This is a genomic window from Pseudoalteromonas tunicata, assembly GCF_002310815.1.
In the GTDB taxonomy this organism is placed as follows: Bacteria; Pseudomonadota; Gammaproteobacteria; order Enterobacterales; family Alteromonadaceae; genus Pseudoalteromonas; species Pseudoalteromonas tunicata.
This window is the reverse complement of sequence record NZ_CP011032.1, coordinates 616,715-847,400: the sequence shown is the minus strand read 5'-3', so window position 1 is coordinate 847,400 and position 230,686 is coordinate 616,715. Positions and strand designations below refer to the sequence as shown.

Here is a 230,686-nt window from a genome sequence, read left to right as displayed (position 1 = left end):
GATCTCTTGGCTTAAGACTTTTTTAGTGGTGGCTACAGAGAGCAATACTTGCCCTGTTCGTACATCAACGGCACGTAAATAAATGGAGATAACATCTTCGCGGTAAAGCTCAGAGGCACCGATACCAAAATACTCCATGCCTAAGCCACCGGTTTTAACATTGGAGTCATAACTAATAATGCCACCTTCGAGAATTACTTTGGCTGTAGTGAGCGCAGGTAATTGGGTTTTTTCATCTTCTTTATTACTAATGCCCGCTCGTACAATTTTACGCTCGGTTAAAATATTTTGCAGACCTTCACGCTCAACAGGCACAAACCAGTCAGATTCATGCAGCGCTTGGATCAAGATAGAGTTTGCCCCTTGTGTTACGGCTGTTGAAAATGAACTTACATTCGCTTGCGGCTTATATTGCCCGGTTTGATCGCGAAATGAATAAACAGACACCGCAATACTGCCGGCCGGTGCGGGTAAATTAGCAAACTCAGTAAAGGTCTCGGTTTGCGCTAAATTTTGTGCCAACTCAATGTCTGGCGGTAACGTACGGTTGATAACACTACAACCACTTAGGAGCAATAACGCACCTAACATAACACTATTTTTTTTCATCCACCAAACCTCGGTACTTCTACTACAACTATCTCACCTGTGACTGTATTGGTAATTTGCACCGTAATTGAATCAGTACCACTGGTTAGCACTTGAATTTCATAATCGCCACTCATAAAAATTGAGTCTTGATTAAAAATACTGTCATCAACGCCTTCACCAAAGGCCAAATCGGTAATTTCTCTGACCATACGATTGATATAAGAACGCTCTAATGATTCTTGAAATTTTTCGGCGTAGGTTTTTTCGTTAACAGGGGCTTTGTGTTTATTTTGCGCTTGAGCTTTATTGAGTAACATCGAGCCATTTAATGGGCTGCCACCAAAGCTGGGATTAATTGGGGTATATACTAATTCACTGGCCGAGACATTCACTGCCCACCAGCTTACTATACTGATTATTATTGTTTTTTTTAACATCGTACTGACTACCATCCGCTACTTGCTAAATCATCGCTTTGCTCTGTAAATTGCGATCGTGCAATTGCATCAATTGTGGTGAAAATAGCTTGTTCTACTTTATCTTCTACCGATTCAATCCGCCGACCTAAATAGGTGGCATAAATAACCTGATTATTCATTTCGAGCACGAGCCTAGTGCCAGCTCTTGGCATGACGGTTTCTTTGATGACAACATTTATACCAGAAGTGTTTGGAACATCTTGCCAAAGTAAACTGAACTTTGCATAAAACTCATGGCCAGAACGGCTTAAAGAACGGTCGAGCAGCAAGCCTCCAATTTCGATTTCAGTATCTGCATGACTTTGGAAAAAATGAAGAAATAACCAACAACAAAATAAAATTCTATATCGCATTTTTGATAAAATCGGGGCCATATTGGCCCCGCCTTTTGTACAATTATTGCTGTACGATCGTTGCACTATTGAAATCACCCACTTGAGTAATCGCAATGCTGCCAGATGCACTAATAATTGAACCTTCTACTAAGTTGCCATCACCGATTTGATTGATGCTAAGCATAACATCACCACCGCCCACTAACATTGCATCACCACCGATGCCACCAATCATGTTGTAGTTACCAGTTTGTGCGATATCAATATTATGGCCGCTACCTTCAATCATCATATCAAGTGAGTTTAAATCACCAGATTGTGCGATATCGACCGAGCTATTATTGCTATCAAGAATATTACTGAAGGTTACCGTTGATTCATTTTCATCACCCGATTGCGTCACCATAATCTCATTATTAAAGCTAGTTAACGCTACATTAGGGTAAGAAGATTGCACTAAGCTGCTGTTACCATCGCCTGTTTGGCTCACGGTTACTTGGCTATCTGCGGCGTTAAAATTAGCGATGTGACTGCTATTGCTATCGCCAACTTGCACTAAAGTAAAATCATTATTATCACCAATTACACCCATGTATGAAGCATTGGTATTACCTAATTGTGTGACTTTAAAATCATTATCATTACCCATCACATCGGCAGATGCTTTGTTATCATCACCAATTTGATTGATTGCAACTTCGTTATCATCACCAGAAAAAACATCGCTGACAATCGCATTCTTATTGCCGTTTTGGTCTAACATCAGGCTATTGCCATTACCTTCAAGCGCGGCAATAGTTAAGCTATTAGCATCACCTTGTTGATCAATTGACATCTCATTATCAGAGCCGTTAATTAAGCCAATTGTTACTGCTTGGGTATCACCAATTTGCTCAACTTTAACCTGATTACCATCACCGACTGTTTCTGTGATTGTTAATGTATTCCAAAGACCATCTTGTACCGCTTCAAATTGATTGTTGTCACCGCTGACTTTATCTAAGTGAACTTCACTCCACGCACCACTTTGATTGACAGTAACTTGGTTGCCATTACCTTGCATATCTTTATTGTAAGCCCAGTGGCCGCCGTCAGATTGCTCAATATTGATTTCATTATCATCACCAGTGATGATATTAATTGCTTCGTTATTAGCACCTAAAAAACCAGCACCAGATTGCATTACTGCAATTTGGTTACCTTGGCCATTAAGCTCAGTTAATGCGCCATTACTTTCACCATTTTGTTGATAAACTTCACTGTTTTCATTACCAACCGTGTTCAATAATAGTAAATTACCTTGACCCACTTGCACTGTTTCTAGGCTATTACCCTCACCAACAGTATCAATTGTTAGTTTATGTAAATCACCATCTTGTAAGGCTCGTAAATCATTACCCCAAGTGACACCGGTACCAGAAGTTTGGTTAATTACCATGGTATTACCAACAGCTTGCGCTTTGTATTTAGCATCGATTGAGCCATTTACATCTTTTTGATCAGCAAATACCGTGGTTGAACTAAGTGCCATTGCAACTGCGCACGTAACCAGAGATTTATTTAATTTCACTGGGCTTCTCCTTGAATAAAATTATTGTTGTGAAAACGTGACGTTCACCACCAAATCATTGCCGATTTGTTGGACTTTGAAGGCCTGTTCACCGCTTTGCGAAATATTGGCTATATTGGCATTGCCTTGTTGCAGCACTTCAGCTTGATTATTATTTCCTTGCTGCGACAAGTTAATCAGATTATCTGATCCATATTGCAGTATGGCCGCGATGTTATTGCTGCCATTTTGCACAATATACGCTTCATTCGTACTTTCATTTTGTTGGTTGACTGTTGCTTTATTTAATATCCCATACTGAGTGATAACTACTTGATGCTGTTGCGCACCGACTCGGTATTGCAGGGTAGGATTTAGACTGAGTGAAAGAGGAGATTCTTGAAGATCCTGATTCGATTGCGTAAATAACTCATTTGCACCAGCCACCGCACTGCAAAACAGTAACACTGTAGAAAACAAGCTTTTCAACTTAATGTTATTGCTAAAACGAATAGGGCGAAGTGTTAAACTCATTATTTATTTTCTTCTCAAGGACTCACATTACCCAATCTACATACAAAGAGCCCCTCTCGACTATCAGCCATAATTACGTTTTATAAAATAACTTTAAATACAATAGGTTATATAACAAAAAATACATTTGAAATATTTATGTAAACATAAATACCAAAAAAGTATGAGTTTAATTCACTCAAATAAAAACCAGTGAAAAACAATTTATTTTGAAAAAATTCCATATAAAACATAAGTTAAGAATATTTTTAACTTATTTTTTACATTTTAACTTGCCTAAAATCAACTTTGAGCGTTTTCTTAATGGGTTGCTGATTTTATTTAATACATTTTTAGACAGTTGAAAGTTGAGACCAAGCGCTCGGAATGTTCCGAGTAAGACAATAAAGTCATAATGGAATCTCAATAATGAAAGCAAAACTTTCTGCGATATCACTTGCCTTGCTCCCTTTATTAGCAAGCGCAGCACCAAGCATTGCACCTGCAAAAAAAGCAGAGCCGAGCTATAAAGCCAATTCTGTAATCGTTGTTTACAAACAAGGGATTAAAAGTAGTGAACGTGCCGATGCGCGTAAACTAGTTGCGGCAAAAATCTCCGATTTAAATCTCGATGAAATCGATGATCGTTATAAAAATGTCCTTTCTGGACGTTTAGCGCAGTACACCTTAAATAAAACCAGTGCAAAAGAAGCAATCGCCAAGCTAAAAGCACACCCAGCGGTGCTTTATGCAGAGCCTGATTACCAAGTAAAAGCGCTTGGTATTCCAGATGATTCACGCTTTGGTGATTTATGGGGCTTAAATAATACAGGCCAAACAGGCGGTACAGCTGATGCTGATATTGATGCGCCTGAAGCATGGGATATTTCAACTGGTAGCCATGATGTTGTTGTTGGTGTTATTGATACCGGTGTTGATCATACTCATCCAGATTTAGCGGTAAATATGTGGGTCAACCCAAATGAAATCGCTGGCGATGGCATTGATAATGATGGTAACGGTTACATCGATGATATTCATGGTATTAATGCTATTACCGATGCGGGCGATCCAATGGACGACCAAGGTCATGGGACTCACGTTTCTGGTACAATTGGCGCAACAGGTAACAATGCAAATGGTGTTGCTGGTGTAAATCACAATGTATCTATTGTTGGTTGTAAATTCTTAGATTCATCTGGTAGTGGTAGCACATCAGATGCTATTGAATGTATGAACTATATGGTTGGTCTGCGTAATGCTGGTGTAGAAGTTAAAGTACTTAATAATAGCTGGGGCGGCGGCGGTTACAGCCAAGCTCTTGCAGATGCACTGACTTCAACCGAGCAAGCTGATATTTTATTTGTTGCAGCAGCAGGTAATGATGCGGTTGACAATGATGCCAGCCCACATTATCCATCAAACTATGAACATGCGAGTGTGCTTTCGGTTGCAAGTACCGACCATAATGATGCGATGTCAGGTTTCTCACAATGGGGTTTAACCAGTGTTGACATGGGTGCTCCTGGTTCAGCAATTTTATCAACTGTTCCAGGTGGTGGTTATGCGACGTACTCAGGTACATCAATGGCGACGCCTCATGTAGCAGGTGCTGCCGCCCTTGCGTTATCAGTTAATCCTGCACTTAACTTCCAAGAACTAAAAGACTTATTAATGAGTTCAGGTGATGACAACAGTGCACTTACTGGTAAAACCGTATCAGGCAAACGCTTAAATGTACTAAATGCCTTACAAGATGCCAACCCAGAGCCAGGCTTTAGACTAAAAGTCACGCCAAGTAACCAAACAATTACCGCAGGCGAAACAGCTAGTTATACATTCGAAATCGCTTCGGTTGCAGATTGGAATGAGACCGTAAACTTAACTCTTGATAGCACAATTGCAGGAGCTAGTTTATCAACCAGCACTGCTATGCCTGGTGATGTAGTGACATTAAACGTTCCTACAACGTCAGAAACCAACTGGGGCGAATATAGCTTTACTGTTAATGCCACCAGTGGCGAGCTAACAAAAACAGCAACGGTTGAGTTATTTGTTTACCCACAAGGTCTAAATGACTTTACTTATGCCAACGATACCAGCGTAGCCATTCCAGATAATACCCCTACAGGTGTCAACTCTGTAATTAATGTGCCAGATGAAATCACTATTTTTGGCACTTCAGCAGCAATTAATATTACTCATACTTATATTGGCGATTTAATTGTAAAACTGACCTCACCTTCTGGTTCTGTAGCAACGCTACACAATCAAACAGGTGGTGGTGATGATGATATTAATCAAACTTTTGTCTCAAACAGTTTTGATGGTGAAGTCGCAACAGGTGATTGGACTTTAAGTGTGGTCGATACTTACGCTGCCGATACAGGTACTCTTAATAATTGGTCAATTACCTTTACCGGTATTGGTGAAGTGGGTCCAACAGCACCAATTGCAGGCTTTAGTTTTGAACGTGATTACCTCACAGTCAACTTTACCGATGCAAGTACCGATGCCAATAATGATATCGTTTCACGCTCATGGGACTTTGGCGATGGTAATAGCTCATCTGAGTTAAACCCAAGCCATAGTTACGCAGCTGCGGGAACGTATACCGTAACACTTACGACGACAGATGCGACCGGACTTAGCAATAGCAAGTCACTCGATGTTCAAGTCTCAGAAGTGAATATTGAACTTGCAGTAAAACGCGCTAATAAATCACGTACCGGTTATATGCGTGTGGAATTAGCATGGCAAGGTGCAGCTCAAGGTACTGTAGATATTTATCGTAATGGTGAGCTACTTGATACGGTTGAAAACAAAGGTGTCTACCGAGATATAGAACGTAATGTTGAAGCCAATGCGTTTAGTTACAAAATTTGCCAAGCAGGCGATATTTGTTCTAACGAAGTGAACGTGAACTTCTAATTTTTCATTCACCCCAACAAATAAGGCGCTGGCTCAGCGCCTTATTTTTATCTTTATTCGGTAATGGGCTCAAACAATCATTTATCTTAATTCTTTATAAAAATAAACCGTTGCAGCAAGTTTTCCAAGTCCATCTCTGGCAAAATTAGGGATAGTCCCCGCCGCTTGATAGCCCAATTTGGGATATAGAAAAGACGCAGTATCACCCACCTTAGTATCAAGAACTAGCAATTGAAGACCTTGCTTTTTAGCGTCTAACTCAAGAAGATGCATTAAGCTTTTGGCCACCCCTTGACCTTGAGCTGATTTGGCGACAATTAGCTTTTCAACTTCACCACGATGCGCCCCATTCGCTTTATGACATAAAGCAAGCTGTACTGTGCCAACCAAGGTATCTTGCTGGTATGCACCAAATAAAATACTGTCGTGATGGGCAACCTTTTGTGCAACCTGCTGCCAATACACACCTGCGTCATGCACTGATAAAGGCGCAAGAAAGCCAATTGAAGCACCTTCTGCAACAGCTTCAATTAAAAGGTGGGTTAACGCTGAGATATCGTCATCTAATTGATTGATTAACCGCAAGATCATCATCACCTTATTTTGTTAGCAGGTAATCAACTAATTTAAAATAAGCGTCATTAGAGCGTAAATCTTCATGTGCCATGATTAAATACTGACCATTAACAACAATTGAAGGCACACTGGTCATCTTATTGTTATTCATTTCATCGAAGCTCTGCTGCATTTTAGTCAGAACTTCAGGGTCTTGACCTGCCACTTTTAAAAAGGCTTCTTGATCAATGTTATGACGAGTAAAAAAAGCATCAAAGCTTTCTTGGGTCATGCCTTTTTTATATAAATCGAATAAATCAGCAAAATGCGCCATGTTATTGGTTTGAGCCAGCGCATAAAAAATACGACCATCATTAACCCAATGCTCGGCAATAACAGCATGTTTTCGCACAAAACCGAGTTCTGGGTGCTTGGCTTTATAAGCTTGTAATGGTTCTTCAAAATGCTGGCAATGTGGGCAGCCAAGCCAGAAATATTCAACTAAAAACGGTTTTTGTGCCCCTTCATTATTAATGCCCGTCACAAGGCGATAATGCACTCCTTCTTGATAAGATGAAGTGACGGCTGAGGTATTTTCAGTAGCACTGACGGTTGAAGTTGAAGCAGCTGCTGTTTCATCTACTTTTGAGCAAGCAGTTAACGATGCAGTCATTAAAAGACTGGCAAGTAGGTAGCGTTTTTTCATTGTTCTTATTCTTAGTTAGTTTCAATTAGTTCGATAATAAAAGAAAAAGACATGAATATCAGCGCTTAATTATAAAACCCTAACAAATAGATACAAAAATGTTTTTCAACGCCTCTGATGATAATCATTTTTTACCACACCATGCGTTTTATTGATGTATCGGCCAAAGTAAATTTAGTGATGATCACTGAGTTATTATGTTGGTTTATTGTCATTTCACCAGGAGAAATCACCAAAGAATCTTTGTTAACGTCGCCCGTTAGTAAATTAACGCGATAAATAAACTGAATCGCATCATGCACATATAAATATTGCGCTGTCATGATGCTAAAGTTAGGATCAAAACTTGGTAAATTCAGCGTTAAACGCTCATTTGTTTCAATATTAATTAGTACATTACTTTCAATATAAAACACCTTACCAAGCTCATTTACCAATAGACTACGCCCACCATTTTCAGCCAGTAATTGATGCTTGCGAAGTACTAAATCAAATTGCCAAATTTGTGAACTATCAGGCGTATCAAGTGAGTAAATAATAGTATTGTCAGACCAATAATAACGGCATACTTTGTCTGGCAATTCATTTATTTCAATTAGTTCTTGATCAGACAAACGAATTAACTTTAATCTTTCGCGCTGTTTAAATAAAACATAATCGCCACTGGTTGATTCACGAATAGGCCCAAGCACCCCATCAATATCATTAAGATTTGATATCTTTTTAAGCTCTCCTTGCCCACCTTGCCATAACTCATGTGTACCAGTACGATTTGATGCGAAAAAAATACCAGAATGCTTCGATACAACAGGATTATAACTATGCATATCAGACTGATAAATCGGTATACCACCAGCCGTAGGCGTACCACTAAACAAATCCGTAAATTGCACTAAACCAGCATGCCTTTCAATGAAAGGGGTATATAGCAGACTATTTGACGACTCATATTCAAGATAATAAGGATTTAAATTACTCGCGAGCTCTGTCTTACGCACAACCAAAGAATGCACGTTAATATGGTAAAAATTATTTTGATCAGCAATCATGAGTTCTTGGTCGTCCAAAGTCCAATCCATCGCAAAACCATAATAATTATGCTCTAAATTCAACAGCGTTTGATAAGACATAGATTCAAGATTAAATAAACCAACGTGCATTGGTGTTTTAAAATCAGCGGTAAACAGGGCTATTTTACTTTCATCTTTCGAGAGCTCAAAGTGCAAAACCTCGCCATACAGATCACGAGGTGGGATTAATTCAATTTCGCTACCACTTGCCAAATCATAGCGATAAATGCTGGTTTTAATCAGCCTTTGTATTGGTTTTACATAATATAAATACTGATTATTCGCGCTTAATTGCGCTGAGTTATTAAGCAAACGCCCACAAGGAATTAAAACTGTTGGCTCAATTAAATCAGGGAATGAAGCAATATTAAATACAACAAAATCACAAGATAATTCATCAGACACAGCCGCCAATAACTGATGGCTTTGTGCTTGCCATGACAGCACATCAATATTTTTATCTCGATAGGTTAACTGGATTTTGTACTGATCAGAGACGCGTTGCACATAACTGTGATCAAGGCCATTTAAATTATTTCTATACGCAAAAAATGCTTGGTCGAATGAAATTAGTGGATTGTATTCAGCACCCGGCTCCCAGGTAATTGAAGGGTTATGAATACTATCGCCTAACTTATCATCACCATGCGCTTGTGTTAAAAGAGGTGCTTGCTGCGTCGTTGGCATTGTTTGGCTTGCAAATATCCCCCACGCCAATACACCTATACAAAGTAAAAACGCGAATCCTGCTACAACATAACGCTGCATTGAGCTTTTTTTTACGGCTACTAGCTCAGGCTCATTAGCCAGTACTGATTGCTCTAATAGCTCGATGTTAGCCGGTAGATCATTAATGACTTCATTTAAAAGCGGTTCTTGATGGTGCGCTGATACACGAGCTGTAAAACTATAACCTTTTTTATGGTGTGTTTTAATAAAAGGTTGAGTGTAATCGGGGTGATGAAGGTGTTTTCTTAGTTCAGATATTGCTCGGTATATTGCATTATCATCAACATATCGCTGACCCCAAACATGTTCGGCTAACTCATCTCGAGTAGTAATTTTATTGCCGCAGGCCAAAAAGTAAGACAACAATTTATACGAAAGCGGGTCGAGTTCTTTTTCAATATCACTTGAAGTTAATAAACACCTATGGGGCTCTAAAGACCACGGCCCAAATTTTAACGCAACAATCAAATCCATTTTTAACTATCAACCTTTTAGCGTTTAAGCCCAAAAACACCCGCATTTCCGACCTAGATAGTACCTTACTTGGTAGCAAGCACACAATATAAAAGCCTTTTAGACTTCCATAAGATCTCTATAAGGAATAATAAGTATCTCCAAGGAAATTGATTTATAAGGATAATTAACCATTTCTTTTACATCAAAAACTTTATCAGACTTTCATCAGAGATAAAAAAGACAACAGCGTTTAACATCTCTTTCGCCTACTCAGTACACCTCACAAGGCAACGAGTACAGCCCACATTGATTAAAAAAACGCAACAAATCCAAGGTGGTTATTGCGTTACAGTAAGCATATTTAAAAAGGAAAAGATCATGCAAAGTATTTATCAGGCCACGGTTTTATCTACTGGAGGACGTGATGGTCGCTCAGTTTCTAACGATGAAAAACTAAATGTCGCACTGAGTACACCAAAAGAATTAGGTGGTCTTGGCGGCGAAGGTACAAACCCAGAACAACTTTTTGCTGCTGGTTATTCTGCCTGCTTTATTGGCGCATTAAAATTTGTTGCTCAGCAAAAAAAAGTAAAATTGCCAGCCGATTTATCGGTAAATGCAACCGTAGGAATTGGTCACAACCCTCAAGGTATCGGTTTTGCAATTAGTACTGATTTAACGGTGTTTTTACCTGGGTTAAGCACACAAGCAGCGAATGAGTTAATCGAAGAAGCCCATTTGGTTTGCCCATATTCAAACGCCACTCGCGGCAATATTAACGTCACAACACAGGTTACAGTTTAACAATGAAAAAATTATCACTCGCAATTACTACAGCCTTATCTTTAATGATGACGACATCCGCTTTTGCAGCAAGCAAAGCTGGCTCTCCTGGTACTGAAATCAATACTCAAGCATTTCTTGAAGTATTAGCACAAGACACAGGCCTGCCACTTCACAAACGTTCGCACCAAGATGTACGTAAAGTATTAGAAGGCGCGCAACAAGGCGCGGTTTTACCTGCAGCCGATGTAACGAAAAAAACAATTAAGGTGAATGGCGAAAGCATTGATCTTGTGATCGTAAAACCGGTCAACGCTAAAGGCGATTTACCTGCATTTATGTATTTTCATGGCGGCGGCTGGGTATTAGGGGACTTCCCAACACATGAACGTTTAATCAGAGACTTAGTTGTTCGTTCTGGTGCGGCGGCGGTGTATGTAGATTATGCTCTCTCACCTGAAGTGAAATACCCAACTGCGATTAATCAAGGTTATGCCGCAACAAAATGGGTAGCTGAAAATGGTAAGAAAATTGGCATTGATGGCTCACGCCTTGCCGTAGCGGGTAACAGTGCCGGTGGTAATATGGCAACCGTTATTAGCATCAAAGCCAAAGAAGCGGGCACTCCTAATATCAAATTCCAACTATTGTTATGGCCAGTAACGGATTCTAACCCTAACTACCCATCGTATAATGAATATGCTCAAGGTCACTTCCTTAGTAGCAACGTGATGGAATGGATGTGGAACAACTACTTAGAAACCCCGCAGCAACGTAACGAAATCTATGCTGCACCTTTACGTGCGTCGGTTGAACAATTAACTAGTTTACCACCGGCATTAATTCAAGTGGCTGAAAAAGATATTTTACGTGATGAAGCAGAAGCGTACGGCCGTAAACTTAATGCCGCAGGCGTTGCAGTTACAGTGACGCGTTATAACGGCATGATCCATGACTTTGGTTTACTGAACCCGCTAAGCAATATTCCAGCTGTTCAAGATTCACTTGATCAAGCAGGTAACGCGTTGAAAAAACATTTAAACTAAGTCAGTTCGAATGAGCACCCCAACAAAGCGCCTAATTCTCAGGCGCTTTTTTTAATTGAATTCCAGTTCTGGATGAATTATTTACCAATGTATTAAATAGAAATATCTGAATCATTTATCTCTCGCCAGAGATTTTTAAAAGCGACAAGATCGATTGGCGCATCAATAGCGAGTCCATTGCAAGTTAATCTGACGCTGTGAACCTTTAAAATAGCCTCCTTAGATAGATTAATGATGCGGTCTTGAGGCTAATTAACTCATAGATTCACGTTTTTTCTATTTCTAGCTATATACTCACAGTATTTTTCTTTATCATGCCCTCTTTTTTGTAAAGGTGAGTTCTGTGCAACAAGTTAAATCTGTCATTATTGTTGGCGCAGGGCCTGCGGGCTTGATGGCCGCTGAAGTTATCCGCGCACAAGGGCATCATGTTGCAGTCTACGATGCAAAACCCAGTGCGTGTCGTAAGTTTTTACTGGCCGGAGTTGGCGGAATGAATATTACCCACTCTGAGCCTTATGCTGATTTTGTTACTCGCTATTACAACAAAGCACCATGGCTTGAACCGTCGTTACAGCAATTTAATGCCGATAATTTGCGCGCATGGATAAAAGAATTAGGCATAGATACCTTTGTTGGCAGCTCAGGGCGAGTTTTTCCAGCTGATATGAAAGCAGCCCCCCTTCTTCGTAACTGGCTAAAACGCTTAAAAGAATCAGGCGTTGTTTTTAACATGCGTCATCGCTTAGTTGATTGTACTGAGCGTACCTTGACCTTTAATCATGGCGATACCGATATTGAAGTGACAGCCGATGCGATTGTATTAGCACTTGGCGGTGGTAGCTGGCCTACCCTTGGCTCTGATGGCGCATGGCAAGCATTGCTAGCCAAACAAAATATTGCACTTGCACCACTTGAAAGTGCCAACTGTGGTTTTTACAGCCGTTGGAGTGAGCACCTGCAAAAAAATCAAGCTGGTAGTTCGCTTAAAAATGTCGCCTTTACCATCAAAACCTTAGATGGGCATATCGTGACCCGCAAAGGAGAATGTATTGTCACGCAAGATGGTATGGAAGGCAGTTTGATTTATGCGTTTTCTAAATACATTCGCGATCATATCAATCACAGTGGTGAAGCCGAACTAAGCATAGATTTACTGCCCGATTATTCGCACGCACAACTGACTAAAAAGCTCAGCAGTAAACAAGGCAAAGATTCCTTCAGCAAATATTTAAAACGCACCGTCGCGATTAGTGGTGTAAAAGCCGCCCTACTCTACGAATGTTTTAATAAAAGCCAACTTGAAGGCGCTGAAAACTTAGCAGCGAGCCTTAAAAATCTCACTGTACGTTTTTATCAAACCAAACCGATTGCCGAAGCAATTTCGAGCGCAGGCGGTGTGTGTGAGCACAGTGTTGATGAGTTTTTTATGCTAAAAAACCTACCCGGTGTGTTTTGTGCGGGAGAAATGCTTGATTGGGAAGCGCCAACAGGTGGCTATTTACTCACTGCATGTTTTGCCACGGGCCGCAAAGCTGGGCTCGGTGTTTGCCACTATTTAAAGTGCTAAACAAAGCTTCACTACTTTATAAGTAGTGAAGCGAATACGCATTTATATCTTTGGCTAAACTTCTAGAGCAGGCCATGCCCTCTTGCTTTAACCTTCATTCACCTTCTAGCTTTTAAATTTAATCAAGGAAAAATTTAAAAGCTAGAAGGTAAAAAGTCAGCTAACTTAGCCAAAGAACTTAGTCAAAGAAGGTAATGCCTAGCATCCGCGATATGTTTTACAGACATAAAAAAACCGCTACTAAAAAGTAACGGTTTAAAAAGTGGTACCAGTGGCCGGACTCGAACCGGCACGCTTTTAAGGGCGGGGGATTTTGAATCCCCTGTGTCTACCAATTTCACCACACTGGCATAATTTTTCTTTCATTTTCTTCCGCGACAGTTGCATGCAACCGATTGAGAAAATAAAGAAAAACCACTTTGGAGCAGAAATTTATATACAGTATTTCTGTCTCTTGGGTTGGCATTATACAAAGTTACTGACGCTCGGCAAGCTGTTTTTTAGTCCTGACAGCTCAACTGCTCAGCAATCAATCAATTTATATCTAAAATATAAAAAACCATTGAGTTAACCTTTTGATAAACAAACACTCTACTCATTCTCCAGCACTTAAACCGAGACTAATTCATGTTTAAGTAATTGTTTGTTAGAATATCGCACAACTGATTTTGTTAGGGTAATTATGACTTCTTTTCCACGCACTGGTTTTTGGCGTCGTGCCGCCGCTTGGCTTTATGATGCATTAGTGATTATTGCTTTTGCGATGTTAAGTACGGTGCTATATCTATTTTTTATTCAAGCACTACTCTCGTTTGAAGTTATCAGCCTCGGTAATGCGACGGATGTATCTGAACTCATCCAACAAAATCCACTTCTTCGAACCATTCGTACCGTGCTCTTAGTTGTGGTCAGTATCAGCTTTTTTGCCTATTTTTGGACTCGAGGCGGCCAAACAATTGGTATGCGCGCATGGCGTCTTAAAGTACAACAGCTTGATGGTTCAAAAATCACGCTTAAACAAGCTATTATTCGTGCTATTTGCGCGTTAGGTGGAATTGGTAATCTCGCTGTAGTGATTAATTTAAAACAACCACGGGCATTACAAGATTATATTGCGGGCACTGAGATAGTGACTCTCACTAAAGATGAAAATAAACGTATTTATAATTCACTCGACTAAGCATTAAAAAGAGTAATAAAAAACGCAGCATTAGCTGCGTTTTTTGATGAGATAAATTGAAATTCCAATAAAGAGTAAACTTGGAAAAACTGCACCCACGACAGGTGATAACTCATAAACGAGAACAATCGGACCAAATATTTTATCACTGAGATGAAACACAATACCGGTGATCACTCCCATCACTATGCGCGCGCCCATACTTACAGAACGTAATGGACCAAAAATAAACGACAATGCGACCAGCAGCATCACAGCTATAGACACAGGTTGCATCAATTTACGCCACAGCGCCAATTCATAACTACTGGTATCTTGCTCATTCTTTTTCAAATAATCTAAGTAACCAATTAAGCCAGTAAAAGATAAGGATTCGGCTTTAAGAGATACAATTCCAAGTTTGTCGGGTGTGAGCTCGGAAACATAAAGTTGCTCTTTCGTATTTTCTTGGCGCACTTCTTGTTCATCAAGATAAATCGTTTTTACTCCTTTGAGTAACCACCCATCACGATGACTGATAGCACTTTGCGCATTCGTAATAGCCACCAGATCCAAGCTTTTATTAAACTGATACATTTTAAGACCGTTTAATTGGCCATTATCATCAACGTTATCAATATTTAAAAAAACATCACCATCTTTAGCCCAAACTCCTTGGCGCGCATTAAAAATACTGCCGCCCGAAATTGCATAAGTACGTAATTCTTTAGCTTGTTTCTGCGCCTCAGGTACGCCCCACTCACCCATTGCCATCACACACAGCGCCATTACTAGTGCGGTTTTCATCACTGAGCGAATAATTTCAAACCGAGATAAACCCGCAGCTTGCATCACCACAAGTTCACTGTTTGAAGCAAGCGCCCCCAAACCAGTTAAACCGCCAATCAAGGTCGCCATCGGAAAAAACGTCACCACATCAGCGGGAATACTAAACAAGGTATATAAACCCGCCGTCATTACGTCATAACTACCACGGCCAACATATTTAAGTTGTTCAATAAATTTAATTAAGGTACTGATCCCAACCAAAACAAGCAGCGCAAATCCTGTTGTTTGTAAAATACTGCGTCCTAAATACCAATCTAGAATTTTCAATTAATGCGCTCCCTTTTTGTTAAGACCGCTTTAATCAAGGCTCCTGCCTCTCGACCGCGCAAAATTAACAACATACCAATAAATAAAGCCGTTAAATGGATCCACCACAGCCCCAAGCCCACAGGGATTTGTCCATCTTCAATGGCAAATTTGGCTCCATTGAGCAAAATAAAATAAATTAAATAAAATACAATCGCTGGTACTAATTTCGCAAACTTGCCTTGGCGAGGATTAACCTCACTAAGTGGCACGGCAATAAAGGTTAAAATCAAAATGGATAATGGGATCGCTAAACGCCACTGAAATTGTGCTGCAGCATCAGCGGTGTTCATTTGTAATAAAGCGCTACTTGAGATTGCTTCGAGTTTTCGGCGTTGATGCTCAATAGCTTGTTCCTGAATTTGCACTTGATACCCTGAAAACTCAGTGACTTTTAATTCTTTACTGATGCCGTCGGTCTCATAATGCTTACCTGCGGCAAGTTTAAGCTGCTGCTCACCTGAAGCCCCCTCTTCAACAATACCATGTTGTGCATAAACAATACGCGCTTGTGGCCGTTTTTCATTTTCTGAAAACTGTGCAACAAATACTTTATTAAGCTCAGTGCCACCTTGATTAATATCATGGATAAACACCACAGCTTTTTCGTTACCTGTTTGTTGAAAACGCCCTGCCCGCAAGCTAAAAAGGCCCGATTCCGCTTTGGCTTTTTCTTCTAAGCGATATTCTTGTTCACTGGCCCACGGTGCAACTACGAGCGTCAATGCCCCAGCAAAGAGTGCTAAAACAAAACTCGATACCAAGGTCACTCGCACTACATACCATTCACTTACACCACAAGCTTTAAAGACAGTCATTTCACTGTCGGCATAAATGCGGCTGTACGCGAGAATAATCCCAAGGAAAATACTCAAAGGTAGAATAAATGAAGCTAATTGAGGCAGTTTAAGCGCCAACATCGAAATAATTAATTTTGCAGGCAAAGAACCGTCGGTAGCTTCGGTTAAAATGCGTACAAATTTTTCACTCACAAAAATTGTCATCAAAGTGAGGAACACTGCCAACTGCGATTTTAGTACTTCTGCAGACAAATAACGGAAAATTAGCAAAATGCGCCCCTATAAACATGTCTTTTCACTGGAATAGTCAGAAATTTTAAGTAAACTTGTTATTTTCACAACTTAATTATATGTCATTGCAGGTTTTTATAAACCTAAAAGTTAAAGATGGCATAAATAGTGAGCAGATTCAGTTAGGAGTCGCTATGGAATTCAGCGTAAAAAGTGGTAGCCCAGAAAAACAACGCAGTGCCTGCATCGTAGTAGGTGTTTATGAACCGCGTCGTTTGTCGCCAATTGGTGAACAGCTGGATCGGATCAGCGATGGTTACATCTCAAATTTACTCCGCCGCGGTGATCTTGAAGGTAAACCAGGCCAAATCCTATTATTACATCATGTACCGAATGTATTGAGCGAACGTATTTTATTAGTCGGTTGCGGTAAAGAACGTGAATTAAATGATAAACAATACAAACAAATTATTTCAAAAACGATCAATACCTTAAACGAAACGGGTTCAATGGAAGCCGTATGCTTTTTAACTGAGCAACATGTTAAAGGACGAGACACTTATTGGAAAGTGCGCCAAGCAGTCGAAACGACACAAGATTGCCTCTACACTTTTGATCAATTAAAAAGTAAAAAAAGCGATACCCGTCGCCCATTACGTAAAATTGTATTTAACGTGCCAACACGTCGTGAATTAGCCATTGGCGAAAACGCCATCGAGCACGGTTTAGCAATTTCTGCAGGCATGAAATTATGTAAAGACGTGGCAAACATGCCGCCAAACATTTGTAACCCTGCTTACTTGGGTGAACAAGCAAAGTTACTAGAAACCAACTACGAGAAAGTCACCGTAAATCTCGTGGGCGAGCAAGAAATGGATGAACTTGGCATGCACTCTTATTTAGCTGTAGGTCGTGGTAGTGCTAATGAATCGATTATGTCGGTTATTCACTACAATGGCGCGCCAGAAAGCCAAGCGCCTATTGTGCTAGTCGGTAAAGGTCTGACGTTTGATTCGGGCGGTATTTCAATTAAACCAGGCGAAGCCATGGATGAAATGAAATACGACATGGGCGGTGCAGCTGGAGTCCTTGGCACTATGCGCGCACTGGCCGAAATGAACTTACCCCTCAATGTAATTGGCATTTTGGCTGGCTGCGAAAACATGCCAAGCTCAAATGCATATCGCCCGGGCGATATTTTAACCACCATGTCGGGTCAAACGGTTGAAGTACTGAATACAGATGCCGAAGGGCGTTTAGTATTATGTGATGCACTGACTTATGTTGAAAGTTTTGCTCCAGAAACAGTTATTGATGTCGCGACCCTCACTGGTGCGTGTATAATCGCGCTTGGTCACCACGCCACGGGATTATTATCAAGCCACAACCCTTTAGCGCACGATTTAATTAAATCAGGTGAACAAAGTGGTGACCGCGCTTGGCAATTACCACTTTGGGATGATTATCAAGACCAGTTAGAAAGTCCATTTGCTGATTTCACTAATTTAGGTGGCCGCGCTGCAGGTACTATTACCGCGGCATGTTTCTTATCTAAATTTACCAAAAAGTATAATTGGGCCCATTTAGATATCGCAGGAACTGCATGGCGTAGCGGCAAAAACAAAGGCGCGACTGGCCGTCCTGTGCCGATGTTGACGCAATATTTGCTCAATCGTGCAGATATCACTCCAGTGCAAGAGGCATAAAACGCCTCCTGCCGTAAATTTTGCTTTGAGGCAATGATGAACGCTATTTTTTACGTTCAAAAACAAGAAAATGAGCCGGATAGTCCTATTGCGGCTCATTTTGATCTGGCTGCTAAAATTGCAGCCGATTGTTATCGCCAAGGTCAGCGGGTTTTTATTTATACTGAAAATAAAACCGACGCTCACCTAATCGATGAATACCTGTGGCAATTTGAAGCAAACAGCTTTGTGCCACACAATTTACAGGGCGAAGGGCCTCATAATGGTGCCCCTGTCGAAATTGGTGATTCAACGCCGGTTGGCAACCGAAAAATACTGATTAATTTGGCGTTACATGTGCCAGATTTTATTCGACGATTTAATCAAGTGTATGATTTTGTGCCATTTCAAGAAGAGCAAAAACAAGCTGCTCGTGAGCGTTATAAGCAATTACGCCAACTTGGTGCCAACATTTCAACAATTGATATTGAACATTAAGCATTTATAAAAAGGTTCTGTGCAATGGATAAAACCTATAATCCGCAAGATATAGAGCAGTCTTTATACCAAGACTGGGAAGAAAAAGGCTACTTTAAGCCATCGGGTAAAGGTCAAGCTTACTCAATTATGATCCCGCCACCAAATGTGACGGGTAGCCTGCACATGGGCCATGCGTTTCAAGATACCATTATGGATACCTTAACTCGCTTCAAACGTATGCAAGGAAACAATACCTTATGGCAAGTAGGTACTGACCACGCAGGTATCGCTACACAAATGGTGGTTGAGCGTAAACTTGCAGCAGAAGAAAACAAAACACGCCACGATTTAGGCCGTGATGCGTTTATCGATAAAATTTGGCAGTGGAAAAATGAATCTGGTGGCACTATCACCAAACAACTTCGTCGCTTAGGTGCATCCGTTGATTGGGACCGCGAGCGTTTTACCATGGACGAAGGTTTATCAGAAGCCGTTAAAGAAGTATTCGTTCGTTTACACAAAGAAGATCTAATCTATCGTGGTAAGCGCTTAGTAAACTGGGATCCAAAGCTTCATACGGCGATTTCAGATTTAGAAGTTGAAAACAAAGATAAACAAGGCCACATGTGGCACTTACGCTATCCACTGGCTGATGGCTTAACCACTAAAGATGGTAAAAACTACATTGTTGTGGCAACAACTCGCCCTGAAACAATGTTAGGTGATACCGGTATTGCGGTTAACCCTGAAGATGAGCGTTACATTGATTTAATCGGTAAAGACGTTGTTTTACCGTTAGTTAATCGTCGTATTCAAATTGTTGCCGATGACCATGCCGACATGGAAAAAGGCACAGGTTGCGTAAAAATCACCCCTGCCCATGATTTTAACGACAATGAAGTCGGTAAACGTCATCAGCTCAACATGATCAACATCTTTAATAAAGATGCAGCAGTACTAAGCGCAGGTGAAGGCTACGATTCAACAGGCAAAGCAATTGAAATTGATGCGCCAATTCCTGAGCGTTTTCATGGTTTAGACCGTTACGATGCGCGCGCAGCCATTGTTGGCGAGTTTGAAGCGTTGGGTTTACTCGAAAAAATTGAAGATCACAGCTTAACTGTGCCATATGGCGACCGCTCTGGCGTTGTCATTGAGCCATTACTGACTGATCAATGGTATGTCCGTGTTGCACCATTGGCTGAGCCAGCAAAACAAGCTGTAGCGAATGGCGACATTAAATTTGTGCCAGCTCAATACGAAAACATGTACAACTCTTGGATGAACGATATTCAAGATTGGTGTATTTCGCGCCAGCTTTGGTGGGGCCACCGTATTCCAGCTTGGTATGATGCACAAGGTAATGTATTTGTTGGTCGCGATGAAGCCGAAGTGCGTCGTGATAACAACATTGCAGCCGATACTGTGCTAACCCAAGATGAAGACGTACTTGATACTTGGTTCTCATCTGCACTTTGGACGTTCTCAACGCAAGGTTGGCCTGCCAATACTGATGACTTAAAAACATTCCACCCTTCGGATGTATTAGTGACAGGTTTTGACATCATTTTCTTCTGGGTTGCCCGTATGATCATGATGACGTTACATTTCATCAAAGATGAAAACGGCAAACCACAAGTGCCATTTAAAACAGTTTATGTCACAGGTCTAATTCGCGATGAAAATGGCGATAAGATGTCGAAATCAAAGGGTAACGTACTTGATCCTATTGATATGATTGATGGTATCGACCTTGAAAGCCTAGTTGAAAAGCGCTGTGGTAACATGATGCAACCACAACTGGCGAAAAAGATTGAACAAAATACCCGTAAAACATTCACCGATGGTATCGAAGCGCACGGTACGGATGCACTGCGCTTTACTCTTGCAGCTATGGCGTCAACGGGTCGTGATATCAACTGGGATATGAACCGTCTTGATGGTTATCGCAATTTCTGTAATAAGCTTTGGAATGCAAGCCGCTACGTATTAATGAACACAGAAGAAAAAGACTGTGGTTTTAATGGTGGCACAATGGAATATTCATTAGCTGATCGCTGGATTTTAGGCCAATTTCAAACCACGACAAAAATCTTTACTGAACATTTAGATAATTACCGTTTTGATTTAGCAGCCAGCACTGTGTACGAATTCACTTGGAATCAATTCTGTGATTGGTATTTAGAACTAACTAAGCCAATTTTATTCAAAGGCACTGAAAATGAGCAACGTGGTACCCGCCATGTACTTGTTACCGTGCTTGAAGGTTTATTGCGCTTGATGCACCCGCTTATGCCTTATATCACAGAAACCATTTGGCAACGCGTTGCACCACTTGCTGGCATCAATGCTGATACCATTATGCTTCAGGCATTCCCTGCATTTGACGAAAGCAAAGTAGACCAACTGGCTATGGCCGATTTAGAATGGGTAAAACAATTCATCTTAGCCATTCGTAACATTCGTGGTGAAATGGACATCAGCCCAAATACTCCACTAAATGTATTACTTAAAAATACTAGTGCCGATGATGCGCGCCGCTTAAGCGAAAACCAAGCATTCTTAGCTTCGCTTGCGAAGTTAGAATCTGTCACACAATTAACTGATGCCGATGAAGCACCAGCAAGTGCAACAGCATTAGTAGGTCAATTGGAAATTTTAATTCCTATGGCAGGCTTAATTGATGTGGCCGCAGAGCTTACTCGTATTGCCAAGCAGCTTGAAAAAGCTGAAAAAGGCTTAGCACAAGTGCAAAACAAACTGGCAAACGAAAAATTTGTTAATAATGCACCTGAAGCAGTACTTGCAAAAGAGCACGAAAAATTAGCCGAGTATTCTGATGCTTGCGCTAAATTACTTGAGCAAAAAGCGAAAATCGAAAGCTTATAATCTCAATCAATACCTAACACTAAAAAGCCACGCTAACAAAAATTAGCGTGGCTTTTTTAATGTGTTAAATTCCAGAGGCTTATCAGCCTCCAGATTTAAATATTAGAACTGATAATTGTACTGTGCACCCACTAAATACGCATGACCTTTAGACTCAAAGCCCCACGCTTGACCAAGGTTATCGGTTTCAACAAAGTGCTGCGTTTTACCGCGTAAGATACTTATGCCCACATCAACCGATGAATGTGCATCAATAGCATAATTTGCACCCGCGCTTAACCATAATCGGTTAGTATCTGGAATTGAAATCGACAGATGCGCTTGCTCTGCTGGACTTTCATCATAAGCAATACCGGCACGAAGCTTTAACGTATCGTTATATTGATAATCGCCTCCTAATGCGATGCGAAATGCGTCTTGGAACTGCTCGCTTTTGCTAAATACCGGGCCATCTTTGCCTTCAACATAAGCTTCTAACTTGTCAAAGCTGCCCCAGCCTGTCCACATCACAGAGTAATGTAAACCATATTCAGCATTAAGCTGATGAGAACCCGAAAACTCAACAACTGCCGGTAAAGTAATGGCTACAGAGCCTGGTAAAACCTTACCCGCTAAGCCACCTAAAGCAGCTGGTAATTGGTTTGAATAGGTACCATCAAAGGTAATATCGGTTTCACTGCGATAATGTAAACCATAACGATGACCGTCTTTTACTTCATATGCAACGCCTAAATTAAAACCAAAACCGGTATCATCCCCTTCAAGATCAACAGCTTCAGTTTGCGCAGGAATTGGGTAAAGTGATGTGCCAAAATGGCGCTTAATTGCTGCATCGGCATAAATATAATTAATGCCTGCTGCTACCGATAATGCGTCCGTTACTTTATAAGCAAGGCTGGCGTTAAAATTAACGGTTGTGATTTCAGTATCACCAGCAAGCTGACCTGCGGCATAATCATCGTTAAACTCGGTAGCTAAACCAAAATTCGAAAATGCGCCAAAACCCACCGCAAATTGCTCATTAATTGGCATAGTAAAATAAACCGCTGGGATCACCGCGCTTGGTGCAATGCTATCGTCATCTAATACATTAGCGTTGACATCACGTGGTGCACTTTGGCCATTTAAGCTCACATCGGGTTTAACATAGGTAGCAACAACACTCAGTTGCATCTCTTTAAATTGCGTCATTAAAGCTGGATTTCTTGCAACAACCGATGCGTTTTCGGCAATCGCCGCTTCACCGGCAAATGCACGCCCTAAACCTGACGCACTGCTTTCTGCTAATTGAAATGCAGCAGCAAATGATTGCTGCGAAAGTAGCGTTAAACTTGTTGCCAAGAGTGTTTTTTTTAAGTTCATGTGGTTCTCTATTATTGTCATTGCCAAAAGTTAACTTTCGGTAATGTTTGTTCTGCACGGCGCAACTTGATTGTTCATCAAGTGTATTATTTTTAAGCAAATATTCACTTACTTATCAGCTCATTACTCTAGCCTTTTTAGAGTAATAACTCAGCAAATAAATTGTAACTTAAATTAAATATTGGATTTTTTTATCAGTTGGCAACGTTGATGATTACGCGTGATGAAAAATCAGACAAAACAAACGAATTACTTAAATGATAATAAATATCATTTACAATGCCTACGTTTTTGATATGCTAGTTTCATTGCCCACAAAAGGAACGTGCAAAATGCTATTACTCTCTTTTGCTTCTATTTGTAGCTTGATTGCTATTTATGCTTTAAAAATTAGTAACCGTTATGCAGATAGTAAGCACGCTTACGCAGACGAGCGTTTGACACAGTATTGGTTTGCCGCCATTGTTGCAGCCGTGATGGCACAATTAATTTGCAACTTTGTCTTTGATGGCTTTTTTGGCACATTCGTTTGGCTACTAATGCTATTAACTAGCTATGTAATTTCAACAATACCACTACAGAAATGGCTTCGCTCACCGAGGATTAAACGCTCAACTGCTCTTTAAGTAAACGGCTTAAATTAATTTGATGATCTTGTGGTTGTACACCTGAAATAATTTTTATCGTTTGACCATGTTCAACCAAACACAGTTTTTTGCGGGTAATATAATGCTGATGTTTTGCATTATAAAATATTTGAATTTTAGGCTTAAGAGGCGCAGCGCGGTTACCTTCAAGCACCAAAGCTAGCTTTTCCCCAGTCAACTTCACGATAGAACCAACGGGATGGACACCGACACAACGAATAAACTTTTGCACTAATACCGAATCAAATAACTCAGGTTTACTCATTAAATAGCGCAATGCGGCTATCGGCTCTATGCCACTTTTAAAATGCCTATCGGCAGTGAGTGCATCATAGACATCAACTATCGCAATAATTTTTGCTGCAGTACTCAGCTTATCTCCTTTTAAGCCTCGGGGATAACCACTACCGTCTAAACGCTCATGATGATTAATAATCACATCTATCATCAAAGGTGTAATTTTTGGGTATTGCTTGGCCAAACTAAAGCTATGAGCAACATGCTTTTGCACCGCTTTACGCTCAAGTTCGGTCAGTTTATCTGCTTTTGATAATATACCTTGAGGTACTTTCGACTGACCTAAATCATGGAACAACGCACCCATGGTGAGTTCTATAATACGATTTTTATTGTATCCCAAAAATTTACCAAACATGGTTACTAAAATCGCGGTATTGATGGAGTGACGAAAGGCATATGTATTTTTATCACGCAACCTCGTCAGTACCGCCATCGCACTTTCATTACGAAATACTGACTCTAGAATGGTTTGCCCAACTTCATCAAGTACTGCAATGTTGACACTTTGGCCCATCATTAAATCACATTGTAATGTGGTTATTTTACGCAGCCCAGCATCGTATGCCGCAGAGGCTTGCTGAAACTCTTCTTCAAGCGAAGTTTCATCGCTCGCAATCACGGCTGGTTTTTTTTGTTTAGGGGTTGGTTCAGGTTGTGGGTCAGTTTTTTCAACTGGCTCTGGTGCTATTAATGGGGTAACAATAGGTTTTACTTGCTGTTGCGCTTGCGCGGTTTCACTTTGTTTTAAATCAATCTCAAGTTTTTTTATCCCATGTAGGGCTAAAGTATCAATCAGTGATTGACTACGCACAATCCCCGTTTTTATTTTGATATTTGATTTTTGCTTTAAAATCCGTGTGACATACATGCCAGGTTTTAATTCAGCAATAGTGATAACTTTTAACATAAACGGCATTAATTACATCAGAAGGTGAAAACTTACACTTAATTAACCGAGAATGCGAACTTAAGTTGTGGATTTGGTTAAATCCTAATTTAAATTACGAATTTAGTACTGCTTTTTGAACAGTTGTAGGGGGATAGAAGCTAAGATACAGCCTAACATTTGTTAGGCTGTTAGGCTGAATGTTACTCTTGAAAGTAAGTGCCCCAGCCATCGTATTCAACATGGTGCTCTTGTGCTAAGGCCGCAAGTTTATCAACGTCTTCCATAATAGCTTCAACGTCAAGTTCAGACTCAACAACTACATCAAATCCCCAAATCTTGCCGCCCTCTTCTAGCTCAAGCTCTGCAGGATCTTCAACATCATAACCAAGTTTAAACGCAGCAAGTGCAGCAGCTTCTAACTGTTTAAAATCTTCACTAACAAAGTGATGCTCAACTTCATATAAAACTTCAGGATTTGAACCATCTTCTAATAATGATTCAACAATATCTTCACTAATTTCGCGCCAGTTTTCCATTATTTACTCTCTTGATCTGCGACTTTCGCATCTAACTGTTTAATCTTGTCTTGCATAATAGCATGGACATTTTGTGCTTGCTCTCGAATGCTGTCTTTTGCCGATAATTTTATTGGCGCTAACAATTCAATATAAATCGTACCGTTATGCCAACGGTTTAGCTTTATTTTATCGTGGGTAGTGCTCATGCACACTGGAACAACTGGCACATCGGCTTGTAATGCAGTATGAAAAGCGCCTACTTTAAATGGCAATAATCCACGACCGTAACTACGCGTCCCTTCCGGAAACATCCAAACTGACAAACCTTTACGTTTAATTTTTTCGGCCGCTTTTGAAATCGTACCAACCGCTTTAGAACGATTAGAGCGATCAATTAAAATATTACCAGTTAACCAATATAATTGACCAAAAAATGGGATCCACTTTAAGCTTTTTTTACCAATACTTACAGTGCGTGCTGGCACTGCTTTTGTGATGGTAAAAATATCATAACTATTTTGATGATTGGCAACAAAGACATAGGGCCCATCTTTGACTTCAGGTGCGACACTTATTTCAATCTTAACGCCTAAAATAGTCGCAACACTGCCATACCAAGAAGCCACTCGGTGCACGTGATTGGGGTGAAAAGGAATAAAAATACACATCAGCAAACCGAATAAGCCACTGAATAATATAAACAATGCAATAAATAATAACCGAATAATTGCGAGCAAAAGTTAACTCCTCTCTTAAAATTGGCAGCATTATAATACTAATATGTGATAAATCCTATTTAGCGCACAACTGTACGCCAATAATATCACCCATAAAAAAACGCTCCATCAGGAGCGTTTTTAATAATTTCAATTATTTAATCTAGTTGAAATTCACTGCTATCATCTTGTAGATCTATACCTAAATGCTCAACATTATCGATTTCTATGGCATCAACGCGCTGTAAACCACGAGGTAATTTATTACCACGTCGACCACGCTCACCTAAATAATGTTCTAAATCAGCAGCCTTTAAGGTTAACTTACGCTTGCCTGCATGTAACGTGACCGCACTTTCTTTTGGTACCACGGCAATAACAGAAACAAACTCTTCACGAGTTTTTGCTCGGGCCGATGGAATTGAAATAATTTTATTACCCTTCCCTTTACCAAGTTTTGGCAAATCTCGAAGTGGGAACATTAACATCCGACCTTCATTTGAAATAGCCAAACAATTGTCGGTGGTGATGTCATTAACTTTGATCGGACTGATTAATTGTGCCCCAGTTGATAAACTCACCAAGGCTTTCCCATTTTTGTTTTTACTGACTAAATCAGCAAAACTCGCAACAAAGCCATAGCCCGCATCAGACGCCATTAAAAACATCGCATCAAGTTCGCCCATTACTACATGTTCAAAATTGACACCGGTCGACATGTTAAAGCGCCCGGTCATTGGTTCACCTTGGCTTCTGGCGGTTGGTAAGCTGTGAGCATCAGTACAAAATGCTCGACCACTTGAATCTAGAAAGACCACAGGCTGATTGCTTCGGCCCTTGGCCAGCGCTTTAAATTCATCACCAGCACGATAACTGAGCGCTGCGGCATCGATATCATGACCTTTAGCACAACGCGCCCAGCCTTTTTCTGATAAAACGACCGTAACAGCTTCACTTGGGATTAAATCTTTTTCACTTAGCGCTTTAGCTTCTGCACGTTCAATCACAGGTGAACGACGATCATCGCCATACAACTCAGCTGCTTCTTGAATTTCTTTTTTTATTAAAGTCGACATACGGCGTTCAGAGCCTAAGGTGAGTTCGAGCTTGTCGCGCTCTTGGCTTAACTCATCTTGCTCGCCACGAATCTTGAACTCTTCTAATTTAGCCAAATGACGAAGTTTTAATTCTAAAATCGCTTCAGCTTGAATATCCGTAATACCAAAGCGTTCCATCAGCACAGGCTTAGGTTTGTCTTCACTACGAATTATTTCAATCACTTCGTCAATATTTAAAAAGGCAGCTAACAAGCCTTCTAAAATATGCAAACGCGCTAAAATTTTATCCAAGCGATATTGCAAACGACGACGCACGGTTTCGCGGCGAAAAATCAACCATTCAGATAGAATTGTTTTTAAATCTTTGACTTGTGGGCGGCCATTTAGGCCAAGCATATTTAAATTTACGCGGTAGCTTTTTTCTAAATCTGTGGTGGCAAATAGATGAGCCATTAAAGGCTCAACTTTAATGCGATTTGAGCGTGGAATAATCACAATCCGCGTTGGATTTTCATGATCAGACTCATCCCTTAAATCTGCAACCATAGGCAATTTTTTAGCTTGCATTTGCGCCGCGATTTGCTCAAGTACTTTACCGCCCGAACACTGGTGCGGTAACGCCGTAATCACAATGTCGCCCTGCTCTTCGGTGTAAATAGCGCGCATTTTTATCGAACCTTTACCGGTTTGATAAATTTTTTGAATTTCAGAACGTGGCGTAATAATTTCAGCTTCAGTAGGATAATCAGGTGCTTGTACATGCTCAAGCAACTCTTCTAATTCAGCTTTAGGGTTATCTAATAATAGCGAGCAGGCACTGGCTACTTCACGCACATTGTGAGGTGGAATATCTGTTGCCATACCAACCGCAATACCCGTAATACCATTGAGTAATATATGTGGCAATCGGGCTGGTAGCACTAAAGGCTCATCCATAGTGCCATCAAAATTAGGTGTCCAATCACAGGTACCTTGACCTAACTCTTGCAGTAATACTTCTGCAAACTTTGACAGCCGCGCTTCGGTATAACGCATGGCAGCAAATGATTTTGGATCATCAGCGGCACCCCAGTTTCCTTGACCATCTACCAAAGGGTAACGATAAGAAAATGGCTGAGCCATCAAGACCATAGCTTCATAACACGCGCTATCACCATGAGGATGATACTTACCAAGCACATCACCCACCGTTCTGGCTGATTTTTTGTATTTCGCAGCCGAAGACAAGCCAAGCTCACTCATCGCATAAATAATACGACGCTGAACTGGTTTCAAACCATCGCCAATATGTGGCAAGGCACGATCCATGATGACATACATGGAGTAATTCAAATAAGCGTCTTCGGTAAAACGCCCCATTGATAATTGTTCTATACCCTGTAACGACAGAGCTTCTAAATCGCTCATTCAAGCTACCTAATTTTTGTTTTTAATTTTTGCCAGTAAACGTACTTAAGTACATATTACTGATGATCAATCTTTGTTACACACCACTTGGTTGCGTCCAGCATTTTTAGCGCGATATAAGGCCTCATCGGCGTGTTGAAATAAGCTACCAAAATCATCAACATCCACATTAAACTGTGCGACACCAAAGCTTGCAGTGACCTTAACTTGCTGCTGTGCCGCTGCAAAACTCAGTTGAGCTATTAATTCTCTCATTCGCTCTGCAATTTCTACAGCTTGATTTATTGGGGTATTTTTTAAAACCACCATAAACTCTTCACCACCAATCCGACCGAGTAAGTCTGGTTCGCGTAGTCCAGCTTGAGCTTTATCAGCAACCGCCATCAATACTTCATCACCAAAAGGATGGCCATAATTATCATTAATACGTTTAAAGTGGTCGATATCAAAAATAATAATACTAAGTGGCTTTTGCTCAATTTGAGCTTCTTTAAAGACTATTTTTGCAAAATGAAATGTATAGCGACGATTAGCCAATTGAGTCAGCGAATCCGTATTAGCTAATCGATTAAGTCGTTTACTGACCTTAACTTGACGATAAACAAATACGCTTAGCAAAATTAAAATCGCGGCAAATAAGCTATTAACTAGCTTTTGCATTTGCTCAGTTTGTTTTGCTTTTTCAAGCGCGAGCTGATCGATTAAACTGCTCTGCTGTAATAATTTATTTTGTAATTCAGTTTGCTCAGTATCAAACATCACTTTGTACTTAGAACGCGCATCTTCCCGCTCTTGTGAATGGTACTCTGTTAGCAATTCTTCACTGGCGACCTTTTCATTATAGGCACCTTCATAATCACCTAGCGTGGCTAAAAGCTTTGCTTTTTGGTCTGATAAGCGAATGAATAAATAAATGTTTTCTTTTTGGTCTAACTTGGCGACAAAACTTTCAACCTTTTGAATCGCATTTTGTGCTGTCACAGTATCTTTTTCTTGATTAGCAATACTGGCGGATAATAAAAAATGCATCATCTGACTAAAAGGGTCTTGGATAAATGAAAAGTAGTCATCAGCTAATTTAAATTCTGTCTTTGCGGCTTCATATTCCTTTTGTTTAAAATTGATTTCAGCCAAACCAAAATGAGCAAAATAAACAAACCGTTTTTCACCTAAGTATTGCGACAACTCTAAAATTTTTTCAAAACAAATTATGGCTTTATCATATTGTTTCAGCGCCATCAGTGAGCGCGATAAAGTAATTTGCGACCGCATTTCATCATATGGTAATTTATGTTCTGTAAAATAAACAATAGCCTCATTAAGTAATGCAATGGCTTTATCATAATCGTACAAATTCATATAGGTTGTTGCTAGGTTACTTTTAAGATAAGCAACCTGAAGTTCATCATTAAGCTGATTCACTAAACTATAGGCTTTTTGATAATACTGAATAGCCTCAACATCTTGATATGTATAAGCATAAGAGGTTGCTAAAGCAGCATACCCGTCGGCGAGTAATTGAGTATTTTCTTCTTTTTTAGCTTGCTCTATCGCTCGATGATAAACCTGTTTAGCTTCTGCTGATTTTCCATAAATATCCAGTAAGCTCCCTTCGATTAAAGCGATATTAATTCCTGTCTCACTAGTAATTTCTGGATGCAAAGCTTGCGCTTGCTTATTAAGCTCATTGGCAAACTCATAATCACCCAAAAAAACTTTGTAATTGGCTAATTTATTTAATATTGTTGCTTGGTCAAATGCATTTAATTCAGCAAAGCGTGTTTGTTTAACTTCATTTAAATATTCATAAGCTAGAAAGGGATCTTTTACATCAAGCTCATCTGCTTTTTCAAGTACTTGCGGTAGCCAATGCACATGAACATTTTCAGCAAACACGTTGATATTTACACAAAAAACAAACAACATTGCGAGCATTAACTGCCCAGCAATATTGCTAGTTTTGAGTAAATAAAAATATAAATTCAACGTGTTCACCCTTTATTGTTATTAAGATTGAGCTTAGTTATACCTCAGCTTTATCACCACTATCTTCAAGCCATTGACGACGATCTGGCGCTCTTTTTTTCGCCAGCAACATATCCATCATCTCAATCGTATTTTCTTTATCTTCAAAGGTTAATTGTACTAATCGGCGCGTATTTGGATCCATAGTCGTTTCGCGCAGCTGCAACGGATTCATTTCACCTAACCCTTTAAAGCGTTGTACATTCACTTTTCCGCGTTTTTTCTCTGCTGTTATACGCTCAAGAATGCCGTTTTTCTCATCTTCATCGAGTGCGTAATAAACATCTTTGCCTAAATCAATACGATAAAGTGGTGGCATCGCGACAAAAACATGCCCAGCTTCTACCAACGTTGGGAAATGTTTTACAAATAACGCACATAATAGTGTTGCGATATGCAGCCCATCGGAGTCCGCATCGGCAAGAATACACACTTTGCCATAACGTAAGGTTGTTAAATCTTGGCTATCGGGATCAATACCCAAGGCAACGGAAATATCGTGCACTTCTTGTGACGCTAGGATTTGCCCTGATTCAACTTCCCAGGTATTAAGGATTTTACCTCGTAGTGGCATAATCGCTTGAAACTCGCGGTCGCGCGCTTGTTTTGCAGACCCTCCCGCTGAATCCCCTTCTACAAAAAAGATTTCACTGCGGCTGGTTTCACTGGTACTACAATCGGTCAATTTTCCTGGCAATGCAGGGCCCGAGGTAATTTTTTTACGCACTACTTTTTTGGCGGCGCGCATCCTACGCTGAGCATTGTTAATACACAACTCTGCAAGTAGTTCTGCTTTATCTGTGTGCTCGTTAAGCCATAAACTAAATGAGTCCTTAACTACGCCCGATACAAATGCCGCACACGATCGTGAAGATAATTTTTCTTTAGTTTGACCTGCAAACTGAGGATCTTGCATTTTAACCGATAAAACGTAATTACATTTATCCCAAATATCATCAGGAGTTAATTTTACGCCTCGAGGTAGCAAATTTCTGAACTCACAAAACTCACGCATTGCTTCAAGTAAACCTTGACGCAAGCCATTAACATGAGTGCCCCCTTGCGCGGTTGGAATTAAGTTAACGTAACTTTCGTAAATTCCTTCGCCACCTTCAGGCAACCAACAAATAGCCCAATCAGCGCCTTCAGTATTGCCGCGAAACTCGCCGGTAAAAGGCTCTTCAGGCAAGGCTTCATAGCCTTTAATTGATTCTTTTAAATAATCTTTTAAGCCCGCTTCGTAAAACCACTCTTGAGTATCTTTGGTTTGTTTATTAATAAAACGAATGCGCAAACCAGGGCAAAGCACCGCTTTTGCTTTTAGCAAATACGTTAGTTTACTGATTGAATAATTAGGTGAATCAAAATAGCTGCTATCAGCCCAAAAACGTACCGAAGTACCAGTATTGCGTTTACCTACGGTACCAGTAATGCTTAAATCTTCAACTTTGTCGCCATTCTCAAACGCTATTTGATATTGCTGACCATCGCGCTTAACAGAGACTTCTACGCGCGTTGAAAGTGCATTTACTACTGAAATACCTACCCCGTGCAAACCACCTGAAAACTGATAGTTTTTATTGGAAAACTTTCCGCCCGCATGTAATTTAGTGAGGATAAGCTCAACACCGGGGATCCCTTCTTCAGGATGAATATCGACTGGCATACCACGGCCATCATCTTGTACTTCAAGGGAATTATCTTCATGCAAAATCACATCGATTTTACTAGCATGGCCCGCTAATGCTTCATCAACACTGTTGTCGATAACCTCTTGACCAAGATGGTTCGGGCGGGTGGTGTCGGTATACATGCCAGGACGGCGCTTAACTGGGTCAAGGCCATTTAAGACCTCAATCGACTCTGCATTATAATCTTGATTACTCATATTATGCTGTTCTTTCTCTTATTGATGCATATGGGCGTTGAGCCCTATGACTGAGGTTGCAAAAAACTGCGACCCAATCGCGTCTCTTTGACTTATTCTTTTACGTTATTTTAAGGAATTGTACAATCTGTGAAAAATAACGTTCAAAACCAATAAAACTATGATCTCCACCAAATTCGAGCACTTGGCGGCAATTATTATAGTATTTAACCGCTTGTTGAAAGTCTAATACTTCATCGGCACTTTGCTGTAATAACCACAACAACTGCGGATGAAGTAAATCAGGCAAATAAAGTGATTTTAGCTGCTCAACATGCTGCATTGTTAATTGATAATGATAATTTTGGTATGGATTGTACTGTGGGCCTAAAAAATCTTTCATTAACAAAAAAGGCGCCACTGCGGGATTCACTAAAACCGCAGGCAATTGATATTTTTGGGACAAATAAGTCGCAAAATAGCCACCTAACGAACTACCAATCAATACAGTATTAGAGTCTAACATGTGCTCTAAGGTTACTAAAGCCTGTAATGGTTCATGCGATAACAAAGGTACCTGATATTCAAGGTTAAATTGGGATAAATATTGACCGATTAATTGTGCTTTAGCAGATAAAGGTGAGCTATTAAAACCGTGAATATAAATTACTTTCTTGCGAGCCATACTACTTCCGAGCTAATTTCACCCAATTGATTAGAATGGATAATTCGATACCCCGCCCCTAAATCCTCTTGTTGCCAAGTAGCACTGTTTTTTACAAACTGAATCGAGGTGGCAGGCGTGGCATAAATAGAGAGTTCACCATGTTGTTGCAGATAATCGTTGTGAACGTGACCATGAAATACGGTAGTCACTTGCTCGGTTTGTGCCAATTGAGTCAAAAACCATTCACCATTTTCTAAAATATGTTTATCAAGATAACCTGCTATCGCCTTGGGGTGATGATGACAAAACACGACATTTTTTTCTGCTGCTGTTTTAATTTTACATACCAGTTCGGTTAAATGCGCGGGCTCAACCCAACCTGCAGGTGTAGGACCTTTGCTATTTACCAAGGCAACAGTCAAATTAGGACTTTGCACCCACTTAGCGCGACTAATCACATGAGATGGCAACATCGAAAATGCTTGTTGATAACAATCAAGCTCATCATGATTTCCCGGCAGCCACAATACAGGACAAGGCAATTGAGCCTCATTCACTAATTGAGCAAAAAGTTGATACGATGCTAATGAGTGATCTTGAGTCAGATCACCACCAAAAATGACAAAGTCGAGTGTTTGTTCTGCCAAATCGGTCAGTACTAAACGTAACGAGTCACAACAATTGACACCAAAATAACATTCATTAACTTCGGCAAATAAGTGGCAGTCACTAATATGAGCAAACCGCAATTGCGACTTATCAATACTTAATACCTCATCAAACCAAGCCATTATTCACATCCCAATGCATGGTTGAGCGACCATGACTAATACAGAAATCTAACCAGTCGAATAAAAACGCATTAATTTGGTATTTTTCGTCTTTATGGCGCATATGAGGATTAGGATAATGATAAGAAGGTCGTACCCGATTTACATAATCGAGGCAAAATACCTCAGCAACCCTTGCATCATGATAAATTCGCACCATCAATTGCGGACTTACAAAGCCCATGACATCGCCTTGAGTTTGTTTAAAACACACTTCGGTGGTAAATCGTGACGAGGTTTTGATTTCTAACTGATAGCAAAATGACCCAACCGCGATTTCCTTGGTGGTACCAATCACTTCATCTTTTGGCATTAAACGCATTATACGAAAATAATTTTGCTCGCATAACGTCATAAAAGCAGGCAAGTTTTGACGATACCGCAATGAACTATTGAGCATGATCTTGCAAAGCCCATTTTTTCAATAAACTTGCTTTATGAAGGGCAAGCCATTGCAAGCTAATCACTGTCGCTGCATTGTCTATAGTGCCGTCATTGAGCAATTGCATTGCGTCATTAAAAGGCAAAATATGCACTTTGATATCCTCACCTTCGCTTGGCAAACCGAAAATACCACCAGCTTGACTTAAATCTGCAGATGCGGTATATAAATAAAGCCGCTCGGTTGTACCGCCTGGACTTGAAAGATACGACAGCATAAATTCAAGATCAGTAAGCTCTATGCCCGCCTCTTCTAAAGCTTCTTTTTTAGCAACTTGTTGATAATCGGTCGAACCGTCGGCCATACCGGCAATACATTCAAGTAACCAAGGGTTTGATTTTGATGCTAACGCGCCTATTCTTATCTGCTCGATTAATAATACTGAGTCTGTGATAGGATCATAAGGTAATACAGCAACAGCATGACCGCGCTCTAAAATTTCACGATAAATTGGCTCACTAAAACCGCCAGCAAACAGTTTATGTTTGAAACCGTACCGCTCAATTTTAAAAAAACCATGATAAAGTGGCGTTTTTTCTAATAATTCAACATCTTTATCATTGAAAGTTGAAATTTTAACCATATATTACCTAAACACTGTGACCCTATAGTCATTTAGTTTACTATCAAGAACATTCAACAGGAACTATTTATATTCTGTTACATTTGAGCCTAATGTTTTACTTAAAAGGCTTTTAGCTTTAGAAAAAAAAAGTTTAACATCAAAGTAATTAGAGAATAATAGTCGAAGGACGCTAGCCCCTATGAAAATTAAATTACTCAGCGCGCTAATCGGTTTGAGCGCAACATTTGCAGCAACCTCAAGTTTTGCTGAAGACTTACTGCAAGTTTACCAAATCGCTTTAGCCAATGATCCTATTGTTTTAAAAGCAAAAGCGAACAAAGAAGCACAAAGTTTTAATATTGACCGCGCCATGAGTAGTCTATTACCCCAATTAAATTTGACCATGGGCTATAGCAAATCTGATAGCAACTCATATCCTCAAGATGAAGACACACTTGCTTTTTATAAATTAAACCAAGAAAGCGATACCTTTAGCCGTGGCATCACCTTACAACAATCATTATTTAACTTATCATCTTGGAACAGTTTAAACATTGCTGAAAAGCAATCTATGCAAGCCCAAGCAACTTATGATTTAGCTCAGCAACAACTGATTGTTCGCGTGACTAATGCCTACTTTGCAGTGCTGAGTTCACTTGATGATTTAGAGTTTGTCCAAGCCGAAAAACGCGCGATTGAGCGTCAATTAGAACAAACTAAACAGCGTTATGCCGTTGGTTTAACAGCACGTACCGATGTACATGAAGCACAAGCACAATTTGATAACGCAGTTGCTCGTGAAATTGTAGCGAATAATAATGTTGAAACTAGTCGTGAAAACTTGCGTGAAATTACCGGCAAATATCACGAAAAGTTAAATGTATTAAACACCACTAAGTTTTCAACAGTGCAACCAAATTTAACTTCAAGTGAATTTATCAAAACAGCTGAAGATAAAAACATTCAATTACAAGTGGCAAAAGTAACCCTTGATATTGCCAATGAGCAAATTGAACAAGCCAAAGCGGGTCATTATCCAACCTTAACTTTAAACGCAAGTTACGGTGATTCTTTAGTTGATACCACCACTCAAGTTGGCGCAAGGTCAATGAATACAAACGATAAACCAAGAGGCGATCAGACTTCAATTGGGCTTAACTTTGCACTACCACTTTATACTGGTGGCGCCACACAAGCTGCAGTTAATCAAGCTCGCGCATTTTATGTCGCAAGCGCCGAGGATTTAGAAGCTTCACATCGTTTAGTGAGCAAACAAGTTCGCACCTCTTACAATCAAGTAGTGTCAGATATCGCAACTTTTAAAGCACTAGAACAAGCAGTTGTTTCAGCTGAAAGTGCATTACAAGCAACAGAAGCTGGCTTTGAAGTAGGTACTCGTACTATTGTTGATGTATTACTCAGTACACGTAACTTGTTTGATGCAAAACGTAATTTATCTGCAGTTCGCTACCGTTATGTGATCTCAACCTTAAGCTTAAAACAAGCGGCAGGCACCCTTTCAGATCAAGATGTAACAGCGATAAACAGTGGTTTAAACTAAACCCATCGCAAAAAAAGCCAAGCCTAGCTTGGCTTTTTTTGTTTTCTGTCAAAATTTAGCTAAAATACTCCCCCGTTTAATCACTAAGAGCGCCCAAAGTGGTAAAAAATCCTAAATTCAAACTCGCATTTCTTGGCCCTCGCTTTTGGTTAACTTGGCTAGGCGTACTTTTTTTATATCTCATTTCATGGCTGCCATTCTTTTTACAAATTCAAATGGGTAAAGGATTAGGCTATTTGGTCCACCGTTTTGCCAAAAAACGCAAACATATCGCCGAAGTTAATATCAAACTGTGTTTCCCACAGATGAGTGAAGGTGAGCAAGCAAAACTGGTTTATCAAAATATGCAGCAAACAGGCATCGCTATTTTTGAATCAGGCATGGCCTGGTGGTGGCCCAAATGGCGAGTTGAAAAACATTTTGGATCCATTACAGGTTATGAACATATTCAAGCCATTCAAGCTCAAGGTTATGGAGTACTTATGTTAGTCCCTCACATGCTGCACCTTGAAATGGCTGGTCGTGTAATGGGACTTTCTCAAGAAGGCGTAGGCTTTTATCGCCCTCATAACAATGCCTTGATGGAGTTTTTAATGACCCGAGGCCGATTACGTTCAAATGAATACTTAATTGGCAAACGTGATATCAAAGGATTATTAGCCACCCTTAAAAATGGGAAGCTTTGTTATTATTTACCAGATCAAGATTACGGACGAAAACGCGCTGAATTTGCTCCGTTTTTTGCCGTAAAAGAAACCGCTACCACCACAGGCACTACCTTATTTGCATCAAGTAAACACTGTAAAACGGTCTGCTTTATGAGCCGCCGAGATGAACAAGGTCAATATCATTTAGCAATTACCCCGATGCCCGAAGACTTTCCATCAGGCAATGACCTTGCAGACGTCACTTTAGTAAACCAAGCAATTGAGCGGGCAGTAATAAATGCACCAGCGCAATACATGTGGCTTCATCGCCGCTTTAAAACACGCCCAGATGAAAATAGCCCATCTTATTACTAAGCTGAAAGTAAGCTGAGCGAAACATAATTTCGCTCAGAAATTTATATAAGTATCCGATTTAATTCATTTAAACACCCTATTACATCAATTATTTTCAGCTTTTATTGATGGTAGATAAAGCCCTAAAAACGGTTTAAGATGACTTGTCGACGTTTAGAGAGTGTTTTTATGTGGTTTTGGATCAAACATCTGTCATTAGCTTTTATTTTAATTGCAGCTGCGGCTTACTTTTTATTATCAGATGGTCCTATTTATAGAAAGTCTGAAAAAAGTAATTCTGCTGCCAGCGGCTTATCACAATTTTATGCCAACCTGCGGACATCAGCTGACCGAAGCAGCGCCCAAGAAGAGTTTGTAATCGAGCTAAAACTGCCTGAAAACGATATTACCAGCGAATTAAAACAAATTGAAAAAACAACTACGCCATCAACAACAAAATGGCGTGGCAGTATAAAAAGCAGACGTTTTAGTGAAGGTGAAACACTAAAGTCGATTATGAAAAAATATGCCGATGAAGAAGGGATTGAATTTTTATGGTATTTACACAAAGACTATATAGTCAAACATAACTTTGGCGTCGAAGATACCTTTGTTGCCACACTGTATCAGTTAGGAAAAGCCATCGACAGTGATTTTGAATTTGAAGTTAAAACCTTTTTCTGCCCCAAGCAACGCACTGCAGTGATCACTGAGAAATCAACGCCCTATTTACGCGATAATTGCGTACAAGCCAGAGCATATTAAATCAATAACCCCAATAAAAACGCAACCTCATGGTTGCGCTTTTTTAGCTCTGACTTTATTTCTTAAACCTAGTTATTCAACTAAATATTTTTGCCAACTTGTTATTACTTGCTGCTTCAACATCTCAACTTCGCTGGTTAAAACTAATTTATCTTGTTGGCGCAAACTCAAAATATGATAGTGCTCACGATAAAAACAATAGGCATGGATCAACTGTTGGGCTTCACTTTCGCTGATAATATCAAGTTCACTTGCTGTGGTGAAAATACGAATATTATCAGACCACTGCGTCATATTTTTAAACTCAGCAGCATAAGCGAGCACTAAATATTGAGCTATAAACTCAATATCAGCCATACCACCGACATCTTGTTTTAAGTCAAATTGCAAGCCGTCACCTTTAGCTAAATGCTCGCGCATTTTCTCGCGCATTTCGCGCACTTGTACTTTTAGCGCTTGTTTATCACGCACCAGAGCCAGTACTTGATGGCGAATATCACTAAAGCGTTGCTGCAAAGATTCTTGGCCATAAATCATTCGAGTACGAACCAGCGCTTGATGCTCCCAAGTCCATGCTTGCTCATTTTGATACAAGCCAAAGGTTTCTATATTAATAGCCAAGAGCCCCGAAGCACCCTCAGGACGAAGACGCGGATCGAGTTCATATAAAATGCCCGAGCTGGTTCGAGTATTAAATAAATGCATTAAACGTTGCGCCAGTTTTAAATAAAACTGGCGTGAATCAATTTGTTTATCACCATTGGTAAGCGATGTTGCATCACTATTATGAACAAAAACAAGGTCTAAATCAGAGTCATAACCAAGCTCCAAACCACCTGCTTTACCATAAGCTATCACCGCAAAACCTTTGTTATGCTCATCAGCGCCTTGTGGGTAACCAAATCGACTGACCATGTGCTGCCAAGCTATTTCAACACTTTGTTCAACTATGGCCTCGGCCAAGGCCGTTAGATGATCACTCACCTTCATAATATCAATGACATGCGTGGCATCAGCAGCCGCAATACGTAATTGATGAGTTTGTTTAAATTGACGCAGCGCTTCCATCTGTAATTCCAGATCTTGAGGTTCAATACGTAAAAAGTACTGACGAATCTCACTGCGATAAGCATTAAGTGCTAATGGACGATATAAAATGGCAGGATCAATTAATTCATCTAATAAAATTGGGTAACGCGCTAAATGCTCACCAATCCAGCGGCTATGACTGCATAATTTTATTAACTGTTTTAATGCGCCTAAGTTTTCATATAAAAGCTCAAGATAAGCGGTGCGTGAGGCAACCTGTTCAATCACAGCTAAAGTCATTTTAAGCACGTTAACGTCATTCGTTGTAACCACCAGTTGATGTAACAACTGTGGCATGAGCTTATCTAAGATATCGCGCCCACGGCTACCGATGCGTTTTTTAGCCATTTGCTGTTTAAATTCAAACAAAACATTTTGCCACGCTTGTTCATTATCGGCTCCCCAACTGAGCTCAAGTTGGCTAAAGTCTGGTTCATTCCATAATGTATCGTACTGCCCCCCCTCGTCATCTTGATGCTCTTTTTCCACCCCAACCATGACACTAAATTCACCATGAATTTGCTGCATATAAGTATCAATCAACTTAAGCACGTCATCATAAGAACTGACAGCCAACAAACAACATAATCTGGCTTGATTTAAAGGTTCAACGGGCAAGGTTTGAGTTTGTTCATTATTAAATATTTGCAGATATTGCTCTATTTTTCGCAAAAATAGATATGCATCTTTGAGTTTGGTCGCATCAGCGAGCGCTATGGCCTCAAGTATTACTAATTCTTGCAGCGCAAGTAATAAAGATTGAGTTTGCAAAGTCGCTTCGCGTCCACCACGGATCATTTGAAACGCTTGCACCACAAACTCAACTTCTCGAATACCACCTGAGCCTAATTTGATATTGCCTTTTAAACCTTTTCGCCTCACTTCTTGCGCTATCATAGCTTTCATTTTTCGCAGCGATTCAATCACCGAAAAATCAATATAGCGACGATAAACAAATGGTTTTAATAAGGCGTAAAACTCTGGCCAATAGTTATTTTTTTGCCCAATTAAGCGCGCTTTGAGCATGGCATAACGCTCCCAATCACGTCCCTGCTCTTGGTAGTATTCTTCTACCGCAGTAAAACTCATCACCAAAGGACCACTTTCTCCAAAAGGCCGCAACCGCATATCAACTCGAAATACTTGGCCATCAGGCGTGACCTGATTTAATGCTGCAATTACTTTTTGCGCTACTTTGGTGAAAAAAACATGTCCTTCAATGGCCCGGCGCCCGCCTTGGGTATCGCATTGATAAGGATAACTAAAAATTAAATCGATATCTGAGGAATAATTGAGCTCAAAACCACCTAATTTTCCCATGCCTAAAATCAACATCGGCATCGGCTCACCTTGCTTATCAATTGGCATGCCGCAAGTAATTGCAACTTGCTGATAAGCATAACGATATGCATCATCAATCAGCTGGTCTGATAATTTTGAGATATAGGCAATGCTGTCATCAATTGGATTTTTGCGAACTAAATCTAAGTAAGCAACTTTGAGCCAATAACGTTGGCGGTAACGGCGCAGCAACTGAAAACACTGTTTTTCGTCTAATGAAACTAAGTCATCAGGTAAGGCTGAAACAATTGCTCGACTTTGGCATTGCTGCTCATCAAGCAACCACTCAATTAAACTGCTATCACTTGCCAAAACTTGATAAGCAAAATCACTAAGCGCCAACAATTGCACGATGTCATTATGAGGAACTCTTTGTGCAAACAACTCACTAAATCGCTTTTGCCCTAAACTTAACAACGGTTCGACTAACTGCATTTTATCCATAACACCCCAAATCCAAAATCTTGAATACAATCTTTAAATTAAGTTAGATATACTTAAAACGATTCTAATAAAACAAGAAATACTATGGCCTATCTGCCCCTACTACAACAAGCTTTTATTGCATTGCTAAGCACCTTTATCTTCGCTTTTTTTGTGATCTTAATGGTACGCTTTCACACTCAAAAAAAAATCAAACAAGGACTCGCTGACGAGCTCGCAAAAAAAGATAATTTCGCTGCAGGAATAAGCTATGCCGCGCATTTATTTACGGTATTACTTATTATTGGTTATTTATTTCGCCATCTTAGCTTTACTGATATCAAAGCCGATTTACTCTATGGTTTTATTTTAATAAGTGTCGCAACCGCTTTTAGTTACATTGGTAAGCAAATTCATAATAAATGGGTATTAAGCCGCTTTAATGAAGAACAAGAGATAGCCAAACGCAATGTCTCTGCGGCCTTAATTGAATCTGGTGCATTTTTAGGCAATGCCCTGATTATTTTAGGACTTTATAAATGGTCACACAGTCAAAGTATGGATGGTTTATTAATCATCACTAGTTGCTTTATCCTATTACAGTTTTTTTTAGTGGTACATCGAAAATGGCAAGAATGGTTATTTGCTAACAGCAACCAAGGGACCGCATTACAAACCTACTTAAGTTTAGATAATACCGCGTTAGGGCTTAGGTTTAGCAGCCAAACTTTAGCGCTGTGCATGGCAATTTATGCCGGGCTATCATATGCGCCTTTTTATGCAGGGGTATTTGTCGATAATATTTTAGTGGTACTTAGTTATTGCGGTATTTTAGTTATTTTACAACAGATTATCAGCGCCCTATTTACCCGCATTGCCTTACCTAAAATAAATACAGAGAATGAAATTGAACAGCAAGATAATATTGGCGTAGCCTGTGTCGAGCTTGCTATTTACTTAGCTGTTGGATTAATTCTGATTGCTCTGTTTAATCGCTAAGTAAAACTAAACCGCAGCGCTATTGTTGCGCTGCCTTCCATTTATCAAAGTTGGCATATTCATATTCCATACCTGCTTGCATCACTCCAGCTACTATGGTGTAAGCTTCAACCCAAGCTTGTTTTACCTCAGCACTAAACGCTTGTTGCAACCCTTGTTGTAGCGTCCAAAGTAACGCCTCAGCAACAGTATTAAAATCTTGAATTGATATTTGATAAGCTACATGGCGACGACCTAGTTGCCATACCGCCATTTCGAGCTTATCAAACTGCTTTAATCCTCGCACAACTGTGGTCAATATTTGCATTAGTTTTTTACCTTGCTCTTCAACATCACCATGAAATAAAGGCCTAAGTGCAGGGTTAAGCTCAAACAACTTACCATAAAACAAATCGGCAGCATCTTTAGCTATTGGAACCACTTTTTCCCACGATGCCTGTACCAATTCCACTTGATGTGGTGTCATTACGCTTCCTTGTCAACAATAAAAAAACAGATGTTCTTTAGCTTAGTACACTAGAGAAAAATCAGCATAATATATTGTTATATTTAGCTTAATTGCGCTAAATAACGAGACTTTATTCGACTAAGAGCAACAGGGGTTACCCCTAAAAAGCGCGCGAGTTCAGCCTGACTAATTCGCTTTAAAATATGTGGGTACTGCTCAATAAATCTGACATAACGTTGCTCTGGAGTTAAACATAAAAATTGGAATTCACGATCTTCTTTACGTGCGGTTAATTGATGCATAAATTGTAATTCAACATCCCTTAGCTCTGGCGTTTTAACTGCTATTGCTTTTAAGTCTTTATAAGGGATAGCAATAATGTCACATGCCTCTAGACAGTAACAAGAATAAGGAGAAGGCTCTCCAAACACCACACTTAACAAACTGCCAGCCAAATCATCTTCAGCTAAAAAAGCTTTAATAAACTCCTTGCCATCCGGTTGGATAAAAACCAGTTTAACCAAGCCTTTTTTTATCCAAAATAACCTAGGCTCTAAGCTACCTTGCAAAAATAACGACTCTCCGGCTGCAAATGATTGCACAGCTAATTGATGCTTTTGTGCTACAAGTGTTAATAGATGTTGATATTGGTCCATTTTTTGTCCAAATTAACTTAAGTTAATGTAAAAATGGCACAAGCAGTATAGATTAGCGCTTCTAGCAACAATACTAAGGAAAGTATCATGCAACTAAATGGACAAACGTTTCTAATTATTGATCATATCCCAACAATTACTCGTCGCTTCGTGATGAGTTTAAGCCAAAAAGATCTAAAGCTTGTAGCCGTAAGTCACCATACACGACATTTACTCAAAATGATGTACGACCACTTAATCGACGATTACAGCTACTGTGACTTCAACAACGAATTATCAATTGAAGAATTAAAGAATTATCTGGCGTGTTATCACAACATAAGCAGGGTTTATATTTTTGCTAGTTTTTATAACTCGCTCAACCCTGCTTTACAAGCGCATATTCAGTCTATCCATAATTGTATTTATTTAGTGTCTGTCGATGAATACGAGTCGCTCTTTCAGAGCACATTATTAGGTAGTCAAACAAAACACACCACCTTGCTTGATCCTCTACAAGAATTGGGAAAAATATTTAATTATCAGCCAGCAGCACTGTCTTATAAATAACACAGTGCTGTACTTTTTTAACAGTACCGACTTTAACCTCAAAACTGGAGAATAAATCTCTCTGATGTAGCTATTTTCAACGCGAACAGGCTTGGATTAACTTGCAATGGGCTTGCTATTATTGACTCGTCAATCCACCTTGTTAGCCTTAAAAACCTCTAGCTAGAGATAAATAACTTAGATATTTAATTTTAATTCAATGCGTTGGCCAATCTATTATCCAGAACTGAGTTTATTTAATAAAACTTGATGTCGTTTTATTAACGAGCTTGGCCTTGCCAACGAAACAGCCACGCTCCAAGCACTAAAAAAACCACGCTCATCACAAACAATGCTAATACTTGCTGCTTGATTTGCCAAAGCGAGGCGCCTTCGAGCATGATTTGCCTTGCCCCTTCAAGTAGATGAGTCAGCGGAAAGAATTGCGCTATGGTTTGAATAAAACCAGGGCTGCCTTCTAGAGAAAACCACACTCCTGATAACATCATCATTGGCCATGAAGTCAGGTTAAGCATACCTCCGGTAAATTCTTCCGATTCAGAACGAGCTGCAACTAAAAGCCCCAATGCAATCAGCGAAAAAGCCCCCAGTAACGTAATAATAAATAAATCGAAATAGATGCCCACCATATAAAAATCAAACATGACGTTACAGCCAATAAAAATAACACTACTGAGTAACAAGATAATAAATAATCGCGAACATATTTGTGCCGTCAAAAACTCAATGGGTTTTAATGGCGTGGCATGTAAACGCTTCAAAACCGAGTTTTTACGATATCTGACGATGACATAACCAATGCCAAATAAGCATGAAAACATCATGTTCATCCCCAAAATGCCAGGGACCACCCAATCGAGATAACGAATTTCTTTACCGGTAATGACCTGCTTAACTAATTTAGTTTCACTTGCCAACAATAATTTCTCTGCCATATAACCATTAGCGGATGAGTCATTGACCCAGTAACGTGCGGCATTAAAATCAACTAACAAATCGAGTTTATGTTGACGTAATTTTTGTTCAGCCACATCTACTTGTTGATAAGCGACAAATTCAACATGCTGCAACTGAGTAAAAGCATTAACTGGTTTTTCACCTAAAATCCCAATTTTATATAAAGATTTACCATCGCCCGAAAAAATAAAGGCAAAACCTACCAATAATAAAATTGGAAACATGATATTCCAACCTAATGCGGAACGATCACGAAAAAACTCATAATTACGGGCTTTAAAAACAGCTAAGAATCGTTTAAACATGCGCAGGCTCTTCTTTCATATTCAGACCATGGCCGGTCAATTTCAAAAATAAGTCATCTAAGGTTGCCGATTTAACTTGTAAACCATCGAGGGCAATCTCTTGATTAATAAGCTGTAATAGCGTTGCTTGTATATCCGCACTTTGAATTAAAATTTTATCAGCCACCACTTGGTACTCAAACGGCATCACCGCATCGTGATTAAACGCACTGCCATTGAGTTTAATCAGTGCACCTTTAAAGTGCTGTTTTAATAGATTATCCGGAGTATCGAGGGCAATAATTTTACCTTTATCCATAATCGCAATTTCATCACATAGATATTCAGCTTCATCCATGTAATGTGTGGTTAAAATGATAGTTTTACCATTCGCTTTAATTTTATTGACTAACTGCCAAAATAATCGACGACTATGAGGATCGAGCCCTGTGGTTGGCTCATCTAAAAAAATCAGTTTAGGATCATTAATCAACGCAAGCGCAAGCAGTAAACGCTGTTTTTGCCCACCTGATAACTTGCGATGATCTTGCTGTAAAAAATCCTCAAGTTGACATAATTCAATCAGTTCATCTAACGCAATCGTATGGTGATAAAATGCGCCAAACATCTCAAGCGTTTCTTTTACCGTTAAATAATCCTGAATCGCAGTATGCTGAAATTGAATTCCTAACTCTTGATAAATAGACTCAGTCAGTGGTTTACCTTGATATAAAATTTTTCCCGAAGACGGTTTTACTATCCCTTCGAGCATTTCAATGGTGGTGGTTTTACCAGCCCCATTAGGTCCTAATAGACCAAAGCAAGTTCCTTGCTTCACATTAAAACTAATTCCATTAACAGCATTCACTTTGCCAAATGATCGAGTTAGTTCATCCACCTGTAAAATTAAACTCATGCAAGTTCCTTCGTTTCCTATTACGAAATAGCGTTTAAAACTAACATAGCTTTTTAATATTTAATCGAAAAAATTAAAATAAATTGCTACAACCTAGCCTTTTTATTGCCAATACGCGCCCCCTTTCATACCATATAACAATCAATTAAAAACAGTGAATTGCCCTGTAATACAATTCAAATTAAAGGTTTTCCATGCGCATCCCTCATATTTATCATCCAGGCTCAATTGAAATTGGCCAAATACTCCAACTTGACGATGATGCCGCAGGTCATATCGGCCGGGTTTTACGCATGTCTATTGGTGACAAGGTCTGTTTATTTAATGGCCAAGGAGGACAGTTTTTAGCTGAACTGACTGAAGTCTCGAAAAAAGGGGTCAATGTACAAATCGAGAGTTTTGAAGAGCATGATGTTGAATCCCCCCTTAAAATCCATTTAGGCCAAGGGATTTCACGCGGTGATAAAATGGATTTTACCATTCAAAAATCAGTAGAACTTGGCGTTACAGAAATCACCCCATTATTTACCGAGCGCTGCGGAGTAAAATTAAGCGGTGACCGCCTCGAGAAAAAACATCAGCAGTGGCAAAAAATTGCGATTGCAGCGGCGGAGCAATCAGGCCGTAATTTTGTTACGGTTATCCACCCGCCAATTAAACTTGAACAATGGCTCAGTCAACAAAGTGACGAGCTCAAACTCACGCTACACCCAAGGGCTGAGCACAGTATTAAAACCATTACAAAACCGACCGAAGGATTACGGTTTATTGTGGGCCCTGAAGGCGGCTTTACCGATGCTGAAATGTTGATGACTAAAAATAGCGGTTTTATTGATATTCGTTTAGGACCAAGAATTTTACGAACTGAAACAGCGGCTTTAACGGTCTTAAGTGCATTGCAACTTGAGTTTGGTGATTTAGCTTAAGTTTTGTGCACAACACTATGAGATGATTTGCTTTTTAACAAATCATCCCCATATAAAAAATACTAAATCAAAAGGGAAATCCTATGACTATCAAGCTCGGCATTATCTCAGATCCCATTTCAGGATTTAATATCAAAAAAGACACCGGCTTTGCCATGATGGAAGAAGCGCAAAAACGCGGCTATGAAGTCCACTACATGGAAATGGATGATCTTTTTTTGCGCCAAGGCCAAGCGTATGCAACCAGTGCAAAAGCTAAAGTATTTAATGATGTAAATCATTGGTATGAGCTTGAAGAAAAGCAAACCATTGCCTTAGCTGATCTTGATGTGATTTTAATGCGCAAAGATCCCCCTTTTGATACAGAATACATCTATGCCACTTACATTTTAGAGCGCGCCGAACAAGCAGGAGCGTTAGTGATCAATAAACCGCAAAGTTTACGTGATGCTAATGAAAAATTATTTACTGCCTGGTTTAGTGAATTCACCCCAGATACTTTAGTCACACGCAGCCAACAACAAATTAGGCATTTTTTAGCTGAGCATGGCGATATTATTATCAAACCACTTGATGGCATGGGTGGCGCATCTATTTTTCGGGTAAAACAAGACGACCCAAATATCGGCGTAATCTGCGAAACACTTACAGAGCATGGCGCTCGCTTTGCAATGGTACAAAATTACGTACCAGAAATAGTTCAAGGTGATAAACGCATTTTAGTGGTTGATGGTGAAGTGATCCCATACTGCTTGGCTCGTATTCCACAAGGCGGCGAAACCCGTGGTAATTTAGCCGCAGGAGGCCGTGGTGAAGCACGCCCATTAAGTGAATCAGATTTTAAAATTGCCAATGCGATTGCACCTATACTCAAAGAGAAAGGGCTTATCTTTGTAGGACTTGATGTTATCGGTGACAAATTAACTGAAATCAATGTCACAGCCCCAACATGTGTGCGAGAAATTCAAGCTGCGTTTGATATTTCTATTACAGGCATATTATTTGATGCGATTGAGCGTCGCTTAAGTACGCGTTAGTCGCATAGAAGCTAGGAGATAAATTAGATGCAATCATTAGAAAATCATTTTTTAATTGCAATGCCAACCATGCAAGACCCTAGCTTTAAACAATCGGTTACCTATATTTGCGAACACAGTGAAACCGGTGCTATGGGATTAGTTATTAATCACCCAACGGATTTTACCGTTGGGCAATTGCTTGAAAAAATTGATCTCGAAAATGACAAAACCTGTGGTTCCACTCGTCAGTTAGTGTTTGCCGGCGGACCAGTTGATACCGACCGAGGTTTTGTACTACACAGCACCAAATATGGTTTTACCACCAGCTCAGCACTTAGCGATCAAATAATGATCACCACCTCAAAAGATGTTTTAGCCAGTCTGACGACGGAACAATCCCCAGATAAATTCTTAATTACACTTGGATATGCGGGTTGGGGAGCTGGACAATTAGAGCAAGAGTTGCAACAAAATGCATGGTTAACAATTAAAGCCGATCCTAGCATTATATTTGATACTCCCGCCCATCTTCGCTGGGAAAAAGCCATCGCCATGCTTGGTATAAACTTGAGCATGCTTAGTCACCAAGTTGGCCATGCCTAGAATACATTTTACTTTTTAAACAAGGATTATCATGGCAAAGCGGCCATTAAAAAACATCGGTGAACGCACCGTACTCGGATTTGATTTTGGCACTCGCAGCATTGGTATTGCTGTTGGCCAAGAAATTACTGGCTCTGCATCACCACTAAAAGCAATCAATGCCCGTGATGGTATTCCTAATTGGGATGAAATTGCAGCCATAGTAAATGAATGGCAACCCGACTTATTAGTTGTTGGCTTACCACTGAATATGGATGGCACAAATCAAGAGGTGACATTCCAAGCTAAAAAGTTTGCCAACCGCTTACACAACAATTATGGCCTGCCAGTTGAAACCCAAGATGAGCGTTTAACCACCGCAGATGCAAAATCGCAACTATTTGCCCAAGGCGGTTTTAAAAAACTCACTAAAGGAAATGTTGATAGTATGTCGGCACTGCTAATTTTAGAAAGTTATTTTGAAAATCAATATGGTAGTTAGTTAACTTCTGTTCTAGATAATAGATTTATTGTATGTTAACCCAAGGCGGTAAAAGTTGAAGATAACCGCCTAAGACAGGTTTATTATCCAGTATGTGGTTAACCTAGTACCTCAGTTGATTTTCTCAACCAATTCCTGATTGATTACCTGTGTTTTTGTTAAATCAGGAATAAATCCCGCCTCAATATAAGCACGTTTAATCCGCTGCCGTTTACGCAACTCTTTGAGTCCTATTTGCAATGCTTTAAAAGCTACTTCGCCATCAGGATGATTGCGACTAATAACAAAATGTCGACTGTCATCAAGCACTATTGCGATATTTGGCACCGCTTTTAAATCAATATTACCTAGGCGGTAATGATTATCGAGAGAAGGCATTAAAGGCATCAGCATAAAATCAGCCCATTTTAAATGCACCATTCTTAACTGACTAAGCCACTCATCTTCCAAAAAGAGCTCTTTTAAGTTTAGATTTTGCAGTGTATGCCAATCTGTGGCCCAGCGTGGCGTTGAAACAGCGGTTAAATTTCTCAAATCAACTAAGTTTTTAATTTTAAATACTTCAACGTGATCAGGATTGGCAAAAATACCTGCAAAATATTCACCTTTTCGGATCACCGGATCTGAAATAAACACGTCATATTGAATACGTAGCGCATCAGCGAGCCAATAGCTATCAAAGCTAATTAATAACTCTCCCTGTTCGATTAATTTGGTGTTTCGAAAGTTAACTTTACCGACTTTATAGCTAAAGGTTTTTTCATAGCCCCCAAGTTTAAGCGCTTGCTGTGCAATCACCATATCAACAACATCACGACGAATTTTAGGCCCAACAAACGAGTTAATCTCACTAGGATCACGACCCGCTAAAAAAGTCATGTAATCATCATACACATCATCACGTAAATAGATTACAACGTTCTTATCGTCTTTTGCTAAGGCTAAGGTACTGAATAATAGGAAAACGGTAATCAAAACTAGCGCTACTTTGGTTATGCTTATTTTTGCTATCATCAAATAATCCTCAAAGTGCTCCTATTTGATTGCATAATACAAAGCAAACATGAGTCTGTTGGGCTTATACGTCCTGAGTTAAGCGAAGTCGTTTACAGAAACACTATTCTGGGGCTAATTAAACTGCGGCAATACTTACCAATATAGTACATTGCCGCTAATAACTAATTTTTAGGATCGTTACCTAAACCATCTATCGTTACGCCTTGTAAGAATCCAGCGCCTTGCTGTTCATTGTTACGCAATTTAATCATCAGCCTTAAATCATTTGGAGAATCAGCATGATGTAATGCGTCCGCGTAATTAATACGATGGCGCTGATAATGCTCAAACAAGGCTTGATCGAATGTTTGCATCCCCATTTCGCGCGATTTAGCCATGGTTTCTTTAATACCACCAATGTCGCCTTTTTTAATTAGCTCTGCAATCATCGGCGAATTAAGAAGTACTTCAATTGCTGCAACTCGACCATTACCATCAGCTGTGGGCACTAATTGCTGAGCAACAATAGCGCGTAAATTGAGTGCCAAATCATATTTTAGTTTATCGTGCTTTTCTTTTGGTACTAAGTGCATGATCCGGTCAATTGCCTGATTAGCGTTATTCGCATGTAAGGTTGCAACACATAAATGCCCCGTTTCTGCAAAACTTAATGCGTATTCCATGGTTTCTTGTGAGCGAATTTCACCAATTAAGATAACATCTGGCGCTTGGCGTAATGAACTTTTTAATGCCGATTCAAAGCTTTCTGTATCTAAGCCAACTTCACGTTGCGTAACAATACTTTTTTGGTGCTCATGAACAAATTCAATTGGGTCTTCAATCGTTAAAATATGGCCACGTTGATTCCGATTACGATAACCAATTAACGCCGCTAGAGAAGTTGATTTACCTGTACCAGTACCACCAACAAACAGTACTAAACCCCGTTTTGACATGATCACATCGGTTAATACTGGCGGCAAGCCTAAGTCATTCACATCAGGAATAGAACTCACAATACGCCTGACCACCATACCCGCTTTATCACGTTGCCAAAAAGCAGAAATACGAAAACGTCCCTCTTCGGTGGCAATCGCAAAGTTACACTCTTTAGTATCGTGATACTCTTTTTTCTGCTTTTCTGACATCGCAGATTCAACTAAAGCAAGTGCTTGCTCTTCAGATAAACTATTATTGTCTAAATGCGTAAGCTCACCATTGATTTTGGCACTGACCGGCATAAAGGTTGAGACAAATAAATCGGATGCTCCGCGAGTAAGCATTTGGCTTAAATAAAAATTTAAATTAGTCATGATTAATTTCCTGTACCGCCAAATTGCGCTTTATCGTGAGCTTTTGACTGCGCTTGTGATTGACTGATAATGCCGCGATTAAGCAAATTCATTAAACATTGATCCATAGTTTGCATCCCATGCGACGCACCGGTTTGAATAGTCGAATACATTTGCGCAATCTTATCTTCACGAATTAAATTTCGAATGGCCGGTACACCGATCATGATTTCATGGGCTGCGACTCGCCCACCACTAATTTTCTTCAATAAGGTTTGGGAAATAACAGCCCGCAACGACTCAGATAACATCGACCTTACCATATCTTTTTCTTCGCCTGGAAAAACGTCGATAATACGGTCAATGGTTTTAGGCGCTGAGGTGGTATGCAAGGTGCCAAATACTAAGTGACCCGTTTCTGCCGCTGTCATGGCAAGGCGAATGGTTTCAAGGTCACGTAACTCACCGACTAGAATCACATCAGGATCTTCACGTAATGCGCTTCGAAGAGCCGCACTAAAACTTTTGGTATCGCGATGCACTTCACGTTGGTTAATTAGGCATAACTTATTTTGATGCACAAACTCGATAGGGTCTTCAATGGTTAAAATATGATGATGTTTATTACGATTAATATAATCAACCATAGCAGCTAAAGTGGTCGATTTACCCGAACCCGTAGGCCCCGTCACTAATACCAAACCCCGAGGATTATCTGAAATGGTTTTAAAAATATCCGGCGCACCTAAATCATCTAGCGATAATATATCACTTGGAATGGTACGAAATACCGCAGCAGGACCACGGTTAGAATTAAAGGCATTGACACGAAAACGTGCTAGATTGGGGACTTCGAATGAAAAGTCACACTCCAGATTTTCTTCGTATTCTTTACGCTGTTTATCATTCATAATGTCATAGACCAGTCCATTGACGTCTTTGGCTTCGAGGACTGGAATATTTATGCGCCGTACATCACCATCAACTCGGATCATAGGTGAGACACCCGACGATAAATGTAAATCGGACGCCTTATGTTGCACACTAAAAGCGAGTAATTCGGTAATATCCATGACTAAAACTCCACAACTATCTGATAATTATATGGTTACAATAGCAGAACGACTTAATTCCGCATACGCTAGAATTGCCCAAGCCGAAAAAAATCATCAAAAACCAGCCAAAAGCGTGAGCTTGCTGGCGGTGAGTAAAACCAAACCAGCACAGCTAATCATAGATGCTTATCACGCTGGACACCGAAAATTTGGCGAATCTTATGTCCAAGAAGCGGTAGAAAAAATCCAACAAATCCCATTTAACGACATTGAGTGGCACTTTATTGGCCCTATTCAATCAAACAAAACCAAAGCCATTGCTGAGCATTTTTCTTGGGTGCAAAGTATTGAACGCCCTAAAATTGCAGAACGACTTAATCAACAGCGCCCAACTAACTTACCGCCATTAAATGTACTTATTCAAGTGAATATTTCTGGTGAGCAAAGCAAGTCAGGTTGCAACTTAGCTGATGTGGCCGCACTTAGCGCACACATTAGCCAAAGCAAACAATTAGTCTTACGCGGCTTAATGGCTATTCCTGCACCAAGCGATGACCAAGCGCAACTCATCGCAAGCTTTAGTCAATTAAAAACTTGCTTTGATACACTTAAAGCCCAATATCCCTCTATAGATACTTTATCTATGGGAATGAGCGCTGACGTTGAGGCTGCCATTGCAGCAGGCTCAACCATGGTTAGAATTGGTACTGATATTTTTGGTGCGCGCGAGTACCCTGTAGAACAACACTAATTAAGGTTTACTATGTCTCAAACAAACATTGCATTTATTGGCACCGGTAATATGAGCTATGCCATTATCGGAGGTATGATTAAAAATGGCTTTAATGCCTCACAGATTATTGCCACTAATCGCAACCAAACCAAACTTGATAAAGTCGCCAGCGACTTTGGTGTACAAACCCAAACCGACAATTTAATCGCCCTTGCACAAGCCGACATCATAGTACTATCGGTTAAACCGCAAATGATGGCTGAGCTTTGCCAAACATTTGCTAATTCTGGCATCGATTATAGCAATAAGGTGTTTGTATCTGTTGCAGCAGGCATTACTGTTAAACGTTTACGTGAAATGCTACGCAGTGACGTTAAGCTTATTCGTTGTATGCCCAATACCCCATCTTTGCTGGGCAAAGGGGTTTCTGGTTTGTTTTCAGCAGGTACTAGTGATGCTGAAAATAGCACAGTCACAGAGATTTTCAGCAGCACAGGTATTGTAATGTGGTTAGAGCAAGAGTCACAAATCAACGATATTATTGCAGTAACCGGCTCATCTCCGGCTTATTTCTTTTTGTTTATGGAAGCAATAGAAAGCAAAGCTAAAGCCTTAGGATTTACCCCAGAACAAGCGCGATTATTAGTGCAACAAACTGCGATGGGCGCTGCGCAAATGGTCGAAAGCCAAAGCATCGAAATCAGTGAGCTGCGTAATAACGTGACATCAAAAGGAGGCACAACCGCCCAAGCGATTGCACATTTTCAACAACACAATTTAACCCAAACTGTTGCCGATGCGATGGATGCGTGTATCGCCCGCGCAGAGCAAATGGAAACCGAACTTTAAGGCTTAGTTATGAATGCATTCCAATTTTTAGTCGAAATTGTTTTTGATTTATTTTTAATGGTGGTATTGCTACGTTTTTGGTTACAGCTGGTCAAAGCAGATTTTTACAATCCTTTAAGTCAGTTTGTTATTAAAGCCACCGCACCGTTAGTTAACCCATTACGCCGCATTATTCCGGGTTTAGGTGGCGTTGACTTGGCCAGTTTAGTACTGGCATTTATTATTGCATTTGCAAAAATAAGCACGGTGATGTTGTTGTTTTCAGCTCAATTTGATCCTGTTAACGCTGTAATTTTAGGCGCGCTAACATTATTAAAAGAAGCATTTAACCTAGTTTTTTGGGTATTAATTTTACGGGCTATTTTAAGCTGGGTCAGCCAAGGCAATAATCCAATTGAAGCGGTATTTCATCAATTAACCGAGCCTATGTGTCGCCCAATCCGTAAAATTTTGCCACCGCTAGGCGGGTTAGACCTCTCCATCTTGGTGCTAATTATTGGCTTACAATTTCTACAAATTTTATTTATGGATTTAATTCGTTAATGAACGCTGTTGCTTGGCAAGCCGAAATCCTAACGCTTAGGCTTTATGTTCAACCTAAAGCAAGTCAGGATAAATTTATTGGCTTACATGGCAACGAGCTTAAAGTGGCCATCACCGCACCACCGGTCGATGGCCAAGCAAACAGTCATTTAATTAAGTTTTTGGCGAAACAATGCAAAGTGGCTAAAAACCAAGTTTGCATTAAAAAAGGACTTCAAGGTCGCCACAAAGAAGTACAGATCAGCAAACCTGAGTACATCCCCATAGCGATTAGCACGTTAATAGCCAACTCGCCAAAGCTCTAATTACTTAATAAACAAAAGGACATTTTATGTTTACCCGTTTTTTAACCTTGTGTAGTAGCTTTCTTTTACTGGCATTTTCACTTGCTAGCCAAGCTGAAGATCAAGGTGGACAATTTAAAAACTTAGGCGATTGGGAAGTGCATTACATTGCTTTTCCATCGACATTCTTACAACCAAACATTGCAAAAAGCTATGGCTTAGAACGCAGTAAGTTTACTGGTGTTGTTAATATTTCGGTACTTGATAGCCGCACAAAAGACAAAGTAGCTCAGCGCGTTACCATCAAGGGTAAAGCCCGTAATCTCCTTGGTAATACAATAGATCTAGAATTTAAAGAGGTCGTTGAAGGTGACGCCGTTTATTATCTTGCGCCGATTAAATTCTACAACGAAGAAGTTTATCGCTTTGAAATAGATTTACAGCAAGACAGACAAATTCAGCAATTAACATTTCAGCAAAAATTCTACGTCGATTAATCACTTTGAAGCAGTTCAGCAATGAGCTGCTTTTATCTAAAAACCAATGTAAAAACTCATGAATCTGACCCTTTAACAGCTCAGATAAACTAACCAGCTTCTAGTAAAAAGCCAGCAACTGAGTGCTGGCTTTAAAGTATCTAATAGCAAGGTGTCACTATTGTTGTGGTTCATACCCTAAATTAGGTGATAACCAACGCTCGGCTTCAGTGAGCGTCATGTTGGTTCGCTTAGCGTAGTCGGCAACCTGGTCTTGTTGAATGGTCGCAACCGCGTAATATTTTGCCTCTGGATGCGAGAAATACCAGCCAGATACCGCAGCGCCTGGCCACATAGCATAAGAACTTGTCAGCGCCATACCAATGCGTGATTGCGTATCAAGCAGCTGCCAAATTTTCTTTTTCTCAGTATGTTCAGGACACGCAGGATAACCCGGTGCAGGACGAATACCTTGGTAATTTTCGCGAATTAACTCTTCATTGCTTAAACTTTCATCGGGCGCATAACCCCAATATTCTTTACGCACTTGCTGATGTAAATATTCGGCAAATGCCTCAGCTAACCGATCGGCCACTGCTTTAACCATGATTTTATTATAATCATCTTGTTGATCATCAAACGCTTGCGCTAAATCATCTTCTTCAAGACCACCGGTTACCGCAAACGCGCCAAAATAATCAGGTATTCCTTTTGGTGCGATGTAATCAGCTAAACAGTAGTTAGCAAAGTCTGTTTTTTCCGTTTGCTGGCGTAAATGGCACGACAAGGCCATTACTTCGGTACGGGTTTCATCGGTATAAATCTCAATGTCATCACCAACCCGATTAGCAGGGAATAAACCAATGACCCCTAAAGGTTGTAGTGCACCTGATTTTTCAAACTCATCAAGCATGGCATTGGCATCAGCAAATAGGCTTTGCGCTTGCTCCCCCACGATTTCGTCATGCAAAATACGCGGATACTTCCCAGCGATTGACCACGTCATAAAATACGGCGTCCAATCGATATATTGGCGAAGTGTGGCAATAGAAACATTTTTAAACTCTGTCACACCGAGTTTTTTAGGCACTGGCGGCGTGTAGTTTTGCCAATCTAATTGTGCGCCGTTTGCACGGGCTTGTTCAATAGTAACCGCACGAGAGCGTGGGCGTTTACGCGCTTGCTGGTCGCGAACTACTACGTATTCTTTTTTAGTACGTTCAATAAATTCAGGTTTTTGCGTATCACTTAGTAATGCCGATACCACGCCTACCGCACGGCTGGCGTTATTGACATAAATCACGCCCTTGTCGTACTGCGGTTCAATTTTGACTGCGGTATGGGCTTTTGAGGTCGTTGCACCACCAATCAACAATGGAATGGTAAAACCGCGTCGAGTCATTTCTTTGGCAACATGGACCATTTCATCCAGTGATGGGGTAATTAAACCCGATAAGCCAATTGCATCGGCTTTTTCATCAATGGCGGTTTGTAAAATTTTATCCGCAGGCACCATCACGCCCAAATCAATCACGTCATAGTTATTACATTGCAATACCACGCCCACGATATTTTTACCAATATCATGCACGTCGCCTTTCACGGTTGCCATCACGATTTTACCGTTTGTGGCGCCCACTTCTTTTAAGGCATCGATATATGGATTTAAGTAAGCCACCGCGCGTTTCATCACCCGCGCCGATTTAACCACTTGGGGTAAAAACATTTTACCTTCACCAAATAAATCACCGACCACATTCATGCCGTCCATCAGCGGCCCTTCAATTACTTCGATTGGGCGGGCAAAACCTTGGCGACATTCTTCGGTATCTTCTTCGATGTAATCAGTAATTCCTTTAACAAGCGCATGCTCTAAACGCTTAGCAACAGGCCAGCTACGCCACAGTAAATCTTCAACTCGTTCAGCTTGTGCCATGCCTGAATATTTTGGCGCAAGTTCCACCAGCCGCTCACCGGCACCTGGGTCTTTATTAAGTACTACGTCTTCAACGGCTTGGCGTAGCTCTGCGGGAATATCATCATACACAGCCAATTGACCGGCATTAACAATGCCCATATCCATGCCTGCTTTAATGGCATGATATAAAAACACCGAATGAATTGCTTCACGCACAGGGTCATTACCACGAAACGAAAAGGAAACGTTCGACACCCCACCCGAGACTTTACAATGAGGTAAACCTGCTTTGATGCGACGGGTACCTTCAATAAATTCAACCGCGTAGTTATCGTGTTCTTCAATTCCAGTTGCAACTGCAAAAATATTTGGATCGAAAATAATATCTTCTGGTGGAAAGCCAATTTTATCAACGAGTAATCGATAAGAGCGTTCACATATTGAGAATTTGCGATCTGCTGTTTCAGCCTGGCCGGTTTCATCAAACGCCATCACTACCGCAGCTGCACCGTAGCGTTTAATCAACTTAGCTTGGCGAATAAACGGCTCTTCACCTTCTTTTAACGAGATAGAGTTAACGATTGCCTTACCCTGAATGCATTTTAATCCCGCTTCAATGACGTCCCATTTCGATGAGTCGACCATAATAGGCACACGAGAGATATCAGGCTCAGAGGCAATTAGATTTAAAAATTTTACCATTGCCGCTTTCGAATCCAACATGGCTTCATCCATGTTGATATCGATAATTTGCGCGCCATTTTCAACTTGCTCACGGGCTACACTCAGTGCGGCTTCGTAGTCTTCATCCATGATCAAACGTTTAAACTTGGCCGAACCTGTTACGTTTGTACGTTCACCGACATTGGTGAAAACCGATATTTTTTTACTCATAACAGTGACCTTAGTTCAGATTGCACGCTTCTAAACCAGATAAGCGCATCCTGACTTCAAGCTCTGGTAATGGACGAGGAGGTACATTTGCTAAACCATCAGCAAATGCCTTGATATGTAAAGGTGTGGTGCCACAACAGCCACCAACAATATTAATAAATCCTGTTTTACCCCAATCAATAATTTCAGCGGCCATTTCTGGTGCTTCTAAATCGTATTCACCAAATTCATTAGGTAAACCTGCATTAGGATGCACTGAGGTATAGGTTTCACAAACGCGCGATAATTCTTCAACATATTGGCGCAGTAAATCTGGGCCCAAGGCGCAGTTTAAACCGATAGCAATCGGTTTAATGTGGCGAATTGAGTTATAAAATGCTTCAGTCGTTTGGCCCGATAAAGTCCGGCCCGACGCATCGGTAATAGTGCCTGAAATCATTACTGGCAAAGTGCGCCCTGCTTGCTCAAATGCTTCTTCAACTGCAAACGACGCTGCTTTAGAATTTAGAGTATCAAAAATAGTTTCAATCAAAATAATGTCTGCACCGCCTTCCATTAACGCAAGCGTCGACTCAACATATGCAGCCACCAAGGCATCAAACGTCACATTTCGAAAACCGGGGTCATTTACATCCGGTGAAATTGAGCAGGTTTTTGACGTTGGGCCAAGCACACCAGCAACATAACGCGGTCGACTTGGGTCAAGCGCTTCGATTTCATCACAGACTTTACGCGCTAATTTGGCCGATTCCAGATTAATCTCTCGACTTAAATGCCCCATTTCATAATCTTCCATCGAAATAGTAGTCGAGTTAAAGGTATTGGTTTCGATGATGTCAGCACCGGCCAGTAAATAATCACGATGGATTTTTGCAATGATCTCTGGTTGAGTTAAGGTCAATAAATCATTATTGCCTTTAATTAAAATGTGCCAGTCAGCAAATCGCTCACCACGGTAATCTTCTTCTTCTAATTTATGCTGCTGGATCATGGTGCCCATGGCGCCATCTAAAATTAAAATACGCTGTTGCAACGCAGCTTTAAGCTGAGCTGATTTATCTTTATTCGGCATAGTTGTTAGTCCTTACATCTTGGCTAACTAAGTTAATATCATACGGAGTGGTCTGATACACGTAATAATTGAGCCAATTTGAAAACAATAAAAAGGCATGGCTCTGCCATGTTTTTGATGGCTTGCTATCGGGGTTATCATCGATGAAATAATTTTCAGGCTTAGGTGCGTTAGGGCCCTTAGCGCAATCGCGAATATACTCCCCTTTTAAGATATGAGCGTCATATTCAGGATGGCCTGTAATATACACTTGGCTGCCGCTGGTGTTTTTTAATAAATAGGCACCAACACGCTCAGAACCCGCAAGTATCGCAAGCTCTTCAATTGGTTCAATATCAACTAAATCGATATGGCCATAACGAGAGTGAGGCACTAAAAAGTCATCGTCAAAACCACGAGTAAGTGCCGCATGTTCAAAGAAACATTGATGCTTAAACACCCCACAAAGCTTGTCTTGGCGCAGTTTTCGCTTTAATCCATAATGGTAATAAAGTGCAGCATGCGCAGCCCAACACGAAAACAACGTTGAGGTTACATGCTGCTCTGCCCAATCAAAAATAGTGGTCAGCTCTTGCCAATAGGCCACGTCTTCAAACTCTAAATGCGCTAAAGGCGCACCTGTAATAATCAAAGCATCGTAGTTATTTTGCTTAATTTCAGAGAAATAACGATAAAAAGTATCAAGATGTTGTTCTGATGTGTTTTTACTGCGGTGAGTATCAAGGCGCAGTAAATCAACATTAACTTGCAAAGGAGAGTTAGCCAATAGGCGAATAAACTGCACTTCTGTCTCAACTTTGTTGGGCATCAAATTTAAGATAGCCAACTGCATAGGTCGAATTTCTTGGGTTTGAGCGCGACTTTTTGGCATCACAAACACATTTTCATTGCGTAATTGTGCAATCGCAGGCAGTTCATCAAGGACAGTAATTGGCATATTTCATTCTCAACTTAGCAAACAACAAGTGGCAATTATGACTAGATATCTGGAAATTTCAAGCTCTAGATGTTTAGATGTCTAAACTCACTTGTCTACATGACCTAAATCTCGCTCAGGATCCAAAATATCGCGGACCCGACGTTTTAGTATTTTAGCTTCAGGAAACCCCTCATCTTCAACTCGGCACCAAATTTGAATGTCGTTGTAATAAATTTTAAAGATGCCTTTACTCGCAGGTTTTAATGCCACTTGTTCAAGCTCATCACTAAAAGTACTGAGCAACTCTTGTGCAAGCCACGACGCACGTAACATCCATTGGCACAGTACACAATAATGAATAGTAATTGTTGGTTTCATGGGTTTACCTCATTGTTAGCATGCATCATTTTAATCTAAACCACAGACTAAACATAAAAAATAAGACCAATAACCACTGAATAACAAGCGCTATTTTTAGCCGTATCAGATTCAAAAAGTAAGCGAATATAAGCAAAAAGTAGGCATTTTGAGTACCTCAAGCTATCTTTTATGAAAGCACGATTACACAAGGAAATTAAATGCCTCAGGTTAGCCTTAACGAAACTGGCGTTTTAGAACGGATGACGGATATTGTCGCATGCTTAAACAGTAGTGATTCTATCCATCGTTTTTTGCTAGATATTCATTGTATTTTGCAAAAGGTGACTTATGCCGACAACTTTTATGTCGTTTTGTTAGGTGAAGATAAACGGTTAACCTTTCCTTATTTTCATGATGTCAAAGATGACTTTGACGCCGATGAACTTAACGGCATTGCACTTGCTGATTTAAGCAGCACATTAACTTACTACGCATTAGCGCAGCAAAATGTCTGTAATTTTAATCAAAGCCAATTACTTGAACTCACACAAGCAGGCACAATTAAAGTACTTGGCTCTTTGCCAAAACAATGGCTATGTTTTCCATTAAAAAATAGAGACAGTTTTTTAGGTGCTTTTATTATTCAATCCTATCGACGCGAAGATGAATACTCAGGTGTGATCGTTGATATTTTATTTACCATTAGCCACATTATCGCCTCAGCACTCGATGCCTTTAACAATCAACAAGCACTCTTTGATGCCAATCAACGCTTGGCCGAATACCAAAATGAACTCGAAGATGAAGTTGATAAACGCACTCAAGAATTACAAAAAAGCCTCTTAAATTTACAGCATGAAATTGAACAACGAAAACAATTACAGGCTTTACTTGAGTTTGATTCAACCCATGACAACTTAACGGGCTTAGCCAACCGCAAATCTTTATTTAATGAACTCGCTCGAATTTCTGCACGTATTGAGCGCCAACCATCTTATGTTTATTTATTGTATTTAGACCTAGATGGCTTTAAACCCGTAAATGATACTTATGGACATCATGCTGGTGATCTTGTACTAGTAGAAGTAAGTAAGCGCTTAATTAAAGCGATGCGACGCTATGATTTAGTTGCTCGTATTGGCGGGGATGAGTTTGTTGTTGTAATCGACCAACCGCTTGATGAAAATGAGCTCTGCCAAATTGCAGGTCGCATTATTGATGATATGCAACAACCTATTTATATCAACGAAAAACAAACCGTACACTGCGGTATAAGTATTGGCATTGCATTCACTACCCTTGCCACTGAAGTCGGTGAGGTGCTTATTTCCCATGCCGACTCGGCGTTATACGAAGCTAAAAACAACGGCAAAGGCTGCTTTAAAGTTTTCCATCCTTAGTTTTATGAAGACAACAAAAAACGCTTTATCCCAAAGGGTAAAGCGTTTTTATTTTATTAACTTATCAAAAGCTTAAAGAAGATTATTTAACCACATCCATCTCTGCTAATAAGTTTTCTGCATTATCAACCTCACTCATTAGCCACAAGATATAACGAATATCAACATGGATAGCACGAGTAATTTTGGCATTAAAGTACCAATCTTTAGTGATTGATTCATACGTTGAATCAAAGTTTAACCCAACTAATTCTCCGCGACCATTCATAACCGGTGAACCTGAGTTTCCGCCGGTTGTATCTGCGCTACTTAAAAAGTTAACTGGAATAGAATTAAACTCAGAGACTTTTGGTTGCTCGCAGCCCACTAACGAACATAACCAGCCTTGTTCTGGTGTAGCATCTAAAGTCTGGTAATAAAAATCACCATACTGTTTATTGTTATAAGCTGCCACTAAATTAGCTGGCGCATTAAATGGCACTGTATTGGTATTTTTAGCAATTAAGCCACGCACAGAAGTAAATGGTGTTTTATATACCCCATCAGCCGCAGGATAACCATCAACCGAGCCATAAGTAACACGCAATGTACCATTTGCATCTGGGTAAACTGGGCGTCCTTGCTCGCGATTATAAGCGATTATTGATTTCATAAACTGTGGACGCGCTTGCGCTAACAAGCCACTTAGTTCATCAGATTCTTCTTCGCGTTTTAAATTAGTTTGATACAGTGCAACCGCAAGTTTAATAAATGGATCGTTCGATTGCTCAAACTCTGCAACCGACTTACCCATCCACGCTAAACGACCATCAATCGTATTAAGCGCAGTATCGGCATAATACGGTTTAATAAGCGCCGCCAAAGCAGCCTCATCCATCGACGGATTTAAACCAAGCGCCGCATCAAATGCGCTAATACGCGATTGCTCACTTTGCGTTAAATATAACGCCAAGAAGGCTTGCCAAACTTTGGCATCAACATCGCTATCAAATTTAGTTTGAGTACGCTTTAAACCCGACTCAATCATTTTTAAGTCACGTTCTTGATAGCCTATCTTACGAGCAGCGTTAGGCTTTTCGCTTTCTTTAGCTAAGCGGTATAAACGACTCGCTGCGCCTAATAAATCAGAGTTTTGAGCATAGCTATACAATAAATCTTGGCTTTGAGTGCCCTGCATTTTTAACAGTAATGATTTTAATTGATCATAACTGGCTAAATACTCTGCGCGGCTGATATCAGCTTTCATCCAAGCAAGTAATTGCGCTTCTTGCTCAGCTTTAATTGCTGCAATATCAGTAACTTTAAAACCGTCTAATAACCCTAAACGTTTTTTCAGACGGTTATTAGTGCTTTTTACCCGAGATGCATATTTTACTGCTGCTTCAGGATTATTTTCGGTAGCGCGTTCAACCGTATCAATAAATAAATTATAAGTTTCAACTTCAAGTGGATAAGCAACATCGTTGGCATAGACTATTTCATCCGTTAAACGATAACGCGAGGTACTGCCTGGATATCCGGCTAAGATAATACCATCACCTTGTTTTACACCTGAACCTGATACTTTTAACCAGCTTTTTGGTTGATAAGGTACGTTATCTTTAGAATACTCAGCCGGTTTACCCTCTTTATTTACATAAGCTCGAACGAAGCTAAAATCACCGGTATGACGTGGGTATTCGTAATTATCAATATCGCCACCGTAGTTACCAATCGCTTCTGACGGTGCATACACTAAACGCACATCTTTGATCATCAACTGCTTAATCATGAAATATTCCATACCATGATGGAACGAGCGCACAACACAGCGATAATTAGCGTCGGATTCACACTCACCAATAAGCTGTTTACGGTTATTTTCAATCGCATCATAGCGCGCTTTACCGGTTAAATCGGCACTGAGTGTACCAATAACGTTATCGGTTACATCAGTTACTTGTTCTGTGATGTATAAACGCTCTTGTGGGCCTGCGGGTAATTCTTGTTCAAAGTTTTTAGCTAAAAAACCTTCAGTGATTAAGTTTTTTTGTGCAGTTGAATTATTTTGAATGGCGCCGTATGCACAGTGATGATTTGTCACTACCAAGCCTTGTGGCGAAACAAAAGAAGCAGAGCAGTAACCTAATCCAACAACTGCATTAAGCGGATATTGATCAAGTTGCGCCACTTGTTTAGCGGGCAGTTCAATACCGACTCGGGTGAATTCGGCTTGTAAATCGGCTAATTGGTGCGGCTGCCATTGGCCTTCGTCAGCAAAAGCGCTTGTGGCTAAGACAGCCAGTGTTAATAAAGATAATTTTTTCATGGTGTTCTGCTCTTATTATGGTGGCCAAATACTAACGATTTCACCCCAAAGATAAAAGCCTCTCACGTTTAATTTGCCATTTTAAACGACTAATCACCCAATCAAAATTATCTTCAATACATTTACACTAAATGTTTAAGCGTTAAGCCTTTCGCTCCTGCAATTTGGTTCAGCTGAGCTAAAAAAAGCTCCGCCGTTGCCAGCGCATCAGTGAGGGCATTATGCGTCAAATATTCAGGTAGTTGATAACGACTGCGACACCGAGCTAAATTTAAGTCATCGCTCGCTATTTCATGCCCTTGATTCATTAAGCGCTTGTATTCTATTTTCATGGTATCGAGCATTACCGATGAGCTAAGTAATAAATTGGCGTTTTGAAATGCCGCCTTTAAAAACGCCCAGTCGAGTTCTGCATTATGAAAAACTAATACATGATCATCCAATAACGGTTGTAGCTCCAGTAATGCTTGGCGCAAAGGCACCCCACCTTTAACCGCAAAACGGTCAATACCATGAAAAATTGGGCTTTGTTTTAACTCATTTACTTCACAGTTAATAAAATGCTCACTGCGCCCAACAATAATGCGTTGTTCTTCAATGGGTAACCAAGCCAATGAGACTATTTCATCTACTTTCGGATCAAGCCCTGTAAGCTCTAAATCAATCACTAAATATTTAGCGCGATAACAGTTTTGCGCTAAAGCTTCTTGTTGCTCAATTTTAATGCCGAAAAAACGTTTTAATGCGTTCAACATTGTCAAAATCGCCTTCCTTCTAAAGTGCTAGGTAAATCATCGAAACGACCTAGCTAAAAATTCAATCTAATCAAACCATCCCCTGTTTGATTTCTAACGGGTTATCACATTACAAACTGCCACGGGCAAATTTAAACGCCGCCGCTTGCTGAGCTTGTTTCACTAAATAAAAAGCCTCTTTAAGCTGATGTTTCTCAAGCGATGTCAGGGCTTCAGGGTTAATACAATTACTTGGTAATCCTTCTTGGTTAATTTGGCTGCGTAAGCGCAACTGCGTTAAAAATCGCCAGCAGTCTTTTAAGTCGTACAAATCCTTTTTATTGTGAGGAAGTATTTTGACTAAAGCATCAACTCGCTCAACCGTATTAGCAGCTCTCACACCACTATTTAAAGCATACAGGCGGACAATATCGTTAATGATCACTACGCCGCGCTTTTTTAAATCAAGGTATTTATGCTTTTGCTCCGTTTGCTCTAATTTGAATTGATTAAACAACCCAATCGGCACTGAGTTGTTATTAATATCAGTGGCCATAGAGGCAAAAAATATTTGGTCTTTACTCATATCGGTCAGTTTTTGATTAAAGTTTTTGTACAACTCACTTGAGCCTTCAACAAAACGTAAATCAAAAAATATTTTGCAATTTAAAATGGCGCTCGGAGAAGGACTTTTGATCCAATGAGAAAATTTAGCGAGCCAATGAGAAAGTGATAAACAACATTGTGGCTCGCTGGCCATAATATTACCCGGGCATTTAGCAATGCCGCAAAGTGTTAAATGCTCACAGACAAAACGGCCCATTGCAGCAAAGTAGTCGTATTGTGCTGGGGTTATTTCATCGGGTAACAACAAGCCATTATCTTGATCTGAATGCAAAGTTTGCTCTTCACGCGCTTGTGAGCCAAAACAAATCCAGCTAAAAGGCGTTGGCGCTGCACCAAAATCTTCTTGATATAAATAAATAAGCCGAGACGTCAGTGCATCGGTAATGCCGCTGAGCAACTTACCCATTAAGCTAATATCTTCAACTTTATTCGAAAAACCGAGCAGTAATTCAGGAATTTCAAAGGCATAACGTTTTACTTCAGCCACGGTAGCCGCTTTATAAATGCGGCCAATTAATTGAACTGGGTCGGATTTTTGTTGGCGTAATAAATCAGTGCTGGTGAGCATGCCTAGTGGTTTATGGTTCTCATCAAGCACAGGTAAGTGATGAATATTATGACGCAGCATTAAATGCAGTGCAGAAAAGACTCGATTGTTTTCAAATATATATTTCGGTTTGGCGCTCATTATTAAACTGACAGATTCTTTTGGGTCAATTTCAGTCGCCAAAACACGGTTACGTAAATCACGGTCAGTCACTACACCAACGAGGCGATCGTTTTCCATCACCATAATCGATGAGACTCCGTGCTGGCTCATTTTTTTTGCAGTTTGCCTAATACTGGCGTCGGGTGAAAGCGTGACCGCACCTTTATGCATCACTTGCGAAATGCGACGCTCAGACCAATTATCGGCGCGAGTTTTATAGTGAGACGATAACAAACGATTAGCATGAGCTCGGACAAAATATTGTTCAAACCCTTTGTATTGATGACGTAAAAAATCAAAACTCTCTTGATTGAGCAAATAAACAATGCCATCGGTTTGAACTTGTAAGCGGTTTTTTATTTCATCGCCGGTTAATAACGAGGGAAAACCAAAGTATTCCCCTTCAGACAAACGGGCCACTAGTTCGCCACTCGGCTCAATTAAATCAAAAGAACCTGAGCGAATAAGGTATAGGTTTGGTTCTGCGGTATTTAGCCACTGATGTTGATTTTCGCGGCTGATGTAGACAACTTGCAAATGAGCAACAAAATACTCAGCTGCCGCAGGGGCTAATTCTGTAAACGGCGCTTGGGCGACAATAAATCGAAGTAACTCTTTTTGCTCTATGGTCATGTCTATTACCTATCGGTTGTGTCACTAAACACTGTACGCAATAACTGCGAAAAAAAAAGCTCGACCATAGTCGAGCTTTATCTCTATCACTTATTGAACTAGTGGTCGTGAGCTGCTTCAGAACCTTTAGGGTTACGAATACTTTCAACCATTTCTTGAACTTCAATAGGTGTACCAGTTGTTACTTTTAGTACCGCAACCGCCACTACAAAATTCACTATCATACCAATTAAGCCGATACCTTCTGGCGAAATTCCAAATAACCAGTTAACCGGAGAGTTAAGCTCTGGGCTGATGAATTTGAAGTAAATGATATAACCTGCTGTAAACGTAATACCCGATACCATACCGGCAATTGCGCCTTCTTTGTTCATGGATTTTGAGAAAATCCCCATAATAATCGCAGGGAAGAAACTCGCTGCCGCTAAGCCGAAGGCAAACGCCACCACCGAAGCCACAAAACCAGGCGGATTAATACCAAAGTAAGCTGACACCACAATGGCCACCATTGCTGCTAAACGCGCCGCGAGTAGCTCTTGTTTATCAGTAATATTTGGTTTAAAAGTCCGTTTTAATAAATCGTGCGATACCGAAGTTGAAATAACTAGTAACAAACCTGCGGTGGTTGATAACGCAGCTGCAATACCACCAGCAGCAACTAATGCCACAACCCACGCTGGTAAATCTGCAATTTCAGGATTTGCCAATACCATGATGTCGCGATCTATTTCTACTTCATTTTTCGAGTTAGGATCTGTCATCTTACCCGCAGAGTAAGACATTTTTCCATCACCGTTTTTATCATCAAATTTAATTAAGCCTGTACGTTCCCAGTTTTTCACCCAAGCAGGCGCATCAGCATACACAGTACCACTGCCATCTTTACCATTAATTGTATCAATCATGTTTACACGGGCAAACGATGCAACCGCAGGCGCTGTTGTATAAACAATCGCAATGAAGACTAACGTCCAAGCGGCTGAAATACGCGTATCTTTAACTCGTGGTACAGTGAAAAAACGAACAATTACATGTGGTAAACCCGCAGTACCGACCATTAACGCGCCCGTGATAGCAAAAATATCAATCATGCTTTTTGAGCCTTCGGTATATTGTGCAAAACCAAGCTCAGCACTTAAACCATCCAGTTTATCAAGAAGATACACACCTGAGCCATCACTCAATGTTGCACCAAAACCAGTTTGTGGTAATACGTGACCTGTCATCATTAAAGAGATGAAAATTGCAGGAACTAAATAAGCAAATACTAATACACAATACTGCGCAACTTGAGTATAGGTAATGCCTTTCATGCCGCCCAACACTGCGTAGAAGAAAACAATCACCATACCAATGTAAACACCCGTTTCAATTTCAACTTCTAAGAAACGAGAGAACACTACACCTACACCACGCATTTGGCCTGCAATATAAGTAAAACAAATGAAGATTGCACAAATCACCGCAACGGTACGTGCCGTTTGAGAGTAATAACGATCACCGATAAAATCAGGTACGGTAAATTTACCAAACTTACGTAAGTAAGGTGCTAAACAGAGGGCTAATAATACATAACCACCTGTCCACCCCATCAGATACACACCACCGTCGTAACCTGCAAACGAAATAATACCTGCCATCGAAATAAATGACGCTGCACTCATCCAGTCAGCTGCTGTTGCCATACCATTGGCTAAAGGTGGTACACCACCGCCGGCAACGTAGAATTCTTTTGTTGATCCGGCTCGGGCCCAAATCGCAATCCCGATGTACAACGCAAAGGTAGCGCCGACAATTATAAAAGTGAGAGTAGTTACATCCATCATCTAATTCCTTATTCGTCAACGCCGTATTTTTTATCTAATGCATTCATTTTGAATACATAGAAAAAAATCAAAGCCACAAAAGTGTAAATTGACCCTTGTTGTGAAAACCAAAAGCCCAGTTTAAAGCCAAAAAAGCGCACTTCATTTAGCACATCTACTAATAAGATGCCAAAACCAAACGAAACAACAAACCACACTATTAACAGCTTAAACATCAGTGACAGATTTTCTGACCAATATGCTTTTGCTTGTTCTTCATTTTTAAAAGCCATTTATATCCCCTTACATTACCAATCACATGAGTGATAACTGTATTAATCGTCACCATTGACTCTAGCAATGCAAAAGGCTGTTGAAATTGAGACCTTAGTCGTAACAATCGGTTAACCTCCCAGTTTACGTAAAGGTTAACCAAAATGTAAATTTCGTTAACTACATGAAATAAAAAAGAAAGGTAGGTAAAATATCTGAGCTATTTAAAGCTGAAAAAGCTATTTTTAATCCAATAAGACATTAGTCTTACAATTCGCAGCACCTTACACCCTGAAGGAAAAAGCACTTAAATATCAAAATATTAGCCTTGTACCTGATGTAAGTTGAATTTAGCTCAAGCAGGTTCAATTGACACTTGTAATTAAAGTCATGCTAAAGTTTGGTCACAAATAAAATAAGAATTGAATCTCATGACCATCGCATTGATTTTTGTGGCACTTAGCTATATCGGAGTGTTGTTTTGGCTGGCTAATTGGGGAGATAAAAATACTATTCGCGCGACACAAATTACGCGCCATCCTTTTGTTTACTCCCTTGCGCTTGGTATTTATTGCACCTCATGGACGTTTTATGGTGCTGTTGGAACTGCGTCTAATCATGGCTGGAGCTACTTACCCATTTTACTTGGTCCCGCTTTATTGTTTATTTTTGGTCAACGGTTTTTACGTAAACTGGTGTTAGTGAGTAAAAAACAAAACATCACCACCATTGCTGATTTTATATCTGCCCGCTATGGTAAACGTCAATTCACCGCTATTTTAGTTACGTTAATCGCCCTTTTTGCTACCATTCCTTACATTGCGCTTCAACTTAAAGCACTCAGCACAAGTTTTGTTTTATTGCAGCATAATGATGGTATATCTGGCACGTTACTCGCTTTTTTTGGCACATTGGCCATGGCATTATTTGCGATTTTTTTTGGTACTCGCAAAGTCGATGTTACTGAATATCGCTCAGGTTTAATGCTTGCAATTGCCTTTGAGTCACTGATTAAATTGTTAGCTTTAATCTCGGTTGCGGCACTCTCTATTTACGTTTTAAACCAAGAACAGACTGACTTTCTTAGCATCTTTGATCATCCAGATATGTTTACTCATTGGCATAGTAACGATTTTTTTAGTTTTAATTTTATTGGTCAATCCCTGATGGCCGCTGCCGCTATCATTTGTTTACCTCGCCAATTTCACGTCACCGTTGTTGATAACCATGACGTTGGACACCTAAAAACCGCACGTTGGGCGTTTCCTTTGTATTTATTACTAACTGCTGGGGTAATTATCCCAATTGCAGGCGCTGCCATGCATCCTGAAATCGGTTCTGTCGCCAGTGCCGACAGTTTTGTTTTAGCACTGCCTTTAAATCAAGGATTTGATGTACTCGCAACATTTGTCTTTGTTGGTGGGCTCTCTGCCGCCACCGCGATGATTGTTGTTGCAACCTTAACCCTAAGTACCATGATCTCAAATGATGTCTTGCTGCCTTTAATGCTCCGACGCAAGTTTCGCCGTAACTTAATTACCAGCAGTTACAAACGCCGTATTTTATTTGTCAGGCGTATCACTATTGCTGCAATTTTGGCACTTTCTTATCTTTACCAACAAATGTTTGGTGATCAATCTGCGCTTGCGAGCATGGGTTTAGTCGCATTTTCATTAGTGACACAACTGCTGCCAGCAATCGTCGGTGGTTTATATTGGCGTAAAGGTCATGCTTACGGCGTTTATGCCGGGCTTATGGCAGGTTTTATTTGCTGGTTATTGTTTTTAATGATCCCCGTTATTCAAGGTATTCCAAATGGCACAGCAACGCTTCAACAAAGTGTAATGACTCAAGGCACATTTATCGCACTTTTTGCCAATATCATTTGTTATATCAGCTTTAGTCTAGGCGCACATGAGCGCTTAGTTGATAAGATTCAAGCCGCTGCATTTGTAAATCCTAAAGAACAACATGAATTTACCAAACGCAGCAATAAACAAATCAAAGCGACAGTTTACGATCTCAAGGTGCTGCTACAAACTTTTTTAGGTATCGAACGTGCTAAACAAATCATTGTGCACTTTGCCATGCAACATGACATTGGGGACGACAATACTATTCCAAGTGGTGACTTTGTTGATTACTGCGAACGATCGCTCGCTGGAGTGCTCGGCGCCTCTTCTGCTCGTGCAATTATTGGCGCAGTGGTATCGGGTAAACAAATGGCCTTTGAAGAAGTGGTTAACTTTTTTGATGAGACCACACAGGCACTGCAATTTAACCAAAATCTACTCTATACCTCGCTTGAGAACCTTAGCCACGGTATTTCTGTGGTTGATAAGGATTTAAAACTCGTTGCTTGGAATAAACGCTATTTTGAGATGTTTGAATATCCAGAAAATTTTCTAGAATCTGGCCAACCGATTGAAGAGGTCATTCGCTTTAATGTTGGTAAAGGTGACTGTGGCGAAGGCGAATTTGAAGATCAAGTCCAAAAACGAGTTCAACATTTGCGTAACGGTACACCACATCATTTCACCCGCAAACGAAAGAATGGGCAGGTAATTGAAATGATAGGAAATCCTCTTCCTGGCGGTGGGTTTGTAACGTGTTTTTCTGATATTACGAGTCACATTGAAACCCAAGATGCGTTGGAAGAAATCAATATTGATCTTGAAAACCGTATTGAAGCACGAACCCAGCAAATTAGAGCAATAAACGCCAGTTTAGAGGCGCAAATAGTAAAACGAGAACAAACAGAGCAAGCCTTAAACCAAGCAAAGCAAGAAGCCGAAAAAGCCAATGAAAGTAAAACCCGCTTTTTAGCCTTGGCAAGTCACGATATTTTGCAACCGCTTAACGCTGCCAGACTCTATTTAGCAGCCATCGATGAACAAGAGCTTAGTGCGCAAAATCAAAGCGCTTTCAACAAATTAGGAGATAGTTTAGATTCAACCGTACATTTAATGTCTGCGTTATTAGAGATAGCCAAACTCGAACAAGGAGCAATGACTCCCAGCCCGCGACATTTTGCGATTGCTGATATTTTAACGCCATTAGCCAACGAATATTCGATTTTGGCGAAAAACAAAGGCTTAATTTTAAAAATTAAAGAGTGCAATGCCATTGTTCATACCGATACCACTTATTTACGACGTATTATTCAAAACCTAGTATCAAATGCGGTTAAATATACCGAGCAAGGCAAAGTACTGGTGGCCTGTCGTAAGCGTGGATTGCACTTAGTCATTGCCGTTTGGGATACCGGACCAGGCATTTCTGAATATGAACAACAACGGATTTTTAATGATTTTTATCGCATAGGTAAAAGCGATAACAAAGGGGTTGGCTTAGGTTTAGGTGTAGTTAAACGAATGGCCGACATGCTATCACTCCCTCTAGAGCTCAATTCTGAATTAAATAAAGGTAGCTGTTTTAGTATTGAAGTACCTCTGGGTCTACAAGACAAAATTCAAGCTAAAGATATCAATGCTGTGCTTTCTGAGCAGCGCGAAACGCTCAATGTCATTATGGTTGATGACGATGAAGATAATTTAATCGCAATGGCGACATTATTAACTAAATGGGGCGTGCGCCATCAGGCTTTTTCAACTGTGGCAAATTGCTTGAATCATGCGCAACAGTGCGCAGCCCCCGATGTCATTTTAATGGATTATCAACTGTCAGAACAATGTGACGGTATTACTTTAATAAAAACTTTACGTGAAATCTGGCAAAAATCGGTTCCAGCTATTTTAATTACAGCAGTGCGTGATCAAGCACTAAAACAACAGCTAAAAGAACAAAACATTCATTATCTTAGCAAACCGATAAAACCTGCTAAGCTTAAAGCACTGTTAAATCATAACAGTCGCTAATAGAGTGGATGTTAAATACTTAACGCTAAGAGTTAATACTAAAGTATTATTTTATTTTTTTTGTTAGTTATTTAGTGCAAAAGATTTAAAAATAATTAAACTGTATTTAACAAACAAATATGTACCTAAAATGTTTTTTAAATTAACAGCTTAGGTACATATTAATGCACCTATTTGTGCAATAAATAATGGCAACAATACGACTCACGGGATCGAACAATGAAGAAAACTTTACTTAGTCTTAGTGCATTTGCATTAGTTTCAATTTCTACTTTTAGTGCTAACGTTGCAGCAGAAGACGATATGTCTGTGCGCATTTGTGAGTATACGCAAATTGATGATAAATCACGTTTACGCTCATTCTTAAAAGATAATAATTTAAAAATTCGTGCTGTATTTGATAAAATACAATGTAACGGTGAAAACATTTTAGTATTCTCTGCAACATCAAAAGCATTAAACACTGGTGAGTTTATTATTGGCCAGTTACCAAAATCAGTAGTGAGTGACAACCTAGCAGCCATAAAAGAAAAGTCACCACACTTATTATTAGTTGCTGAAGAGCGAGTGAAGTAACACTGCTTTTCTTCTTTTGTCTAAAAACCGACTTTAAGTCGGTTTTTTTATGCCCATTTTAAGCTCAATTTAGCTGGTCTCATTTATTTTCTTGCTCTAAAAAAGATTCAATGATAAGTATCTCCTTACTTAGTAAACTCGAATTTTACTGAGAGGATATAGCATGTGTTATACATGTTTAATGAGTGGGAATGAGGAACCATGAAAAAAGTATTATTAACTGACTGCCCTGATGCCAAAGGATTAATTGCAAAAATAACTGGCCTATGTTTTGAACATCAGCTCAATATTATTAAAAATAATGAATTTGTTGATAATTTGAACCAACGATTTTTTATGCGCACAGAATTAGAAGGTGATTTTGAAAAAAGTGACCTATTAACTCAGTTACGCACTATTTTACCCCCTAACAGCCATGTCAGCTTAAAAGGTCAAGATAAGTTAAAAGTTGTTTTATTAGCGACCAAAGAAGCCCATTGTTTAGGTGGTGTTTTACTAAAATGCTTTGAAAATGCGTTAAATATCGAAGTTGTAGCTGTGATAGCCAATTATGCAGATTTAGCCCCTTTAGTAACGGGTTTTGGTGTCCCATTTCATGTTATTAGCCATGAAGGATTAACCCGTGATGAGCACGATGCACAAGTGGCGGCTAAAATTGCAACTTACCAACCTGACTTAGTTGGGCTGGCAAAATACATGCGGATTTTAACCCCTGAGTTTGTTCGGCAATTTAACGGTAAAATTATTAATATTCATCACTCGTTTTTACCTGCATTTATTGGTGCAAAACCGTATGAGCAAGCCTATCAACGAGGCGTTAAAATTATTGGAGCAACGGCGCATTTTGTTACCGATGAGCTTGATGAAGGCCCTATCATTGCACAAGACGTGATCCATGTGACACACGATAATGGCGCTTCTGATTTAGCTAAGTTAGGCAGAGATGTTGAAAAGAATGTATTTTGCCGTGCACTGCAACTAGCGTGCGAGCATCGTATTTTTATCAATGATAATAAAACGGTGGTATTTCGATAAAGGTTGTTACTTTGAGTGTTAGATTAATAAAACAATTAGCCTAACACTCAAAAATCAATCATTAATTACTGTCAGTTTGTGGTTCGAGTTGTAATTTTGACGCAATTAATACCGCTTGAGTACGGTTATAAACACCTAGCTTTCTGAAAATCGCTGTGATGTGGGCTTTTACTGTGGCTTCTGAAATATGCAATTCGTAGGCGATTTGTTTGTTTAATAAACCTTCATGCAAATAACTAAGTACCTTATATTGCTGTGGTGTTAAAGATGCAATCTGTGTAGCGATCCCAACTTCATCTCCAGTTAAATCAGCCACTTGATCTTTTAATTTTGTCGGTAACCAAGTGTCACCTTCTAATATTTGGCTAATTGCATCTGCAATTTCAGTTGATGAAGAAGACTTAGGAATGAACCCCATCGCCCCATAACCCATTACTTTAGACACTACCTGAATTTCTTCACTGCCCGATACAACAACGATAGGTAAATCAGGATAATCTTCTCGGATACGAATTAAGCCATATAAATCATCGTTACCCGGCATATGCAAATCTAACAATAAAATATCAAGTTCATCATATTGTTTCAGTAACTCTAATGTCGCCTCAAAATTATCTGATTCGAGTACTTCTAAATCTGAAAACGCTGATTGTAACGCCCCTTTTAAGGCCTCCCGAAATAAAGGGTGATCATCCGCGATCAAAAATTGGCTCATTGTCTGCTCCTAATAAAATCGGCTGTTATCCTAACAGGTAACAGCCGACATCTTACTTGTTGTACTTACTGATGTGCAACAGTTTAGCGATTGAGGCGATTCTCAATCAGCTCTTCAACCACACTCGGATCTGCAAGTGTAGAAGTATCGCCTAATTGTTGGTATTCATTTGCAGCAATCTTACGAAGAATACGGCGCATGATTTTACCTGAACGTGTTTTTGGCAACCCTGGTGACCATTGGATCATGTCAGGTGATGCAATTGGGCTCAGCTCTTTACGAACCCAGTTACGCACTTCTTTCGTTAGCTCTTCAGTGACTTGTACGCCATCGTTAGGCGTAATGTAAACATAGATACCCTGACCTTTAATATCGTGCGGATAACCTACGACAGCCGCTTCTGCAACCGCAGGATGTGCTACTAGTGCACTTTCAATCTCTGCAGTGCCTAAGCGGTGGCCTGATACGTTTAATACATCATCAACACGACCAGTGATCCAGTAATAATCATCTTCATCACGACGACAACCATCACCTGTGAAATAAACACCTGGATATGCAGAAAAATACGTTTGCTCAAAACGTTCGTGATCGCCATAAACAGTTCGCGCTTGCGCAGGCCAGCTATCTAAAATAACAAGGTTGCCTTCTGTAGCGCCTGATAATGTATTACCTTCAGCGTCGAATAACGCCGGTACGATGCCAAAAAATGGACGTGTAGCAGAGCCGGGTTTCATCGCAGTTGCACCAGGCAATGGCGTGATCATCATGCCGCCAGTTTCTGTTTGCCACCAAGTATCGACGATTGGGCATTGACCATTACCAATTTTATCGTGATACCAAGTCCACGCTTCAGGATTGATTGGCTCACCCACAGAACCTAAAATACGTAAACTAGTACGTGTTGAGCTTGCAGTTGGCTCATCCCCTTTGGCCATCAATGCACGTATTGCGGTTGGTGCTGTGTATAAAATAGTGACTTGGTGCTTATCAACAATCTCACCCATTCGCCCCGCGGTTGGATAAGTTGGCACACCTTCAAATAATAATTGAGTACAACCGTTAGCAAGTGGGCCATACACAATGTAACTATGGCCTGTAACCCAACCCACATCGGCACTACACCAATAAACATCATTATCTTTTAAATCAAAAACATATTCATGAGTTAACGAGGTATACACTAAATAACCAGCGGTGGTATGAACAACCCCTTTTGGTTGGCCTGTTGAACCTGAGGTATATAAGATAAATAATGGGTCTTCTGCATCCATCACTTCTGGCTCACAGCTTGTGGCTTGGTCTGCCACTAAATCATGCCAATAGATATCATGCTCAAACCATTCAACTTCGCCACCGGTAAGCTGATGCACAATAACGTGTTCAACACTGGTCACCGTAGCTTGTGATACCGCTTCATCTACATTCGCTTTAAGTGGCACAGCATTGCCACCACGACGACCTTGATCAGAAGTAATCACCACTTTTGCACCTGAATCGCGAATACGATCGGCAATTGCTGAAGGTGAGAAACCACCAAAAACAACAGAATGAATTGCACCAATACGTGCACAGGCTTGCATTGCATACACAGCTTGCGGGGTCATCGGCATATAAATCGCTACGCGATCACCTTTTTTAACGCCTAATTTTTTCAGACCATTGGCCAGTTTACAGACTTCATCGTGTAATTCTTGATAAGTAATATGGGCGACGTGCTCTGGATTATCACCTTCCCAAATAAGAGCGACTTTATCTGCCTTATCTTTTAAATGGCGATCAATACAGTTATAGGAAACATTTAATTGGCCATCTTCATACCAACGAATATCAACATGACCAGTATCAAAAGAAGTATTTTTTACTTTAGAAAAAGGAGTGATCCAATCTAAACGTTTGCCTTGCTCTTGCCAAAACGCTGCGGGATCATCAATAGACCATTGGTAAAGTTCTTGATATTTCGCTTCATCAATTAATGCATTTGCTTTAACTGACTCTGGTACTGGATAAACACTTTGTGACATAACAGTCTCCTAAATAATCGTGCCTTGAGCATATATAGATAAGAATTACTCAGCTACCTCTCATTAAACATTAGACCTTAGTATAAATAGGGAACTCAATTGTTTAAGATCAAACCATTAACGCTTATTTTTTGGTTAATTTACATAACTGAATTCAACAAGACCACTAAACAGCTATTTTAAACCAATAAATACGTAGAATTTGCTCCCCCCGCAAAGGTTCGATATATAGATATCATCCGGTTAAATAGGCTTAAAACAGAGCTCTTAGTAACATAAAAGTTACAACTAACACCTTAGTCGTATAGACCAAAAGGTAATTGAGCAAATTCTATTCATAAACAACATTAAGTCAGCACGTTCAAATGGGAAACAGTGATGAAAACAATTACATTAACAAAAAAATTAAGCACAATCGCAGTTCTTAGCGCACTCAGTTTTGGTGCTCAAGCAGCAAGTTTAGATACAACAAATGTGACTTATGGTGGCTATGTTAAATTAGATGCCATGTGGAGCGACTTCTCAGCAGGCACAATTTCTGGTGGTAGCATTGGCCGTGATTTTTATGTTCCAGTGACCACACCTGTCGGTCCTGATGCAAAAAATAACGATGCAGTTTTTGATATGCATGCCAGACAATCACGTTTCTTCTTCGATACCGACACAAAACTAGATAGTGGCAAAAGTATCAAAACTAAAATCGAACTTGATTTTATGGTCACCGCCGGTGGCGACGAGCGAATTTCAAATTCATATGTACCACGCTTAAGACAAGCTTATGTTACCTATGATGGTTGGTTATTTGGTCAAGCATGGTCAAACTTTCAAAACGTCGGTGCTTTACCGGAAACGCTTGATTTTGTTGGACCAACAGAAGGTACGGTTTTTAGCCGCCAAACAATGGTGAAATACACTACAGGTAATTGGTCTTTTTCTGCTGAAAATCCTGAAAGTACCGTCACCGTAAATGGCGCTCGTATTGAAACAGATGATGCAAGCATACCTGATTTATCAGCCCGTTATACTCACAACGCAGATTGGGGTCAGCTTGTTGTTGCCGGCCTTGCTCGCCAGTTAAAATATAATAAAGCTGATATTAATGCGACTGAAACATCTTATGGTGTAAGCGTCTCGGGTAAAATCAACTTGGGTAAAAACAACCTTAAATTTATGCTAACACAAGGTACAGGGCTTGGCCGCTACGTTGGTTTAAATGCAGCTAATGGCGCAGTATTAGATGGGAATGATCTTGATGCTATTGACTCAACATCAGGTTTTGTAGGATACCAACATCATTGGAGCAATAAAGTACGCTCAACGTTTGTTTATTCATTCTTAAAAGCAGACAACAACCGTGATTTAGCAGCCGTCTACGGTAGCCCAACCAAATCAAGTACCAGCTACAGTGCAAATTTACTTTATTCACCAGAGAAAAAGCTTACTTTTGGTGTTGAATACCGCCATGCAAACCGCGAAGTTGAAAGTGGTGCAGATGGTGATTTAAATCGTCTACAATTTTCAGCAAAATACGCTTTTTAAACAAATAGATACTTCCTATCAAATGCGGCCTAGGTCGCATTTTTTATCGCTAAAATATCTTTAGCTTAATCTTAAAGATGTAGAGATAAGAAACTGTTTTTAAATCATAAAAAAGCGGTTACTAAACCTCTGTTCTAGATAAGAAATTTACCAACATATCTAATTAAAAGTAAATATCTAAATTTTTCATCTCTAGCCAGATATTTTCAAGGGTAACAATGTCGATTGGGACGTCTATTGTAGGTCTATGCTAGTTACTTCAACACTGATAGCGTTGAAAATTGCAGCCTGGGATGGATTTATTATCCAGTCATGAGGTTAATTATTAAGTAATTTAAAGCTAAAAATCCTAAACGTCATTTATTCTTCAATTCTAATGACTCAACAATAATAAAGGTCTGCTATCGCTTAGCAGACCTTTATTATTTTAATTTTTTTGGTTTTATAAACCTGCGCGCTCTTTAATCGCAGCTGCTATTGCAGAGCCACCATGGCCGTTTGCATTGGCCCAATCAAAATCACCACTATCAACAAGCTTTTGCTTAGGTAATTGCTTTACAATGAACTCACCAGCGTTCGAAGCATTATTGCTCATCGCATGACGTAATAATGTATTACCACCACACAAAATATCATCGTAGACATTACGTAATTTTAAGCGGCTATCATCTAGCTTTTTACGAAGGCGGTTTTTGTCATCTGCTGCAACGTAATCACAAATACTGGCAACTAATTCATCTTCAGCACGCACTGATGTTGACATAAAAACTGCGCTACTTACTACAGCCCCGAATAAAATGATGGTTGTTACTTTCATGACGCATGCCTTCCTTTTAATACTTTTTACTTAGTTAGAGTATAAAAATTCTATCAGAATGCTAAAAACCATGCAATAAGCTAATGATTATTTAGTATAAGTTACAAAAGTATAGTCATAAGGATTAGATTTGTCACTTTGGTGTTTTTCACTCGAAATGACTTGCCAAGGACCTACTTTTTCGTAGTCAGGGAATTGAGTATCACCGTCCGTTTCAAGCTCAATGAACGTTAAGTATAATCGCTGGCACCGTGGTAAAAAAACATCATAAATATGACCGCCACCAATGATCATCAGCTCATCAATTTCACCAGCAATTTCAATAGCTTCTTCAGGTGTTGACACTACAAAAATACCTTCGGCATAAAACTCAGTATTACGCGAAATAACAATGTTTTTACGCCCAGGAAGAGGCCGTCCAATTGATTCAAACGTCTTTCTTCCCATTACAACTGGTTTGCCTAAAGTGACTTTTTTAAAATGCTGTAAATCAGCTGGTAAATGCCATGGCATTTGATTATTTTGTCCGATAATACGGTTATTTGCCATCGCAGCAATCATTGAAATTATCACAAAAACACCTAATACTTTTTCATTAATTAAACAATAATAAAAAAGGCGCTAAGCGCCTTTTTTATCTTTGATATACGACTTCAACATCGTAATCATCTTCGTCCCAATCATCATCATCATCATCGAGCTCATCAAGAATGACTTCTTGATGATAAGTATCCCATTTGAATTCAACTTCTTTTTGGACTTCACTTTCAAATTTGTCTTTAGGCATAGAATCAAGCAGATCCATTACATTAAAACATAATTCTTTTGTATTTAGCTTACTTACTGCTGATATTTTAAAAATATTCTCTTGAACATCTAATGCAGCAGCGATTTCGCTACATAAAGTATCAACTTCATCTGCAGGTAGTAAATCAATTTTATTAAATACGATCCAACGCGGTTTAGAAGCAAGTTCAGGACTATAGCGCTCAAGCTCCCCAACAATCGCATTAGCGTTTTCAACGGGATCTGAGCCATCAGCAGGCATGATGTCGATTATGTGTAGCAATACACGACAACGCTCTAAATGCTTAAGGAAACGTATCCCTAAGCCTGCACCATCTGCTGCACCTTCGATTAAACCGGGAATATCAGCAATTACAAATGATTTATTCACATCAGGGCGAACCACACCTAGGTTTGGCACTAATGTTGTAAATGGATAATCAGCGACTTTAGGTTTAGCGGCTGAAACACTACGAATAAAAGTTGATTTCCCCGCATTTGGCATACCTAATAAACCTACATCAGCTAATAATAATAGCTCTAGACGTAAGTTACGGATCTCACCTTTAGTTCCTAAGGTTTTTTGCCTTGGAGCACGGTTCGTACTTGATTTAAAACGTGTATTACCTAAACCGTGAAAACCACCTTTTGCTACTAGCAAACGCTGGCCATGGCGAGTTAAATCGCCCATAGATTCAGCAGTTTCAACATCAGAAACTCGAGTTCCTACAGGTACTTTTAAAACTAAATCATCGCCTTTTTTACCGGTACACTTAGCACCTCGGCCGTTCGTACCGCGCTCTGCACGATGAAAACGTTCAAATTGATAGTCGATTAAGGTATTGAGATTTTCGTCAGCTTCAAAATATACACTGCCGCCATCACCACCATCACCACCATCAGGACCACCTTCAGGAATGAATTTTTCTCTACGGAAAGAAACGGCTCCGCTACCACCATCACCGGCTTCGGCTCGGACTTCCACTTCATCAACAAATTTCATGGTTTCTCGCTTACAGGATAACTTGAGTTTTTTAACTTATAACAATTATAAATCGTTGCGTATTAGCTTTCTATAACATAATAGCAATCAACACTCTGAATAGAAAATTCAGTACAATCATTTCACATCAAATCTTAATCTTGCAGTTCAAGATACCGATTCAATTTACAAACCAAACAGTTTAAGTGTCGCATGTATAATTCATGCATCGTCAATGTAAAAAACGAGTGAACCGAATGCGAGCAGCTAGATGACTGGTAATTTAGGAAGTTAAGTTAAATAAAAATAAATATTAAAAACAAAAAACCCCGCCTTAGCGAGGTTTTTCAAAACACCTTACTGATTACTCAGCTACGATGTTAACGTATTGACGGTTTAACGGACCTTTATGCTCAAACTGAACTTTACCGTCAGCTTTTGCAAAAATTGTGTGGTCTTTACCGATACCTACGTTTGCACCAGCGTGGAATTTAGTTCCACGTTGACGAACAATGATGCTACCCGCTAATACTGACTCGCCACCAAAACGTTTAACGCCTAGACGTTTACTTTCTGAATCGCGACCGTTACGAGTACTACCAGCTGCCTTTTTATGTGCCATCTATCTGTACCTTCTTAATTAAGCGCTAATGCCAGTGATCTTCACTTCAGTGAACCACTGACGGTGACCCATTTGTTTACGAGAATGCTTACGACGTCTAAATTTAACGATCTTAATTTTCTCGCCACGACCGTGAGATACAACTTCAGCTGTAACCTTGCCACCATCTACATAAGGTGCACCAATCGCAATTTCTTCACCATTAGCAACTAGAAGTACTGTATCAAACACAACTGCTGAACCAGTTTCAACGTTTAATTTTTCTAAACGTAATGTTTGACCTTCAGTCACACGGTGCTGTTTACCACCACTTTGGAAAACCGCGTACATAATTAACTCCATTCGTGCACCCTCAAATCGGTGCAACTAAATATTCTTCAATGGCCGCGAAGTTTACGCTAAATAACCAACACAAGCAAGTATATTCCATTAAAAAAAAATAAAATAAGCTTGTCTATGAACCCATAAAAAAAACTAACACTTACAATGGATTAAGGTTAATAAATATCGCCTAATGAATAGAATCTGATATTTTTTAGTTATCGTTCACTTTTTGAACCATTTGTAGCTTTTTATCGCTACGATTGATTTATTGGCCTCCATTTTAGTTTAATTAATGCGCCGAAGCTAGCATTAAACGGTCGAGCTCATATAAATAATGATGTATAATCCGTCTTGTAAAACCACTCATAAGAAACTGGTCCGGAGATCAATGGATATCAAATCTATCCAAGCGCTTACAGATAATGATATGCAGCGCGTCAATCAATTAATCTATAAACAGCTGCAATCTGACGTTGCCCTTGTTAATCAACTTGGCCTTTATATTGTAAGTAGCGGTGGTAAACGTGTACGCCCTATGCTTTCAATTCTTTCGGCTAAAGCCTTAGGTTATGAAGGTGATGCGCACATCACACTTGCTGCTATTGTTGAGTTTATACATACCGCAACATTATTACATGATGATGTCGTTGATGAGTCCGATTTACGACGCGGTAATGCCACAGCAAATGCTGAATTTGGCAATGCAGCAAGCGTACTGGTAGGTGACTTTATCTATACCCGCGCCTTTCAACTTATGGTTGGCCTCGAAGAAATGCGGGTGATGAAAATTCTTGCTGATGCAACAAATGTGATTGCTGAAGGTGAAGTTTTACAGTTAATGAACTGTAATGATCCAGACACTACAGAACAAAGCTATATGCAGGTTATCTACAGTAAAACCGCTAAATTATTTGAAGCTGCAACTCAACTTGCTGCGGTAATAACACGTAAAGATGCTGCCACTGAAGAGCAGCTAAAACTGTATGGCATGCATTTAGGTACTGCGTTTCAGTTAGTCGATGATGTGCTTGATTACAGTGCAGACCAGGCAGAATTAGGCAAAAGCCTTGGTGACGATCTTGCCGAAGGTAAACCAACTCTTCCGCTTATTTACGCTATGCAACACGGAACAAAAGAACAAGTTGCATTAATCCGTCAAGTGATAGAGCAAGGTAATGGCCGTGCATTTTTAGATGATGTACTAAAAGCGCTAGCCGATACGGATGCGCTGAATTTTACTCTCAATAAAGCAAAAGAAGAATCCCAAAGAGCAATCGCTTGTTTAGCCTTATTACCAGATTCAGAGTATAAAGAAGCACTGATCGGTTTAGCACGCTTAGCGGTTGATCGAACTCACTAAAATCAAAGTGTGTTAAAACAAAAAGGCCAGCAATGCTGGCCTTTATCATTTAAACAAAGTGATTAACCTTGGATAAAATCGATACCTTCTTGAATGTCAGCTTTTAATGTTGCTAACATGTCATTTTTAGCTTTCTCTTCAAACGCACTTAATTGGCCGTAAGAAAGGATTTCTGCAACACCATTTTTTCCTAAACGGATTGGGTGTGCAAAATAAGGTGCATCGCCATTTTCAACAGCAACATAAGCGTAATCAACTACTTCTTCACCTTGTAAGCCTTTCACTAAAGACATACAGAAACGTGCAGCTGCAGCGCCCATAGATAAAGTAGCAGAACCACCACCCGCTTTAGCATTTACAACTTCAGTACCAGCATTTTGAATGCGTGGTGTTAATGCTGCAACTTCTTCCTCAGTGAAAGTAACACCTTCAACTTGAGATAATAAAGGTAGGATAGTTGTACCTGAGTGACCACCGATAACAGGAACTTTAACAGTAGCAACATCAACACCTTTTAATTCAGCTACAAAAGCTTCTGAACGAATGACGTCTAATGTAGTAATACCAAATACGCGTGCTGCATCATAAGTGCCCGCTTTTTTGAATACTTCAGCCACAATTGGTACAGTGCCATTAACTGGATTTGTGATAATGCCCACTAAAGCTTTTGGACAGTTAGCAACAATACCTTCTGCTAATGTTTTAATAATACCAGCATTTACATTGAATAGATCAGCACGGTCCATACCAGGCTTACGTGGCATACCAGCAGGAATTAACACGATATCAGCACCAGTTAGCGCGTCACCTAGTGAATCAACACCAAAACCAGCCACTTTTACATCAGTTGGGATATGAGATAAATCAACAGCAACACCAGGCACTACAGGAGCAACGTCATATAATGACAATTCTGAACCAGCTGGAAGACTAGTTTTTAATAATAAAGACAGGGCTTGGCCGATACCACCAGCTGCACCTAAAACGGCTACTTTCATTTATATTCTCCGTAAAAAGAGGTAGGTAAAAAAATTTGCCCCTAAAGATAATGAAAACTGCGCATAAAAACAAATTAAACCCGCTATTTTTCTTACTATTCGCGACTATAGTAGTAAATTGATCTTTGCGGTCTGTATCATAAAAAAACCAACAACTGCATAAACATGCACTTGTCAGAGTGTATCTTGCATTTTTAAGGCTTTCATACCGCATATTTTGTGCATATCGGTGTAAAATTGTGTAGAATTTAGCGATTGACTAAAAACAGATAAGCAAGCGATGCAACTACACGATAAACAAGAAGCCCTAGTAAAAGCATTTAAAGCATTACTAAAAGAAGAAAACTTTGGTTCTCAAGGTGAGATTGTTGACGCCTTAAAAGAACAAGGCTTTGATAATATCAGTCAAAGTAAAGTATCGCGCATGTTAAGTAAGTACGGTGCCGTACGAACCCGTAACGCGAAACAAGAAATGGTCTACTGCTTACCTGCAGAAATGGGCGTACCAACAGCTAAAAGCCCATTACGACAATTAGTTATCGATATCATGCACAATGAAATGATGATTATTATTCGTACCAGTCCTGGTGCGGCACAATTAATCGCTCGATTACTCGACTCTTTAGGTAAATCCGATGGCGTACTTGGCACAATTGCAGGTGATGATACTATTTTTATTGCACCAGCTAAAATTAGCGAGATAGACCTCACATTAGAGCGTATTAAGCACCTGTTTGATAACGTTTAATCGACTATAGCTGTCTTTGCGCTAACTGCTTTAAGAAATCAATTGAAGGGGCAAAAAATGTTGCCCCCATGTCAGCAGTACAATAATCCAACCAGTGATCATATTGCACACCATCCCCTAACCGACTCTCAAGCAAGCGTTTAAATGCTTTAGCATCACCGCTGTAGCATACCGAAAACATGCCTTGCTCATTCATGTCTCCATATGGCATACCCTGCTCTAACATAATTGGGTGACCAGAAAAATCTTTAAGCTCAACACAAAGAGCATGACTATTTGGGCTAATATTGGCAACAAGTTGATTATCTAAGCGTGTGCGCCCCATAATGTACTCTTGGTCTTCAATGCTTAGTTGCTGCCATTTATTTAAGTTATGGCGAAAGCGTTGAATATTAACAAAACTACCTAAGTGAAATTCGGGGTCTTGTGCTTCGATTAACGCGGCTTTGCGTTTTCCTTTGCCATGAGGTAAATCAGCACCATAAATAAAGCCATTAAAATCACGACCATCTAAAAAGCGAAAACACTTTATTTGCTCAACCAGCTCGACATCTGGCGATAAAATATGCAAAACACGCAAACCAAACAGATGATTTACATCACTTCTATCTGAGCGAATTTGAATGAAAAGATCATAAGGCTGCGATGGCATTACGTAATCAGGCGCATCAAGCTGAGGAAAACCCGTCAAACCTAGAGGTAATTTATCTGGACTAAGGTGTGGCCAATACTCAGCGCCTACAGCAACCACACAAGACAATAAAGCCTCTGAGAATTGATCAGCAAATTCTTCTTGTAACTCAATAATTTTTATTAGCTTAGTGGCTATAAAATCATCGTGCCCATCAAGCACATTTAACAGTAAATACATACCGTGCAAATTAGCTTCAGCACAAATCCCAGATTGAGCTTGGGGCATTGCAACCTTCCTTTAAGAATTAGACTGAATGAAGAAATTCACCTGATGAGTCAAAATTGAAACACTGACGCACTCACCGACCTCAAGTATTTGCCCATTAGATGCAGGCAATTCAAGTAACTGTGATGCAATTTCAACCCTATACACCCACTTTTCCCCCATAAAACGGCGACCCAAAACACTTGAAACTCCATTTAAATCTGCAGTTAATTCTAGGTGCTGCGGTCGTAAGTAAAGCTCACCTACCAAGGCCGCTTTTTCGGTGGAAAAATCAGATTTAAATAAACCTAACTCAGTCGTAAAACCAATATTTTTATTATAAGTAGCCGCTAAGTATATGCCTGGACCGAGAAATTCGGCAACTAGCTTTGAATTTGGCGCAGTAAATAAATCTTCTGCGTAACCAAGTTGCACTATTTTGCCACGATCCATCACGGCGAGCTTATCTGCAAATGCAAACGCCTCTTCTTTAGAATGAGTAACAAAAATAGCAGATACCTGCTGCGATTTAATAATCTGACGGATTTCTTCCATCAATTGAAACCGCACTTGATGGTCGATATTTGAAAATGGCTCATCTAACAATAAAAATTTAGGCTTATATGCCAATGCCCTCGCAATCGCCACGCGCTGTTGTTGACCACCCGATAATTGATGTGGATAACGCGCTGCTATATCTGGAAGCTTGATCAGTTGCAGCATTTCATCAACTCGTGCTTGACGTGCTTGCTTAGGCCAAGCTGATAAACCAAAAGCAATATTTTGTGCCACGGTTAAGTGAGGAAACAAAGCATAATCTTGAAACATCATGCCGATGTTACGATGCTCTGCACGAACAAACAAACAACCATCATTAACCAGATGATCGCCTATTTTTATTTGGCCTTGCTCAAGCGTGAGCAATCCTGCAATCGCTTTAAGGGTAGTTGTTTTGCCGCAACCACTGGCACCGAGTAAGCAGACAATTTCATTTTGAGCCACCACGAGCGATAATTCATCGATAACCGCTTTTTCACCATAACGGTAAACTAAGTTTTCTAATACCAAACTACTCATAGCGACGGGCACTTTCCATGGAAGAGGTTATAAAATAAAGCGGCAATAAACCCACTAATACAATAAATAACGCAGAACTTGCAGCCAGCTCAAGTTGCTCATCACTGGCATACTGATACACATGTGTTGCTAACGTTTCAAAATCAAATGGTCGCAGCAGCAAAGCAGCAGGTAACTCTTTCATACATTCAATAAAAATCAGTAAGCCAGCGGTTAAAATGCCACGTTTTAATAAAGGCAAATGAACTAAACGTAAAGTTTGGCCTGTTGTTTTCCCCATTGCAGCACTCGCCATATCAAATGAAGGAGGAATGCGGGCAAAGCTACTTTCTAACGTACCTTGAGCGATAGCATAAAAACGAACAACATAAGCAAAAATCAACGAGAAAATCGAACCACTAAGCAGCAAACCTAACGAGTCACTGACCCCAAAAAACGCAGCTAGACGATTTAAACCTTGATCAAAAAAGCTCAGCACTAGCAGTACTGCAATTGCAAGGACCGTACCTGGCAATGCATAGCCAATGCTTGCCACTCGACCTGGCCAAGATTTAAGAGAATCGCGACTAATGCGTTGATAATAAGCGACCAATAGTGCTATCACCATACAGACAATACTGACTATCACCGCAAGCTTAAAACTTTGCCATGCATAAAGATAAAATTGACCATGAGAAACCTGATCAAAAGTATTAATGGCATAACTCATCAAAACACCAACCGGCAACAGAAAACCTAAGGCTAAAATAAGTAAGCACCAAATACTTGCTAACAGCGCTTTAGCACCCGTTAAAAAATACAAACAACCAGAGTTTACAAGTCCTGAACGTTCAGCGACATGTAAAGAGCGTCGATTAAATCGCTCGACACCTAAAGTCACAAACAGAATAAGGAGCATAACGGCTGATATTTTTGCCGCTGCAGTTAATGAATAATAACCAAGCCATGTATCGTAGACCGCAGTTGTAAGCGTGCTGACCGCAAAATAATGCACTGTTGCAAAGTCTGCCATCGCTTCCATACTAATTAGCGTAATCCCCGCCACAATAGAACCTCGCGCCAACGGAAGCGATACTTTATAAAAACTTTGCCAAGCACTATGCCCCATCAAATGACTAGCTTGTACTAATTTAAATGATTGTTCTTTAAGAGCGGTTTTAAAAATAAGGTATAAATATGGATAGAGCACTAAGGCAATCATCACCACAGCACCAGGCAAAGTCCGAATATCAAAAAACCAATAATCACTGGCATTTTGCCAACCAAACAACGTTCTTAACCAAATTTGAATTGGGCCAGCATAGTCGAGTAAATCGGTATAAATATACGCAATAATGTAAGCTGGCATTGCCAAAGGAAGCATTAATGCCCATTCAAATTGCTTACGAAACGGAAAATCACAATAAGCTACCAACCATGCCAGAGGCAAAGCAATCAAGCAGCTAACAATAGCCACCCCAGCAATTAACAGGATAGTATTATAGGTATAATGCCAAAGCACAGTCTGACGTAAATGATCAAATACATCAGGAGAAGGTTTTAACGATTCAAAAACTAAAAACGCTACAGGCAGCGATAAAATAATACCCGCTGCCCAAGCAAAAATCTGCCATTTAGACAGAGAAACTCGTAATTGCATTAAAGATCAAATTTCACCTCATCCATCAGCTTCAATGCTGCAGGACGATATTTACTGACTTCAGTTAACGGCAAAGCATCTTCCTTAAAAGTGCCCCAAGATGCGACTAACTCTGATAATGGCACCCCATTTTTAACCGGGTATTCCATATTGAGCGAAGCATACATATTCTGAGCTTTGTTGTCAGTCATAAATTCGATTAGTTTCAATGCGTTTGATTTGTTTTTACTGAATTTACTTAATACCACACCTGAAACATTGATATGAGTGCCACGGTTTTGCTGATTAGGGAAATTAATATAAACCGCATCAGCCCAATCTTTTTGTTCAGGGTCTTCAATCATCTTGCCAAAATAATAACTGTTACCTAAAGCAACATCACATAACCCTTCTTTAATCGCTTTAACTTGACCTCGATCATTCCCCTGAGGTTTACGCGCTAAGTTAGTTTTCACGCCCTCAAGCCATTGTTTAGTATATTCTTCGCCATGATGAGCAATCATAGAGGCAACTAAACCAAGATTATATGGATGCTTACCTGAACGTGTACACACTTTACCTAGATATTCAGGTTTGGCTAAATCTTCATAATTAAAGCTATCGAGCTTACCTACACGCTCTTTAGATGAATAGACGTTACGAGCTCGCTTAGTGAGCGCAACCCATTGACCATCTTGCGCACGAAATGCAGCAGGCACATTATTAGCAACGCGCTCACTTTCTATTGGTTGCATCAAGTTTGACTCTTGTAATTGCAGCAATGTATTGAAATCTGAAGACAAAACGATATCGGCAGGCGTATGCTTACCTTCTCGAATAATGCGCTCAATTAAACCACTTTTAGCAAAAACAACCTTGGTTTTTATTCCTGTTTGAGCAGTAAACTCTTGTAAAATAGGCTCGATTAAAAAAGGCTGGCGAAATGAGTAAATATTCACCTCTTCCGTTGCAAAGCTGCTGATACTAACTAAACTGGCCATAAGCGTTAATAATTTTACTTTCATTTCACACCATACAAATAAGAATTATTATCAAATGATAAACTTTCTACTCTGAATGTACAATCAATACTCGTTAAACAACAACCAACTCGTACATTAATCAGCCAGCTCAAAATCAAGCTCTTGCCATAATAGGATTAACCTTGTGAGATATTTCTTACAAAGATGACAGACATACCGCTATTTACAATTTTAAAACACAAAAATAACACATTAATCATTTGAAATATAAGAATAAATATAAAACTTCATTTTTCTGACTGTAAATCTAATCTCTAAATCACTCTATTTATTTTTAAGTAAAAATCTATAATTTAATCATCGCTTGAAGGAAAGATGGATTAACAAGCAAGGCAGGATGCCAAACAGTGCTTAGGCTAGCACAGGGATATGGATAAAAATGAGGATGTGCAGGAAGCACAAAGCAGGATGCTTTTATCAAGGAATGTGTCACAGGAGTGGCCTTTTAGACACGACAAGGACGTTAACGCTGACAGGAGTTAGCAGCTCAGAGTAGTTAAGCGTAAAGGATGACAGCTAGGAGCAAACAGGGATATAGACTTAGGATGAGTCTGCTATAGCAATATAGCTAAGGATAGACGAGTTGGAGAGCCTTAACAGGCAACGGGCAGGACGCTCAAAAAAGATTCCGGTCAGCGTGGACTATTTATAGCCCACGCTTTTTTTATGCTTCATTTAATCAAATCAAACATGCTCAGCTGGTTTTACTAAATAGCTGTAAGTCATTATGCCTATGACTTATTGTTTACTTATCTCGACGACCAATACAGTCAGTCCAACTTTTATATAATAAATATTATTGAATGCACCTAAAAATATGGTTACTCATCTTCACAGCTTGAGCCTCGCAGTAATTCACCTTTATTTCGTTTACCCGCTAAATAAGCTTCTCTAAAATCAATAAAGTGCTGTTCAAGTTTAGTTGCAGCATCATGCTCCCCCGCGAGCTCAAGCACAAGTATCGCAACCTCAGCAGTACCAAGATGATTATCAAATGCTGCAACACGCAATTTATATTCAGAAAGTTTATCTGGCGTGATAGAGATAATAGGCAAATTATCAAGATACGGACTTTTTCGGATCATTCTTTTTGCTTCGCGCCACGTACCATCTAAAAAGATAAACAAGGGCTTTTTGCCTAACTCTCGGGGTACTGATGTTATAAAACGCTCGGCTGGTAAGTTATCCTGCGGAAAAACAATAATCCCTTGATATGCAGGATTGGCTAACAAAGCTAATAACTCAGGCTCCACTTCGGTACGTTGCCATCTAAAAGCATAATGATCAGGAATAATATCCGCAATTAATCGACCTGTATTTGAAGGTTTATAACTTTCATTATGCGACATCAGCATACAGACCGCACTTTGGCACTGCATTGCCACTTCAATCCCTGCGCAAATACAATAATTAACGGCAAGTAAACAGTGATCACAACGGATCATTTTACCGCCACGAGCATTAAACTCTCGTTTTGATGTTTCAAGTTGTTTGGCACGAAGTGCGAGAACTGCATTTTTCAAAATCAGAACCTAAGTTACGACAAAATCTAGGCATAAAAAATGCCCACTCTTGGCGGGCATTTTATAACAACTGCAAAAGAACAGTTAGCTTAGAATAGACTAAGCCTTACTTATTTCTTTTTCACAGCTTTTTTATTTGGCAAATCAGTGATTGAGCCTTCGAAAATTTCTGCAGCTAAACCAATTGACTCATTTAATGTTGGGTGAGCATGAATTGTTAACGCTAAATCTTCACCATCAGCGCCCATTTCAACTGCTAAGCCAATTTCACCTAACATTTCACCCGCATTGATACCAATCATAGCACCACCGATAATGCGGCCTGAATCTTTATCAAAAATTAACTTAGTTTGACCTTCAGTACGAGCAGATGCAATTGCACGACCTGATGCAGCCCAAGGGAATACTGCAGTTTCAATGTTTAAGCCTTTCTCTTTGGCTTCTTTTTCAGTTACACCAACCCAAGCGATTTCTGGATCTGTATAAGCAATTGAAGGAATACACTTAGGATCAAAGAAGTGTTTTTGACCAGAGATAACTTCAGCAGCAACATGACCTTCATGAACCGCTTTATGCGCAAGCATAGGTTGGCCAACTAAGTCACCAATTGCAAAAATGTGATTCACATTAGTGCGTAACTGTTTATCAACGTTAATAAAACCACGTTCGTCAACATTTACACCTGCTTTATCAGCATCTAATAATTTACCGTTTGGTGTACGACCTACAGCAACGAGTACTTTGTCATAACGTACTGGTTCAGCTGGCGCTTCTTTACCTTCAAACGTAACATAAAGACCATCGTCTTTCGCTTCAACAGCCACAACTTTCGTAGAAAGCATCACGTTGAACTTGTCTTTTACATAACGTTGGTAAATTTTGATTACGTCTTTATCAGCAGCTGGTATTAATTGGTCCGCAAATTCAACAACGTCAATTTGTGAGCCTAATGCACGATAAACAGTGCCCATTTCTAGACCGATAATACCGCCACCAAGCACTAATAACTTAGCTGGAACATCTTTAAGCTCAAGTGCACCGGTTGAATCAATTACGCGGTCATCTTTTGGAATGAACGGAAGATTTACTGGTTGTGAACCTGCAGCAATAATTGCGTTATCAAACGTAATTGTTGTTGTGCCATCAGCACCTTCAACCGCTAACGTATTTGCACCTGTGAATTTACCGTAACCAAATACAGTTTTCACTTTGCGCATTTTAGCCATACCAGCAAGGCCACCAGTTAATTGACCAATAACTGAGTCTTTCCAAGAACGGACTTTATCTAAATCAATTTGTGGTGCGCCAAAAGTAACACCGTGTGATGACATTTCTGCCGCATCATCAATCACTTTAGCAACGTGTAATAATGCTTTAGATGGGATACAACCCACATTTAAACATACGCCACCTAATGTTTCGCGAGATTCTACAAGTGTTACTTCTAGACCCAAGTCAGCAGCACGGAAAGCTGCAGAGTAACCACCAGGACCACCGCCTAGTACAACAACCTGAGTTTTGATTTCGTTGCTCATGCTATTACCTTAATTGTTTCGAACGGGACACTGCCCACTATTATTGTCCTGCCATTTATCCTGTTACAGGAAATCCTGCAAGAAAAGAACACGCGGCAGCGTTTAAATTTGGTTCAAGATTGTATCATTGGATACAAAATAAATCCTGCTTGATTACTCAAACAGGATTTAATTTTTTACATAACTAGTTGACGAATATCGCTCAAATAGCTTGCAAGCGTTGCAGTAAAGCGTGCAGCAAGTGCCCCGTCAATGACTCTATGGTCGTAAGACATCGAAAGTGGAACCATTAATTTAGGCTCAAACTCTTTACCATTCCATTTTGGTTTAATGTCAGATTTAGACACACCTAAAATAGCCACTTCTGGCGCATTTACAATCGGTGTAAACGCAGTACCGCCAATACCACCAAGGCTTGAAATTGTAAAACAACCACCTTGCATGTCGGCTGCGGTTAATTTACCTTCACGGGCTTTTTTCGAGATATCCATTAATTCACGTGATAATTCAATAATGCCTTTCTTGTGCACATCTTTGAATACCGGCACAACTAAACCATTAGGCGTATCAACCGCAACACCAATATTAACGTATTTTTTCAAAATTAAGCTTTCGCCATCATTTGATAAAGACGAGTTAAATGTAGGAAACTCAACTAACGCTTTCGCCGCCGCTTTCATTACAAAGACTAATGGCGTGATTTTTACGCCCAGCTTTTGTTTTTCTGCCAGAGCATTTTGCTCTTTGCGGAACTCTTCAAGTGTCGTGATATCCGCTTCATCAAACTGAGTAACATGTGGAATTTGCACCCAGTTACGGTGTAAATTTGCACCAGATAGTTTTTGAATACGAGAAAGCTTTTTCTCTTCAACTTCACCAAACTTAGCAAAATCTACTTTTGGCCACGGAATAAGATTTAACTCACCGCCACCAGTTGTGCCTTTACTTGTTGATAACGCACCTGACTCAACTTGCTTCACTAAGTTTTTCACATAGTTTTGCACGTCTTCTTTTACTACGCGACCTTTACGGCCTGAGCCTTTAACGTTAGCAAGGTTAACACCAAACTCACGAGCAAGACGGCGAATAACTGGAGAAGCATGAGCATACGCACTATTTTCAGCAAAAGATTCTGCTTGAGCAGCTTGTACTGGCGCAACAGCCTGAACCGCAGGAGCCGACGGTGCAGCAGCCGTTGGCGCTTGTGCTACAGGCGCTTGTGCTACAGGCGCTTGTGCAACTGGCGCACTGCCCGCAACTTCAAATACAAAAACCAACGAACCAGTACCAACTTTGTCACCAACAGCAACTTTAATTTCTTTTACCGTTCCAGCAACTGGAGCCGGCACTTCCATTGACGCTTTATCGCCTTCAACGTTTAAGATTGATTGGTCTTCTTTAACCACGTCACCCACAGCAACTAAAATTTCAGTCACTTCAACTTGGTCACCACCGATGTCTGGCACGCACACATTTTGCTCTGATGATGCGCTTGCAACTGGTGCAGCTGCAGCAACAGGTACTGCCACTTCAACACTTGCTGCGCCTGCAACGTCAAATACCATAACAAGCGAGCCAGTCGTGACTTTATCGCCTGTAGCAACTTTAATTTCTTTTACAGTACCAGCAAATGGCGCAGGTACTTCCATTGAAGCTTTATCGCCTTCAACGTTTAAGATTGATTGATCTTCAGCAACTACATCGCCAACAGCAACCAAAATAGCGGTAACTTCAACTTCATCACCGCCAATATCTGGTACATTAACATTTTGTGCTGTTGCAGCAGAAACAGGTGCTGCGGCAGGAGCTGCAGTTGCTACAGGTGCTGGCGCTGCTTGGCTTTCACCTTCAAAAATCATAATCAAGCTGCCCGTGGTGACTTTGTCACCCAGAGCAATTTTAATTTCTTTTACTACACCTGAAGTGGATGCAGGTACTTCCATTGATGCTTTATCGCCTTCAACCGTCAATAAAGACTGATCTTCAACAACTGTGTCGCCCACTTTCACTAATATTTCAGTAACTTCAACCGCATCAGCACCAATGTCTGGTACATTAATTTCAATCGTCATGAGTAAACCTCTTATGCGTAAAGTGGATTAAGTTTATCTGTATCGATTTCAAACTTTTCAATTGCTTGAACGATAAGTGCTTTATCAACTTCACCGCGTTTAGCCAATTCAGTTAGCGCAGCAACCACCACATAACCCGCATTTACTTCAAAATGACGACGTAAATTTTCGCGGCTATCAGAACGACCGTAACCGTCTGTACCTAACACCTTGTAGTTAGCTGATGGAATGAAAGCACGGACTTGCTCTGCATAGTTTTTCATGTAATCCGTTGCAGCAATGGTGGCGTTTTCGTTCAATACTTCAGTGATATACGCTTCACGCGCATCAGCACCAGGGTTTAACATATTAAAACGCTCAACATCCTGACCATCACGAGCAAGCTCATTAAATGACGTAACTGAATAAACATCAGAAGCAATACCGTATTCTTCACTTAAAATAGCGGCCGCTTTACGCACTTCATTCATAATCGTGCCTGAGCTTAATAACTGAACATTTGCTTTAGCACCTGCGTAGCTTTCAAGTTTATAAATACCACGACGAATACCTTCTTCAGCGCCTGCTGGCATTGCTGGTTGATGGTAGTTTTCATTCATCAATGTTAGGTAGTAGTAAATATTTTCTTGGTTTTCACCGTACATACGACGAATACCATCTTGAATAATGACAGCAACTTCGTAGCCATACGTTGGGTCATAAGAAATACAGTTAGGTACTGTGCTTGCTAAAATATGGCTGTGGCCATCTTCATGCTGTAAGCCTTCACCATTTAAGGTTGTACGACCTGCTGTTGCACCGAGTAAGAAACCACGAGCTTGCTGATCGCCAGCCATCCACGCCATATCACCGACACGTTGGAAACCAAACATAGAGTAATAAATGTAGAATGGGATCATCGGTAAATCGTTAGTGCTGTATGACGTTGCAGCAGCAACCCAAGACGACATTGCACCTAACTCATTAATCCCTTCTTGCAATACTTGGCCCGATGTAGCTTCTTTATAATAAGAAACAATGTCACGGTCTTGAGGTGTGTAGTTTTGGCCATGCGGATTGTAAATACCAATCTGACGGAATAAACCTTCCATACCAAATGTACGCGCTTCATCGGCAATGATTGGCACAATGTTTTTGCCAATATTTTTATCTTTTAACAATACGTTAAGTGCACGCACAAACGACATAGTGGTCGACACTTCACGTTTTTGCTCTTCTAATAGCGGCGCAAACTCAGCAACTTCTGGCAATACCAGCGGTTGAGTGAAGTTTGCAATACGCTTAGGTGTATACCCTTTTAATGCATCACGACGAGCATGTAGATATTTGTGTTCAGCCGAACCTTCTTCAAGCGTTAAATACGGTAATTCAACTAACGCATCATCAGAGACTAAATCTTGTAAACCAAGGCGTGAACGTAAATGCGCAACGTGCGTCATATCCATTTTTTTCACTTGGTGAGCAATATTTTTACCTTCAGCCGCATCACCCATGCCATAACCTTTAACGGTTTTAGCTAAAATAACGGTTGGGCGACCTTTGGTTTCTTGCGCGGTTTTAAATGCAGCATACAGTTTTGATGGTTCATGACCACCACGCTTAAGTGCAAAAATTTGATCATCAGTCATATCAGCAACCAGCGCTGCTGTTTCTGGGTAACGACCAAAGAAATGCTTACGCACATAAGCACCATCTTTAGCTTTATAGGTTTGGTAATCACCATCAATGGTTTCATTCATTAATTGTAGTAATTTACCTGTAGTGTCTTTAGCAAGAAGAATATCCCAGCCTGAACCCCAAACAACCTTAATTACATTCCAACCCGCACCTTTAAATAAGCCTTCAAGTTCTTGAATGATTTTACCGTTACCCATTACTGGGCCATCAAGGCGTTGTAAGTTACAGTTAACAAGGTAACAAAGGTTATCGAGCTTCTCACGTGCAGCAAAAGAGATCGCACCACGTGATTCTGGCTCATCCATTTCGCCATCACCTAAAAACGCATAAACACGCTGATTTTTAGTATCTTTTAAGCCGCGACCATCTAAATACTTTAAGAAACGCGCTTGATAAATTGAAGCTATTGGGCCTAAACCCATTGATACTGTTGGGAACTGCCAAAACTCAGGCATTAACTTTGGATGTGGATATGACGGTAAACCATTACCATCAACTTCTTGACGGAAATTATCAAGTTGATCAGCCGTTAAACGACCTTCAACAAAGGCACGAGCATAAATACCTGGTGAAATATGACCTTGATAATAAACTAAATCACCACCGTCAACTTCGTTAGGCGCTCTAAAAAAGTGGTTAAAACACACTTCATAAAATGCAGCTGAAGATTGATAAGACGCCATGTGGCCGCCTAAATCCAAATCTTTTTTAGAAGCACGCAATACAATCATGATTGCGTTCCAACGAATAATCGAACGAATTCGACGCTCAAGATTTACATCGCCTGGATAAGCAGGTTCTTGCTCAACAGGGATGGTGTTGATGTAGTTCGTTGTAACACCTGTTGGCATATCAACGCCATTTAAACGGGCTTTTTCTAATACTTGCTCTAATAAAAACTGAGCTCGTTCTACACCTTCTTCACGCACAACAGACTCTAAAGCCTGTAACCACTCTTGTGTTTCTAGTGCGTCTACGTCAAATTTATTGACTTCAGACATATGGAGTTTTCCTTATGTTTAAAATACGAATTTAGCTTCAAATTTTCCCACAACATTAAGCATAAGCGCCTAATTTTGCTGTGTGCGCCTTAAACTACGCTCAATTCTTGAATGTTCTCTACCGGCTTCTAATAACGCTTCTTCGATAAACGCCAAGTGAGCATTACTGGCAAGCCGAGCTTTATCTGGCTCACCATTAATTACTGCATCAAGCAATCCTTTACGATGTTGCGCCAGTTGGTTTCGTACCACTGGTTTTTCAAGTAACACCGTTAAATTTTGCACGATATTTTGTTCTAACAATGCTTCCATGCCGCGCACTAAATGTAATAACACTACATTATGAGACGCTTCTGCAATGCTAAAATGAAAGCCATTAATCGCTTTCGCTTTTGCGGTTAAATCACTTTCTGCTGCGGCGATTAAATCAAAATGGCGTGTGATTTTTTCATAATCCGTAGCAGTACCACGCAAGGCTGCATAATAAGCTGCAATTCCCTCAAGCGCGTGGCGAAATTCAAGTAAATCAAATTGCGATTCAGGATGTTTACTGATCAATTCAAATAATGGATCGGTCATCCCACCTTCAAGCTGATTTTTTACATAGGTGCCGCCACCTTGCCTACGCGTAACAAGTCCTTTGGCTTCTAGTTTTTGTATCGCCTCACGTAAAGAAGGACGCGATACTTCAAACTGTTTAGCTAATTCACGCTCAGGAGGTAACTTTTGACCCGCAGCCAATGAACCTTCAAGGATCATATTTTCTAATTGCTCTAAAATTACATCCGATAATTTTGCTGCTTTAATTTTCAGAGACATAGAAAAAGGCTACTCACGCTGCTGTAAAAAGTTTAAAAGGTAAATTGGTCATACCAAAATATTGACATAAATTAACAAAAACCACGGCCACTGTCAAAATTGTCGCGATTCAGAGCAGCTTTTAGCCCACTAAGACCAAAGCCAAAATCGACGATAACGGTAAATTATGAAAACTTTTATAAAAAAAGAAAGGAAAATTCGATATTTGCAAAATGGTCAGACCACTAACTGCAATATTCTAGAGATGACGTTGTAGATGCAAACTTACTTACAAAATTTACGTTAAGAGGTTTGCCAAGACCATTTCTAACTGCCATTGCGTCAACATGCCAACAAGACTAACCATAAAAAAAACCAATTGAGCAAGCGACTAAACGATAAAAACTAACCCCTAAATAACCGTGCTCAACGACTAATGATTTTTGCCTACACTACACAGAGATAGTTACGATAGCTGGCCAAATAAGGTTAAACCAGCAATAAGCGCTAAAAAGAACAATACATTTCGCTTTACTAATTTCACCATGCACAAAGCTTCAACCGTGCAACCAAGGTGTTGCTTTTCAACTTGCTCTGCAGCTAATGCGGTTTCAGTAATTACTTTACGGTTACTCACACTAAAATTAAGGGCATGCCTTAACCAGCATGATGTTCCTTTATTAAAGTTTCCGATAATTAGATAACCAAAACTAGCAATTCGGGTTGGCAGCCAATCAAGCCAAAATAACAAGGTTTGTAAAAACAGCTTTTGGGGTAATAGTGCAGCAATTTTTTGGCTCCTGACCGCATCAGCAATGGTGCGGACTAACGCATAAAAAACGGCACCAGCAGGGCCAAGCACTACAAACCAAAAAATAACGGCACAATAAAAACGAAAGTTAATCCACGCTAACGTTTGCCCTAACGTTTCGCCGCCACGCTGATCTTCTGTACGTTTTTGACCTAATTGCATCGCATATAAACTGGCAGCTTCATTATCATTACGCTGCATCGCATTAAGGTAACCTTTATATTTTTCGCGATAATAAACACACCCTAAGCAGATTAAGAGCACCACAACATTAATCAGCATTTGCCACAAGACAAAATCAAGTGTTTGCGCAATTAACCCCACTAAAATAGCGGGCAACAAGAGCCAAAATAACAATAAAGCCGAATGTTTAAATACCGACTCAAGCTTACGACTTTTATCAAGGTAAACACTTGCATACGTTTCCATTTGCCAATATTTACCCCGAGCATCTAAACGCTCAATAATGAGGGCGATTAAAATTGAAATTAGCGTCATATCATTTACCTAAGGTTACGATAAAACCAACGTAGCACGTTGTTAAAACTATCGACTGAATAAAATTACAATAAAGCGTAAAAATACTGCCAATCAAAACTTGGACCCGGATCGGTTTTACGCCCAGGCGCTATGTCACTATGGCCGACTATTCGCTCTTTAGTGATGCTAGGATACTGTTTTATCAATATTTTAGCCAGCAAAGCTAATTGTTGATATTGCACCTTTTCATATGGTTCAGTATCAGTGCCCTCAAGCTCAATACCAATACTAAAATCATTACATCCTTCGCGCCCTGCAAAACAAGAAACACCCGCATGCCAAGCGCGGTCTAAAAAACTAACATACTGAATCACTGTGCCATCTCGGCGAATTAAACAATGCGCAGACACCTCAAGCCCCGCTAAATCAGCAAAACTTGCGTCACAACTGCAATCTAATCGTCCCATAAATAAATCACTAATATAAGGGCCACCAAACTGCCCCGCTGGCAGCGAAATATTATGCACCACCAGCAATGAAATGGGCTCATCACCCGCACGTAAATTAAAATGAGGCGACTTGCAATGCGTTGCATTCATTAACCAACCATTTTTAATATCTTGTAGCAAAACATTTTCCTACCATTAAATTAAAACCTAAAATTACCTTGCTGATTTCACAATCAAGCTGGTTATACATAAATCTACCTGCTCTGCACGTCTTTGTCTGTGGCAATACAATGACTAATAAACTACCAAATGGTTAAAATCGATTTTTTGCCATCTTAACAAATCCAATTTTGCTGCTATAGTTTCTGCTGATAAAGAGGTAAAATAAATTTCATATTTGACAATACTCTATCGAACCACGCCGCATAATCAATAGCAGCAAGTCGATACCTAAAACAAGCAGAGTCACACTATGAACGCAGCCACGCATATCAATGCAGATTTAATTCAACTTTTAGTTAGCCAAGCATTAAGTGAAGATTTAAACGGCCAATCAGCAAACGATGGTGATATCACCGCCCAACTTATTCCGGCTACACAAACCGCAACCGCTAATGTTATCACTCGTGAAGATTGCATTTTTTGTGGCGAAGCGCTAGTTGCTGAAGTATTTAAACAAGTTGATGCCAGTGTTGAGCTCACTTTTTTTAAACACGATGGCGACGCTGCTGCACCAAGCGACGTTTTATTTACTGCCAAAGGCAACGCACGTGCCATTTTAACAGCAGAACGCACCGCGCTTAATTTTGTGCAAACTTTATCAGGCACAGCAACCACAACCGCACATTATGTCAAAGAGCTTGCAGGTACAACAACGCAGCTACTCGATACCCGTAAAACCGTGCCAGGCCTTCGCCAATTACAAAAATATGCAGTGCTATGTGGTGGCGGTAACAATCACCGCATTGGTTTATACGATGCTTTTTTAATTAAAGAAAACCACATCGCCGCGTGTGGCGGCATTGCACAAGCAGTCGCTACCGCAAAACAAAACCACCCCAATTTAAAAGTAGAGGTCGAAGTCGAAAACCTCGATGAACTTAACCAAGCCCTCATTGCGGGTGCCGACATTATTATGCTTGATAACTTTAGCGTTGCCGACATCAAACAAGCCGTGCAAATAAATCAGCAAATAAGTCCTGTGGGTAGTCATACAAAACCGGCAAAACTTGAAGTGTCAGGTAATATGACCATTCATACCTTGCGCGAATATTCACAAGCAGGGGTAGATTACATCTCTAGTGGTGCAATCACCAAACATGTTAATGCCATCGACTTATCGATGCGATTTGTTAAAACATAAATTAACAGACTCGTCTAGGTACAGAAAAAACAGGTACGAACACAAATAAAATCATAACTTGTTGATGCAAAACAATTGTGGGAAACATTAAAATGTGTACAATGATTCCCTCAAATTGGCCGCATACATTTTTGTAACTAATTTGTAATACATTTAACTATTAAATTCACAAAATAGATGCTAGCATCTAATGAAATTGGTTGAAACAGGATGTAATAACCAATACTAAAACATGAATCTAGTTTGCTAATGATTTGTAAAATATATCTTTACACAAGCAAAATACATCGAGTAGGCTGTTTGTTAAGGTCTCGCTACAATGCAAAAGCATAACAAATTCATTTTTAAGTGTTTTTAAAGTAAACAGTAAAACGAGTAAAATCGAGCAGTAAAAATTTTAGGATTTTATTTGCACTGCCTTTCTCAATAGAGAAAAAAGACTATACTCAACTTTATAAAAGTCGGGGCGCGATAATACTTTCCCCCCGAAAGTTAGCCCCACATGTCACTCGTAGGAGAGGTACAACATGAAACAAGTTAAACAAATGAAACAACAAGCCCAAAAAGGCTTTACGTTAATCGAATTAATGATCGTAGTTGCAATCATCGGTATTTTGGCTGCTGTTGCGATTCCACAATATCAAGCTTATACCATCAATGGTGCAAATAATGCTTGTGAAACACAGGCGAGAGCACTAGCAGACAAAATCTCTATTGGCATTCACGACCCAGCGATGGCTATGACTGCAGCTGAATATACAGCAATGACAGCTAGCACGACTGCATGTGAATCTATATTACCTGCTGCACTTCCTACCGCATTCCCTGTAACGTTAACAGCAACACCTAAAGCACCAGGTACAGGTACAATTACGATTACAAGATAATTTACTGATAAATCAATTAAAGGCTTAGTTTCGCTAAGCCTTTTCAAGCAAGTTACTGAGCTAAATAGTCTTTTCAGAACAAATACTTCTAATTACTTTGAGTAATATTTAAGCATGTTATTAAACTCCCCATTAATAAGAAAATTAAGTAACATTGGTGTTATCGAATTAGAAAGTTTTAGGGGGATAAATAAGACTGATAAAACCTCCATTCCTGAAATAATTTGTAAAGAATCCAGCTTAACATCTATAGAATTAGCAAAAAAAACATCTTCATTGTTTCAAGTTCCATTTATTGATTTGAACTCTTATGATTTCCAATCTCTCCCAAATGAGAAAATTTTAAATGAAAAGTTAATTAAAAAACATCACGTTTTACCTATAGCAATAAAAGGCAAAACAATTTATCTCGCTAGCGCTGACCCTACCAACTTTGATGCCTTTGAAGACTACGAATTCAATACCGGCATGCAAACCGAAGTGGTAGTGGTCAATTACGAGCAGCTTAACCTTGCGATAGAGTCGTTATTTGATAAACAAGATGGCCTGGAACTTAGTGATGCGCAAATAGCAGAGCTAGAAGGCGTTGATGGCGAGCAAGAGACTAATAGTAAAAAATCACTCTCTACCGATGTAAACAATAAAGATGACGATGCACCGATTATTGTTTATATCAATAAAATATTGATGGATGCGATTAAAAAAGGTGCATCTGACTTACATTTTGAACCCTATGAACATACTTATCGCATCCGCTTTCGGGTTGATGGGGTATTACACGAAATAGCCAATCCGCCCGTCGGGCTTGAAAGCCGAATATCGGCTCGGATAAAAGTCATGTCGCACATGGATTTGGCCGAAAAACGCAAACCACAAGATGGTCGTATTAAGCTAAAAATCACTAAAAAGAAAAGCATCGACTTTCGTGTTTCGACCTTACCTACTTTGTGGGGCGAAAAGATTGTAATGCGTATTTTAGACTCATCAAGCGCTATGTTGGGCATTGATGTATTAGGTTACGAGCCAAAACAAAAAGATTTATATATGAATGCCCTTGCTCAGCCGCAAGGCATGATTTTAGTTACAGGCCCAACGGGTTCAGGTAAAACAGTATCGCTTTATACCGGTTTAAACATTCTGAATAAACCCGAGCGTAATATTTCAACCGCAGAAGACCCGGTTGAAATTAACTTAGCCGGTATCAACCAAGTACAAATAAATATTCGTGCTGATATGACCTTTGCTAATGCCCTGCGCGCGTTTTTACGCCAAGATCCTGATGTCGTCATGGTGGGGGAGATTCGTGATCTCGAAACCGCCGAAATCGCCATCAAAGCCGCGCAAACGGGTCACTTAGTACTTTCTACTTTGCATACCAACTCAGCGCCAGAGACCCTTACTCGTTTGATGAACATGGGTGTGCCGTCTTATAATATCGCTAGTTCAGTGAGTTTAATTATAGCCCAGCGCCTAGCGCGTCGTTTATGCAGCCACTGTAAAGAGCCTGAGCATATTCCTACTGAAGAGTTATTAAAGCTTGGCTTTACCCAAACTGACTTAACCGATTTAACCTTATTTAAAGCCAAGGGCTGTGAGCACTGTACAGAAGGCTATAAAGGCCGCGTTGGTATTTATGAAGTGATGCCCATTACCCCTAATATTGCGCAAATTATTATGCGCGGTGGTAACTCCCTTGAAATAGCAGAAGCGGCAACTAACGAAGGGGTGAATAATCTTCGCCGTTCTGGCTTAATAAAGGCGGCATCGGGTATGACGTCGATTATTGAAATAAATCGCGTGACTAGCTATCAACCATAAAAACAGGTTTAATAGCAAAATGTTAGAACGTATTAACCATACTAAGCTCAACTGAGATAACAACAAGCAAAAGCGACTACGAGCAAGGACATTATAATGGCAAAAAAATCAACGGCCACCAAAGCGCTTGATACTTATACTTGGGTAGGTGTGAATAGCCGCGGTAAAAAGCTTGAAGGCGAAATGAATGGCCAAAGTATTGCACTGGTTAAAGCGCAGCTGCGCAAACAAAACATCACGCCATCAAAAGTAAAAAAGAAATCCAAATCACTACTTGGGCTTTCATCAGAACCTAAAATTACCGCCAAAGATATTTGTGTGCTAACCCGTCAAATAGCCACCATGTTAATGGCAGGTGTACCGCTAATTCAAGCAATTGACATGATTGGCTCAGGTTCAGAGAAAAAAAGCCTTCAACGCTTAATTACCAAGATAGCAGACGAAGTAAAAGCGGGTAATCCGTTTTCTGATGCCTTGCGTAAACACCCAATATTATTTGATGACTTGTATTGCGATTTAGTGGCATCAGGCGAGCAATCTGGTGCATTAGATAATATATTTGACCGTGTTGCCACCTACAAAGAAAAGTCGGAAGCGCTGAAATCTAAAATCAAAAAAGCCATGATATACCCGATTGCAGTGCTGAGTATTGCCTTTGTGGTTACCACTATTCTGCTAATTTTTGTTGTCCCTCAATTTCAAAGTGTTTTTGCTGGTTTTGGCGCTGAACTCCCCGCATTTACATTATTTGTAATTGGTATTTCTGAATTTATGCAAAATTATTGGTGGCTTGTTTTTGGGGGCATGGCAGCTGGTTTTTATGCCTTTAGGCAAGCACATCGTGCTAGCAAAAATGTGCGGGATAATACCGACCGCACCATTTTAAAACTGCCTATTCTTGGCAAAATTTTAGATAAAGCAGCGGTTGCCCGCTACGCCCGCACTTTATCAACCACCTTTGCCGCTGGCGTACCACTTGTAGATGCCCTTGACTCTGCCGCCGGCGCTTCAGGCAATGCGGTTTATCGCAACGCTATAATAGAAATTAAATCCGAAGTGAGTTCAGGTAATCAAATGAACTTTGCTATGCGAAATTCTAATATTTTTCCTGACATGGTGATTCAAATGGTGGCCATTGGTGAAGAATCGGGCGCCCTTGATGATATGCTGGCAAAAGTAGCCACTATTTACGAGCAAGAAGTCGACGATGCCGTTGATGGTTTATCAACCTTATTAGAGCCTTTAATAATGGCTATTTTAGGGGTTTTAGTGGGTGGTTTGATTGTCGCCATGTACTTACCAATCTTTCAACTTGGCGCTATTGTTGGTGGCTAGTTTAATAATGGATAGTTTAATGCTGCAAGAGCTGATTACGCTTTACCAACAACAGGCCTGTTTTTTTTACTTAACGATTGCCCTCGTATCACTTGCGGTAGGTAGTTTTTTAAATGTGGTGATCTATCGCTTACCTGTGATGATGCAAAATGAATGGCAACAGGATTGCCGCTTACTGTTAGAAGACGAGCTACCTAAAAATCAGCTCGATGCAAACAATACCGAAACGCCAGCAACCATCTTTAATCTTGCAGTGCCTGCCTCAACCTGCCCAAAATGCAGCAGTAAAATTAAAGCGTGGCAAAATATCCCGGTAATTAGCTGGCTGATATTGCGCGGCAAATGTGCGTATTGCAAAAACCCAATATCAATGCGCTACCCGAGCATAGAACTACTTACTATGGTTGCAAGCTTAACAGTTGCCGCAGTGCTTGGCGTAACCGAACAAACGGTGTTGTACCTTGGTGTTACATGGGCGCTCATTGCACTGATATTTATTGATATTGACCACATGTTGCTGCCAGATCAAATCACTTTGCCACTGTTATGGCTAGGCCTTCTGGCTTCAATATTTGGCCTGACCATAGAGCCTGCGCAAGCCATTATTGGTGCTGCACTGGGGTATTTAAGTTTTTGGTCGGTATATTGGTTGTTTAAACTCGCTACCGGCAAAGAAGGCATGGGTTATGGTGACTTTAAATTAATGGCAGTCTTTGGTGCCTTACTTGGCTGGCAAGCACTGCCGATGATTATTTTACTGTCGAGTTTAGTAGGCGCTGTTATTGGTATTACGCTCCTCAGCATTCAAGGTAAAGACAAAGCCACGCCAATCCCTTTTGGCCCTTATATCGCTATTGCAGGTTGGGTTGCGATACTTTGGGGTACTGAAATATCAATCGCTTATTACAGCTTGATTTTAGCCTAATACTTTGCTTTTTTAACATCTGGAAATAACGAACAATGCCATCAAACCAAACCAAAGTAAGCAAAAAAATTATTGGTTTAACCGGTGGCATAGGATCTGGTAAAAGCGCTGTTGCAAATATGTTTGCCGCCCTTGGTATTGAATTAGTCGATGCCGATATTGTTGCCCGCGAAGTCGTTGCCATTGGCAGCCCTGCACTTGCAGCAATTAAACAATACTTTAGTGAGGACTTTTTAAACCAAGATGGCAGCCTAAATAGATCAAAACTGCGTGAACGTGTTTTCTCGCAAGCTGATGATAAATTATGGCTCAATAACCTGCTGCATCCACTTATTCGCAGCGAAATTTTAGCCCAGTTACACCAAGCTTCTAGCCCTTATGTTTTATTGGTAGCACCGCTATTATTTGAAAATAAATTAAACGAGCTTTGCGACCACAGCGTATTAGTTGACGTGCCTGTAGCAACCCAGTTACAACGTACCAGCACACGAGATAACTGCACCGTAGAGCTAGTGCAAAACATTATTGCGGCACAAATGCCAAGAGCGCAAAAACAAGCCTTAGCTGACGATACAATCGATAACTCTTTAGCATTAGACCACACTAAAAAACAAGTAACCGCCTTACACCAAAAACTGCTCGCTCTAACATAAATGTAATAATGTCGGTGTGAAAGCTGTCGCACATCTTTGGCTTTAATATATTGCTAGCAAGCTATCACCTAGGTAAAAAACAATCACACTTGCAATATTAGCGTTCTGGGCAACACTTACTATACCAATCAATTGGATAGTGTCGGCATGAATTTAAACTCTCCCTTAATTCGAAAATTTATCAGCTTAGGGTACATAACACCTGAAGATGTAAGTAATAAGGGTTTAAGCAGCACCTCGGTGATTGAGCTTATTACCAGCAGCTCAGATTTCACCACAAAAACATTTGCCGCCAAATGCAGTGAGTTATTTAAAGTTCCTTTATTTGATTTAGCCAGCTTTGACCCGCAGCATATACCAAGCGAATTAGTAAACGAAAGTCTGATCCGCAAACATCATATATTACCTATGAGCAAGCGTAACCGTACGCTGTTTTTAGCTACCGCCGACCCCACTGATTTTGATGCTTTTGAAAATTTTGAATTTAATACTGGCTTACAAACCGAAGTGGTCGTAGTTGATTTTGCTGAGCTTGAGAAAAAGATTGATCAATTACTTGATAATTCATCTGGCTTAAATCTCAGTGATGAAGAGTTTAAAGAGTTTAGTGATGTTGAGATTGATACATCCGAAGGTACCAAAGACAACGATGTAGCCGATGAAAAAGAAGACGCTCCTATTATTGTTTATATCAATAAAATTTTAATGGATGCCATTCGTAAAGGAGCGTCTGATTTACACTTTGAACCCTATGAATTCACTTACCGAATTCGCTTTCGGATTGACGGTATTTTGCATGAAGTAGCGGCCCCGCCACAAGCATTAGCAACTCGCATTTCGGCACGGGTTAAGGTTATGGCCCGTCTTGATATTGCCGAAAAACGCAAACCACAAGATGGCCGCATTAAACTAAAAATCACTAAAAAGAAAAGTATCGATTTTCGTGTTTCTACCTTGCCCACCCTTTGGGGTGAAAAAATCGTAATGCGGATTTTAGATTCATCAAGCGCCATGCTCGGCATTGATGTATTAGGTTATGAAGTCGAACAAAAAGAGCTTTACTTAAATGCCTTAGCGCAGCCTCAAGGCATGATTTTAGTAACAGGTCCAACAGGCTCAGGTAAAACCGTTTCACTTTATACCGGCTTAAATATTTTAAATAAACCAGAGCGCAATATTTCAACCGCAGAAGATCCGGTTGAGATCAATTTAGTTGGCATTAATCAGGTGCAAATTAATGCGCGTGCCGATATGACCTTTGCCAATGCTTTACGGGCATTTTTACGCCAAGATCCCGATGTCGTTATGGTTGGGGAAATTCGCGACCTCGAAACGGCTGAAATATCAATTAAAGCGGCGCAAACGGGCCATCTAGTGCTTTCAACCCTACATACGAACTCAGCGCCCGAAACGCTCACCCGCTTGCTAAACATGGGCGTGCCAGCGTATAACGTCGCCAGTTCTGTAACCCTTATTATTGCCCAGCGTCTTGCTCGGCGCTTATGCAACAATTGCAAGCAACCAGAAGAGTTACCAGAACAAGAACTTATTCGTCAGGGCTTTTCTGAGCAGCAAAGTAAAGAACTCACCCTTTTTAAAGCAAATGGTTGCGAGCTTTGTACCGAAGGTTACAAAGGTCGGGTGGGTATTTACGAGGTAATGCAAATTACTCCAGAAATAGCACAAATTATTATGCGTGGCGGTAACTCGCTCGAAATTGCACAAAAGTCCAAAGAGCAAGGATTTAATAATTTACGCCTATCAGGCCTGCGCAAAGCCGCCAAAGGGATCACCAGTTTAGCCGAAATAAACCGCGTCACGAGTTTCTAATTCACTCAAGGCTTGCATCAACAAAGTGAACAGTTAAACTAACGCCATTATTATTGTTGAGACAAAACAAATGAGCACAGTTGTAAATTGCCCAAATTGTAAAAAACAAGTTATTTGGGGCCCCGATGCGCCTTACCGCCCTTTTTGCTCTAAACAATGTCAATTAATTGATTTAGGCGAATGGGCGGCCGAAAACCATAAAATTGCCACTCAAAGCGGAAATGATCAAAAAGTAACACCAGATATGATTGAAGACATTGAAGCGATGCTGGCACAAGCCGAAAGTGAAGCTGGCTTTTTTAAAGAGTAAAGAGCTCTCTATGAGATCCACTACGTTTTATTGGACATAACATCAAGTCTAACAAGCCAATCACATAAAAATTGGCTTTTTTTAGTTATGCCTCTTAAAAGTTTCACCGCTGTTTAAGCATGGGCAAATGCTCTTAAATGCTCAGTAACACTTCGACCTAAGGAAGATAAATCATATCCGCCTTCTAACATCGAAATAATCCCTTTGCTTTGGCATAATTTTGCAAGCGCAATCACCTGTTCAGTAAACCAAACATAATCGGCTTCAACAAAACCAAGCCCGCCCATATCATCTTCTAAATGTGCATCAAAACCAGCACTAATAAAAATAAGTTCAGGATTAAAATCAGTGAGTTTTGGTAGCCATTGCTGCGTTACAAGTTCTTTTAATTGAACCGCTCCTTGGCCTGCCGACATGGGTGAATTAATAATGTGATTATTACTTTCAACTGCGGTATTTGGATAAAATGGATGCTGAAATAGCGAGCAAAATAAAACGCTTTCATCATCGATAAAAATATCTTGTGTGCCGTTACCGTGATGGACATCAATATCTAAAATCGCAATGCGTTTAATACCGAACGTTTGTGCGTATTTAACCGCAATTGCGAGATTATTAACCACACAAAAGCCCGATGAACTGTCTTTATTTGCATGATGACCAGGCGGCCTAATCGCACAAAATGCGGCGTCTAATTGCCCTGCCAGTATTTCATCAACCGCTAAAATTCCAGCACCTACAGCACGCTCTATTGCCAAAAAGCTCTCGGGGCACAGCCAAGTATCGCCATCTAAATCAGCAAGCCCTGCTTGTGGTAACGTTGCCAAAATATGGGCAATATGCTGTTCGCTATGCGCCAAGCCTATGTGCGCTAAAGTCGCTTTAGGTGCAAGTTTATGTGCAATCGTGACATCGACTCCAGAAGCCACAAGCCTATCTTGAATGGCATCTAGTCGCTCAGGACATTCAGGATGATCAACTATCATTTTATGTTTTCGACAAGCGGGATGGGCAATAATGGCTGTGCGCATAAAAATACCAAATGAAGTTACAAGTTCACAATAACCTTGCTTTGAAGGGTTATAGTAGCAAAGCGAGTCTTTAACTGCTTTGCTACTTTGGTCGATTTTAAAGCGAAGACTTATTTATCAGCAGCTTGCTTAACCGGTTTTAGTAATAAATTATGGAAATCGAAGCTAAAATCAGTCACAGCGGGTGCAACTGCGTGCATGGTCGCACTTTCAACCACATTATTGCCTTTAACATTAAATTCAATATAGGCATCGGCTTCAAGCAACTTCTCATCCCAGCGCACTACAAAAGTATTGCCATTGTAATGTTCTAAAACACCTTTAAGTCGCTTGGTATGGGTAAAATCAATGCGTAAGCTATTATCTTGCTCTGTAATGTTTATATCGCCATACCAATCATCACGATAATTGTTGGCGTACACGTTATTTGGCAATGCCGCCTGTTTATCAGCAACCTCAGCAAGTGCTTGCGTTTTGTAGGCTTTTTCTTTGCCCTCAAAATGTTTTGTTGCCAGGTCTTCGACCCAATCTTTATCCTCAAGCTTTAATGCATCTTCGAGTATTTCATGACTGATTGCCGAGAGTGCACCAAATGCTTGTTGGTTTGATAAGATCACAATGCCGAGCTCTTTTTCAGGCAACAAGGTGACTTGTGACACCATGCCTAGAATACCACCGCCATGAGACATTTTTTTATAACCTTGGTAATCTTCAATGCTCCAACCTAAGCCATAACCTCTAAACTGCTGACGATAAGCGTCAAACGCTTTGCTCGATGCTTTACTCGTAATATGCAAATGCCACATTTCTTGTTGTGACTTTTCGCTAAAGAGCGCTTCACCATTTGGCAATTTACCTTCGTTAAGCTGTAAACGTAACCAATGGCTCATATCAGCAACACTTGATGCAATTGCACCTGCGCCACGAAAATCTTCTAAGTAATTAACAAAAAATGGTGTCAGTTTGCCATCCAACGGAATATGGCCCGTAGCCCAATTATCATTACTTTTTGGGATCCGAGAAAAACCTGCTTTTGAATGGCTCATTTCAAGTGGCGCTAAGATTTTTTGCTCAATAAAATCATTCCATGACATACCCGATACACGTGCAACTACTTCACCTGCGGTGACAAACATCAAATTGTTGTAAGCATATTGGCTGCGAAAGCTTGAATCTGGTTTTAAGTATTGTAAACCAGCTAGAATATCACTTACTTCTTTGTCGGTATCAGGCCAAATCATTAAATCCCCAGCGCCTAAACCTAACCCACTGCGATGGCTTAATAAATCGCGAATTCGCATTTCACGGGTCACATAAGGGTCAGCTAAACGAAACTCAGGTAAATGATCAATAACTCTATCATCCCAACTGAGCTTTCCTTGCTCAATCAACATCGCTAACGCGGCGCTAGTAAAAGCTTTAGTATTTGACGCAATACCAAATAATGTGTCTTTTGTTACCGCCTTTTTGGTATCTAAATGGCTAACCCCAAATCCTTTGGCAAGTACAACTTTATCATTTTCAACAATGGCAACAGCCATACCCGGTACATCAAAACGTGCCATCGAAGCATTTATTATTTTTTCTATTTTGACGGTATCGACTGCTGCAAATGATGAAAATGAGGCAATACTTAACCCGATTGCCGTGGCTAATGATGTTAATTTCATTGATTTCCCTTTTATATTTTTTTATTAACCTAAATTCCAGATAAAAGATTTACTAACACAGTGAATGAAAAGTAAATATCTACGTTTTTCTTTGGCCAGAAGCTTTCAACAGTATCAAGGCGAATTACGCTTAGCCTTGAAAATAGCGGTCTGAATAGATTTATTATCGAAAACTCAAGTTTATTAGGTTAACAGTTATTTTTTATGGATCAAAAACTCACGTTGCGAACGCTCTGAATCTGGGTCAACTTGTGTAACTTGCTGGCATATTTTTGTAACGTAATGCTCAGGTAATTGCGCCTCTTTAGCGCCAGCTATTACATGCTGTAAATACCAATCATAAGGCAGTAAGCTGTGATCTAACGTATTGGCAACATAACAATATGCATCAAAATGCTCACCACTTTCATGCTTTACCGTTAAATTGCAAATTGAATATCGCGGGCCTTCTATTTGATCCAAAATCGCCTTTTCTTCAGCTGTAATTTGATATAACACGCCCAATAAAATATCGTTTTTATCACCAGTATAATAGGCATCGCATTTGCCTGAGTCATCAAAACCCTTTTTGTGGTACGCCAACTTATAACCTTCTACCATTGCGACCCCAATACGTTTTGCTTTTGGTAAACGCGCCAACAAACGATTACTCGACATATTAGAGCCATAAGCCAAGTTAAAATAAACTGTCATAGCAATACCACCCGCACGGCTAAAATTAATAATACGATGCCAATACCACGGTCAAACCAATGACCACTTTTTAAGAAAAATGCCCGCACTTGGGTTTTAGATAAAATTAACGATAAAAATGAAAACCATACCCAAGTCGCAAGTGCCATATACACACCATAACCTGCTTGCACTAAGCTTGGCGTATTCGGATCTATAACTATGGTAAATAATGACAAAAAGAATAATGTTGCTTTTGGGTTAAGTGCGTTGGTTAAAAACCCTTTAGAAAAAGAGCGACTCACAGGCTCATCACTCAAATGAGTCGACATTTTTTGCACTTCACCATTGGCTGGTTTTGCTTGCAATGCTTGAAATGCCATATACGCCAAATAAGCTGCTGCTAAATATTTAAGCCAATTAAATAAGGTTTCAGACTGAGCAATAATAAGTGCAACCCCGAGCAAACAATAGGTTACGTGCACTAATATCCCAAGCCCCACACCTGCACTGGCAAACAGCGCATTACGCCTACCATAGCTAATGCTTTGTTTTAAAATAATCGCAAAGTCAGGTCCAGGGCTTGCAACCGCAAAAAAATGCGCCAAAGCAATAAGAATAAACTCATCTAAATAAGCCATTATTTCCCAGCCTTTTCAAGCAGAGCCAACAAGACTGGCTCAGGACTTAACGCTAAGTGTTCAGCCATTTGTTTCATTGCTTTTTTATATTGGCTGCGCAAATGAGGCTTAAGCTGAGCCGATATTTTGTGTCTATCAGCACCTTTTAAGGTGCTCACCAACGCCAAACACATAAGATTTTCGGTTTCTGGTAATGCCGCTTGTCGATTAGCATACGGATTATAACAAGAGCCACATCCACCTCTAAATTGATAAGCCGTATTAGTGAGCATCACACCAAAGCCTAAAAAATGTGCCAACAAATCGGTCGCTTGAGGTAAAAATGCCTCTCCACCAGGAGGTAATACGCCTTTTTGTTTGATTAAAATCATCGCCAACGCTTGAGCAAAACTGGCGACTAAATCTTGCGGCTGATTGATTTGAGCAGGATTAAATGAGATTAAAATCGGCTGAGTCACAGGCTGTACCAACTGAGCAAATTGCCCGCGACTTTGACCTACAAATTTAAACGTTGGAAAATGAGCCCCACTTAACTGCTGCGGTGCAACAAGTTGTATTGGCCAATTTTGCATCCCCGCAAAACCCACCACTTGATGAAAAACTTGCTGAGCCATTGCCGATATTGAACTCACTTGACCAGGAAAAAATTCATTGGTCGGCAATACGACTTTACTTTGCTCAACAAAATACTGCCCATCAAAATGTTCAAACGCCCAAATAAAGGTATCGATAATCCATTGTGCTTCGTTATCTGGCAACAAAGGCTTACCAGCTAACTTTTCTTTTAATAATGCTAACATCTTCATTTCATCGCTACTTTTTAAGGCCGATTTCATGAGCCTGCGCCCATTGCCATGCATCAGTATTGTAAAGTGGCACGGTTGATAATGCGTGATGGTGACTGCCTGTGGTTTCTTTTGTCGAATAAGATAAATACATCAAAGTCTTATGTTCAGGATCATAAATTCGACGTACTTTAAGGGTTTTAAATAAAATACTTTTAGATTCTTTAAATACGATTTCGCCATCTTTTGAAAAATCAATCTGAGCCATTTGCTCAGCCGTGATAGAACCTGTTTGTCGACATGCAATCGACATATCTGAAGGATCTGCGAAATCTAAATTCGCTTCAACATGACTAATATGACACGTTACGCCAGGTAGTTTAGGATCTGTTTTAGCTTTAATGATCACATCTTTAGTGGTGAACATCCCCAAACTTACTTTACCTGCATCATCTGAACAAGCATTTAGCAATAGCGCAGCCGCCGCAATACCGAGTAATTTAACCTTTATCATCTGTCGTACCTTTATCGAAAAAGTAACTATATTCCAGCATCATAAAGAGGAAAGACAATAAAAAGCAACTAAGTTACGGTAAATAGGGAGGGCTTAACTGTAAAGGGCTAACTCAAAGCGTCTAAAATTAGACTTGGGTCGCTGATACCCGCTTCTTTTAAAGCATCACGTAACGCTGATACCGCAATTTGCACTGCGCCTTGCAAACTTAATACTTCACTTTGTTTTTGCTTTAATAACACTGACTTTTGCTCATCAGTGAGTTGATTATTTTGTGACAGATTAAGCAAAATCGTCTTTGCCTCTTCAAGCATTTGCTTTAACTTTTTAACTTGGTCGACTATGGCTTGAATATGCGCGGGTAACGTTGGTTTGTCATTTTTTTCATTCGCGCTAGCCGCTAGTGCTTCCTCAGAGATATCAACCTTATCCTCCTCTAACTGCCGAGTCTCACTCGTTTGCACTGTGGCAGGCTTATCATTAACATCCTGACTACTTTTTATTGTTAGTTCTAGTGTATTTAAACGCTCAGAAATCAACATTATTTATCATCTCACGCCGTGAAGATTAATTCTTATCGACTCCAGATATAAATACTTAACTATCTTCGTACCTATTATCAGCATTATTATATTACAGGCAAAAAAAAACCTAGCCGAAGCTAGGTTTTTCTTTCAAAGAAAAATCAATTACTTGATTTTAGCTTCTTTGAAAAGAACGTGTTGACGGATTTTTGGATCAAACTTTTTGATCTCCATTTTTTCCGGCATAGTACGCTTGTTTTTGTCGGTAGTGTAGAAATAACCAGTACCAGCAGTAGAAACTAAACGGATTTTATCACGCATGACTCAATCTCCTTAAATTTTTTCGCCACGAGCACGGATTTCGGTAAGTACCGCATCAATGCCTTTTTTATCAATAATACGCATACCTTTAGTAGTAAGACGTAGTTTAACGAAACGGTTTTCGCTTTCAACCCAAAAACGGTGAGTTTGTAGGTTAGGTAGGAAACGACGTTTAGTTGCATTTAGTGCGTGTGAACGATTGTTACCAACCGCTGGACGCTTACCTGTAACTTGACATACTTTAGACATGTCTATATATCTCCAAAAACTTTGCTCGAGCTAGATTTCCCTTAGGCCTTAAACGTATTATGCCCCGAGATAAATCGAAGGGCGCTCTTTATATAGCAAATACAGGCAAAGATCAAGGAAAGAGATCTATCGACGCTCATATGTGTAAATTTGATAGCGGCCAATTATAGTGATCCAATTGCCGAAGTGAAAGCAAAAACTGCAGTTAATTTAAACTAATTTGCAAAAAAGAGTAAAATAGGCTGTTCGGCTAACTTTTAGAGTCATTTTCATGCTTAAAAAAGCAGCAGTGAGGTTTTTGTTCTCATTTGAAGTGGGTTATAACTTCAAAATACTTGGCTTGGTAGTCCGATATATTTTATCAACACGATAAAAAAAGTGGCTAAGCCACCTCTCTTTGCAACTGAAAACTAATTTTGACCTGTTGCGCTTCCATTAATACTTGTTGAGCATGGCAAACGCATTTTCCGCATTGGCTACCTACACCTAAACAATGTCGTAATTGACGCATTGACTCAACACCCTCAGCAACAGCTTGGGTAATTTTTTTGTCTGTTACAGCGTGGCAAATACAAACGTACATTTAGGTTCTCAGCAAGATTAATATCTGAGATGAATTTTAGTCTAAATGACAATCATTTTCAATAAGATTAATATCTACTAAATCAGTTAATTATCAATTAAGTGTTATTTTATTATTTATTCTTGCTATGAGATGCCTAAAGTAAACCTCGCTCCGCAAACGAAACCACTTGATTTCCACCCACAATCAGATGATCAAGTACGGCAACATCAATTAGTGATAATGCCTGAGTTAATTTACGTGTAATTACCTGATCTGCCTGGCTAGGCTCTGCAATTCCAGATGGGTGGTTGTGTGCAAATATCACCGCATTAGCGTTCATTTTAAGCACTTCTTTGACCACCTCTCTTGGGTAAACAGCGGCAGCATTGATGGTGCCATAAAACAAAATCTTCTGGCAAATCAAACGGTTTTGATTATCTAAAAACAATACCATAAAGACTTCTTGCTGCCGCGATTTTAATTCTAACGCCAAATAATCTCGGACATGGGTAGGAGAATTGAATACGGTATCGCGCTGGCAAGACTCATGTAAAAAACGCTTACTCAGTTCAAGTACTGCTTGTAACTGTGCATACTTTGCCGCACCGAGCCCTTTAACTTGGCTAAATTCTAATAACGAAGCACTAAAGAGCTGATTAAGTGAATGATGGGTATCAAGTACATGCTCGGCCAATTCAATGGCATTCATTCCTGGGATCCCAGTTCGTAAAAATATGGCTAACAACTCTGCGTCACTGAGCGCTTCGGCGCCTAATTTCAACAATTTTTCACGCGGCCTGAGCTCTGCCGCCATCAATGAGATTTGCATAATTCCATCCTTGGTGATTGCACTTAACTTAAATTGTAGTGATAAATTTGCTTGCTGTCGCAAGCAAACGTAATATTGCGACACACGTTTTCAATACGCGGTTCGCTAATCCGCAGTCACTCTACAGTGAGTCAATTTATGGCCAATAAAAAAATATTACTTGCTATCTCTGGGGGCATTGCTGCCTATAAATGCGCTGAATTAGTTCGCCGTTTAAAAGATCATGGTCACGATGTAAAAGTGGTTATGACACATTCTGCGCAAGCATTTATTACCCCGCTTACGATGCAAGCAGTTTCAGGGCAGCCTGTTTCAGACAGCTTACTCGACCCGAATGCCGAAGCGGCAATGGGCCATATTGAATTCGCTAAATGGGCAGATCTTATTTTAGTAGCCCCCGCAACAGCAAATATCATCGCAAAAATGAGCCAAGGCATGGCTGATGACCTGCTCACGACATTATTATTGGCTACTCCTAGCCTTGTTGCTATTGCACCGGCAATGAATCAACAAATGTACGCTCATGCAGCCACACAAGCTAACTTAACAACGCTTGCAGCTAGAGGTATTCATATTTGGGGCCCTGCCAGTGGCGTACAAGCTTGTGGTGATGTAGGTGCTGGTAGAATGTTAGAACCCGCAGAACTTGTGAGCTTGTGTAACGATTTACTCAATCGTCCAGCATTAATAAGTGAGATAGAAATAAGTCATGCAGAACAACCCCTTTTTGCTGGCAAAACAATTACAATTACCGCTGGTCCGACACGAGAAGCGCTCGACCCGGTACGCTTTATTAGCAATCATAGTTCAGGAAAAATGGGCTATGCACTTGCAGCAGCTGCAGTATCATTAGGTGCTAAGGTTAATTTAATTTCAGGGCCCGTTACCCTCAAAACTCCTGATGGTGTCCATAAAATAGCAGTAGAAAGTGCGCTTGAAATGCATCAAGCGGCCTTAACGCTCGCAGTAGAATCAGATGTATTTATTGGCTGTGCAGCCGTTGCTGATTACCGCGCTGCCGATATTCAAAGCCAAAAGATAAAAAAACAAGGCGATAACCTGACATTAACCCTGGTCAAAAACCCAGACATCATTGCAGATGTCGCGGCTTTAAAATCACACAGGCCATTTACCGTGGGTTTTGCTGCAGAAACGCAAAATGTAGCGCAATATGCCCAAGGTAAGCTCATCAACAAAAACCTTGATTTGATTTGCGCAAACGATGTATCACAGCAAGGCATTGGCTTTAATTCTGATCATAATGCCTTAACAATTTACTGGCAAAATGGTCAGTTAGATTTACCCGTTCAAAGTAAAGAAATACTAGCTGTATCAATTATAAAGACAATATTCGAGCGACAAAACAACTAAATTGATGCGTAAAACAAGGCTGGAAACCACAAGCATAAACAATTACCATGCAGTGACAAAAAGCCAAGCGCAAAAACATAATTATAAGAAGTAAGGGATAAACCATGCCTGCAAATAAGCGTAGCAATCGCAAAGAGCAAATTTTACAAGCCTTAGCGCAAATGCTCGAAACCAGCCCAGGACAGAGGATCACCACAGCTAAACTAGCAGCTGAAGTCGGTGTATCTGAAGCCGCGCTTTATCGTCATTTTCCAAGTAAAGCACGAATGTTTGAAGGCTTAATTGAATTTATTGAAGATACATTATTATCTCGCATCAATATCATTTTAGATAATGAAAAAGATACCCAAGGCCGCATCTACAATATTTTAGGTTTACTCTTAACCTTTTCAGAAAAAAATCCAGGGATCACTCGTATTTTAACCGGTGATGCCCTACAGGGTGAGCAAGAGCGATTACGAGATCGCATTCAAAGTTTATTCGAAAAGCTCGAAACTCAATTGAAGCAAGTGCTGCGCGAACGTAAACTCCGCGAAGGCAAAACCTTCAGCATTGAAGAAGCGCATCTAGCTAATTTATTACTCGCCTATGTTGAAGGCCGAATGAATCAATTTGTACGCTCTGATTTTAAAATCAAACCTAGCCATCAATTTGAAAGTCAGTGGTCAATGCTATCTCTTGCTTGGCAATAAAATTTTTAAAGTGGCGAACCCTGTTTGCCACTTTAAACGCCACGTTTTCCTCTCTTCATCTTAAATAATTGCCACTTATCGTTAATGTTTCTATGCTCGGTTAACTCCTTGATATGTTTAACTCAATAGCCCTTTCGCTTTAACATGGTAACTAAAAATGAATAAAGTGCTTTCGACACTTACCGTTGCAGTCATAACGAGTTTTTCGACGCCCATTTTTGCAAGTCAAAACTTAACCTTTACCGATGTCTTTGATTTTAAAACAGCACAAAATACTCAGCTCACAGAGGATGGTCGATTTTTAGCGTTATCAGCTACGCCCTACCGAGGCGACCCTAAAGGGCTTTTGTACGATTTAAACAGCAACAAGACCCTTGCATCTATCGAGAATGGTACTAAACCACAATTTAGTAAAAATGGGCTTTGGGTCGCATTTATCGCTAAACCTGATTTATTAACTTCTGAAAGCGCAACCAAAAAAGAGAAAAAAAAACTTCGCAATAATTTAGCACTCGTTAATACCCAAACGAAACAACAACTCCGATTTGATGAAGTAAAAGATTTTCAATTATCTGATGATGGTCAATGGCTAGCATTTCGCCAAGATAAACCAGACGAAAAAACCGAAAAAGAAGACAACGACAGCAAAGATGATTACGAACTAAGTGCTGTTGATAGCGAAACAGCCCCAAAAAGCGCCATTAAACCCGATAAAAAAGATACAGCATTGCCACTTAAAATAATAAAACTTGCAACAGCGCAAGAACAACTATTTGATGGTGTATTAAGCTATGATTTTGCTCACCAAAGTGCAGGCATGTTAATCAGCCAAGTTTATAAAGATGGAGCGCAAAATGCGATTTCTTACCTTTCATTAGCCAAAAGCATCAGCCAGAGCCCAATAATGACTGAGCCTGGAATAAGCGCCACCAAAATTAGCTGGCATCCAAATGAAAATACCGTTGCATTTTATGCGGGTAACTATGTAAATAATGACGCAAGACGTCGCAGCCACCAGCTTTATTTATGGCAACAGCCAAGCAATAGATTGACCACCATTAACAGCAATAATGAGCAATGGTTTACGGGCAAAACAGCCAAGCTTGAATGGTCAGAGCAAGGTGAACGCCTTTATTTTGAAAACCGCCCAGCACTTGATGCAAAAATTGCAGATAAAAAATATAAAACAACCGAAGATTTACGCGACTTTGATACTATTCGTGCCCATAAAGGCCTTAAAGTATGGCACCACCAAAATCCACAAATTAAAACTCGCGAGCAAATACAGTGGAATGAAGAAAATAAGTACCGCCATTACCAAGCTGTTTACCATTACAATAGCCGCAATGTTGTACAGTTAAGCACGCCTGAGATTGAAGATTTAAAAATCCACACTGAAAAGTCATTTTTACTTGGCTCTAGTAATACGCCTTATCTAAACAAAGTTATGTATGATGGCTTTTATGCCGATTACTACGCGATTGATGTCGCCACAGGTAATAGCAAGTTAATTGTAAAACAAAGCCGCGAAACCCCCACCTTAGCACCAAATGGCCAATATGCGGCTTATTTTTTAGATGGAGCGGTTCAACTTAAAAACTTAACGACCAACCAAACCAAACCGCTAACACAGGCCATTAAAGCAGTGTTTGCTGACGACCAGCATGATTACCCAACGCCAACACCTGGCTATGGTTTTGCTGGTTGGCTTGCCGACAGCAGTGCGGTATTGGTGTATAGCAAGTTCGACATTTGGGCGTTTGATGTCTCGACTATGCAGGCAACTCGCCTAACACAAGGTGCAGAAACTAAAACCCAATATCGAGCCGTGACTCTAGACAAACGCCAAGTGGGAATAGACCCTAAACAACCTTTATTTTTAAGTGCGCATAATACCGTTAATAAAGAAACCGCTGTTGCCACATTCGATTTTACGACCTCAACCGTAAAAACCACATTAAAAGGTAAGCAACGTTTTGATCTCGTTGATAAAGCTAAAAATAGCGACCGCCTGCTATTTACCAAGCAAAGCTACCAACAATTTCCCGACCTTTGGCAAACTGACGTTTCATTTAAAAAGCCAAAAAAGGTGACCAATCTAAACCCACAACTTAAAAACTTTGCCTGGGGCGCACAGCCTGAACTAGTACAATATAAAGGCTATGACGGTGAAGATTTACAAGGTGTACTGATTAAACCTGCTGGCTATAAAAAAGGCGATAAAGTACCTGTTGTGGTTTATTTTTACCGTTATATGAGTCAACGCATGTATGACTTTCCAGCAATGGAGTTAAACCATAGACCAAACCTGCCAATGTTTACTTCAAATGGGTATGCGATCTTTTTGCCCGATATTCGTTTTGAAATTGGTCATCCAGGTAAATCATCAACTCAAACTATGATTAATGCCGCACAAAAATTAATTGATATTGGAGTTGCTCATCCGGATAAAATTGGCTTGCAAGGTCATTCATGGGCGGGCTATCAAAGTGCGTTTATGATCACTCAAACAGATATGTTTAAAGCAGTGGTTTCAGGGGCACCAGTCTCCAATATGACCAGTGCCTATAGCGGCATTCGTTTAAAATCAGGTTTGGCGCGCCAATTCCAATACGAAACCGGCCAAAGCCGCATTGGTAAAAACCTGTTTGAAGCCCGTGACTTATACATTGAAAACTCACCGGTGTTTTTTGCCGACAAAGTGAATACTCCCATTTTAATTATGTTTGGTGATAAAGATGACGCTGTACCTTGGCATGAAGGTGTTCAGTACTATTTGGCCCTGCGCCGTGCTCAAAAAGATGTGATTTTTTTACAATATGAAGGAGAACCGCACCACTTAAAGAAATTTCCAAATCAAGTCGATTTCTCAATTCGAATGATGGAATACTTTGATCATCATCTAAAAGGCTTGCCTGCACCGCAATGGATGACACAAGGTGAAGCGTTTATAGAAGAATAAAACGCTTAACAAACAACAATAAAAAATGCCGCATCTGCGGCATTTTTTATTGAACTCATATTTATAAACCAAAATAGTAAGCTTATTTTGCACGCTGGCGGTTATCACCTACTCTCGGTTTGGTATTCGCCTTTTTAAACTGGCTAAAACCAGTATGGCGAGTTAAAGCTGGCTTGCCTTTACTCACGCCACCTTTTTTAGCTAAGGTTTTTAATTCATCACGCCCTTCTTCTGGCACTAAACAATTTGGCCCTTTGCCAATTAACTTAGCCATTCCCATAGCGCGCAATGCGTCACGGATCATCGGCCAGCCTGCAGGGTCATGGTAACGTAAAATTGCTTTATGCAAACGACGCTGCCTCGCACCTTTTGGCACTGCAACAATATCCGTATTATTTTTAATATTACGCAACGAGTTCATTTCGGTATGATAAATCGTGGTCGCATTTGCCATTGGTGATGGATAAAAATTTTGTACTTGATCGAGCTTAAAATCATTCGATTTAAGCCAAAGTGCCATGTTCACCATATCTAGATCGGTTGTACCGGGATGCGCCGAAATAAAATAAGGAATTAAATACTGCTTTTTACCCGCTTCTTTCGAATACTTATCAAACAAAGCTTTAAATTCATCGTACGCTCCCATGCCTGGCTTCATCATTTTTGACAATGGCCCATCTTCAGTATGCTCTGGTGCTATTTTTAAATAACCGCCAACATGATGAGTCACAAGCTCTTTAACATAACGAGGGTCTTGTACGGCTAAATCATAACGTACACCCGATGCAATCAAGATTTTTTTAATTCCTTTTACATCACGCGCTTTACGATATAAATCAATGGTTGGCGTATGATCTGTATCCATGTGATTACAAATATCAGGGTAAACACATGACAAACGACGACAGGTACTTTCGGCTTTTTCACTTTTACAGCGTAACTTGTACATGTTTGCTGTAGGGCCACCCAAATCAGAAATAACGCCGGTGAATCCAGGCACTTTATCGCGGATTTGCTCGATTTCATTAATAATTGATTCGTGTGAACGGCTTTGAATTATGCGCCCTTCATGCTCAGTAATAGAGCAAAAACTACAACCACCAAAACAGCCACGCATGATATTTACAGAGGTTTTAATCATGTCATACGCTGGAATTTTAGCATCGCCATAACTTGGGTGCGGCACTCGTTGATATGGCAGTCCAAAAACACCATCCATCTCTTGCGTTTCAAGCGGAAACGCAGGCGGATTAACCCATACAGAGCGATCGCCATGCCGTTGAAATAATGCCCTCGCACAACCAGGGTTAGTTTCTTGATGTAAAATACGCGAAGCATGCGCATATAAAGGCTTATTAACACTCACTTGCTCAAAGGCAGGTAGTTTAACGTAAGTTTTTTCCCATGGTTTTGGCCGTGCAGGCTGCACAACTATAGGCTTGGCAGCCTCAGCCTGCAAATCAATGCCCGCTTGTTTAAATTCAGATTTGCTACAGCCCACATCGTCAGCACCATAAGGATTTGGGATTGGATCTATTTTACCGATTTTATCGATAGCGGTTGAATCTGCACCGCGCCAACCAGGTAAAGGTTCTTTACGAATAACCGCAGTACCACGTACATCTTGAATATCGGCAATTGTTTCACCCGCTGCAATACGATGTGCAACTTCAACTAATGGACGTTCAGCATTACCGTAAATGAGGATGTCAGCTTTGGCATCAAAAATGATGCTGCGGCGTACTTTCTCAGACCAATAATCATAATGAGCAATACGGCGCAAACTTGCCTCAATGCCACCAATTACAACCGGTACATCTTTGTAAGCTTCTTTACAGCGTTGGGTATAAACCAATACAGCACGATCAGGGCGCTTACCACCGACGTTACCTGGCGTATAAGCATCATCATGACGCATACGCTTTTCAGCCGTATAGCGATTAATCATCGAATCCATATTTCCGGCACTCACACCGTAAAACAAATTCGGTTTACCTAAACTCATAAACGCATCTTTGCTGTTCCAATCTGGCTGCGCAATAATCCCAACTCTGAATCCCTGAGACTCAAGCACACGGCCAATGACCGCCATACCAAAGCTTGGGTGGTCAACATAAGCATCGCCTGAAATGATAATAATATCACAGCTGTCCCAGCCTAAAGCATCCATTTCTGCGCGGGTTGTAGGTAAGAAATCGGCGGTGCCATAGCACTCTGCCCAGTATTTTGGATAAGAAAAAAGTCCGCGTTCAGCAGTTAGCGCTGCCATATTAAAGCCTCAGAGACAAAACAAAAATTCAGTGATCCATCTATCTTAGCCTAGTGCACGCTTCATCCATAAAATGAAAGTGAAAAGAAAAATCCGTCTAAACTTGCGTAGGAATGATAAGAATGAAATTAAGGGCGGGAATTATACCTGAGTTTAGTTACAAATGAAATCGAACAAATAACAACCAAAAAGTAGGGTTATTAATGTAAATAATTTTGTAAAAACTGCACTAATTCTCTACTCGGGAGTGGTTTTGAATACATAAAACCTTGCGCTTCTTCACATCCAGCTTTAATTAAATAATCTGCTTGGGCTTGGGTTTCTATACCTTCGGCAATAGTATGAAGTTTCATTTTTTTGCCTAGTGCAATGATTAATTCAGCAATGGCTTCGGCGTCTTCATTAGGGATATCTTTAATAAAAGCGCGATCGATTTTAATCCGATCTAGCGGTAGCTTTTGTAAGTAACTTAATGATGAAAAACCAGTACCAAAATCGTCAATCGCAATTTCAATTCCTAATGATTTTAATTCAGTTAATACCGCAATGACTGCGGTAGGGTCGTCCATTACTATACTTTCCGTGACTTCTAATTCAATAAAACCCGGTTCAACTTTATGCTCTGCAATTGTCTGTTTAACTTGTTTAACAAAATCAATATTGCGAAATTGTGGTACAGACACATTTACCGCCATCCGGATTTTATACCCAAGTGCTTCTAACTCTTTTTGCTGTTGGCAGGCTTGTGCTAATACCCATTGACCGATATCAACAATCAGGCCCGAGTACTCGGCTAATGGGACAAATACAACAGGGGATATAAATTGACCATCATCGGTTGGCCAGCGCAATAATGCTTCGCAACCAATCACTTTTTTAGTCGCTAAATCGATTTGTGGTTGATACCACACTTGGAGTTTCCCTTCGGAGAAGTCTTGACGTAATTGACGAATAATACCCAAACGCCAAGTCATTTTTTCTTCCATTTCAGGCAAGTAAAATTCGTAATTAAACTGCGACTGACTTTTTGCAAGATTCAGTGCTATATAACCAGTTTTTAATGTTTGCAAACCTGAAGGATCAAAATATTCCTCTTCACATATTCCCAAACTAAAGTTTATAGGTAAAAGATGCTCACCTGCTCTAAATGGTAAACTTAACAGCTGATTGATGTACTGCGGCGAAGTCACGTTACGTTCAATAACAATTGCAAATACATCTGCACCGATACGCGCTATAATTTGAGCGGACGGTAATTCAGCCTGCAATCGACTAGAAACTGCTTGCAGCAGCATATTGCCTACATCCTGCCCTAATCCATTGTTTATATCAGAAAATTTTTCAATGTCGATCAAATAAAGACGATGATTACGCCCTTTTCTGGCAGCAAAAGTTCCTATTTGCTCAACAAAATCAGTGCGATTAGAAAGCCCAGTCAAACTATCTGTATATGCTGCATCTTTTAAGCGATCAATCAATTTTACATTATCAAAACCCACTGACACATTAGTAAGGAAAATCTCTGCAAACTGTAATTGGGAGTCGGTCAATTTTTCATGTAGTTCAAGGTAAATAGCTGCGTTACGGCCACTGCAAGGCGCTAAAAAAGTAATATCGTGATCAGTTTGTTGATGTGCGCGCTGCGTTAAACATTGCTGTACTTGATGAATAATTCGGCCATTATCTAGCTGCTCAATACCTAAATCAAAATAGGAGCTGTATTCAAGAGAACCGCCAAGCACACTGACTTTATCTTCACTGTCGAGTACCCCACACAAAACACCTGAAGGCTCACAACCAAGCACCTCAGCAAGCTGCGTAATAACAGCCTTAGAGAAGTCTTTGATATCGCTGATACCTAAAATTGCTTTAGAGGCAGTAATAACATCTTTTAAACCATTACTTTGTTTTGCCATTTCGCGTAATTGTTGAAAAGATCGAATGGCTGTAATTAACGAAGTGACTAATTTACTGCGGGTAAGCTCAGTTTTAGTTTTGTAGTCATTAATATCGTATTGGCGAATAATACTTTCTTCTGGGGCGTAACCTGGTTGGCCAGTTCGTAAAATAATGCGAATATTATGATTATGAAGTTGATCGCGGATTTTTTTTACTGCGCATAAACCGGCATCATCGGTTTCCATCACCACATCAAGCAACACAACAGCAATTTCATGGTTAGAACTCAGGTATTCAACCGCCTCTTTACCAGAATAAGCATGATGAAAACGTAATGGCTTATCCCAAAATAGTACGCCAGATAAGGCAAGTTGGGTCACAGAGTGAATTTCAGGATCGTCATCAACAATCAAAACATCCCAGTACTCAGAATGCAGGATTTCTTGCTCAGGTTCATCTTCGCTTAAAAACAAAAACCCTTCTTGTTCAGTCTGAGTCATAGAGCTCCTAGGTGATAATGACGAATAACATTCTTTTATTCGAGCACTGCAAGCATTAGTAGTGAGTATATTAATATGATAGATAAAGATTATCTGCAATCATTATAGTTGAAACTAGCTAAAAAAAAGCGGATAACTTTACTCTCTGTTAATTTTTTTTCTATAACGAGACTTTTTTTCCAGCAATCGGAACGTAGTTAATACAAATCAACATCTTAACTTGAAAAATGACAATGATTATGGGACATAAAAAAACGTGCTGTTAAAATCAATTTTAAGACTTTTCACCCTACTTATCATACTCATTTTGGTGGTAGGCTTTTTTCTACCAACCCACTATAAGATAGAAAAATCAATTCAAATCGAAGCAACTGCGAGTGCATTAAATTACTGGCTATTCGATTTAAATAATTGGCCTACTTGGCAAGTTTTTCAAATGTTAAGCCCTGATTTAAATTTCGTTTTTGGCGAAAAAACTAAAGGTGTTGGGGCTTTTTTAGCGTGGCAAGGACCTTATCAAACGGGAGAGTTAACCTTTTCAAAAGTCGATGAAAGAAACATACAATTTAATGTTTTATTTAATGATGAGCATTTGGCTTTTGGCAATCTAAACATCGAGCCTATTATGCTGAAAAGTGATGTTACTAAACAATTAGTTAACTGGTCTTTAGAAGGTGAAATTAATACTCCGATCTTTGCTGGTTATTTAGCCTTATTTCATAATATTGTATTGTCTTCGGCTTTAGAGACTGGACTTAAAAACCTCCAAGCTCAAGCTGAAATAAACGCGCCACAAAGCACCTCAAATTTAAATGAGTTAACATTATGAAAATTTCAGCCGCCCATGAAACCTTGGCTCACATCATAAAGCGTAAATTAGGAAATCCTGTTGCTAAAAATAAAGCTGCAACTGTGGCACAGCAAAACAACCAAGTTGGCCAAAGCCATGGAGTGACACCTCAATATATCATTAATAGCACTGAGACTTTGCAACAACGCGCAAGTAAAAGACGCCAGCTTAGCCTCTTACGGCAACAGCAAAATATTGAAACAATCATGGCCTTAGCAATAGAATATTGCCCTCATGTCAGTAGTGATGAAGAACCCGATCCTGATTGGATTGAGCGTTTTATCGGTTTGGCCGAAGATACCTCAAATCAAGCCATGCAACAGCTTTGGGCTAAAATTTTAGCTGGCGAAACCATCAAACCAGGTACATTTTCCTACAAAAGCTTACTCGCACTAAAACAAATGACTTTAAAAGAAGCTGATGCTTTACAGCGGGCTGTTAGCATTGCAGGACGCTCAGCGCAAGATAGCAGCTGTTTGATTTTATTGGGTTATTATAAAAAACCTTCGCTCTTAAATTTATTTCGCTTACAAGGCAAAACAAATCTTAATTTGAGTAAGGCTGGCTTAAGTTTTCCAAATATTCTAACTCTAATGGATATTGCGGTATTTTATGATCAAGAAATTGAAAGTACGGAATTAAATATTGGCCAAGAGTACCGCTTGTTTTTCAAAAATACGGACTTAACATTAAGAGCTAAAAAAAATGGTTTAGTACTGACTTATTATAAATTCACTCAGACTGGAGACGAGCTAACAACGCTCTCAAATCCACAGCTAAATGCAAATTATAAACAACAACTTGATACGCTTTTTTCAGCTGACTTTGAGCTAATTTGGAGCAATTAAAAAGGCTGCAAAATGCAGCCTTTACATAGTTAAGCTTTAATAGAGCTTAAAAGTGAAATTGAATTCCGGCAAATGGTCCAGTCACTTCAAAATCAGTATAAAGATTATCTAAGTCATCTAGTTCAACAACTAACGAGCGGTAACCTACTTTTACAGCAACATCAACAGCCATATTATCAATAAATTCCCAAGCAACACCTACTTGATAATCCTGAATTTTACTATCACCAATTGATAACAAACTGCCTTCAGCAAAAATACTCAAGCCCGTAAATGGTAAACCTACTTGAGCGGCAGCATAAGCCATTGGCACATAACCCGAAAAGTCGGTTGAAACCGAAACTTCACCCGTTGTTTGCTCAACACCTTTAACTAAAATAGTGCCATCAAATTGTTTAGCGTTTATGCCTAAATCAATTGAGATCAAATCGTTATCAAAAATTTCATAATATAAAATCAAATCATTATGAGTAAAATCTGCGACGGTAGAAGCAGTAGTACCAATTTGAAAAACCGTATCTTCGAATTGAAAACCCGAAGTAAGCATCGTGTCGCCCATAATTTCTAATTCATTATGTTTTATTTTAATGTTTGGAATTAATGGGATTGGATGTTCAAGTGCGACATAAAAATTTGTAAACGTTTCATCTTCAAAATTAAAGGTTTGCAAATTACTATTTTGGGCAAAACTACCGGTACTTTTGGCTTGCCAAGCGTCTGCTCCTGCATACAAACCTAAAATTACATCAGCCTGTGCAAGCGGCGCTGCACATGCCATTGAAAGCGCTGCAGTTAAACATAATTTTTTCATTCTTTTATCCCTGAGCTAGTAGTTCTGTTAATTCAATTAATGCGGCATTTGCCCGTGAAATATAATTTGCCATAACAAGTGAATGATTGGCAACTAAACCAAATCCGCTACCATTTAAAATCATTGGACTCCAAACAGGATCTTGCGTGGCTTCTAATTCCCGAATAATTTGTTGTAAGCTAATTTTGGCATTTTTCTTTTCTAATACGTCGGCAAAGTCATACTCTACAGCCTGTAAAAAATGTAACAAGGCCCAAGCAGCACCACGAGATTCGTAAAATACATCGTCGATTTCCCACCATGATGTTTTAATTTGATTATCATTAGGCGCGTAAGTTGCTTGCTTAGCCGCACTGTCACCGGCCAAATCAGTATTTAAACGGTCTTGACCAACGCTTGCACTTAAACGTTGGCTTAAACTACCTAAACGCTTTTCGGCTTCTTTGAGCCAACCACGTAAATTATCGGCACGTGCGTAAAATTGAGCGTTGGTATTACTACGATTAGCGATATCACTGCGATATTTAATTAAAAAGTTTACACCTTTGCGATACTCACTTTCAGCACTAGGCCACGCCCAAGCATCTGAATTAATATTAAATTGAGGCTGCGCTTGTTTAAGCATTGCGTGCTCAGTCGATTGCGACTGAGAACGGCTTAAATCTTTGCGCATTGAAAGAGCTAAATCTCGACTCATTTCTAACGCGCCATATTCCCATGCAGGAATATTATCCATTAAAACCGAAGGTGGCATTACATCATTCGATAAATAGCCGCCAGGCTTGTCTAACAGCGTATTGACTACTTCAATCAAAGCCGTCGTTGTAGTATAACCAACTACCAATTCTTCATTGTTTTTTGCAGCCTGCTCAATAGCATACGCTTTAATATCGATTCTATCTGGCTCAAAACTCCAGTAGACAGCAACGATGTAATTAAGTAGTAATAACATCAAAAAAACCGCTAAAATTTTACCTTTGTGTTGATTCATATAATCTCCTAATGATGACTATGATCGTGCTCTTGGCGCATCAACGAAATGATCTGTCCACGAACAGTTATTTGCTCGCCATCACTAAATTTGAACGTTGCATCGGTCATTTCGCCGGCAACTGGAAGGCTGGTCGGCTCAAATAACATTAAATGTAGACCACCTGGTTGAAATACCACACTTTCTTGCGCTGGCACTTCAACTTGGCTTACTTGCTCCATTTTCATAAGACCATCAACATGTGAATGTTGATGTAATTCAGTGCGCTCTACACCTTTAATTTTTACTTCAATTAAGGTTTTTGCAGTTTCACTTTGATTAGATAACATAAAATACGCCACACTACTCACTGCACCAGGAATAAACTCGCGTACTTTAAGATTAGTAACAGATAATTGCTCAGCAAAACCATGGAAAGAAAAAAGCACTGCAGTTAGATACAACATTAACGTTTTCATAAGTAAGTCCCTCTTAATTGAAAGACTTATAATACCTCAGCAAACCTAGAGCTGCACCTACCAGTTAACGAGTTATTGGTTTTTTATCCGCGACAAGCAACCAAATGACTAACCCTATCAACAAAAATGGCCAAAAAATCGCTAAACCACTGGCAAACATTATTAGCGCCATCACAAATAAAACAGAACAAATAATGCCAAACACGCCTATGGCCAAAAATACACCTAACGCAATAACAGCAAAAATAGCGGCGACAATCACAGTAAATGCTAACATATTATCGAACAACGGAGTTTGATACATTTGGCTTGGTACTAAGCCATTGAAATCAATATCCAACAAGGCTTGTGGTGCATTGATACATAAAAGTAATGCCAAGCAGCCAATTATAAATAATACTTTCATTTGTGCTCCTCCCCCCGCTTTCGCGGGGTTTTGATTTTATGACTGACTGCCTAGTAATATTTTGCTGGTAAAATCATTGCTGCAACAAAATAACCAATTAACACAGGTACAGGAAAAACAAAAAACAGTAATAATGTCGCTAAACGAGTCGCCCAAACTGGGAAGTTATGGCCGTTGGCAATTCCAGCACAAACGCCTGATATTTTCTTATTTAGTCTATCTTTATAAAAAGACTGAGTATTTTCAAATCGATTCATAGTATTTCTCCTGACCACGGTGAAATTAAACGGCTGCTTTGTGAGCAACTTTTTCTTTTAACTTTGCTAGTTGCTCATCAATTTTGTCTGAACTTTCTAGTTCAGAAAATTGCGCCTGTAATGTTTTAGCTTGAGTTAACTCATATGATTCAACTTGTGCTTCAATATCATCAACTTTGCGCTCAATAAGCTCAAAACGCGCCATAGCGTCGGCAATCTTGTTACTATGAAGCTGCGAATTAACTTTTAAACGCGATGTTAATACTTGCTCACGCTGGGAGTAACTTTCTTGCTTTGCTTTTGCTTGAGTTAGCTTTTGCTGTAAAGCTTGGCTATCTTGCGTTAATTTATCTAACGTATGTTCAATGCGTCCTAATTCATCACTCAAAGCATCAGCCTGAAGGGTTGCATTATGTTTTTCAACTAATGCCGCTTTGGCCAAATCATCACGTTCTTTACTTACAGCAAGCTCTGCTTTTTCTTGCCAATATTGCGCACTTTGCTGGTAGTTGGCTTGAGTACGTTGCAACTCTTTTTTCTCAGCTAAAAACTTGGCTGATGTGCTACGGATCTCGACCAAGGTTTCTTCCATTTCTTGGATCATCAACTTTACTAATTTTTCAGGGTTTTCTGCTTTATCAAGCGCTGCAATCACGTTTGCTTGAACGATATCTGTAATACGTGTAAAGACTCCCATAGTATTCTCCTTATCAAATTGGCTAAAAAGGTCTTACCCTATTGCTATATCAAATGCTGTGCCAACTTAAGAATAAATTTAACTAAATGATTTTAAAGAAAAAAATAAAAGACACTATTAAACCTACAATACAAACTAATATCGAAAACTAAAATTTGGTTTTTTAAACCAATAAAATAGTGAAATTGACCAACTAAATAACAACGTGATTCAATTGCTACTTTTCACTATTAATTCATTTGTACTTACACCATCACTAAACAGCTACTTTTTCATTCACCGTATTCGAAATCACTTAGCTGAATAAGGTAGCTCTGAACTATTGGTTGGATTTAACGGGCAACGTTACTTGGATAAGAATTAAACTGAAGATAGGAATTAAAAACTAAAATAGAACTTAAAAAGAGGACGTTTTAAAAATAGAAATCATGCAACAGAGCATAATCGAATTAAAAGGGGTTTATTCTTGTTGATGCAATTTTTGATATACATTTACCATTGCAAAAGTACAAAACAAGCTTACTACGGGCAGAACAAAAAAATACGCAAGCGAATCTGGAAATAACATTAAGTGACTTACATCTATAAAATTTTCACAACCTTAAGTCAAACCAGCTTATTAGGTTAGATTTTGTGATAAACGGACAATTGACAGGATAGATGGTACATTTCAGCGTTCAAAACGATGATAAATAGCAAACACATACCGACTAACTTGCACACCAAAAAATGTAACCAATAAACTCAATACTGGAATTAATAAAATATTGAGCAAAAAGAAAGGCTGGATCATGATTGCACCTCATCTGCAGCTTTAACCAACGTTAAAGTCTGTGTTTGAGGTTTTGGGGCATTGACTTGTTGTTTTGAAATAGATAAAAAATCAAATTTTATAGTCTGATCACCGTCAATAAAACTTGAATAGTGTGCTGCGATAATTGAAATAACAGCTAAAATATGCGTTAACTTCAACATGGTAAAACTCCGTAATAAGTTAAAAATTCAGTTATTCTGAATTTATCTATTACAAAGCCCGTGCCAGATTGACAGAGAAAAATAACTAATTGAAATTAAAAGAAAAATAATTATTAGCGATTAGAGAAAAAGCATTAAAAGACTAAGTTAACCAATATTTTGTTAAATTCACTAAAACATAGCTTATTTAACATTAAACCAATCCCGAAATCGGGAGACTACTATCCCGATTTCGATACGATCATTGGTAAAATTATTCGGCAACAAACCCAAGCGCTTGCTCCATAACACTAATATCAGCGTCTTTTTTATGACCATTTTCAGAAAGATGACGTCTAAATGCTCGCCCACCCGGCACACCTTGAAATATTCCTAGCATATGTCGTGCAACATGCCAAAAACTCGCACCGCCAGTCATTTCAGCTTCAAAATAATCATACATCGCACGTACAGCCTGATGGCGAGATAATACTGGGGTAGATGCATCCCCATAAATAGCACTATCAACTTGAGTTAATAAATAAGGGTTAGCGTAAGCCTCTCGCCCCATCATAACACCATCAATAAATTGCAAATGCGCCAAGCTTTGTTCGATGGTTTTCACACCACCATTAATAGAAATATGAGTTTGGGGGTAATCTTTCTTTAGCTGATAGACACGCTCGTAATCAAGCGGTGGAATATCACGATTTTCTTTTGGGCTTAACCCGCTTAACCACGCTTTTCGGGCATGAATAATAAAATCATTACAATCCACTGCGATACAAGCATCTATTAAAGCACATAAAAATTCATAAGAGTCTTGATCATCAATACCAATACGGGTTTTAACCGTAACAGGCATGTTTGTTTGCTCTTTCATCGCAGCGACACATTGCGCCACCAAATTCGGTTCAGCCATTAAACAAGCGCCAAAGCGACCATTTTGCACGCGGTCTGACGGACAACCCACATTTAAATTAATTTCCTGATAACCACGTTCATCAGCCTGTTTTGCACATAATGCCAACGCAGCAGGATCCGACCCCCCTAATTGCAATGCAACAGGCTGCTCATGTTGACCAAAATGCAAATAATCACCACGACCATAAATAATCGCACCCGTTGTGATCATTTCTGTATAAAGCACAGCGTGTTGAGTTAATTTTCGATGAAATGTACGACAATGGCGATCAGTCCAATCTAACATAGGTGCAATACTGAACCGCCTAAACGCTGTATCTACTGTGTTTGCTGGGCTTGAGCCCTTATTTAATGGTTTATTCATAATCGTTCAGCTGCCCTGAATCCCTTGTAATTCCGTTGGGTTTTGTTATAGAGTGCCCCATATGGGCCCCTTTCGGGGTAGGACGATTCAATAACTTACGGTATTTACATGGCATCATTTAATATTGAAAAACGCGCTAAAGCTGACGGTTCTTTTAGCTACCGTTGCACTGTGCGCGTTAAAGATAATGGTGTAATGATACACCGAGAGTCTAAAACATTCAGTAAAAAAGAAGTCGCCCGGCAGTGGGGTTTAAATCTAACAAGCAAGATTGAACAAGATGGGGCCCTCAAAAAGTTAAAAGCGGTGCCCCTTGGGGCCCTTTTAAATTTGTACTTTAATGATCATGATTTATGGGCCAATACGGGGCGCACTAAACGCTATGTTATTAAAATGCTGATTGATTGCGATATTGCAAAAGTTTTAAGTAGCAATTTAAAAACCAGTGATTTAATTACGCATTGTAAAAATCGGCGCGATGCGGGCACGGGCCCCGCGACGATTTACCATGATATTGCGTATTTGCGAAGTGTGATGAAAAAAGCGGGGCCGGTGTTTAACATCGACGCGAACTATAAAATTTTTGAAGACGCTGTACCCGTGCTAATCGAAATGGGCTTGGTGGGCAAAAGCCAAAAGCGCACCAGGCGACCAACAGAAAACGAATTAGAGCGGCTTAAAAAAGGCTTAACAGAACGCATGAATTATCGCGCCAATGGTGAAGTGCGCATCCCTTATTTAGATATTTTAGAGTTTAGTATTTTAACGTGCATGCGTATTGGTGAAGTGTGCGCGCTGCGGTGGGACGATTTAAACCGCGACCACAAAACCATTTTAGTGCGTGACCGTAAAGACCCGCGCAAAAAAGAAGGTAATCACATGATTGTGCCATTGCTGGCAGGTTCGTTTGATATTGTGATGCGCCAACCCAAAACCACTGATCTGATTTTTCCGTTTAAATCGCGCTCGGTCACTGCAGGTTTTCAGCGTGTTCGTAATGAGTTGGGCATTGAAGATTTACGCTACCACGATTTACGCCGCGAAGGGGCAAGCCGATTATTTGAAAAAGGCTACTCGATTGAAGAAGTGGCCCAAGTGACAGGCCATCGTAACTTAAACATTTTATGGCAGGTTTATACGCAGCTGTTTCCGCATAAGTTGCATGATAAATTTTTAAGCGACTGATAAAAGTGCGCTAAGCGAACCAATAGGGCCTCGTATTTTTCCTTTTGAACTAAAGAATAACAAGAAAGAGTATGAGGAATCTTTATCCAATAGCTATTACTTTTGTTACGGCTATTAATACTGCTAATGATGAATAAAAGCCCCAAACGGAAAAGGACTTTATCGAATCCCATTGTAATTTAGACATATTGCCTTTGGGTGCTACGGAATAAAGATCCGTTTCTGTAAGGGATTTGCTATGAAGTTTAGAAATAAAGTCGTTATAAGAATTTCTAAACGCTTTTTCTAAAGCCAAATAATAAGCGTCTAAAGCAGCAAAAACGAAAGTAGGAAGCATGGCGATATAAGCATAGTCAGGCTTGCCTTTATCTGCAACAATCACAAGTACGGCAGAAACCAGAGTTACACACCAAGCCTTGCTTGCAGAACTATTCGATGCCATCCGTTGTATTACATTTTGTAGAATACCTAAATGTGTTTGAATAGATGGCGATTCGCCACTTATTGATAGGTTATCTGTTGTCTCTGACATTTTATCTCCGTTGAGTTATTGCAGCATCAACCCATGATTGCATTTTACGAGCAATATCATTATACGCATCGTCTGAACTTGGGTCATAGCAATTTATAAAACTAGAAAGCTTCATTCCATCATCAAAATAAAATATATCGAATGGATTAGTACCTTTTCGGCTTTTTCCATTTATTGGGCATTTAAGATTATGTATAAATATACAAAAAATAGGTCTGTTACTATTATATGCTTTTTCTATTTCATACCTTACCCAAGGTCGGTTAGAAGTATCTTCTCCAACTAGTACAATTACACATTGTTTATATTTAAAATTTCTATCAATCCATTTTTTTATTGCTGCGTCACCACCTCTTTTTACTGTTTCCCAATCATTAACAGAAACAGGTGTATTTCCTTCTAAAGCTCCAATATTCCGAACTTGTTGAACGCGCATAACATCATTTTCATAGTGGAAGCTAAAAAATACGGGCCTTCTGCCATTCAATGTTCTCCAGAAATAATTAATGTGCAATGCACATAACGGAACTGTAGTATTAGTCCAACAGCCAAATTTTTACTTAAAGCTGGATCGTACGATATACTTCATAAGTTTGACCATTGATGGGTTGTGAAACCTCTTTAAGAGTGAACATATCGTATATCAGTAAGTCATTCCTTGGCATAGTAAGCAGTTTAGAGCTTACATCGATAACTCGATTTTCTTCACCGAATGCTGTAACCCACTGGGCGGTTATTTTTTCAAAATCAGGGTAATACTGTCTTCCCTGCATAATTTTAAGCCCCAACAAGGCATCTAATTCTTTTAATTTTTGAAAAAGTTTAGATGGATGTAAAATAACTCTAATTTTTTCTTGTGAGTTAAATCTCTGCATCAGGAAAATGCACAAATCTATTAAAATCTCACAATGCTTCAACATAATAAGCACATTTTCAAGGACAAGATGATTAATGTAATTACTTCTAAATTGGAGTTCTTCTTTAACATTTCTTATCATAGATTGCCCCTCTTGATATATATCAAGAGGTAACCACTTTAATAGCAATGGATCATTCAAAGACCTCAATGAATTTTCACAAATTAAACCGACCCTTTGATATAGTAAAGCGAGCTCAAAATTGACTTTATTCAAGCTTGGCTCATTCTTAAAACTCCCCCATAGCTTTGTGATTAAAGTTTCAACTACTTTGTCATTACCCATTAACCTGTAGTCTAAGTAGCCAGTTGTATCTAGCAAAGTATCCATAGTTGAGTCATCTAATCTGATTGGAAGAATGTACTCCTTTGAACTGTTGAATGCGCGACTTTGTGCCGCTTTACGTTCATGGTTAGTCCATAAGCGTTTTTGATAATTTTCAGATACAAGCATTATGCAGTATTTGGAATTATCTCTATAAATCTTAATCAGATGCTCATAGAGATCTTTCCCCAAGAGGTCAGCTTGTTCGTCAAAGTCATAGAATACTGTAGCCCCGTATTGCTTTAGTTTGGCTACTATGGCTTCGGCCACCTTACGATCTTGTCCTGCAAAACTAATAGTAAAATCGTATTTCTTTTCATTGGTCATATTTTAAATACCATTTTTATTAAAGGGTTAAAATAAGAATAAGGACTATCACTCTTATTGCTAGGAAGTAAGTATCGGCTTAACGGCACAAAACAGAAGAAACAGATTACTGTTAGCAATACAGACGAACATTGCTAAACTTGGCCTAAAATTGTTTCAGCTACACTGGGCAAAAAGCCACATAGGCGCTAATAGATATATCTACTCTATAAGCAGAAAACTTATACTCCGTGCTTGTCCAACAATCGGATTAAGTCGCTGTTGCGCGCGACCTATGCTTGATTGTTAGTAATTAAATTATTTTTTCAAACTCTCGCCCAGTAACTCAAAAGCCTTTATCAATGCGGCCTCGCGGGTTTTGCCGCACTGGCTAAGAATGCTGTCAATGTGTGCCTTTTTTTCGGCTGCGGTCATTTCTGCGCTGTCACTAAAACGAACCGCACTAAAGCTTGGTGTACCCAATCGTTTAGCGCTGCGCTTTTGCTCTGCCCGTTGTTGTGCTGTTAGCTCTGTCATAATTAAACCCCGTTTGCTTTGATAGCGGTCCTGTGTTAAATCACGCTTCTACAACCCTAAATTGCGCCCGTCGATTCATCACCTCTTTTTCCGTGGGCGTTCCAACGAAAGCTATTAGCATCTCCATACCCCTAGCGTGAGCCGCGCTGAGTGATGCATGATGCAGCGTTAAACAACCTTTTGGCGCTTAAACGGAACACCTCATGGTCTCGTGGCGGCAGGTTGTGCTTTCCGTCTAACTTATATTGCCCACTCGTTGCCCATTCCTAATTGCCGGTAACATTCACCTGTAGGTACAGACGCTCCGTCGAAAAGCCGAAACGACGATAGTGCTGAATCCAAGCCCATCGGCACCCCGCTTCAAGTTCTTTTTCGGAGTTCGCTGCGAACTCCGCAGCCCAGCTAGTTTGGTTTTATACTCGTAGCCTTAACATATATACTCTCCCAATAAATGCCCGTTGCCCTAACCTCTGAGATGAACCTTAATGTGGGCGCACCCATAAAGCAAGCATTAAATCACTTTATTTTTAAATTTATTTTTAGGCAATAAAAAAGAGACTCTAAAAGTCTCTTTTTGTCCGTCCGCCAATCCGTGGCGATGAAAAAACAATAAATGTTTTTTATTAGCTTAGTCGATAATTTAAATAATACCTACCCCACTATTGGCTGTAACTGGTTTTTTAATCCGTCGGCTTGGCCTTTGTAGCCTGTGAATTGTGCGGCTTGGCTTGGGGGTTTGCCTGGTGGGTGGCTGTGGGTGGCTAATGTTTCGTTTGTGCTGCTTACCACGTTGATTAGCTCTAACAGTATTTGCACGGCGTTTACCGATTCATTGCCTAGCCACACGGTTGCGCCCTCTACCTTTGCCAGTTCTGCGGCTTTTGCGTGTAGGGTTTTGAGTGTTTCTAGGTTCATATTGTCATGGGCTTTTATATCTATTTGTTTTTGGCTACCCAGTAACAGCCCTTCGAGCGCGACTATCAAGGCTTTTTCACCGACTATGGTTTTTAATGCACCCATAATTTCGTTGATTTGGTTGCCGTCAATTTTTGTAATGTCGTGGGTGGCTATGCTGCAGGTTCTTTCGTGGTACTGCGCGGTTTTGCTGCGGGCACTTTCTAAATTGGTGTCGCTAGTTTGGTTTATTGCGCCGTCTGTTTGTAAATGCCAGTGGCCGTCGCGGCCTTGTAATTGGCTGCGCTCGTTTTGTTTTAATGATACGTCGGTGTGTTTATGCGTTGGCACAAGGCCGTGCCATGGTAATAAACTGGTGATCACGGGGTGACTATTTAACCCGTCAATATATTGTATTAAACAGTGCATACCTGGCGTGGGTTCGTTTATTAAACCCGCGTTGCTGGCTTGGCCTGTGGCTAACGTGACTTGCTCAAACATTGGCACATCAAGCGGTTGGTTGGTGTGCGGGCAAATTAGCACAATATCAGCGGCTTTAAATGGCCTAAACGCGGTGCTTAGTTCGCTTTGTGTTGTTGGTAAGTCGTAAATGTTTTCGATACGGGCCAACTGTGGCAGGTGCTTGCGCTGGCCAAGTTCGGGAAAGTAGCGCAATACTAGGCGTTTAATAGCTTGCTTGACCATCTGATCACCATTTTATTATTGATTAAGGTTACTTCGGTAATGTAGCGACCATTTATTTTTAACCCGGGCCTGAGTTTTGGCACTGCGATTAATTCGCCGGTGCTGGTGCCTGTGGCTTTTATTGTGTGCTCTGGAAAGTCGCTGATTGCGGCCAGTGGCCAACGTGAGTCGTGCCAACTGCCCACAAATATTTTGCCATCTGGCCGTTGTTGCCAAATGTAATCGGGGATTTGCCACACATGGCCAATTTGTTTTAGTGCTTCAATACCCGTGCCGTTGTGATAAAACGCGGGCACTTTGATTTGCATTATTTCGGTGTTCGGGGTGATAAATTCTAACCGGCTATCGAGTGCGGCCAGCACTTGGCTAATGGTTGCGTGGCGTATTGCAATCGGTGCGCTAAATGCAAGTGCACCCAATAGCTCGCGGCAGGTTAAAAACCAACGGCCATTGGCTAAATGTTTGGATTCAATCACACCTAAAAAATACGGTGTCATTGCGTCAATGGCATAGCCTAGTTGCAATTCAACTAGGCCGCTTGGCTCTTGCTCGCACACCACTTCAAACATGGCGCGGCCTGCGCTGTTTAAATCAAGTTGCACGGTTTTATTTACAATATTGGTAACGGGTTGGCCACCAATGTGCATTACATCGCTTAAGCGGGCGCTACTCATGGCCCCTCCGACGCGGCAAATTTTTGTTGTATTTGTTCGTGCGCGGTGGTCGCTTGCGGTGTGCTGTTGGTTGTTGCATCAAGCTGTTGTTGCTCACGTTCTGACACTGATCGCACTTCGAGCAAATTAAACGATACTTGCCAGCCCTTTAGCTCGTCGAGTTCAGTTGCTTTTATTTCACCGTCGAATTTTGCTTTACGCACTTTGTATGCGGTGGCCACTGAGTTGGTGATGGTATAAACCACCCGTGCGCCGTTTGCATCAATGGCTTTAGCTTTGGTAATAAGTTCCGCTAGTTCGATTTCATCAACAAACGGGATTTTAGTTTGTACGCTAAGCACTGCGGGTTTTACGCCGTTGTCGCTACTAAGTGCAAATGAGCCAAAACCGCTTAAGTCGTCGCCTGCTAATTTTATGCCTGCGCTGACTTTGGTTTCAAAACCTGGCACTTGCCACCCATCGATAGCTATCATAATAAATCCTTTATTGGCTGTAATGCTGCGCCATCACCCACAAAAATTACAAATGCCCAATGCTTGGCGTTGTTGCCTAGTTGGCTCACGCTTTGCGCTAACTGGCTGGCGCTGCCTGCATTAATGACGTGGCTGTTTATGTTTACGCGCTGCAAAGGCGTGGTTTGTAAGCGGCTTTGGCGCTGCGCTTTTAATTGCGCGGTTTGGTTTAGTGCATCATCAATGGTGCTGATTGCTTGTTGGCCCTCGGCATTAACCAATGCCAGCGATTTATTTTTAAAATCGGCGGCCACTAACGGCAAAGCGGTATTGTGCTGCGTTTGCCACTCAAGCGGCTGGCCTTGGTAGGTTGCAAATTTAGTTGTATTTAGCTGGCTATGGGCCCGTGCAAAATCGGCGGCATTAATAAAGCACGGCAATGGCCATGCGGTCTTTATTGCGTTTAGCTTTTGCAATAGCTGGCTTTGGCTGTTGGCTATGGCATACACCACCACGGCATTAAATGCGCTTGGGCAATCAATGCGGCTGTTGTCTTTAATTGCTTTTGCTAGTTCAAACGCGCCTGCTGCGCTGGTTAGCTCGGTTGGCGTGGCGTAGCTGTGTAAGCTTAAGCTGTGCACATTGTGTATGCGCTGGTTTAGTTGCTCTCGGCTCATGGTTAACCTTGCTTAAACAGTGTGGCGGGTGCACCGGTGGCAAGGGCATTTACCGCTATGCAATCAAACCAGCGATAGTTAAACCATGTTGGTTGCTGTGGCCGCTGGCTAAAACGGTTGTCGCTTACTGCTAATACCGCGCCGTTTTCGCCTAACAATACCGCCACGGCATGATCAAAATCATGCTCTTTTGGGCATACTTCGGTTGCAACACGGGCAATGGCAAGACAAGCCTTATCAACACCTGATAACAAAGCAAGTTCAAGCACGGTTAATGCGGCGTCTTCGCAATCGCCACGCATGGTTTGCCCTGCGTTAAATTGTGGTAATAAGCTGCGCCAATGTTCTGGCGTGCGGTATTGCTCACGGTCGGTCATGTACTCAAAACGCTGGCAACCATAAAACGCATGGTGTGCATTTTCAAATAGGGCTAGGTTCTGTTTGTTTGGCATGGCTTACGCTCGGTTGTAAATGTGTTTTGCACAGTGGGCTTTGCGGGTTGTGCTGGCAAAAACTTGGTACTGGCTGTTTGCTTCGTTTGGGCGTGAGTGTTGGCGGCGAGCTACAGCCCGCCACCAAAATGCACACAATAACCATTGCATGCGCTCGCATGTTACACGCTCGGCAACGCGGGGAACGGGTTAAACGCTTCGCCAAGGGCAATGTTTTGCTTTGTTACATCGCGTAATGCCTGGCGATATTGGCGCAACGCGCTTGAGTCTTGGGCTTGGTCGTCGGCTTTATTAATTAAAATATCGGCTTGGGTTAATAAGGTGCTGCGCACCTCGCGCACTTCGTCAAGGCTATTAAACACAGGCACCACGTTTGAAAAACCTTGGCGCTCTACATCAATACGAAATTGACATAAGTTGTTTAAGCGGCTTTGCTCTGCTTGTTGCGCTACATCAACACTAAATTCTTGGTTATTCATTTTTTTAAACTCCTGTTAGGGTGCGCATTGGTACGCTTGCACGGCTTAAATTCAAATGACTAATAACGCCAATTGGCTGAGTTGCGGGGTCTGAATTGAAAAAATATCGGCTAATTAAGTGCTTTCTATATTCAATGGTATCGCCATTAAAAAAACTGGCATTTTCATAAAAGCTAATAGGCTTGCCGCCTCCGAACCCAATCATTGTTCCTGTACCTTCTGACCTTGCATTAATCGCCATTAAACGTTCAAAAATAAAGTCGCAATGGTAAGATTCATAATCAATTTGCCCAGCTCCTGTTGCTACCCGCGCAAAGCTTGAACCTAAATCTAATACGCAAAACTCTAATGATACTTTTAAAGTACCGTTAAAATCAGTGCGGCTTATTAACCCTTGGAAATTATTGTTTTCAACAATTGGATTAAGTGAAGGAGTATCAAAACAGATACGCCATGCAATAAAATCTTTTAACCCATCAGGCATAAGGCCGTAAGCTGGCTGGTAATAAATATCCTCTTGTGCTGGCAGGTCAACTTTCGCCACATTTTTTACAATAGGTAAAATGCTCTTTAGTCTTATTGTATTATTACCATCACGGGCGGCGCCCTCTGGTCTGTAAAACTCATCATTGGGTACAGGGCCGTTATACCATTGCAGTAACAATAACTTTTCACATTTCATTACATGGTTAGTGTTTATGCTGTATTCGCGGCCATGGCCTTTTAAATATATAAACACATGCGCACCCATTTTTGATCGCACTAATGAAAGCGCTTTATCTAATGTTTTAAGCGGCGCGGCGGTTGTACCTGCGTTGGTGTCGTCGCCGTCTGTAGCATCAACATAAAGCTTAATTTCTTGATCGGGTGCTGATGAAATTGCTTGTTGTAGTAATGCTCTTGATTCGTTGCGTTCGCCCTGCCATTTGCCTAGCTCGGCTTGTACTGCATCGCTTAGTTGCGTGGTGCTGGCAACTAAGTTGCTGACTTCTTGTGTGAGTGTCGTCATTGCTGATCCTCTGCTTATAGTAAATTGTCGATGTCGGTTATGGTGAGTTGCCCCGCCACTGATTTTTTAAGTAATTCTTTTAGGTTTTGGCGCACCCAATGCGCTTGGTTGCTTTCGTGCGAATAATCTTGAAACAACGGGTAAATAGGAAAACGCTGGCGCATGCCGTCTACGTCGTGCACACGAATGCCATTGCCAAACAGTAAACGCGGTGTGCCGGTGGCATCATTTACCCACGCTGTGTTTGCTGTGTCGGCGGGGTCTGTTGGGCCCACTTGCTCGGTTAACAATGCTTTGGGTGTGCCGTAATAAAAATGGCGGTCGTCAATGCCGCTAAAGGGTTTGGCTTGGCTTGTGCCTTTGCCTTGGCTTTCTTCGGTGCGTAATGTGCTGTGTGTTACTGCGTTGCAGGCGTATGGGTTCCACCCTTCGCGTGGGGTTCTTAAAATGAGCTCTAGCGGTATCATCCAGCTAAAGCCGCCCACTACGTTGGCGTGGGTGGTTTTTGCAACAAATAACGTTGGGTCGTTAAAGCCACGGTTTGCAGCCACGCGCCCGCTTGCATCACCATTATTAAACCGATAACGGCGGTTGTAATAGGCTGCATTTAATGGTTGGCTTTGCCAGTTTTGCAACTGATCGTTTAGGCCGTATTGGCTGTATGTTTCGGTTAATACTGCCCCTTCGCCTTCTAAACCTGGCAACATTTCGCAAAGGCGTTCTAAATCTGGCACAAAAAAGCGGGCCATACGTGATCTGCTTAAGCGTGCGGGGTCGTTGGCGTTTTTGTTTAGGCTGCGTAAATCGCGCACCATTTTAAATTGGTTGCTGTTGTCGATAGTGCCCGCAATGGCTTTTTGCTCGTTGTATGGCAATTGGCTGGCGTTACCATAAATAACCGTGATTGGGTGTTGGTGACTTGGGTGTAAGTCTTCGCCAATAAATAGGCTGCCGTTCCAGGTGATTTTAACTTGGTGCGAGTGGTTAAAATCGCGGCTTGTTTCTAGCACTAACTCGGCTAATGATCCATTTTGCAAGCTTGTGACTTGCTCGGCTGTTAGGGTTATTTCGAGGGTATGATAGTGGCTTGCTGCATTGCCGACAATAAAGCGCGGTGCGCTGTTGTTTATACGTTGCTCTAACGTGGCCACGGCTTTGCTACTAATTCTAAACTGTAAAATGCCGTATTGCGGCACGCCGTTATCATTAACATACGCCACTTTCATTGGGTGATAGGGTAAGTTTTCTAGGCGGTTTTTATGGCCTGAGTAATTTAAAAAGCGGCCCTTGTCGAAAATATCTTTTAGTTTTGCACCATCGTTTGAGTGCCTAAAACTGTCGGTTGGGTCGTTTAAGTCGTCTTGTAGGGTTTCAATCCAGCACTCTAAATAGCTCAGTTCCCACACGCAATCTTGTGCATGTTGGGTTTTTACGTCGCGCATGTATTGCGCTTGGGTGTTGTTAAAGTCAATGCTGCCATCGATGTTGCACCCTGTTGCTAAGGCTTTTACTGCACTTGGCATTTGCGGGGTTTCGCTGTGGGCGCGGGCTAAATACTTGCCTTGCACCGCGTGCATTAATTGGTAATCGTTGTGGCGGGTACGAAAATAATAGCCATTCACACAGGCGGCAATTTCGGCCATGCCTGGCATTGCTTTGTAGTTGGGGTGGTTGTGAATATTTAAACAGGCATAACTTGCATCAACTACGCGGTGGCCTACTTCGTAGCCTCTATCGGCTTGGTATTGGCGGGTGCCAATTATGCCACTGCCGCCAAGCATTCGGGTTAGCTCTGCCATTCCTTCTTGGTAGCTTGCATCACTGAGCCAGCCGCGTTCGGTCATGTTAAACACGGGTAACGCATGGCTGCTGTTTTTGGCACGTTCGCCACTGAATAGTGATTCATCAATAGCATGATGATCAAGCGGTGTCTGCTCGCTAAGGTCGGCTACCTGCTTGGTTAAACTGGCTATGCGTTGCTCTAACGTTGCTAAAGTTTGGCTTTTGCTGAGCTTGTCAAATTGCAGGCCCGCCAATGCTGTGGCTAGGCGGGTTAATGTGCGGTCTAGCTTGATCCACCCTTCGGCAATTTCGCCGCTTTCGTCTGCAATGGGTGTTTTTGCTTGCTCTGGCTCGATGGTTGCGCCATAGCCGGTGGTAATGGCCACGGCATTTTGTGCGCTGGTTTGCGCTTGTTGTTGTGCAAGTTTCGTGGCTGCAGTGGCTTGGTTTGCTTGGCTTACCAAGTCTTCAACTAATAATTTAAGTTGTTTTACCTCGGCGTTAATAACGGCGCTTTGCTCACGTTCGGCCATTGTTTGGCTTGCAAGATCGCTTACTTGTTGTTGTTTTAGTTCAATTTCGAGTTTATCTACATTGGCAGCTAAGGCTAATACTGCGGTGGCGCTTGCTTGTACGTTGGCCACTTTGCCGCCAATGTCTACCATGCTTTGGGTTGCTATGTTTAGCTCATGTATTTTTGACACTTGCTGTTTAATGGTTTGCACGTTTTTGGCGTGGGTTGCTGCGGTTTGCGCTTGGCTAACTAAACTTTGTGTTTGGTTTTTAAGTTGCAATACTTCGCTTTTAATTGCTGCGCTTTGCTCGCGTTCGGCGACGGTTATATTAGTAAGCTCGCTTACTTGCTGTTGCCTTAAATCCATTTCGAGTTTGTCTAAACTCGCGGCCATGGCCAGCACGGCTGATGCGGTGGCTTGCACTGTTGTGGTTTTGCTTTTGATGTGCACCATGCTTTGTGTTTGCGTGGTTTGCTCGTGTATTTTTGATACTTGCTGGCCCACTGCTTGCGCGGTTTTTGCGTGGTTTGCTGCTTGCTGTTGGTTTTGGCTGGCTGATTTTGCGGCCGACTCTGCACCGTGAATAATGGCCTTTGTTGGTAACTTGGCAATGGTTTCGTTTTGCGCGGCAAGCTGGTTATTAATAACGTTAATTTTTTCGGCTGTTTGGCCGTTTAGCTCGTCAACTAGGCTTTCGCTCATTTGGCGCAATTCAGTATTCAGCGTTGTTAACTGATTGCTTAAGCCGGTGACTTGCTGATCGGTGGTGCCGCGTGCGCTGTCGATTGCTGCGACTTCGGCGGCTAATTTAGTCAGTGTTTTATCGACGTTATATAAACCGCTGCCGCTGCTGGGTGGCGTTTGGCCATTGCCAACGCTAAGCCCTTGGCCTGAGATTAATAATTGAAACGGTTTGATGGTTTTTTCAAACTCGGCAATTTTGCTATCTAGCAAGCTCATGCTTTGCGTTTTGTTGAGCTTGTCTAATTGCAGGCTTGATAAGCTTGTTGCAAGGCGCGTTAAGTGGCGCTCAATGTTGATCCATCCTTCGGAGATTTCGCCATTGCTTTGCGCTTGCGGTACGTGCGCTGGTGTTGGTTCATCTTTAATTAAGTCGCTTATTTTTTTGACGTTTGCTTTAGTTTCAAAGACGTCGGCATCGACTTGCCACGGCAAGGTTTTTAACGATACGTTTAGGCTGTCGGCAATGCCTTGGGCGCGCCACATGATTGATTTAACCACGTAGTCGCCAACGTTTGGCCCGTTGGTGCGGGTTTTTGTTTGCTTTTTAGTGTGCACAATGGCGACTAATACGCGGGTGCCATTGGCGCGGGTTGCTACTGCACCGAACCAGTTAAAATCAAAGTTGCCGATTTGGTAATCAAGTACGGCTGAAATAACCACGGCGTCTTGCTCTACTGCGCTGACACGTTCAATTTTTTGCGTGTGCACAACGTGCTGGTGCGGTATGAGCGCATTAGGATCAATGGGTGTATTTTCGTTAATGCCTGGCACGTTGGCAAAAAACATGTGAGTAATATTAGTTGTTTCAAGCCCTGCAAAAATTGCATCTTTGTACGCAATACCTGCATTTGTTATTTTTAATTGACTCACTTCGCCACCTCTTTTTTAAAATCAACCAAACCAACGGCTTCAACGGTGGTGGTATTGCTTGATGCGTTTAAAACATAACGACGGCATGTGCGCCCGTAGTTTTCGATAATTTCCATAATGAACGGCTGATACTCGGCAAAGTCGGCCTCGCTGATTGCAAGCTGTAGCTGATCCCAATCGAATTCGGGTAAGCGTTCGTTGACCACCACACCAAAACCAAGCCGTTTAAAAATGCGCTCTAGCCCTTGTTTACTGCCTGCGTCAATCGCGTTGATGTGGGCCAGTTGCACGCGCTTGCCAAACATGTCTAATGATTCGCCTGGTATGCGGTTTATGCCGCGCTCCCATGCGAGCAAATTTAAAATTGCTTCGCTTGCGGTTTCGCTGTGCTGTTGCTGTAACCACCACGTAAGCTGGGTTTCGACTTGGCGCCAATAGTCGGTCGCAAGGGCTGCGAGCGTTGAAACGTCTTGCTCTTGTAACCACGTTGGCAGTTGAATGTTGTTATCCATGGCGCACCTCTAATCCGTTTAACGTTGGTAGCCAAAAGCCTGTTTGTATGTTGTTTAAATTAAATGTCACGCTGTGCAATTGGTTAAATTGCTGGTGTAACTCGGCGTTTAACAAACTAAAACTAAAGTCGCTCATGGGTGTAACACGGTTAACGTTTGGGTATGCGTCGTTTTCGCGAAATGCTGAGCGCACAAACTCGGTAACATCGGCGGCAATGCTTGCAGTGTTGGGCTTTTGCTTAATGGTAACGGTGAGCGTGAGCGGTTGCTTAGGGATTGCAAACACTTTTAAGTCATCGGCTAAACCGTGATTACCTTCGGATAAGTGATCATTAATGCGGTTGATAATAGCGGGGCTAATATCGCCCACGCTTAAATACACATACGCATTGGCTGTGCCTGGGCCACGCGGGCCGCCTTTTTCAAAAATGATATTGTCACTTGGGATCCCGCCTGCGGTGGCTATGATGTTGCGGTACACTGCATCCATGTGATAACTGCCTTGATTGGCGAACGCATCGCGTATGCGCTGGCGGTAGTTTTCGTCTGTTTCGACGTCTTGGCCTGCGGTGATAAGCCAACTTTGTTGGTTGGTGACGTGCACGCCCTCGTACTCGTCCATTATTCGCACGTAATAACCGGCACTTAAATTATACGCATGGCCTGCATTGCTGGCGGTGGCTGTGGCAACTGCCGCAAGTTGGCCCACTTCAAAGGTGCATGGGGTATCGAGTGCTAATTGATACACTTGGCCGTTGATGGGCAGGCTTTCGATTAATGTGCCTGTTGGAATAACTAACTTTGTTTGTGCATCGGCGCGGGTAAAATGCAACTGGCCACGGGCCTTTACTGACGCTAGGCGCTCGACGTTGCGCGATTGGCCGTGTTGCTCTAACCAGTTTTTATCGGCTAACAAGACAAATGTGTTTGGCATAACCTTGCTGACCAATGATTCAACTAAACTTGCTGCGGGCTCTGCAACCAGTGCGGTTTGCAAACGCCAAAACGGGCTAAAACCGCTTTGGTTGTTAACTGCAAAGCCGCTCTCTTTTAGTTTTTGCTCAAACTGCGCGGTGAAGTCGGCCACGGTTACGGGCAAGTTTGCGTTTTTTAATTCGGCAATAAACTGTTGTTTTAAGTCGCTCACGCTGTTACCCCGTACTGTTTTGTTTTAGCTGTTACGTTAATTTGTCCATTTTGTTTAAGCACCACGTTAATTGTGCCCGGTACTAGGCGTTCGTCTTGCTCTACTACTAATTCGATTTCGGTTAAAATTTTGCTGATATAGTTTTTATTGCGTAGGCCCACCAATTGCGGCAATAGGCCGCTTTCTAAAATTCGGTGCTTTATATCTTGGTTAATTACATCGCGCCCGCTTAATGTTGCTGGCTGTAACATGGCATCAAAATTTAAGTCGCCATCGATGATGTTTAAATCAATGTGTATCATCCTGCTAACTCCATGAGGCTTTCAAAGTCGCGGGCTACGTCGTCAGATTTAAGCGTTAACTTGTCGATAAATACGCGCTTGCTGTTGTCGTTGGTTGCGTTGCTGTTGCTGCTGTTGCTGGCGAACTGCTGCAATACCGCTGATTTTTTAACAGTGGGTTTGTAGGTGTTTTCGCTGCTTTCGTTGTTTTTTGATTGCAGTGTGAGCACGTTACTCACTGCGTTGGCATTTAATAAATTGGCGTTATTGCCGCCACTTAATGCGTTGATCACATCGCTTTGCTGATAAACCGCTGATTGATTAGTAAAGTTCGGTGCGCTGGTATTTACTGCGTTGGCATACGCTGGCGACACGTTTTTGATCACATCGCTTTGCTGATACACAGCGCTGTTTGCTGTGCGGGCATTAACTGCAGTGGTGTTTAATGTTGCGCTATTTAACGCTGTGTTTTTCGAGTTAACCAACTGATAAACCGCTGATTGATTAGTAAAGTTCGGTGCGTTGGTATTTACTGCTGTGCGTGTAACTGGCTGGCTAACTAACTGATTAACGGCTGATTGATTAGTAAAGTTCGGTGCACTGTTATTTACTGCGCTGGTATTTACTGCGTTGGCATACGCTGGCGACACGTTTTTGATCACATCGCTTTGCTGATACACAGCGCTGTTTGCTGCGCCATTGTTAAGATTAACTATGTTGCTTGGTACTTGATTGGTTGCTTTGCTCACAATCGCTTGGCCATAGTCTTGGCTAAATGATTGCCCCGCGTTTTGCATTACAAAATTGCTGTGTTTGCTGGCGCTGGTTTGGCTTAGCTCGTCAACGTTTGGCGGGATCACATTGGTTTTTAAATCAACTTCTTTGCTGTCGATTAAACCGAGTGCCTCTAATACCCATTTTACGCCATCAATCACGCCAGCAAAGGCGGCTTTAATGCCATCAAAAATACCAAATAAGACTTTGCCCCACGCTGTTTCGCTAAATGCGGCGATTAAATCAGACCAGTAATAAATAAGTGCGGCAACGGCTGCAACCAGCGCTAAAATACCCGCCACAATCCACGTAACAGGATTGGCCCAAAGTGCTGCGTTGAATAACCATGCTGCTGCTTGGCATGCCAACACGACCGCTTTAAACGTACCAAAGGCAATGGCCGCAACGCCCATGGTGGCAATGAGTGCTAAAAAGCCAAATACGCGCAAAGCAAATAATGCGGCTTGCCAAAGCTTGGTTAAAATTGTGAGGCTACTTGTAAGTGCCGCACTTGATACAAGCGCCATTTTGAATAGGCCCATAGTGAACATTACAATGCCATAAACGCTGATTAGTGCGACGATGCCAACTACGAGCGTCGCAATCACGCTAGACAAAATAGGGAATCGCTCTGTTAATGAAACGATATAAGCAAAGCCTGCAGCGAGTAATTCAACAAACGGCTCGACAACAGGTAATAAACGACTCCCCATTGCCGTGGCCGCTGCATTAAATGAACCGCCTAGACGATCCCACGGGCTGGCTATGATGTTTGCCATTTCCAAGGCTTTGGATTTATCTTGCACGTTCTCAAAAACGGTGATGCCGTTTTTTAATTTGTCTACTTTAGTGCTGAGTACATTAATTGCTTTTGCACCTTGTTTACCAAATATTTGGGTAAGCACATCGCTACGCGCAACAGAACCCAATGATGATAAGCGGTTATTAATGCGCCCTAGTACCTCATCAATAGCGAGCATGTCGCCGTTATCAGCGGTTAATTTTATGCCTAATGCTTCTTGTGCTTTACCAATCCCTTGTAAGAATGATTCCGCTTGTGTGCCAGCTACTGATCCTGATTTAGCAACGAGTTGCAGCTCACCAACTAAGGCAAATTGTTGAGCCGAGCTTAAACCAAGATTTGTAGCAGTCGCCCCAAGGTTGGAAAACGCGGCTTGCATTTCTGCACCGGTGGTTTTGTAAAGCTGTACGGCGGTGGCGGTTTGCCCTGCTATTTGGTTTACCCAATTCGCTTTGCCCATTTTGTTGGCTGTTTCTTCAAAGATGCCATACATGGTGCCCATATAACTGGTGATGGTGGCCGCATCGGCTTTAGTCGCTACAGCTAATATGTTTGATGTTTTAGTAAACTCGGATAGCTCATCGCCATTTAATCCTGCAATCGCTGATTGTATATCGTAAGCACTGCGTACAAATTCAGCAGAGTTACCACCAAAACGAAAGCCAAATTCGTAGGATGTTTTAGATAGTTGTTGCAGGGCATCGGCTGCAACGCCCAGTGATTGTACTTCGCCTAACGCGGCTACGTGATCAATTGCGGGTGCAAGCGATTGAGCAAGGGCATAACCACCTCCGACGGCTGTTGCTGCGCCGCGCATCATTTGATCTTGCGCGGCAGCGGCTTGCTGACTCAGCTGGTTAATTTTAGCCATCACTTTATTCACTGGCCCAGTGACTTTGTCAATGATGCCAATTGAATAAGTAAGCTTGTCTAACTTGCTAAGTGTCGCCATTTAATTACTCGCCGCCTAATGCTGTGCAAATGCCGTTATTTACGGCGGTTTCAAAGTTTTCTTGCTGTGCTGTTTCAAGGTAAAGCGCCTGTGCCAAGCTCTCGTCAGTTGATGGCATATCACCAAAATATTTAGCGTGGTATGCCATCAACTGATCAAACCTGCTTTTGCCTATTTGCTTGGCTCGGCTTTCGATTTTTTTACTGTGAAGTTAAACTCTGGCTGATACTCTTCAACAATGGCACCCACTAAAAACAATGCGGCACCCGGTTGCTGTACCAGCTCTTTGAGCTTTTTAGCGTCGGCTTCAACTACTGTGTTTAATAAAAAATTAGTTGCCGGCTGCACCTTGTTGTTAGGCTGAGTCGAGTTGATGTATTTGTTGTAATCAGCGCCATTGACGTTAAATGTAATGTCGCCAAACTGTGTTTCTAATGTAATTTTTTTCTCAAACGCCATGATCAATACTCTCTTTTAAGTCTGCTTGGTCTAGCAGTGTGTAGGTAAAATAAGGGCCATACTTGGCTGCTGATTGCTCACACAAGGCAATAAATTCATCAAAGTCATTTGGGCTTGCAAACACCTGACAACCGGCTGACCATTTATCTACTTGGGTTGATGTGGTGGTTGCGCTTGCGCGGTGGCAATTAATGCCAAAATAACCTTGCTGTAGTACTGCTTGGGGTGTGACGTCCGTGTCTAACTCGGTGTCGTGGTTGTTGTCACGTAGCACAACCACGGGTTTATGTTGTACAAGGGCGCGGTATTTGCCCTGGTGATAACCCAACGTCCATAAGCGTTTATGCTGACCTGCGATTAATACCGCTGTGCCGTCTACGTTCATTGGATTAGTGCGCCAGTATGTGCCTGCTTCGGTCGTTGCTTTGTACTGCTTTAATTGCCATTCGCCACTTTGTTGGTACAGCACACAAATGGCATCGTTAAAGGTATTGGCTTTGGTGTTTGCATGGCGAATACCTATAATATTTAGGTTTGTTTCGCCCTCAAACACGTTATGGCCACAGGCTTTTAAGGTGCTTAATAGTATTTCTGCTGTTAGTTTGCGAATGACTTTACTCATTACAAGTCTCTCACTTCGTCAGCGGTTAGGTACGGTACACCGTTAATTTTTACAAAATCAGGGCTAGTGATTGGGCATTTGATAGAAGTGGTATCCTCTTCGCCGCCGTCTGCTTTAATGTTTAAAAGCTCTTCTAATTGCGGTAAACAACCAAACGCTTCAATGTTCTTTTTACCTGCGGCAACTTCAGCATTAAAAGCAACATCAAAAGGTTCTATGCCTTTCCAACTGCCCGCCTGCTCAGCTTGCGCTTGGACAATAAGCCAGTTTTCATGATCAAGCTTTAACGTTACTTCGCCCTCAACTGGGCCATCAATAAAGCCTTTTGGAATGCCGCGCACTTTTTTTACCGTGCGGCCATCGGTAATTTTTACAGTGGCTTCTATTACATGCACCATTGAGTTGCCAATGAAGATGTCAAAATCTTTGCCGCCTAATACTTTTTGCATGGGTGCGCTCCTATTCTGCGTCGTCTAACATGATCCCAACAATGATGGTGTTGGGTGAATCGATTGGCTTAACTTTAAGCACAACTTGCAACGTGGTCGCATCCATAAACGTGAGGTTAATACTGTCGTCTTTTGGCGCATCAATTAAACCTGGAAACTTATCGGCACCGATGTTGATTGATTTGCTCATATCGCGAAGCGGTTTACCCATTACGCGCTTACCAAATTCAATACCGCTGGTGCTGTTATTTAAGCGGCGGTTTTTAATTTGCTGAATGGCAATAATGCGCACCGCTCGCGCCGCTTTATCAACAATCCGGCCTGTTTCAATTTGCTGAAAGTCGCCGCCCTCGGCGTCGAGCATGTTTACATCACCAAAATAAACGCCGTCAAAGTCGGGGTAAAATTGCGTACAACTAAAGCGCAGTGTATCCAGTGCGGCGGTGGTTGAGTTGGTGAGTGGGTTGCCTGCTGCATCGGTTGGCAATGGCATAAGTGACATTGCACCCGTTAATACACGCATTGGGCTATCTGCAATAGTGACTGCGCTTTTACATAAACGCCCTGTTACGCCGCCGAGTTCATCCCCAAATAAAAGCGGGATAACAGCAACACGCTCACCTACTACACCATCGGTTAACGGCTGTAATGCAGTCACTAAATCAGACCAATTTTGCCCTTCGGTTAAACCGGGTGCTGCCAGCAAAAAGCGGACTCGACGCGCTAGGCCAGATAAAATCTCAAGTGCTTTTGCTTGAAAGCTTTCAATTTCGGCTTTGCCTGTGACGGGCGTACAAATAACGATGATTTCAGGACTAACATCTTGGTCCATGGCCTGATCAATAAGCGCCATTACGTCATCACCCGCGCCATGTGCAATAGCGTAGCCGCTGACTAAATCATCGCCGTTGCGTTGCCATGCCTTAATTTGGGTTTTTAATGGTGATTCGGCTGCGCCAAACAAGCCATCAAAATCGCTTTGTGCATTAATCGCTAAAATACTGCCGTTGTTTTCGGGCGCTTGGCCTATAAACAATACGCTGCGTTCTACTTGTTTTGTAGCGCCACTGCCTGTTTGAATGGCGGCAACGGATACTTTACCTTGTGCCATGGTCGTTCCTTTTTGCTTTGCGCTACGCCACTTGCATAGCTTTGTTTAAAATAAAATTCATTTGCTCTTTTTGTTCGCTAACGGTTTGCCCCAAAAAGGAACGGGCTGGCAATTCAATTTGCCAAGTGCTCTTGCTTGAGCTGCCCTTTAATTCGCGTAATAAAAACCCTGCTTGGTTTTCACTTAAATTTGTTGTTATCCATTTAATGCTTGGGCGTTTGCTGCCCTTACCCTTGCCACGTGGAATTGAGTAGCCCTCGGCTATTAATGCACGGGCTAAATTGCGCGTGGCTGGCCCTTCTTTATTTTGTGCGGCACTGCCTTTTGGCTTGCCTGCATCTAGGCTTACACCCTCTTGGTGTGCGCGAGCTATTTTGCCGCTGTTGCCCCCGGTAAAATAAACCCCTGCGCTATTTGCGCCATAACGTACTTTCATTCGACGCTTTAACTTTATGAGCATTTTCTTTTTTTTGCCGTTGGCGCGGCCTTGCCATGTTTTGCCTACTAAATCACTTTGCCTGGTAATGCGCTCTTTACTGCTTTTGTTTGCTGCACGTATTGCACTGCGTAATATGTTGCGGCGTTTATTGGGCTTGAGCTGCAAAAAAGCGAGCTGCTCTTTGCTTTGCCCTTCGTCAAACTTGACGTTAAGCACGACTTACTTGCCCTTGCAGTGTGAATGCCTCTGCTATCCATAAACTTTGCTCACCAAAGTCGTAACGGGTGCCGCTTAATTCAAATGGGCCGTTGGCTGTTTGCACCAATTCGATGTCTTCACACAGTTGCTCTATCGTTAGTTCTACTTCGTTGCTGTTGTCGTCGTTGACATCGGCGCTAAATTCAATGTCGTTGCTATCGAAACGGCCACCATTGTTTTGCAGCCAAAACGATGCAAAGGCACAAATGAGTGCGGCAGGTGCTGAGCATGGATTGATGCTTATCACCCCTGAGTAATAAAACCGCGCTGCTAATAACCCGTTACCATTTACTGTTTTACTACTTGGCTCTATGCGGCCACCTTCTATCCAGCTGTCGAACTGAGTGCTAAGCGCTAGGTTGCGGCCTTGGTATTCGGCGGTTGCTAAATGCTGTTTAAGCTTTGCTATTTTGCTTTGGCTCATAACAGCTCTACCGATAAGTTAACGCTAAGTGACTGCAACAAACGCAAGGCGTTAATGCTTTGGCGTTGCCAGTGATCATAATTATCAATGGCCGTTTGGCTTTGCGCTGTGGCGTTGTCGCGGTGCGTAGTGCCCAACTTTGAAACCAGCAAGTTTGCTTTGGCTTTGCTGTATACGGCATCAAGATAAAAAATAACCTGCTGGGCGTTGAGTGGCTCACCGTTGGTAAGCACTGCGCTGGCTAGCTCTTGGTTAATTTCACCCTGTGCACGCTTTAGCTTTTCAACAAGCAGCGCACTTTTGCTGGCGTACTCTTGGGCTATTGCGTAGTGCTCAATAAAATACGCGGTGCTGAGCGCTGGGTAATAACCATTGCCTGACACTTCAACATTGACGCTTTGTAAATCTGCTTGTGGCATGCCGCTTAAGTTCATATGCACCTTTAAAACACACATTAAATTGGGTGCGGGCGCCACTTAGTCACGCGCGTTAAGCAAGTAATGCTAACGTTGTGCTAAGTTGCCCGCTGGCGTTGGAGCTAGTCAGCGGTTTGCTGGTCTGGCTCCGCTGGTTTAATCATTTTTTGCAATTCTTTGAGCATGGTTTTAACGCCTGCTTTGTCGTTAATGGCTTGGGCCATTTCGGCAAAGTAAAGGGCGTTGCCTAGGTTAAGCTGTGCTTTGTGCACTTTGGCTGCAATTGAGTAAAGCTTGCCGCCGACGACTTCTAGCCCTGACCAGTCTTGGTTTTTAACCACGTAAATTAAGCGGCGTAGGGTAAAGCCAATATCGTATAGGCCTTGCATTTTTGACTCTGACAGGTAGTAGTTTGCATCGTCATAGAGTTGATCGATAACGAATGCGGGCCAGTGCTTGGTATTAAACACGGTTGGCAGTGGTTGCTTTTGCTCAATCATTAATGGCAATAGTTCTAACACTGCGTCCCAGCGTTTTAGGTCTACTAGCCAAATAAACACCCATGCTAATACTTTGTTGTGGTGGTTTTGGCCACTTAAACGATAGCGGTTGATGTAGCCTAGGTAGTCGTTGCGCTTTATGGCTTCTGACTTGTAGCTGGCTTTGTCGCTAATGTCGGTAAATGTTTTTAGTTGAGCTAAGTCAGACTCGATTGCCGCTGCAAAAAACGGGTACTCGCTTTGCTCGGTGTTGTTTGCTGGCGCGTTGGCTTGAGTGGCTGTTGCCGCTGCCGTTGGCGCTTGCTTTTCAGTGCTATTTGGCACACTGCTTACTGCTTTGGCTAATGATTTTTTGACTAAGCTCATTTAAAAACACTCTTATTTGGTTAAAAAAAGCCGCCCCGAAACTTGGGATAAAAGAGCGGCTAACTGCTAAATAATCAGGCTGCTATGCCCATGCATCACCAGCGGCATTGGGTAACTTGATGCTGGTAGACTCGAAGTACATGACTTTTTCAAGGTCTTCTACGTAGTAGCAATCATTGCGTGATTGGTAGTCTTCAACGCGCTTTTTCTTGGCGTTGTTTTCTACGCTGCTACGTGTTGAGCCTGTTTGTACGTAGTGGCTTAGGTTGTCAAAGCTGGTGATTAAAATGCCACGCACTGGAAAAAACGGGATTTTGTAAGTCATCAAACCGCCGTAGGTATCAATCACCTGCTGCAATTCAATTTTAGTTTTTTCGCTTGGGGTATGGGCTTGTTTGGCGTACAGCTTATTTTTGTCGTGCGCTAATAACTCGTCACCAATAATGGCCACCATATTTGCACGCTTATGCTCTGGAATACCCTGCAATGCATCGTGCACCGCTTGATCTAGGTTTTCGTAATCGCCGCCAGCACCAATTCGAATTTCGCCAGCGGTTTCACCTTCACTAATTGCACGCTCGGGTGCATCGCGGCGAATTAACTGCAACCAACCAATATTGACATCGTTCATCATTGGGTAGGTGGTAATATCAGTTGTATCGGCTGCGTGTGTGCCATTCCAACCAATTTTAATGATATCGAGTGCGATTGCTTGGCGCACGTGGTTACGATATCGGTCATGAAAGTCTGGAAATTTAGACCACTGATCCATTTTTACCCATGAGATATGAATGTCGCATTCTACCGGATAACAGCGATATTCACGTTTTTCTAGCTTTGATACATCACGAGTTTTTCGCTCTTTGGTGTCGTCGGTTTCAACCCCTGCACGGCCTGTGATACCACCGTCTACACTCATGATCACAGACTGACCCACTAGGTCGTCAACCGGTGCGGTGTTGATCATCTGTAAAAATTCAGCTGACTCATAAACCGCGTCGTATAGGCGCTGCTCTACTGTTGGCTCTACATTGAATTGCTCACTCATAGAGGTAACGCCGTAATTAACGGCCATGCCTGCCATGATAGCGACGAATAATTCTTTAGTTCTGGTTTTCATATGCTTTCCTGCGTGTTGCTAAGTAATATTAAGGTGATGCACTTACAGCAAGTGGCTGTATTTGCCTTCGTCGCCTTCAGGTTCGTCATCGGCGTCGGTTGTGCCACCCGCAGGTGCTTTTAATGCTTTTTCAAACTTATCGGTGAGTTCAGTAAGTAGTTTTTTAGTTGAAGATAACTCTTCTTTAACCTGGCTTAGCTCGGTGTTTTGCTCGCCTTCTGGCGTGGTTTCTTCGTCTTCCACTTTGACTTTTGAGAATGTATCAAACTTGGTGATCACGCCGTCGAGCTTTTGGCCAAATTCGGCAAGCGGAGTGCCGAGTGCATCTTTTAGTGCTGTGGCTAATTCTTCTGGTTTCATGTCTGGTTCGTCCTTAGAAAATAATCGTTTAAAAAATGGTTTTTTAGGTGTGTCGATAGGCTCACATGACCCTAAATCAACTTTTAATAAAGAGACGTCCATGTCATCTGGTTTGCTCTTACTACTGAAATGAATTCGGTCGGTATAGCAGCTTGCAGGGTAGTCGGTCACTGCTAAGCCGGTTAGGTAGGTTTTGCCTGAGCCCATAAAATCGCGACTAATTTCGATGCTAAAATAGACGGCTTGGTCGGCCTTGTTCAGTGCTACAAAACCTTGGTTGGGAGCAAGTACAGCGTATAGGCATGTTATACCTTCTTCGTTTTCGTATGCTGCTACGCTTACTACGTCGCCGAGCATTCCGGGTATGTCTACGTTGTGTAGGTTTTTAGCGGCCCACCCTGACCAGTTAAATTCATGATCTAGGTTTATGCGGGCGCCATATTTACGCGGGTTGTAGGTTTCTACTATATCGGCTACGTCTTGCTCTGATATTTCGCGACCATCTACGGTCATGCCTACGGCGGCAATAGAAAGTGGTTTTGTACGTAGTTGACCTGGCATAAATAAAACCTTTGCTGGTTGTGCGTTTTGCTTTAAAGTTGCTTGCAGTTTGCACCCTCTTTTTATTCCTTTCCAACGGTTTAACTTTTTGAAATTCCTATATTTAACTTTTAGGAATAGGTAGGTTTTTGCCTAACAGATTACGCGCTTTATAACGAATACACTGCCGCTATGGATTAATAAACGCGGCGCAATAGATGGCGAACTACGGACCAGAAATACGCAAAAAAGCACAAAATTTGTATGTTGTTGAGGGCTATACGATTGACGAAATAGCCGAGCTTGACGATATGCCAAGTGCACGTAGTGTTCGCCGTTGGGCTGAGGCTGGCAAGTGGGAAGATATGTGCCCAAGCTATAATGCCGAAATGGCGTTTAGCAAACGCATTAATGTTCTGGTCGATAAAGACAATAAAACCGATGCCGACTATAAAGAGCTCGATTTTTGCACGCGCCAATTATGCGCGCTTAATAAAAGCAAACTGGCGCCCGCTCCGAAACAACGCGCAAGTAATGACGATGCGGCTAGCAATAATAGCGGCGGCAGTCATAGCAGTAATGATAAAAAATCGAAGAAGAAAAAGAAAAACGATTGCTCTGGCATTACTATTGAAATGCTCAAGGAGCTTAAAGACAAACTGCTTTACCCGCACCAAAAACATTGGTTTGAAAACCAAAATCACCGCGCCCGCTTTATATTAAAACCTCGCCAAATTGGCGCTACCTTCTATTTTGCGTTTGAGGCGTTTTACGATGCTGTTGTAAATGGCCGCAATAAAATTTTTATCTCAGCAAGCCGTGACCAAGCCGAGGTTTTTAAAGCAAATATTGTAGCGCTGTGCCGTGAGCATTTTAATATTGAGTTAACCGGCTCGCCGATGGTGCTAAATTTAGCCGGTGGAAAAACGGTTAAGCTGATATTTAAAAGTACCAATGCGCGTACTGCGCAATCTGAGTCGGGCGATTTATATATAGATGAAGTGTTTTGGATACCGAACTATAAAACGTTGCGCGGTTTAGCACAGGCCATGGCAACACATAAGCATTTGCGTATTACGTATTTTAGTACGCCGAGTGTTACCAGCCACGAAGCTTACGACCATTGGAACGGCAAATGGTACCGAAAAACCAAAGCCTGTAACGACCCTGAATTTGCTATTGATGTTAGCCACAAAAGTTTAAAAAACGGTAGGTTCTGCGAGGATGGTATTTGGCGGCAAATGCTCACCGTACACGATGTGGTGAATTCAGGCTTTGACCGCATTGATATTAGTGTACTTGAAAACGAATACAGCACGGATGAGTTTAACAACTTGTTTATGTGTAAGTTTATTGATGATGCCCACAGTGCATTTAACCTTAAACAAATTATGGACTGTGTTGGCGATTCGACCAAGTGGACTGACTTTAATTTAGAGTGGGAACGCCCGTTTGCATTAAGACCGGTAGTAATTGGCTTTGATCCTGCCCGCTTTGGTGACAAAGCAAGCGTTGCTGTGTTAAGTGCGCCAATGAAACCTGGCGAAAAGTTTCGCTTACTTGAAGCAATTGATTTAAGCGGTAATGACTTTGAAGCCATGGCCAGCGAAATAAAACTGCTCACCGATAAATACAACGTGCAACATATTGGTGTTGATACCACGGGTATTGGGTATGGCGTATGGGAGATGATCACTAAATTTTACCCTAATGCTGAGCCAATACATTACAACCCCATTATTAAAAATCAACTGGTTATTAAGGCGATTAACGTAATTAAAAACCGCCGTTTTGAGTTTGACCAGGACGCGGTAAATATTGCCAGCTCATTTATTAATATTCGCCGAAAAGTAGTTGGTGACCAAATTACCTATGCCACAAACCGCACCGCGACCACAGGCCATGCAGATATTGCATGGGCCATTATGCACGCTATGAAATTTGAACCATTGGACGGCAATGCCCACAGCCGTCAAACATCTGTAGGAATTGCAGCTTGATGAAACCACGATTACAAGTAATTAACGGCCATGCGCCTAACTATCACCAACAAACGGCGGTAACCGATTCGTTTAGCTTTGGCGACCCTGAGCCATGTTTAGACAACCGGCTAACTGATTACATTGGGGTGTTTAGTGATAGCAACGGCATTTATGCACCACCCATTAGCTTGCAAGGATTGGTTAAGTTGCTGCGCGTAAATGCCCAGCATGGACCAATACTCTACTTTAAGCGCAACATGATTTTAAAATGGTATAAGCCTAACCCGCTGTTAAGCCATCAGGCCCTTAGCAAATTTGCCTTTGATTTGCTGTGGAGCGGTAACGCCTATTTGCAGATTATTAAAAACACTTTTGGGCAAGTTATTAAGCTACGCCATTTGCCTGCACTGACTATGCGTTATACCGATACGCGCGGGGTTTATGCGCAATTAAGCAACCGCAGCAATCAGCCTATTTACTTTAATGCGGGTGAGGTTATTCACGTAAAAGAGTACGACCCTGCCCAAGGTATTTACGGCATTCCGCAATACTATGGTGGTATTCAATCAGCATTACTGAATGAAGATGCCACTTTGTTTAGACGCCGCTATTACAAGAACGGCGCGCACATGGGGTTTATATTCTCAATGGCTGACCCAAATTTAAGTGAAGCTGATGAAACGGCATTAAAAAATGCCATACGTGATAGTAAAGGCGTGGGTAACTTTAGGAGTTTATTTTTTAATTTTCGCACTAATAAAGCCGATGCTGAGAAGTCGATAAAGATTACCCCCGTTGGCGATATATCCACTAAGGACGAATTTGAGCGCATTAAAAAAATTACGCTTAATGACATGCTCAGCATGCACCGGGCGCAAGAAGCACTGAGCGGTCAATCATCTGGTGACAGCCCCGGCTTTGGTGATTTAGATAAAATTACCCGTGCGTATTACAACAATGAAGTTGTACCGATGCAGCAAGATGTATTGGGCATTAACAACTATTTACCCGCCGCGCAGCATATTGAATTTAAAGAGCCTGAGTATTCAGACCTAAACCCAACACCTAAGGAAAGCGCATGAGCTGGTTAAACATAATTGAATTTATTAAACAATGGGGGCAATTACTTATGTTGAGTTTTTTAGCAGCCGCTATTCAAATGTATTTAAGTAAGCGGCAATTTACGTTCTTTCATTATTTTATGAGTGTACTCATTGCGATATTTGCAGCCTACCTTGCAGCGATGTTTTGTGAATGGCGCGGCTTTGATGAAAGTTTAAAAACTGGGGTGATTGGCGTAACTGCCTATGCTGCCCCGCACTTGCTTGAAGGGTTCGACAAGCTTATTACAACCATAAGCAAAGACCCAAAGGCGTTTATTAAATTACTAATGAGGGTTAAATAATGGGATGGTTTAAAACTCTGATTTCGTTTATTACTGACCCAATCGCCGATTTAACCGGCGGCTATGTTGAGCGTAAACGCATTGCCGCAGAAATGGCCGCCGATGTAGCACGAGCTGAAAACAATTTTAAAATTGCTCAGTTTGAAGCCAAAGCAAGACGCTGTATGCAAGCCGAACAAAACGACGCTGATTATGACTTGCTTGTGCTGAAGAACCGCGACAAAACAATGATGGATGAAGTGATCATTTTATTCTTTTTGGGTTTGTTTGTGTGCCACTTTATCCCTGCCATGCAACCGTATATGGAAAAAGGTTGGCAGGCTATGGGTTATAACGGTGCGCCCTGGTACTTTGAATTTGTGATTGTAGGTATTGCCGTTTCAACGCTTGGATTGATGCGATTGTTTAGAGCGTTTTGGGGTGGTCGGGATAAAAAGAAAAGCGCTAGTGACTAGCGCTCACTTATTTCCAGAATCTGTCATCTTTTTGCTTAACCATGTCAAATGTATTATAAGCGGGTCTTGCTTTAAATGTTTCACATTCAGAGGTTAAACTGCCCAGTGCAGTATTTAGCTCATCTCTAGTTATATCGGACTTGTGACCAACAATCACTTGTTTAAGCAAAAGATCTTTATCAAAATATCTAAAATAATGGGCTCCTTCTTTATTTTTTAGCTCATCCCACAAACGGTGCTCTTGTTCATACGACCAATGGGAATATTTAGTCTCTAATAGACGCTTCATATCATCTTCTTTAGGAATCTGTGGAAGATGAAATCTCTCACCAACATAGTCTATTTTATGAAGCAGGCCATCTGGTATATCAAAACCGAGACATAAACCAGTATGTCTTTCAGCGTAATGTGCCCACTGTACAGGGCTTTTCCATGACTCACTAAAACACAAAAAGCCAAACTTACTTGCTAGCTGTTCTTTAGTTTTAGTTAAGGCACTTCTATCAATTATATCTGCAGTAATTACAGAAAAAAATTCAAACGGGTCATTTACGGTCATGATATCGGAGACTTTTAACCGTCTGTTTCTAATATTTTTTAAACCAAACTCTTTATCTATAAAATGATAAACTCTCATCTCTAGTCACTTCCTTAAACTATTCAACATTATTTGAGGCTAATTATTACCTTTGTAAATCTAACTCTTTAACCTTTTCAATTTTACCTGCTACAACTTCAAGGCGCTTAAGCGCTCTTGTTAAATTTGGTGCTGGTACAAAGTTAAGTGTTGCTGCATTGGTTTTGCTAATGCCACGAACTAAGTAATCACTGAGTGCCGCTTTTATATCCTCACTGGTACTTTTACCAAACGATAAAAGTACATCTAATCGCTCCTGAGTTTGTGAGCCTTTGTGTAAATATTTCATAATTTATTTATCACTTAACTGATAATAAATTTATAATATTTCAATATTAAGTAAATCACCACATATTTGATCTTTTTGTTGTCACTTTATTGTCAAACATTGTCACTTTTTGACAATACGATCCTTTTTAACTTTCTTTTAGATCCTTTAGTAATACGGCCTAGCTAAAATAATCGTGTCACTGGGCTTGTCAATTTGACGCATTTTTTGCACGAAAGCGGAAGGCGAGGAGGAGTGATTTTTGGAGCCTCTGGGTTCTCAGCTAATAGTTAAATGGTTATTTGTCAGGCAATGAATCACTGTATATAATCACAGTGTATTTTATTAACGATTGGTGGTTATTATGGCGCGGGTTACTTGTCCAAATTGCGAAGCTAAAGCAACAATTACGTCACGCGAAAAGCAAAGCGCCCATGTGGTTAATTTATATTGCTCATGTACCAATACTAAAGAGTGCGGGGCGACTTTCCGTATTACCCAATCGTTTGATCACTTCTTAAACCCGCCTTGTAAAACCACTGCACAATTAGCCGCGTCGCTAATTAAAAACCTACCGCGTGAAGAACAATTAGAGTTAATTGGGCTTTAGTCTTGATTGTTAGCCATAAAAAAGCCCGCGTTATGCGGGCTTTTTCATACTTGTTGCGCACCAATAAAACAAGGTCGCTTAATTAAAATGGCTTTACGCTGTAATTGGTCAATCGTCATGGTGCGGCCATCAATCGCGGTTACTTTGTATTTTTTAACCGGGCTATGATCGACCAACACCGTATAACGAGCATTGGCCAATATATTTTTAATCACTCTTTGGCCTTTTTCTGGCGATTCTCTAAACGTGCGGGCCAATGTTGTTGCTGTATAAAACAAACCCGTTTCAAGCATTAACTCAGCCGATTCATGTGTATTCATTATTTATCAGCCTTTTGGTATTTACGGCCACAAAAACAGCAAAAATTAGCCGAAACGGTAATGCAATCTTTCGTTATTCCTTTGGCGATTTCGCCACCTTTTTTAATTTTTCGATATTCAAATTTAACTTGGGGATTAACAGGCGCATAATCACCACCTAAAATCCACGTTGTATTACTCCATTCAACTTTGGTATCTATCGCATTATCGCCCAAATTATTAACTATCTTTTCCCTGACAGCCGCCAAATATTCATCAAAACACTTACATGATTCACTTTTTAAATTTTCAGTCATAAAAACCTCTACGCCATCATTAAACCGGTGTCCCACCAGTCTTGTTCAACATCGCCCGCCATTACCGCCTGGGCATATTCATAATCACCTTGTTCAATCAGTTCGCCGCGCTCGTCTTTGCGGCCAAACACTAAATAATCACGGCCAGCGTTAGCCGCATGGCTATAAGCAAGCGCAATCAACTCACGGGCCAAGCGCCAATCCTCTTTATTCGGTTCTAAACGGCCCGCTTTTTGCGCAAACGTATTCGCCTGGTATTCAGTTGCTAATCGTTTTTGTTCATTCAGTGCGCTTTGCCCTTCCAAGATCACCAATTCACCATTTTTTAACTGATAAATCCGATCATCAACCGCGATCCTTTTACCCGTTTTTAGATCATCGATCTGATTTTTGGTTAGGCCATGCCGCAACAAGTCAAACTGAGCGCGAGAGCCTGCGGCTATTGGCGTACAGTTATTACCACTAGTCCAAGATAGGTCGGCTACGCCGACAAAAGCCCCACCCTCAGCAGCCGCTTTAGTCTTCTCAGCGGTGCCTGCAATTTGCCTTGTCCACTCAACCAAGCGGGTTTTTAATTCCGTCGCCACATGCACACTAAACACGTTTAGCAAGCTGCGTACTTCAAGCGCTTTTTCGCACACATTGGTTTTAATACCTTTAATTCGGCGCACCACTTCGGCATAGTTGTTACCAAATGGCGTATCTTCATACAGCGGTTTAAAGTTGGCGTTACGTCCAATGCACATGCCGCCTTGCAATTTCACATAGTCAAACCAGCAACCACGGTCGGCCGCTTCGCGTATTTGCTCTATTGTTTCGTCGGCAAGCTCTTTGCGCTCGCGGCGTAACTCACGGTAAACCGTCACGCTTGGCGAACCTTGAAATTGAAACTGGCGAATATTCCACGTAGTGGCCCACGCCAAAACAGGGTTAACTTGCTGATCAAGGCTTTCGCCTGTTTCGGCATCTTCATGGCCCGTTAATTGGTAGCCGTCGATATTTTTAGAAATGTATTTAGCAATATAACTAGCCGCACTGCCCTTTGTTTTATCCATTTTTACAACGTCAAAACGCGGGCTAAATGTGCGGTAAAATTTGGTAGGCGCCTTAACTTTTTTGCCTTGGCTTTTAGCAAAGCCCCACTCTTGGCGCTTTTGCTTGTACTGCTTAAATAGCTTGCTGCGCTCACCATTTTTGTAGCGGGCATAAAGCTCGTTTTTATCTTCTTTAATAAAATACCAGCGCATAATCGCGTTAATTTCTTGGGCTTTATTGGCAGGCATAAACAGCATCATGTGCCAATGCGGGCAACCATCCGCGTGCGGCTCAACCACTCTCACACCAAAATAATTAAGGCCGCGATTATTCAACTTAGTGCGAATACGCGCCCACTCTTTAATTAAATATGCTTGAGCATCTTTAGGCGTCGAACCGTCCCACTTATCCGCATTCGCATGAAAACGCGCTGGGCACGTAATGGTATAAAACATCCCCACATAGCCCATTTCATCGGCCAGCTCTTCGGTTTCGCGTATGCGTAGCATCAACTCGTTGCGGCGGTTTGTTGGGTTTGCCATGCCGCTTTTAACAGCGTCAATAAGGCTAATTACATCACCGTTTGAACTTTCAAGCTCCATCATTTCCAAAAATTGGCGGCCACTGGCCTGTGCAAAACTAAACTCGCGTTGGGCCTGTTTACTCGAGTACGGGCTAATACCCTTACGACGGTATTTTTTGGTTTTTTTACAATAAAATAAGTCTTTGCCCACTTCACCCGTGGCAATTTCAAGCAGCTCAATATATTGGCGGCGCACTTTTTTAAGTTGTCGCGCCCACCATTTATCACACTGCATTTTTAGTAACGCTATTTCAATTGCCTCAGTCGGCAAATAATCGGCAACCATCGAATAAAAAGGGGCCGTCACCCCCACAGACTTGGAAAGCTCAGCGCACGCTTCATAAGTAAGCTTGGCTATTTTTTCGTACTTCAAACGCTGATAATCGTCCGATATATCAAGCGCTATTTGTAAACATTCGCGGGCCATGGTCGCGCCATGGTTTTTGGTTTTCTCAGAACTGCTTAAAATATGCCACGGCAATGGCATATTTTGAGTAATTCTAAACAGCACGTTAAACCTTGGTTTAAGCCGATAAATAACACGGCTTAACCAACGGTTTGCTTTATAGCGAGCGTCTTTTTGTTGCTGGTTATAGCGCGTAATGTATTTACGCGCCAAGCGGCTTTGCAATGGCGTGGGCACAGTCTGCAACCCACGCGCTAAAAAATTAAAGTTATCAACATCGGTAATGGCCGCAATAATGCCTTTAGCCATCCCCGATAAGCGTAACGTGTCTAAATCGACGGGTTTAGTCATCATCACTAAAGACTACTCGGCAAGCGCTTTATAAATTGCCGATACGTACTTAGCTTGATGAATAGCATCATCTAGCGCATTGTGCGCCGTGCCTTCAAAAGGCATATCACGTTTAGGATCAAACCCTTTAAGCGTTCGGCCTAACTCAACAACGGTTCTAACATCGCGGTCATTGCAATATTCCCAAGGTTTTTTATATTCAACCGCTTTAAACGCATTACTCAAAATAACATTGTCAAAACTAGCGCCATTCCCCCACACAATGCGGTTATTGGTTTTTTCAATTTGCGCTATCCATTCGCAAAACTCGCTAAGTGCACAGTTTAAATCTAGCGTGTCGTCACTAGTGATTTCAGCTCTGGCCGCATCGCTTTGCTTTAGCCACCAGATAATAGTGCTAGGGTCAACCTCACCATATTTAGCCGCGCTTTCTAAATCGACTCTCCAATAAAAGTTGGCTCCTATTTCGCCCGTCGTTGGCTCAAAAAATACCGCACCAATGGCTACTATAGCCGCGTTACTACCTTGGCCCATAGTTTCTAAATCAAGCATCACATGGTTCATAGCGCACCCCCAACCAATTCAATTTGCTCAGGGTCACCGCCTATTTGCACCGCATTTAGTGCAAATTGCATTTGGTTATAAACTGGCTGATAGTCGCTATAAACCTGCGCTATGCGCGCAACAATCGGCATTAAATCAACAATGGTGTCCTCGCATTGCATCAACATACCAACCGTATTGCGCGTGTTTAAATTACGAATAGTAAAATTAACTTGGTCAATCGCATGCACAACAATGTCACGCATCAAGTTAAACGTAAGTGCCAATTCATGATCAGCGTTGGTGTAGTTTGGTGTATCAGTAGTAGCAGTCATCTTTTTATTCCTTAAGATGTTAAAAAATTAAATTGGTGGGTTAAATCACAAATAAACGTGCGTCGGGCTCTGCGCCTTTGCAAAACACAAAGTGGGCGTATTCGGTCGAGTCGGTAAGGTTCGGCTTTTCGGGGTTAAAGCCTGGGCGCTTGCTGTGCACAAACACCGCAACCAGCGGCAGCTCTTGCCACATTGCATGGCGCTTTTGCGAGCCAAGCCAATTAAGGCGCTGCAGCATCACAACAAAACCACCCTCGCGCACCATTTCAAGCGCTTGGTAAGTAAATTCATCGGCTAATTTAAAGGGCGGATTCGTGATCACCGCATCGTATGAAAACGGGTGAATTGTATTTGGGTTAGTAAAATCAATGCCTTTACACTCGGCCCGTGAATCTTCGCGAATGTCCCAACTATCAACCCTATTAAACCCATACTGAGCCAATACCGCAGGATAACTGGCCTCGTGCTTATCGCAGCCACCTGCGCTTGGGTCTAAAATCACACTGTCTTTAGGTAGCGAAAATTCAACTAAAAAATGTGATAAAAACGTATCAATCATTGTTTGGGGTGTAACGTAATAATCATCTGCGTTGCGAACAGTGCCGCGATTTGTAGAGCTCATGGTGTCATCCTTACCATTTGTTTAATGTTACGGTTTAGTGCTGGGTTAAATACTCAGCGGGTTTTGCATGTTCAATAAATTTCGCGGGGGCCACCGCGTTAGCGCGTTTAAATGCCAGCGCTATTTCATCCAGCATCAACACCGCTTTTTGCACCTTCAAACGCTTTTCAGCATCAAGCTGCTTAAAGCCTTTGTTCATATCGTCGCGGCTTAAGCCCGCAGCAAAATAAACAATGGTGCGTTCGCGCTCGTTTAATACATTCGTCATTACATGATCAGCGCTGTGGCGTGCCTCGTTGAGCATGGCTTTAATTTCAACTAATCCTTTTGGGGTTGGTTTACCTACAACATTAAGCGCGGGTTTTTGTGCGTCTTGGCTGTGTTCGTTGTGTTGATCAAGTGGTTTAAAAGCGGTTTTAGCGTTCATTGCGTTTGCTCCAATCTTCTCTACAGTCGGCATCGCACCAGCGTTTATCGCTAGGCAATGGTTCAAAACAATTTAGGCAATGCCCGCACGCTTGCGGGCCTGTGGTTTTGCGAACAGCCAGCGCACGGTCAAGGGCGCGTTGTTCTTCAATTGATGCGCGATCTAAGTTATCCATGCGTTGCACCAAATAAATCGGGTCTTAGCTCAGCTCGTGAGACGCCCGTTTCTGTTTCAATCTTAATGGCGTGCTCTGCAGGTACTGCGGCGTTTTTAGTGATCCAAAGCGAAATGCATTGCTGTGTCACACCAATTTTTTTAGCCAAGGCTTTTTGGCCTTGAGCAATTGAAATTGCTTTTTTGAGTGGGTTTTGCTCAGTCATAATTTCGTTCTCAAATTTAACTTAACAACAAAATACAACTAAATTAAATAAAATACAAGTTAACTTGTAATTTGATTACAAGTACTTTTGTTTGCTAGAATACAAAAAGACTTGTAATTTTTAGGGAAGAAACATGTTTGCGGTAAATTGGGATGAACTTAATATGCCTAACACAATTGGCGAGAGAGTCGCTGCAGAGCGTAAAAAGCTAGGTTTAACACAAACAGCACTAGCTGAAAAAGTAGGAGTTACCCAACAAGCAATTGGTAATATTGAAAACAACCGATCAGATTCAAAACGGTTAGCCGATATTGCCGAAGCACTTGGAGTAACTTATACATATTTAAAAACGGGCAATAATACAACTATCGCCAACCACTTATCCGTGGTAAATGACACTAATGTTAATTACAACATTAATTCAACAGCAACGTATGATGAAATAAAAGACATCGTACCATCTGCGTTAGATCGCACAATCGTAGCCATTACAAAGCGCTTAAATGCGACAGGTGGCGGCAAGCTAGATATTATCGAACATAGAGATTTAATCGGCAGGTTTTTAGCTATCAGCATCGTTGGTGAGCTATCAAATGATTATTCTGCAATGGCCGAAGGCTTGGAACTTCTTTCCGAAATAAAATAACCCTTTAATCCTACAAGTTTTTCTTGTCGTGATGAGAGTTTAATTACTCGTTATGCTCTCATTATGGCATCTAATAAATACGAATTTGCGTATAAATTACGTAAAGCAAGGTTAGAAAAAGACCTTTCCCAGCAGAATCTGGCAGACCACCTAAAAATCTCAGTGCAATCTATCCAACATTGGGAAAGAGGTGCAAACACTCCAAAATTAGCTAGAATGAATCAATTAGCAGAAATATTATCCGTTCCTGTGGAGTATTTAATGATTCAATCTAATGAAACCGAAAACGTACAGCACACTGCAGGCAAAAAAATACCGCAAATACTAAAAGCATTCGCGGCAGATTTAGTTAATTGTGATAAGAGTGACGAAACGATAGAGCAGCTTATTGCTAAATATACAGATTTATTTAATGTTAAATAATCTTTTTTAATCTAGCTTGCCGTTTAGCTTTATCTAAAATTTTATCTCGCTCGAAAGCAAGTTCCATTTCTAATAAAGTCGTATCTTTTCCAGTTAATATTAACTCATCAACCTTCTTACTCTTTTCTAGATTACCAAGACAACTTTTAAGCAGGCATGTAACGCCAAAATCACCCACTATTACATTATCAGGGTGATTTACCAGATCAACCTCTGCAGCTACTTCTAGCTCAAGCAAGCAAGTATGCAAATGCCAAAGCGTATAAAGCCCAACAGTTACAATTAAAAATGATACCACCCCTAAAAACATATTAACTCCCTGTTATACTTGCTGTGTATTTATACTCTTGATCTTCAATATACTTACAAACGTATAAACACATACACCTATATTAATTGCTGGCACTAAACATTTATATGCTGTGTTTAATTCTGGTATATCGATGTTCAAACACACACGCACAAAATATTTAATTAACTGCAAACTACCTAAAATAAAAAAAGATAAACTAATGACTTTAGCCACGTTTGTTACTTTTATTTTAAATTGTTTATGCGCTTGAAATAAAATGTAAGCACCGACCACATAACACAGCGCAAATGATAAATACCACGCATGCCTCATAAAGTCAGGATCCCAAACGCCAAATTTACTTACCAGAAAATAACCATAAATTTGCATTAAACCATTTGTTATGGTCAGTAACAAAAGCGAAACCATCACGCTTAAGCTTCTGACCTTAAAAACAAATAATGTTAATAATGCAAGGACGTTTATGATTACAACCAAATCACCTATTGTGAATAAAAGTTCTTGCAATGTTTTCATACTAAATGGCCTGCGGTGGTTCTACGCCATTACCGCCAGTGTCCGAACTTACCGAAGGTGGCTCAACACCGTTACCGCCAGTGTCAGCACTTACCGAAGGTGGCTCAACACCGTTACCGCCAGTGTCCAGTGCAGCAGGGGTTACTGCACTTTTAGATTTAGGAGGTTCAACACCATTACCGCCAGTGTCTGCAGCCAATAAAGCTCTTGCTTCTACTGAAATTTTAACAGTACCAACGTTGCTCGCTTCTACTGAAATTTTAACCGAGTCAACATCTTGCGCTTTTACTTTCTTGCTCTGCTCAACGCCACCTAATACATTTGCATTAGATCCTTTTACGTTTACTACATCCATCTTAACACTCCTTAATTCTCGAATTTACCGAATATTATACAAAAAAGTCAAATAAATTACTTTTTGCAACAAAACAAAAACAAGTTAAATTGTTCAATAAACTTGCTTAAATACAAATATACTTGTAAATTACAACTGAAACAACAATTAACTTGTATTTGGTGACTTATGAACACAGCTTTTGCATTATTAGCGCGTTACGGCAAATCAGAATTAGAACTAAGGGAAATTTGTGTAGATTACTTTGGCATTACGCCAGAAACGGCAAATCAAAAGGCAAAGGCTCACGCGCTGCCAGTGCCGACATTTAAACTACGCAATTCAGAACGTTCACCAACATTGGTAAAAGTTGAAGATTTAGCGGCATATATTGATAAACAGCATCAAGCCGCAAAAGAAGAGTGGGATCTAATTCAAGCCGCTAAATATTAACCTAGCGGCTAAACTTATTCTGTTAATTCAATTTTTATTAATGCATGCACCTTTTCAATATCGATACTACAGCTAATAATTCCGGCTCTATCTAACTTTTTAAGACAACCTAACAACTTTTCATGTTGTGTCTGATATAAAGTTTCTTCATTCACCTTATCATCACTATACTCAAGATATACGCCTAGAAATTCCGATAACCTTTTTAATTGCCTAATTGTTATATCTGATCGCCCCGTGAAGTAATGCCCAACAGCACCTCGAGTGGTAACTTCGAACACCTCTAATAAATCTTCTTGCTTTACCCCTAAAGATTTCATTTGCTCCTTAGCCTTTAACGCCCAATAAAGATCACTCAACACAATTCCCCACAAAAATAAAAATAAACTACCTTCAATACTTTTGTTTTTCAAACAAAACAAAAAGGCCCCACGCGGGGCCCCTTTTTTATTATCAAATTACTAAAGGCCCCAATAAGGCCCCTAAAGCACTTAAACCCCTTTAAAAACGGGGTTATCAGTCCAATCTAACATTGGAGCCACAGAAAAGCGTCTATTCACAGCAGACCTCACAATAAATTAAGGCGCGAGATTCTACTAAAAATAGCAAGATTGCTCAAATTATATTCTTAGTTTGCGAGAGTTTTTAATAAATCAAGCGCAATACAAGACTAATAAAAATTCTATGTTAATATGAAATCCTTAGTTAAAGGATGTGTAATTATGGCAATCGAAAGCTTAATTAATAAAGCGAAACAAGTCTGTGATAATAAAGGCGCGCGTTTTACCACCATTAGAGAAAAAGTTTTTCACCTCTTAGCCCAAACAAAAGGTGGTATTGGTGCTTATGATTTGTTAGAACAGTTAAAAGTCACAGAACCAAATGCAAAACCTGCTACTATTTACAGGGCACTGGATTTTTTAGCCGAAATGGGTTTTATTCATAAAATTGAAAGCACTAATGCATTTATGCTTTGCCATCACTTTGACCACATTCATCCAGTGCAGTTATTAATTTGTGACAAGTGCGGCCATGTTGAAGAGCTTCACTCCACTGTTATTTCACACGAGTTAAACAATAAAGCTGCTGAGTTTGGATTTACCGTAATTGCACAAACAATCGAAGCACATGGCACCTGTAAAAAATGTTTAGCACAGTAAGTTATAATTTTTATTTGTAAAACAGGTACTTTGAGTTAAAAATATACTGAGCACCTTGTATTAATCTAATCGTAATTGGATGTAATAATGAACGTAGAATTCATAAACCCTTTTTTAGCCTCATTAATGAATGTGTTAAGCACTATGGCACAAACACAATTAAAACCAGGCAAACCTCAAAAGAAAAAAGGTGAGGTTGCACAAGGTGACGTTTCAGGACTCATTGGCATGGTTGGCCCTCAGACTCGCGGTTCTTTTTCTATTACCTTTGATGAAGGTTTAGCATTAACCATTATGGAACGTATGCTTGGCGAGCGCCCTAATAGCATAAACGAAGAAGTAACTGACATGGTTGGTGAAATTACCAACATGGTAACCGGTGGCGCGAAAAACTTATTGGGTGAAAAAGGCTATGAATTTAATATGGCCACTCCAATTGTTGTTTCGGGTACCAATCATACAATTACTCACAAATGTGATGGTCCGAAAGTATTAATACCTTTTACGTCAGATGCGGGTAATGCCAATATTGAGGTTTGTTTCGATAAAATATGAGTTGGTTTGAACGCACTATTACTTTGAAGCCTCGAAAACGAGGCTTTCATTTAATAACCGATGAATTAGTTGCCCAATTACCTGAACTGAAAAATATTGATTTAGGCCTTGCACACTTTTTTATTCAGCATACCTCTGCCAGTTTAACCATTAACGAAAACGCAGACCCCACAGTAAGACAAGACCTAGAAAGCCATTTTAATCAATTCGTGCCCGAGGGTGCGACTTATTATCGCCATGATTATGAAGGTGACGATGATATGCCAGCTCACATCAAGGCGAGCATCTTAGGTGCAAGTATTAGTGCGCCCATTAAGAAAGGAAAATTACAATTAGGTACTTGGCAAGGCATCACGCTTGGTGAGCACCGAGATTGCGCAACAAGCAGAAAGGTTGTTGCGACACTACAAGGCCAATTAAAGCAGTAACAAACAGTAAAACACAGCTTGTTACTTAACTTTTTATTACTCTATATAGTGGTAATCAACTCTTGGCGTGATATTACACAATAATTCGTAAGGGATAGTATCGGCACATTGCGCCACCACTTCTACGGGTAACTCTGGGCCCCATAAAATGACTTGATCACCAATTTTTGCATCGGTTTCTAAGCCTAAATCAACCGTGATCATATCCATAGAAACGCGACCTACTAACGGCACTTGTTTACCATTGACCATGACTGGCGTACCACTTGGCGCGTGCCGAGGATAACCATCCCCATAACCCATCGCAACTACACCGATAATAGTATCGATTGGACATGTCCAGGTAGAACCATAGCCAACCGCTTCGCCTTTTTTTACCACACGTAGAGAAATCAAACGGGTTTTTAAGCGCATTACTGGTGCAAGACCATGATCAGCCCCGACTTTATTGAGCATTGGTGACACACCGTACATCATTAAACCTGGGCGCACCCAATCACCATGAGAATCAGGCCAACCAATAATGGCCGCTGAATTAGCCAAACATGTTTGCTGTTTTTTATCAGCTATTAACTCAGAAAACACTGCGAGTTGCTGTTGAGTTTTACCATTGCTTAAATCATCTGCACACGCAAAATGGGTCATTAAACGAATATTAGGATTGACATGCTCGCACTGACTTAACGTTTGATACGCCTTTGAAAACTGCTCAGGGCTTATTCCTAAACGATGCATACCAGTATCAATTTTTAGCCAAGTAGTGAGCATGCCATCAAGATCGCAATTCATTAGCGCATCAAGTTGTGATTGGTGATGAATGATAGTCTGAAAGTTATTAGCCAATAAAATCGGTAAATCTTGTGGTTCAAAAAAACCTTCAAGCAATACAATTGGCTTCACTAAACCACCAGCACGTAGTGCTAAGGCCTCATCAATACGGGCGACTGCAAAGGCATCAGCCGAGCTTAAACGCTTAGCAATTGCCACTAAACCGTGACCATATGCATTGGCCTTTAACACTGCCATAATTTGGCTCGCGGGTGCAAACTCTTTAACGCGCTTAAAATTATGATCTAACGCTGCAAGGCTTATTTCAGCGGTGGCTAAACGCATTTTTAATACTCATCATCAAAAGCTGGGCCAGTATAATTATCAAAGCGGGAAAATTGACCTTGGAACGTTAAGCGTACTTTACCAATTGGTCCGTTACGCTGCTTACCAATGATAATTTCTGCCACACCTTTATCCATACTGTCTTCGTTGTACACTTCATCACGATATATAAACATAATTAAATCGGCATCCTGCTCGATAGAACCTGATTCACGTAAGTCGGAGTTAATTGGTCGTTTATCAGCACGTTGCTCAAGTGTTCGGTTAAGCTGTGAAAGCGCCACCACAGGGCATTCAAGCTCTTTAGCTAAAGCCTTGAGTGAGCGAGATATTTCAGCAATTTCAAGGGTACGATTATCCGATAAGCTAGGAACGCGCATTAACTGGAGGTAATCGACCATGATCATACTAATACCACCATGATCGCGGGCAATACGACGGGCACGAGAGCGCAACTCAGTCGGCGTTAAACCTGATGAATCATCAACAAACATTTTACCCTTTTCAATTAACAACCCCATGGTCGAAGATAAACGCGCCCAATCATCATCATCTAACTGACCAGTACGTACCTTGGTTTGATTAATACGCCCTAAAGAGGCCAGCATACGCATCATGATTTGTTCTGACGGCATCTCTAGTGAGAAAATAACCACAGGCTTATCTTGCGTCATAGCGGCATGTTCGGCCAAATTCATCGCAAAGGTGGTTTTACCCATTGACGGACGGGCTGCAACAATAATTAAATCTGAAGGCTGTAAACCGGCGGTCATTTTATCTAAGTCACTGTAACCTGAGCTTACGCCAGTAATACCGTCTTGTGGTGATTGATAAAGCGCTTCGATTTTATCAATGGTTTTTTCTAAAATGGTATGAATATTTTGCGGGCCTTCAGAACTTTTTGTTCTTTTTTCGGCAATTTTAAATACTTTACTTTCGGCTAAGTCGAGCAGTTCATGACTGGCACGGCCTTCGGGGTTAAATCCCGCCTCAGCTATCTCATTGGCTACCGAAATCATCTCTCGTACCACTGCACGTTCGCGTACGATGTCGGCATAAGCATTAATGTTTGCCGCACTTGGAGTATTTTTAGCGATTTCGCCTAAATACGAAAAACCACCAATGCCTTCAAGTTGGTTATTTTTTTCCAGCGTCTCTGAAATGGTAATTAAATCGAGTGGTTGACCTTGTTCGGCCAACTTTTCCATAGCTTCAAAGATAAAGCGATGCGTACGAGTATAAAAATCTTGCGAAACAACGCGTTCAGCAACACGATCCCACGCTTCGTTATCAAGCATTAAGCCGCCTAATACTGACTGCTCAGCCTCAATCGAGTGAGGCGCCATTTTAATGGTATCGACTTGTTTATCTGGTTTGGCCATGACATTTCTAGTAACACTAACAATGGCGTTATTCTATCGGCTATGAAGGATGCTGCAAGCACAAAAGTGAAAAGTTTTAGTACCACCTCGCTTGAAGTGGTACTAAAAGCTAAAGCGGGATCCGTTAGCGTTTTTTTAAGGTTAAGTGCCCACTGATAGTATCGAGTTCAATTTTACCATCACTACCCGCCTGCTCAATCGTCAGGCTACTTGATGGACCATATTTGGCTTTTTTCACTGCCACTTCATTAAATGCATTTTTAATCCGACCACCGGCGTGAGCGTCAACGTCTATTTTAGCGGAGATATCACTGGGTAAAGTAAGTGAAGCAGAACCACTGACGGTTTCAATCGCAATGCGCGCTCGGGGCATTAATTCATGTACTTCAAGTACAATATCACCATTGACAGTATTAATACTGACTCGTTCGACTTGCTGCAAGGCGAGATCCATTTCACCATTCACATTTTCAGCTTTTAACGAGCGAGCTTGGCTTTGTGTTTTAATTTCGCCATTAACGCTATCAAAACGTAGCTCACCTTGAGAATTCACATCATCAATATTGCCATTAACGGTGCGATAACGAATATCACCATTGAGTTTTTGCCCATCAATATTGCCATTGACGGTTTCTAGGCGAATATCCCCCGCTAAATCGTTGGCTTTTATGTTGCCATTAATGGTTTCAATCCGGCTGCCTCCTTGCACTTCACTAATGACCACGTTGACATTGACACCATTAAAACGAATTAGGCTTTGTAATGGTACATACATAACCAAATTAGAACCATGCGGCTTCGAATACTTACCCGATTTTGGCATATTCACTCTAAAATGTGTTTGGCCAGATTTTTGCTCAAGTTCATAACCCAAGGCTCTGTCATCTAATTCGCCCTTTATTGAAAAAGCACGCTTATCCCAGGCTTTGATTTCAATGTTGCCATCTTGATTTTCAATTTTAATTTGTTCGCTGCTGCTCACATCGACGGTGCGATCAATTTGCTCACCCGCTAAAATACAACAAGGAAACAAAGCAAATACTAAATAGAGTTTCATGATCCTACCTTTAAATTTGTTGCCATTTAGGCTGGTGAACACGATTAATTAAATCCAATTGCTGCTGATAGACCTGCGATAACATTCTCAGCAATGTTGGATTTTGCGGATCGTTTTTTAATGCTTTTTTCACCGCGAGCTCAGCATCTTCTAGTTCAGCCAATTGTTGCTGCCAATCGTCTGTGAGTGCTGGTTTATTTTCAAATTGTACTAATAATGCCGATTTTTCAGCTTCATACAACTGACTCATCATGGTAGTTGCACTAGGCGCAGTTTGTACTTTCATGGCTACATTAACCAGCAAAGCAATCGCAACGACCCCTGCAGCCACTGATAAATGACGAAACGTTACGGGGAGCGTTGATTTTTTAGTGACAGAAAACTCAATCGCCTTTTCAATCCCCGGCCATAAGTCTTTTTTAGGGCTAATCTCAGAATTCAAATCAGCTAAAGATTGTGCCAAATAGGTGTCAAAATCATTCGGTTTGTTCATTTTGATACCACTCCTGTAATAAGTTTCTCGCGCGATGATACTGCGACTTGCTTGACCCTACCGCCATGTTGAGCATGTGACCAATTTCTTCATGGCGATACCCTTCAACAGCATGTAATACAAAGACTAATCGCGCCCGCTCTGGCAGGCGCACTATCAGTTTATCAAGGCCATTTAGCCCCTCACATTGCTCAACGGCTTGCTCGGGCATACCTTCGGTTTCAAAGCTGACCACTCTTTGTAACCAGCTAATTTGTTTACGCATGTAGCTAATGGCGATATTTGCGGTCACGCTGTGTAACCAAGTCGAAAATTTAGCACTACCATCAAAGCTTGAGATTTTTTGCCACAATTGCACAAACACTTCTTGTGTTGCTTCTTGGGCGAAGGCTTCATTAGCCGTTAAACGCAAACACAAGCCATACACTTTTTTATGATGCAGTTGATACAGCTTGGCAAAAGCACGCTGATCACCCTGCTTGGTTTGGTCGATTAACTGCTGCTCATCACGTTTTTTAGCTTCTTGCTCACTAGAAAAACGCTGCTCTGCTTCAATCAGCATCCCTATACCCAAGTTAATTATGATTGTTGTACTGTATTAGACGCTAAGGGCGATTGGAAAGGTTTAAATTAAATGAAAATATTTTTAAGAGGACTCTTATCATAATAATAAATAAAAAAATCAATAAAAACGGCGCTAAATGCGCCGCTGAAATCACCGTTTTTATTAATCGAATCAGTATAACTTAACGAGTGGATGAGGTTGCTAACTGGTCAGCTTCAGCATGATAGCGCCAACCTTTAAATACTAATTTAGGGGTAGAGCCTCCAATTGTCCCCCCTGAGCTTAATTCACCTAATGCTTCGTCATACACAATATCACCATCACCACATGTAGTAATTGAGTTACCTCTCACTGCTCCCTTTAAAATCCCAGAAGCCCCCACAAGCGCATCTGTTAAAGGGGCATAAATAGAAGCATACATAGCGGCTGTAGACACTAACTCGACACCCCAAGCGCCTGAATTACCTCTTTTATTAACCTCTTTACAATTTAATGGTTCACTTACTTTACCTTCATAAGATGAATAAAAGCTTAGTTGAGGTTTACCATTTGCTTTAACCCCTTCTTTACCTTCTGATTCGATTGGCTTTTGAATTTTTATTTTGCCTTGGACATAAAAGGTAACACTAACTCCGGGCTTAATATTAATAAGTGATGAACCACTCGTTGAATAAGTGAAATCGCCGGCAACAAAGACTGAAATATCATCAACAGGAGTCTCATTATCAGCTCCTTTATCTAAGTCGTAGGATTCTTTTGTAAAAATCAACTGGCCGTCATCGATCTCTAAGTTTTTAAAGAAAAATATTTTTTTTGTTTCACCAAATATCTCAGACTTTATTGGATTAAAGCGTTCAAGCTCTCCGAGTACTGTTTTTGGGTTTTCACTAATAACACCACTATATTTTGCAAATGCATTACTTATCTCTAAAACTTGTTTGCCACCGACCTTTAATGACTCAACATATTTGTTTGAAATCAAGGCATCAAATCCAGCTTTCACATCTAAGGGATCACAATTTAAGCTTGGATCTTTTGAATCAACTGGCGGCTTAGTTGGATCATAAGCTGGGATAGCAACAATCGTTGGCGATACGTTAAATTTTGACTCGATTAACAATGTCCCATCGATGTCTTTTGGGCTATTCCACTGATTTGGCTTAGAATTCCACGAACCACCATACATTAACGCCAAACCATCACTCTCTGCATTTGTAATAAATGTTGTTCCACTATTACCTAAATCTTCTATATTCGCTTTTACTTTAATCGTACCGTTAACTCCACCTCTAAATGATAGATTTCGTCCAGCGATCACATTACCGCCAACACGTGTTCCTGAAGGTAATTTGAGTTCAGGAGGAGTCAGTCCACCACCTCCTCCAGTTACCTTAACATCATTATTCGAATGAAGATCACCGGCAATAAAAGCTGACCCCGAGACTGTGATGGTACCTGTAGCCAAAACACTTCCCCAAATAGGTGCACTACCCGATAAATTAATCGGCGCTGCTTGATAAATGGTACCTATATCAGCTTTGATCCCCGTTTCATTAGTTTTTGAATGATAACTTTTTATTGCACCACCAGCGCCAACGGTAACGCCATTACAACCTACCAGCACTTGCTCAAAAGGAGATTTCCCTTTCTCTCCAGGCACTAATTCATACAGCGCTCTTAACTGCTTTTCGCCTTCAAATCGCTCTCCTCCGCTGGCAACACTGAGTAAACCATCACTGGTTTGTGATAATTCAATATTGGCGAGCATGCCTTCGAGCTTATTGGTTGCTGCGTAGGTAAATTTGCCGCCTTCGCCTTTACTTGCTATAAGCTGTGTCAGAGTTGTAGTCGGTACCTTTGCAAGCTCTGCCTCCAAATGACTATGAGTCGAAAATAAACCAGATTCTGCAGCCAAACGCGCATTAGTTTGCTTTTCAAAGTTACCACTTAGGCGCTCTTGCATCGTGGTATCTTTAAGCGAACTAATCACTACTACACTTGCCATCATACTCAAAAGTAAAACCACAACTATGGTGAAACCTTGCTGTTTTTTCATTTGTTTCATCGTATTGGCCTTAATTTAAAATATCAGCGGTTAAAGAGGTATCGATAGCAACACCGTTACCTAAATAATCAGGTAAACCAATAGGTTTTACTGTTGTTGTCACAAGTAAGCCGTTTAACATAAATGAAATACTATCCACCCCAGTGATGAGAGTTTGGTTTCCTGCACCAAGATCACACACTAAGTTAGGCGAAATAAAGGTATAAGCTTCGGTATAAGCAATAGCAGAAAGCTGGCCTAAGCAATTAATAGTATTAGCATCTTGTACTATCGTAATGGTGTCATTGGCGATATTCGTTGTACTAATTGTTGGAGGAACGAGCGTTTGTTTAAGTGCTCGTGTCATAACATCTGCGGTTGAACGTATCACCTCTTGTGAATTTTCAAGCGCTTCTGTGCTGCTAATGGTGCTCTTGATTGATACAAAAGCCATCGATACCCCACTGAGTAAAAACATACTGGCAGCGAGTGCCACCATCAGCTCAATTAAGGTATAACCGTGCTGCTTATTAAATTGACTGCGCATCATAAGCTACAACCAGATTTTAAAGATGGGAACTCAGGGCTAAGTGTCACTTCATTTGCAAGACCATCATTCATTCTGTCATCGTTCCAACTGACTTTAACAGTAAGATTATTTGAAAATGCAGCCGGTGCCGCAGGGGTAACAGTTAAGGTAAAACGCGCTAACGCAGGTGTCAGAACAGCATTAAAACCAGCGTCATAAGCCACTGCACCATGTTGTAAGCCACACAAATTAGCCCATACTCGCTCAATTGCATTATTGGCCTGAATGATCGAAACGGTATAATCGAGGCTATTGGAAGCAAACTGCAATGACTTTGCTTGCCCAGATGCTAGCCCTAATAACGCGATGCTTGCCACTAACATGGCAATCACAACTTCTAATAAACTAAATCCTTTTTGATTTTTTATTTCTGATTTTATGGACATACGGCTTCCTTGCTTAATAAACTTTGCCCGCTTATGTAGGTACAAAGCCAAAAATCTTGCGTACTTGAATCACCATCGGTAACTAAAAATTGTTTAACAGTAGTACTGCCATATTCGCTAATTACAAGATCGGTCAAATCAGTGACTGACACAGTGCTGTGCGTCGACTCAAACTCCGCAAGCATTTCGATTGGGGCGACTGTTGTTTTTACTTGCCACTTTCCACCAACTTCATCAAGTAAAATAGGCTTTTCACGCTTCGAGGCTTCGGCGCGAGCATATTTATAAACACTGTGTAATTGATTAGCATTGGTGACTAAACGGTCTTGTTTAATCTGTTGGTAAAAGTTAGGTAAAGCTACTAAGGCTAAAATCGCGATGATGCTCACCACCACCATGAGTTCAAGTAATGTAAAACCTCTGGCTCGCCTCATCATTTCCAACAACTCGCTATGGCTGCTGTTTTTACACCTTGATGATTGATTGTCATGCTGCCACAACTATCTGCTGTTTGAACACCGGTCGGCACGGCAGTGAGTGTAAATGCACTATCAGAAACTTTGTTATAAGTGAATCCATAAAATTCAAGTGCCGTAACATTAAATGCCGCTGGATACTGGCCTTGGCGAGAATATTGACGCTCTAATAGAGCTGCGTTTTGTAACAATATTTGCTGAGCATCAGCACGACGCGCTTTTTTTATATGATCTGAGTAAGCAGGAAGTGCAATTGCACTTAAAATACCGATAATGCTAACCGTTATCATCATTTCAATAAGCGTAAAGCCAAATTGTGAACGCAATGCTTTCAATGTTATACCTTGAGTTATGTAAATAAACGCCAATGACAGCGATGTCATTTATTGCAGAGATATTACCGAAAAATACGATAGCCAGTAAAGCTGAACGATTAAATAAGTTGAAAATGGCTAGAATATTTTTTAATCAATAATAGCAATTGAATATATGCTTGATTTGACTAGTCTGAGGACCCTAAAAAGGTATTTTTATAACTATAAAGTTTCAGAATTTTATGAGAGATCTCGAAAAAAGTGTAAAAATGTAAAGTTTAATAAACAAAAAACCGCGCCTAAGCGCGGTTTTTTTTAATCAATTAAATAATCGATTAAGCTTCAGCGATAACAACTACAGCAATAGTAGCAGTAACATCTGAATGTACTTGAATTGCAACTTCGAATTCACCTACTTCACGGATTGTACCGTTTGGTAAACGAACTTCTGATTTAGCAACTTCAATACCAACTGCAGAGATAGCATCAGCAATATCGCGAGTACCGATAGAACCGAATAATTTACCTTCGTCGCCAGCTTTAGATACTAAAGTAACTTCAGCTAGTGCAGTTAATTTTTCAGCGCGAACGTGAGCAGCAGCTAAAGTTTCAGCAACTTTAGCTTCTAAATCAGCACGACGTGCATCGAAAGATTCAACATTAGCAGCTGTTGCAGGAACGGCCTTACCTTTTGGAAAAAGGAAGTTACGCGCGTAACCTGATTTTACTGCAACTTGATCACCTAGGCTGCCTAGGTTAGCGATCTTGTCTAGTAGAATAACTTGCATGTTTCTACACCTTTTAAAAACAGTTAGTCCGCTGCTTACTTATGTAAGTCAGTGTATGGAAGAAGGGCTAAGTAGCGAGCGCGTTTGATTGCTGCTGCTAATTGACGCTGATATTTTGCGCTAGTACCTGTGATACGGCTAGGTACGATTTTGCCACTTTCTGTAACATAGTTTCTAAGAGTAGCTAGATCTTTATAATCAATTTTTTGTACGCCTTCCGCTTTGAAGCGGCAGAACTTACGACGTCTGAAGTAACGTGCCATGAGATAAATCTCCTAAAATAATTCTTTCTATTTGATGGGCATGTAATACCAATTGACTCAAGCCGTTACGGCCTTCGTGACGGTTTAAAAAACCGTACACTGTCACTTGTGACCCAATCTGTATGTCTTGAGCATAATGTTGTATTGCTTCACCACTTGCGACAACTTGCATTCGAACATAACTATTACGGTTTAGTCCGGCTTCAACTTGTTGCGACCGATGCTCCAATACAAAAATGCAGTGTGGAATACCGGCTGGGCTTTGACTAAATTTAGGTGTTTTACACACCACCCCAGAAAGTACTAACTGGTTATTAGTCATACAATCACTCAAAACGATTAAGCTTCAGCAGCTTCTCTTCTCTCTTCTCTTACAAGAGGAGATGCTTCTGTTACAGCTGATTTAGTACGCATAACTAAGTTACGTAGTACTGCATCGTTATAACGGAAAGAAGTTTCTAGCTCGTTGATTACTTCAGATGTAGCTTCAACGTTCATTAGAACATAGTGGGCTTTATGAAGCTTGTCGATTGGGTAAGCCAATTGACGACGACCCCAGTCTTCTAAACGGTGGATAGTACCGCCAGCTTCAGTGATAGAACCAGTATAACGCTCGATCATACCTGGAACTTGTTCACTTTGATCTGGATGAACCATGAATACGATTTCGTAATGACGCATGGGTATTCCTTACGGTTAATTAGCCTATAACCGTTTCGGCCGGTCGGTATAAGGCAAGGAACTGATATTTAGTGGCCGAAAAGAGCGCGTATTTTACGTGCTAAAGAATGATTAAGCAATATACAAAAAGAAAATATTAACAAGAAGATGGTACGGCAAGTAAAAATACCTACCGCACGAGGTAAAACTAAAGAGAAATGAGGTTACGCTGGCGTAAAATTTCGAATAAACAAATACCGGTTGCAACAGATACATTTAAGCTAGAAACCGTACCAACCATAGGGATTTTAACTAAGGTATCACAGTGCTCACGTGTTAAACGGCGCATACCTGTGCCTTCAGCGCCCATCACGAGTGCAATCGGCCCAGTAAGTTTGGCATCAAAGACATGAGTGTCTGTTTCACCTGCGGTACCAATCACCCATACGCCCGCATCTTTTATTTCACGTAATGTTCGCGCTAAATTTGTTACATGAACAAGAGGTACGGTTTCAGCAGCACCACAAGCCACTTTGCGAGCGACACCATTAAGTTTGGCTGAGTTATCTTTAGGCACAATAACAGCATGAACACCTGCTGCATCGGCACTGCGCAAGCATGCACCTAGATTATGCGGATCAGTCACGCCATCCAGTACAAGTAAGAAAGGCGTCTCATGACGCGCTATAATCTCATCAAGATCTTTTTCACTGTAGGTTTTACCTGCCTTAACTTTTGCGATAAGACCTTGATGCTGTTCACCATCTGCTTTTTCGTCCAAAGTCTTACGATGCATAAACTGAACTGAAACACCAAATTGCTCTGCTAACTCAAGGATTGGATTTAAACGTTTGTCTTCACGACCTTTTAACGCATAAATTTCAATAAAGCGCTCAGGCTCTTTTGCTAAAATAGCTTCAACCGAATGAAAGCCAAAAATTAATTCATTACTCACTGCTTTATAGCTCCTAATTCCCTACCGAGGTATTACGTTTACGTGCATTTTTACCTGGACGTTTACGTTTAATGGCTTTCTTCTTTTTTTTCTTCGTTTTATTAATGTCTGACTCATGCCCTAGTGCAGAAACTGCCGCTCCCACTTTGGCCACTTTTTTACCCGCTGAGCTTGGCTTTTTTTTGCCTTTTGAACTTGGCCCACCTGCTTTATCTTTTTTCTCATCAACTGGACGTTTCTTAGCATCAACCCCTTTGCCTTCATTAGGAATACGTCCTGACTTTAGTTGCTGACGCACACTGATTTTTTCTTCGATCGCTTTATTGTTACGTCGACGAGCATAACGATCGTTTGCTTGCTCACTTTGCAGCCCTAAATGGATACGGCGCTCATCTAAACTCACCGATATCACAGTGACAGAAATTTTATCGCCTAAACGAAATACTTGTTTGGTATTTTCACCCACAAGACAATGACGCGAACCATCATAATGAAAATAGTCATTTCCCAAAGCGGTTACATGAACTAAGCCATCAATAAACAATTCATCTAATCGAACAAATAAACCAAATGTCGTCACCGATGAAACAACGCCAGTAAAATGCTGACCAACCCGGTCTTGCATAAACTCACATTTAAGCCAATCCGCTACTTCACGTGTTGCGTCATCAGCTCGGCGTTCAGTCATAGAACATTGTGCACCAAGATGATCGGCTTCGATTGGTGTATAGGCATAAGCACCCGTGGTTGGCATGCCTTGCGCTTTTAATACCCCTTTAATTGCACGGTGTACAACTAAGTCAGGATAACGACGAATAGGTGACGTAAAGTGCGCATAAGCAGGTAGCGATAAACCAAAGTGACCTATATTTTCAGATTGATACACCGCTTGCTTCATTGAGCGAAGCAACATGGTTTGAATAAGCTCTATTTCAGGGCGCTCGCCCAAACGCGCTAAGCTCTCTGTAATTTCTTTTGGGCTTGGCTCTAACGGAATAGTATTTTCTACGCCAAGTTCACTTAAAAATGTTCTAAAGTGGGCTAACTTTTCAGCATCAGGTTCATCATGTACACGATAAAGCGCACTGGCCTCATGTTTTTCAAGCAATCTTGCAGCAGCCACATTGGCCATGATCATGCATTCTTCAATGAGTTTATGCGCATCGTTGCGTTGCAATGTTGTGATGGTTTCAATTTTACGATGCGCATCAAAAATAAATTTAGCTTCTAAGGTTTCAAACTCAATCGCACCACGCTCTAAACGAGCAGCTTTCATTGCCATATACATTTGATATAAATCTTGTAAATGCGGCACTAATGCCTGATGCTCATCAGCGGCTGTTTCTCCAGCTAGAATCGCTGCGACTTGCGTATATGTAAAACGAGCGTGAGAATTCATTACCGCCTCATAAAAGCGGTAACCAGAAAGTCGCCCTGCATCTGAGATAGTCATTTCAGCGACCATGCATAACCGGTCTACTTTTGGATTCAATGAACATAAACCATTGGACAATACTTTTGGCAACATTGGAATGACTTGCTCAGGGAAATATACTGAGTTGCCGCGATTAATTGCCTCTTCATCAAGAGGCGTTTCTTTGCCCACATAATACGAAACATCAGCAATTGCGACCCATAAACGCCAGCCACCACTTTTTTTGCGCTCACAGAATACAGCGTCATCAAAATCGCGCGCATCTTCACCATCAATGGTCACTAAAGGTAATTTGCGCAAGTCAACCCGACCCACTTTTGCCGCTTCGTCAACATCGGTGGTTAAAGGAGCCACCTGTTCAAGCACTGCATCGGGCCAAACATGAGGGATATCATGGTTACGCAGTGCCACTTCAATTTCCATCCCTGGCGCTAAGTGCTCACCAAGCACGTCAAGTACTTTACCGACGGCATTCATACGTTGACTTGGACGCTGTGTAATTTCAATTTGCACCATTTGATTATGGCGAGCACCATTTTCATTGCCAGGCAGAATAATAATATCTTGAGTAATACGAGGATCTTCAGGTACAACAACCGCCATACCGTGTTCAACAAAAAACCGCCCTATAATAGGTGTTCGTTCACCATCTAAAACTCGAACGATCCGCGCATCACATTTGCCACCCTTACCTTGAGAGGCGGGTTTTGCAAGTACGCGATCGCCGTGGAAAACACCTTCCATTTGGTGTTTAGGAATAAACCAGTCTTTGCCGCCATCATCTAAGGCTAAGAAACCAAAACCATCACGATGACCAATTACGCGACCTTTAACCAAACCCACTTTGTCCGGTAAGCAATAGCATTTCAATCGATTAAAAATAATCTGGCCATCTCGCTCCATCGCTCTTAAGCGACGTTTTAGCGCAATACTTCTTTCCTCATCAACGATATCAAGCTCTTCGCAGAGACTTTCAAAAGAAGCTGGTTTTTGTCGATCCTGTAAATGGGCCAAAATAAACTCTCGGCTAGGGACGGGATTTTCGTATTTATCTTGCTCGCGGCTTAAAAATGGGTCTTGATTAGACATTAAGTGGCTTTATAAGTGGCTTATGTTGTTATTTTAAACCAAAAGCCATTAATGAAACAGGTTAAATTATTTTTACTCGATTTCAATGGCCTAATTTTAAATTAAATTGGTTTACGAGCGCGCTCTATTACACTCGGAGGCATTTTTTTCGCAAGCGTCGCAAGCAGGGTCTCGACTTCTTTATGTGTTTTAGTTTCAGCTATAATAGAATGAAATAGCCAGCGGTAAGCATCTTCATAATCAGCAGGACTCCCTTCTCCTTTATTAAACAAATCAACCAAGCGAATTTGAGCTTTTAGATTTCCCAATGCAGCAGCTTCGCGTAAAAAAACAATTGCTTGAGGGATATCGACCTGAACAAATTTACCCAGATGGTAATACCGTCCCATTTGCTCTAAGGCTTCAGCAAGGCCTTGCTCCGCTGCTAAACGAATAAAATACATACCACGCTCAACATCACGATCAAGGCAGACGCCATAAGCAAGCATATCGCCGAACAAAAACTGATAGGCTGGAATAGACATTTTAATGGCGCGCGCTTCAATATCTTGCACTAATTGACAATCATCCGCTTTTACGCGCTCTAAGTGAGTGTTTTTATTTATCAGCACTAAAAGTTCATCTTGGGTATAAAGTTGAACCGCCTCAAGAGGCTCAGCTGAATGACTAGCCAATGGCATCATTAAACAAAACAATAAACCAAATTTTCTTATCATCAATTTTACGTCATTCATTGTGAAAATTTATCCTAATATTTTTATTCAAGAATTGCGCCATATTCACTTTAGACATTATTAATCTGTTTTATTAATAAGCCAAACATATGCTTCGTAAAGTTTAGACAAAAAAAAAGCTGCCCTAGGCAGCTTTTTTATAAACAATGACAATTAAGCAAATGGATTGCGAAGGATCATTGTTTCAACACGATCAGGACCTGTTGAGATAATATCAACTGGTACGCCGGTAATTTCTTCAATACGCTTGATATAGTTTAAAGCTGCTTGAGGCAATTGCTCAACTGACTTTACACCAAACGTTGTTTCAGTCCAACCAGGCATTTCTTCGTAGATTGGAGTTACTTTGTCGTAACCTTCAGCTGCAAGTGGTGTTACATTGGTAACTGTGCCATCTTCTAACTGATATCCAGTACAAATCTTAATTGTTTCAACGCCATCAAGTACGTCTAACTTAGTTAAACAGAAACCTGATACGCTATTGATTTGAACTGCACGACGCATAGCAACAGCGTCAAACCAACCTGTACGACGTAAACGTCCAGTTGTTGCACCAAACTCGTGGCCTTTAGTGCCTAAATGCTTACCAACTGGATCTTGTTTTTCAAGACCATCGTATAATTCTGTCGGGAAAGGACCAGAACCAACACGTGTTGTATACGCTTTAGCAATACCTAATACATAATCTAAATGTAATGGACCAAAACCTGCACCAGTTGCTACGCCACCGGCTGTGGTATTTGATGACGTAACATATGGATAAGTACCATGGTCGATATCAAGTAAAGTACCTTGTGCACCTTCAAACAAAATGCTTTCGCCAGCTTTACGAGTTTGATCAAGTAATTCAGTTACATCTACAACCATTGCTTTTAAAATGTCCGCAACAGCCATTGCATCATCATACGTTTTTTGGAAATCAACTGGCTCAACTTTGTAATAATGCTCAAGTGTGAAGTTATGGTATTCCAATACTTCTTTTAACTTGTCAGAAAATTGTTGAGGGTTGAATAAATCACCAACACGTAAACCACGGCGGGCAACTTTATCTTCATAAGCTGGACCGATACCACGACCTGTAGTACCAATTGGCTTATCACCACGCGCTTTTTCACGAGCAACATCAAGTGCAACGTGGAATGGCAAAATTAATGGACATGCTTCGCTGATTAAAAGACGCTCACGTACAGGTACGCCACGCTCTTCTAACATGCCAATTTCTCTCATTAACGCATCAGGTGCTAAAACAACACCATTACCGATAACACATTTAACGTTATCGCGTAATACACCTGAAGGAATAAGATGTAATACTGTTTTTTCACCGTTAATTACCAAAGTATGGCCTGCATTATGACCACCTTGATAACGAACAACCAAAGATGCTTTGTCTGTTAGCAGGTCTACAACCTTACCTTTACCTTCATCACCCCATTGGGTGCCTAATACAACGACGTTTTTACCCATTGTAAATTCACTTAGAAAAAATTAGGGGCAGATTTTACCAGAGAACGAGGGTAAAGATCACCCTGTTTCGCCGCTTTTTTCACCTTTAACTTAAAAAGTTATTGATATAGGTAATAAATAACCTGAATTAAAATTTTATTTAATCAATAAAGTTAGTTTTCACTCAGTTTTAGGGCTTAAAACTGATGAATAAAAGCCATCCCATTACAATTAAAACAATACCAAAGACTCTTAATTGTGAGAAAGGCAGCACACTGAGTTGTTGTAACATCTGCTGCCATTTTTTTGGCAAGAGTGCCGGCCCTAATCCTTCAAAAATCAAAAATAGCGCAAAGGCTAAAATCAGTGTTTCTGTTGTCATTAATTTTATCTCAAAAAAAAGCCCCGCAATGCGAGGCTTAGATATTTAGTAATATGTTATTTGATACCTGAGCTTTTCATTGGTTGAAAAAACTCACTATCAGTACCCAGTACCATCACATCATTTTTGCTGTTAAATGTCGCTTTGTAAGCATCTAAACTTCTTAAAAATGCATAAAACTCAGCGTCTTTAGAGTAAGCCGATGCATAAATCTGCGCGGCAGCAGCATCGCCATCACCACGTTCCATACGTGCATTTCGTTCAGCTTCTGCAAGCATTACAGTTACACGACGGTCAACTCCTGCGCGAATCGTTTCAGCTTTTTCTTTACCTTCAGAGCGATGCTCTTTTGCCACCGCAGTACGCTCAGCGCGCATACGTTGGTAAATCGAGTTACTCACTTCTGTAGGAAGATTGATTTGCTTTACACGAACATCAAGTACTTCAATACCCAGCTCACTTGCGCTTTCTGAAGCCTGCACTAACGCATCTTTCATTAACGCACTACGCTCACCTGAAACAATTTCTTTAATTGTTCTTGAACCAAAATTAGTTCTTAAACCATTATTTACTTTTTGTTTCAGTAACGTTTCAGCATACTGTAAGTCCCCACGGGTTCTTAGATAAAACGAGCTAAAATCATTAATTCGCCATTTTACAAATGAATCAACAATTAAGTCTTTCTTTTCACTTGTTACAAAACGATCTGGTGCGCCATCAAGGGTTTGAATACGCGCATCTAATTTACGAACTTCTGAAATAAATGGAATTTTAAATTGTAAACCAGGGCCATACACTACCGCTTTATCATCAGCGTCTTTTTTCACCTTGCTAAATTGCAATACAATCGCTTGTTGGCCTTCAAGTACCACAAATACTGATGAAAAAGATAAAATAACTGCGGTTAACAATATAATTAAACTAAAGTTCTTCATATCACTTATCTCCCATTCGAATAGCGATCGCCTTTTAAGCGGTCGGTTGCACTATTCACTTGGCTATTACCTACTGTGTTATTCATTTGAGTGCGTAAATTTTGAATATCAGTTGTACTATTTGGTAATTGCATCGGAGTATTGCTTGTTGCACCTTGAGTTTGCTGCATAATTTTATCAAGTGGCAGATACATCATATTATTGCCGCCTTTCACATCGATCAGCACTTTAGAGCTATTACTTAACACAGATTCCATTGCTTCAATGTATAAACGCTTACGAGTTACCTCTTTAGCCGCTTGATATTGCGGTAAGAGTTTCTCAAAGCGAGCAATTTCACCTTGTGCTTCTAATGTGACACGCTCTTTGTAACCTTCAGCTTCTTGTGTCATACGTGTTACTTGACCACGCGCACGAGGTTCAATTTCACGTTCATAGGCTTCAGCTTCACGGATAAAACGCTGTTCATCTTCTTGTGCTGCAATTGCATCATCAAAAGCATCTTTAACTTCTAATGGTGGACGTGCATCTTTAAAGTTAACGTCTGTTAGTACTAAACCCAAATTGTACGGTTCAATAATTTTATTCAACTCTTCCCAAGTTTGTTGACGAATAACCTCACGTCCTCTTGTTAAGATTTGATCCATGCGCGCATGACCTACAACATAGCGTAACGCACTGTCTAACGACTGCTGTAAACTATGATCAGCATCAGTCACACTGAATAAATAGTTACGAGGATCGGTAACGCGATACTGCACAACAAACTCTACACTTACCACGTTTTCATCTTCAGTAAGCATAAAACCTGAAGCTGACAATGAACGTACCGCTTCAACATCAACCGGTACAATTCGATCTACAAAGGTCATTTTCCAACGTAAACCCGGTAACGCAATATCATGGAACTGACCAAAACGTAAAATAACGCCTCGCTCAGCCTCTTTAACTGTGTAAATACCGCTTAAGGCCCATACGACGATTGCAATAATCAAGACGAAACCAAACGCTGCGCCGCTTAAGCCGCCATTTGAATTGCCAGATTTAGTGCTGCCGCCAAACATGCCATTAAATTTATCACCATATTTACGAAATACTTCGTCTAAATTTGGTGGGCCCTGTTCTTTGCCCCCTTTGTTTTTCCAAGGGTCTTTATCGTTGCCATTGTTACCCGGCTCGTTCCAGGCCATAGCCATACTCCATTGTTATTAAAATGAATTCATATAAATCTATCAAACTAACATTACAAAACACAATAAAATGAGGTGAACTAATGTTTAATCAGTAATAATAAATTTCTCTATTTCAGTACCATTATCTTTTTTCAACCGATTCCAATCCGCCATTGGTAAGCGAATATTAAGCAAGCAATTACCTAAGTCATCGTATTGCTCTGCGTGAATACAGTTCAATTTATATAACGCACCACGTAAAGAACCAAATCGAGCAGGGACTCGTAATCGGCACTTTAACATTTTTTCTGCCAAACATTCACTAATTGCTTGTAAAAGTAACTCGCACCCGACTCCTGTTTGTGCAGATAACCAAATTCTGATTGGCTTGCCTTCGTCATCCCTGTCAATCCGAGGCACTAATTCTTCAACTAAGTCTATTTTGTTATAAATCAGCAGTTGGGGCACATCATCGGCTTCAATCTCATGCAGAACATCATTAACTTGGTCAATATTCTCTTGACGCCTTTCATCTGCGACATCAATAACATGAAGTTGTAAATCGGCTTCGCGAGTTTCAACTAAAGTCGCTTTAAAAGCTGCAACCAAATCATGGGGTAAATGTCGAATAAACCCAACTGTATCTGCCATGATCACACTACCAATATCTGCGACATCTATTTTTCTAAGTGTCGGATCAAGCGTTGCAAACAATTGGTCCGCTGCATAAACATCTGAAGCAGTTGCACGATTAAATAAAGTAGACTTACCTGCATTGGTATAACCAACTAACGAAACGGTTGGAATTTCATTTCGTGTTCGAGCCCTGCGCCCTTGCTCTCGTTGCTTGGCTACTTTATCAAGCCGTTTTAAAATTGTTTTAATTTTATCGCGAATTAAACGGCGATCGGTTTCTAATTGGGTTTCACCCGGGCCACGCAATCCGATCCCCCCTTTTTGCCTTTCTAAGTGTGTCCAGCCTCGGATTAAACGAGTTGAGATATGGCGAAGTTGCGCCAATTCAACTTGTAGCTTTCCTTCATGGGTCCGTGCTCGTTGGGCAAAAATATCCAGAATCAAAGTCGTGCGATCTAACACTCGACACTGACATATGCGCTCTAAATTTCGCTCTTGGGAAGGAGAAAGTTCATGATTAAATATAACAACATCAGCCTGATGTAACTGGACAACCTCAGCAATCTCTTCAGCTTTACCAGTACCCACAAAAAACTTTGGATGAGGTGATTGGCGACTGCCTTGCACAATCGCCAAACAATTAGCACCTGCGGAAGAAACTAACATTTCAAGTTCCTGAAGATCTTCGCGATCCCCTTCTTTTGGAAACTCGATATGGACTAAGACAGCCTGTTCACCAGCTTTATAACGGTCAAACAAGCATTATGCTCCTAAATTAAAAATTACCAGCATCTTCACCATCAGCTTCTGGCGTATCTGTACGTGTTGCATCTAAAGTAACAGGTCGAGAAGGAACGACGGTAGAGATAGCATGTTTGTAAACCATCTGATTTACTGTGTTTTCGAGCAGAATTACAAACTGGTCAAATGACTGAACTTTACCTTGTAGTTTAATACCATTTACCAAGTAAATTGACACTGGAATTCGCTCGCGACGCAGTGCATTTAAAAACGGATCTTGTAGAGATTGGCCCTTTGCCATTATTATTTTCCTTCGATTTAGGTGTTTTTATATAATTATTAATCTGTAAAGATTTCAACTAGTTTTACTACAATCTCTCTAATAGCTTAGCGAACTTAACACACGTTGCAAGTTTTCTTCAGCACCTGATTCTAACCAAGTTACGTCAGGCCAACTACGCAACCAAGTCAGTTGACGCTTTGCTAATTGACGGGTCGCTGCGATGCCACGAAAAACCATTTCATCGTACTCAACTAAACCGTCTAGATAATCCCACATTTGACGATACCCCACACAGCGGATAGAGGGTAAAGCTGGATGTAAATCATCTCTTTGATATAAGGCCTTAACCTCGGTTTCAAAACCCTGCTCGAGCATGATTTTAAATCTTTTTTCAATTCGTTGGTGTAAAACGCTACGATCTGACGGCGCTATGGCAAATTGTAACACGTTAAAAGGTAAAGGCTCGGACTTTACTTTTTGTAGCTCAGTCATGGTTTTACCTGTTAATCGGTAAACTTCTAACGCACGATTAATGCGCTGAGAATCATTTGCTTTGATCCTAAGCCCCGCTTCAGGATCTACTTTTGCTAATTCTTGATGTAAATGAGGCCAACCATACATTTGAGCTTCTGCTTCAAGTTGCTGACGTATTGCTGCATCAGCCTCAGGTAAAGGAGAAATTCCCTCTAGCAACGCCTTAAAATACATCATAGTCCCACCGACAAGAACTGGGATTTTGCCTTGTTGGTGTAATTGCGTGATATGCTCTAAGGCATCACGACGAAAATCAGCTACCGAGTAACTCTCGCTTGGATCTAATATATCTATTAAACGGTGCGGAGCACTTTTAAGTTCACTCGCGTTTGGTTTCGCAGTACCAATATCCATATTGCGGTAGATAAGTGCTGAATCAACACTGATAATTTCGGTTGATAAATGTTGGCATAAATCAATTGCAAGATCAGTTTTTCCTGCAGCTGTTGGGCCCATTAAAAAAATAACCGGTAAACTATCCAAGGGTATTATTCCGCTCTAATTGTTGAATGAAATCAGTCAGCTCTATTTTAACGGCTTTTTCTAAGAGACGCTCAATTAATTGTGGTTTATTCATAATAAATTGGTATATAGCCTTATTTTGAGTTTGAGTGAAATAGCGACTATTAACCCAATTTGCCTGCCAATTTAACCAATGCTCTATTTCTGTAAACTTTAATAAACAGGCTGCTAACAAGGCATCTATCACCTCATTAACATCGTGGGCGTAAACAGCTGGAGGCAACCGTTTGACCATTACAAAGCCAGTATTTAGTTGTAGCTCATATCCCAAAATTGTTAACCAAGATAATTGAGTATCTAACTGTATTTGAGCACTGGCATCAATAGCGACTCTAACTGGCAACAGCAATGCTTTACTTTCTATTTGAGCATGCTGACTTATTTCCTCTAACCAAAACTCAGCTAATACATGTTGTAAATGACTGAGCTGCAACGCATCGCTTTGCTTAATCACGCAATGCCCACTCTGTAATACCATCATTTCAGTGACTAAAAGATGACTAGCAGTATGATTTTGCAGCTCAAAATGCGGCGTAACAGTATTTTCTGACACAGAATCAAAATGTTGAGCTCTTTGTTCGGCAACTCCTTGGTAAAAGGCATTTACATTTTGCTGTTGTTTTTGAGCTTGAGGTACCAAAGGTTTTGGCTGATAACCTTGGCTTGACCCCTTATTTTGAGTTTGAGATGCAAATCCGCCCATCGGCGGCGCCTTAAACTCATGTGCCTGACTCAAGTCATTAAATAAAGATTGATGCTCTGAGAAACCTGATTCAACTTGCTCATTGCATTGCACGATTTCAGATACAACACATTGATTTGGTTGAGCTGCTTGTTTAACCGCTTGTAAAATAAAGTCATGCACCAAACGCGCTTGATGAAAACGCACCTCGTGCTTGGCGGGATGGACATTAACATCAACTTGGCGAGGATTAATCGTTAAATAAAGTACAAAAGCAGGTACATCAATGCCAGGACAACTTTCTTCAAAAGCCTGACGAATAGCATGCAAAATTAATTTATCTCGCATCATCCGGCCATTTACATAAGTATATTGCGGCTCAACCGAGGAACCTGGAGGTAAAATCCAACCAAAAATGCTTAAGCCATCATCGCCCGATTCTAAAAATAGCGCTTGAGATAAAAACTCTTTACCTGCAACTTGTGCAATGCGCTTAACTTGCTCCTCTTTTTTCATTACAGGGCGATATTGACGCACGATTTTGCCATTGTGCTTTAAAGTAATCGCCACATCAAAACGACTTAAAGCAATCCGTTTAAGTAATTCATCAATGTGATTAAATTCTGTTTTTTCAGTGCGTAAAAATTTTCTGCGAGCGGGCGTATTAAAAAACAAATCAACAACTTCTATCGTTGTACCATTTGGATGCGCCGTTGGTTTGACGGTAACAGCCATATCGCGCCCCTCAGCAAAAGCTTGCCATGCATCGCTTTGATCGGCTGGTTTTGAGCTCAAGGTTAAACGTGAGACAGAACTAATCGAAGCAAGAGCTTCGCCGCGAAAACCCAATGAACAAATATTTTCAAGATCATCTAATGTTTTAAGTTTACTGGTTGCATGGCGAGACAAAGCTAAAGTTAGCTCATCTTTGTAAACCCCTGAACCGTTATCCCGAATGCGAATTAATTTATGGCCACCTCGGTCAATATCAATTTGGATCTGGGTTGCACCCGCATCCAAGCTATTTTCAACTAACTCTTTTACAACTGAGGCGGGCCGCTCAACGACTTCACCCGCCGCGATTTGGTTAGCTAAACGGGCAGGTAAAATTTCAATGTTCATGTTAGTTAACTTCTTGGGATAGTTAGGGTTTGACCAATTACGATATTATTTGTTGATAGCTTATTGGCTTCTTTTAAGGCTGAAATTGAAACACCATATTGGCTAGCAACCACACTAAGGGATTCACCTGAGCGTACTTTATGGATTTGCTCTTTTTTCGATTGCAGCGCTTTTCGCTGAGCAAATAAAGAATCATCTGGTGGATTATTTATAAAATAAGTTTTAACTGCGCTAAAGACGGCTGTTGCAAGCTTTTCTTGATGATCACGCGTTTTTAATAAACGCTCTTCCTCAGGATTGGAAATATAACCCGTTTCAACCAAAATAGACGGAATATCAGGAGACTTTAATACAGCAAGACTTGCGGCTTGCGGGCGTTTTTTATGTAATTTTGTGACCTTACCAAGCTCACTCACCACTTCGTCAGCCACCTGAAACCCCGTGCGCATTGAGTGATCCATCGACATATCAAGCAATGTTTGCGCAAGGTACTTTTCATTTTGGGTATCTTTTAAAACGTCCGCTGCACCACCTAGTAACTCAGATTGTTTTTCACTATCCTCAATCCATTTACCTATTTCAGAATTTGCTCGTTTTAGTGACAAAACGAAAACCGACGCACCGCGCGGTTGCGGCGTAATAAACGCATCAGCATGAATCGATATTAAAAAATCCGCCTTATTTTTTCGGGCACGATCTGAACGGGTATTTAGCTTGACGTAATAATCTCCGGTCCGAGGCAAAATTGCTTTCATGCCTTCTTGCGAATCTATTAATTTAGCTAAGCGTTTAGCTATTTGTAATGTAACTGTTTTTTCATAGGTTCCTGAAGGTCCTATTGAACCAGGATCTTCACCACCATGGCCTGCATCAACTGCAATAACAATATCGCGGTCACCTCGAATATCGCGATTTTTAGCGATTAAAGTATTGCTATTTTTATCTGATTCAGCGGGCTGCGATTGTGCACTATATAAATCAACAACTAATCTGTCGCTGTAAGGTGCTGTGGGCGCAAGTGCAAATAATACAGGCTTAACAGTTTGATTTAATTCTAATACTATTCGTACCCAGCCTTTTTTCTTTGGCGTACTATAACGTATTTTTTCGATGACAGAATTTGCATCACTAATACTTGGCAGCACTTGCTGTTGCGTTGTATCTTTAAAATCAATCACTAAACGCAGTGGCTTTTTCAGCATAAAATAGCTGAAATCAGGTTGTTTTTTTAAATCAAATACAACCCGAGTACTTTCAGGCGAAGGCCAAACCCGCACACTAGTTATTTCATTTGCGGCACTTGTAACAGTACTGAAGCAACTAAGCAGCACAAAAGATAATAAGAAAAATATAGCGGTTGAAATTTTAATATGCATGCGCTCAAAGTTGATCTACGATTGAGATACCTTTAGTTGTACGCCCTATAATACTGATTTTTCGCTGTTCATCAACATACTCAAGTGTGATATCCAAATCGGGCTCAGCTAATAGCATGCCACCTTTTTCTGGCCATTCGATTAAACAGATGGCGTTGCTTGCAAAATAATCACGAATACCCATAAACTCTAATTCTTCTGGATCTGCCAAACGATATAAATCAAAATGATAGATCTGCTGCGCTGCGAGCTCATAAGGTTCTACAATTGTATAGGTTGGGCTTTTTACTTTACCTTGATGACCAAAGCCTTGAATGATGCCACGCGTTAATGTCGTTTTACCAGCACCTAAGTCTCCATGCAAAAAGATAACTGCGCCACTTTTAATAACCTCAGCCAAAGCATTGCCCATAGCAACAGTCGCTAATTCATTTTCTAGCTTTTTTTCAAACATGTTCATCACTCTTTAATTAGCCAATTAATCGTCTGATCTGAGGAAATAAGTCACTTGCCAATAACCCTCGAGCACCTTCATCAAGTAAATTATCCGCAGCAGCACCATGAATGGCCGCTGCAAGCTTGGTTGCAGTAAAACCTGTCATCTGCTGAGCCATAAGCCCCGCAATAATACCAGATAAAACATCTCCCATCCCAGCACTTGCAAGAGCTGCACTGCCCGTTTGATTAATATTCAAACAACCCTTTGCAGATACCAGACTGCCAGGACCTTTTAACAAGCTAATTGCATTAATCGTGGTAGAGCGACCCATTACTGGGCCGACCCCACACAGATCCGGACGTGCGGAATTACCGCATCCGGCTCTTCAGTTATATATTCACGCGTGTAAATCAACACGCTCCTAGTACCAATCTACGTGAATAAATCGCTTACTCACTCTTGGTCGCTCAATTGCATAATACATTAGCATCTTCTTGAAATTACTCCAATTGTAACTGCGTCTGCCACTGCGCCTATTCAGCCATTTGTATAAACTGTGCAACACATAACTGTACAATCTATCAAGGCTGCAGCTGTTGTCTGGCAGGCCAAAGTAATTTCGGTATCCCATCAGTTTGCGTTTCAGTTGCGGCATCCAAGTGTTGAGCTTGTTTGACCGCTTGACTTTGATGTATTGGTAAAACTCGCTCATGCTGGCGCGGTGCTTTTCCGCCCCTGTTCGCCGCCTGAGTCGAGGTTTTCCCTGTGCATCTTTTGCCCAGTAAAAGGCAAAACCAAGAAACACAAATTGCCGTTTTCGACTCGGGTGAAATCGACTAAATCGTAGCAGTGAGGTTTTCTCCTCTGCCACTTCTAAATTGAATTTCTTAAGTCGTTTTGGCAGCACCTCGTAAAATCGCTCAGCATCGTTGGCGTACTGAAACGCACACACAAAATCATCGGCGTACCGGATGAGCATCGCGCGGCCACGCATTCGGGGTTTTACTTTCTTTTCAAACCATAAGTCGAGTGCGTAATGCAGGTAGATGTTCGCCAGTACCGGGCTAATGATCCCCCCTTGCGGCGTACCGCTTTTCGGGTATTCAAATACCCCTTCAGGTGATTTTATGCGGGCTTTAAGCCATTGGCTGATTAAACTCAGCATGGCTTTGTCATCAATGCGTTGTTTGAGCATCTTCATCAGCCAGTTGTGATCAAGGTTGTTGAAGAAGCCTTTAATGTCAGCCTCCTGACTTAATTGTAGCGCAGAATCAAAACGGTCTTGTTCAACGTCTCTGTTTGATATCCCCAATAATCTTGCAGCCTCACCAGCGTGTGGAGTCAATACTCTCTCAGTTAAGTTATCCGTGGTGCATTTATCACTTTTTGCTAAAAAATTTAATCCATCTGCATCAATTACTAAACGCAAGCACTGCGCATTCATCATCCATTGCCAAATATTCTGTGCCCAAACATCCTGACCAAGTCCTGGCCCTATGACAACAACAGACGCTTTATTGATAAGCGCTAAGAGTTGATGCTCAGCATCAATACCATGAACCATTAATTCATAACGCCCTTGTAGCACAGCCGCACAATTATCTGGATGCGTCGCAACTGAAACCAATCCAGCACCACTTCGCAGAGCCGCTTCCGCACTTAACCTTATTGCACCAGCCATTCCTTTATTACCACCAATACAAAGCACGTGACCAAGCTGATTTTTATACGCAGCGAGTGCACGATTTGGCAGGGCTTTTTTCAATTGGCTTAATTCAAACCGCGTAACATTCGATTTAATTTTATCTCTAAATAACTCATCAAGTGCCAAACCCGCAAAAACCAACTTGCCAACATGCTCAAGTGCCCGCCCCGTTAATAAACCTTGCTTTAAAGCAATGAACGTAATAGTAACATTTGCTTTAATGGCATTATTTGCAACTGCTGCTGAAGTTGCGTTAACTCCAGATGGCACATCGATAGATATAACAGGTAAATTGTCATGTTGATTAACCAAAGTGCATACTTGACCGAAATGCTCTGGCAGTTCACCTTTAAAACCGGTGCCAAACATTGCATCAACGACTAAGTCAAACGCAGACAATTCCTGTAACAATAAATCGTTAGATTGGCATACAGCCAAGCCTGCTTGTTGGCATTGCAGATAGGCACCAAGCGCATCTCCATGTAATGATTTCACATCAACAAATGATACCAATGTTACCTGATAACCGTTTTGCTGGGCTAAATAAGCAACAATATAGCCGTCTCCGGCATTATTACCCTTTCCTAACAGAATCAATAAACGACGATGATTTCCATAATGATGCTCGATATATTGAAAAACAGCGGCACCTGCCTTTTGCATCACCTCGGACAAATCAAAGCCTAATTGCTCTGCAACTTGTTTTTCATTGTTTTGCACTTGTTCCGCTGTATAGGCGAACTGTGGTAAATTAGTAGTGTATAAACTTTCCATAATGGCTCATCAGTGACAACAGCAACTATTAACTATCCTGAACTAGCAATCAAAATTAAGCAATGGGGCCAAGAACTTGGCTTTGCTGAAGTAGCTATCAGCGACATAGATTTAACTGAACACGAAGCGCAATTACAACGCTGGCTCGACTTAGGTTTTCATGGCGAAATGGAATACATAGCCGCACACGGTATGAAGCGTGCTCGCCCGGCAGAACTAGTTCCGGGTACTCAACGTGTTATTTGTGTCAGAATGGATTACCTACCACCCGATGCTAGCTTTGCAAAAACACTGCAAGATCCCAAAAAAGCCTATATTAGTCGTTATGCGCTTGGTCGCGATTACCATAAACTTATCCGTACCCGTCTAAAAAAATTGGGCGAAAAAATAGAACTTGAAGTGGGTCAATTTGGCTTTCGACCTTTTGTTGATTCGGCCCCTGTACTTGAAAGGCAATTAGCCCAAAAGGCTGGACTCGGTTGGACCGGAAAACATACCCTGATTTTGAACCAACACGCTGGCTCGTGGTTTTTTCTTGGGGAGCTATTTGTTGATTTACCTTTGCCTATTGATAAACCAGTCATTGAGCAGTGCGGTAAATGTGTAGCATGTATAAAGATTTGCCCGACAAACGCTATTGTTGAGCCTTATGTCGTCGATGCAAGGCGCTGCATATCGTATCTCACCATAGAGTTACAAGGCGCTATTCCAATTGAATTTAGGCCATTAATAGGCAATAGAGTCTACGGCTGTGATGACTGCCAACTCATTTGCCCATGGAATCGATATGGCCAAATTACTGCCGAGGATGACTTTCATGCTAGAACACAATTAAAGGATAAAGATTTAATTGAATTATTTTTATGGGATGAGGCTACTTTTTTAAAAAATACCGAAGGCAGTGCAATCCGCCGTATTGGCCATGAGCGTTGGCTTAGAAATATGGCCGTAGGCCTTGGTAACGCATCTTATGATCCCAGCATCCTTGCCGTTTTAGAAGATATGAAATCAAAGGTTTCCTCTTTAGTGCTTGAGCACATTGAGTGGGCAATAACACAACAACTGCAGAAAAACAGCCTTGATAGAAAAACACAGCGTTTAATTATTGCAATTGAAAAAGGCCTGCCCAGAGACGCTTAAATATAGAAATATGTAACAATAATCACTCCAACATTTGCTGCAGATCTTGCTCAATATCATAAAATGCGCGCTTAACATCTGTGAGTAAATCTTCGCGAGCAACGGATCGTAAAATGGTATCATCTACTTTTTTATAGATATATTGCTCTTGGTCATCATCAAGCCCCATATGGGGTATGCGTTGCTCAAATTCGCTTTGTAAATCACGAAAAATAGCTTCGTTCATTTCATGGCTTAAATTCAATACACCAACCAAATCTTCAAACTTATCTCTCACCAGAGAAAATGCGCGTTGCAGCTGCATTCTTTGATACTGCAGTTTTCGTTTAGTTAGAATGGCATCAAGTTGTTGTTCGGTAACACTCACAATAAAACAAATATGATCGCGGATGCGCCCCATTTTATCTTGATCATCAACGGGAAGGTTTAAAATTAACAGACTGATTTTTGGGTAGTTAACTAAAATTCTGGGCGAAAACTCATAAAGCCGCCCCTTTACTTGCAGCAACTCAAAAAGCTCTATCACCATTGGAGAACAAGCGCCCTCAGAACTAAAGTGCGTTACTTTATCGTTATAACGAAACGCAACACAAGATTTAAGAGAAAACCCTTTAATACAGCTGATTAATGCTTTTGCTAATGCTTCTGGCGAATCCAGTATACCTATATTTTCAATATATTGGACAATATTCCCCATCTCACTGCTATTGGTCATCGCATTAAAAGCAGTTTCAGTTGCATCCTCAACTTGTTGCTCAAGATCTTTACGTTTATCGATTACCTTAAATAAAGCGTTCAGTTTCGCTTTAAGTTCTTCTTTGGCAAATGGCTTTACAATGTAATCTTCTGCACCGACATTATAACCAGCAATACGCTCATCAATGGAGCCTCGGGCAGATAGGAACATCACTACAATATGAGCCGTTGCTGGATTGCTTTTTAATTGTCTACACACTTCATACCCATCCATATTGGGCATGCTGACATCTAATAAAATAACTTGGGGTGCGATTTGTTCAACCTTAGCTAAACACTCTTGACCACTACTGGCAAAATGAAGTGGATAATCACCCTCTAAGATCTCTTCTAAAATCTCTAGATTAAATGGTTCATCATCAACTGCTAAAATTGTTTTATCGGACATACTCCCTCCACTGGGTATTGTTATTATTTGCTCAACGCCTAAACAAAATTCAAATAAATGGTCATATTTTATATTTTCCAACTTCCTAGTTTCAAGCGTAGTCAAAGCTTAAGGTTTACACTAATAATTGTTTAATTTTAAACATTAAATGGTAAAACAAAAAAAATAGATGCCCCTCCTTGAACATTATTTTGTGCCCAGATATTGCCATGATGTAAGGAAATAAACTCACGACAAATCGCAAGTCCCAAGCCCGTTCCACCTGCTCCTTTATTGGTTACGCTACTTTGCGCAAATTTGTCAAAAATATGTTCCAGCTCGTGTTCTGGAATACCCAAACCTTGATCTCGAATCTCTACTTGCACCTGCTCAATAGAAGTAGAAACCAAAATCCGGATCATTGTTTCAGGTTCACTAAATTTAATAGCGTTTCCCACCAAATTACGGACAACTTGATTAATATGCGCGGCGTCGCATTCAATCAAACATTCAGGCTGTTCACTTTCCAATGCTATTTCAATATTTTTTTGTAATGCACTTCCTGAAATATCTTCAATACCCGTTTTGATTATCGACATTAAATCCTGCTGCAGTGGATTAAATGGAAATTGGCCTGCATCCAACTTTGATAAATCGAGTAAATTGTTAAGTAACGATAATAAGCGCTGACCGCTGATTTCGATCCTAGACAGGTATTTTTCTAACTTATCAGTCGGGATAGGATCACTCTCTAGCTTTTCTAAGCCAAACCGTGAAAAGCTTAAGATAGAATGCATTGGCGTGCGTAACTCATGAGACATATTGGCTAAAAACTCGGACTTACTGTGGTTAGCCTTTTCAGCTTGCTCTTTGGCAAGCTGCAGTTCTGCGGTTCTAGTTTGTACTTGCTGCTCAAGTAAAATTTTAGCCTCTCTTAGCAGCTCTTCTTTTTGTTTTAAGTGCGATACATTTTTCAAAATAGCGGCAAATGCACATTCGCCATGAAAATCAATTTCACTAAACGAACCTGCCAGTGGCACCATAAAACCCTGACTATTTTTTACCGTAATCTCACAATGAAACTGTTTATTCTGCATCGCGATAGCAATTGCATCTCTTATTTCATCTGCAGAAGTGCGATCGATTAAATCATAAATAGAACGCCCGATTAATTTATCGCGCTCAACAGCAAATAAAAATGCGCAAGAATCATTAGCCTCAAGAATTAAACCTGATTGAGCAAACAAAACAATTCCATCGGGAGTATTTTTATAAATAACTCGTAATAAGCTATCTTTTTCAATCAATGCATCAACCGTATCTTGTAAACGTTCAACTAATTCATCGTTGTTACGCTTTAATAATTCAGTTTGCCACATACGGTGCAGAGCTTGCAGCAATAAACTCTGATCTAAAGGCTTTTCTAAAACATCATCAACACCAATACGAATCGCTTCGATTAAGGCACTTTGGTGAGGCTGAGACGTAATTAACAAACAACGACAATTAGGATTAATTTGCTTAACTTTTCGATAGATATCAATGCCACTACAATTAGCTAAATTATAATCTGAGACTAAAATATCAATTTTATGAATAATCGATTGTTCGACTGCTTGAGGCAAATTAGTAGCGGTTACCACCTTAATATGAGCCCCTTTAAGGGCTGTTTCTAGCTCCAGCAATTCATCAATTTCACTATCAACTAATAAAACGCGAGGCAGAAGAATTTTAACTTCAGCCTCATTCATCATTAATAAACCTTCTAGAATAGAGATAAGCTCTTTATTATCATAAAAAGGATAAATAACCTGTGCTTCAGGTAACAGCCGAAACATTTCAGAAAATGATTCAAGAACATTACCACCTTGGCTTTTTGGTGCGATAAGTAGTAAAGGAATATTTTTAAATGAGCTTTTAAAGGTTAAAACTAAAGGGATTGGAATACCGTATGCTAGGGCGACCATTTCATAAGATTTTAACTGAATGCTGTCATCAATATCATTAAAATGGCAAAGTGTTACTTCACAACCAATTAACTCCAGTAAAGCCTTAACTCTCATGGCTAATACACTTGAGTTATCGACTATCAATATCCTTTTTAACATAGTTACTTTGTTCTTTTCGTCTTTGCTTACATAGTATTAGCGTAGCTTGTTTTTCTTGTTCTCCCATCTCATGCCAAGATAATATTTCGTTTAATGTACGAAAACAGCCCAAACAAACATCATCGGGTGTTAAACAACAATTTTTTACACAAGGATTATCTGAAGCCATAAAGGTCGATTTGATGACATATAATTTTCAGTATAGAAGATTAGGGATTAAAATTGAAAATAAGAGGATTTGTAGATTTGAATTGGAGCGGCACACGAGGCTCGAACTCGTGACCTCAACCTTGGCAAGGTTGCGCTCTACCAACTGAGCTAGTGCCGCTTTATAAAATTGTCAGTAATTTTCCCGTTGGCGCACAACCTTGAGGTTGCGTCTAACGTTCTGGCAACTGAACTAGTGCCGCTTTATAAAATTGTCAGTAATTTTCCCGTTGGAACACAACCTTGAGGTTGCGTCTAACATTCAGGCAACTGAACTAGTGCCACGTTATAAAATGCCATCACAATATTTCAATTCTCAATGAGAATTTGGAGCGGCACACGAGGCTCGAACTCGTGACCTCAACCTTGGCAAGGTTGCGCTCTACCAACTGAGCTAGTGCCGCTTTATAAAATTGTCAGTAATTTTCCCGTTGGAACACAACCTTGAGGTTGCGTCTAACATTCAGGCAACTGAACTAGTGCCGCTTTATAAAATTGTCAGTAATTTGTTCGTTGGTGAACAACCTTGAGGTTGCGTCTAACGTTCTGGCAACTGAGCTAGTGCCGCTTTATAAAATTGTCAGTAATTTTCCCGTTGGCGCACAACCTTAAGGTTGCGTCTAACGTTCTGGCAACTGAACTAGAGCCGCTTTATAAAATTGTCAGTAATTTTCCCGTTGGAAAACAACCTTGAGGTTGCGTCTAACATTCTGTCAACTGAACTAGAGCCGCTTTATAAAATTGTCAGTAATTTTCCCGTTGGCGCACAACCTTAAGGTTGCGTCTAACATTCAGGCAACTGAACTAGTGCCGCGTTATAAAATTGTCAGTAATTTTCCCGTTGGAACACAACCTTGAGGTTGCGTCTAACATTCAGGCAACTGAACTAGTGCCGCTTTATAAAATTGTCAGTAATTTATTCGTTGGTGCACAACCTTGAGGTTGCGTCTAACATTCTGGCAACTGAACTAGTGCCGCTTTATAAAATTGTCAGTAATTTGTTCGTTGGTGCACAACCTTGAGGTTGCGTCTAACGTTCTGGCAACTGAACTAGGGTCACTTTATAAAATGCCATCACAATATTTCAATTCTCAATGAGAATTTGGAGCGGCACACGAGGCTCGAACTCGTGACCTCAACCTTGGCAAGGTTGCGCTCTACCAACTGAGCTAGTGCCGCTTTATAAAATTGTCAGTAATTTTCCCGTTGGAACACAACCTTGAGGTTGCGTCTAACGTTCTGGCAACTGAACTAGTGCCACTTTATAAAATGCTATCACAATATTTCAATTCTCAATGAGAATTTGGAGCGGCACACGAGGCTCGAACTCGTGACCTCAACCTTGGCAAGGTTGCGCTCTACCAACTGAGCTAGTGCCGCTTTATAAAATTGTCAGTAATTTTCCCGTTGGAACACAACCTTGAGGTTGCGTCTAACGTTCTGGCAACTGAACTAGTGCCGCTTTATAAAATTGTCAGTAATTTTCCCGTTGGAACACAACCTTGAGGTTGCGTCTAACGTTCTGGCAACTGAACTAGGGTCACTTTATAAAATGCCATCACAATATTTCAATTCTCAATGAGAATTTGGAGCGGCACACGAGGCTCGAACTCGTGACCTCAACCTTGGCAAGGTTGCGCTCTACCAACTGAGCTAGTGCCGCTTTATAAAATTGTCAGTAATTTATTCGTTGGTGCACAACCTTGAGGTTGCGTCTAACGTTCTAGCGCCACATTGAAAACTACAATTTTCAATGTGATTATTAAGCGCTTTACTTGGTTTTAAAGCTCTTAATTTACTTACAAAAACGCCCCGAAGGTTTGTCATCCTAAGCGGGGCGAGATTCTACAATATCGAATATTCTTTGCAAGTATTTTTATAAAAAAATTATAACTTAAAGAAATCTTGACGATAAACACGTAGTTCAGCAATCGATTCGTGAATATCTTCCAAAGCTAAATGCACACCTTTTTTCTTAATACTATTAAGCACTTCCGGCTTCCAGCGGCGAGCAAGCTCTTTTATTGTACTGATATCAAGATTACGATAATGGAAATAATCTTCCAGCTCAGGCATATATGCATTTAAAAAACGACGGTCTTGGCCAATAGAGTTTCCGCACATTGGCGACTTCCCTTTCGGTACCCATTTCTCCAAAAAGCTGATCGTCTGCTCAATCGCATCTTGTTCGGTAAAAGAACTTTGTCTGCAACGCGCGGTTAAACCAGAACCACCATGCTGTTTGACACACCACTCATCCATCCCATCCAACAACTCATCAGATTGATGAACAGCGATTACCGGGCCTTCTGCTAATATATTTAAATCACAATCAGTAACGATAGTTGCGATTTCGAGTATTTTATCCGTTTTTGGTTCTAAACCCGTCATTTCGAGATCTAGCCAAATCAAATTTGATTCATGAAAAGACATAAATTACCTTAGCGGTGCTTTCCTTTCGATTTAATGCAATTACATATATCATATTACGCTTCGAGTGTGGATAAAATGCTTTTTTTAAAAAGCACTCCTTTTAATTAAGTTATAGGCGAAAAGTGACAAAACGAAAGAAACTAAGTAATGGCCAATCCCGTAGGATCCAAGCCAATCATGAAAAACGTTTAAGTACAGCCAAACAAAGCGGTACTAAAAATGATGATTCATGGCAAAGTGATAATTTAGGTGTGGCTGAATCGGCCTTAGTGATCAGTCGTTTTGGACAACACGCCGATATAGAAACAAGTAATAATGAACGCTTACGCTGTAATATTCGTCGCACGGTGAGCAATATTGTATGTGGTGATCGTGTTATTTTTCGAAGAGCTAAAGTAAGCGCCGGTGATTTAGCAGGCGTAATTGAAGCTGTAGAAGAGCGTACCAGCCAACTCACTCGTCCTGATTTTTATGACGGTGTAAAAGTAGTTGCCGCCAATATTGACCAAATTTTAATGGTTTCTGCTGCATTACCGGAATTTACTCCAAATATTATTGACCGCTACCTTGTGGCTTGTGAAGATATGGGGATAGAACCCATTCTTATTTTAAATAAAACGGATTTACTCAGCGCCGATACTTTAGCTGAAATTGATGCTGTTTTAGATATTTATCGCAATATTGGTTATCGTGTACATTTAATCAGCACTAAAACAGGCCAAGGGATTGACGAACTTAAAGCATTATTAGTTGATAAAAATAGCATTTTCGTTGGTCAAAGTGGGGTTGGTAAATCAACCTTAGTTAATAGCTTATTACCTGACAGCCAAATTTTAACCCAAATCGTGTCTGAAAATAGTGGCCTTGGCCAACATACCACCACGGTTTCAACACTTCATCATTTACCAAGTGGTGGTAATTTAATTGATTCTCCTGGCATTCGAGAGTTTGGCCTTTGGCATATCGACCCCGATCGCGTTACTTGGTGCTTTACAGAGTTTCGAGAGTATTTAGGGGGCTGTAAATTCAGAGATTGCAAACACCTTAATGACCCTGGCTGCTTATTAACAACAGCACTTAAAGAAGGTAAAATTTCTCAGCTCCGTTTTGATAGCTATCATAAAATTTTACTTTCAATGGAAGATGGCCGCGCCGGTGCTCGCAATCCGCGAGTTTAAGCACTAATTAAAATCATTTGGTCTAGTGGCTTAGTTTTCGCTAGAATTGGCAAAATTTCATTTGGAATGAACAACGTGAGTTTGGATAAATTTAAAATTGCAATGCAGTACGCGATGCCTAAACATTTGGTATCACGTATTGTAGGTAAGTTAGCGGCCGCTGAAGCTGGCGTTGTCACAACGTCATTAATTAAAGCGTTTATCAAACAATATCAAATTGATATGTCTGAAGCTGAATATGAAAACCCTAAACATTATAAAAGTTTTAATGCGTTTTTTACCCGCCCTTTAAAACCGGGGTTACGCACCATTGCACAAGACCCAAGCATAATTGCTCATCCTGTTGATGGCAAAATTAGCCAGTTAGGTGATATTTTGGATGATCGCTTAATTCAAGCTAAAGGCCATGATTTTAGCTTACAAACCTTACTTGGTGGAGATGACGTTGTCGCAATGCCATTCCAAGGCGGTAAGTTTGCCACTATTTATTTAGCCCCAAAAGATTATCACCGAATTCACATGCCAATCGATGGCACGTTAACCAAGATGATTTATGTACCGGGCGATTTATTTTCAGTAAACCCGCTTACAGCACAAAATGTACCTAACTTATTTGCGCGTAATGAACGTGTAGTTGCTATTTTTGATACTGAAATAGGCCCAATGGCAATGGTGCTGGTTGGCGCCACCATCGTTGCTAGTATCGAAACAGTTTGGGCCGGTACGGTGACGCCACCAGCAGGTAAAAGAGTATTTACTTGGGACTATCCAATTTCAAAAGCCGAAAAGATCACCTTGAAAAAAGGTGAAGAAATGGGTCGCTTTAAGCTTGGATCAACCGTAATTTTAGTGTGGCCACAAAATGTCGCTGAGTTTTTAGCAACAGAAGTACCAGGAACAGTCACTAGACTTGGCCAACCTTTTGCTACCATCACTGAAAAAGAAGAGACAACCGAAGCTAACGCTAAGTAATCTTTGTTTTAATAATAAAAAAGGTCTGCATTGCAGACCTTTTTTATTATATTGTTAATATCATACGATGTTTTAAAACATTAGTATTTTTGGGTCCATTACCTAGCTCGTCGTCGGCGTAAAAATAACAGTGCCATTAATCCTGTTAAACTACCAAAAAGAGCCCCACCACCAGATTTTTTCACCTCAGGAGTAACAACCACTGGCGGTTCAACCACAACCGGAGCCGTTAGAACAATTGTTGAACGCTGCTGTGAAATCTGCCCGTGCTCATCAGTAACTTGCAACTGCACATCATAGCTGCCTGCTTGCGCAAAATCATGTTGATAATTAACCTCACTAGACACAACTTTGTTATCCACTTTCCACTCGTAATTAAGCCCAATACTATCGGCATCTTGACTGGCTGAAGCATCAAAATTACAAATAAAATCCTGGCACTGCTCGGTGAAACTGGCTTGTGGCTCAATTAATTGAGTGACATTCGCTGTTAGATTAATTTGCCCCTGTACTGAATACTTATTACTTAATTGATATAAAATTGTTTGTTCACCAATTTGTGGCATTACGAAAGTGACTGTTTTTTCAGTACTTGTACGGCCATCGGGTAATTGCCATACATAGCTAAAATCGGCCGATAAATTTTCAGCTTTCAGCTCGCATTTTGCGCCAATGCAATTCACACTTGCTTGTAACTGGGGTAAACGAGTATCTATTTTAAATGCCGAAACAGGACCAACATTCCCCTTTACATCTTTGGCCTTAAAATAAACAGTCGCTTGGCCATCAATTAAATCAGTCTCACTAAGCTGGGCAATAATCGTTTCGCTTTCAGAATTAGCTATCCCATCAGCAAAATTAGCTGTTTTTAAATTATCTTGATTAGGATAAGCATTCACACTGAAATAGGCCTGTGCAATTGCATGCATAGGCAAAGCACCATTACGTTTGCTAAAACGTGTTTCGGTTGCCATCGCTTTGATACTGATTGAACCATCTTGCATGCCTAGAGGTTCAATATTTTCAATATCGGGCCCTTGGCTTAATAAATAAGGTGCCTCAACCACTTTGGCAGCATAAAGAAGTGCCTCGATGTTATCTGGTTTTAATACTTGCTCGTAATAACTACACGATTGAAAAAAATCAGTTCCAAGCTCAAAAGTAATATGTGCAACCCCTAACTCCCCGTAAGCAAGATTATCTGACGTCCCATCGGTAGGATACAAACCCACCGCTTGTTGGGGCAAATAATTGTTGAAGTAAGCCAGTTTTTTACCTAGCGCCTCAAAGCCTTGATGATTTGGCGATGGTTGCTCAGTATGACCCCATGGCCATAAAATTAAACGGCTGTAGCTATGAATATCAAGATAAAGCCCTTGCGTTGTATCAGGCGCAGCATCACCATCATTTTCACCTCGAACATCGGGATAAAGTGTACGAATATAGTTTTCGATGGCTGCAACTTCAGGTTCAGAGCCTGCCGATGGCCCTCGGTAGGTTTCTTGGCATGCTTCACCACTTGAGCCGCCTTCAACAGTCCCCCAACCAAATGAAAAGTTACGATTTAAATCAACACCAACACTACTGCTCGCACAGTGATTTTCATTATAGTTTTTACGTTGCAATTGGCCTCGTTCTGCTATCTTGCGACCATCGGGATTCGATTGAAATAAAATATGTATTTGATGACGAGCTAAAATCCATGCGATATCAGGATCAGATTTTGCCCCTTCTAACAAGACTTTCGCAAAATCAAGGGTGAGTCCTGCTGTAGCATATTCACGAGCATGCAAAGCGCTTTGGATAAATAATACTGGGGGATTAACTAACGATTTATTACCAATTTTAAGTACATTGAGATCAAATCCAACTTCCCCATGCTGCTTTTGCCAAGAATCACCAATATCAATCCATTGCGTTAAATCGGGATAATCATTAGCAAGTTTTTCAGCTTGGGCAAAGGTTTCTTCAACCGTTGCATAACAAGGATAACCAACAATGCCACTAGTCTGAGCTTGTGCAACTGCATGCTCACTGCGCGCTTGCTCGACTTTATGCATCCAAAGCTCATCCGCTGAGCTCAAAGACACACCACTTTGTTTTAATAACAAGACCTCTGCGTTACTTAATTGTAACAAAACGCCTTTTCCATCATCACCTAATAAGGCATGGTGAAAGCTAATTCGAGTTTTGATTTCTTGCTGCTTATTTTCGAATTTGGCCAGATATACTGGGTTTTCAACCCCAGCCATAAACAGGCTAGACGCAAATAAAAGTGGGCTGAGCAATGCCATCCTTGATAACCACAATTGTAAATTTATTTGTTAAATAAAATATAACATATTAGGCACAATTGACACCTTTGGTTACAGCTTATTTGTCAAAATTTGTAAATCTAGCCTTCTAGGGTGCTCGACAAATTGAACACCCCTCATCTGCTGTCAAATTAAAACGCGTTTGCTTGAAGTTTATTGCGTCAAACACAATAAATTGCGATTGAAAATCATGATCTAGCAGCACATTTAGACATTGTTGTGCTTGCATTGCACCAATAATACCCAATAAAGGAGCAAATACTCCGGCATTACTACAATTTAAATTTTCTTGCGCCGATGAAGGCGGAAATAGACACTGGTAACACCCTTGTGCATCGCGATGACTCTGAAGGTGATTTGCAATACACACTACTTGGCCTTGTATTGCAATTGCGGCACCTGAAATTAAAGGTTTATGTAATTGCACGCAATGCTGATTAACCAAATAACGGGTAGCAAAATTATCACTGCAATCAAGAACAACATCATGACTTGCAATCCACTTCGCCGCATTGTGTTCAGCTAATTTATCAACCACTCCAATACATTCAATTTGATTATTTAAACTCAGCAAGCTTTTTTGCGCCGCAATTACTTTATTTTGACCTAGATGGTTCACTTTATAGAGAATTTGGCGCTGTAAATTACTAAGCTCAACTTTATCATCATCAATTAAGGTTAAATGACCGATGCCAGAAGCGGCTAAATACAATGCTGCAGGTGAACCAAGTCCACCTGCACCAATTATTAATACCTTGCTTTGCTTGAGCTTTTTCTGTCCAGTAAAACCAACTTGCTCTAACATCAACTGGCGGCTATAACGCACCTGCTCTTTGTCTGATAATTCCATCATCGCACTTTATACGCTTAGTATTAAACCTTAATAGCTTGTTGCAACTGACTAATTGCTTGGAGCGGATCTGCCGCTTCAGTAATCGCCCTAACCACAGCAACACTGCCAACACCTGTGGCGGCAACTTCTGGCGCTCGAATTAAATCAATGCCACCAATCGCCACTGTCGGATACGCTTTCATCAGAGGTACAAAATGTTTAAGCTTTTCGAGTCCTTGAATTTGGCCTGTCATGTCTTTAGTAGTCGTGGGGTAAATCGCGCCAAAGGCTAAATAACTCGGTTGATAATTATGTGCTCTGAGCATTTCATAAAAGCCGTGGGTCGATAAACCAAGCTTCAACCCTGCCGCTTTAATTGCGACTAAATCAGCAGTATCAAGATCTTCTTGCCCTAAGTGCACGCCATACGCGCCGTGTTCTATTGCAAGTTGCCAGTGATCATTAATATAAACTCGTGCCTGAAATTGCTGCCCTAGGGCAACAGCGGTTTGAATTTGCTCGGCTAAATTTGGAGTGTCGCTATTTTTAATTCTAAGTTGTACGGTTTTAATGCCATTTTCAAGACAGAGTTTAAGCCAGTCACAATTATCAACCACTGCATATAAGCCCAATTGCTGTGTTTCGGACGGGGAAAATTCTGCTACCACTGGGCGATCCCAAGGCTCCAACTCTAGTTCTTTACCCAGCCAGCTTCCGGCTTCAATGACTGTTGGAAAATCAGCTAAATCATGTGGAAAACCTTTATGAGCCACAGGCCCAATCCCCTGCCCAATGCGAACTGATACCTTTAACCCTTGATTAATGTAAGCTTTAGCTAAAATAAAAGCGTCTTTGAGTGGATAACCAAGCCCTAAACACGCAGCCATACTTGAAGCATAACTACACCCAGTGCCATGATTGTGTGGCGCTATTATTTTTTCATTGCCCAACCAATATTCTTGCCCAGGCACAGCGCAGTAATCCACACAATACCCTTGCGGATAATCCCAATGCCCACCTTTAATCACAGCAGCGCCAACACCTAAATTAAAAAAGGCCTCACTGGCGTCACGCACTGCGCTTGGACCAATTAAATAATGACCAGTGAGAATTTGGGTTTCTTGCGTATTGGGAGTGATCACATCCACCAGCGGCAACAGGGTGTTTTTAAGTGTTGGAATAATGTCATCTTCGGTCAGCGTTTCACCACTTGAAGCCACTGCAACTGGGTCATACACCACTAAAGGCGGCAGCGGCCAATTGGCTTTAAAATGAGCAAGCTTAGCTGCAACAAATTCAACCTGCTGAATATTGGCAAGCAAACCTATTTTGATCACTTTGGCTGGCATATCGCTTTCAAGTGCCGCAAATTGTGACTCTAGTACCTCGATAGTGACAGCATTAATGGCTTCAACACCCATGCTATTTTGTGCCGTTAGCGCAGTAATAATGGTGCAAGCATGGCCACCAAAACTTTCAATTGCTTTAATATCGGCGGCAATGCCAGCACCACCTCCGCTATCAGAACCTGCGATTGTCCAAATAATACTTTTCAAAATTAACTGCTCACTCTTATCAATTAGTTCAATAAATGCGACTTAACACATGTTTAATTCTGGTGCCAAAACGGCATACCCATGGTGGGTGTAGAGGGTTTAGCCAGCTCTTTTTCAGGCATGGCTTGCGCTAAATAGCCCGCACGTCCAGCCTCTACCGCAGCAGCAAAACCTTTTGCCATTAAAACGGGGTCGCCTGCTTGGGCGATGGCAGAATTAAGTAAAACCGCATCATACCCTATTTCCATTGCTTGGCAGGCATGAGAAGGTAAACCTAACCCCGCATCAACCAATAAAGTCGTATTTGGTAGGCGTTCACGTATTACTTTTAAGTTATAAGGGTTAAGTAAACCTTTACCTGTACCAATGGGTGCGCCCCACGGCATTAGTACTTCACAACCAAGCTCAACTAATTTTTGGCAAATAACTAAATCATCAGTGCAATAGGGTAAGACTTCAAAACCATCTGCAATCAAAATACGCGTTGCTTCAAGCAGAGCTATTGGATCGGGCTGTAAGTTATATTCATCGCCCAATAACTCAAGTTTGATCCAATTCGTTTGAAAAACCTCACGACACATTTGCGCCAAAGTCACGGCCTCTTGGACACTATAACAGCCTGCGGTATTTGGCAGAATATTAAGCCCGGTTTGTTTGATCAGCTGCCAAAAATCGGCACCTGCTTCAACTGTCCCTTGGCGACGCAAGGATACCGTCACCACTGAAGCATTAGATGCAACGATCGAATCGAGCATCACTTGTGGTGAAGGATAAAGTGCCGAACCAATAAACAAACGGCTATTAAGGGCTTTGCCATAAATAGTCAAAGGCTTATCAAATAATTCCATAGTTAGCCTCCTTGAATTGGCGAGAGTAATTCAATGCTATCACCGGCTTGTATTTGATAATCATCACAACGGCTGCGAGGTACAAACGTTTGATTCACCGCCACCGCAAAAGGCTCTTTTGCACCTTGGTGCTGTAACAGCTCTGTTAAATTTATTTGTGCGGTTGCCAAGGCCAAAGTTTGACCATTAAAAATAATATTCATGTTTTTTAATCCACGCGTTGCACAAGGCCAGCTAAATGCGCGCTGGCTGGCATAAAATCAAATTCTAATAATAAGTGCTGCGCTTGGCGTACCACTTCATCGACCAAAACGGGTGCCAGTAAATAACCATGGCGATACAAACCATTTATACTAATCAATTGTTTATTGAGGGTAATTTGTGGGCGGTTATCAACAAAGCTTGGCCGCAAGCCACTTTTTAAGCTGATAATTTTCGCCTCTGCAAACCCCGAATCAATGGTGTAAGCTGCCGATAACAATTCAAGGGTTGAGCGCACCGTAACAGCCCCTTCATCTTGCGACTCAATTTCTGTAGCGCCAATCACAAACTCATGATTCGGTTTGGGCACAATATAAATCGGATATCGGGGATGCATTAAACGTACAGGCCGTGATAACGCCACTTCAGGTGCATAAACGCGCGCCACTTCTCCGCGCACACCACGAAGCTTTGTTAAATCAGGCTTGGCACCCAATCCACGACAATCTATCACTAAATCAAATGCCTGCCCTGCAATTTCATTACCATTAATGCTCACTCTGCTACCAAAATGCCAAGTAATATCTTTTTGCAACAAAGTCTCACAGCTGGCTTGATAAAAAGCGGCATTATCAAGTTGACCTTCGCAAGGCAAAAAAATACCTTTTTGAAAACGAGTACCTAGGGCGGGTTCTAATTGATTAATTTGCTCACGGTTGAGCCATTGAGCTTGTTGCTGCTCAAGCGGCTTTAAACGATTAGCGAATAACTGCAAATCGGCAAAATCTTGTGGATGCGCCACAATCAGCGCACCCTGTTGTTGAAAAAACACATCGCCATTTAAGTGCCCTATTATCTCAGGCCAACGAGCAATAGCGCGCAAACCAAGCTCAGCTAAATCAGGCTCACACAACACCGATTCAGCCTGTGGCGCTAACATCGCTGCTGCAACCGCTCCGGCACTACTTGCGGCTTGTATATCACTGGCTTCAAAAATACTCAGCGTAAATTCATCAGCCAACCCTAAAGCAGCCAGCCTACCAGTTAAACCAAACCCCACAATCGCAATGTGTTTTTTCATAATGATGCTTCGCCTCATTTAGCCAACTGGATGATAAAGCTCAGAACCTGATTTCTTGAATTCTTCAGATTTAGCCTTCATTTCAGCTTCAACATCGACCATTTTGATGGTGATAGCATCCCCTGCATTATTAGGGTCAATACCGCGCGCCTCTAAATCATTGGCGTAATCACGCACTTCTTGTGAAATTTTCATCGAGCAGAACTTAGGGCCACACATGGAACAAAAATGGGCCACTTTACCCGACTCTTGCGGTAAGGTTTCATCGTGATATTCACGAGCGCGATCAGGATCAAGCCCAAGATTAAACTGATCATGCCAACGAAACTCAAACCGCGCTTTCGACAACGCGTTATCACGTACTTGTGCACCCGGGTGGCCTTTGGCTAAATCGGCGGCATGGGCTGCAATTTTATAAGTGATTAAACCTTCTTTTACATCTTCTTTATTTGGTAAACCTAAATGCTCTTTTGGCGTGACATAACAAAGCATTGCACAGCCGTACCACGCAATTTGCGCCGCACCTATGCCTGAGGTGATATGATCATAACCTGGCGCAATATCAGTAGTCAGTGGACCAAGGGTATAAAACGGCGCTTCGTCACAATGTTTAAGTTGCTCTTCCATATTGGCTTTGATCATATGCATGGGCACATGGCCTGGCCCTTCAATAAATACCTGCACATCGTGTTTCCACGCTTTTTTAGTTAACTCACCTAAGGTGCGTAATTCCGAAAATTGTGCTTCATCGTTGGCATCGGCAATTGAACCTGGGCGCAGGCCATCACCGAGCGAGAAACAAACATCGTACTGTTTCATGATTTCGCAGATATCTTCAAAGTGGGTATAAAGAAAGTTTTCTTTATGATGTGCCAAACACCATTTGGCCATAATAGATCCGCCACGCGATACAATGCCCGTGACACGCTTTGCGGTCATTGGCACATAGCGCAATAACACACCAGCATGAATGGTGAAATAGTCGACCCCTTGCTCCGCTTGCTCAATCAAGGTATCGCGGAATATTTCCCACGTAAGGTCTTCTGCCACCCCATTTACTTTTTCAAGCGCTTGGTAAATTGGCACAGTACCAATGGGTACTGGGGAGTTACGTACCACCCATTCACGGGTTTCGTGGATATAACGACCGGTTGATAAATCCATCACGGTATCGGCGCCCCAACGGGTTGACCAGACTAGTTTTTCGACTTCTTCTTCGATTGATGAGGTCACAGATGAATTACCAATGTTGGCGTTCACTTTGACTAAAAAGTTACGCCCGACAATCATTGGTTCTGATTCTGGATGATTGATATTGTTTGGTAAAATCGCACGACCACGGGCAATTTCATCACGCACAAATTCAGGGGTAATAAATTCTGGAATACTTGCACCGAACGACTCACCGGCATGCTGCTGTGCCAGAATCTCTTCGCGTAATTTAGCGCGCCCCATGTTTTCACGGATCGCGACATATTCCATTTCGGGTGTGACGATACCTTGGCGGGCATAATGCATTTGTGTCACATTTTTACCCGCTACAGCGCGGCGTATTTTAGGTAAATGCTCAAAACGAATATGATCTAATCCTTCGTCAGCCATACGTTGCTGTGAAAACTGTGAGGTGACTGAATCAAGTAACTCGGTATCGTTACGGTCTTTAATCCATTGCTCACGAAACTTTGGTAAACCATGGCGCACATCGAGTTTAAAATCAGGATCGGTATAAGGCCCTGAGGTATCGTACACTCTGACTGGGTCGTTTTTCTCTAAAATTGGATTTTCTTCTGTACCACCTTTAAAGCTATCGCCTAAGGTGATTTCGCGCATACCGACATTTACGCCTTTTTGCTGCCCGGCTACATATACTTTGGCTGAATTTGGAAAAGGTTGACCGGTAAGGTTATAGATAAAATCTGACGCTGCCTGTCTTGTTTCACGACGAGAAGGCTTACTTGCATTGCTGTTATTTTGTGACATGACGCACCTCATTGAACATTAATGATGGTCTTGTCAGAGATCTTTGGCTTTCAAGATGTGTGCATAAACACTGAAAAAAGGTTCAAGGTGACCGAAGTCTTTGCATCATTTGGGGGAGAGTGCACATTTTTCGAGTGCACAAACACACCCGAATGAGGGCAGCTTGTTTCCTACGCAGATATTAGTCTGTTCAGGTTCACGGATCCCGCTTTCGCGATCTCAGCCATAATTAGTTTCCTAACTTAGGCACTCCGACAAGTAACTGACGCTAGTGTACTGATCCTAAATTTGAGACGCAACTGCCAAATATCGCAAAGCTGTTAATTTTTAGTATTAGGGCATGCAAACTATTAACGAAATTGCCACAGCAGCACGATTAAATAATTGCTATTATTGAGTATTGTTTCAATATTGAGTATTTTCATGCGATTAGCCGCCATTTTCACGTTATTTGTAGCGTTTTTGCTGACAGGCTGTCAATCAACCAGCCAAAACCTCAATAAAAAAATTAAATTTAATCAATATCAGTTGGTTGTTTTAGACAATGTGGTTTTAACCGATCCAAATATTAAGCTCAGCTTTAGCGATGGACTGAGAGTACATGGTTTTACCGGTTGTAATCGTTTTTTTGGCCAAGGTAAATTAAGTCACAATCAATTTAAAATTGATGAACTTGGCATGAGCCGCAAACGTTGCGACCCGCAATTAACTCAACAAGAAGAGCTGATTATTGATACCTTAAGCCAAATGGCTTCATTAACAGTTGAGCGCGACCAACTCATTATTGCTGGTCGCCATCATTTAACATTTAAGCGTATCGCTTCATTGTAATTACGAGCTCTGAATCGGAAATAATGCGTCAATTTCAGCTGGCACAAACGGGCGACCACGCTCATTCACTGATGTGCCAGTAATAACCGCAGCCACCACCAGCTTATCATCGCATGTTCTAAATATTTGCTGCTCAAATGCAAACTTAAGCTTTGATGTGCGTTTAGGTGTAACTAGCACATAAAACTCATCGCCCGGCACTAAAGACGCTTTAAAGTCGATTTCACTGCGAATAACCACAAGATTAATTTTATCTGCCGCCAATTTGGCAAAATCAACATTATTTGCATGTAAAAATTCATGGCGTGCATGTTCTAAATAATTAAAATAAACGCCATTATTAACAATACCTTGTAAATCACATTCGTAATCACGTACTTTTAAGTCAATTCGAAAAACCATTTTGAATCTCTTGAATAATAATTTTTAGGCTTTATATCACAGCTAAGCCCTCATTATGGTATGACGACTACCACAAATTTATTTATTAAAAGACTCCCCCATCCTCAGCAACTAGTTTGGTTATATGATAAAGCTAAATTTAAACCCAACTAAAATGGCAATGTCTTTATAAAGTTTGGACTTTTTTATACACTACAGCCCCCAAATTAGGACAAGTGAACTTTAATGAATTTACGTACCTCTTTACTCGCGCTAGCAATCAGCCAGGCCATAGCGCTTCCTCTTCTTGCTGATGACACCGCCATTGAGCGTATCTCAATCACTGGGGATTTTAAAAAAGAAAGCATTCAAACCCTAAGCGCTAGTGCTTCAGTTTTTTCTGAAGCTGAGATTAGCCAGCGCAATGCCTCCTATTTAGACGAATTACTCGCTGCAGCCGCAAATGTTAATTTTACCGCTGGAGCTTCGCGCGGTCGCTTTGTGCAAATTCGTGGCGTTGGCTTACGCTCTCAGTTTGTAGATCCTATCAACCCTTCGGTTGGAGTGATTATTGATGGCATTAATTATTCGGGCTTAGGTGGCGCTGCGCTTTTATTTGATAGCCAACAAGTTGAAATTTATCGTGGTCCTCAAGGCACGCGCTTTGGAGCGGATGCCCTCGCAGGTATGATCAATATAAATACCGCATTACCAAGCCAAGAGCAGCAGCTGAAAATCAAATTGGGTGCAGGAACTTATAACAGCTCAGAAGCAGGCCTCGCATTTGGCCAAGGTTTAACTGATACAACAGCATTTCACGGCAGTGTCTATCAATCAAACAGCGATGGTTTTGTAAACAACCCCTACTTAGGCATTAAAGATGGCCAAGGGCGCGATGAATTTGTCGGCCGCGTAAAAGTATCACAGCAATGGAGTGATGAATTTTCAAGCCTTGCAACCGTGCACTATACCGACATCAATAACGGTTATGATGGCTTTACGCTAGATAATAGCCGCACCAGTGTTGCCGATGAGCCAGGTGAAGATAATCAATTGAGCAAAGCCTTCGCCTTACATAATACATACACAGGTTTAACTGCTGCCAATGTTGAATTTAACCTCACAGCAATGAATTCTGAGTTACTTTACAGCTATGACGAAGATTGGGTCTGTAATGATGTAAACGAAGCGACACTTTGCGAAGCGGGTTTGCATGATTGGGGTTATAGCTCAACAGATGCCTATTTACGTGAGCGTGCCGACCGCACTGCTGAATTAAACGTTAAAGGCAAAGAGCAAAACTGGGTGGCAGGACTTTATTACCAAAGTCGTGATGTAGATTTAACTCGCCAATATACTTGGCAATCTAAAGACTTTACCTCGTCTTATCAAACACAAAACGTGGCGCTATTTGGCCAATATGAGCATAACATCGACGAAAAAACACGTTTAATTACCGGCTTACGGTTAGAGCGTTACCAAGGCGACTATCTCGATAATAATGGTTTTAGTAAAGAAACCGACGATACCATGCTAGGTGGAAAACTTGCGCTTGAGCACGATGTAAAAGACCGCACCATGATTTACACCAGCTTGTCTCGTGGCTATAAAGCAGGTGGCATTAACGGTGAAGCATTAGCAAAAGCACAAGATGACGGGCTTGAAATCGATGTAAACAATCACTATTTTGCCCCAGAATACTTGTGGAATGCAGAATTTGGCGTAAAAGGTATTTCGCTTGATAACCGTACCGTTTTACGTTTAACCGCTTTTTATATGTACCGTGAAGATATTCAGTTAAAAAACTGGAAAGTAGCCGGACAAAAATTTTCCGGATATATCGATAATGCCAGTTCTGGTACCAACTATGGGTTAGAAATTGATGGCTCATACCAACTAACCGATCGCATTACCTTAACAGGTAGCGTTGGCTACCTTGAAACCAAAATCAATGATTTTGTGACCTCTTCAGGCCTAGATAAAGACGGTGATGAACAAGCTCAAGCACCTAAATATCAATACGCATTTAATGTTAATTTTGCTGCGTCTGAGCATGTTTTAATCAATATCGGCTTGGAAGGTAAAGACGATTATTACTTCTCTGATAGCCATTATTCAAAATCGAATAATTATAATTTAATGAATGCCAAAATCGCCTATCAGCGTGATAACTGGGAGCTAAGTGCTTGGTCACGCAATGTATTTGATAAAGACTATGCGGTACGTGGCTTTGAGTTTGGCAATGATCCACGAGATGGTTACGACACGCATACCTATGTGCAATATGGCGAGCCTCGCGTGGCTGGCGTTACCTTCAACTATGGTTTTTAAGCGCAAATATTATCCATTAAAGGATCAGCCATTATCTGCTGATCCTTGCAAATTACGAGATTAAACAATGCAACTTTCAGTAGAAATCAGCAAATACCCACTGCATCAAGATTATATACCGTTCATTAAAGGATTTATTGACCGCTTAAATGAGCACTCAGGCTTAAAGGTGATCACCAATACCATGTCGACTCAAGTTTTTGGCGAGTATGACTTAGTAATGAGTGTACTAAGCCAAGAAATAAAACGCTCGTATCAAGAATTTGGTAAAGCGATTTTTGTCTGTAAATTTATCAGCGGTGATTTATCACCCGAACAAGCATGAGCGAGTTTTTAACTTCAACTGTCAGCGGTTTCACTGCAATGTCTCATTGGGAATACATTGCAGTAGCTCTTTCGATGGCCTATTTATTATTAGCGATAAGAGAAAGCTTATGGTGTTGGCCGGCCGCATTTTTTAGCACCGCTATTTATACGTTACTTTTTTGGAATGGCGCGTTGCTGATGGAATCAGCTCTTAATGTTTATTACCTCTTGATGGCGATTTATGGCTGGACGATTTGGCGCTTTAAAGGCAGTAAAAATAATACCACAGCCTCAATCCAATCTTGGTCAGCCTTACGCCACTGCAATATTATTTTGGCCACCTCAATAGCCAGTATTGCTTTTGGCTTTATCATGAAAAATTATACTCATGCAGACTTTGCTTATCTTGATAGCTTTACCACCTGCTTTGCTATCGTAAGTACCTATTTAGTAGCACAAAAAGTACTTGAAAACTGGCTTTATTGGATTGTAATTGATGCTGCATCTATGTATCTCTATTTCGAAAAAGGCTATTACCCTACCTTAGTACTTTTTATTTTTTATACCGTAATGGCAGCGTGGGGATTTAAAACATGGCATCAGCAATATCAGCAAAACTCTATCGAAACTGACTGTGCACCCGCTTAAATTTAATCACTATGGCCCTTTTCCTGACGCACTATTAAGTGTCACAAGTCAGTTATTGCCCAATGAACAGCTCCAGTCAGCACAATACCTTAAAGCGGGTTTGAGCAACGCTAATTACTGGCTAAAAACCAATAAACAAGAATATTTGCTTAAATTTTATCAAGCATCGTTTCCACAACCACAATTAGAGATGCAGCAACACCTCGCTTCTTTAGGTTTATGCCCTGATGTTATTAAGAGCGACCTCAAAGCTAATTTAGCGTTATTTGATTTTATGCCAGGTGAAAACCCAAAAATGCTAGAGTTTAAGCCTCTGCTTAAGCTACTGAGCCAATTACATCAACAGCAATCGAACAGCCCCGCACTTAGTTTTACCGATTATTTTGCACAGTACAGCACACTTAATTACTACGCTGAGTTTTCAACATTAATAGATAATTTATTAGAAAATAAAGCGAAGTTCGAAGCAACACCTGGCTACTGTCACAATGATTTACTGATCAATAACATCATAGTGAATCGAGATAAAAATGAAACGAAATGGTTTTTGATTGATTTTGAATATGCCGCTAATAATGACGTTTTTTTTGATTTGGCTGCACTGTGCTGCGATTTTAAACTTGAGGAAAATTCAGAAACAGATTTACTACACTATTACCTAGGCCATAATAGATTAAAGATCGATTTAGCTCAGGCCAAAACAAAACTACATTGCTTTAAGTTAATTTACTGTTTGTTATGCTACTTTTGGTATGCTTCACGTCAACTGCAACCAGAGGCTGGGCTGACGTATCAGCAAATCCAAACACTTCTACTATTAAAGAGTTAAATCCCGCCTATGCGTTCTGCAAGCTCTTTATAACGCTGTACGTCATCTTCATTAAACATCGCATTGCCAGCATCATCTTTATCTTTACCAATCAATAAGCTCTCACGCTCTAAACGCTTAACACGCTCAACTTGGACACCTAAATACTCTGCAACTTGCTCAATTGTCATTAATGCCATCAGACTCTCCTAGAATTCATATTTAAAAAAGTGAAACCACTCTACATAATTAAAGCGCAATTGACTAAAATTGCTAGAAAATATCCTAACACAGAAATAAAAAATGAAATATCGTTGATTTAATAAGCATCTAGCATATTCGCGCTAGCATTTAGCCAAAGATACATTTATTATTGCCCTCGAGCTTCTCGCTCATCACCTCGATACGCTCTCGTAGTGAAATGGATATCACGTGGCCCTCCGGAGGCTAAAGTGCAGGTTCGATTCCTGCCGAGAGCGCCAAAAAAAATTAAAAGGAAAATGCTTACATTAAATAGCACTTTCCTATAATTCTATAAATCTTCCAACTTTATATTCTTATTTGCTTCGAATAGCATTTCATTACCATAAATCGATAAATGATTATCGTCAAAATAATATGGATTACCATTTTCACTTTGAGTTTTTAAATAATCATTAACTCGTAAAAATGGGTCAAAATAAGACATATTACGCTCTTTCGCAAATGCTTTGATGAATTCATTATATTCAGGATAATCTTTTTGAACTTCAACCACAGCAAGACAATTAAAATGTAAACGGTAACAATTTACAAGCCGATTCAATTTAATGCTCCAACGAGGTGGCTGCGCTAAAAATATTATCTTATTTTTAGCTGTATCTATATCAGCTACAATTTTACTCAAAGCTTCAAAGGCACTAACTTTTGATATTAAAGCATCCCACCTATACGCTATAAAAATATAATCCGCAGAGTCATACTTATCCAGTAAATACTGTTTAATGGGGTTACATTTCACTGAATCGGTATCAGGCTCACAACCTCCCGATGCAATTAATTTAGTTGCCAAACCATTATCACTTGCAAGACTACTAATAAAAGTAAAGTAATGTTCAGCGTGACTATTACCGAAAAGTAGCACTTCCCCTTTAATTGATAATGGCGACACAGCTTCACAACCTAAGCTTATCAACGATGGGCATATACTTTTGTCAAGGTGAGTGAATGCTTTATTTGCATTAAAATTATGCGAGGATAACCTTTTAGGATATCCATGAGTTGAGATAATGAAATAACCTAAAATCATAATTAGCAAACTGGGGACTATCAAGAAACATAGCAGAGACTTTAAAAATCCAGTTTTAATAATTCGAAATGGCTTTTCTACATAATAATATGAAATTAGGGAAAGGACTAGAATAATACCTATCGCCAGAAACTGCACCATCAGTGGTAAAGCATATCCTTCTGTACTTAAAATATATCTGAAGAAAGCTAAAACAGGCCAATGCATCAAATATAAAGAATAAGATATTAGACCAACCTTAACTAAAAAATTTGAACCTAAAAAATTATTTATACTTGTATTTTTTGAAGCAATTAATACACATACGGCAATACAGACAGGTAAAACAACAAGCCCTGGAAATCGAGTTGAGGAATCGAGAAAAATCAAAAAAAGTAGAATGATTAACAGTGAAGTACTTGCCAGAAAATTGCTAGATAAATATTTATTCTTATGCTCGTAGAGATATACGGCTAAAATAGAACCACTTAATAACTCACCAGCCCTAGTTGGTAGACTGTAGTAAGCTAACTTGTTAAGTTCATTACTGTATGCCCAAAAAGTCCCTAAGAAGAAAGAAAAGAAAGCAATTAAAGTAAAACAAATTAGCACTCGTTTTGGAAAAAACTTCAGCAAAAAAATAAGTAAAACTGGCAATATAAAATAATATTGCTCTTCAACAGCTAATGACCAAGTATGGAGAAGGGGCCACTCAGAAGAGTCTGCTGCAAAATAATCATTGGTTCGAAAAGCATATTGAATATTAGAAGAAAAAAACAAGGTTGATAATGCAGATATCGACAGCTTATAGTATTCGTAAGGTAAAAAAACGAAATACCCGACAATTAAAGTGAGAAAAAGCATAAAAAAGAAAGCGGGTAATATCCGTTTTACTCTGCGAGTATAAAAATTGCTATAACTAAAATTACCTTTTTTAAGTTCTGAATAAACTATATTTGTGATCAAGTATCCGGATATCACAAAAAAGATATCAACACCTAAATATCCTCCTGGCAAATACTGATGGTCAAAATGAAAAAATAAAACGGATAAAACAGCTATGGCTCTTAACCCATCAATATCAGCTCTGTAATTACCTTTCATTTAACCCCTCTTTAAAAACCAAACTTTATAAATAATCATTAGATATGTACTTTTTCAATAATTGCTTCAGGCTTAGTGTAACGTGTAGCTAAAACGACGATTAATCCCAAGGCAGCAAATACACTACTTATAGAGCTGACAGAGAGCGCATTTATTAATAAAATAGCCATGACAGCCAACAAAGCTCTAGGGGGTACATTACTCACAGCTAATAACTTTGCAACCGCACAAAATATAAATAGAAGTCCCAAAACTCCTTGGTCAAAAATCGCTCTTAATATATATGAATGCAAAATTACAGAATAACACTTTGATGGATCGCCAGCGCTAAATAGCTGCTTATAAAAACCGAATGTTTGACAGACAGATTCAGGCAAAGCAGTTAGAGGTTTTGAGCCCGTAAGAAAATCAAGGACGCCCCAATCAATTACAGAAAAAACAAATGCTTGTAAAAAAGCAAATCTATCTACGCTTTCGATCCCCCCATCACCCAAGCGACTGATAAACACAGCAGCCCCTCCAAGAGCAATTATTGACAACATGATTAATTTAATAATTGTTTTAAGATCAAAGTTTTTAATATATAAAATAGTTAAAATAGCGATGAGAGATAGAATTCCAGATCTAGACCCCGATAGAAAAACAACACAAACTAACAAAAAAAGGTCGAGGCTTTTTAACTTACCTAGAACTCGATAAACAGCAATTGTAAATAATAGCAAAAACATGAGTTCAAAATTATTCTCATAGAATAAACCTGGACGCTTGAAAGTAGCCAATAAAAGCCAAAGGATATACTTAATAATAAAAGCAAATAATAAAAATCTATATGCTTTACAAACAAAGTCAGCAGAGAAAAGCTCTTTTCCTGCAAAGAAAGAGAGTATAATAAGGTAAAAAAATGCTTTATAAGCAATAAAATAATCTTTTGGATAGACGCCAAAGCTAAGTGATACATAAAGTGTATAGATTATATATACACTAGATAATATAAAGATAATAAATGCATTAATAGATACTCTTTTAGCCACAAAGAAAAAAGAGAGCAAAACCAACAACTCAAATATTTGGCTTGCTGGTAAAATGTGATAAGTTTCAAAAGAAAAAAAACTTGTAATTACAAGAAGCAAAAATACAGTAACAAAACTATTTTTAATCATTTTTATCGCATATGAGTGAATTAAGAATCGATTGTGCAGCCTCTCCGGACAAGCCCACTTCAAGTGCTATATTTCGACTATTTGATTCTCTCTCATTCAAAAAATCATAGTTATTTAACAAAAATTGGCTAAGGCTAGTCTGAGTATCAAAAATATAGATACCATGTTCAGCCAACCTTTCAATACTATATATTTCACAAAGGTCGTATGCTAGACCAACCTGTTTAGTTGCCAATACTATACTATTTGCCAGCATAGCTTCAGCTAAGCAATACGAGTAAGTCTCGATTATTGATGGTATTAATACTATCTTTGACTTCTCATAAAACTCTGACATCTGTTCACTGCTCAGTTCATCAAAACTCTGATTCATAATTAAATGATGGCATTCATGTATTTGATCATAGGCTTTGATTAGTTCCCTTTTTCTATTCGGAAAAAAACAACCATACTTACTATACTTTTGAGTATTTACAAAATGCGGGTTAATACCAAATCTAATAACTTTATCTTTATTGGCTTTGAGAAACTCAGCCTGAAGCATTGATAAACAATAAGTTTCAGATGCTAAAAAAACACAGAATCGAGATAAAAAAATTGAAGATATTATACTTCTTGGAAAAGGTATTGCGTCTTTAAATTGCTTTGGGAATAATGGCTCACCCTCATGCGGGATAAATATAACCTTTTTTAAAAAACAACGAAGTAGAGGCCCAAACAACAAGAATAAAGATACATAGTTGATAATAACAACCTGACACTTCATAGCCTTACGAAAAATCGTAATGTAATCTAAAAAAAATGTTTTTATACTTTTCCGAAAATAATAAAATTCAGCATTTTGGTTTTTATTATAATAATCAAAATACCCAACACCATTATTAGTCGAGGCCGGGAAGGAAATACAAAGCACCTTTTTCATTTAGTCTTTCTTCCCAAAACATGGCGCTTAATGTAAACCAAAGCAAATATCATGAGCCTTTTAGCCATAACTAATAACGTCAAATACCAAGGTGTATGCCTTTTTATGATTTTAAAATCCTCTTTTATCATTCGCCCCATGTTACTAGATATACTTCCAACCGATTGGCGATAATACGAATAACTTCCAGACACAGACAGCAATTTCATATTATTCTTAGCCGCTCGTATAAAGAAATCATGATCTTCAATAACAACATCTGTTGAAAAGCAACCCAATTTAAAAAAGCTCTCTCTTTTTATTGCACACCCTATAATACTATATTTTCGCTTTTTAATACTCCCCCAACCAAAAAGCACATTAGTTAGTGTAAGTTGCAACGTTTCAACTATTGAACTATCTGAAAGCGAAGGAATATCTGTCGAATAAAAGAATTTCACAGGTGAAAAAACGACATCTGCACCGCCATCAAAGTGAGGAGTTAACCAACGAGTAAAGTTTTCACCTAATAAGTCATCACCGCCAAGTACAATTAATACATCTCCTTTAGCCAGATTAGCAGCTCGATTTAACGTCTTAACGTGGCGAACATTGACTTCATTACGATAAACCCTTAAACGGCTATCAGAACTAACATTTTGTAATGTATGCCATGTCTCATCGGGGGAGCAATCATCAATAGCGATAACTTCATCATCTGGGCCTATCGCACCCAACACAGATAAAATAGTTTGCTTAACATATGCCTCTTGTTTATAAAAAGGAATTATTACACTGTACATTTCATCGACTTAAATTTGGAGTATTAAAAATCAAAGCTGACTTACAAGATGAAACTCTATTAAGAAAGCTATGTGTAAAACGACTTAATTTGCGATGAACCTTTTTTTCGATTATCAAATAAATAAAAGTCGATAAAATAAAACTAGCTATCAATAAAAAAAACAATAACAAAAATTCATTATCACCACTGAAATATGAAAATAATATATAACTTGCATTTTGATGCACTAAATAAAGTGGGTAAGTTAACCCCCCTAAAAAAACAACCAACTTTACATTAAGATATTTTACAAAATAACTAGAGTATTTTATTAAAAATATAAAAAGCAGGTACATTACCACTATAACGCTATTTATTACTAACAATGAGAACTCAGCACGCTGCACCACATCAAAATACAATAGGTAGTCTGCAGCTTTAAGCATCGAAACGCCTAAACTGACAATTAACGCGCAAAACCATATTGGCGCCCTATTACCTTTGTAAAATAAATAAAAAATAATACCTGATAAAAAATACGAGACCCAATCTAGCAGTAAGATGCT

General features: G+C 40.6%; 229 protein-coding genes, 7 tRNA genes, 2 pseudogenes and 1 riboswitch (2 of these 239 cut by a window edge). Of the genes and pseudogenes, 64 read left to right on the top strand and 174 right to left on the bottom strand.

What is annotated here, in order from left to right; all coding sequences use genetic code 11:
• The 5 genes and pseudogenes from PTUN_RS22105 to PTUN_RS03950 form a co-directional block, all read right to left on the bottom strand.
• Positions 1-609 (bottom strand): annotated as a pseudogene (locus tag PTUN_RS22105) (CsgG/HfaB family protein); its annotated part reaches 162 nt to the left of the window's first position; the annotation flags it as partial.
• Positions 606-1,028 carry a curli assembly protein CsgF gene (locus tag PTUN_RS03965; RefSeq protein WP_040643913.1) on the bottom strand — a complete coding sequence of 141 codons (423 nt, stop codon included), beginning with the start codon at positions 1,026-1,028 and terminating at the stop codon, positions 606-608. The pseudogene PTUN_RS22105 and the gene PTUN_RS03965, both read right to left, overlap by 4 nt.
• Before the next feature lie 8 nt (positions 1,029-1,036).
• The gene (locus PTUN_RS03960) at positions 1,037-1,444 is read right to left on the bottom strand and encodes a CsgE family curli-type amyloid fiber assembly protein (protein ID WP_009838405.1); all 408 of its coding nucleotides are present in this window, start codon (positions 1,442-1,444) and stop codon (positions 1,037-1,039) included.
• 22 nt (positions 1,445-1,466) lie between these two features.
• On the bottom strand, positions 1,467-2,975 hold the full coding sequence (locus PTUN_RS03955) for a curlin (protein ID WP_040643829.1): 1,509 nt from the start codon (positions 2,973-2,975) through the stop codon (positions 1,467-1,469).
• A 21-nt stretch (positions 2,976-2,996) separates the two neighbouring features.
• On the bottom strand, positions 2,997-3,488 hold the full coding sequence (locus tag PTUN_RS03950; protein ID WP_009838403.1) for a minor curlin subunit CsgB: 492 nt from the start codon (positions 3,486-3,488) through the stop codon (positions 2,997-2,999).
• A gap of 408 nt (positions 3,489-3,896) precedes the next feature.
• On the opposite strand from PTUN_RS03950, the gene PTUN_RS03945 reads away from it, so the two are divergent.
• Positions 3,897-6,398 (top strand): S8 family serine peptidase, encoded by a 2,502-nt coding sequence (locus PTUN_RS03945; RefSeq protein ID WP_009838402.1) that lies wholly within the window; start codon positions 3,897-3,899, stop codon positions 6,396-6,398.
• Between the two features lie 81 nt (positions 6,399-6,479).
• Here the strand turns inward: PTUN_RS03945 and PTUN_RS03940 are convergent, their stop codons facing one another.
• The 3 genes from PTUN_RS03940 to PTUN_RS03930 all read right to left on the bottom strand — a co-directional run bounded on the left by PTUN_RS03940 (position 6,480) and on the right by PTUN_RS03930 (position 9,932).
• Positions 6,480-6,992, bottom strand: a complete 513-nt coding sequence (locus PTUN_RS03940; protein WP_009838401.1) for a GNAT family N-acetyltransferase — start codon at positions 6,990-6,992, stop codon at positions 6,480-6,482.
• Between the two features lie 4 nt (positions 6,993-6,996).
• Positions 6,997-7,659: a thioredoxin domain-containing protein gene (locus PTUN_RS03935; RefSeq protein WP_009838400.1), complete on the bottom strand. Its 663-nt coding sequence runs from the start codon at positions 7,657-7,659 to the stop codon at positions 6,997-6,999.
• A gap of 131 nt (positions 7,660-7,790) precedes the next feature.
• Entirely contained in the window at positions 7,791-9,932 is a 2,142-nt protein-coding gene (locus tag PTUN_RS03930; RefSeq protein ID WP_009838399.1) for a winged helix-turn-helix domain-containing protein, read from the bottom strand.
• Positions 9,933-10,292: 360 nt separating this feature from the next.
• On the opposite strand from PTUN_RS03930, the gene PTUN_RS03925 reads away from it, so the two are divergent.
• The 3 genes from PTUN_RS03925 (at position 10,293) to PTUN_RS03915 (ending at position 13,313) form a co-directional block, all read left to right on the top strand.
• Entirely contained in the window at positions 10,293-10,718 is a 426-nt protein-coding gene (locus PTUN_RS03925) for an organic hydroperoxide resistance protein (protein ID WP_040643827.1), read from the top strand.
• A gap of 2 nt (positions 10,719-10,720) precedes the next feature.
• Positions 10,721-11,743, top strand: a complete 1,023-nt coding sequence (locus tag PTUN_RS03920; protein ID WP_009838397.1) for an alpha/beta hydrolase — start codon at positions 10,721-10,723, stop codon at positions 11,741-11,743.
• A 343-nt stretch (positions 11,744-12,086) separates the two neighbouring features.
• The gene (locus tag PTUN_RS03915) at positions 12,087-13,313 is read left to right on the top strand and encodes a TIGR03862 family flavoprotein (RefSeq protein ID WP_198138434.1); all 1,227 of its coding nucleotides are present in this window, start codon (positions 12,087-12,089) and stop codon (positions 13,311-13,313) included.
• A 263-nt stretch (positions 13,314-13,576) separates the two neighbouring features.
• Here the strand turns inward: PTUN_RS03915 and PTUN_RS03910 are convergent.
• Positions 13,577-13,663, bottom strand: a tRNA-Leu gene (locus PTUN_RS03910).
• Positions 13,664-13,995: 332 nt separating this feature from the next.
• Between PTUN_RS03910 and PTUN_RS03905 the strand changes: the two genes are divergently transcribed.
• On the top strand, positions 13,996-14,493 hold the full coding sequence (locus tag PTUN_RS03905) for an RDD family protein (protein WP_009838395.1): 498 nt from the start codon (positions 13,996-13,998) through the stop codon (positions 14,491-14,493).
• A 30-nt stretch (positions 14,494-14,523) separates the two neighbouring features.
• Here the strand turns inward: PTUN_RS03905 and lptG are convergent, their stop codons facing one another.
• Positions 14,524-15,588, bottom strand: a complete 1,065-nt coding sequence (gene lptG / locus PTUN_RS03900; protein WP_009838394.1) for an LPS export ABC transporter permease LptG — start codon at positions 15,586-15,588, stop codon at positions 14,524-14,526.
• Positions 15,585-16,697: an LPS export ABC transporter permease LptF gene (gene lptF / locus PTUN_RS03895; protein WP_040643826.1), complete on the bottom strand. Its 1,113-nt coding sequence runs from the start codon at positions 16,695-16,697 to the stop codon at positions 15,585-15,587. Before lptF ends, lptG begins: the two co-directional genes overlap by 4 nt.
• A gap of 155 nt (positions 16,698-16,852) precedes the next feature.
• Here lptF and pepA point away from each other — a divergent pair, with 155 nt between their 5' ends.
• From pepA to PTUN_RS03880, 3 genes are read left to right on the top strand one after another with little or no spacing between them, the layout of a single operon-like run.
• Positions 16,853-18,364, top strand: a complete 1,512-nt coding sequence (pepA, locus tag PTUN_RS03890) for a leucyl aminopeptidase (RefSeq protein WP_040643825.1) — start codon at positions 16,853-16,855, stop codon at positions 18,362-18,364.
• Positions 18,365-18,400: 36 nt separating this feature from the next.
• A complete protein-coding gene (locus PTUN_RS03885; RefSeq protein ID WP_009838391.1) occupies positions 18,401-18,841 on the top strand; it encodes a DNA polymerase III subunit chi in 441 nt (146 codons plus the stop codon).
• 24 nt (positions 18,842-18,865) lie between these two features.
• Positions 18,866-21,712, top strand: a complete 2,847-nt coding sequence (locus tag PTUN_RS03880; protein WP_009838390.1) for a valine--tRNA ligase — start codon at positions 18,866-18,868, stop codon at positions 21,710-21,712.
• 102 nt (positions 21,713-21,814) lie between these two features.
• Here PTUN_RS03880 and PTUN_RS03875 read toward each other — a convergent pair whose 3' ends face one another.
• Positions 21,815-23,074 (bottom strand): outer membrane protein transport protein, encoded by a 1,260-nt coding sequence (locus tag PTUN_RS03875; protein WP_009838389.1) that lies wholly within the window; start codon positions 23,072-23,074, stop codon positions 21,815-21,817.
• Between the two features lie 332 nt (positions 23,075-23,406).
• Between PTUN_RS03875 and PTUN_RS03870 the strand changes: the two genes are divergently transcribed.
• Entirely contained in the window at positions 23,407-23,700 is a 294-nt protein-coding gene (locus PTUN_RS03870; protein WP_009838388.1) for a hypothetical protein, read from the top strand.
• Here PTUN_RS03870 and PTUN_RS03865 read toward each other — a convergent pair.
• The 10 genes from PTUN_RS03865 to PTUN_RS03820 form a co-directional block, all read right to left on the bottom strand.
• Positions 23,678-24,928, bottom strand: a complete 1,251-nt coding sequence (locus PTUN_RS03865) for an HD-GYP domain-containing protein (protein ID WP_040643824.1) — start codon at positions 24,926-24,928, stop codon at positions 23,678-23,680. The genes PTUN_RS03870 and PTUN_RS03865 overlap by 23 nt on opposite strands.
• A 182-nt stretch (positions 24,929-25,110) precedes the next feature.
• Entirely contained in the window at positions 25,111-25,446 is a 336-nt protein-coding gene (gene rraB, locus PTUN_RS03860) for a ribonuclease E inhibitor RraB (protein ID WP_009838386.1), read from the bottom strand.
• Positions 25,446-26,165 carry a 1-acylglycerol-3-phosphate O-acyltransferase gene (locus tag PTUN_RS03855; protein ID WP_009838385.1) on the bottom strand — a complete coding sequence of 240 codons (720 nt, stop codon included), beginning with the start codon at positions 26,163-26,165 and terminating at the stop codon, positions 25,446-25,448. The genes rraB and PTUN_RS03855 overlap by 1 nt, the downstream gene beginning before the upstream one ends.
• A gap of 137 nt (positions 26,166-26,302) precedes the next feature.
• A complete protein-coding gene (gene parC / locus PTUN_RS03850) occupies positions 26,303-28,609 on the bottom strand; it encodes a DNA topoisomerase IV subunit A (protein ID WP_009838384.1) in 2,307 nt (768 codons plus the stop codon).
• Between the two features lie 66 nt (positions 28,610-28,675).
• Entirely contained in the window at positions 28,676-30,595 is a 1,920-nt protein-coding gene (locus PTUN_RS03845; RefSeq protein ID WP_009838383.1) for a tetratricopeptide repeat-containing diguanylate cyclase, read from the bottom strand.
• A 37-nt stretch (positions 30,596-30,632) separates the two neighbouring features.
• A complete protein-coding gene (parE, locus tag PTUN_RS03840; RefSeq protein WP_009838382.1) occupies positions 30,633-32,522 on the bottom strand; it encodes a DNA topoisomerase IV subunit B in 1,890 nt (629 codons plus the stop codon).
• A 100-nt stretch (positions 32,523-32,622) separates the two neighbouring features.
• Positions 32,623-33,186 carry a YqiA/YcfP family alpha/beta fold hydrolase gene (locus tag PTUN_RS03835; protein ID WP_009838381.1) on the bottom strand — a complete coding sequence of 188 codons (564 nt, stop codon included), beginning with the start codon at positions 33,184-33,186 and terminating at the stop codon, positions 32,623-32,625.
• A complete protein-coding gene (locus tag PTUN_RS03830) occupies positions 33,168-33,959 on the bottom strand; it encodes a metallophosphoesterase family protein (RefSeq protein WP_009838380.1) in 792 nt (263 codons plus the stop codon). Before PTUN_RS03830 ends, PTUN_RS03835 begins: the two co-directional genes overlap by 19 nt.
• Complete coding sequence (locus tag PTUN_RS03825; RefSeq protein WP_009838379.1) at positions 33,946-34,398, bottom strand: DUF1249 domain-containing protein; 453 nt, start codon at positions 34,396-34,398, stop codon at positions 33,946-33,948. The genes PTUN_RS03830 and PTUN_RS03825 overlap by 14 nt, the downstream gene beginning before the upstream one ends.
• Positions 34,388-35,023: an NUDIX domain-containing protein gene (locus tag PTUN_RS03820; RefSeq protein WP_009838378.1), complete on the bottom strand. Its 636-nt coding sequence runs from the start codon at positions 35,021-35,023 to the stop codon at positions 34,388-34,390. Before PTUN_RS03820 ends, PTUN_RS03825 begins: the two co-directional genes overlap by 11 nt.
• Positions 35,024-35,204: 181 nt before the next feature.
• Between PTUN_RS03820 and tolC the strand changes: the two genes are divergently transcribed.
• The 3 genes from tolC to PTUN_RS03805 all read left to right on the top strand — a co-directional run bounded on the left by tolC (position 35,205) and on the right by PTUN_RS03805 (position 38,332).
• Positions 35,205-36,566, top strand: coding sequence for an outer membrane channel protein TolC (tolC, locus tag PTUN_RS03815; RefSeq protein WP_009838377.1), 1,362 nt, complete (start codon positions 35,205-35,207; stop codon positions 36,564-36,566).
• A gap of 98 nt (positions 36,567-36,664) precedes the next feature.
• Positions 36,665-37,588: an LpxL/LpxP family Kdo(2)-lipid IV(A) lauroyl/palmitoleoyl acyltransferase gene (gene lpxL, locus PTUN_RS03810; protein WP_009838376.1), complete on the top strand. Its 924-nt coding sequence runs from the start codon at positions 36,665-36,667 to the stop codon at positions 37,586-37,588.
• A 168-nt stretch (positions 37,589-37,756) separates the two neighbouring features.
• On the top strand, positions 37,757-38,332 hold the full coding sequence (locus tag PTUN_RS03805) for a TcpQ domain-containing protein (RefSeq protein WP_009838375.1): 576 nt from the start codon (positions 37,757-37,759) through the stop codon (positions 38,330-38,332).
• A 72-nt stretch (positions 38,333-38,404) separates the two neighbouring features.
• Here PTUN_RS03805 and glnE read toward each other — a convergent pair whose 3' ends face one another.
• Positions 38,405-41,206, bottom strand: coding sequence for a bifunctional [glutamate--ammonia ligase]-adenylyl-L-tyrosine phosphorylase/[glutamate--ammonia-ligase] adenylyltransferase (gene glnE, locus PTUN_RS03800; RefSeq protein WP_009838374.1), 2,802 nt, complete (start codon positions 41,204-41,206; stop codon positions 38,405-38,407).
• An 84-nt stretch (positions 41,207-41,290) separates the two neighbouring features.
• On the opposite strand from glnE, the gene PTUN_RS03795 reads away from it, so the two are divergent.
• A complete protein-coding gene (locus PTUN_RS03795) occupies positions 41,291-42,184 on the top strand; it encodes a DUF350 domain-containing protein (protein ID WP_009838373.1) in 894 nt (297 codons plus the stop codon).
• Between the two features lie 19 nt (positions 42,185-42,203).
• Here the strand turns inward: PTUN_RS03795 and PTUN_RS03790 are convergent, their stop codons facing one another.
• Entirely contained in the window at positions 42,204-42,650 is a 447-nt protein-coding gene (locus PTUN_RS03790; protein WP_009838372.1) for a globin family protein, read from the bottom strand.
• A gap of 83 nt (positions 42,651-42,733) precedes the next feature.
• Positions 42,734-43,288, bottom strand: coding sequence for a Crp/Fnr family transcriptional regulator (locus tag PTUN_RS03785; protein ID WP_009838371.1), 555 nt, complete (start codon positions 43,286-43,288; stop codon positions 42,734-42,736).
• An 87-nt stretch (positions 43,289-43,375) separates the two neighbouring features.
• On the opposite strand from PTUN_RS03785, the gene PTUN_RS03780 reads away from it, so the two are divergent.
• The gene (locus PTUN_RS03780) at positions 43,376-43,837 is read left to right on the top strand and encodes a hypothetical protein (RefSeq protein WP_009838370.1); all 462 of its coding nucleotides are present in this window, start codon (positions 43,376-43,378) and stop codon (positions 43,835-43,837) included.
• Between the two features lie 260 nt (positions 43,838-44,097).
• On the opposite strand, the gene PTUN_RS03775 is transcribed toward PTUN_RS03780, so the two are convergent.
• The gene (locus PTUN_RS03775) at positions 44,098-45,099 is read right to left on the bottom strand and encodes an ABC transporter permease (RefSeq protein ID WP_009838369.1); all 1,002 of its coding nucleotides are present in this window, start codon (positions 45,097-45,099) and stop codon (positions 44,098-44,100) included.
• Positions 45,092-45,994, bottom strand: a complete 903-nt coding sequence (locus tag PTUN_RS03770; RefSeq protein ID WP_009838368.1) for an ABC transporter ATP-binding protein — start codon at positions 45,992-45,994, stop codon at positions 45,092-45,094. Before PTUN_RS03770 ends, PTUN_RS03775 begins: the two co-directional genes overlap by 8 nt.
• Positions 45,995-46,188: 194 nt before the next feature.
• On the opposite strand from PTUN_RS03770, the gene rsmE reads away from it, so the two are divergent.
• The 4 genes from rsmE (at position 46,189) to ruvX (ending at position 49,023) form a co-directional block, all read left to right on the top strand.
• Positions 46,189-46,920 carry a 16S rRNA (uracil(1498)-N(3))-methyltransferase gene (rsmE, locus tag PTUN_RS03765; protein WP_009838367.1) on the top strand — a complete coding sequence of 244 codons (732 nt, stop codon included), beginning with the start codon at positions 46,189-46,191 and terminating at the stop codon, positions 46,918-46,920.
• Positions 46,921-47,003: 83 nt separating this feature from the next.
• Positions 47,004-47,957 carry a glutathione synthase gene (gene gshB / locus PTUN_RS03760; RefSeq protein ID WP_009838366.1) on the top strand — a complete coding sequence of 318 codons (954 nt, stop codon included), beginning with the start codon at positions 47,004-47,006 and terminating at the stop codon, positions 47,955-47,957.
• 27 nt (positions 47,958-47,984) lie between these two features.
• Positions 47,985-48,542: a YqgE/AlgH family protein gene (locus tag PTUN_RS03755; protein ID WP_009838365.1), complete on the top strand. Its 558-nt coding sequence runs from the start codon at positions 47,985-47,987 to the stop codon at positions 48,540-48,542.
• Between the two features lie 31 nt (positions 48,543-48,573).
• The gene (gene ruvX / locus PTUN_RS03750; protein WP_009838364.1) at positions 48,574-49,023 is read left to right on the top strand and encodes a Holliday junction resolvase RuvX; all 450 of its coding nucleotides are present in this window, start codon (positions 48,574-48,576) and stop codon (positions 49,021-49,023) included.
• Positions 49,024-49,134: 111 nt separating this feature from the next.
• On the opposite strand, the gene PTUN_RS03745 is transcribed toward ruvX, so the two are convergent.
• The 3 genes from PTUN_RS03745 to PTUN_RS03735 form a co-directional block, all read right to left on the bottom strand.
• Positions 49,135-50,037: a hypothetical protein gene (locus PTUN_RS03745; protein ID WP_009838363.1), complete on the bottom strand. Its 903-nt coding sequence runs from the start codon at positions 50,035-50,037 to the stop codon at positions 49,135-49,137.
• Positions 50,038-50,201: 164 nt separating this feature from the next.
• Positions 50,202-51,332 (bottom strand): PilT/PilU family type 4a pilus ATPase, encoded by a 1,131-nt coding sequence (locus tag PTUN_RS03740; RefSeq protein WP_009838362.1) that lies wholly within the window; start codon positions 51,330-51,332, stop codon positions 50,202-50,204.
• 2 nt (positions 51,333-51,334) lie between these two features.
• Positions 51,335-52,384 (bottom strand): type IV pilus twitching motility protein PilT, encoded by a 1,050-nt coding sequence (locus PTUN_RS03735; protein WP_009838361.1) that lies wholly within the window; start codon positions 52,382-52,384, stop codon positions 51,335-51,337.
• Between PTUN_RS03735 and PTUN_RS03730 the strand changes: the two genes are divergently transcribed.
• From PTUN_RS03730 to PTUN_RS03710, 5 genes are read left to right on the top strand one after another with little or no spacing between them, the layout of a single operon-like run.
• A complete protein-coding gene (locus tag PTUN_RS03730) occupies positions 52,383-53,117 on the top strand; it encodes a YggS family pyridoxal phosphate-dependent enzyme (protein WP_009838360.1) in 735 nt (244 codons plus the stop codon). The two genes, PTUN_RS03735 and PTUN_RS03730, sit on opposite strands and share 2 nt — an antisense overlap.
• Before the next feature lie 12 nt (positions 53,118-53,129).
• Positions 53,130-53,948, top strand: coding sequence for a pyrroline-5-carboxylate reductase (gene proC / locus PTUN_RS03725; RefSeq protein ID WP_009838359.1), 819 nt, complete (start codon positions 53,130-53,132; stop codon positions 53,946-53,948).
• 9 nt (positions 53,949-53,957) lie between these two features.
• A complete protein-coding gene (locus tag PTUN_RS03720) occupies positions 53,958-54,491 on the top strand; it encodes a YggT family protein (protein ID WP_009838358.1) in 534 nt (177 codons plus the stop codon).
• On the top strand, positions 54,491-54,796 hold the full coding sequence (yggU, locus tag PTUN_RS03715; protein ID WP_009838357.1) for a DUF167 family protein YggU: 306 nt from the start codon (positions 54,491-54,493) through the stop codon (positions 54,794-54,796). The genes PTUN_RS03720 and yggU overlap by 1 nt, the downstream gene beginning before the upstream one ends.
• 26 nt (positions 54,797-54,822) lie before the next feature.
• Positions 54,823-55,272: a DUF4426 domain-containing protein gene (locus PTUN_RS03710; protein WP_009838356.1), complete on the top strand. Its 450-nt coding sequence runs from the start codon at positions 54,823-54,825 to the stop codon at positions 55,270-55,272.
• Between the two features lie 157 nt (positions 55,273-55,429).
• On the opposite strand, the gene metH is transcribed toward PTUN_RS03710, so the two are convergent.
• From metH to PTUN_RS03690, 4 genes are all read right to left on the bottom strand, one after another.
• Entirely contained in the window at positions 55,430-58,063 is a 2,634-nt protein-coding gene (metH, locus tag PTUN_RS03705) for a methionine synthase (RefSeq protein ID WP_009838355.1), read from the bottom strand.
• 10 nt (positions 58,064-58,073) lie between these two features.
• A complete protein-coding gene (locus tag PTUN_RS03700) occupies positions 58,074-59,135 on the bottom strand; it encodes a homocysteine S-methyltransferase family protein (protein WP_009838354.1) in 1,062 nt (353 codons plus the stop codon).
• Complete coding sequence (locus PTUN_RS03695) at positions 59,125-60,072, bottom strand: homoserine O-succinyltransferase (protein ID WP_009838353.1); 948 nt, start codon at positions 60,070-60,072, stop codon at positions 59,125-59,127. The genes PTUN_RS03700 and PTUN_RS03695 overlap by 11 nt, the downstream gene beginning before the upstream one ends.
• An 87-nt stretch (positions 60,073-60,159) precedes the next feature.
• Positions 60,160-60,432: an Rdx family protein gene (locus PTUN_RS03690; RefSeq protein WP_040643823.1), complete on the bottom strand. Its 273-nt coding sequence runs from the start codon at positions 60,430-60,432 to the stop codon at positions 60,160-60,162.
• Between the two features lie 200 nt (positions 60,433-60,632).
• On the opposite strand from PTUN_RS03690, the gene PTUN_RS03685 reads away from it, so the two are divergent.
• Complete coding sequence (locus tag PTUN_RS03685) at positions 60,633-61,814, top strand: sensor domain-containing diguanylate cyclase (RefSeq protein ID WP_009838351.1); 1,182 nt, start codon at positions 60,633-60,635, stop codon at positions 61,812-61,814.
• 82 nt (positions 61,815-61,896) lie between these two features.
• Here the strand turns inward: PTUN_RS03685 and PTUN_RS03680 are convergent, their stop codons facing one another.
• The 5 genes from PTUN_RS03680 to PTUN_RS03660 all read right to left on the bottom strand — a co-directional run bounded on the left by PTUN_RS03680 (position 61,897) and on the right by PTUN_RS03660 (position 68,923).
• Positions 61,897-64,122: a S46 family peptidase gene (locus tag PTUN_RS03680; RefSeq protein WP_009838350.1), complete on the bottom strand. Its 2,226-nt coding sequence runs from the start codon at positions 64,120-64,122 to the stop codon at positions 61,897-61,899.
• A gap of 122 nt (positions 64,123-64,244) precedes the next feature.
• Complete coding sequence (locus PTUN_RS03675) at positions 64,245-64,877, bottom strand: 3'-5' exonuclease (protein ID WP_009838349.1); 633 nt, start codon at positions 64,875-64,877, stop codon at positions 64,245-64,247.
• A gap of 109 nt (positions 64,878-64,986) precedes the next feature.
• On the bottom strand, positions 64,987-66,825 hold the full coding sequence (locus PTUN_RS03670; RefSeq protein ID WP_009838348.1) for a DUF294 nucleotidyltransferase-like domain-containing protein: 1,839 nt from the start codon (positions 66,823-66,825) through the stop codon (positions 64,987-64,989).
• A 98-nt stretch (positions 66,826-66,923) separates the two neighbouring features.
• Positions 66,924-68,648, bottom strand: coding sequence for a sodium:solute symporter family protein (locus PTUN_RS03665; protein ID WP_009838347.1), 1,725 nt, complete (start codon positions 68,646-68,648; stop codon positions 66,924-66,926).
• Between the two features lie 11 nt (positions 68,649-68,659).
• Positions 68,660-68,923, bottom strand: coding sequence for a DUF4212 domain-containing protein (locus tag PTUN_RS03660; RefSeq protein ID WP_009838346.1), 264 nt, complete (start codon positions 68,921-68,923; stop codon positions 68,660-68,662).
• 411 nt (positions 68,924-69,334) lie between these two features.
• Here PTUN_RS03660 and PTUN_RS03655 point away from each other — a divergent pair, with 411 nt between their 5' ends.
• The 3 genes from PTUN_RS03655 to purU all read left to right on the top strand — a co-directional run bounded on the left by PTUN_RS03655 (position 69,335) and on the right by purU (position 74,392).
• On the top strand, positions 69,335-72,781 hold the full coding sequence (locus PTUN_RS03655) for a PAS domain-containing hybrid sensor histidine kinase/response regulator (protein ID WP_009838345.1): 3,447 nt from the start codon (positions 69,335-69,337) through the stop codon (positions 72,779-72,781).
• Positions 72,782-73,000: 219 nt separating this feature from the next.
• Positions 73,001-73,357 carry a DUF3718 domain-containing protein gene (locus PTUN_RS03650; protein WP_009838344.1) on the top strand — a complete coding sequence of 119 codons (357 nt, stop codon included), beginning with the start codon at positions 73,001-73,003 and terminating at the stop codon, positions 73,355-73,357.
• A gap of 201 nt (positions 73,358-73,558) precedes the next feature.
• The gene (purU, locus tag PTUN_RS03645; protein ID WP_009838343.1) at positions 73,559-74,392 is read left to right on the top strand and encodes a formyltetrahydrofolate deformylase; all 834 of its coding nucleotides are present in this window, start codon (positions 73,559-73,561) and stop codon (positions 74,390-74,392) included.
• Positions 74,393-74,453: 61 nt separating this feature from the next.
• Here purU and PTUN_RS03640 read toward each other — a convergent pair whose 3' ends face one another.
• On the bottom strand, positions 74,454-75,107 hold the full coding sequence (locus tag PTUN_RS03640) for a response regulator transcription factor (RefSeq protein WP_009838342.1): 654 nt from the start codon (positions 75,105-75,107) through the stop codon (positions 74,454-74,456).
• Between the two features lie 83 nt (positions 75,108-75,190).
• Positions 75,191-77,131, bottom strand: coding sequence for an acetate--CoA ligase (acs, locus tag PTUN_RS03635; RefSeq protein ID WP_009838341.1), 1,941 nt, complete (start codon positions 77,129-77,131; stop codon positions 75,191-75,193).
• A gap of 378 nt (positions 77,132-77,509) precedes the next feature.
• On the opposite strand from acs, the gene PTUN_RS03630 reads away from it, so the two are divergent.
• Positions 77,510-78,670 (top strand): DcaP family trimeric outer membrane transporter, encoded by a 1,161-nt coding sequence (locus PTUN_RS03630; protein ID WP_009838340.1) that lies wholly within the window; start codon positions 77,510-77,512, stop codon positions 78,668-78,670.
• A 442-nt stretch (positions 78,671-79,112) separates the two neighbouring features.
• On the opposite strand, the gene PTUN_RS03625 is transcribed toward PTUN_RS03630, so the two are convergent.
• The 5 genes from PTUN_RS03625 to rplU all read right to left on the bottom strand — a co-directional run bounded on the left by PTUN_RS03625 (position 79,113) and on the right by rplU (position 82,207).
• The gene (locus PTUN_RS03625) at positions 79,113-79,487 is read right to left on the bottom strand and encodes a DUF3718 domain-containing protein (protein WP_009838339.1); all 375 of its coding nucleotides are present in this window, start codon (positions 79,485-79,487) and stop codon (positions 79,113-79,115) included.
• An 87-nt stretch (positions 79,488-79,574) separates the two neighbouring features.
• On the bottom strand, positions 79,575-80,060 hold the full coding sequence (gene folA, locus PTUN_RS03620) for a type 3 dihydrofolate reductase (protein WP_069358436.1): 486 nt from the start codon (positions 80,058-80,060) through the stop codon (positions 79,575-79,577).
• 61 nt (positions 80,061-80,121) lie between these two features.
• Positions 80,122-81,276, bottom strand: coding sequence for an Obg family GTPase CgtA (gene cgtA / locus PTUN_RS03615; RefSeq protein WP_009838337.1), 1,155 nt, complete (start codon positions 81,274-81,276; stop codon positions 80,122-80,124).
• Positions 81,277-81,619: 343 nt separating this feature from the next.
• Positions 81,620-81,877: a 50S ribosomal protein L27 gene (rpmA, locus tag PTUN_RS03610; protein ID WP_009838336.1), complete on the bottom strand. Its 258-nt coding sequence runs from the start codon at positions 81,875-81,877 to the stop codon at positions 81,620-81,622.
• An 18-nt stretch (positions 81,878-81,895) separates the two neighbouring features.
• Positions 81,896-82,207, bottom strand: coding sequence for a 50S ribosomal protein L21 (rplU, locus tag PTUN_RS03605; protein WP_009838335.1), 312 nt, complete (start codon positions 82,205-82,207; stop codon positions 81,896-81,898).
• Positions 82,208-82,589: 382 nt separating this feature from the next.
• Between rplU and ispB the strand changes: the two genes are divergently transcribed.
• Positions 82,590-83,561, top strand: coding sequence for an octaprenyl diphosphate synthase (ispB, locus tag PTUN_RS03600; RefSeq protein WP_009838334.1), 972 nt, complete (start codon positions 82,590-82,592; stop codon positions 83,559-83,561).
• Between the two features lie 62 nt (positions 83,562-83,623).
• Here the strand turns inward: ispB and mdh are convergent, their stop codons facing one another.
• The gene (mdh, locus tag PTUN_RS03595) at positions 83,624-84,559 is read right to left on the bottom strand and encodes a malate dehydrogenase (RefSeq protein ID WP_009838333.1); all 936 of its coding nucleotides are present in this window, start codon (positions 84,557-84,559) and stop codon (positions 83,624-83,626) included.
• A 280-nt stretch (positions 84,560-84,839) separates the two neighbouring features.
• Here mdh and argR point away from each other — a divergent pair, with 280 nt between their 5' ends.
• Positions 84,840-85,307 carry a transcriptional regulator ArgR gene (gene argR / locus PTUN_RS03590; protein WP_009838332.1) on the top strand — a complete coding sequence of 156 codons (468 nt, stop codon included), beginning with the start codon at positions 84,840-84,842 and terminating at the stop codon, positions 85,305-85,307.
• 4 nt (positions 85,308-85,311) lie between these two features.
• Here argR and PTUN_RS03585 read toward each other — a convergent pair whose 3' ends face one another.
• From PTUN_RS03585 to ampD, 11 genes are all read right to left on the bottom strand, one after another.
• A complete protein-coding gene (locus PTUN_RS03585) occupies positions 85,312-86,226 on the bottom strand; it encodes a Dyp-type peroxidase (RefSeq protein WP_009838331.1) in 915 nt (304 codons plus the stop codon).
• A gap of 12 nt (positions 86,227-86,238) precedes the next feature.
• Positions 86,239-87,282: an ABC transporter ATP-binding protein gene (locus tag PTUN_RS03580; protein WP_009838330.1), complete on the bottom strand. Its 1,044-nt coding sequence runs from the start codon at positions 87,280-87,282 to the stop codon at positions 86,239-86,241.
• Entirely contained in the window at positions 87,275-88,921 is a 1,647-nt protein-coding gene (locus tag PTUN_RS03575) for an ABC transporter permease (RefSeq protein ID WP_009838329.1), read from the bottom strand. Before PTUN_RS03575 ends, PTUN_RS03580 begins: the two co-directional genes overlap by 8 nt.
• Positions 88,921-89,925, bottom strand: a complete 1,005-nt coding sequence (locus tag PTUN_RS03570; protein WP_009838328.1) for a Fe(3+) ABC transporter substrate-binding protein — start codon at positions 89,923-89,925, stop codon at positions 88,921-88,923. The genes PTUN_RS03575 and PTUN_RS03570 overlap by 1 nt, the downstream gene beginning before the upstream one ends.
• 839 nt (positions 89,926-90,764) lie before the next feature.
• Positions 90,765-91,466, bottom strand: coding sequence for a tRNA-uridine aminocarboxypropyltransferase (locus tag PTUN_RS03565; RefSeq protein ID WP_009838326.1), 702 nt, complete (start codon positions 91,464-91,466; stop codon positions 90,765-90,767).
• A 110-nt stretch (positions 91,467-91,576) separates the two neighbouring features.
• Complete coding sequence (gene lpdA / locus PTUN_RS03560; RefSeq protein ID WP_009838325.1) at positions 91,577-93,001, bottom strand: dihydrolipoyl dehydrogenase; 1,425 nt, start codon at positions 92,999-93,001, stop codon at positions 91,577-91,579.
• Between the two features lie 176 nt (positions 93,002-93,177).
• Entirely contained in the window at positions 93,178-95,073 is a 1,896-nt protein-coding gene (aceF, locus tag PTUN_RS03555) for a pyruvate dehydrogenase complex dihydrolipoyllysine-residue acetyltransferase (RefSeq protein ID WP_009838324.1), read from the bottom strand.
• An 11-nt stretch (positions 95,074-95,084) separates the two neighbouring features.
• A complete protein-coding gene (gene aceE / locus PTUN_RS03550; RefSeq protein WP_009838323.1) occupies positions 95,085-97,751 on the bottom strand; it encodes a pyruvate dehydrogenase (acetyl-transferring), homodimeric type in 2,667 nt (888 codons plus the stop codon).
• Positions 97,752-97,820: 69 nt separating this feature from the next.
• Positions 97,821-98,570, bottom strand: a complete 750-nt coding sequence (gene pdhR, locus PTUN_RS03545; RefSeq protein WP_009838322.1) for a pyruvate dehydrogenase complex transcriptional repressor PdhR — start codon at positions 98,568-98,570, stop codon at positions 97,821-97,823.
• A gap of 445 nt (positions 98,571-99,015) precedes the next feature.
• A complete protein-coding gene (ampE, locus tag PTUN_RS03540; RefSeq protein ID WP_009838321.1) occupies positions 99,016-99,858 on the bottom strand; it encodes a beta-lactamase regulator AmpE in 843 nt (280 codons plus the stop codon).
• A gap of 65 nt (positions 99,859-99,923) precedes the next feature.
• On the bottom strand, positions 99,924-100,469 hold the full coding sequence (gene ampD / locus PTUN_RS03535; RefSeq protein ID WP_009838320.1) for a 1,6-anhydro-N-acetylmuramyl-L-alanine amidase AmpD: 546 nt from the start codon (positions 100,467-100,469) through the stop codon (positions 99,924-99,926).
• Positions 100,470-100,761: 292 nt separating this feature from the next.
• On the opposite strand from ampD, the gene nadC reads away from it, so the two are divergent.
• The 8 genes and pseudogenes from nadC (at position 100,762) to yacG (ending at position 109,410) form a co-directional block, all read left to right on the top strand.
• The gene (gene nadC, locus PTUN_RS03530; protein ID WP_009838319.1) at positions 100,762-101,652 is read left to right on the top strand and encodes a carboxylating nicotinate-nucleotide diphosphorylase; all 891 of its coding nucleotides are present in this window, start codon (positions 100,762-100,764) and stop codon (positions 101,650-101,652) included.
• A 545-nt stretch (positions 101,653-102,197) separates the two neighbouring features.
• Positions 102,198-102,303, top strand: a pseudogene (locus tag PTUN_RS21925) (pilin); the annotation flags it as partial.
• 350 nt (positions 102,304-102,653) lie between these two features.
• Positions 102,654-104,357 carry a type IV-A pilus assembly ATPase PilB gene (pilB, locus tag PTUN_RS03520; RefSeq protein WP_009838317.1) on the top strand — a complete coding sequence of 568 codons (1,704 nt, stop codon included), beginning with the start codon at positions 102,654-102,656 and terminating at the stop codon, positions 104,355-104,357.
• A gap of 96 nt (positions 104,358-104,453) precedes the next feature.
• The gene (locus tag PTUN_RS03515; protein WP_009838316.1) at positions 104,454-105,692 is read left to right on the top strand and encodes a type II secretion system F family protein; all 1,239 of its coding nucleotides are present in this window, start codon (positions 104,454-104,456) and stop codon (positions 105,690-105,692) included.
• A 19-nt stretch (positions 105,693-105,711) separates the two neighbouring features.
• Positions 105,712-106,617 (top strand): prepilin peptidase, encoded by a 906-nt coding sequence (locus PTUN_RS03510; protein ID WP_232284995.1) that lies wholly within the window; start codon positions 105,712-105,714, stop codon positions 106,615-106,617.
• Positions 106,618-106,652: 35 nt separating this feature from the next.
• A complete protein-coding gene (gene coaE, locus PTUN_RS03505; RefSeq protein WP_009838314.1) occupies positions 106,653-107,270 on the top strand; it encodes a dephospho-CoA kinase in 618 nt (205 codons plus the stop codon).
• 147 nt (positions 107,271-107,417) lie between these two features.
• Entirely contained in the window at positions 107,418-109,100 is a 1,683-nt protein-coding gene (gene pilB, locus PTUN_RS03500; protein ID WP_009838313.1) for a type IV-A pilus assembly ATPase PilB, read from the top strand.
• Positions 109,101-109,170: 70 nt separating this feature from the next.
• Positions 109,171-109,410, top strand: coding sequence for a DNA gyrase inhibitor YacG (gene yacG, locus PTUN_RS03495; protein ID WP_009838312.1), 240 nt, complete (start codon positions 109,171-109,173; stop codon positions 109,408-109,410).
• Positions 109,411-109,523: 113 nt separating this feature from the next.
• Here the strand turns inward: yacG and PTUN_RS03490 are convergent, their stop codons facing one another.
• From PTUN_RS03490 to radC, 11 genes are all read right to left on the bottom strand, one after another.
• Positions 109,524-110,441, bottom strand: coding sequence for a histone deacetylase family protein (locus PTUN_RS03490; RefSeq protein ID WP_009838311.1), 918 nt, complete (start codon positions 110,439-110,441; stop codon positions 109,524-109,526).
• 110 nt (positions 110,442-110,551) lie between these two features.
• Positions 110,552-112,111, bottom strand: a complete 1,560-nt coding sequence (locus tag PTUN_RS03485) for a serine hydrolase (RefSeq protein WP_009838310.1) — start codon at positions 112,109-112,111, stop codon at positions 110,552-110,554.
• A gap of 195 nt (positions 112,112-112,306) precedes the next feature.
• The gene (locus PTUN_RS03480) at positions 112,307-112,804 is read right to left on the bottom strand and encodes a gamma-glutamylcyclotransferase family protein (RefSeq protein WP_009838309.1); all 498 of its coding nucleotides are present in this window, start codon (positions 112,802-112,804) and stop codon (positions 112,307-112,309) included.
• Positions 112,801-113,424, bottom strand: a complete 624-nt coding sequence (locus PTUN_RS03475; protein ID WP_009838308.1) for a LysE family translocator — start codon at positions 113,422-113,424, stop codon at positions 112,801-112,803. Before PTUN_RS03475 ends, PTUN_RS03480 begins: the two co-directional genes overlap by 4 nt.
• Positions 113,424-114,224, bottom strand: a complete 801-nt coding sequence (locus tag PTUN_RS03470) for a hypothetical protein (RefSeq protein WP_040643901.1) — start codon at positions 114,222-114,224, stop codon at positions 113,424-113,426. Before PTUN_RS03470 ends, PTUN_RS03475 begins: the two co-directional genes overlap by 1 nt.
• 13 nt (positions 114,225-114,237) lie before the next feature.
• Positions 114,238-114,723, bottom strand: coding sequence for a CreA family protein (locus PTUN_RS03465; RefSeq protein WP_009838306.1), 486 nt, complete (start codon positions 114,721-114,723; stop codon positions 114,238-114,240).
• A gap of 107 nt (positions 114,724-114,830) precedes the next feature.
• Positions 114,831-115,265, bottom strand: coding sequence for a hypothetical protein (locus PTUN_RS03460; RefSeq protein WP_009838305.1), 435 nt, complete (start codon positions 115,263-115,265; stop codon positions 114,831-114,833).
• A gap of 147 nt (positions 115,266-115,412) precedes the next feature.
• Entirely contained in the window at positions 115,413-115,568 is a 156-nt protein-coding gene (gene rpmG, locus PTUN_RS03455; protein ID WP_009838304.1) for a 50S ribosomal protein L33, read from the bottom strand.
• A 12-nt stretch (positions 115,569-115,580) separates the two neighbouring features.
• Positions 115,581-115,817 carry a 50S ribosomal protein L28 gene (gene rpmB / locus PTUN_RS03450; protein ID WP_009838303.1) on the bottom strand — a complete coding sequence of 79 codons (237 nt, stop codon included), beginning with the start codon at positions 115,815-115,817 and terminating at the stop codon, positions 115,581-115,583.
• Positions 115,818-116,199: 382 nt separating this feature from the next.
• Positions 116,200-116,400: a bacterioferritin-associated ferredoxin gene (locus tag PTUN_RS03445; protein WP_009838301.1), complete on the bottom strand. Its 201-nt coding sequence runs from the start codon at positions 116,398-116,400 to the stop codon at positions 116,200-116,202.
• Between the two features lie 136 nt (positions 116,401-116,536).
• Complete coding sequence (gene radC, locus PTUN_RS03440) at positions 116,537-117,211, bottom strand: RadC family protein (RefSeq protein ID WP_040643820.1); 675 nt, start codon at positions 117,209-117,211, stop codon at positions 116,537-116,539.
• Between the two features lie 138 nt (positions 117,212-117,349).
• On the opposite strand from radC, the gene coaBC reads away from it, so the two are divergent.
• The 3 genes from coaBC to PTUN_RS03425 all read left to right on the top strand — a co-directional run bounded on the left by coaBC (position 117,350) and on the right by PTUN_RS03425 (position 122,236).
• Positions 117,350-118,582, top strand: a complete 1,233-nt coding sequence (coaBC, locus tag PTUN_RS03435) for a bifunctional phosphopantothenoylcysteine decarboxylase/phosphopantothenate--cysteine ligase CoaBC (protein WP_009838299.1) — start codon at positions 117,350-117,352, stop codon at positions 118,580-118,582.
• A 104-nt stretch (positions 118,583-118,686) separates the two neighbouring features.
• Positions 118,687-119,274 (top strand): nucleoid occlusion factor SlmA, encoded by a 588-nt coding sequence (slmA, locus tag PTUN_RS03430; protein ID WP_009838298.1) that lies wholly within the window; start codon positions 118,687-118,689, stop codon positions 119,272-119,274.
• Positions 119,275-119,431: 157 nt separating this feature from the next.
• The gene (locus PTUN_RS03425) at positions 119,432-122,236 is read left to right on the top strand and encodes an alpha/beta hydrolase family protein (RefSeq protein ID WP_009838297.1); all 2,805 of its coding nucleotides are present in this window, start codon (positions 119,432-119,434) and stop codon (positions 122,234-122,236) included.
• Positions 122,237-122,318: 82 nt separating this feature from the next.
• Here PTUN_RS03425 and PTUN_RS03420 read toward each other — a convergent pair whose 3' ends face one another.
• Positions 122,319-124,505: a YgiQ family radical SAM protein gene (locus PTUN_RS03420; protein WP_009838296.1), complete on the bottom strand. Its 2,187-nt coding sequence runs from the start codon at positions 124,503-124,505 to the stop codon at positions 122,319-122,321.
• Between the two features lie 200 nt (positions 124,506-124,705).
• Complete coding sequence (locus PTUN_RS03415) at positions 124,706-126,904, bottom strand: bifunctional diguanylate cyclase/phosphodiesterase (protein WP_009838295.1); 2,199 nt, start codon at positions 126,902-126,904, stop codon at positions 124,706-124,708.
• Between the two features lie 256 nt (positions 126,905-127,160).
• Here PTUN_RS03415 and PTUN_RS03410 point away from each other — a divergent pair, with 256 nt between their 5' ends.
• Positions 127,161-127,733, top strand: coding sequence for an SRPBCC family protein (locus tag PTUN_RS03410; protein WP_040643819.1), 573 nt, complete (start codon positions 127,161-127,163; stop codon positions 127,731-127,733).
• A complete protein-coding gene (locus PTUN_RS03405; RefSeq protein WP_009838293.1) occupies positions 127,730-128,602 on the top strand; it encodes a TIGR03899 family protein in 873 nt (290 codons plus the stop codon). The genes PTUN_RS03410 and PTUN_RS03405 overlap by 4 nt, the downstream gene beginning before the upstream one ends.
• A gap of 46 nt (positions 128,603-128,648) precedes the next feature.
• Here PTUN_RS03405 and PTUN_RS03400 read toward each other — a convergent pair whose 3' ends face one another.
• From PTUN_RS03400 to dusA, 9 genes are all read right to left on the bottom strand, one after another.
• Positions 128,649-129,413, bottom strand: a complete 765-nt coding sequence (locus PTUN_RS03400; RefSeq protein ID WP_009838292.1) for a TIGR04219 family outer membrane beta-barrel protein — start codon at positions 129,411-129,413, stop codon at positions 128,649-128,651.
• A 4-nt stretch (positions 129,414-129,417) separates the two neighbouring features.
• A complete protein-coding gene (locus PTUN_RS03395; RefSeq protein ID WP_009838291.1) occupies positions 129,418-130,404 on the bottom strand; it encodes a DUF2333 family protein in 987 nt (328 codons plus the stop codon).
• Between the two features lie 8 nt (positions 130,405-130,412).
• Complete coding sequence (locus tag PTUN_RS03390; RefSeq protein ID WP_009838290.1) at positions 130,413-130,862, bottom strand: copper chaperone PCu(A)C; 450 nt, start codon at positions 130,860-130,862, stop codon at positions 130,413-130,415.
• A gap of 64 nt (positions 130,863-130,926) precedes the next feature.
• Positions 130,927-131,268, bottom strand: coding sequence for a hypothetical protein (locus PTUN_RS03385; protein ID WP_009838289.1), 342 nt, complete (start codon positions 131,266-131,268; stop codon positions 130,927-130,929).
• Between the two features lie 50 nt (positions 131,269-131,318).
• Complete coding sequence (locus PTUN_RS03380) at positions 131,319-131,525, bottom strand: PspC domain-containing protein (RefSeq protein WP_009838288.1); 207 nt, start codon at positions 131,523-131,525, stop codon at positions 131,319-131,321.
• Between the two features lie 25 nt (positions 131,526-131,550).
• A complete protein-coding gene (gene pspA, locus PTUN_RS03375) occupies positions 131,551-132,222 on the bottom strand; it encodes a phage shock protein PspA (RefSeq protein ID WP_009838287.1) in 672 nt (223 codons plus the stop codon).
• 670 nt (positions 132,223-132,892) lie between these two features.
• Positions 132,893-133,015: a hypothetical protein gene (locus PTUN_RS22385; RefSeq protein WP_009838286.1), complete on the bottom strand. Its 123-nt coding sequence runs from the start codon at positions 133,013-133,015 to the stop codon at positions 132,893-132,895.
• A complete protein-coding gene (locus PTUN_RS03370; protein WP_009838285.1) occupies positions 133,012-133,197 on the bottom strand; it encodes a hypothetical protein in 186 nt (61 codons plus the stop codon). Before PTUN_RS03370 ends, PTUN_RS22385 begins: the two co-directional genes overlap by 4 nt.
• A 253-nt stretch (positions 133,198-133,450) precedes the next feature.
• Entirely contained in the window at positions 133,451-134,464 is a 1,014-nt protein-coding gene (gene dusA, locus PTUN_RS03365) for a tRNA dihydrouridine(20/20a) synthase DusA (protein WP_009838284.1), read from the bottom strand.
• A 108-nt stretch (positions 134,465-134,572) separates the two neighbouring features.
• On the opposite strand from dusA, the gene PTUN_RS03360 reads away from it, so the two are divergent.
• Entirely contained in the window at positions 134,573-135,649 is a 1,077-nt protein-coding gene (locus PTUN_RS03360; RefSeq protein ID WP_009838283.1) for a site-specific integrase, read from the top strand.
• An 82-nt stretch (positions 135,650-135,731) separates the two neighbouring features.
• Here the strand turns inward: PTUN_RS03360 and PTUN_RS03355 are convergent, their stop codons facing one another.
• The 27 genes from PTUN_RS03355 to PTUN_RS03230 all read right to left on the bottom strand — a co-directional run bounded on the left by PTUN_RS03355 (position 135,732) and on the right by PTUN_RS03230 (position 159,071).
• Complete coding sequence (locus PTUN_RS03355) at positions 135,732-136,181, bottom strand: hypothetical protein (RefSeq protein WP_009838282.1); 450 nt, start codon at positions 136,179-136,181, stop codon at positions 135,732-135,734.
• Position 136,182: 1 nt separating this feature from the next.
• On the bottom strand, positions 136,183-136,668 hold the full coding sequence (locus PTUN_RS03350; protein ID WP_040643817.1) for a TIR domain-containing protein: 486 nt from the start codon (positions 136,666-136,668) through the stop codon (positions 136,183-136,185).
• A 73-nt stretch (positions 136,669-136,741) separates the two neighbouring features.
• Complete coding sequence (locus PTUN_RS03345) at positions 136,742-137,749, bottom strand: TIR domain-containing protein (RefSeq protein WP_009838280.1); 1,008 nt, start codon at positions 137,747-137,749, stop codon at positions 136,742-136,744.
• A 297-nt stretch (positions 137,750-138,046) separates the two neighbouring features.
• Entirely contained in the window at positions 138,047-138,265 is a 219-nt protein-coding gene (locus PTUN_RS03340) for a hypothetical protein (protein ID WP_009838279.1), read from the bottom strand.
• A 651-nt stretch (positions 138,266-138,916) separates the two neighbouring features.
• A complete protein-coding gene (locus tag PTUN_RS03335) occupies positions 138,917-139,864 on the bottom strand; it encodes a hypothetical protein (RefSeq protein WP_009838278.1) in 948 nt (315 codons plus the stop codon).
• Positions 139,837-140,538, bottom strand: coding sequence for a hypothetical protein (locus PTUN_RS03330; RefSeq protein WP_009838277.1), 702 nt, complete (start codon positions 140,536-140,538; stop codon positions 139,837-139,839). The genes PTUN_RS03335 and PTUN_RS03330 overlap by 28 nt, the downstream gene beginning before the upstream one ends.
• Positions 140,535-141,011, bottom strand: a complete 477-nt coding sequence (locus PTUN_RS03325) for a baseplate complex protein (RefSeq protein ID WP_009838276.1) — start codon at positions 141,009-141,011, stop codon at positions 140,535-140,537. The genes PTUN_RS03330 and PTUN_RS03325 overlap by 4 nt, the downstream gene beginning before the upstream one ends.
• Positions 141,008-141,667, bottom strand: a complete 660-nt coding sequence (locus tag PTUN_RS03320; protein ID WP_009838275.1) for a hypothetical protein — start codon at positions 141,665-141,667, stop codon at positions 141,008-141,010. Before PTUN_RS03320 ends, PTUN_RS03325 begins: the two co-directional genes overlap by 4 nt.
• 2 nt (positions 141,668-141,669) lie before the next feature.
• Positions 141,670-142,119: a hypothetical protein gene (locus PTUN_RS03315; RefSeq protein WP_009838274.1), complete on the bottom strand. Its 450-nt coding sequence runs from the start codon at positions 142,117-142,119 to the stop codon at positions 141,670-141,672.
• A gap of 161 nt (positions 142,120-142,280) precedes the next feature.
• Positions 142,281-142,598: a phage tail assembly chaperone gene (locus PTUN_RS03310; RefSeq protein ID WP_009838272.1), complete on the bottom strand. Its 318-nt coding sequence runs from the start codon at positions 142,596-142,598 to the stop codon at positions 142,281-142,283.
• Positions 142,599-142,602: 4 nt separating this feature from the next.
• Positions 142,603-143,607, bottom strand: coding sequence for a hypothetical protein (locus PTUN_RS03305; RefSeq protein ID WP_009838271.1), 1,005 nt, complete (start codon positions 143,605-143,607; stop codon positions 142,603-142,605).
• 14 nt (positions 143,608-143,621) lie between these two features.
• Positions 143,622-147,518, bottom strand: a complete 3,897-nt coding sequence (locus tag PTUN_RS03300) for a phage tail-collar fiber domain-containing protein (protein WP_009838270.1) — start codon at positions 147,516-147,518, stop codon at positions 143,622-143,624.
• A complete protein-coding gene (locus PTUN_RS03295) occupies positions 147,515-148,030 on the bottom strand; it encodes a hypothetical protein (protein ID WP_009838269.1) in 516 nt (171 codons plus the stop codon). The genes PTUN_RS03300 and PTUN_RS03295 overlap by 4 nt, the downstream gene beginning before the upstream one ends.
• Positions 148,023-149,177 (bottom strand): baseplate J/gp47 family protein, encoded by a 1,155-nt coding sequence (locus tag PTUN_RS03290; RefSeq protein ID WP_009838268.1) that lies wholly within the window; start codon positions 149,175-149,177, stop codon positions 148,023-148,025. The genes PTUN_RS03295 and PTUN_RS03290 overlap by 8 nt, the downstream gene beginning before the upstream one ends.
• Positions 149,174-149,479 carry a DUF2590 family protein gene (locus tag PTUN_RS03285; RefSeq protein WP_009838267.1) on the bottom strand — a complete coding sequence of 102 codons (306 nt, stop codon included), beginning with the start codon at positions 149,477-149,479 and terminating at the stop codon, positions 149,174-149,176. Before PTUN_RS03285 ends, PTUN_RS03290 begins: the two co-directional genes overlap by 4 nt.
• On the bottom strand, positions 149,476-151,986 hold the full coding sequence (locus PTUN_RS03280; protein ID WP_009838266.1) for a phage tail tape measure protein: 2,511 nt from the start codon (positions 151,984-151,986) through the stop codon (positions 149,476-149,478). The genes PTUN_RS03285 and PTUN_RS03280 overlap by 4 nt, the downstream gene beginning before the upstream one ends.
• A 4-nt stretch (positions 151,987-151,990) precedes the next feature.
• The gene (locus tag PTUN_RS21705) at positions 151,991-152,134 is read right to left on the bottom strand and encodes a DUF6890 family protein (protein WP_009838265.1); all 144 of its coding nucleotides are present in this window, start codon (positions 152,132-152,134) and stop codon (positions 151,991-151,993) included.
• A 23-nt stretch (positions 152,135-152,157) separates the two neighbouring features.
• Entirely contained in the window at positions 152,158-152,445 is a 288-nt protein-coding gene (locus tag PTUN_RS03275) for a putative phage tail assembly chaperone (protein ID WP_009838264.1), read from the bottom strand.
• A complete protein-coding gene (locus tag PTUN_RS03270; RefSeq protein ID WP_009838263.1) occupies positions 152,435-153,067 on the bottom strand; it encodes a hypothetical protein in 633 nt (210 codons plus the stop codon). Before PTUN_RS03270 ends, PTUN_RS03275 begins: the two co-directional genes overlap by 11 nt.
• The gene (locus tag PTUN_RS03265; protein ID WP_009838262.1) at positions 153,067-153,516 is read right to left on the bottom strand and encodes a phage protein; all 450 of its coding nucleotides are present in this window, start codon (positions 153,514-153,516) and stop codon (positions 153,067-153,069) included. Before PTUN_RS03265 ends, PTUN_RS03270 begins: the two co-directional genes overlap by 1 nt.
• Positions 153,517-153,526: 10 nt before the next feature.
• Positions 153,527-154,627, bottom strand: coding sequence for a DUF2586 domain-containing protein (locus tag PTUN_RS03260; RefSeq protein ID WP_009838261.1), 1,101 nt, complete (start codon positions 154,625-154,627; stop codon positions 153,527-153,529).
• Positions 154,628-154,649: 22 nt separating this feature from the next.
• A complete protein-coding gene (locus PTUN_RS03255; RefSeq protein ID WP_009838260.1) occupies positions 154,650-155,282 on the bottom strand; it encodes a phage virion morphogenesis family protein in 633 nt (210 codons plus the stop codon).
• Positions 155,275-155,748 carry a phage tail protein gene (locus PTUN_RS03250; RefSeq protein ID WP_009838259.1) on the bottom strand — a complete coding sequence of 158 codons (474 nt, stop codon included), beginning with the start codon at positions 155,746-155,748 and terminating at the stop codon, positions 155,275-155,277. The genes PTUN_RS03255 and PTUN_RS03250 overlap by 8 nt, the downstream gene beginning before the upstream one ends.
• Positions 155,745-156,182, bottom strand: a complete 438-nt coding sequence (locus tag PTUN_RS03245; RefSeq protein WP_040643816.1) for a head completion/stabilization protein — start codon at positions 156,180-156,182, stop codon at positions 155,745-155,747. Before PTUN_RS03245 ends, PTUN_RS03250 begins: the two co-directional genes overlap by 4 nt.
• Before the next feature lie 104 nt (positions 156,183-156,286).
• Positions 156,287-157,030: a phage terminase small subunit gene (gene gpM, locus PTUN_RS03240; protein ID WP_009838257.1), complete on the bottom strand. Its 744-nt coding sequence runs from the start codon at positions 157,028-157,030 to the stop codon at positions 156,287-156,289.
• An 82-nt stretch (positions 157,031-157,112) separates the two neighbouring features.
• A complete protein-coding gene (locus PTUN_RS03235; protein WP_009838256.1) occupies positions 157,113-158,150 on the bottom strand; it encodes a phage major capsid protein, P2 family in 1,038 nt (345 codons plus the stop codon).
• Positions 158,151-158,192: 42 nt separating this feature from the next.
• On the bottom strand, positions 158,193-159,071 hold the full coding sequence (locus PTUN_RS03230; protein WP_009838255.1) for a GPO family capsid scaffolding protein: 879 nt from the start codon (positions 159,069-159,071) through the stop codon (positions 158,193-158,195).
• 197 nt (positions 159,072-159,268) lie between these two features.
• On the opposite strand from PTUN_RS03230, the gene PTUN_RS03225 reads away from it, so the two are divergent.
• From PTUN_RS03225 to PTUN_RS03210, 4 genes are read left to right on the top strand one after another with little or no spacing between them, the layout of a single operon-like run.
• The gene (locus PTUN_RS03225) at positions 159,269-161,050 is read left to right on the top strand and encodes a terminase large subunit domain-containing protein (RefSeq protein ID WP_009838254.1); all 1,782 of its coding nucleotides are present in this window, start codon (positions 159,269-159,271) and stop codon (positions 161,048-161,050) included.
• Entirely contained in the window at positions 161,050-162,114 is a 1,065-nt protein-coding gene (locus tag PTUN_RS03220) for a phage portal protein (RefSeq protein ID WP_009838253.1), read from the top strand. The genes PTUN_RS03225 and PTUN_RS03220 overlap by 1 nt, the downstream gene beginning before the upstream one ends.
• Complete coding sequence (locus PTUN_RS03215; RefSeq protein WP_009838252.1) at positions 162,111-162,437, top strand: phage holin family protein; 327 nt, start codon at positions 162,111-162,113, stop codon at positions 162,435-162,437. Before PTUN_RS03220 ends, PTUN_RS03215 begins: the two co-directional genes overlap by 4 nt.
• A complete protein-coding gene (locus tag PTUN_RS03210; RefSeq protein WP_009838251.1) occupies positions 162,437-162,892 on the top strand; it encodes a hypothetical protein in 456 nt (151 codons plus the stop codon). Before PTUN_RS03215 ends, PTUN_RS03210 begins: the two co-directional genes overlap by 1 nt.
• Before the next feature lie 7 nt (positions 162,893-162,899).
• Here the strand turns inward: PTUN_RS03210 and PTUN_RS03205 are convergent, their stop codons facing one another.
• Both PTUN_RS03205 and PTUN_RS03200 read right to left on the bottom strand, forming a co-directional pair.
• Entirely contained in the window at positions 162,900-163,529 is a 630-nt protein-coding gene (locus tag PTUN_RS03205; RefSeq protein ID WP_009838250.1) for a DUF2971 domain-containing protein, read from the bottom strand.
• Between the two features lie 46 nt (positions 163,530-163,575).
• Complete coding sequence (locus PTUN_RS03200; protein ID WP_009838249.1) at positions 163,576-163,818, bottom strand: hypothetical protein; 243 nt, start codon at positions 163,816-163,818, stop codon at positions 163,576-163,578.
• 343 nt (positions 163,819-164,161) lie between these two features.
• On the opposite strand from PTUN_RS03200, the gene PTUN_RS03195 reads away from it, so the two are divergent.
• On the top strand, positions 164,162-164,407 hold the full coding sequence (locus PTUN_RS03195; protein WP_009838248.1) for an ogr/Delta-like zinc finger family protein: 246 nt from the start codon (positions 164,162-164,164) through the stop codon (positions 164,405-164,407).
• 44 nt (positions 164,408-164,451) lie between these two features.
• Here PTUN_RS03195 and PTUN_RS03190 read toward each other — a convergent pair whose 3' ends face one another.
• The 9 genes from PTUN_RS03190 to PTUN_RS03150 are packed head-to-tail and all read right to left on the bottom strand — an operon-like array spanning position 164,452 to position 169,705.
• The gene (locus PTUN_RS03190) at positions 164,452-164,727 is read right to left on the bottom strand and encodes a hypothetical protein (protein WP_009838247.1); all 276 of its coding nucleotides are present in this window, start codon (positions 164,725-164,727) and stop codon (positions 164,452-164,454) included.
• Positions 164,727-165,023 carry a hypothetical protein gene (locus PTUN_RS03185; RefSeq protein WP_009838246.1) on the bottom strand — a complete coding sequence of 99 codons (297 nt, stop codon included), beginning with the start codon at positions 165,021-165,023 and terminating at the stop codon, positions 164,727-164,729. Before PTUN_RS03185 ends, PTUN_RS03190 begins: the two co-directional genes overlap by 1 nt.
• An 8-nt stretch (positions 165,024-165,031) precedes the next feature.
• Positions 165,032-167,401, bottom strand: a complete 2,370-nt coding sequence (locus PTUN_RS03180) for a replication endonuclease (RefSeq protein WP_232285001.1) — start codon at positions 167,399-167,401, stop codon at positions 165,032-165,034.
• Between the two features lie 9 nt (positions 167,402-167,410).
• Entirely contained in the window at positions 167,411-167,962 is a 552-nt protein-coding gene (locus tag PTUN_RS03175; protein WP_009838244.1) for a 3'-5' exonuclease, read from the bottom strand.
• The gene (locus PTUN_RS03170; RefSeq protein ID WP_009838243.1) at positions 167,959-168,276 is read right to left on the bottom strand and encodes a hypothetical protein; all 318 of its coding nucleotides are present in this window, start codon (positions 168,274-168,276) and stop codon (positions 167,959-167,961) included. Before PTUN_RS03170 ends, PTUN_RS03175 begins: the two co-directional genes overlap by 4 nt.
• 40 nt (positions 168,277-168,316) lie before the next feature.
• Positions 168,317-168,898 carry an SAM-dependent methyltransferase gene (locus tag PTUN_RS03165; protein ID WP_009838242.1) on the bottom strand — a complete coding sequence of 194 codons (582 nt, stop codon included), beginning with the start codon at positions 168,896-168,898 and terminating at the stop codon, positions 168,317-168,319.
• 34 nt (positions 168,899-168,932) lie between these two features.
• Positions 168,933-169,325 (bottom strand): hypothetical protein, encoded by a 393-nt coding sequence (locus PTUN_RS03160; RefSeq protein ID WP_009838241.1) that lies wholly within the window; start codon positions 169,323-169,325, stop codon positions 168,933-168,935.
• Positions 169,315-169,500 (bottom strand): DUF2116 family Zn-ribbon domain-containing protein, encoded by a 186-nt coding sequence (locus tag PTUN_RS03155; protein WP_009838240.1) that lies wholly within the window; start codon positions 169,498-169,500, stop codon positions 169,315-169,317. Before PTUN_RS03155 ends, PTUN_RS03160 begins: the two co-directional genes overlap by 11 nt.
• A complete protein-coding gene (locus PTUN_RS03150) occupies positions 169,493-169,705 on the bottom strand; it encodes a transcriptional regulator (RefSeq protein ID WP_009838239.1) in 213 nt (70 codons plus the stop codon). The genes PTUN_RS03155 and PTUN_RS03150 overlap by 8 nt, the downstream gene beginning before the upstream one ends.
• Before the next feature lie 133 nt (positions 169,706-169,838).
• On the opposite strand from PTUN_RS03150, the gene PTUN_RS03145 reads away from it, so the two are divergent.
• Positions 169,839-170,351 carry a helix-turn-helix domain-containing protein gene (locus PTUN_RS03145; protein ID WP_009838238.1) on the top strand — a complete coding sequence of 171 codons (513 nt, stop codon included), beginning with the start codon at positions 169,839-169,841 and terminating at the stop codon, positions 170,349-170,351.
• 63 nt (positions 170,352-170,414) lie between these two features.
• Entirely contained in the window at positions 170,415-170,774 is a 360-nt protein-coding gene (locus tag PTUN_RS03140) for a helix-turn-helix domain-containing protein (protein ID WP_009838237.1), read from the top strand.
• Here the strand turns inward: PTUN_RS03140 and PTUN_RS03135 are convergent.
• From PTUN_RS03135 to PTUN_RS03125, 3 genes are read right to left on the bottom strand one after another with little or no spacing between them, the layout of a single operon-like run.
• A complete protein-coding gene (locus PTUN_RS03135; RefSeq protein WP_009838236.1) occupies positions 170,767-171,084 on the bottom strand; it encodes a hypothetical protein in 318 nt (105 codons plus the stop codon). The genes PTUN_RS03140 and PTUN_RS03135 overlap by 8 nt on opposite strands.
• Before the next feature lie 12 nt (positions 171,085-171,096).
• Complete coding sequence (locus PTUN_RS03130; protein WP_009838235.1) at positions 171,097-171,603, bottom strand: hypothetical protein; 507 nt, start codon at positions 171,601-171,603, stop codon at positions 171,097-171,099.
• 1 nt (position 171,604) lies between these two features.
• Entirely contained in the window at positions 171,605-171,958 is a 354-nt protein-coding gene (locus PTUN_RS03125; protein WP_009838234.1) for a hypothetical protein, read from the bottom strand.
• 168 nt (positions 171,959-172,126) lie between these two features.
• Here PTUN_RS03125 and PTUN_RS03120 point away from each other — a divergent pair, with 168 nt between their 5' ends.
• Positions 172,127-172,390 (top strand): pyocin activator PrtN family protein, encoded by a 264-nt coding sequence (locus PTUN_RS03120; protein WP_009838233.1) that lies wholly within the window; start codon positions 172,127-172,129, stop codon positions 172,388-172,390.
• A 14-nt stretch (positions 172,391-172,404) separates the two neighbouring features.
• Here PTUN_RS03120 and PTUN_RS03115 read toward each other — a convergent pair whose 3' ends face one another.
• A complete protein-coding gene (locus PTUN_RS03115; protein WP_009838232.1) occupies positions 172,405-172,803 on the bottom strand; it encodes a helix-turn-helix domain-containing protein in 399 nt (132 codons plus the stop codon).
• Between the two features lie 309 nt (positions 172,804-173,112).
• Here PTUN_RS03115 and PTUN_RS03110 point away from each other — a divergent pair, with 309 nt between their 5' ends.
• The 3 genes from PTUN_RS03110 to PTUN_RS03100 all read left to right on the top strand — a co-directional run bounded on the left by PTUN_RS03110 (position 173,113) and on the right by PTUN_RS03100 (position 174,533).
• Entirely contained in the window at positions 173,113-173,550 is a 438-nt protein-coding gene (locus PTUN_RS03110) for a transcriptional repressor (RefSeq protein ID WP_009838231.1), read from the top strand.
• Between the two features lie 87 nt (positions 173,551-173,637).
• A complete protein-coding gene (locus PTUN_RS03105; protein WP_009838230.1) occupies positions 173,638-174,105 on the top strand; it encodes a chemotaxis protein CheX in 468 nt (155 codons plus the stop codon).
• Positions 174,102-174,533, top strand: a complete 432-nt coding sequence (locus tag PTUN_RS03100; RefSeq protein ID WP_009838229.1) for a secondary thiamine-phosphate synthase enzyme YjbQ — start codon at positions 174,102-174,104, stop codon at positions 174,531-174,533. Before PTUN_RS03105 ends, PTUN_RS03100 begins: the two co-directional genes overlap by 4 nt.
• A gap of 36 nt (positions 174,534-174,569) precedes the next feature.
• Here PTUN_RS03100 and alr read toward each other — a convergent pair whose 3' ends face one another.
• The 29 genes from alr to PTUN_RS02955 form a co-directional block, all read right to left on the bottom strand.
• Entirely contained in the window at positions 174,570-175,646 is a 1,077-nt protein-coding gene (gene alr, locus PTUN_RS03095) for an alanine racemase (RefSeq protein WP_009838228.1), read from the bottom strand.
• A 2-nt stretch (positions 175,647-175,648) separates the two neighbouring features.
• A complete protein-coding gene (gene dnaB, locus PTUN_RS03090; protein WP_009838227.1) occupies positions 175,649-177,028 on the bottom strand; it encodes a replicative DNA helicase in 1,380 nt (459 codons plus the stop codon).
• A 124-nt stretch (positions 177,029-177,152) separates the two neighbouring features.
• Complete coding sequence (locus PTUN_RS03085; RefSeq protein ID WP_009838226.1) at positions 177,153-178,085, bottom strand: DUF4097 family beta strand repeat-containing protein; 933 nt, start codon at positions 178,083-178,085, stop codon at positions 177,153-177,155.
• Between the two features lie 10 nt (positions 178,086-178,095).
• Complete coding sequence (locus PTUN_RS03080; protein WP_009838225.1) at positions 178,096-178,578, bottom strand: hypothetical protein; 483 nt, start codon at positions 178,576-178,578, stop codon at positions 178,096-178,098.
• Positions 178,562-179,140, bottom strand: coding sequence for an RNA polymerase sigma factor (locus tag PTUN_RS03075; protein WP_009838224.1), 579 nt, complete (start codon positions 179,138-179,140; stop codon positions 178,562-178,564). The genes PTUN_RS03080 and PTUN_RS03075 overlap by 17 nt, the downstream gene beginning before the upstream one ends.
• A gap of 184 nt (positions 179,141-179,324) precedes the next feature.
• Positions 179,325-181,208, bottom strand: coding sequence for a pilus assembly PilX family protein (locus PTUN_RS03070; protein WP_009838223.1), 1,884 nt, complete (start codon positions 181,206-181,208; stop codon positions 179,325-179,327).
• Between the two features lie 10 nt (positions 181,209-181,218).
• Positions 181,219-181,737 (bottom strand): PilW family protein, encoded by a 519-nt coding sequence (locus PTUN_RS03065; protein WP_009838222.1) that lies wholly within the window; start codon positions 181,735-181,737, stop codon positions 181,219-181,221.
• Positions 181,734-182,162 carry a type IV pilus modification PilV family protein gene (locus PTUN_RS03060; protein WP_009838221.1) on the bottom strand — a complete coding sequence of 143 codons (429 nt, stop codon included), beginning with the start codon at positions 182,160-182,162 and terminating at the stop codon, positions 181,734-181,736. The genes PTUN_RS03065 and PTUN_RS03060 overlap by 4 nt, the downstream gene beginning before the upstream one ends.
• A complete protein-coding gene (locus PTUN_RS03055) occupies positions 182,153-182,599 on the bottom strand; it encodes a pilus assembly FimT family protein (protein ID WP_009838220.1) in 447 nt (148 codons plus the stop codon). Before PTUN_RS03055 ends, PTUN_RS03060 begins: the two co-directional genes overlap by 10 nt.
• Complete coding sequence (locus tag PTUN_RS03050) at positions 182,596-182,973, bottom strand: type IV pilin protein (RefSeq protein ID WP_040643815.1); 378 nt, start codon at positions 182,971-182,973, stop codon at positions 182,596-182,598. Before PTUN_RS03050 ends, PTUN_RS03055 begins: the two co-directional genes overlap by 4 nt.
• 314 nt (positions 182,974-183,287) lie before the next feature.
• Positions 183,288-183,740 (bottom strand): 50S ribosomal protein L9, encoded by a 453-nt coding sequence (gene rplI / locus PTUN_RS03045; RefSeq protein WP_009838218.1) that lies wholly within the window; start codon positions 183,738-183,740, stop codon positions 183,288-183,290.
• 35 nt (positions 183,741-183,775) lie between these two features.
• A complete protein-coding gene (rpsR, locus tag PTUN_RS03040) occupies positions 183,776-184,003 on the bottom strand; it encodes a 30S ribosomal protein S18 (RefSeq protein WP_009838217.1) in 228 nt (75 codons plus the stop codon).
• Complete coding sequence (priB, locus tag PTUN_RS03035; RefSeq protein WP_009838216.1) at positions 183,978-184,325, bottom strand: primosomal replication protein N; 348 nt, start codon at positions 184,323-184,325, stop codon at positions 183,978-183,980. Before priB ends, rpsR begins: the two co-directional genes overlap by 26 nt.
• Before the next feature lie 17 nt (positions 184,326-184,342).
• Complete coding sequence (gene rpsF / locus PTUN_RS03030) at positions 184,343-184,684, bottom strand: 30S ribosomal protein S6 (RefSeq protein ID WP_040643814.1); 342 nt, start codon at positions 184,682-184,684, stop codon at positions 184,343-184,345.
• A gap of 187 nt (positions 184,685-184,871) precedes the next feature.
• Complete coding sequence (gene rlmB, locus PTUN_RS03025) at positions 184,872-185,618, bottom strand: 23S rRNA (guanosine(2251)-2'-O)-methyltransferase RlmB (RefSeq protein ID WP_009838214.1); 747 nt, start codon at positions 185,616-185,618, stop codon at positions 184,872-184,874.
• Positions 185,619-185,631: 13 nt separating this feature from the next.
• Complete coding sequence (rnr, locus tag PTUN_RS03020; RefSeq protein ID WP_009838213.1) at positions 185,632-188,142, bottom strand: ribonuclease R; 2,511 nt, start codon at positions 188,140-188,142, stop codon at positions 185,632-185,634.
• Positions 188,143-188,243: 101 nt separating this feature from the next.
• Positions 188,244-188,825, bottom strand: coding sequence for a tetratricopeptide repeat protein (locus PTUN_RS03015; RefSeq protein WP_232285000.1), 582 nt, complete (start codon positions 188,823-188,825; stop codon positions 188,244-188,246).
• Positions 188,826-189,029: 204 nt separating this feature from the next.
• Positions 189,030-190,343, bottom strand: a complete 1,314-nt coding sequence (locus tag PTUN_RS03010; protein WP_009838210.1) for an adenylosuccinate synthase — start codon at positions 190,341-190,343, stop codon at positions 189,030-189,032.
• Between the two features lie 169 nt (positions 190,344-190,512).
• Positions 190,513-190,704 carry a DUF2065 domain-containing protein gene (locus PTUN_RS03005; protein WP_009838209.1) on the bottom strand — a complete coding sequence of 64 codons (192 nt, stop codon included), beginning with the start codon at positions 190,702-190,704 and terminating at the stop codon, positions 190,513-190,515.
• Between the two features lie 56 nt (positions 190,705-190,760).
• Positions 190,761-191,639 carry a protease modulator HflC gene (hflC, locus tag PTUN_RS03000; RefSeq protein ID WP_009838208.1) on the bottom strand — a complete coding sequence of 293 codons (879 nt, stop codon included), beginning with the start codon at positions 191,637-191,639 and terminating at the stop codon, positions 190,761-190,763.
• Positions 191,640-191,644: 5 nt separating this feature from the next.
• Positions 191,645-192,829, bottom strand: coding sequence for an FtsH protease activity modulator HflK (gene hflK, locus PTUN_RS02995; protein ID WP_040643813.1), 1,185 nt, complete (start codon positions 192,827-192,829; stop codon positions 191,645-191,647).
• An 87-nt stretch (positions 192,830-192,916) separates the two neighbouring features.
• Entirely contained in the window at positions 192,917-194,206 is a 1,290-nt protein-coding gene (gene hflX / locus PTUN_RS02990) for a ribosome rescue GTPase HflX (RefSeq protein WP_009838206.1), read from the bottom strand.
• A 16-nt stretch (positions 194,207-194,222) separates the two neighbouring features.
• Complete coding sequence (gene hfq, locus PTUN_RS02985) at positions 194,223-194,489, bottom strand: RNA chaperone Hfq (RefSeq protein WP_009838205.1); 267 nt, start codon at positions 194,487-194,489, stop codon at positions 194,223-194,225.
• Between the two features lie 78 nt (positions 194,490-194,567).
• Positions 194,568-195,488 carry a tRNA (adenosine(37)-N6)-dimethylallyltransferase MiaA gene (gene miaA, locus PTUN_RS02980; RefSeq protein ID WP_009838204.1) on the bottom strand — a complete coding sequence of 307 codons (921 nt, stop codon included), beginning with the start codon at positions 195,486-195,488 and terminating at the stop codon, positions 194,568-194,570.
• The gene (mutL, locus tag PTUN_RS02975) at positions 195,481-197,331 is read right to left on the bottom strand and encodes a DNA mismatch repair endonuclease MutL (RefSeq protein WP_009838203.1); all 1,851 of its coding nucleotides are present in this window, start codon (positions 197,329-197,331) and stop codon (positions 195,481-195,483) included. Before mutL ends, miaA begins: the two co-directional genes overlap by 8 nt.
• A gap of 5 nt (positions 197,332-197,336) precedes the next feature.
• Entirely contained in the window at positions 197,337-198,695 is a 1,359-nt protein-coding gene (locus tag PTUN_RS02970; protein ID WP_415906957.1) for an N-acetylmuramoyl-L-alanine amidase, read from the bottom strand.
• 16 nt (positions 198,696-198,711) lie between these two features.
• Positions 198,712-199,170 (bottom strand): tRNA (adenosine(37)-N6)-threonylcarbamoyltransferase complex ATPase subunit type 1 TsaE, encoded by a 459-nt coding sequence (gene tsaE / locus PTUN_RS02965; protein ID WP_086009671.1) that lies wholly within the window; start codon positions 199,168-199,170, stop codon positions 198,712-198,714.
• A gap of 7 nt (positions 199,171-199,177) precedes the next feature.
• The gene (locus tag PTUN_RS02960; protein WP_009838200.1) at positions 199,178-199,477 is read right to left on the bottom strand and encodes an NAD(P)H-hydrate dehydratase; all 300 of its coding nucleotides are present in this window, start codon (positions 199,475-199,477) and stop codon (positions 199,178-199,180) included.
• A gap of 90 nt (positions 199,478-199,567) precedes the next feature.
• A complete protein-coding gene (locus PTUN_RS02955) occupies positions 199,568-201,625 on the bottom strand; it encodes an NAD(P)H-hydrate epimerase (RefSeq protein WP_096035233.1) in 2,058 nt (685 codons plus the stop codon).
• Between the two features lie 12 nt (positions 201,626-201,637).
• On the opposite strand from PTUN_RS02955, the gene queG reads away from it, so the two are divergent.
• On the top strand, positions 201,638-202,765 hold the full coding sequence (gene queG, locus PTUN_RS02950; RefSeq protein WP_009838197.1) for a tRNA epoxyqueuosine(34) reductase QueG: 1,128 nt from the start codon (positions 201,638-201,640) through the stop codon (positions 202,763-202,765).
• A gap of 22 nt (positions 202,766-202,787) precedes the next feature.
• Here queG and PTUN_RS02945 read toward each other — a convergent pair whose 3' ends face one another.
• From PTUN_RS02945 to orn, 9 genes are all read right to left on the bottom strand, one after another.
• Positions 202,788-203,909 (bottom strand): response regulator, encoded by a 1,122-nt coding sequence (locus PTUN_RS02945; protein ID WP_009838196.1) that lies wholly within the window; start codon positions 203,907-203,909, stop codon positions 202,788-202,790.
• Positions 203,910-204,046: 137 nt separating this feature from the next.
• Positions 204,047-205,996, bottom strand: a complete 1,950-nt coding sequence (locus tag PTUN_RS02940) for a hybrid sensor histidine kinase/response regulator (protein WP_009838195.1) — start codon at positions 205,994-205,996, stop codon at positions 204,047-204,049.
• Positions 205,968-206,165: a DUF1289 domain-containing protein gene (locus PTUN_RS02935; RefSeq protein ID WP_009838194.1), complete on the bottom strand. Its 198-nt coding sequence runs from the start codon at positions 206,163-206,165 to the stop codon at positions 205,968-205,970. Before PTUN_RS02935 ends, PTUN_RS02940 begins: the two co-directional genes overlap by 29 nt.
• Positions 206,166-206,248: 83 nt before the next feature.
• Positions 206,249-206,324: transfer RNA gene (locus PTUN_RS02930), tRNA-Gly, on the bottom strand.
• Between the two features lie 207 nt (positions 206,325-206,531).
• Positions 206,532-206,607 (bottom strand) — tRNA-Gly (locus tag PTUN_RS02925).
• Positions 206,608-207,306: 699 nt separating this feature from the next.
• Positions 207,307-207,382: transfer RNA gene (locus tag PTUN_RS02920), tRNA-Gly, on the bottom strand.
• A 125-nt stretch (positions 207,383-207,507) separates the two neighbouring features.
• Positions 207,508-207,583 (bottom strand) — tRNA-Gly (locus PTUN_RS02915).
• 207 nt (positions 207,584-207,790) lie between these two features.
• A tRNA-Gly gene (locus PTUN_RS02910) sits at positions 207,791-207,866 on the bottom strand.
• Between the two features lie 224 nt (positions 207,867-208,090).
• Positions 208,091-208,636 carry an oligoribonuclease gene (gene orn / locus PTUN_RS02905; protein WP_009838193.1) on the bottom strand — a complete coding sequence of 182 codons (546 nt, stop codon included), beginning with the start codon at positions 208,634-208,636 and terminating at the stop codon, positions 208,091-208,093.
• Between the two features lie 122 nt (positions 208,637-208,758).
• Between orn and rsgA the strand changes: the two genes are divergently transcribed.
• Positions 208,759-209,814 carry a small ribosomal subunit biogenesis GTPase RsgA gene (gene rsgA, locus PTUN_RS02900; protein ID WP_009838192.1) on the top strand — a complete coding sequence of 352 codons (1,056 nt, stop codon included), beginning with the start codon at positions 208,759-208,761 and terminating at the stop codon, positions 209,812-209,814.
• A gap of 75 nt (positions 209,815-209,889) precedes the next feature.
• Complete coding sequence (gene asd, locus PTUN_RS02895; RefSeq protein WP_040643811.1) at positions 209,890-210,786, top strand: archaetidylserine decarboxylase; 897 nt, start codon at positions 209,890-209,892, stop codon at positions 210,784-210,786.
• Positions 210,787-210,884: 98 nt separating this feature from the next.
• Here the strand turns inward: asd and PTUN_RS02890 are convergent, their stop codons facing one another.
• From PTUN_RS02890 to thiC, 7 genes are all read right to left on the bottom strand, one after another.
• Entirely contained in the window at positions 210,885-213,080 is a 2,196-nt protein-coding gene (locus tag PTUN_RS02890) for a M14 family zinc carboxypeptidase (protein WP_009838190.1), read from the bottom strand.
• Between the two features lie 109 nt (positions 213,081-213,189).
• Positions 213,190-213,954 carry a HesA/MoeB/ThiF family protein gene (locus PTUN_RS02885; protein ID WP_040643810.1) on the bottom strand — a complete coding sequence of 255 codons (765 nt, stop codon included), beginning with the start codon at positions 213,952-213,954 and terminating at the stop codon, positions 213,190-213,192.
• Between the two features lie 20 nt (positions 213,955-213,974).
• Complete coding sequence (gene thiE / locus PTUN_RS02880) at positions 213,975-215,489, bottom strand: thiamine phosphate synthase (protein ID WP_009838188.1); 1,515 nt, start codon at positions 215,487-215,489, stop codon at positions 213,975-213,977.
• Positions 215,490-215,542: 53 nt separating this feature from the next.
• Positions 215,543-216,337, bottom strand: a complete 795-nt coding sequence (locus PTUN_RS02875; protein ID WP_009838187.1) for a thiazole synthase — start codon at positions 216,335-216,337, stop codon at positions 215,543-215,545.
• Between the two features lie 2 nt (positions 216,338-216,339).
• Positions 216,340-216,540, bottom strand: coding sequence for a sulfur carrier protein ThiS (gene thiS, locus PTUN_RS02870; protein WP_009838186.1), 201 nt, complete (start codon positions 216,538-216,540; stop codon positions 216,340-216,342).
• A gap of 5 nt (positions 216,541-216,545) precedes the next feature.
• Positions 216,546-217,619, bottom strand: coding sequence for an FAD-dependent oxidoreductase (locus PTUN_RS02865; protein WP_009838185.1), 1,074 nt, complete (start codon positions 217,617-217,619; stop codon positions 216,546-216,548).
• A gap of 18 nt (positions 217,620-217,637) precedes the next feature.
• On the bottom strand, positions 217,638-219,599 hold the full coding sequence (thiC, locus tag PTUN_RS02860; protein WP_009838184.1) for a phosphomethylpyrimidine synthase ThiC: 1,962 nt from the start codon (positions 219,597-219,599) through the stop codon (positions 217,638-217,640).
• A gap of 150 nt (positions 219,600-219,749) precedes the next feature.
• Positions 219,750-219,863, bottom strand: a riboswitch (TPP riboswitch).
• 159 nt (positions 219,864-220,022) lie between these two features.
• On the opposite strand from thiC, the gene PTUN_RS02855 reads away from it, so the two are divergent.
• The gene (locus PTUN_RS02855) at positions 220,023-220,430 is read left to right on the top strand and encodes an META domain-containing protein (protein ID WP_009838183.1); all 408 of its coding nucleotides are present in this window, start codon (positions 220,023-220,025) and stop codon (positions 220,428-220,430) included.
• Here the strand turns inward: PTUN_RS02855 and PTUN_RS02850 are convergent, their stop codons facing one another.
• Positions 220,431-220,832 (bottom strand): acyl-CoA thioesterase, encoded by a 402-nt coding sequence (locus PTUN_RS02850; RefSeq protein WP_009838182.1) that lies wholly within the window; start codon positions 220,830-220,832, stop codon positions 220,431-220,433.
• A 225-nt stretch (positions 220,833-221,057) separates the two neighbouring features.
• Between PTUN_RS02850 and PTUN_RS02845 the strand changes: the two genes are divergently transcribed.
• The 4 genes from PTUN_RS02845 (at position 221,058) to PTUN_RS02830 (ending at position 224,925) form a co-directional block, all read left to right on the top strand.
• On the top strand, positions 221,058-223,142 hold the full coding sequence (locus PTUN_RS02845) for a TonB-dependent receptor (protein WP_009838181.1): 2,085 nt from the start codon (positions 221,058-221,060) through the stop codon (positions 223,140-223,142).
• A 67-nt stretch (positions 223,143-223,209) separates the two neighbouring features.
• Positions 223,210-223,467, top strand: coding sequence for a YkoF family thiamine/hydroxymethylpyrimidine-binding protein (locus tag PTUN_RS02840; protein ID WP_009838180.1), 258 nt, complete (start codon positions 223,210-223,212; stop codon positions 223,465-223,467).
• Complete coding sequence (pnuC, locus tag PTUN_RS02835) at positions 223,464-224,096, top strand: nicotinamide riboside transporter PnuC (RefSeq protein WP_009838179.1); 633 nt, start codon at positions 223,464-223,466, stop codon at positions 224,094-224,096. The genes PTUN_RS02840 and pnuC overlap by 4 nt, the downstream gene beginning before the upstream one ends.
• Positions 224,083-224,925 (top strand): phosphotransferase, encoded by an 843-nt coding sequence (locus PTUN_RS02830; RefSeq protein WP_009838178.1) that lies wholly within the window; start codon positions 224,083-224,085, stop codon positions 224,923-224,925. The genes pnuC and PTUN_RS02830 overlap by 14 nt, the downstream gene beginning before the upstream one ends.
• On the opposite strand, the gene PTUN_RS02825 is transcribed toward PTUN_RS02830, so the two are convergent.
• Complete coding sequence (locus PTUN_RS02825; protein WP_009838177.1) at positions 224,922-225,104, bottom strand: MerR family transcriptional regulator; 183 nt, start codon at positions 225,102-225,104, stop codon at positions 224,922-224,924. The two genes, PTUN_RS02830 and PTUN_RS02825, sit on opposite strands and share 4 nt — an antisense overlap.
• A gap of 207 nt (positions 225,105-225,311) precedes the next feature.
• Between PTUN_RS02825 and PTUN_RS02820 the strand changes: the two genes are divergently transcribed.
• Positions 225,312-225,386, top strand: a tRNA-Arg gene (locus tag PTUN_RS02820).
• A 50-nt stretch (positions 225,387-225,436) separates the two neighbouring features.
• On the opposite strand, the gene PTUN_RS02815 is transcribed toward PTUN_RS02820, so the two are convergent.
• The 5 genes in view from PTUN_RS02815 to PTUN_RS02795 are tightly spaced (at most 38 nt apart) and all read right to left on the bottom strand, a layout consistent with a single transcriptional unit that may run on beyond the window.
• Positions 225,437-227,275: an acyltransferase family protein gene (locus PTUN_RS02815; protein ID WP_009838176.1), complete on the bottom strand. Its 1,839-nt coding sequence runs from the start codon at positions 227,273-227,275 to the stop codon at positions 225,437-225,439.
• Positions 227,276-227,313: 38 nt separating this feature from the next.
• Entirely contained in the window at positions 227,314-228,435 is a 1,122-nt protein-coding gene (locus tag PTUN_RS02810; RefSeq protein ID WP_009838175.1) for a hypothetical protein, read from the bottom strand.
• The gene (locus tag PTUN_RS02805; protein WP_009838174.1) at positions 228,428-229,357 is read right to left on the bottom strand and encodes a glycosyltransferase; all 930 of its coding nucleotides are present in this window, start codon (positions 229,355-229,357) and stop codon (positions 228,428-228,430) included. Before PTUN_RS02805 ends, PTUN_RS02810 begins: the two co-directional genes overlap by 8 nt.
• On the bottom strand, positions 229,354-230,139 hold the full coding sequence (locus PTUN_RS02800) for a glycosyltransferase family 2 protein (RefSeq protein WP_009838173.1): 786 nt from the start codon (positions 230,137-230,139) through the stop codon (positions 229,354-229,356). Before PTUN_RS02800 ends, PTUN_RS02805 begins: the two co-directional genes overlap by 4 nt.
• A 1-nt stretch (position 230,140) precedes the next feature.
• Positions 230,141-230,686, bottom strand: partial view of an acyltransferase family protein gene (locus PTUN_RS02795; protein WP_009838172.1) — the final stretch only. 570 nt of this gene lie beyond the right edge of the window; the window shows 546 of its 1,116 coding nt (coding positions 571-1,116); the start codon falls outside the window, past its right edge; it ends in the stop codon at positions 230,141-230,143.

Bases quoted from the DNA above. Each gene is read 5' to 3' on its own strand.
- PTUN_RS03065 (WP_009838222.1), bottom strand. From the start codon at position 181,737: ATGATGCGCAGTCAATTTAATAAGCAGCACGGTTATACCTTAATTGAG.
- PTUN_RS03170 (WP_009838243.1), bottom strand. From the start codon at position 168,276: ATGACTGCTACTACTGATACACCAAACTACACCAACGCTGATCATGAA.
- metH (WP_009838355.1), bottom strand. From the start codon at position 58,063: ATGAGTAAAAAAATATCGGTTTTCACCAATGTCGGTGAACGTACAAAC.
- rpmG (WP_009838304.1), bottom strand. From the start codon at position 115,568: ATGCGTGATAAAATCCGTTTAGTTTCTACTGCTGGTACTGGTTATTTC.
- PTUN_RS02865 (WP_009838185.1), bottom strand. From the start codon at position 217,619: ATGAAAAAACACATTGCGATTGTGGGGTTTGGTTTAACTGGTAGGCTG.
- PTUN_RS03265 (WP_009838262.1), bottom strand. From the start codon at position 153,516: ATGCAAAAAGTATTAGGCGGCAAAGATTTTGACATCTTCATTGGCAAC.
- PTUN_RS03640 (WP_009838342.1), bottom strand. From the start codon at position 75,107: ATGAGCCAATTTTTGATCGCGGATGATCACCCTTTATTTCGGGAGGCC.
- PTUN_RS03080 (WP_009838225.1), bottom strand. From the start codon at position 178,578: ATGAACAAACCGAATGATTTTGACACCTATTTGGCACAATCTTTAGCT.
- PTUN_RS03405 (WP_009838293.1), top strand. From the start codon at position 127,730: ATGAAAATTTCAGCCGCCCATGAAACCTTGGCTCACATCATAAAGCGT.
- rpsF (WP_040643814.1), bottom strand. From the start codon at position 184,684: ATGCGTCATTACGAAATCGTATTCATGGTTCATCCAGATCAAAGTGAA.
- PTUN_RS03950 (WP_009838403.1), bottom strand. From the start codon at position 3,488: ATGAGTTTAACACTTCGCCCTATTCGTTTTAGCAATAACATTAAGTTG.
- PTUN_RS03680 (WP_009838350.1), bottom strand. From the start codon at position 64,122: ATGAAAAAATTATCTTTATTAACACTGGCTGTCTTAGCCACAAGCGCT.
- PTUN_RS03360 (WP_009838283.1), top strand. From the start codon at position 134,573: ATGGCATCATTTAATATTGAAAAACGCGCTAAAGCTGACGGTTCTTTT.
- PTUN_RS03245 (WP_040643816.1), bottom strand. From the start codon at position 156,182: ATGAACTTAAGCGGCATGCCACAAGCAGATTTACAAAGCGTCAATGTT.
- PTUN_RS03005 (WP_009838209.1), bottom strand. From the start codon at position 190,704: ATGACAACAGAAACACTGATTTTAGCCTTTGCGCTATTTTTGATTTTT.
- PTUN_RS03945 (WP_009838402.1), top strand. From the start codon at position 3,897: ATGAAAGCAAAACTTTCTGCGATATCACTTGCCTTGCTCCCTTTATTA.
- PTUN_RS03145 (WP_009838238.1), top strand. From the start codon at position 169,839: ATGTTTGCGGTAAATTGGGATGAACTTAATATGCCTAACACAATTGGC.
- PTUN_RS03385 (WP_009838289.1), bottom strand. From the start codon at position 131,268: ATGAAAGTATTATTTATAATTGGCTGCTTGGCATTACTTTTATGTATC.
- PTUN_RS03260 (WP_009838261.1), bottom strand. From the start codon at position 154,627: ATGGCACAAGGTAAAGTATCCGTTGCCGCCATTCAAACAGGCAGTGGC.
- PTUN_RS03305 (WP_009838271.1), bottom strand. From the start codon at position 143,607: ATGACGACACTCACACAAGAAGTCAGCAACTTAGTTGCCAGCACCACG.
- PTUN_RS02955 (WP_096035233.1), bottom strand. From the start codon at position 201,625: ATGGAAAGTTTATACACTACTAATTTACCACAGTTCGCCTATACAGCG.
- PTUN_RS02875 (WP_009838187.1), bottom strand. From the start codon at position 216,337: ATGGAATTATTTGATAAGCCTTTGACTATTTATGGCAAAGCCCTTAAT.
- PTUN_RS02885 (WP_040643810.1), bottom strand. From the start codon at position 213,954: ATGATGGAATTATCAGACAAAGAGCAGGTGCGTTATAGCCGCCAGTTG.
- PTUN_RS03285 (WP_009838267.1), bottom strand. From the start codon at position 149,479: ATGATACACATTGATTTAAACATCATCGATGGCGACTTAAATTTTGAT.
- PTUN_RS03195 (WP_009838248.1), top strand. From the start codon at position 164,162: ATGGCGCGGGTTACTTGTCCAAATTGCGAAGCTAAAGCAACAATTACG.
- radC (WP_040643820.1), bottom strand. From the start codon at position 117,211: ATGCAAATCTCATTGATGGCGGCAGAGCTCAGGCCGCGTGAAAAATTG.
- PTUN_RS03575 (WP_009838329.1), bottom strand. From the start codon at position 88,921: ATGCAATTACGAGTTTCTCTGTCTAAATGGCAGATTTTTGCTTGGGCA.
- tolC (WP_009838377.1), top strand. From the start codon at position 35,205: ATGAAAATTAAATTACTCAGCGCGCTAATCGGTTTGAGCGCAACATTT.
- PTUN_RS03190 (WP_009838247.1), bottom strand. From the start codon at position 164,727: ATGAATACACATGAATCGGCTGAGTTAATGCTTGAAACGGGTTTGTTT.
- PTUN_RS03075 (WP_009838224.1), bottom strand. From the start codon at position 179,140: ATGCTGATTGAAGCAGAGCAGCGTTTTTCTAGTGAGCAAGAAGCTAAA.
- PTUN_RS03085 (WP_009838226.1), bottom strand. From the start codon at position 178,085: ATGAAACTCTATTTAGTATTTGCTTTGTTTCCTTGTTGTATTTTAGCG.
- ispB (WP_009838334.1), top strand. From the start codon at position 82,590: ATGGATATCAAATCTATCCAAGCGCTTACAGATAATGATATGCAGCGC.
- PTUN_RS03665 (WP_009838347.1), bottom strand. From the start codon at position 68,648: ATGGATGTAACTACTCTCACTTTTATAATTGTCGGCGCTACCTTTGCG.
- PTUN_RS03630 (WP_009838340.1), top strand. From the start codon at position 77,510: ATGAAAACAATTACATTAACAAAAAAATTAAGCACAATCGCAGTTCTT.
- PTUN_RS02805 (WP_009838174.1), bottom strand. From the start codon at position 229,357: ATGAAAAAGGTGCTTTGTATTTCCTTCCCGGCCTCGACTAATAATGGT.
- hfq (WP_009838205.1), bottom strand. From the start codon at position 194,489: ATGGCAAAGGGCCAATCTCTACAAGATCCGTTTTTAAATGCACTGCGT.
- PTUN_RS03905 (WP_009838395.1), top strand. From the start codon at position 13,996: ATGACTTCTTTTCCACGCACTGGTTTTTGGCGTCGTGCCGCCGCTTGG.
- PTUN_RS03055 (WP_009838220.1), bottom strand. From the start codon at position 182,599: ATGATGAGGCGAGCCAGAGGTTTTACATTACTTGAACTCATGGTGGTG.
- PTUN_RS03785 (WP_009838371.1), bottom strand. From the start codon at position 43,288: ATGGACCAATATCAACATCTATTAACACTTGTAGCACAAAAGCATCAA.
- PTUN_RS03400 (WP_009838292.1), bottom strand. From the start codon at position 129,413: ATGAAAAAATTATGTTTAACTGCAGCGCTTTCAATGGCATGTGCAGCG.
- PTUN_RS03775 (WP_009838369.1), bottom strand. From the start codon at position 45,099: ATGTTTAAACGATTCTTAGCTGTTTTTAAAGCCCGTAATTATGAGTTT.
- mutL (WP_009838203.1), bottom strand. From the start codon at position 197,331: ATGAACATTGAAATTTTACCTGCCCGTTTAGCTAACCAAATCGCGGCG.
- PTUN_RS03685 (WP_009838351.1), top strand. From the start codon at position 60,633: ATGCCTCAGGTTAGCCTTAACGAAACTGGCGTTTTAGAACGGATGACG.
- PTUN_RS03460 (WP_009838305.1), bottom strand. From the start codon at position 115,265: ATGTTGATTTCTGAGCGTTTAAATACACTAGAACTAACAATAAAAAGT.
- PTUN_RS03690 (WP_040643823.1), bottom strand. From the start codon at position 60,432: ATGAAACCAACAATTACTATTCATTATTGTGTACTGTGCCAATGGATG.
- PTUN_RS03320 (WP_009838275.1), bottom strand. From the start codon at position 141,667: ATGAGCCGAGAGCAACTAAACCAGCGCATACACAATGTGCACAGCTTA.
- PTUN_RS03755 (WP_009838365.1), top strand. From the start codon at position 47,985: ATGCAATCATTAGAAAATCATTTTTTAATTGCAATGCCAACCATGCAA.
- rnr (WP_009838213.1), bottom strand. From the start codon at position 188,142: ATGTCTAATCAAGACCCATTTTTAAGCCGCGAGCAAGATAAATACGAA.
- PTUN_RS03110 (WP_009838231.1), top strand. From the start codon at position 173,113: ATGGCAATCGAAAGCTTAATTAATAAAGCGAAACAAGTCTGTGATAAT.
- PTUN_RS02845 (WP_009838181.1), top strand. From the start codon at position 221,058: ATGAATTTACGTACCTCTTTACTCGCGCTAGCAATCAGCCAGGCCATA.
- PTUN_RS03465 (WP_009838306.1), bottom strand. From the start codon at position 114,723: ATGATAAAGGTTAAATTACTCGGTATTGCGGCGGCTGCGCTATTGCTA.
- PTUN_RS03730 (WP_009838360.1), top strand. From the start codon at position 52,383: ATGACTAAAACTCCACAACTATCTGATAATTATATGGTTACAATAGCA.
- PTUN_RS03930 (WP_009838399.1), bottom strand. From the start codon at position 9,932: ATGGATTTGATTGTTGCGTTAAAATTTGGGCCGTGGTCTTTAGAGCCC.
- PTUN_RS03295 (WP_009838269.1), bottom strand. From the start codon at position 148,030: ATGGATAACAACATTCAACTGCCAACGTGGTTACAAGAGCAAGACGTT.
- ampE (WP_009838321.1), bottom strand. From the start codon at position 99,858: ATGACGCTAATTTCAATTTTAATCGCCCTCATTATTGAGCGTTTAGAT.
- PTUN_RS03340 (WP_009838279.1), bottom strand. From the start codon at position 138,265: ATGACAGAGCTAACAGCACAACAACGGGCAGAGCAAAAGCGCAGCGCT.
- PTUN_RS03235 (WP_009838256.1), bottom strand. From the start codon at position 158,150: ATGAAAACCAGAACTAAAGAATTATTCGTCGCTATCATGGCAGGCATG.
- PTUN_RS03880 (WP_009838390.1), top strand. From the start codon at position 18,866: ATGGATAAAACCTATAATCCGCAAGATATAGAGCAGTCTTTATACCAA.
- PTUN_RS03330 (WP_009838277.1), bottom strand. From the start codon at position 140,538: ATGAGTAGCGCCCGCTTAAGCGATGTAATGCACATTGGTGGCCAACCC.
- slmA (WP_009838298.1), top strand. From the start codon at position 118,687: ATGCCTGCAAATAAGCGTAGCAATCGCAAAGAGCAAATTTTACAAGCC.
- thiC (WP_009838184.1), bottom strand. From the start codon at position 219,599: ATGTCACAAAATAACAGCAATGCAAGTAAGCCTTCTCGTCGTGAAACA.
- PTUN_RS03130 (WP_009838235.1), bottom strand. From the start codon at position 171,603: ATGAAAACATTGCAAGAACTTTTATTCACAATAGGTGATTTGGTTGTA.
- rraB (WP_009838386.1), bottom strand. From the start codon at position 25,446: ATGGAAAACTGGCGCGAAATTAGTGAAGATATTGTTGAATCATTATTA.
- purU (WP_009838343.1), top strand. From the start codon at position 73,559: ATGAAAAAAGTATTATTAACTGACTGCCCTGATGCCAAAGGATTAATT.
- PTUN_RS03310 (WP_009838272.1), bottom strand. From the start codon at position 142,598: ATGAATAACCAAGAATTTAGTGTTGATGTAGCGCAACAAGCAGAGCAA.
- parE (WP_009838382.1), bottom strand. From the start codon at position 32,522: ATGAGTAATCAAGATTATAATGCAGAGTCGATTGAGGTCTTAAATGGC.
- PTUN_RS03735 (WP_009838361.1), bottom strand. From the start codon at position 52,384: ATGGATATTACCGAATTACTCGCTTTTAGTGTGCAACATAAGGCGTCC.
- PTUN_RS03885 (WP_009838391.1), top strand. From the start codon at position 18,401: ATGAACGCTATTTTTTACGTTCAAAAACAAGAAAATGAGCCGGATAGT.
- PTUN_RS03825 (WP_009838379.1), bottom strand. From the start codon at position 34,398: ATGCTCAATAGTTCATTGCGGTATCGTCAAAACTTGCCTGCTTTTATG.
- aceE (WP_009838323.1), bottom strand. From the start codon at position 97,751: ATGTCTGAAGTCAATAAATTTGACGTAGACGCACTAGAAACACAAGAG.
- PTUN_RS03960 (WP_009838405.1), bottom strand. From the start codon at position 1,444: ATGGCCCCGATTTTATCAAAAATGCGATATAGAATTTTATTTTGTTGT.
- PTUN_RS03820 (WP_009838378.1), bottom strand. From the start codon at position 35,023: ATGGTTAAAATTTCAACTTTCAATGATAAAGATGTTGAATTATTAGAA.
- PTUN_RS03380 (WP_009838288.1), bottom strand. From the start codon at position 131,525: ATGAATCGATTTGAAAATACTCAGTCTTTTTATAAAGATAGACTAAAT.
- mdh (WP_009838333.1), bottom strand. From the start codon at position 84,559: ATGAAAGTAGCCGTTTTAGGTGCAGCTGGTGGTATCGGCCAAGCCCTG.
- PTUN_RS03225 (WP_009838254.1), top strand. From the start codon at position 159,269: ATGGCGAACTACGGACCAGAAATACGCAAAAAAGCACAAAATTTGTAT.
- PTUN_RS02960 (WP_009838200.1), bottom strand. From the start codon at position 199,477: ATGGGTCGCTCTACCACGATTAATGCAATTAGCTTGTTAAAAGGTCCT.
- PTUN_RS03325 (WP_009838276.1), bottom strand. From the start codon at position 141,011: ATGATAGCTATCGATGGGTGGCAAGTGCCAGGTTTTGAAACCAAAGTC.
- coaBC (WP_009838299.1), top strand. From the start codon at position 117,350: ATGGCCAATAAAAAAATATTACTTGCTATCTCTGGGGGCATTGCTGCC.
- PTUN_RS03745 (WP_009838363.1), bottom strand. From the start codon at position 50,037: ATGATAGCAAAAATAAGCATAACCAAAGTAGCGCTAGTTTTGATTACC.
- PTUN_RS03270 (WP_009838263.1), bottom strand. From the start codon at position 153,067: ATGAGTAAAGTCATTCGCAAACTAACAGCAGAAATACTATTAAGCACC.
- pdhR (WP_009838322.1), bottom strand. From the start codon at position 98,570: ATGTCTCTGAAAATTAAAGCAGCAAAATTATCGGATGTAATTTTAGAG.
- PTUN_RS03125 (WP_009838234.1), bottom strand. From the start codon at position 171,958: ATGGATGTAGTAAACGTAAAAGGATCTAATGCAAATGTATTAGGTGGC.
- PTUN_RS03940 (WP_009838401.1), bottom strand. From the start codon at position 6,992: ATGATGATCTTGCGGTTAATCAATCAATTAGATGACGATATCTCAGCG.
- PTUN_RS03060 (WP_009838221.1), bottom strand. From the start codon at position 182,162: ATGTCCATAAAATCAGAAATAAAAAATCAAAAAGGATTTAGTTTATTA.
- alr (WP_009838228.1), bottom strand. From the start codon at position 175,646: ATGCGTTTAGCCACCGCTGAAATAAGCCTTGCAGCGTTAGATCATAAT.
- PTUN_RS03790 (WP_009838372.1), bottom strand. From the start codon at position 42,650: ATGACACCACATCAAGTGGAATTGGTACAGGCATCGTGGGAAAAAGTG.
- priB (WP_009838216.1), bottom strand. From the start codon at position 184,325: ATGACTAATAACCAGTTAGTACTTTCTGGGGTGGTGTGTAAAACACCT.
- ruvX (WP_009838364.1), top strand. From the start codon at position 48,574: ATGGCAAAGCGGCCATTAAAAAACATCGGTGAACGCACCGTACTCGGA.
- gpM (WP_009838257.1), bottom strand. From the start codon at position 157,030: ATGAGCTTAGTCAAAAAATCATTAGCCAAAGCAGTAAGCAGTGTGCCA.
- PTUN_RS03155 (WP_009838240.1), bottom strand. From the start codon at position 169,500: ATGGATAACTTAGATCGCGCATCAATTGAAGAACAACGCGCCCTTGAC.
- PTUN_RS03370 (WP_009838285.1), bottom strand. From the start codon at position 133,197: ATGTTGAAGTTAACGCATATTTTAGCTGTTATTTCAATTATCGCAGCA.
- PTUN_RS03695 (WP_009838353.1), bottom strand. From the start codon at position 60,072: ATGCCAATTACTGTCCTTGATGAACTGCCTGCGATTGCACAATTACGC.
- PTUN_RS03205 (WP_009838250.1), bottom strand. From the start codon at position 163,529: ATGAGAGTTTATCATTTTATAGATAAAGAGTTTGGTTTAAAAAATATT.
- PTUN_RS03100 (WP_009838229.1), top strand. From the start codon at position 174,102: ATGAGTTGGTTTGAACGCACTATTACTTTGAAGCCTCGAAAACGAGGC.
- PTUN_RS03830 (WP_009838380.1), bottom strand. From the start codon at position 33,959: ATGGCTTGGTTTGATGAGGTATTAAGTATTGATAAGTCGCAATTGCGG.
- argR (WP_009838332.1), top strand. From the start codon at position 84,840: ATGCAACTACACGATAAACAAGAAGCCCTAGTAAAAGCATTTAAAGCA.
- PTUN_RS02815 (WP_009838176.1), bottom strand. From the start codon at position 227,275: ATGAAAGGTAATTACAGAGCTGATATTGATGGGTTAAGAGCCATAGCT.
- PTUN_RS03710 (WP_009838356.1), top strand. From the start codon at position 54,823: ATGTTTACCCGTTTTTTAACCTTGTGTAGTAGCTTTCTTTTACTGGCA.
- dnaB (WP_009838227.1), bottom strand. From the start codon at position 177,028: ATGGCCAAACCAGATAAACAAGTCGATACCATTAAAATGGCGCCTCAC.
- dusA (WP_009838284.1), bottom strand. From the start codon at position 134,464: ATGAATAAACCATTAAATAAGGGCTCAAGCCCAGCAAACACAGTAGAT.
- PTUN_RS02850 (WP_009838182.1), bottom strand. From the start codon at position 220,832: ATGGTTTTTCGAATTGACTTAAAAGTACGTGATTACGAATGTGATTTA.
- PTUN_RS03835 (WP_009838381.1), bottom strand. From the start codon at position 33,186: ATGGCTCGCAAGAAAGTAATTTATATTCACGGTTTTAATAGCTCACCT.
- PTUN_RS03925 (WP_040643827.1), top strand. From the start codon at position 10,293: ATGCAAAGTATTTATCAGGCCACGGTTTTATCTACTGGAGGACGTGAT.
- PTUN_RS03315 (WP_009838274.1), bottom strand. From the start codon at position 142,119: ATGCCAAACAAACAGAACCTAGCCCTATTTGAAAATGCACACCATGCG.
- PTUN_RS03070 (WP_009838223.1), bottom strand. From the start codon at position 181,208: ATGAAACAAATGAAAAAACAGCAAGGTTTCACCATAGTTGTGGTTTTA.
- rplU (WP_009838335.1), bottom strand. From the start codon at position 82,207: ATGTACGCGGTTTTCCAAAGTGGTGGTAAACAGCACCGTGTGACTGAA.
- PTUN_RS02810 (WP_009838175.1), bottom strand. From the start codon at position 228,435: ATGATTAAAAATAGTTTTGTTACTGTATTTTTGCTTCTTGTAATTACA.
- PTUN_RS03135 (WP_009838236.1), bottom strand. From the start codon at position 171,084: ATGTTTTTAGGGGTGGTATCATTTTTAATTGTAACTGTTGGGCTTTAT.
- PTUN_RS03010 (WP_009838210.1), bottom strand. From the start codon at position 190,343: ATGGGTAAAAACGTCGTTGTATTAGGCACCCAATGGGGTGATGAAGGT.
- PTUN_RS03485 (WP_009838310.1), bottom strand. From the start codon at position 112,111: ATGAAATTAACATCATTAGCCACGGCAATCGGGTTAAGTATTGCCTCA.
- rplI (WP_009838218.1), bottom strand. From the start codon at position 183,740: ATGCAAGTTATTCTACTAGACAAGATCGCTAACCTAGGCAGCCTAGGT.
- PTUN_RS03870 (WP_009838388.1), top strand. From the start codon at position 23,407: ATGCTATTACTCTCTTTTGCTTCTATTTGTAGCTTGATTGCTATTTAT.
- parC (WP_009838384.1), bottom strand. From the start codon at position 28,609: ATGAGCGATTTAGAAGCTCTGTCGTTACAGGGTATAGAACAATTATCA.
- PTUN_RS02940 (WP_009838195.1), bottom strand. From the start codon at position 205,996: ATGTTAAAAAGGATATTGATAGTCGATAACTCAAGTGTATTAGCCATG.
- PTUN_RS03480 (WP_009838309.1), bottom strand. From the start codon at position 112,804: ATGACAGTTTATTTTAACTTGGCTTATGGCTCTAATATGTCGAGTAAT.
- PTUN_RS03780 (WP_009838370.1), top strand. From the start codon at position 43,376: ATGCAACTAAATGGACAAACGTTTCTAATTATTGATCATATCCCAACA.
- pilB (WP_009838317.1), top strand. From the start codon at position 102,654: ATGTTATTAAACTCCCCATTAATAAGAAAATTAAGTAACATTGGTGTT.
- acs (WP_009838341.1), bottom strand. From the start codon at position 77,131: ATGTCACAAAGTGTTTATCCAGTACCAGAGTCAGTTAAAGCAAATGCA.
- hflC (WP_009838208.1), bottom strand. From the start codon at position 191,639: ATGAAGAACTTTAGTTTAATTATATTGTTAACCGCAGTTATTTTATCT.
- PTUN_RS03675 (WP_009838349.1), bottom strand. From the start codon at position 64,877: ATGTTGAACGCATTAAAACGTTTTTTCGGCATTAAAATTGAGCAACAA.
- yacG (WP_009838312.1), top strand. From the start codon at position 109,171: ATGAGCACAGTTGTAAATTGCCCAAATTGTAAAAAACAAGTTATTTGG.
- hflK (WP_040643813.1), bottom strand. From the start codon at position 192,829: ATGGCCTGGAACGAGCCGGGTAACAATGGCAACGATAAAGACCCTTGG.
- PTUN_RS02855 (WP_009838183.1), top strand. From the start codon at position 220,023: ATGCGATTAGCCGCCATTTTCACGTTATTTGTAGCGTTTTTGCTGACA.
- PTUN_RS03425 (WP_009838297.1), top strand. From the start codon at position 119,432: ATGAATAAAGTGCTTTCGACACTTACCGTTGCAGTCATAACGAGTTTT.
- PTUN_RS03670 (WP_009838348.1), bottom strand. From the start codon at position 66,825: ATGACCATAGAGCAAAAAGAGTTACTTCGATTTATTGTCGCCCAAGCG.
- PTUN_RS03275 (WP_009838264.1), bottom strand. From the start codon at position 152,445: ATGGCGTTTGAGAAAAAAATTACATTAGAAACACAGTTTGGCGACATT.
- PTUN_RS22385 (WP_009838286.1), bottom strand. From the start codon at position 133,015: ATGATCCAGCCTTTCTTTTTGCTCAATATTTTATTAATTCCAGTATTG.
- rsmE (WP_009838367.1), top strand. From the start codon at position 46,189: ATGCGCATCCCTCATATTTATCATCCAGGCTCAATTGAAATTGGCCAA.
- lpdA (WP_009838325.1), bottom strand. From the start codon at position 93,001: ATGAGCAACGAAATCAAAACTCAGGTTGTTGTACTAGGCGGTGGTCCT.
- PTUN_RS02935 (WP_009838194.1), bottom strand. From the start codon at position 206,165: ATGGCTTCAGATAATCCTTGTGTAAAAAATTGTTGTTTAACACCCGAT.
- PTUN_RS03390 (WP_009838290.1), bottom strand. From the start codon at position 130,862: ATGAAAACGTTAATGTTGTATCTAACTGCAGTGCTTTTTTCTTTCCAT.
- PTUN_RS03655 (WP_009838345.1), top strand. From the start codon at position 69,335: ATGACCATCGCATTGATTTTTGTGGCACTTAGCTATATCGGAGTGTTG.
- PTUN_RS03420 (WP_009838296.1), bottom strand. From the start codon at position 124,505: ATGGCAGCGCTAACTGCTGAACGCGGACTTTTTTCTTATCCAAAATAC.
- PTUN_RS03700 (WP_009838354.1), bottom strand. From the start codon at position 59,135: ATGCCGAATAAAGATAAATCAGCTCAGCTTAAAGCTGCGTTGCAACAG.
- PTUN_RS03475 (WP_009838308.1), bottom strand. From the start codon at position 113,424: ATGGCTTATTTAGATGAGTTTATTCTTATTGCTTTGGCGCATTTTTTT.
- yggU (WP_009838357.1), top strand. From the start codon at position 54,491: ATGAACGCTGTTGCTTGGCAAGCCGAAATCCTAACGCTTAGGCTTTAT.
- PTUN_RS03650 (WP_009838344.1), top strand. From the start codon at position 73,001: ATGAAGAAAACTTTACTTAGTCTTAGTGCATTTGCATTAGTTTCAATT.
- thiS (WP_009838186.1), bottom strand. From the start codon at position 216,540: ATGAATATTATTTTTAATGGTCAAACTTTGGCCTTGGCAACCGCACAA.
- PTUN_RS03585 (WP_009838331.1), bottom strand. From the start codon at position 86,226: ATGCCCCAAGCTCAATCTGGGATTTGTGCTGAAGCTAATTTGCACGGT.
- cgtA (WP_009838337.1), bottom strand. From the start codon at position 81,276: ATGAAATTTGTTGATGAAGTGGAAGTCCGAGCCGAAGCCGGTGATGGT.
- PTUN_RS03185 (WP_009838246.1), bottom strand. From the start codon at position 165,023: ATGACTGAAAATTTAAAAAGTGAATCATGTAAGTGTTTTGATGAATAT.
- orn (WP_009838193.1), bottom strand. From the start codon at position 208,636: ATGTCTTTTCATGAATCAAATTTGATTTGGCTAGATCTCGAAATGACG.
- rpsR (WP_009838217.1), bottom strand. From the start codon at position 184,003: ATGGCACGTTACTTCAGACGTCGTAAGTTCTGCCGCTTCAAAGCGGAA.
- PTUN_RS03580 (WP_009838330.1), bottom strand. From the start codon at position 87,282: ATGAGTAGTTTGGTATTAGAAAACTTAGTTTACCGTTATGGTGAAAAA.
- PTUN_RS03345 (WP_009838280.1), bottom strand. From the start codon at position 137,749: ATGACCAATGAAAAGAAATACGATTTTACTATTAGTTTTGCAGGACAA.
- PTUN_RS03200 (WP_009838249.1), bottom strand. From the start codon at position 163,818: ATGAAATATTTACACAAAGGCTCACAAACTCAGGAGCGATTAGATGTA.
- pnuC (WP_009838179.1), top strand. From the start codon at position 223,464: ATGAGCGAGTTTTTAACTTCAACTGTCAGCGGTTTCACTGCAATGTCT.
- PTUN_RS03920 (WP_009838397.1), top strand. From the start codon at position 10,721: ATGAAAAAATTATCACTCGCAATTACTACAGCCTTATCTTTAATGATG.
- PTUN_RS02800 (WP_009838173.1), bottom strand. From the start codon at position 230,139: ATGTACAGTGTAATAATTCCTTTTTATAAACAAGAGGCATATGTTAAG.
- PTUN_RS03865 (WP_040643824.1), bottom strand. From the start codon at position 24,928: ATGTTAAAAGTTATCACTATTGCTGAATTAAAACCTGGCATGTATGTC.
- PTUN_RS03510 (WP_232284995.1), top strand. From the start codon at position 105,712: ATGCTGCAAGAGCTGATTACGCTTTACCAACAACAGGCCTGTTTTTTT.
- PTUN_RS03140 (WP_009838237.1), top strand. From the start codon at position 170,415: ATGGCATCTAATAAATACGAATTTGCGTATAAATTACGTAAAGCAAGG.
- PTUN_RS02890 (WP_009838190.1), bottom strand. From the start codon at position 213,080: ATGGCATTGCTCAGCCCACTTTTATTTGCGTCTAGCCTGTTTATGGCT.
- gshB (WP_009838366.1), top strand. From the start codon at position 47,004: ATGACTATCAAGCTCGGCATTATCTCAGATCCCATTTCAGGATTTAAT.
- PTUN_RS02840 (WP_009838180.1), top strand. From the start codon at position 223,210: ATGCAACTTTCAGTAGAAATCAGCAAATACCCACTGCATCAAGATTAT.
- PTUN_RS03280 (WP_009838266.1), bottom strand. From the start codon at position 151,986: ATGGCGACACTTAGCAAGTTAGACAAGCTTACTTATTCAATTGGCATC.
- PTUN_RS03795 (WP_009838373.1), top strand. From the start codon at position 41,291: ATGGCCTATCTGCCCCTACTACAACAAGCTTTTATTGCATTGCTAAGC.
- proC (WP_009838359.1), top strand. From the start codon at position 53,130: ATGTCTCAAACAAACATTGCATTTATTGGCACCGGTAATATGAGCTAT.
- PTUN_RS03180 (WP_232285001.1), bottom strand. From the start codon at position 167,401: ATGATGACTAAACCCGTCGATTTAGACACGTTACGCTTATCGGGGATG.
- PTUN_RS03105 (WP_009838230.1), top strand. From the start codon at position 173,638: ATGAACGTAGAATTCATAAACCCTTTTTTAGCCTCATTAATGAATGTG.
- PTUN_RS02825 (WP_009838177.1), bottom strand. From the start codon at position 225,104: ATGGCATTAATGACAATTGAGCAAGTTGCAGAGTATTTAGGTGTCCAA.
- nadC (WP_009838319.1), top strand. From the start codon at position 100,762: ATGAACGCAGCCACGCATATCAATGCAGATTTAATTCAACTTTTAGTT.
- PTUN_RS03220 (WP_009838253.1), top strand. From the start codon at position 161,050: ATGAAACCACGATTACAAGTAATTAACGGCCATGCGCCTAACTATCAC.
- aceF (WP_009838324.1), bottom strand. From the start codon at position 95,073: ATGACGATTGAAATTAATGTACCAGACATTGGTGCTGATGCGGTTGAA.
- PTUN_RS03770 (WP_009838368.1), bottom strand. From the start codon at position 45,994: ATGAGTTTAATTTTACAGGTGGATGAACTAACTCGATCATTTGGCAAA.
- glnE (WP_009838374.1), bottom strand. From the start codon at position 41,206: ATGGATAAAATGCAGTTAGTCGAACCGTTGTTAAGTTTAGGGCAAAAG.
- PTUN_RS03935 (WP_009838400.1), bottom strand. From the start codon at position 7,659: ATGAAAAAACGCTACCTACTTGCCAGTCTTTTAATGACTGCATCGTTA.
- PTUN_RS03120 (WP_009838233.1), top strand. From the start codon at position 172,127: ATGAACACAGCTTTTGCATTATTAGCGCGTTACGGCAAATCAGAATTA.
- pilB (WP_009838313.1), top strand. From the start codon at position 107,418: ATGAATTTAAACTCTCCCTTAATTCGAAAATTTATCAGCTTAGGGTAC.
- PTUN_RS03660 (WP_009838346.1), bottom strand. From the start codon at position 68,923: ATGGCTTTTAAAAATGAAGAACAAGCAAAAGCATATTGGTCAGAAAAT.
- PTUN_RS03335 (WP_009838278.1), bottom strand. From the start codon at position 139,864: ATGGTCAAGCAAGCTATTAAACGCCTAGTATTGCGCTACTTTCCCGAA.
- PTUN_RS03570 (WP_009838328.1), bottom strand. From the start codon at position 89,925: ATGAAAGTAAAATTATTAACGCTTATGGCCAGTTTAGTTAGTATCAGC.
- PTUN_RS03490 (WP_009838311.1), bottom strand. From the start codon at position 110,441: ATGCGCACAGCCATTATTGCCCATCCCGCTTGTCGAAAACATAAAATG.
- PTUN_RS03515 (WP_009838316.1), top strand. From the start codon at position 104,454: ATGGCAAAAAAATCAACGGCCACCAAAGCGCTTGATACTTATACTTGG.
- rpmA (WP_009838336.1), bottom strand. From the start codon at position 81,877: ATGGCACATAAAAAGGCAGCTGGTAGTACTCGTAACGGTCGCGATTCA.
- PTUN_RS03720 (WP_009838358.1), top strand. From the start codon at position 53,958: ATGAATGCATTCCAATTTTTAGTCGAAATTGTTTTTGATTTATTTTTA.
- pepA (WP_040643825.1), top strand. From the start codon at position 16,853: ATGGAATTCAGCGTAAAAAGTGGTAGCCCAGAAAAACAACGCAGTGCC.
- PTUN_RS03470 (WP_040643901.1), bottom strand. From the start codon at position 114,224: ATGTTAGCATTATTAAAAGAAAAGTTAGCTGGTAAGCCTTTGTTGCCA.
- PTUN_RS02945 (WP_009838196.1), bottom strand. From the start codon at position 203,909: ATGTCCGATAAAACAATTTTAGCAGTTGATGATGAACCATTTAATCTA.
- PTUN_RS03740 (WP_009838362.1), bottom strand. From the start codon at position 51,332: ATGACTAATTTAAATTTTTATTTAAGCCAAATGCTTACTCGCGGAGCA.
- PTUN_RS21705 (WP_009838265.1), bottom strand. From the start codon at position 152,134: ATGGCATACCACGCTAAATATTTTGGTGATATGCCATCAACTGACGAG.
- PTUN_RS03965 (WP_040643913.1), bottom strand. From the start codon at position 1,028: ATGTTAAAAAAAACAATAATAATCAGTATAGTAAGCTGGTGGGCAGTG.
- PTUN_RS03175 (WP_009838244.1), bottom strand. From the start codon at position 167,962: ATGAACCATGTGATGCTTGATTTAGAAACTATGGGCCAAGGTAGTAAC.
- PTUN_RS03215 (WP_009838252.1), top strand. From the start codon at position 162,111: ATGAGCTGGTTAAACATAATTGAATTTATTAAACAATGGGGGCAATTA.
- coaE (WP_009838314.1), top strand. From the start codon at position 106,653: ATGCCATCAAACCAAACCAAAGTAAGCAAAAAAATTATTGGTTTAACC.
- PTUN_RS03250 (WP_009838259.1), bottom strand. From the start codon at position 155,748: ATGAGCCAAAGCAAAATAGCAAAGCTTAAACAGCATTTAGCAACCGCC.
- PTUN_RS03355 (WP_009838282.1), bottom strand. From the start codon at position 136,181: ATGTCAGAGACAACAGATAACCTATCAATAAGTGGCGAATCGCCATCT.
- PTUN_RS03875 (WP_009838389.1), bottom strand. From the start codon at position 23,074: ATGAACTTAAAAAAAACACTCTTGGCAACAAGTTTAACGCTACTTTCG.
- PTUN_RS03415 (WP_009838295.1), bottom strand. From the start codon at position 126,904: ATGACTCAGACTGAACAAGAAGGGTTTTTGTTTTTAAGCGAAGATGAA.
- PTUN_RS03230 (WP_009838255.1), bottom strand. From the start codon at position 159,071: ATGCCAGGTCAACTACGTACAAAACCACTTTCTATTGCCGCCGTAGGC.
- PTUN_RS03445 (WP_009838301.1), bottom strand. From the start codon at position 116,400: ATGTACGTTTGTATTTGCCACGCTGTAACAGACAAAAAAATTACCCAA.
- PTUN_RS03015 (WP_232285000.1), bottom strand. From the start codon at position 188,825: ATGATGCCATTGGCTAGTCATTCAGCTGAGCCTCTTGAGGCGGTTCAA.
- rpmB (WP_009838303.1), bottom strand. From the start codon at position 115,817: ATGTCTAAAGTATGTCAAGTTACAGGTAAGCGTCCAGCGGTTGGTAAC.
- PTUN_RS03625 (WP_009838339.1), bottom strand. From the start codon at position 79,487: ATGAAAGTAACAACCATCATTTTATTCGGGGCTGTAGTAAGTAGCGCA.
- PTUN_RS03805 (WP_009838375.1), top strand. From the start codon at position 37,757: ATGTGGTTTTGGATCAAACATCTGTCATTAGCTTTTATTTTAATTGCA.
- pspA (WP_009838287.1), bottom strand. From the start codon at position 132,222: ATGGGAGTCTTTACACGTATTACAGATATCGTTCAAGCAAACGTGATT.
- PTUN_RS03150 (WP_009838239.1), bottom strand. From the start codon at position 169,705: ATGACTGAGCAAAACCCACTCAAAAAAGCAATTTCAATTGCTCAAGGC.
- PTUN_RS03210 (WP_009838251.1), top strand. From the start codon at position 162,437: ATGGGATGGTTTAAAACTCTGATTTCGTTTATTACTGACCCAATCGCC.
- PTUN_RS03395 (WP_009838291.1), bottom strand. From the start codon at position 130,404: ATGAATCAACACAAAGGTAAAATTTTAGCGGTTTTTTTGATGTTATTA.
- PTUN_RS03165 (WP_009838242.1), bottom strand. From the start codon at position 168,898: ATGAGCTCTACAAATCGCGGCACTGTTCGCAACGCAGATGATTATTAC.
- PTUN_RS03160 (WP_009838241.1), bottom strand. From the start codon at position 169,325: ATGAACGCTAAAACCGCTTTTAAACCACTTGATCAACACAACGAACAC.